Genomic DNA, 192,449 nt, shown 5'->3' on the forward strand with positions numbered 1-192,449 from the left:
TGACCAGCCACGCACACAGCAGCGCAAACACCGGCTCCACCAGCCCTGAGGCGGCACCGATCAGGAACGCCTTCATGCGCGACATCCCCGCCCCGGCCAGCACCAAGGCAATCACCAGCCCTTCCGGCACATCCTGCAAGGCAATGCCCATGGCCAGGCTGTCCGCGTCCGGCATGCCGCCGCCGGCCGACACGCCGACGGCCATGCCTTCAGGGATGTTGTGGGCGATGATGGCGAACACGAACAGCCAGATGCGCGGCGGGATCACCGGATGTTCGACGGTGCCGACCAGCATTTCCGGGGTCGCGCCAGAGACCCGGCGATCCACCAGGTACAGCCCGAACGCACCGGCCAGGATGCCCAGGCAGATCAGGCCGCTGGCCCCCCACGGTGTCATGCCCAGGCTCTCGGCGGCGGCGATGCCCGGCACGATCAGCGAAAACGCCGTCGCCGCCAGCATCACGCCGGCGCCGAACCCCAGCAGGGTGTCGCCGAGCGCCTGGGGCATGCGTCGGATCACCAGCACCGGTACCGCCCCCAGCGCCGTGCCGAGGGCGCAGAGCGCACCACCCTGCAACGCCCGCGATAGCCTCGGCTCGAGATCCAGCCATTCCAGCCCGTGGGCGACCAGCAAGGTCATGCCCGCCAACAGCAGCAGCGAGCCGAACGCGTAACGGAACATCCGCCCGCTGCCGATCGCCAGTGTTCCAGTGCCCATAGTCAGCCTTGAATTGTTTTTATCGGGGACTCAAGCCAGCGCCGCCTGATAGCGCGCAGCGACTTGCGGCCAATTGATCACGTTGTAGAACGCGCTGATGTATTCCGGCCGGCGGTTCTGGTAGCGCAGGTAGTAGGCGTGCTCCCAGACGTCGAGGCCGAGGATCGGCGTGTTGCCGTTCATCAGCGGGCTGTCCTGGTTGCCACTGCTCTCCACCAGCAGTCTTTTCTCCGGGGTGACGCTGAGCCAGGCCCAGCCGCTGCCGAAGCGGGACAACGCCGCTTTGGTGAACGCTTCCTTGAAAGCGTCGAGACCGCCCAGTTGCTCGTCGATGGCCTTGGCCAGCGCGCCGTCCGGCGCACCGCCGCCGTCGGGCACCATCACTTCCCAGAACAGCGAATGGTTGGCGTGGCCGCCGCCCTGGTTGATCACCGCCGTCCGCAGGCTTTCCGGCAGTTGCCGGACGCTGGCGACCAGCCGTTCCACCGGCCAACCGGCGTATTCCGTGCCCTCGACGGCGGCGTTGAGGTTGTTGATGTAGGTCTGATGATGCTTGGTGTAGTGGATCTCCATGGTCTGCGCGTCGATGTGCGGCTCAAGCGCGTCGTAGGCGTAGGGCAAGGCAGGCAGGGTAAAAGCCATTTCAATGGACTCCATGGTGGTGTGAGGCCGACGGCCGGCGCGCATTGCCGGCGTCCGGATGCAGCAGACGCTGGGTGCGCGGGTATTCGCCGTGCTCACTGATGAAATTGAGCAGCTCGACATAGGTCTTGCTGCTCTGGCGCAGCGCCGCTTCGCGCAGGGCCGGGCGCAGGCGTGCGTCCTGCATGGCCTGCAGCAGCCGCTGATGGATGGCGCACAGGTATTCGGCGCTCTCCTCCGGCTGGTTCAGGCGCAGGTGCAGGTCCGCCAGGTTGTGGTGCGAGATGACGCAGGCCGCCACCGCTTCGTCGGCGTCCGCCCAGCGCTCGAACAGCACCTGAGCCAGGGCCAGGGCTTGCAGATAGGCTTCGCGGGCATCGATCAGTTCGCCCAGCATGAAGCAGCGATTGGCCCGTTCGATCGTGCGTTTCCAGTGCTCCATGGTGAACCTCCAAAGCGGTGCGGCGCTTACACGCCGCCGGCGGTGAGTTTTTCGGGGTTGAGCAACGCTTCCAGTTCGCTGCGCGACAGGTCGGTGTGCTCCAGCGCGACGTCGATCACCGCGCGGCCCTGCTTGTAGGCCTGCTTGGCGATTTCGGCGGCCTTCTGGTAACCGATGATCGGGTTGAGCGCGGTCACCAGGATAGGGTTGCGCGAGAGCGCTTCCTTGAGGCGCGACTCGTTGACCTTGAAGCTGGCGATGGCTTTGTCGCCCAGCAGCCGGCTGGCGTTGGCCAGCAGTTCGATACTGTCGAGCAGGTTCTGGGCGATGATCGGCAGCATCACGTTCAGCTCGAAATTTCCCGACTGGCCGGCGACGGTGATGGCCGCGTCATTGCCGATCACTTGCGCGGCGACCATGGCGGTGGCTTCCGGGATCACCGGGTTGACCTTGCCGGGCATGATCGACGAGCCAGGCTGCAAGCCTTCCAGCTCGATCTCACCCAGGCCGGCCAAGGGGCCCGAGTTCATCCAGCGCAGGTCGTTGGCGATTTTCATCAGCGATACGGCGGTGGCCTTCAGCTGGCCGGAGACGGCGACGGCGGTGTCCTGCGAGCCGATCAGCGCGAACAGATCCTTGCCCGGCGTGAACTGCACGTGGGTGAGCTGGCTCAGGTGACGGCTGAAACGCCCGGCAAACTCCGGATGCGCGTTGATCCCGGTGCCGACCGCCGTGCCGCCCTGGGCCAGGGACTGCAGGCTCGGCAACAGATCCTGCAGGTGCCCGACGTTGGCCTTGAGCTGCTGAGCCCAGCCGTTGAGCACCTGGCTCATCCGCACGGGCATGGCATCCATCAAGTGGGTGCGGCCGGTCTTGACGTGGTGGTGGACCTGAACGGCCTTATGCTCGATCACCTGCACTAGGTGCAGCAGCGCCGGCAGCAGTTGCTCGTGCAGGGCCAGGGCGGCGCTGACATGGATGGTGGTGGGGATGATGTCGTTGCTGCTCTGGCCGCAGTTGACGTGATCGTTCGGGTTGACCGGCTCGCCCAGCAGACGGCTGGCCAGGGTCGCGATCACTTCGTTGGCGTTCATGTTGGAACTTGTGCCGGAGCCGGTCTGGAAGACATCCACCGGGAAATGCTGCATGAAGTCGCCTTCCAGCAAGCCTTGGGCGGCGTCGCTGATGGCCTTGCCTTGAGCGGCGCTGAGCTGGTTGAGCTCAACGTTGGCCCGGGCGGCGGCGGCCTTGGCCAGGATCAGCGCCCGGATGAACTGGGTGGGCATCGGCTTGCCGCTGATCGGGAAGTTATCCACCGCCCGCTGGGTCTGCGCGCCGTAGAGCGCGTCCGCCGGCACCTGCAGTTCGCCCATGCTGTCGCGCTCAATACGTGTCTTGGTCATCGGTGAATCCTTGGACTAGTTCAATGAGGGGAATCGAAGGAAGCAACTCGCAGGTCGCCAGTTGCCAGGTGAAGCTTTGCCAGCGCTTGAGCCGGCATTTGCACAGGGACAGGCGCTCCATCTCGCGCAGGGGGCGCCAGGCCTGATCGAGGCACAGGCTGCGCCAGTGCCACGGCAAGGCGATGTCGTTGGCGGTGTCCATCAGCAGACGGAAAGCGGTTTCGGCGATCGTCCAGGGCGACGTCGTCGTACAGCAGGCCAGGTATCGGCCTTCGGCGAGGTAATGGTCGATCAGGCGCGGTTCGTCCGGATCCATCGCACAGCGGATCTGGCGGCTCATCCAGCGCCAGCTTTCGAGGTAAGGCTGCTCGTGCAAGGCAGAACTCATGATTCCTGGCTCATCCGATAATGAGATTTATTATTAGATGATAATGAGAACCAAAACAAGGGCAACCAAATCTCGACGATCCCCTCACCGGTGCCAAAGCGGTCACCCCTTCACACGGGCGATGGCGTCAATGCAGGCGCCGCCAGGCGCTCCGGCGATCCTGCATTCCGGACACAAAAAAAGGCGCGCCACCTTTTGGATGGCGCGCCTTTTTGCGCAACGGTCGGGCTTAGCTGCCCGCGACGGTCATTCGCTCGATCAGCACCGATCCTGTGCGAATATTGCTGCGAAGTTCCAGATCATTGCCCACTGCGACAATCTGCTTGAACATGTCGCGCAGGTTGCCGGCGATGGTCACTTCCTGTACCGCGAACTGGATTTCGCCGTTCTCGACCCAATACCCCGCCGCTCCGCGCGAGTAGTCGCCAGTGACCATGTTCAGGCCGTGGCCCATCAGTTCGGTGACCAGCAGGCCCCGGCCCATGCGCCGCAGCAGCGCCGCCTGGTCCTCATCGCCATGGGTGACGAACAGGTTGTGCACGCCGCCGGCGTTGGCGGTGCTCGGCATGCCGAGCTTGCGGCCGGAATAGGTGCCGAGGATGTACGACACCAGCTCGCCCTTTTCGACGAACGGCTTGGCATAGGTCGCCAGCCCGTCGCCGTCGTAGGCCGCGCTGCCCATGGCGCGCATCAGGTGCGGGCGCTCATCGATGGTCAGCCACTCCGGAAACAGCTTCTGCCCCAGCGAGCCTTCGAGGAACGACGCCTTGCGGTACAGGCTGCCGCCGGACACCGCCGACAGGAAACTGCCGAACAGACCGCCGGCCAGCTCGGCCGAGAACAGCACCGGCACTTCGCAGGTCGGCACCGGGCGGGCGCCCAGACGGCTCGCCGCCCGCTGCGCGGCACGCTGGCCGATGCTCACCGGATCCGCCAGCAGACTGCCCTGGCGGTTCACGTCATACCAGTAGTCGCGCTGCATCTGGCCGTCGGCCTCGGCGATCATCACGCAACTGAGGCTGTGCCGGGTCGAGGCGTAGCCGCCGACGAAGCCGTGGCTGTTGCCGTAGACGCGGCAGCCCTGATGGGTGCTCAGCGTCGTGCCGTCGGCGTTCCTGATCCGCGCATCGGCGTCGAACGCCGCCGCCTCGCAGATCAGGGCTTTCTCGATGGCCTGCTCGGGGGTGATGTCCCAGGCGTGGAACAGGTCGAAATCCTGCACGTCCCTGGCCATCAGCGCGGCGTCGGCAAGGCCCGAGGCTTCGTCCTCGGAGGTGTGCCTGGCGATGGCCAGCGCGGCGGCGACGGTTTCGCGGATCGCGTCCGGCCCGGTCGCCGAGGTGCTGGCGGAGCCTTTGCGCTGGCCGACATACAAGGTGATGCCGAAGCCCTGGTCGCGGTTGAACTCGACCGTCTCGACTTCGCGCTGGCGCACCGACGTCGACAGCCCCTGCTCGAGCGACACCGCCACTTCGCAGGCGCTGGCCCCCTGGCGCTTGGCTTCGGCGAGGATCTGCTCGACCTGTTCCTGCAGGGCAGGCAATGCCTGCGGGCCGACGCTTTCAACTGCACTCATGCTCATCTCCACTCAAATTCTGCTTTCGGCTGGGGCCATCGAGCGACCGGGCCGGACAAGCGGCCCCCGACTGGTTATCATGGCGGCGTTTCTTTGCGGACTGCCACCATGGTTGATTCTTACGACGACTCCCTCGATACGGGAGAAAAAAGCAAATCCCAGGTCAAACGCGAGCTGCATGCTCTGGTTGACCTCGGCGAGCGCCTCACGACCCTCAAGCCCGACTTGTTGGCCAAACTGCCATTGACCGACCCGTTGCGCCGGGCCCTGGCCGATGCGCCCAAGCACGTGGCGCACATCGCACGCAAACGGCACCTGCAGTTCATCGGCAAGCTGATGCGCGACCAGGACACCGACGCCATTCTGGTGCTGCTCGACCAGCTCGACGCCTCCACCCGCCAGTACAACGAGCGTTTCCACAACCTCGAACGCTGGCGCGACCGCCTGATCGGCGGCGACGACGCGGTGCTGGAGAAGTTCGTCGCCGAATACCCGGAGACCGACCGTCAGCAACTGCGTTCCCTGATCCGTCAGGCCCAGCACGAGGTGGCGCGCAACAAGCCGCCGGCCTCCAGCCGTAAAATCTTCAAGTACATCCGAGAGCTGGACGAGACCCAACGCGGCCTGCGTTGATCATCGTCACCGGGTGGCCGCCCAAGGCGCCACCCGTAGCCCCTTCCCTTCTTAGGCGCCCGTGCCGCCCACGGTGATCGCGTCGATCTTCAGCGTCGGCTGGCCCACGCCCACCGGCACCGATTGCCCGTCCTTGCCGCAGGTGCCCACGCCGCTGTCCAGCGCCAGGTCGTTGCCGACCATCGACACCCGGCTCATGGCCTCCGGGCCGTTGCCGATCAGAGTCGCACCCTTGACCGGCGCGGTGATCTTGCCGTCCTCGATCAGGTACGCCTCGCTGGTGGAGAACACGAACTTGCCGCTGGTGATGTCGACCTGACCGCCGCCGAGGTTGGCGCAGTAGATGCCCTTCTTCACCGAGGCGATGATTTCCGCCGGGTCGCTTTCGCCGCCCAGCATGTAGGTGTTGGTCATCCGCGGCATCGGCAGGTGCGCGTAGGATTCGCGCCGGCCGTTGCCGGTGCGGGCCACGCCCATCAGGCGGGCGTTGAGCTTGTCCTGCATGTAGCCCTTGAGCACGCCGTTCTCGATCAGGGTGGTGCACTCGGTCGGGGTGCCTTCGTCGTCGACGCTCAGGGAGCCGCGGCGACCGCTCAAAGTGCCGTCATCGACGATGGTGCAGAGCCTGGAGGCGACCATTTCGCCCATCCGGCCGCTGTAGGCCGAGCTGCCCTTGCGGTTGAAGTCGCCTTCCAGGCCATGGCCGACCGCTTCGTGCAGCAGCACGCCAGACCAGCCCGAACCCAACACCACCGGCAACGTGCCGGCCGGCGCCGGAATCGCTTCCAGGTTGACCAGCGCCTGGCGCAGCGCCTCACGGGCATAGCCCATGGCACGGTCTTCGGCGAGGAAATAGCGGTAGTCGGTGCGCCCGCCGCCGCCATGGCCGCCCCGTTCGCGGCGACCGTTCTGCTCGACGATCACGCTGACGTTGAAGCGCACCAGCGGCCGCACGTCCGCCGCCAGCCCGCCGTCGGTGGAGGCCACCAGGATCCGCTCCCAGACGCCGGCCATGCTCACGCTGACCTGCTGGATGCGCGGATCGAGGGCGCGGGTGGCGACGTCGATGCGCTTGAGCAGGTCGACCTTCTCGGCGCGGGTCAGCACTTCCAGCGGATTGTCCGGCGCGTACAACTGCGCGACGTCCTGGGTGGTGAACGCCTGCACCTTGCCGTCCTGCCCGGCGCGGGAGATCGAGCGGGCGGCGCGGGCCGCAGCGCCCAGCGCTTCAAGCGTGATGGCGTTGCTGTAGGCGAAGCCGGTCTTCTCGCCGGACTGCGCCCGCACGCCGACGCCCTGGTCGAGGTTGAAGCTGCCTTCCTTGACGATGCCGTCTTCCAGCGACCAGGACTCGGAAATCTGCCCCTGGAAGTACAGGTCGGCGGCATCGATGCCGGGGCCGGCCAGGTCACCGAGCACGCCTTGCAGGCTCTCGATGGTCACGCCGCCGGGCGCCAACAGGTGGTCACTGACTGAGGACAACAACTCGCTCATAGGTTCTACGCCTTAAATTCGTGTTCTGAAGCAGGCCGCTGCGCGCCCTGCGAGAAAAACCGCCGGTGGGTGGCCACCGGCATCCGCGCCCGGATGGACGCCTGTTCGCTGCTGTCGCGCAGGGCCAGCAGCACGGCCTCGCCGGTGTCCTGCTGCGCCAGCACCCGGCCCCACGGGTCGATGATGGCTGCGTGGCCGAACGTCTCGCGCGGCCCCGGATGCGTCCCGCCCTGGGCCGCCGCCAGCACGTAGCACTGGGTCTCGATGGCCCGTGCGCGGATCAGCACTTCCCAGTGCGCCGCGCCGGTCACCGCCGTGAAGGCCGACGGCGCGGTGATCAGTTCGGCGCCGGCGGCCCGCAGTTCGCTGTACAGCTCCGGGAAGCGCAGGTCGTAGCACACCGTCAGCCCCAACCGGCCCACCGGTGTGTCCGCCACCACCACGCCGCTGCCATAAGCATAGTCATCGGATTCGCGGTAACGGCCGCGATTGTCCGCCACATCGACATCGAACAGGTGCAGCTTGTCGTACCGCGCAACGATTTCGCCCCGGTCATCGACCAACAGCGAGCAGGCATGGGACTTCGCCGCAGGCTGGCCCACCGGCGGCTGCGGCAACGTGCCGGCCACGATCCATAACCTGAGGTCGCGTGCGGTCTGTTTCAACCACGGCAGGATCGGCCCCTCGCCCAGCGCTTCGGCGCGGCCGATGTCGGCGATGTCGCGGCGGCCCATGGCGGCGAAGTTCTCCGGCAGCACCGCCAGCTTCGCGCCCGCTTCGGCCGCCTGCTCAAGCAGGCGACGGGCATCGCGCAGGTTGGCCGGCACATCGCTCTGGCTGACCATTTGAATCACCGCTAAAGACATGGCGCACTCCGCAAGAGGTTTGCGGCCATGCTACTCCATCGGTACCGGGCCTGGCTGTTCAAAAGGGCTTGTCGAAGGTGATTTTCGGCTCTTTCCACGGGCCCTTGACCGTGTACTTGACGCTGGCGAACCGCGCCACGCGGTCGCCGATCAGCTTGTCGATCAGGAACAGCGCGCCGCCGACCGCCGGCGCTCCCACGATCAGCGCTGCGATCGGCAGGTTGTTGGTCACCGGCAAGGTCACCAGCAGCCGGGCGTCCACCTGGTCGCCGACCAGGTCCAGGGTGCCGTTGAGCTCAATGTTGCTCGACGGCCCGGTCAGCAGGATCGGTTCACGGGTCACGTAGACGCCGTTGGTCGCCACCAGCAGGCCCTTCACCCGGTCATAGCTCAAGCCTTTGCCGAACAGGTCGGAGAAGTCCAGGCGCAGGCGCCGGCCGATGGAGTTGAAGTTGAGCAGGCCGAACACCCGCAGCGCCTGGGCGCCGCCCTCCACCTCGACGAACTGGCCCTTGTTCAGCGACGCATCGAGGGTGCCGGAGAAGCGCTTGGTCGCCAGCCACGCCGGCGAGCCCGGCCAGCGGCCGTCGACGTCCATGTGAAACTCTTCGCTGGTCACGCTCGGCGCGAACCCCCAGCCCTTGAGCACGTCGGCGAGGTTCTTGCCGCCGATCCGGCCTTTGTACCAACTGCTGGTGGCGCCCGGCGTACCTTCCCAGCCGCCGCTGCCCTGCAGCAGGATGCCCTTGAGGCCCAGGTCTAGGTTGCTCAGGGCGATGCCCTTGGCGGTCGGCCGCACTTTGAGCGACCAGCCGCCCACCAGGTCCTGGCCCTGGAACAGTTGGTTGACGGTGATGTCCAGCGCCGGAATCTTGCTCGGATCGACCGAGGCCAGAGGATCGGGCGCGTTTTCGTCAGCCTGCACCGCCGGATCCGGCGCCGGCAGGCGCACGTATTGCAGGTTCACCGCGATCGGTGCGCCATTGGCGTCGGGGATCGCGACCGTGCCCTTGGCCTGCCGGCTGTCCAGCGCCAGCGCCCAGGCACCCGCCTTGCGGTTGAGCTGCACCGACGCCTGATCCAGCGTGGTGCCGAACGCCGTAAGCCTGTCGACCTTGAAATCGGCGCTGCTCAGCAGTTGCCTGGCGCTGCCGCCCGGATCCTTGCCGGCGTACTTGTCCACCAGATCCTGCCACGGTTTGACGTCCAGTTCCGACAGCACGCCGCGCACCCGCAGCCCCTTGCCGCCGGGCAACACCGCCTCGCCCGCGCCGAGGAACAGCTCCCCGCGGCCGTCGGCGAAATTGCCCGGCGGCGCCGCGAAGGTGAAATTGGCCAACTGATCGTAATTGACCCAGTAGCGCCGCTCCGGCCCTTGCAGGGTCATGCGGAACACCGTGTCGCGCCCGGTGCTGGCCGGCATGCCGAAGGGCGCCGGCAGATCCACCGCCACGCCCTTGAGGCTGGAGCTGACCATCAACTGGCTGTCGGCGCCGTCCAGGTTCACCTGCAACTGATAGGGAACCGTACCGGACACCGGCAACGGTTGGGTCACACCGAGCCAGTCGGTGAGTTTCTTCACCTCGACCTGCCCGGAGGCGGCCACGCGGGTCTTGAGCCGGCCCGGGCCGCCGTCGGCGAAGATCTGCGCGGTCACCGGCTTGTCGAACGCCCGCGCAGCGATGTTCTGCCCGCTCAGGCCCTTGGCGCTGTCGAACCGGAAATCGCCCTTGAGCTGGGTCAGCTCAAGCTTGGGCTCGGCCAGCTTCAGCCGCGCGTTGGCCGGCTTGAAGTCGACGAGGATCTTCGGCGCATCGCCCTTGGCCAGCGGCACGTCCAGCTTCAGCTTGCCGGTCAGTTCGCCCTCGCCTTCCCAGCCGGCGAAGGTCTCGGCGGTGCCGATCGGCGCTTCCTGAAGAATCTTCAGGCCGTCGCCCAGTCCGCCGGCGAACGCGCCGTCGAGGAGCAAATGGCTGTGTTCGCCTTCCGGCGCGTGGGGAATGTTGACGAACACGTCGCTGACCTGGGTGTCGAGCAACTGGCCCTTCTGCGCCACGATCCGGATGCCGCTGTCTTCGATGAACACGTCGCCGCTGACCTTGCTCACATGAGGCCAGCCCGGCTGGAACGCGAGTTCGGCGTCATGCACCTTGAAGAACAGGCTGATGCTGCGGTCCGCGTCGGCCGCGCCCTTGTTCAGCGACCCCTGGTACTGGAAGAAGCCCTGATCCACCGCACCCTTGAGGATCGCGGTGCGCAGCCATTCGTCGACGGCCGGGTTGAGGACCTGGGGCAGGTACTTGGCGGTGTAGCGTCCGTCGCCGTCCACCAGGCCGACGCGCAAGTCCATGTAGTCTTCCTGGTCGTGCTCAAAATGCAGGCGGATCAGGAAGTCGCCGGCGATCTTGCCCTCTTCGCCCAGCACCTTCAGGTACGGCGCGATCAGGGTGAAGCCTTCCTTGTCGAGCTTCCAGGTCAAGCGGGCGTTGGCCTGGATGTATTGCCACGGCTTGGCGAAGATCGGGTCCAGGTGCAGGACAAAGTCCTTGCTGTCCATCCGCAACTCGCCGCCGCCCAAGTTGCCGCTGAGGCTGCCGCTGACGTTCCGCGCCGCCGGGGCGCCGTGGTAGGCGTCGAAGCCGACCCGGTCGAGGTTGGCGGCGAAGCTGAACCGCGAGTCGTCGGTGGCGTTGGGGCGCACATCCAGCAGCACGTTGCGCAGTCCGCCGGTCACCTTCAGGCGCTCGACCACCGTGGCGAACCCTTGCGGCAATGGCCCCAGGGCATTGAGCAACGGCGTGATCGGCGTCAGGTCGACCCGGTCGGCCTGCAGGTGCCACAGTTCTTCGGCCTTGTCGCTGGCGGCGGTCTGCTTGATCTGCACTCGGGATTCCCAGCGGGTTTCGCCGAAGTTCATCGCCAGGGAATCGAGGGTGACGGTGGCGCCGTCGCGGTTGCGCTCGTAGTAAGCGTTGAGGGCCAGGTTGTCGATCCGGATCGGCTTGCGCTCGGCATAGGCGCCGGTCAGCTGCGGCGCGTTCAGGCGCAGGGCGGCGCTCTGCAGCGTTCCTTCGCGCCAGTCGATCCACAGTTCGCCGCCGGCCTTGATCTGGGAGAAATTCCACTGCTGGGTCAGGCGCTCCGGCAACCATTTGGCCCAGTCGCTCTGCGGCAGGCTCAGGTAGCCCTCCACGGCGCTGTCCTGCCACTGGCCGGCGCGGATCCGCGTGCGCAGGCTGGTCGCCACCGGCTGGCCGTCGGGCAGGGTCAGGCGCACGTCCAGCCGCTGGCGGACGGCGCCGGTCTTGAGGTTGAGGCCGACGTAGGTGAAGGTCAGCGGCGCGTGATCGAGCGGCTGCAAGGTCACCTGGCTGTCGAGCACGGACAGCTGCTGCACGATCTGCATGCGGTCGAACAATTGCTGCGGATCCAGCGGCTGGTCCTGCTTGACCGGCAACCCTTCCAGGGCCCAACTGCCGTCTTCGCCTTCCTTGAGGCTGATCTTCAGGCCGTTGAGTTCGAGGTGGGCGATGCGCACTTCCCGGGCCAACAGGCTGGCCCACAGATCAGGCACGGCACGCACCCGATCCAGGCGCAGGGTATTGGCGCCCTCGCCGACCGTCACGTCGTGGGCCAGCAGGATCGGCGCGAATCCGCTCCAATCGCCTTCGAGCTCGCCGATCTGCAGCGGCATGCCGAGGGCGGCGCCGGCCTTCTGCTCGACGTCGGCGCGGTACTCGGCCACCAGCGGCGCCAGTTCCCGGCCGAGGCTGACGTACAACGCCATCAACACCAGTGCCAGCGCGCACAGGCCCAATCCCCAGCGGGTGAGTGCGGCCAGAATACGGGTCAGACGCTCCATGTCAGTTGGCTCCCATGGCAAAAAAACTGCGAAAAGCTGAGGCCAGCCGTTTCAGGACAAAGGCGACGCAGGGGATCAGAGCAGCACCACGTCATATTGTTCCTGGGAATACATGGTTTCTACCTGAAAGCGTATGGTGCGGCCAATGAACGCTTCAAGCTCGGCAACGTTGCCGGACTCTTCGTCGAGCAGCCGATCCACCACTTTCTGGTTCGCCAGCACGCGATAGCCCTCGGCCTGATAGGCTCGGGCCTCGCGCAGGATCTCACGGAAAATCTCGTAACAAACGGTTTCCGGGGTCTTCAGCTTGCCGCGCCCCTGGCAACTGCTGCACGGCTCGCACAGCACTTGCTCAAGGCTCTCGCGGGTGCGCTTGCGGGTCATCTGCACCAGACCCAGTTCGGTGATGCCGATGATGTTGGTCTTGGCGTGGTCGCGCTCCAGTTGCTTTTCCAGGGTGCGCAGCACCTGGCGCTGGTGCTCTTCGTCTTCCATGTCGATGAAGTCGATGATGATGATCCCGCCCAGGTTGCGCAGGCGCAGTTGCCGGGCGATCGCGGTGGCGGCTTCGAGGTTGGTCTTGAAGATGGTCTCTTCGAGGTTGCGGTGGCCGACGAACGCTCCGGTGTTCACGTCGATGGTGGTCATGGCTTCCGCCGGATCCACCACCAGATAGCCGCCGGACTTGAGCGGCACCTTGCGCTCCAGGGCCTTCTGGATCTCGTCCTCTACGCCGTACAGGTCGAAGATCGGCCGCTCGCCCGGGTAATGCTCCAGGCGGTCGGCGATCTCCGGCATCAGTTCGGCGACGAACTGCGTGGTTTTCTGGAAGGTCTCCCGGGAGTCGATGCGGATCTTCTCGATCTTCGGGCTGACCAGGTCGCGCAGCGTGCGCAGGGCCAGGCCGAGATCCTCGTAGATCACGTTCGGCGCGCCGATGGTCTTGATCTGGGCGCTGATCTGGTCCCAGAGCCTGCGCAGGTAGCGGATGTCCATCAGGATCTCGTCGGCCCCGGCGCCTTCGGCGGCGGTGCGCAGGATGAAGCCGCCGGCTTCCTTGATGTCTTCCTTGGCCACGCAGTCGCTGACCACCTGCTTGAGGCGTTCGCGCTCGGCTTCGTCCTCGATCTTCAGGGAAATGCCGACATGGGCGGTGCGCGGCATGTAGACCAGATAACGCGACGGGATCGACAGCTGGGTGGTCAGGCGCGCCCCTTTCGAGCCGATGGGGTCCTTGGTCACCTGCACCACCAGGCTCTGGCCTTCGTGCACCAGGGCGCCGATGCTCTCCACCGCCGGCCCTTCGCGCAGGGAGATTTCCGAGGCGTGGATGAACGCGGCGCGGTCCAGGCCGATATCGACGAACGCCGCCTGCATGCCCGGCAGCACGCGCACGACCTTGCCTTTGTAGATGTTGCCGACGATCCCGCGTTTTTGCGTGCGCTCGACATGCACTTCTTGCAGCACACCGTTTTCGACCACCGCCACGCGCGATTCCATCGGCGTGATGTTGATCAGGATCTCTTCACTCATGGCAGGGTCTCGTTCAGGCGTGTTCACGGTAATGGCCGCATCTTGATCCGCACGGCGCTCACTGCGCGTTCAGGGTTTGCCAACAGGGTATGCCGAAATGGCCCAGCAGTTCTGCGGTTTCGCACAACGGCAAACCGACGACCGCCGAATAGCTGCCGTCCAGGCCCGCCACGAACACCGCGCCGAGGCCCTGGATGCCGTAGCCGCCGGCCTTGTCCCGGGGTTCGCCGCTGGCCCAGTAGGCGACGGCCTCCGTTTGGCCGATCGCGCGGAAACGCACCCGGCTGCGCACCACTTGCGACTCGCAGCGGCCGTCCTCGACCAAGGCGATCGCCGTCAGCACTTCATGCTCCCTGCCGGACAACATCATCAGCATGGCGCATGCATCGGCTTCGTCCACCGGTTTGCCGAGAATTTTGCCGTCCAGCACCACGGCGGTGTCGGCCCCCAGCACGCAGCCCCCGTCGCTCGAACCGACGGCACGGCGGCCGGCCTCGGCCTTGCCGCGGGCCAGGCGCTCGACATAGGCGGACGGGGTTTCATGGGGTGACGGGGTTTCGTCGATGTCCGCGCTGACGGCGGTGAACGGCACGCCGATCTGCGTGAGCAGTTCACGCCGGCGCGGTGAGCCGGAGGCGAGGTAAAGCGGCTTCATCAAGACATCTCCCTGTTTGGTGCCCTGCCTCGCACATGCCATTTCCGTTTGGCGAGGCAAGGCGCCGTCACGGGCGCATGCCTGGGCAGATCAATTGATTTTGTAGCGGCGGCGCAACCCACGCAAAGCGAAGCTGACCCAAGGCCAGAGCAACGCGCTGACCAGCGCCGGCAGCACCAGCGCCAGCGTCGGCTGACGGTTGCCGGTCAAGGCGCTGAGCCACAGCTGAACCAGTTGCGCGAGGCCGAAGATCACCAGGATCACCAGGCTCTGCTGCCACATCGGGAACATCCGCAGGCGCTGCTGCAACGACAGCACCAGGAACGTGATCAGGGTCAGGATCAAGGCGTTCTGCCCCAGCAGCGTGCCGTACAGCACGTCTTCGGCCAACCCCAGGCAAAACGCGGTGACCATGCCGACCCTCTGCGGCAAGGCCAGCGCCCAGAACGCCAGCAGCAGGGCCAGCCACAGCGGGCGCAGGATTTCCATGAACTGCGGCAACGGCGAAACGCTGAGCAGCATGCCGATGAAGAACGTCAGCCAGACCATCCAGCCGTTACGGGAAGCGGTGGCCCCGACCATTATTCCTGTCTCCCGGTGGTGGCTGGCGCAGCGGCCGGCGGTTTGGCCGCCGGTCGCGCAGCAGGCTGGGCGGCCGGTGGCTTGGCGGCGGTGGCGGCTGGCGGTTTCGTGGCGGCCGGGGCCGACGCCGGCGGCTTGCCGGCCGCAGGCTTGGCCGGGGTTGCGGCCGTTGGGGCCGCAGCGGCCGGGCTGGCCGCCGCCGGGGTCGCCGCAGGCACCGTGACCGGCTTGGGCACGGTCGCCGGAATCACCGGGCCGCCACCGAGGGCGTCGAGGTTTTCCTGGGCCTGGGCCGCGTCGTTCGCGCGCTCTTCGGCGGTGCGGTTGTCGCTGAACACCAGCAGCATGTAGCGGCTGCGGTTCAGGGCGGCGGTCGGCACGGCACGGACGATGGCGAACGGCTGGCCGGAATCGTGGATCACTTCCTTGACCGTCGCCACCGGGTAGCCGGCCGGGAAACGCTGGCCCAGGCCGGAGCTGACCAGCAGGTCGCCTTCCTTGATGTCGGCGGTGTCGGCCACATGGCGCAGTTCCAGGCGCTCCGGGTTGCCGGTGCCGCTGGCGATGGCCCGCAGGCCGTTGCGGTTCACCTGCACCGGGATGCTGTGGGTGGAGTCGGTCAGCAGCAGCACGCGGGAGGTGTACGGCATCAGCTCGACCACCTGGCCCATCAGGCCGCGGGCGTCGAGCACCGGCTGGCCGAGCACCACGCCGTCGCGCTCGCCCTTGTTGATGATGATGCGGTGGGTGAACGGGTTCGGGTCCATGCCGATCAGTTCGGCGACCTCGACCTTCTCGTTGACCAGCGCTGACGAGTTCAGCAACTCGCGCAGGCGCACGTTCTGCTCGGTGAGGGCGGCCAGCTTCTGCAGGCGGCCCTGCAGCAGCAGGTTCTCGGTCTTGAGTTTTTCGTTGTCGGCGATCAGCTCGGTGCGGCTGCCGAACTGGCTGGCGACACCGTCCCAGAGCCGTCCGGGCAGGTCGGTGATCCAGTAGGCGTCCATCAGCACCAGCGACATCTGGCTGCGCGCAGGCTTGAGCAGACTGAAGCGGGCATCGACCACCATCAGCGCGACCGACAGCACGGCCAGCACCAGCAGGCGCACGCCCAATGAGGGGCCCTTGGCGAAAAGCGGTTTAATAGGCCGCTCCTTCCGGGCAGATGTTCTGTTTATTCATACGGCATCAAACCGGCCTGGATGAAAACTGACAGAAGATAAACGCCGACAGGCAGCACTGCAAAGTGCTGCCTGTGCGTTCACCCACGTATTGCGCCCGGCGACTTATTCGCTGGAGAGCAGGTCCATGGTGTGCTTGTCCATCATTTCCAAAGCACGGCCGCCGCCACGGGCAACGCAGGTCAGCGGGTCTTCGGCGACGATCACCGGCAGACCGGTTTCCTGGGCCAGCAGCTTGTCCAGGTCACGCAGCAGCGCGCCGCCGCCGGTCAGCACCAGGCCGCGCTCGGCGATGTCGGAAGCCAGTTCCGGAGGCGATTGCTCCAGGGCGCTCTTCACGGCCTGAACGATGGTCGCCAGGGACTCTTGCAGAGCCTCCAGCACTTCGTTGGAGTTCAGGGTGAATGCGCGCGGAACGCCTTCGGCCAGGTTGCGGCCGCGGACGTCGACTTCACGGACTTCGCCGCCCGGGTAGGCGGTGCCGATTTCCTGCTTGATGCGCTCGGCGGTGGATTCGCCGATCAGGCTGCCGTAGTTGCGGCGCACGTAGGTGATGATCGCTTCGTCGAAGCGGTCGCCGCCGACGCGGACGGATTCGGCGTAGACCACACCGTTCAGGGAGATCAACGCGATCTCGGTGGTGCCGCCGCCGATGTCGACGACCATCGAGCCGCGGGCCTCTTCGACCGGCAGGCCGGCACCGATCGCAGCAGCCATCGGCTCTTCGATCAGGAACACTTCGCGGGCACCGGCGCCGAGGGCCGATTCACGGATGGCACGACGCTCGACCTGGGTGGACTTGCACGGAACGCAGATCAGCACGCGAGGGCTGGGCTGCAGGAAGCTGTTTTCGTGAACCTTGTTGATAAAGTATTGCAGCATCTTTTCGCAGACGCTGAAGTCGGCGATCACGCCGTCCTTCATCGGACGAATGGCGGCAATGTTGCCCGGCGTACGGCCGAGCATGCGCTTGGCTTCGGTGCCGACAGCCACGACACTTTTCTGGTTACCGTGTGTCCGGATGGCCACAACCGATGGCTCGTTCAGGACGATACCGCGCTCGCGCACGTAAATAAGGGTGTTGGCAGTGCCCAGGTCAATGGAAAGATCGCTGGAAAACATGCCACGCAGTTTCTTGAACATGGGAAAGGGACCCTAGGCAACGCGTGGGTAAAAAAGTGCGGCAAACTCTAACAACGACAGGGATTTTGGGCAAGGCGCCAATATGTTAAATTGGCCGCTTTTCTGCGCACCAAGCCCCACAATCGCGGCCTTATGACCGTAGAAGTGCGGTAGTGTTCCGACAATCTAACACAGGGACGCCGTCCGTCCTGTTTTCCACTGGAGAATCCCGATGGCGCTAGAACGCTCCGACGTGGAAAAAATCGCTCATCTGGCCTGCCTGGGCCTCAATGAAGCCGATCTTCCACACATCACTTCGGCCCTCAACAGCATCCTGGGGCTGGTCGACGAAATGCAGGCCGTCGACACCGACGGCATCGAGCCGCTGGCCCACCCGCTGGAAGCCAGCCAGCGCCTGCGCGCCGACGTCGTCACCGAAAGCAATCACCGCGAGGCCTATCAGTCCATCGCACCAGCGGTCGAAAACGGCCTGTACCTGGTTCCGAAAGTCATCGACTAAAGGGAAAGAGCCTGCAATGCATCACATGACTCTGGCCGAGATCGCCCGCGGTCTGGCCGACAAGAAGTTTTCCTCCGAAGAGCTGACCAAGGCCCTGCTGGCGCGCATCGCCCAGCTCGACCCTCAGATCAACAGCTTCATCAGCCTCACCCAAGAGCTGGCCCTGGCCCAGGCGAAAGCCGCCGACGCCCGCCGCGCCAACGGTGAGAGCGGCGCCCTGCTCGGCGCGCCGATCGCCCACAAGGACCTGTTCTGCACCCAGGGCATCCGCACCAGCTGCGGCTCGAAGATGCTCGACAACTTCAAGGCCCCGTACGACGCCACCGTGGTCGCCAAGCTGGCCGCCGCCGGCACCGTGACCCTGGGCAAGACCAACATGGACGAATTCGCCATGGGTTCGGCCAACGAGTCGAGCTGGTACGGCGCGGTGAAGAACCCGTGGAACCTGGAGCACGTGCCGGGCGGTTCGTCCGGCGGTTCCGCCGCCGCCGTGGCCGCGCGCCTGCTGCCGGCCGCCACCGCCACCGACACCGGCGGCTCGATCCGCCAGCCTGCGGCGTTCACCAACCTGACCGGCCTGAAGCCGACCTACGGCCGCGTTTCGCGCTGGGGCATGATCGCCTACGCGTCGAGCCTCGACCAGGGCGGCCCGCTGGCCCGCACCGCCGAAGACTGCGCGATCCTGCTGCAGGGCATGGCCGGGTTCGACCCGAACGACTCCACCAGCATCGACGAGCCGGTGCCGGACTACACCGCCGGCCTCAACGGCTCGCTGCAGGGCCTGCGCATCGGCGTGCCGAAGGAATACTTCGGCGCCGGCCTCGACCCGCGCATCGCCGAACTGGTCCAGAACAGCATCCAGCAGCTGCAGAAGCTCGGTGCCGTGATCAAGGAAATCAGCCTGCCGAACATGCAGCACGCGATTCCGGCGTACTACGTGATCGCCCCGGCGGAAGCCTCTTCCAACCTGTCGCGTTTCGACGGCGTGCGCTTCGGCCACCGCTGCGAAGCCCCGAAGAACCTGGAAGACCTGTACAAGCGCTCCCGCGGCGAAGGCTTCGGCGCGGAAGTGCAGCGCCGGATCATGGTCGGCGCCTACGCGCTGTCCGCCGGCTACTACGACGCCTACTACCTGAAGGCGCAGAAGATCCGCCGCCTGGTGAAAAACGATTTCATGGCCGCGTTCAATGACGTCGACGTCATCCTCGGCCCGACCACGCCGAACCCGGCCTGGAAGCTCGGCGCCAAGAACAGCGATCCGGTCGCCGCGTACCTGGAAGACGTCTACACCATCACCGCCAACCTCGCGGGCCTGCCGGGCCTGTCGATGCCGGCCGGTTTCGTCGACGGCCTGCCGGTCGGCGTGCAGCTGCTCGCTCCGTATTTCCAGGAAGGTCGCCTGTTGAACGTCGCCCACCAGTATCAGCTCAACACTGACTGGCACACCCGCACCCCAACCGGCTTCTGAGGAGACGCACATGCAATGGGAAGTCGTGATCGGGCTGGAGATTCACACCCAGCTCACCACCCGGTCGAAAATCTTTTCCGGTAGTTCCACCACCTTCGGTTCCGAGCCGAACACCCAGGCCAGCCTGATCGACCTGGGCATGCCCGGCGTGCTGCCGGTGCTCAACCAGGAAGCCGTGCGCATGGCCGTGATGTTCGGCCAGGCGATCGACGCCGAGATCGGCCAGCACAACGTGTTCGCCCGCAAGAACTACTTCTATCCGGACCTGCCCAAGGGCTACCAGATCAGCCAGATGGAGCTGCCGATCGTCGGCAAGGGCCACCTGGACATCGCCCTGGAGGACGGCACGGTCAAGCGCGTCGGCATCACCCGCGCCCACCTTGAGGAAGACGCCGGCAAGAGCCTGCACGAAGAGTTCGGCGGCGCCACCGGCATCGACCTGAACCGCGCCGGCACGCCGCTGCTGGAGATCGTCTCCGAACCGGACATGCGCAGCGCCAAGGAAGCCGTGGCCTACGTCAAGGCGATCCACGCGCTGGTGCGCTACCTGGGCATCTGCGACGGCAACATGGCCGAAGGCTCGCTGCGCTGCGACTGCAACGTGTCGATCCGCCCCAAAGGCCAGGCCGAGTTCGGCACCCGCTGCGAGATCAAGAACGTCAACTCGTTCCGCTTCATCGAGAAGGCGATCAACTCCGAGATCCAGCGCCAGATCGACCTGATCGAAGACGGCGGCAAGGTGATCCAGCAGACCCGCCTGTACGACCCGAACAAGGACGAGACCCGCCCGATGCGCAGCAAGGAGGAAGCCAACGACTACCGTTACTTCCCCGATCCGGACCTGCTGCCGGTGGTCATCGAGCAAGCCTACCTGGACGAGGTGCGCGCCACCCTGCCGGAACTGCCGCCGCAGAAGCGCGAGCGCTTCCAGAGCCAGTTCGGCCTGTCGGCCTACGATGCAAACGTGCTGGCCACCAGCCGCGAGCAGGCGGACTACTTCGAACAGGTCGCGGGCATCAGCGGCGACGCCAAGCTGGCGGCGAACTGGGTGATGGTCGAGCTGGGCAGCCTGCTCAACAAGCAAGGCCTGGACATCGAGCAGTCGCCGGTCTCGGCCGAGCTGCTGGGCGGCATGCTGCAGCGCATCAAGGACAACACCATCTCCGGCAAGATCGCCAAGGTGGTGTTCGAAGCGATGGCCAACGGTGAAGGCAGCGCGGACGAGATCATCGACAAGCGCGGCCTCAAGCAAGTGACCGACACCGGCGCGATCTCCGCGGTGCTGGACGAAATGCTCGCCGCCAACGCCGAGCAGGTCGAGCAGTACCGTGCGGCGGACGAAGCCAAGCGCGGCAAGATGTTCGGCTTCTTCGTCGGCCAGGCCATGAAGGCGTCCAAGGGCAAGGCCAACCCGCAGCAAGTGAACGAACTGCTCAAAAGCAAGCTCGAAGGCTGACCACAATGGAGCCGGATTCCAATCTAGGCTCCAGTCCCTGTGGGAGCCCGCCTGCTGGCGATGACGGACTGACATTCAGCCTCCGGTTGTCTGTCGTTGCGCAATCGCCGGCGGGTTGGCTCCCGCAACTGTTTTCGGGAACCCTTCGAATGAAGCGCCTGCTCTTGAGTTGCGCCCTGCTTTCCTTGCTGGCCGGTTGCGCCAGCTCCGGCACCATCGACCCGCACGGTTACGACCAGACCGGCGTCGCCTCCTATTACGGCGCCAAGCACCACGGCAAACGCACCGCCAGCGGTGAGCCGTTCAACCAGAATGCCTTGACCGCCGCCCACCGCCAGCTGCCGTTCGGCACGCGGGTGAAGGTCACCAACCTGAAAAACGACAGATCCTGCGTCGTGCGCATCAACGACCGCGGCCCGCACACCCGCGGGCGCCTGATCGACCTTTCGCGCGAAGCCGCGCAGCGCCTGGGCATGATCGGCAGCGGCACCGCCCGGGTACGGGTGCAGGCCCTCGAAGACTGATGGAGCGCCGACCATTTTCGCCTTAGCCGAGCTGCCCCTGATCAGCGTGATCGAACTGCTCAGCGGACTGATCCTGCTGATCGCCGGCGCCGAACTGATGGTGCGCGCCGCCGTCCGCCTGGCCACTCGCCTGCACGTGCGCCCGCTGATCATCGGCCTGACCCTCGTCGCCCTCGGCAGCAGCGCCCCGCAGATGGCGGTCAGCCTGCAGGCCGCGCTGACCCACAACCCCGACATCGCCGTCGGCAGCGTGGTCGGCGCCAGCATCTTCAACATCCTCGTCACCCTGGGCCTGTCGGCTCTGATCATCCCGTTGCGGGTGTCGCGGCAACTGGTGCGCCTGGACATTCCGCTGATGATCGGCGCCAGCCTGCTGGTGTTCGCGCTGGCCTGGAACAAGGAACTGGGGCACATCGACGGCCTCGTGCTGCTGGGCGCCCTGGCCCTGTACCTCGGCCTGCTCAGGCGCCAGTCGCGGCACTCGGCGCGCCCCCACGCCGAACACCCGCAGGATCCGCAGGCCTCATGGGCCGTCAGCGTGCTGATGATCGTCGGCGGCCTGGCCATGCTGGTGTTCGCCGGGCGCCTGCTGCTGGGCGCCGCCGTGGCGGTGGCCACCGACCTGGGTTTCTCCGAGCGGATCATCGGCCTGACCGTGGTGGCGGTCGGCACCTCGCTGCCGGAACTCGCCACCTCGCTGATCGCCGCCCTGCGCGGGCAGCGCGACATCGCCGTGGGCAACGTGATCGGCGCCAACCTGTTCAACCTGCTCGGCGTGCTGGGCTTCACCGCGCTGGTGTCGCCGACGCCGCTGTCGGTCTCCCCCAACGCGCTGGACTTCGACCTGCCGGTGATGCTCGGCGTCGCCGTGCTGTGCCTGCCGGTGTTCTATTCCGGCTACCGGGTGACCCGCGCCGAGGGCCTGTTGCTGCTCGGCCTGTACCTGGCCTACGGGCTGCACCTGCTGTCGTTCACCACCGGCATGCCGCTGGCGGGCAAGCTGGAGCGGTTGATGCTGTTTTATGTGCTGCCGACGCTGCTGGCGTTTCTGTTTTTCACGTCCGTGCGCGCCTGGCGCCGCCAACACCACAAGAGGGATGTGCCATGACCGATTCGAAGAAGACCGGGGTAGAGATCCGCCGCCAGGTGATGGGCGATGCGTTCGTCGACCGCGCCCTGGGCAGCGCCACCGAGTTCACCCGGCCGCTGCAGGACTTCGTCAACGAACACGCCTGGGGCGGCGTGTGGAACCGCGAAGGCCTGCCGCTCAAGACCCGCAGCCTGATCACCCTCGCCGCGCTGACGGCACTCAAGTGCCCGCAGGAACTGAAGGGCCACGTGCGCGGCGCGCTGAACAACGGCTGCACCGTGGAGGAGATCCGCGAGGCGCTGTTGCACTGCGCGGTGTATGCCGGCGTGCCGGCGGCGATCGATGCGTTCCGGGCGGCGCAGGAAGTGATCGACACTTACCAGAAACCCGAGTGAGTTTGCCGGCGCCTGATCGGGCGCCATCGCTGGCGAGTCGAGCCTTCCCACCGCAGTTCCCAAAGGGTTCTGCGGTGCGGATGCAATCACATTGGCAATACAAGACCCTGTGGGAGCTGGCTTGCCGGCGATGGGGCCCTCAAGGACACCCTCAATCCGCCGGTCAGATCCACCCGCCCCACTGCAAAAAGAAGATCCCGATGTTGGTGGTGACCGCCGCCATCAAGGTGGTCATGACGATGATCGCCGCCGCCAGCTCATGGTTGCCCTGCGCCGCACGGGCCATGACGAAACTGGCCGCGGCGGTCGGGCTGCCGAAGTACAGGAACAGAATCCCCAGCTCCGCCCCCCGAAAGCCCCACAGCCAGGCGCCGAGCGTCGCCAGCACCGGCAGGCCGACCATCTTAACCAGGCTGGAACTGAGCGCCATGTTGCCGCTCTTGCGCAGCGCCGCCAGCGACAGCGTGCCGCCGATGCAGATCAGCGCCAGCGGCAAGGTGGTCTGCGCCAGGTATTGGCCGGAGGTCTCCAGCCACCCCGGCAAGGCAATCTTGAAGTAGGCGAACGGCGCCGCCGCGATCACGCTGATGATCAGCGGGTTGCTGACCACGCTTTTGCAGATGCTCCACGGGTCGGACTTGATCACCGGGCTGTACACCGCCAGCACAATGGTCGAGAGGGTGTTGTAGAACAGGATCACCAGCGCCGCGAGGATCGCCCCGAGGGAGATCCCGTAGTCGCCGTACATGCTCGCCGCCAGCGCCAGGCCGATCACCCCGTTGTTGCCGCGGAACGCGCCTTGGGTATAGATGCCGCGGTCCTCACGCGGGCACTTGAAGATCGCCCAACCCCAGGCCGCCGCGAAGCTGGCCAGCGTGGCGACGGCGAAGTAGATCAGCAGCGCCGGTTGCAGGGCGGCGTGCAGGTCGGCATGGAGGATGCCCAGAAACAGCAGCGCCGGCATGGTGACGTTGAACACCAGGGCCGACGCGGTGTGGATGAAGTTGTCGTTGATCCAGTCGATGCGCTTGAGCAGCACACCGAGAAACAGCATGGCGAAAACCGGCGCGGTGATGTTCAGGGTTTCGAAGAAGATAGCCAGCATGCCGGGGGGAACCTTGGGTGGGTGTCGTTAGGGGGCTAATGATAAGCCACCTGATCCTTTGGTGCCTGCTGGATCGCCTTCGCGAGCAAGCTCGCTCCCACATGGATCGCTGGTGTTCACACAATTTGTGCAACAACAAAGCTCCCTGTGGGAGCGAGCTTGCTCGCGAAGAACGATAACGCGGTCTTGCTTAAGTAATGGGGGCCGGGTTGAACAGGGTGATGTCGTTATGCAGCTTGTGCTTCTCGGCCCACGTCTGCTCCTTGCCGCTCGCCACGGCCAGGTAGTAGTGGAACAACTCCCAGCCCAGCTCTTCGATGGTCGCGCGCCCGGTGGCGATCCGCCCGGCGTCGATGTCGATCAGGTCCGGCCAGCGCTGCGCCAGCTCGGTGCGGGTCGAGACCTTCACCACCGGCGCCATGGCCAACCCGTACGGCGTGCCGCGGCCGGTGGTGAAGACATGCAGGTTCATCCCCGCCGCCAGTTGCAAGGTGCCGCAGACGAAGTCGCTGGCCGGCGTCGCGCAGAAGATCAGCCCTTTCTGTTTGAAGCGCTCACCTGGGCCGAGCACGCCGCTGATGGCGCTGCTGCCGGACTTGACGATAGAACCCAGCGACTTCTCGACAATGTTCGACAACCCGCCCTTCTTGTTGCCCGGCGTGGTGTTGGCGCTGCGGTCTGCCTCGCCCTTGGCCAGGTAGCGGTCGTACCAGTCCATCTCGCGCACCAATTCCTCGGCGACGGTCCGGGTCTGCGCCCGGGAGGTGAGCAGGTAGATCGCGTCGCGCACCTCGGTGACTTCGGAGAACATCACCGTCGCCCCGGCCCGCAGCAGCAAGTCCGAAGCGTACCCCAGCGCCGGGTTGGCGGTGATGCCGGAGAACGCGTCGCTGCCGCCGCACTGCATGCCGAGGATCAGCTCCGACGCCGGCACGGTTTCCCGGCGGCGCTGGTCGAGTTTCTTCAGACGGGTCTCGGCCAGCTCCATGATCTGCTCGACCATTTCGGTGAAGCCGTGGCTGGAATCCTGCAAGCGATACAGCCATGGCTCGCTCAGGTCCACCGAAGCGTCGTCCTCGTGCATCACCTGCCCGGCCTGCAATTTCTCGCAGCCCAGGCTGATCACCAGCGCTTCGCCGCCCAGGTTCGGGTTGCGCGCCAGGTTGCGCACGGTGCGGATCGGGATGTACGCATCCGTGGCGGTGATGGCCACGCCGCAGCCGTAGCTGTGGGTCAGCGCCACCACGTCATCGACGTGAGGGTACTTGGGCAGCAGTTCCTCTTTGATTTTCTTTACCGCGTGATCCAGCACTCCGGTGACGCACTGCACCGTGGTGGTGATGCCGAGGATGTTGCGCGTGCCGACGGTGCCGTCGGCGTTGCGGTAGCCCTCGAAGGTGTAGCCTTCCAGCGGCGCCTGGGCGTCCGGCACGTCGGTGGACAGCGGCAGGCTGTCCAGCGGCGGCGCGGTCGGCATGCGCAGTTGATCTTCCTTGACCCAACTGCCACGGGGGATCGGCTGCAAGGCGTAGCCGATGATCTGTCCGTAACGGATCACCTGACCGCCCTCGGGAATGTCTTCCACGGCGACCTTGTGGCTCTGCGGCACGAAATCCACCGTGACCAGCCCCTCGGCGAATTCGGTGCCGGCCGGCACGCCCTGGTCGTTGACCACGACCACGACATTGTCCCGCTCGTGCAGGCGGATGTAGCGCGGCGAGTCGGAATGTTCAATCAACTGCATGGCGCCGCTCCTCAGGAATGCGCTTGGGACAATTTGCCGGTGGCCTCGGATCCGCCGTTGGTTGGCGGCTCCTTGAGCACCACACGCTTGATCGGGCCGACGATCACCAGGTAGCTGAACACCGCGACCAGTGCGTTGGCGCCGACGAACACCAGCGCCCACTTGAACGAGCCGGTGGAGCTGATGATGTAGCCGATGACGATCGGCGTGGTGATCGAGGCGATGTTGCCGAAGGTGTTGAACAGGCCGCCGCTCAGGCCGGCGATCTGCTTGGGCGAGGTGTCGGAGACCACCGCCCAGCCCAGCGCGCCGACGCCCTTGCCGAAGAACGCCAGGGCCATGAAGCCGACCACCATCCATTCCACCTCGACGTAGTTGCAGGCCACGATGCTGCTGGACACCAGCAGGCCGGCGATGATCGGCGCCTTGCGGGCGAAGGTCAGCGAATGGCCCTTGCGCAGCAGCCAGTCGGAAATCACTCCGCCGAGCACGCCGCCGATGAAGCCGCAGATCGCCGGCAACGAAGCGATGAAACCGGCCTTGAGGATGGTCATGCCGCGTTCCTGCACCAGGTACACCGGGAACCAGGTCAGGAAGAAATAAGTGATGCCGTTGATGCAGTACTGGCCCAGGTACACGCCGAGCATCATGCGGTTGGTCAGCAACTGGCGGATGTAGTCCCATTTCGGGCCGTCGGCCCGCTTGCCCTGCTTCTGGTCCATGTCGACCATGCCGCCGTTGTCGGCGATGAACTTCACTTCCGCCTCGTTGGCCATCGGGTGCTGGCGCGGGCTGTGGATGATTTTCAGCCAGACCAGCGAAAACGCGATGCCCAGGATGCCCATGACGATGAACACGTGCTCCCAGCCAAAGGTGAACACGATCCAGCCCATCAGCGGTGCGAACAGCACGGTGGCGAAGTACTGCGCCGAGTTGAAGATCGCCGACGCGGTGCCGCGCTCGGCCGTCGGGAACCACGCCGCGACGATGCGCGCGTTGCCGGGGAACGACGGCGCCTCGGCCAGCCCCACCAGAAAGCGCAGCATGAACAGCGCCACCACGGCGGTGGACAGGCCGAACTCACCGACGAAGCCTTGCAGCACGGTGAACAGCGACCAGGTGAAGATGCTCAGGGCATAGACCTTTTTCGAGCCGAAGCGGTCGAGCAGCCAGCCGCCGGGAATCTGGCCGGCCACGTAAGCCCAGCCGAACGCGGAGAAGATGTAGCCGAGGGTGACCGCGTCGATGCCCAGATCCTTTTGCAGGCTGGAGCCGGCGATCGCGATGGTGGCCCGGTCGGCGTAGTTGATCGTGGTCACCAGAAACAGCATGAGCAGGATCAGATAGCGGACGTGAGTCGGCTTGGAGGATTGCATGCAGATGTACTCCCACTGATTGTTTTTATGCGCGGGTGAATCTTTTCTTTGGTCTGTCTTTTGCGGGAACCGGCAAGCCGGTTCCCGCAGGTAGTGCCTGTATCAGGAACCGATGTAGCTGGTCTTCACGACCGTGTAGAACTCTTGCGCGTAACGGCCTTGCTCACGTGAGCCATAGGATGAACCCTTACGGCCCCCGAACGGAACGTGGTAGTCCACGCCGGCGGTCGGCAGGTTGACCATCACCATCCCGGCCTGGGAGTGGCGCTTGAAGTGGTTGGCGTACTTGAGCGACGTGGTGGCGATGCCCGCCGAGAGGCCGAACTCGGTGTCGTTGGCCATGGCCAGCGCCGCCTCGTAGTCGGCCACACGGACGACGTTGGCCACCGGGCCGAAGATCTCTTCGCGGCTGACGCGCATCGACGCGTCGCTGTCGGCGAACAGCGTCGGCGCCAGGAAATAGCCCTCGGTGTCGCAGGTCACCAGACCGCCGCCGCTGACCAGCCGCGCGCCTTCGGACTGGCCGATGTCGATGTACTTCAGGTCCTGCTCGAGCTGGGCCTGGGACACCACCGGACCGATGTCGGTGCCGGTCTTGAGCGCATGGCCGACCTTGATCGACTTCATGCGTTCGGCCATCGCCTCGACGAACCGGTCGTGGATGCCCTCGGTGACGATCAGGCGGCTGGAGGCCGTGCAGCGCTGGCCGGTGGAGTAGAACGCGCTCTGCACCGACAGCTCGACCGCCTGCTTGAGGTCGGCGTCGTCGAGGATGATCTGCGGGTTCTTGCCGCCCATCTCCAGTTGCACCTTGGCCTGGCGCGACACGCAATTGACCGCGATCTGGCGGCCCACGCCCACGGAACCGGTGAAGCTGATGCCGTCGACCTTCGGGCTGTTGACCAGCGCTTCGCCGACGACGCGGCCGCTGCCCATCACCAGGTTGAACACCCCGGCGGGGAAGCCGGCGCGGGAGATGATTTCGGCCAGGGCCCAGGCGCAGCCCGGCACCAGGTCGGCGGGCTTGAGCACCACGCAGTTGCCGTAGGCCAGGGCCGGGGCGATCTTCCAGGCCGGGATGGCGATCGGGAAGTTCCACGGGGTGATCAGGCCGACCACGCCCAGGGCCTCGCGGGTGACTTCGACGTTGACGCCCGGACGCACCGACGGCACATAGTCGCCGGACAGGCGCAGGCACTCGCCGGCGAAGAACTTGAAGATGTTGCCGGCGCGGCTGACTTCGCCGATGGCTTCGGGCAGGGTCTTGCCCTCTTCCCGGGCCAGCAGGATGCCCAGCTCTTCGCGGCGGGCGAGGATCTCGCTGCCGACCTTGTCCAGCGCATCGTGGCGGGCCTGGATGCCCGAGACCGACCAGGCCGGGAACGCGGCGCGGGCCGCGTCGATGGCGGCGTGGACCTGGGTCACGTCAGCCTTGGCGTAGTCGCCGATGGCGTCGCTCAGTTCGGACGGGTTGATGTTGACCGAGTAGTCGGTGCCGGCGACCCACTCGCCGTTGATGTAGTTGTCGTAGCGCTTTGTCACGAGTCGTTCTCCTCACGCAAAAGGCCGCTGATCGCTCAGCGGCCCCGATTCAGTCGCGGATGTTATTGCGCACCTTGCTTGTCGATCAGCGCGGCGAGCATTTCGTACTCCTCGCCGGTCAGGTCGGTCAGCGGCGCGCGCACGGGACCTGCGTCGTAGCCGGCGATCCTGGCGCCGGCCTTGACGATGCTCACGGCGTAGCCGGCCTTGCGGTTGCGGATGTCCAGGTACGGCAGGAAGAAATCGTCGATGAGCTTGCCGACGGTGGCGTGATCCTCACGGGCGATGGCGTGGTAGAAGTCCATCGCGGTCTTGGGGATGAAGTTGAACACCGCCGACGAGTAGACCGGCACGCCCAGCGCCTTGTAGGCCGCGGCATAGACTTCGGCGGTCGGCAGGCCGCCCAGGTAGCTGAAGCGGTCGCCGAGGCGGCGGCGGATCGACACCATCAGTTCGATGTCGCCCAGGCCGTCCTTGTAGCCGATCAGGTTCGGGCAGCGCTCGGCCAGGCGTTCCAGCAGCGGCGCGTTGAGGCGGCAGACGTTGCGGTTGTAGACCACCACACCGATGTTCACCGACTTGCACACGGCCTCGACGTGGGCGGCGACGCCGTCCTGGCTGGCTTCGGTCAGGTAGTGCGGCAGCAGCAGCAAGCCCTTGGCGCCCAGGCGCTCGGCCTCTTGCGCGTATTCGATGGCCTGGCGGGTCGAGCCGCCGACGCCGGCCAGGATCGGCACGCTGCTTGAGCAGGTGTCGACGGCGGTCTTGATGATTTCCGAGTATTCGCTGGCGGCCAGGGAGAAGAACTCACCGGTGCCGCCGGCGGCGAACAGGGCCGAAGCGCCATACGGGGCCAGCCATTCCAGGCGTTTGATGTAGCCCGCGCGGTTGAAATCGCCCTGGGCGTTGAAATCGGTGACCGGGAACGACAACAGGCCGGCGGAGAGGATGGACTTCAGTTCTTGTGGATTCATTGTTCGAACACCCTGTAGCAACGTTTTTTTGTGAGTGGACTGTTCAGCCTTGGCCGAAGTTGTAGGTCATCGTACAACTTAAAAGACAACCGTCAACTGCATTTCATCGCTGTGGGGCATTTTTTGTCGGACAAGATCGTTTCTTGACGTGGGAAGTTTCTCGACTAGGCTCGATTTAGCTGTATATCCATACAGCCAAATAAGAATCGACCGACGACATATCAAGGAGAAAGAAATGTCCGGACTCACACCGAAACCCCAGGAAAGACCCGCGCCGACCGTGGCCCGTCTCGACGACCTGTTCACCGAACACGGCATCCCCTTCAACCCTGCGGATCCGCATCTGCTGCTGCACATCGCCGACTCCCACAGTGACGTCGCAGCGTCCCCCGCCCGTGCGCAAAAGGCCCTGAAAGGCAAGCCGCCACTGAGGTTCGAGGGCGCCGAGCACACCGCCATCGGTGACGGCACCCTGTTGCGCTTCACAGAGAACGCCGAACCGGTGCCCGCCCACAGCGTGCCGCTGCACCTGCCCAACGGCCTGGCCCTCACCTACGGCCAGGTGATCTCGCTGGGCGGCGACTTCTACGGCGTGGCGGACCGGCCGATCAATGAAGGCGCCAGCGCAGCGGAGCGTCAGCAGCGCTTCAGCGCCGCATTCGACACCCTTGCCGTGACCCCGGCCTCCCGGGTCGAGGCCGCGCAGATCCTGGCGGTGATGCAGAAAGAAATCGACGCGGTCAAACAAGCGATCAAGGACGGCAAGCCGCCCCACGAAGCCTACGACGCGTTAGGAGATACGTTGTCGGAAGAGTGGAACAAGATCACCGGCGGCGGCAGCTTCATTTCGGCGCTGATTCCGCTGGGGCGCTACCTGAAACTGGCGGCGAACAACGCCGACCACTTCGCCGAATGGGCCAAAGCCGCCTACGTCGCCGGACACACCGTCGCGCTGCAGACCGCTGCGGCGGCTCACGCAGGCCAGGACGAACGGCAGCTGGAACGGGCCTACGCCATGAACGCGTTCGCCGACCATTACCTCACCGACCTGTTCTCCGCCGGTCACCTGCGGGTGCCCCGCAAGGCCATGGCCGCCGTGGTGACGCCCAGCGACCTGGGCTCGCTGGTCAGCCGCTTCATGCACGACGAGGACAGCCGGTTCGGCCTCAAGGTGCGCAACGGCCGCGGCGAGCAATGGCGCGCATTCGGCGACAAGCGCTACTTCGAGGCCGCCGACAACGACAACCGCCAACAGGTCAACCAGGCGGTGCAGGCGTCGGCGGACGAGGTCTTCGCCGCCTACGTCAGCGGCAGCGTGCCGCCCGCGTCCGGTTTCGCCGCGCTGCAACGGCTCCCCGACCTGACGGCGGTGCTGGATCCGAAGGGCAACTATTCGCCGCTGTTCCGCCTGGAGAACGGCAAGGTGCTGCGGCGCAAGGACGTGAACAACCTCAACGACACCGCCACCGTCGACGACTGGTGGGGCTGGAGCACCTACCTGCTGCTCAAGAACTATCAACCGACCGGCAACACGAATTGAGGAACGCTGCGATGACGATCAGATTGAAACTGGAACTGGCTTCGGGCCAACCGATGCAAGGGGCGCCGCTGGAACTGCTGGCCGATGGACGGCCGGTGGCCCGGGGGGTTGTGGATAAACAGGGGTATGCGGTGTTCGAGACCGGGCCTGTGAAAGGGGCATTGGCGGTTCGGGTGGACCGTTCGATCCTGCCGGCAGGCTGATGCCGTTGCGCTGAAGGCACAGGCCTCTCGCGGGCAAGCCCGCTCCCACAGGGGTCGGTGTGCATCCAAAAACGGTAGGAGCCGGCCTGCTGGCGATAGCGGTCTGTCTGGCACATCGAGGTCGGATGGGCTGCCGTCATCGCAAGCAAGCTTGCTCCCACAGGGTTCTGCAGTGACCACAGATTCTGCATCCACCCAAGCTTCACTGTGGGAGCCCGTCTGCTGGCGATGGCGGTGGTGCTGTCCCTTCAGTTCCCCTGCGCCTGCGCCTCTTCGTGGGCCTGGCGCAGTCGCTCGCGGCTGTTGGTCAGGTGCAGGCGCATGGCCGCCCGGGCCGCGTCGGCGTCCTGGCGGGCGATCGCTTCGTAGATTTCCTCGTGCTCGCGGCTCAGGCGATTCATGTAGTGCTGCTGATCGTCATGGGCCAGGCGCGCGGAGTTCAGGCGGGTGCGCGGAATGATGCTGGTGCCCAGGTGGGTCATGATGTCGGTGAAATAGCGGTTGCCGGTGGCCAGTGCGATCTGCAGATGGAACTGGAAATCCGAGGCCACCGCATCGCTGGCGTGGGCCACGCTTTCGTTCAGGGCATCGAGGGCGGCGCGCATGGCCGCCAGTTGCTCGGGGTTGCGGCGCTGGGCGGCCAGGCCGGCGGATTCGACTTCCAGGCTGATGCGAAACTCCAGGATCGCCAGCACGTCGCGCAGGGTGACCACCGTGGCCGGGTCGATGCGAAAGCCGCTCGGGCTCGGCGTGTCGAGGACGAAGGTGCCGATGCCGTGGCGGGTCTCCACCTGGCCGGCTGCCTGCAGCCGGGAAATCGCCTCGCGCACCACCGTGCGGCTGACGCCATGGGCTTCCATGATCGCCGACTCGGTGGGTAGCTTGTCGCCGCGCTTGAGCAGGCCGTCGCGGATCTGCTCGGTCAGCACCGTCACCAGTTCCTGGGCCAGGCTGCGGCGCTTGCGCGGAAGGCGCGGGGTGTCGATCGGGGTTTGCATGGTCTGCGTCTGGTCTCGAAGGTCGGCTTGGCGGGCATCATAGCGCAAGCGGGTTGTACGATCACTGCTGGCACGCATTGCCCCTGCGGGAGCCGGCTTGCCGGATGGCGTCGGCCGCTCCCACGGGGTCTGCGCTGTCTAGGCGGTGACGGTCTGTTCAACGAGATGGCCGCTGTCGATCCGCACATGCCTTGGGTGGAAGCGCTTGAGGCTGCTGCGGTGGCCGACGCTGACGATGCTCAGCCCCGGCAAGCGGTCGATCAGCGCCTGGTACAGGTTCGCTTCGTCTTCTTCATCCATCGCCGACGTGGCCTCGTCCATGTACAGCCACTGCGGCGCGTACAGCAGCGCCCGGGCGAAGGCCAGGCGTTGCTGCTCGCCCGGCGACAGCATGCGCTGCCAGTGGTTGGCCTCGTCCAGCCGCGCCATCAGGTGCGGCAGGCGGCAGATTTCCAGCACCTCTTGATAACGCTCCGGCGCATAGGTGTCGCCCGGTTGCGGATAGCTCAGCGCATCGCGCAGGGTGCCGATCGGCAGATAGGGTTTCTGCGGCAGGAACAGATAGCGCGCCGCCGGCAGACGGATACTGCCGTGCCCCGCCGGCCAAAGGTGCCCCATCGCCCGCAACAGCGTGGACTTGCCGCTGCCGGAGCGACCGCTGAGCATCACCCGGTCGCCGGCGTCCACCGTCATGTCGGCGCTGGTCAGCAGGTGGCGACCGTCGGCCAGGTCCAGCCCGAGGTTGTGCACTTTCAGTTCGCCGCCCTGGTTCTGCACGTCGATGGCCGGCGCTCGCTCTTCGTTGTCGGTCATCGCCTGACGGAAGCTCAGCAGACGGTCGCAGGTGGCGCGCCAGGCGGCCAGATCCGCGTACGCGCTGATGAACCAACTGAAGTTCTCCTGCACGTTGCCGAAGGCCGAGTTGATCTGCATCAGCTCGCCCAGCTCGATCTTGCCGGCCAGATAACGCGGCGCGGCGACGATGAACGGGAAGATGATCGCGATCTGGCCGTAGCCGGAGGTGAAGAACGTCAGGCGTTTGGACACCCGCATGATGTCCCAGAAGTTGTGCCAGACCAGACCGAAGCGGTTGCTCAGCCGACGGTTTTCATTGGGCTCGCCGTTGTACAGGGCGATGCTCTCGGCGTTCTCGCGCACCCGCACCATGGAGAAACGCAGATCGGCCTCGAAACGTTGTTGTTGGTTGTTCAGGCCGATCAGGCGACGGCCGATCAGGTGCGTCAGCCAACTGCCGACGGCGGCGTACAGCAGCGCGCACCAGAACATGTAGCCGGGGATCTCGATGCCGAACACTTCGATGCTGCCGGACACCCCCCACAAAATGATCGAGAACGACACCAGGCTGACCACCGTGCGGATCAGCCCCAGGCCCAGGCTCAGGGTGTTGGCGGTGAAGGTATTGAGGTCTTCGGAGATCCGTTGGTCAGGGTTGTCGGTGTAGCCGCCCTGCTCCAGCTGGTAATAGTTCTTGTGGCCGAGCCAGCGCTTGAAGTGGTGTTCGGTCAGCCAGGCCCGCCAGCGGATGGTCAGCATCTGCGTCAGGTACAGCCGATACACGGCGCCGAGGATGGCCACCGTGGCGATCCCGCAGAAATACAGGATCAGTTGCCAGAACGCCGCCTCATCCTTTTTCTGCAGGGCGTTGTAGAAATCCTTGTACCAACTGTTGATCCACACCGAAATCGCCACGCTGAACAGCGACAGCGCGATCACGGCGATCAGCAGCGTCCAGGCCTTGCCCTTCTCTTCGCTGCGCCAGTAAGGCGTGGTCATCGCCCACACTTTGCGGAAAAACTGCCCGCGCACGGCATCGTTGACCGCGGAATATTCAGCGTTCTGATTCATGGATAAGGCTCGATAGAGAAAAGAACAGACACGCACCGATCATAGTAGATCGGTGCGTTTCATCGCGAGCGGCGGCGATGGCCGTTCAGCGCAGGTTCAGCGACGCACCGGGCGCTTCTGCAGCTTGCGCTGCAAGGTGCGGCGGTGCATGCCCAGGGCGCGGGCGGTGGCGGAGATGTTGCCTTCGTGCTCGGTCAGCACGCGCTGGATGTGCTCCCATTGCAGGCGATCCACCGACATCGGGTTTTCCGGCACCAGGCTGTCGAGGTCGGCGTGCTCGGACAGCAGCGCCGCCAGCACGTCATCGGCGTCCGCCGGCTTGCACAGGTAGTTGCAGGCGCCGCGCTTGATCGCCTCGACCGCCGTGGCGATGCTCGAATAGCCGGTGAGGATCACCACGCGCATCTCCGGGTCCAGCTCCAGCAGCTTGGGCAGCAGCACCAGGCCGGAGTCGCCGTCCATCTTCAGGTCCAACGCGGCGTAGTCCGGCACGTCCTGCTGGGCGAGGGCCAGGCCCTCTTCGGCGGAGCCGGCGGTGCTGACGCGAAAGCCGCGGCGGGCCATGGCGCGGGCCATCACCCGGGTGAAGGTCGCGTCGTCGTCGACCAGCAGCAGATGCGGCAGCTCTTCGCCTTCGACTTGGATTTCTTCGTCACTCATAGTTGGTCTCCTCGGGCGCCGTGGGGCAAGCGCAGCTCGGTGAGCGTGCCGCCTTCCTCATGACTATAGAGTTTCACGGAGCCGCCGGCGCGGGTCACGCTGGCCTTGCTCAAGAACAGGCCCAGGCCGAAGCCCTTGCCCTTGGTGGTAAAAAACGGTTTGCCGATCTGCTCGGCGATGGCCAGCGGCACGCCGGCGCCGTGGTCGCGGATGCTGATGGTCAGGTCTTCGGCGGTCCAGTCCAGGGTCACCTGAAGGTTTTCCGGACAGGCGTCGGCGGCGTTGTTGAGCAGATTCAGCAGCGCCTGGGTCAGGTCCGGCGGCGGCGCGATGCGCGGCAGCGTGCCCTGGCCCAAACGCTGGAAGCGGTAGCTGGCTTCGGGGCGCATCAGGTGCCAGCGGTTCAGGGCTTCGTCCAGCCAGTCGGTGACGTCCTGCATCTGCACCGCCATCCGCCGGTTGGCCTCGGCGGCGCGCACCAGTTGCTGCAGGGTTTCCTTGCACAGCTTGACCTGATCCTTGAGCACTTTCAGGTCGTCCTGAAGCATCGGGTCGTGATGGTCCTGCTGCATCTCGTTGAGCAGCACGCTCATGGTCGCCAGCGGCGTGCCCAGCTCGTGGGCCGCGCCGGCCGCCTGGGTGGCGACGGCCAGCAACTGCTGATCGCGCAGCCCTTCTTCGCGGCGGATCGCGCGCAGCTCTTCCTGGCGACGCAGCTCTTCGGCCATCCGCGCGGCAAAGAACGTGATGACGGCGGCGGCCAGGGCAAAGCTCAGCCACATGCCGTAGATCTGCAGGTTCTCCCGGGCGACCGGCAGGGTCTCCAGCGGATAGAAATGCGTCAGCATCAAGGTGTACAGGGCCAGGGCGATGCCGGACAGGATCACCGAGTAACGCCACGGCAGCGTCACCGCCGCGATGGTCAGCGGCACCAGGTAATAGGACACGAACGGATTGGTCGAACCGCCGGAGAAATACAGCAGGGCGCTGTGGATAAAAAGATCGCAGGCCAGCTGCAGCGCGTACTCAAGCTCGGTGACCGGCCACGAGGTGCGCAGGCGCACGGCGGTGAACGTGCACAGCAGGATCGAGCAGCCCAGGGTCATCACCAGTTGCACCCACGGCAACGGCAACAGTTGCAGCCAGTAGGCCAGGCCTACGGAACCGGCCTGGGCGGCGAGCACCAGAATGCGGATGAACGTCAGGCGCCAGAGGTTCTGGCGGGTGGCGGAAGTCAGTTGTACGGGGGCGAGCATGAGCTCTCCTGATGAGCGCTCCAGGCGGATCGCACGGAGTATACCGAAGCGGCGCGCCTGAGAGTCGAAAGTGCGGCAAACGACCACACCAGAAAGCAGTTGCAAGTTGCTGGCTTCAAGCTACAGGCAAAAGCTTGCGGCTTGCGGCTCGTCGCTAGCCTTGTCATCTGTATGGAAGTTGTAACTGGGCGAACCCATTGCCAAAGGCTAGAGTCTGATGGTTTCACGCAGGCCCCCGAACCATCGCCTGCGCCCCCATCAAGGAGCCTTCATGCACACATTCCGCCGCAGCGCCGCCCTTCTCGCCCTGACCGTCGGCAGCGTCGCCAGCCTTCCGGCCCTGGCCGCCGACGAGCTGCACTACAACCAGATTTCCCTGCGCGCCGAAGTCAGCCAGGAAGTGGCCCGCGACCTGATGATCGTGACGCTCTACACCGAAGAGCAGAACACCGACCCGGCCAAGCTCGCTGCCGATGTCAGCACCACCATGAACAAGGCGCTGGCCCAGACCAAGCAGGTCAAGGAGGTCACCCTGCGCCAGGGCAGCCGCAACAGCTACCCGATCTACGACACCAAGGGCCAGAAGATCACCGGCTGGCGCGAACGCGCCGAACTGCGTCTGGAAAGCGCCGATTTCGCCGCCCTGTCCAAGCTCACCGGCGAACTGCTGGGCGAGCTGAAGATGGGCGGCATGGACTTCGCCATCGCCGACGCCACCCGCAAGGCCAGCGAAGACAAGCTGCTCAAGGAAGCCGTGAGCGCATTCAAGGCCCGCGCCCAACTGGCCACCGACGCACTGGGCGGCAAGGGCTACAAGATCGTCAACCTGAACCTCAACAGCAACGGCTACCCGCAGCCGTACCTGCGCGCCCCGATGATGATGAAGGCGGCGGGCATGGACGCAGCGCCGGTGACCCCGGAAGTCGAAGCCGGCACCAGCCAGGTCGGCATGACGGCGGACGGCTCGATCGAAGTGCTGATGCAGTGATCTGATCCGTGAACGGAAACCGGCGGTCGGCAGCGACCGCCGGTTTTTTTGTGCCTGCGCCAAGCGTTCATGAACGACGGCCCGAAGGCGATCGGCCTGCCGCCTTCGCAGGCAAGCCTGCTCCCACAGGGAATGCGACATCTGCGGATCCTGTATGAAGGCAACTGTCTTGAGGCTGCCTTGGGGTACTTTCATGGACGCTATCGCCAGCAGACTGGGCTCCACAGAACCCTGCGGGAGCGGGCTTGCCCGCGAAGGCGCCCGCCTGGCCACCCCATGAATGAAGCAGGAAACAGCCTCAACGCCAGCGCCGATCCTGTGGAAGCCAGCCTGCTGGCGAGGGTACCCTTGAGGGTGCCCGATGCCCGATGCGCCGCAGACATCTGGCGCTACCAAAAGAAGCACCAGTTGCACCTGGTGAGACTCCGCCCTTCCCTGCGATCCAGACGCCTTGCGTCCGATGGGCGCCGGCCAGCCCCGAAGCGTCCCGCAAACCGCCGGTATAAATAGGTAACACCCGGCCCCATTGCGGAGCGGCTGCACCCCTCAATGCACCGTTTTAGAGCGCCCCGTGCACCGTAAAAACCACCCGCAAACGGTCAAATGCGTCAAAACTTACACCAATGCGACATTAAGGTACGTTCGTGCCACCGTTTGACGCCTGCCGTCGCTCTGCATCTTGCATTGGGTATGGGGCCTGCATAAGTATCCGCAGGCACGACTCACGAGGTCGTACCTCAATATCAAAAAATGACAACAAATCATGAGGCCAACATGCTTAAACACGCGGTCATTCCGTTTTTAGTCGGCGCAGGCATGCTTGCCTCCGCACCTTTCGCTTCCGCTGCGACTAACCTGGTGTTCTGCTCCGAAGGCAGCCCGGCCGGTTTCGACCCAGGCCAATACACCACCGGAACCGACTTCGACGCCTCGGCCGAGACCATGTTCAACCGCCTGACCCAGTTCGAGCGCGGCGGCACCGCCGTGATTCCTGGCCTGGCGACCAAATGGGACATCTCCGACGACGGCCTGACCTACACCTTCCACCTGCGTGAAGGCGTCAAGTTCCACACCACCCCGTATTTCAAGCCGACTCGTGAGTTCAACGCGGACGACGTGCTGTTCACCTTCAACCGCATGATCAACAAGGACGACCCTTTCCGTAAGGCGTACCCGACCGAATTCCCGTACTTCACCGACATGGGGATGGACACCAACATCACCAAGGTCGAGAAAGTCGACGACCACACCGTCAAGTTCACCCTCAAGGAAGTGGACGCCGCGTTCATCCAGAACCTGGCGATGAGCTTCGCCTCGATCCAGTCCGGCGAATACGCCGCCCAACTGCTCAAGGAAGGCAAGGCCGCCGACATCAACCAGAAACCGGTCGGCACCGGCCCGTTCGTGTTCAAGAGCTACCAGAAAGACTCGAACATCCGCTACACCGGCAACAAGGACTACTGGAAGCCGGATGACGTGAAGATCGACAACCTGATCTTCGCCATCACCACCGACCCGTCGGTGCGCATCCAGAAGCTGAAGAAGAACGAGTGCCAGATCACCCTCTTCCCGCGTCCGGCCGACCTGGCCGCGCTGAAGGCCGATCCGGCGCTGAAGATGCCTGACCAGGCCGGCTTCAACCTGGGCTACATCGCCTACAACGTCATGGACAAGGTCAAGGGCAGCAACGACGCGAACCCGCTGGCCAACCTGAAAGTCCGTCAGGCGCTGGACATGGCGGTCAACAAGCCGCAGATCATCGACTCCGTGTACCAGGGCGCCGGCCAACTGGCCGTCAACGCCATGCCGCCGACCCAGTGGTCCTACGACACCACCATCAAGGACGCCAAGTACGATCCTGAGAAAGCCAAGGAGCTGCTCAAGGAAGCCGGCGTCAAGGAAGGCACCGAGATCGTCCTGTGGGCGATGCCGGTACAGCGTCCGTACAACCCGAACGCCAAGCTGATGGCCGAAATGCTCCAGTCCGACTGGAAGAAGATCGGCCTGAACGTGAAGATCGTCAGCTACGAGTGGGGCGAGTACATCAAGCGCTCCAAGGGCGGCGAGAACCAGGCGATGATCATCGGCTGGAGCGGCGACAACGGTGACCCCGACAACTGGCTGAACGTGCTGTTCGGCTGCGACTCGCTCAGCGGCAACAACTTCTCCAAATGGTGCGACAAGAAGTTCGACGGCCTCGTGAAGGAAGCCAAGCGCACCACCGACCAGGCCAAGCGCACCGAACTGTACAAACAGGCGCAACACGTCCTCAAAGATGCTGTGCCAATGACACCTATCGCTCACTCGACGGTGTATCAACCCATGCGCGCCAACGTGCAGGACTTCAAGATCAGCCCATTCGGCTTGAACTCCTTCTACGGCGTCAGCGTCAGCAAGTAAGAAACGGCAGCGGCGACGTATTCAGCGTCGCCGCTGCTTTTTTCTGCCGAGAAGCCAGGAATTTGCCTACATCCATTTCCACTGGGTCTGACCATAGTGGTTTAGGACGCGTTGCCTTTTCCTACGAGTCTTTAGGACTCAGCGCATTTACTGCCAGCCCCGCGGCCCCTACCGTCGGGTGCTGACCAGTCATCGCGCGGGCCATCGGATTGTTGCCCGTACTGGTTTGAGCCCGATGCGGCCGCCAGATCCCCGGACGGGATCGCGCGCATCGGAACACACGACAATAAGAGGGAGCGTCATGCGCCATTCCTTGGTTTTTTCCGCATTGCTGGGCGCCGGCCTGTTGGCCGCCACGTCCGCCAGCCTCGCCGCCGGCAACAGCCTGGTGTTCTGCTCCGAAGGCAGCCCGGCCGGTTTCGACACCGCGCAGTACACGACGGCCACCGACAACGACGCCGCCGAACCGCTGTACAACCGCCTCGCCGAATTCGAGAAAGGCGCGACCAACGTCGTACCTGGCTTGGCGACCCGTTGGGAAATCTCCGAAGATGGCCTGAAGTACACCTTCCACCTGCGTGAAGGCGTGAAATTTCATACAACGCCTTACTTCAAGCCCACCCGCGACTTCAACGCCGACGACGTGCTGTTCACCTTCAACCGCATGCTCGATCCGCAACAGCCCTTCCGCAAGGCCTACCCCACCGAGTTCCCGTACTTCAACGGGATGAGCCTGAACAAGAACATCGCCAAGGTCGAGAAGACCGGGCCGCTGACCGTGGTGATGACGCTCAACAGCGTCGACGCCGCGTTCATCCAGAACATCGCCATGAGCTTCGCCTCCATCCTGTCGGCCGAGTACGCCGACAAGCTGCTGGCCGAAGGCAAGCCGAGCGACATCAACCAGAAGCCGGTCGGCACCGGGCCGTACGTGTTCAAGAGCTACCAGAAAGACTCGAACATCCGCTACACCGGCAACAAGCACTATTGGGATCCGAGCCGGGTCAAGCTCGACAACCTGATCTTCGCGATCAACACCGATGCCTCGGTGCGGGTGCAGAAGCTCAAGGCCAACGAATGCCAGGTCACCCTGCATCCCCGCCCGGCCGACGTCGAAGCGCTGAAGAACGATCCCAAGCTGCAGCTGATCACCAAGCCGGGCTTCAACCTCGGCTACATCGCCTACAACACCCGCCACAAGCCGTTCGACCAGCTCGAAGTGCGCCAGGCGCTGGACATGGCGGTGAACAAGCCGGCGATCCTCAACGCCGTGTACCAGGGCGCCGGCCAACTGGCGGTCAACGCCATGCCGCCGACCCAGTGGTCCTACGACGATTCGATCAAGGACGCCGCCTACGACCCGGAAAAGGCCAAGGCGCTGCTCAAGGCCGCCGGCGTCAAGGAAGGCACCGAAATCACCCTGTGGGCGATGCCGGTGCAGCGCCCCTACAACCCGAACGCCAAGCTGATGGCCGAGATGCTCCAGGCCGACTGGGCGAAGATCGGCCTGAAGGTCAAGATCGTCAGCTACGAATGGGGCGAGTACATCAAGCGCACCAAGAACGGCGAGCACGACATCAGCCTGATCGGCTGGACCGGCGACAACGGCGATCCCGACAACTGGCTCGGCACGCTGTACAGCTGCGACGCCATCGGCGGCAACAACTACTCCATGTGGTGCGATCCGGCCTACGACAAGCTGATCAAGGAAGCCAAGGTCGTCACCGACCGCGACCAGCGCACCGTGCTCTACAAACAGGCCCAGCAACTGCTCAAGCAGCAAGTGCCGATCACGCCTGTCGCCCACTCGACGGTCAACCAGCCGTTGAGCGCCAAAGTCGAAGGGTTCAAGGTCAGCCCCTTCGGCCGCAACGTGTTCTCGGGTGTCAGCATCGATTAAACACAAAACCGACTAGCCGCAACGCTGGGGGGGCCGTCTACCCCCTCACGCAAGCGCTTTGCCGAAATTCGCCGTACAGGCCTTCTGCAAACGTTTGCGATGTGTGAATGAGTTCTAAACCAATAACCGGCCAAACCAAAAAGGCCGGCATAAAAAGAAAGTAAAGGAGCTTCACCCATGAAACTGAGCAGCACCGCGATTCTGGCCTTGGCCATCAGCAGCATCACCGCCACGGCTTATGCGGAAACCCAGAGCCAGGCGTTCACCCCGGTGACCGTCAACGAGAAGAGCGCCCAGGCCGAAGCCACCGGCTTCCTCGAAGGCCAGTCGATCAGCGGCACGACCCGCAACTGGTACGCCAACGAGCAACTCAAGCGCGGCGCGAAATTCCGCTACAACAAGGACGGCTCGCTGCAAGAGACCGACCGCCGCATCAACTGGGTTCAAGGCACCATCGTCAAGTACAACTCCGGCTTCACCGAAGGCACCGTGGGCTTCAGCACCGAGCTCGCCGCCTACAACGCCATTGCCCTGGAACGTGACCGCAAGGATCTCGCCTCCGCCAACGGCGGCACTCCGATCCCGGGCGTCGGCGGCCGCGGCAACAACCGTACCCTGACCAAGGACGGCGGCGACGCCGAAGGCCAGTGGAGCAAGCTGGGCCTGGCCAACGTCAAGGCTCGCATCTCCAACACCACCCTGACCGCCGGTCGCCAGAACTTCAGCAGCCCGCAGGTCGATGTCATCGGCAACCGTCCGCTGCCTTCCAGCTTCCAGGGCGTGTCGATCCACAGCGAAGAACTGAACAACCTGACCTTCGACGCGGCGACCTTCGACCGCGTATCGCCGCGTAGCGAACAGAGCCTGAGCAAGTTCCGCACCGAATACGCCGATACCCTGGTCGAGATCGATCACGTCAACACCCTGGGCGTGTCCTACCAGCCATTCGCCAGCCTGAAGACCAGCCTCTGGGCGACCCAGGCTGAAGACATCTGGAAACAGTACTACTTCGGCGCCACCCACGAGCTGGGCGACAGTTCCATCCTGGCCCTGACCACCGGCCTGAACTACTACAAGACCGTGGACGAAGGCAAAGCCAAGCTGGGCGAGATCGACAACGACACCTACTCCCTGTCCCTGGGGCTGACCCACCAGGCCCACAGCCTGACGTTCTCCTACCAGCAAGTGAACGGCAACGAGTACTTCGACTACCTGCACGAAACCAACGGCATCTACCTGGCCAACTCCCTGCTCTCGGACTTCAACGGCCCGAACGAAAAATCGTTCCAGGTCGCCTACGGCCTGAACATGGCGGAGTACGGCGTACCGGGCCTGAAGTTCAACATCTACAGCGCCCGCGGCTGGGACATCGACGGCACCCACTACAAGGGCGGCGCCTACGACAGCGTTCTGGCCATGAACGGCGAGACCCATTACGAATACGGCATCGGCGGCACCTACGCCGTGCAGAGCGGCCCGCTGAAGGCGACCACCGTCCGCGCGACCTACACCGCCCACCGCGCCAGCGACAACCAACTGGACGGCAGCATCAACGAGTTCCGCCTGGTGACCACCGTTCCGTTCAACATCCTGTAAAACCGCACGCCGACGGCTGACTCATGGAGAGTCGGCCGTCCGGCTTTTTGTCTTCAACCGATTGCAGAGGGTTCTTGATGAAAATGCTTCCCCTACGTGCGGCCGTCGCGGCCGCGTTGCTGAGCGTCGCCGTCGGCGTGTCGGCCAAACCCTTGGTGGTCTGCACCGAAGCCAGTCCGGAAGGCTTCGATGTGGTTCAGTACACGACTGCAGTCACCGCCGACGCGGGGGCCGAGACCGTCTTCAACCGGCTGGCGGACTTCACGCCGGGCACCACCGAGGTGGTGCCGGCGCTGGCCGAATCCTGGGACATCAGCGAGGACGGCCTGACCTACACGTTCCACCTGCGCAAAGGCGTCAAGTTCCACACCACCGAATACTTCAAGCCGACCCGCGACATGAACGCCGACGATGTGATCTGGAGCTTCCAGCGTCAGCTGGATCCGAACCACCCGTGGCACAAACTGTCGAGCGTGGGCTTCCCGTACTTTGAAAGCATGGGCTTCAAAGAACTGCTCAAAAGCGTCGAGAAAGTCGACGACAACACGGTCAAGTTCACCCTGACCCGCCGCGAAGCGCCGTTCCTGGCCGACCTGGCCATGGCGTTCGCCTCGATCTACCCGGCCGAATACGCCGACCAGTTGCTCAAGTCCGGCAAGACCGGCGACCTGAACAGCAAACCGATCGGCACCGGCCCGTTCGTCTTCCAGCGCTACAACAAGGACGCGCAGGTGCGGTTCAAGGCCAACCCGGACTACTTCCGCGGCAAGCCGCCGGCCGACGCCCTGATCCTGGCCGTCACCACCGACAACAACGTGCGCCTGCAGAAGCTCAAGGCCAACGAATGCCAGATCGCGCTGTATCCCAAGCCCGATGACATTCCGAGCATCAAGAAGGACGACAAGCTGAAAGTCTCCGAACTGGATGCCATGACCGTGTCGTACATCGCCTTGAACACCCAGCACAAATACATGAGCGACGTGCGGGTGCGCAAAGCGATCGACCTCGCCTTCGACAAGGAAGCCTACGTCGATGCACTGTTCGGCAAGGGCAACGCGACCGTGGCGGTCAACCCCTACCCGTCGACCCTGCTGGGCTACAACCATGAACTGAAGAACCCGCCCCTCGACCTCGACAAGGCCCGCGCCCTGCTCAAGGAGGCCGGCGTGCCGGAAGGCACCGTGTTCACCCTGTTCACCCGCAACGGCGGCGGCCCGACCAACCCGAACCCGATGCTCGGCGCGCAGATGATGCAGGCTGACCTCGCCAAGATCGGCCTCAAGATCGACATCCGCGTGATGGAATGGGGCGAAATGCTCAAACGCGCCAAAAGCGGCGAGCACGACATGGTCTCCGCCGGATGGGCGGGCGACAACGGCGACCCGGACAACTTCCTGACGCCTTTGCTCAGTTGCGAGGCCGCCAAGAACGGCGAAAACTACTCGCGCTGGTGCAACGAAAAATTCCAGGCGCTACTGGACGAAGCACGGGCTAAAGTAGATCCGGCCGAACGTGCCAAGCTGTACGAACAGGCCCAGGTGCTGTTCAACCAGGATCAACCCTGGATCAACATGGCCCACACACGGATGTTCACGGCGATGCGCAACAACGTAGAGGGCTACCACATCAGCCCTCTGACCACCAATAACTTCGCCACCACCCAGGTGAAGTAGATAAGAGACTCCCGGCCTCCCTGCACCCAGGGTCGCCGGGCACGCCTAACCGGCTGATGAGGTACCACACAAGATGTTTAGTTTTATTGCCCGCCGACTGGGATTGCTGATCCCCACGTTTTTCGGCATCACCTTACTGACGTTCGCGTTGATCCGCATGATTCCCGGCGACCCCGTGGAAGTGATGATGGGCGAACGTCGGGTCGACCCCGAAATGCACGCTCAGGCAATGGAACGCCTCGGTCTGAACAAGCCGCTGTACGTCCAGTACCTGGACTACGTCGGCAAGCTCGCCCACGGCGACCTCGGTGAATCCCTGCGCACCCGGGAGAGCGTCTGGTCCGAGTTCACGCAGCTGTTTCCGGCCACCTTCGAACTGTCGATGGCGGCCCTGCTCTTCGCCGGCGTCTTCGGCCTGCTGGCCGGCGTGATCGCCGCGCTCAAGCGAGGATCCCTGTTCGACCACGGCGTAATGGGCATCTCCCTGACGGGTTACTCGATGCCCATCTTCTGGTGGGGCCTGATCCTCATCATGTTCTTCTCGGTCAGCCTGGGCTGGACACCGGTCTCCGGCCAGAACGACCTGCTGATCGACGTGGAGCGCAAGACCCACTTCATGCTGATCGACACCTGGCTCAGCGATGAACCGGGCGCCCTGCTCGACTACCTGCATCACCTGATCCTGCCCGCCATCGTGCTGGGCACCATTCCGCTGGCGGTGATCGCCCGGATGACCCGTTCGTCGATGCTCGAAGTGCTGCGCGAAGACTACATCCGCACCGCCAAGGCCAAGGGCCTGTCGCCGGCGCGCGTGGTGTTCGTCCACGGCCTGCGCAACGCGCTGATCCCGGTGCTGACCGTGGTCGGCCTGCAAGTCGGCACCCTGCTGGCCGGCGCCGTGCTGACCGAAACGATCTTCTCCTGGCCCGGCATCGGCAAATGGCTGATCGAAGCCATCGGCGCCCGGGACTACCCGGTCGTGCAGAACGGCATCCTGCTGATTGCCTGCATTGTGATTCTGGTCAACTTCGTGGTGGACATCCTCTACGGCTTCGCCAACCCACGCATTCGTCACCAGCGCTGAGGTCAATACCCATGAGCACTCAAACTTCCTCAGTCGCCACCGCGGCTTCCGCCGTGGACCAAAGCCTGCTGTACCCGTCGCCCTACAAGGAATTCTGGCAAGCGTTCGCCAAGAACAAGGGCGCGGTCGCCGGCCTGATGTTCTTCGCCCTGATCGTGTTCTGCGCGATCTTTGCCCCGTGGGTGGCGCCGCACAACCCGAGCGAGCAGTACCGCGACTTCCTGCTGACCCCGCCGGTCTGGCTCGAAGGCGGGCAATGGCAATTCCTGCTCGGCACCGACGAGCTGGGCCGCGACCTGCTCTCGCGCCTGATCCAGGGCTCGCGCCTGTCGCTGCTGATCGGCCTGTCCTCGGTGGTGATGTCGCTGATCCCGGGCATCCTCATGGGGCTGCTGGCCGGTTTCTTCCCCAAGATCCTCGGCCCGACCATCATGCGCCTGATGGACATCATGCTGGCCCTGCCGTCGCTGCTGCTGGCCGTGGCCATCGTCGCCATCCTCGGCCCAGGCCTGATCAACACCGTGATCGCCATCGCCGTGGTGTCCCTGCCGTCCTACGTGCGCCTGACCCGCGCCGCCGTGATGGGCGAGCTGAACCGCGACTACGTGACCGCCGCGCGCCTGGCCGGCGCCGGCCTGCCGCGCCTGATGTTCATCACCGTGCTGCCCAACTGCATGGCGCCGCTGATCGTCCAGGCGACCCTGAGCTTCTCCTCGGCGATCCTCGACGCCGCCGCCCTGGGCTTCCTGGGCCTGGGCGTACAGCCGCCGACCCCGGAGTGGGGCACCATGCTGGCCTCGGCCCGTGACTACATCGAACGCGCCTGGTGGGTGGTGAGCCTGCCCGGCCTGACCATTTTGCTCAGCGTGCTGGCAATCAACCTGATGGGCGACGGCCTGCGCGACGCGCTGGACCCGAAACTCAAGAACGCCGCCTGAGGAGATTCCCATGTCACTGTTAGAAATCAAGAATCTCAACGTCCGTTTCGGCGACAAGAACGCCACCCCGGTGGTCGACGGCCTGGACCTTAAGGTGGACAAGGGCGAAGTGCTGGCCATCGTCGGCGAGTCCGGTTCCGGCAAGTCCGTGACCATGATGGCGCTGATGGGCCTGATCGAGCACCCGGGCATCGTCACCGCCGACGCCCTGAGCTTCGACGGCAAGGACATGCTCAAGCTGAGCAACCGCCAGCGCCGGCAGATCGTCGGCAAGGACCTGTCGATGGTCTTCCAGGATCCGATGACCGCGCTCAACCCGAGCTACACCGTCGGTTTCCAGATCGAGGAAGTGCTGCGCCTGCACCTGAAGATGTCCGGCAAGGCCGCCCGCAAGCGCGCCATCGAACTGCTGGAGAAGGTCGAGATCCCGGCCGCCGCCAGCCGCATGGACGCCTACCCGCACCAGCTGTCCGGCGGCATGAGCCAGCGGGTGGCCATCGCCATGGCGATCGCCGGCGAGCCCAAGCTGCTGATCGCCGACGAACCGACCACCGCGCTGGACGTGACGATCCAGGCGCAGATCATGGACCTGCTGCTGGCCTTGCAGAAAGAGCAGAACATGGGCCTGGTGCTGATCACCCACGACCTCGCCGTCGTGGCCGAAACCGCCCAGCGCGTGTGCGTGATGTACGCCGGGCAAGCGGTGGAGGTCGGCCAGGTGCCGCAACTGTTCGACATCCCGGCGCACCCGTACAGCGAAGCGCTGCTCAAGGCGATCCCGGAGCACAGCCTGGGCGCCGAGCGCCTGGCGACCCTGCCGGGCATCGTGCCGGGCCGCTACGACCGTCCGCAGGGCTGCCTGCTGTCGCCGCGCTGCCCGTACGTGCAAGAGAGCTGCCGTGCGCAGCGCCCAGCCCTTGACCCGAAAACCCACAGCCTCGCCCGCTGCTTCTACCCGCTGAACCAGGAGGTGGCGTAATGGCCGTCGTACTTACCGCCCGTGACCTGACCCGTCACTACGAGGTCTCCCGCGGCCTGTTCAAGGGCCATGCGACCGTGCGCGCCCTCAACGGCGTGTCGTTCGAGCTGGAGGCCGGCAAGACCCTCGCCGTGGTGGGCGAGTCGGGCTGCGGCAAATCCACCCTGGCCCGCGCCCTGACCCTGATCGAAGAGCCGTCGTCCGGTTCCCTGAAGATCGCCGGCCAGGAAGTCGCCGGCGCCGACAAGGCCCAGCGCAAGCAACTGCGCAAAGACGTGCAGATGGTGTTCCAGAGCCCTTACGCGTCGCTGAACCCGCGCCAGAAGATCGGCGACCAGCTGGCCGAGCCGCTGCTGATCAACACCAGCCTGTCGGCCACCGAGCGTCGCGAGAAAGTCCAGGCGATGATGAAACAGGTCGGCCTGCGCCCCGAGCACTACCAGCGCTATCCGCACATGTTCTCCGGCGGCCAGCGCCAGCGGATCGCCCTCGCCCGGGCGATGATGCTGCAACCGAAGGTGCTGGTGGCGGACGAACCGACGTCGGCGCTGGACGTGTCGATCCAGGCCCAGGTGCTGAACCTGTTCATGGACCTGCAGCAGGAGTTCAACACCGCCTACGTGTTCATCTCCCACAACCTGGCGGTGGTGCGTCACGTCGCCGACCAGGTGCTGGTGATGTACCTCGGCCGTCCGGTGGAAATGGGCCCGAAAGAGGACATCTACACCCGTCCCCTGCACCCGTACACCCAGGCGCTGCTGTCGGCGACCCCGGCCATCCACCCGGATCCGGACAAGCCGAAGATCAAGATCGCCGGCGAACTGCCCAACCCGCTGAACCCGCCGCCCGGCTGCGCCTTCCACAAGCGCTGCCCGTACGCCACCGAGCGTTGCAGCAGCGAAGAGCCGGCCCTGCGCCAGCTCGACACCCGGCAGGTGGCGTGCCACTACGCCGAGCAGTTCCTCGACGGCGCGGCATAAGCGAGAAAAGACTGCAAAACCCTTGCGGGAGCGGGCTTGCCCGCGATTGCGGTGCGTCAGTCAGCTGATTGACCGGCTGACACACCGCTTTCGCGAACTGTAGGAACGAGCCTGCCCGCGATAGCAGTGCATCAGTCGCCCCCTATGTGACTGACGCTTCGCAATCGCGAGCAGGCTCACTCCTACAAAGGGATCGAGTTACACAAAGCGTTCAACAACCCCCTTACCCCCCGATTGCGCATCAGTCGGGGGAGAAGGGGTTTTCTTTTGCCCGCGACCTACGTCTGGCTGTCGCCTTCGTCCGGATCGTCGCTGTCCGGCTCGTCGGTGGTCGAATCGTCATCGTCGGCGCTGCCGCCCTGGCCCTGGTCGCCCGGTTCGGACTCGGACTTGGCGAGCATCAGGCCGCTGTGCCCCGCCTGCCCGCTGAACGCCTGGGAATCGTGATCCTCGCATTCGGCCCAGGCCGTCGCGGTGCCGAGGGACAGCATGACCATCACTTTCAACAGCAGTAAAACGCGTAGCAACCTGTTCTTCATGGCTGATTCCATCCTCTAGCGGGAGAAACACATGTGCCTGGCTGGCGCTCTGTGAATCTAGTTCCGAATAGCCGGCTTCACCAGATAGGACGCTAACGAGCTCAAAGAAATGCCCTGCGCGCACAGACGGGTTTGGAATAATCTCCATAGCCGGACCAGCTAAGCCCTTCGCGCCTCTCCCAACGCAGATCAACGCGAACGCCCGGATGAGCTATAAAACAAAGAAATATTGGTATTCGCTGCGAGTTTTTCGTCTAACACCCATAAAGTTTTTCTTTAGCGATTTGAACGAACGCAATTAGAATTCCCCACAACACAAAAAATTGTTTTCCTTGATGGCAAAACCAGCCAATAAAACAAAGGAAACTTTGCTTTATGCGAATACAACGTAAAAGTGATGAGGCCATTGCTGCCCAATTAGGTGAGTCGCTGCGCGAACGCCGCCTGCGCAAAGACATCACACAAGATCAGCTCGCAGAACGGGTCGGGGTCAGCACCCCCACGATTCAGAAGCTGGAAAAAGGCAGGGGCACCTTGCAACTGCTGATCGCAGTCCTGAGGGAGTTTGATGCGCTGGATCTTCTCTCAAGCTTGATCGAGCCTGCGCGTGCGAGCCCGCTGACGGCGGCCACGACAGGCAAGACAGGCCGCACCCGTGCACTGGGTGCCGTTCGCACCAGCGATGGTCGCGTACAGGTTTTCCACAGCACCCAACCCGAAGCGTTGCCAAAAAACAAAAAGCAGGGCACTGCGAAACCTCTGCTGATACCCAGGAAGAAATGACGTGGCGATAACCGCAGAAGTGTGGATGTGGGATACCAAGGTCGGCGCGGTGCTTTGGGATGACAGCCAGGCCCCGGCAACGGCGACGTTTGAATTCGACCCCGCGTTTACCGAAATCGGGCTCGAGATCGCCCCCCTGACCATGCGAGCCGTCGCCGGTGAAGTGTATGCCTTCCCCTCGCTGAACCCCCAGGCCTTCAAATCCCTCCCGCCGTGCCTTTCGGACTCACTCCCCGACGACTTCGGTAATGCCGTGATCGACGCCTGGCTGGCCAGGGAGGGGCGCGACCCCAAAAGCTTCACCCCCGTTGAACGATTGCTGTACATCGGCGCCCGGGGCATGGGGGCGCTGGAGTTCCGTCCTGCCGTGGACAGGGTGAGGACCCGAATCGAAAAGCTGGAACTCGACTCCTTGGTCGAGCTCGCCGGGCAGATTCTTGAACAGCGCCAGCAGCAGTTCGCCGGCCTGCAGTTGGGCCATGACGGTAAGCAGGATGAAGAAGCGCTCAAGCACATGTTCCAGGTGGGGTCATCGGCTGGCGGTCAGCGTCCCAAGGCAATCATTGCCATCAACGAAAAAACCGGAGAACTCTGCTCCGGCCAGCTCACGGCGCCAGAAGGTTACAGTTATTGGCTGTTCAAGTTCGATGTGCCAAAGGGAGCAAACGCATTGGGTGACCCGGCTGGTTTTGGCCGGGTAGAGTACGCCTACCACCTGATGACGGTCGCTGCGGGAATCAGCATGACCGAGTGCCGCCTGCACCCTGACGGCCCTCGCGCTCACTTCATGACTCGCCGGTTTGACCGGATGGACGACGGCGACAAGATCCATGTGCAGACACTTTGCGCCATGGACATTGCCGACTACACCCAGCCCGGCGCGTACTCTTACGAACAAGCGCTGCTCGTGGCGAGGGATCTGGGCCTGCCCAGAGAGGATCACGTCGAGCTGTTCCGTCGCGCCGTATTCAATGTGATTGCACGCAACCAGGACGACCACACGCGCAATATCGCCTTTCAGGTCTGGAGAGACGGCATCTGGCGCCTGACGCCGGCCTACGACATGTGCTGGGCTTATCGCGTCGACTCACCGTGGGTGTCCACTCATCAGATGACCATCAATGGCAAGAGAGACGGCTTCACGGTCGAAGACCTGCTCACACTGGCCAGACAGATCCCCCGGTTGAACGGGCGCAAAATCATCAAGGAAGTCGCCGAATCGGTTCGTCGATGGCGCGAATTCGCCACCGCCGCCGACATCGAGAATGAACAGCTGATCGAAGAGATTGAGCGCACTCACCGGCTGTATCTGGCTGACGGCCTGTAAGGCAAAACGAAAAAGCCCTGCAAGCGCAAACTTACAGGGCTTTTTGGTGTGGCCGAAAAATCTCGCTGACTCCCGCCATCCAGCAGAGGAAGTCAGTGAGGTGAATCAGCGCTTAGTGATGCTCACGGGTCGCGCGGAACTTCACGTCCGGCCAGCGCTCTTCCATCAGCGCCAGGTTGACCCGGGTCGGGGCGAGGTAGGTCAGGTGACCGCCGCCGTCCAGCGCCAGGTTTTCCACGGCCTTGTTGGAAAACTCTTCCAGCTTCTTCTTGTCGCCGCATTCGATCCAGCGCGCGGAGTACACGGAGATCTGCTCGTAGGAGCACTCGACCTTGTATTCCTCTTTCAGGCGGCTGGCCACCACATCGAACTGCAGCACCCCGACGGCGCCGAGGATGATGTCGTTGCTGCGCTCGGGGAAGAACACCTGGGTCGCGCCCTCCTCGGCCAGTTGCTGCAGGCCTTGGCGCAGCTGCTTGGACTTCAGCGGATCGCGCAGGCGCACGCGGCGGAACAGTTCCGGGGCGAAGTGCGGGATGCCGGTGAAACCCAGCGCTTCGCCTTCGCTGAAGGTGTCGCCGATCTGGATGGTGCCGTGGTTGTGCAGGCCGATGATGTCGCCGGCGTAGGCCTCTTCCAGTTGCTCGCGCTCGGAGGAGAAGAACGTCAAGGCGTCGCCGATGCGCACGTCCTTGCCGGTGCGCACGTGGCGCATCTTCATGCCTTTTTCGTACTTGCCGGAGCAGATGCGCATGAAGGCGATGCGGTCGCGGTGCTTGGGATCCATGTTCGCCTGGATCTTGAAGATGAAGCCGGAGAACTTCTCTTCGACCGGCTCCACGGTGCGCTCGTTGGCGACCCGGGCCAGCGGACGCGGCGCCCAGTCGACCACAGCGTCGAGGACATGGTCGACGCCGAAGTTGCCCAGGGCCGTACCGAAGAACACCGGGGTCAGCTGGCCGTCGAGGAACTCCTGCTGGTCGAACTCGTGGCAGGCGCCCTGCACCAGCTCGAGCTGCTCCAGGAAACGGTCGTACTCGTCGCCCAGGTGCGCGCGGGCTTCTGGCGAGTCGAGCTTTTCGATGATCTTGGTTTCGGTGCGCTCGTGGCCGTGGCCCGGGGTGTAGACGATGATGTAGTCGCCGGCCAGGTGGTACACGCCCTTGAAGTCGCGGTAGCAGCCGATCGGCCAGGTGATCGGCGCGGCCTTGATCTTGAGGACGGCTTCGATCTCGTCGAGCAGTTCGATCGGGTCGCGGATGTCACGGTCGAGTTTGTTGATGAAGCTGACGATCGGCGTGTCGCGCAGACGGCAGACGTCCATCAGGGCGATGGTGCGTGGCTCCACGCCTTTACCGCCGTCGAGCACCATCAGCGCCGAGTCCACCGCGGTCAGGGTGCGGTAGGTGTCTTCGGAGAAGTCTTCGTGGCCCGGGGTGTCGAGCAGGTTGATCATGTGTTCGCGGTACGGGAACTGCATGACCGACGTGGTGATGGAAATGCCCCGCTGCTTCTCCATCTCCATCCAGTCGGATGTCGCATGGCGATCGGATTTGCGGGACTTCACCGTACCGGCCACCGCAATCGCCTTGCCCATCAGCAAGAGCTTTTCGGTGATGGTGGTTTTACCGGCATCGGGGTGGGAAATAATGGCGAAAGTGCGGCGTTTCGCGACTTCGGCGGCCTGTCTGGTCATGGGAAATCGCCTGGCGGGGATTCAAAAAGGGCGGCGATTATAGCCCAACTCGACGCAATATCCGAACCGTTGAGCGCATCCGAAATGGCCAAAGGCCGTCCCGGCGGGGAACCTTTCAAAGCGCACGGGCGTCCACTCCTGCGTCACGCCCTTTCGCAAGGGCCCGGGAAACCGGCAAGTCGGCCCTGCGGGGCCGCGCTCATGGCTCGCTTGCGGCACGTCTTGACGTTGCGCAAAACAGCCGCTTCTCGCGACCGCCGCTCCGGCAGCCAGGCATGGCGTTGCCGAACGGGACTGCGGTCGCCGACCGGAAAAGGAGTCCGCCTGTGGCTATCCGCTATGGCAAAGGGCTGACGGGAGGTGCGGTGGTGATCGCCCTCCTGGCCCTGCTGATCCACTGGATCGGCACCGACACGATCCAACGCTACCGCGACGATCTGCTGTTCTACCTGCAAGCCCACCTGGTGCTTGTCCTCGCGTCCATGCTGGCCGCCCTGGCCGTGGGCATCCCCTCCGGCATCCTCCTCAGCCGCCCGGCGATGCTCGGCCGCGCCGAACGCTTCATGCAGTGCTTCAACATCGGCAACACCGTGCCGCCGCTGGCGGTGCTCGCCATCGCCCTGGGCATCCTGGGCATCGGCAGCGGCCCGGCGATCTTCGCCCTGTTCCTGGCCTCCCTGCTGCCCATCGTGCGCAACACCTACGAAGGCCTGAAAAACGTCCAGGGCTCATTGAAAGAAGCGGCGGTCGGCATCGGCATGACCCCGCGCCAGGTGCTGTGGCAGGTCGAACTGCCCAACGCCGTGCCGATCATCGTCGGCGGCGTAAGGGTGGCGCTGGCGATCAACGTCGGCACCGCGCCGCTGGCGTTCCTGATCGGCGCCAACAGCCTCGGCAGCCTGATCTTCCCCGGCATCGCCCTGAACAACCAGCCGCAACTGCTGCTCGGCGCCGCGTGCACCGCGCTGCTGGCCCTGCTGCTCGACGGCGCGGTCACCCTCGCCAGCCGCCTCTGGCTGGAACGCGGTCTGCGCCCGTCCTAAGGCTCCCGGAAGGAAACCCCATGAAACGACTTAGCTTTTTCCTGGGCTGCGCCCTGCTGTTCGCAGGATTCGCCCAAGCCGCCGACACACCGGTGATCCGCATCGGCGCCCGGGTGTTCACCGAACAGACCCTGCTGGCGGAAATCACTTCGCAATACCTGCGCAGCAAAGGCTACGACGCGCAGATCACCGGCGGTCTGGGCAGCAACCTCGCCCGCAGCGCCCACGAAAGCGGGCAACTGGACCTGCTCTGGGAGTACACCGGCGTGTCGCTGGTGGCCTACAACCATGTCACCGAAAAGCTCGACAGCGGACAGTCCTACGCACGGGTGAAAGAACTCGACGCGAAAAAAGGACTGGTCTGGCTCGCACCGTCGAAGTTCAGCAACACCTACGCCCTCGCCCTGCCGGAAAAGGTAGCCGAGGAATATCCGCAGATCAGCAACATCAGTCAGTTGAACGAAGTGCTGCGCAGCGAGGCCAAGCCCCATCGCCTGGTGGCGCTGGACACAGAGTTCGCCAACCGCTCCGACGGTCTGGACGGCATGGTCAAGCTCTACGACATGAACCTGACCCGCCAGAACATCCGGCAGATGGACGCGGGGCTTGTCTACACCGCCCTGCGCAACGGGCAGGTGTTTGCCGGCCTGGTCTACACCACCGACGGTCGCCTCAACGCGTTCGGGCTGAAGCTGCTGGAAGACGACAAGCATTACTTTCCGGACTACACCGCCGCGCCTGTCGTGCGTCAGGCCTTCCTCGACGCCCACCCGCAACTGGCCGGGCAACTCAAGCCGCTGGCCGAACTGTTCGACGACGAAACCATGCGCCAGCTCAACACGCGGGTCGACGTCGATCACGAAAGCCCTTCCAAAGTCGCTGCCGATTTTCTGCGCCGGCATCCACTGAACTAAAGGAGGAAAAGCCATGGAATTGCTGAACGCCTTTTCCCACCTCGACTGGCAGCAGGTGATGCACCTGACCTGGCAGCACATCACCCTGGTCGGCATCGCCGTCAGCCTGGCGATTCTCATCGGCGTGCCGCTGGGCATTCTGATGACCCGCTTCCCGCCCCTCGCCGGCCCCTTGCAGGCCAGCGCCACGGTGCTGCTGACCGTGCCGTCGATTGCGCTGTTCGGCTTGCTGCTGCCGTTCTATTCGAAGTTCGGCCAGGGCCTCGGGCCGCTGCCCGCCATCACCGCCGTGTTCCTTTATTCGCTGCTGCCGATCATGCGCAACACCTACCTGGCCCTGACCGGCGTGGAGCCCGGCATCCGCGAAGCCGCAAGGGGCATCGGCATGACCTTCGGCCAGCGCCTGCGCATGGTCGAGCTGCCGATCGCGGTGCCGGTGATCCTCGCCGGCGTGCGCACCGCCGTGGTGATGAACATCGGCGTGATGACCATCGCCGCCACCATCGGCGCCGGCGGCCTCGGCGTGCTGATCCTGGCCTCCATCAGCCGCAGTGACATGTCGATGCTGATCGTCGGCGCGCTGCTGGTCAGTCTTCTGGCGATCTTCGCCGATCTGTTTTTGCAGTGGCTGCAACGCTCTTTGACTCCAAAAGGATTACTCAAATGATCGAACTTCAAAACCTCAGCAAGACCTTCCAAAGCAACGGCAAAGACGTGAAAGCCGTGGACTCGGTAAGCCTGACCGTCAATGAAGGTGAAATTTGCGTGTTCCTCGGGCCATCGGGTTGCGGCAAAAGCACCACACTGAAAATGATCAACCGCCTGATCAAACCGACCTCGGGCAAGATCCTGATCAACGGCGAAGACACTACCGACCTCGACGAAGTGACCCTGCGCCGCAACATCGGCTATGTGATCCAGCAGATCGGGCTGTTCCCCAACATGACCATCGAAGAAAACATTGTCGTCGTGCCGAAACTGCTCGGCTGGGACAAACAGAAATGCCACGACCGCGCCCGCGAACTGATGAGCATGATCAAGCTTGAGCCCAAGCAATATCTGCATCGTTACCCGCGTGAACTGTCCGGCGGCCAGCAACAACGGATCGGTGTGATCCGCGCATTGGCGGCGGATGCGCCGCTGTTGCTGATGGACGAGCCGTTCGGCGCGGTCGATCCGATCAACCGCGAGATGATCCAGAACGAGTTCTTCGAGATGCAGCGGGCGCTGAACAAGACGGTGATCATGGTCAGCCACGACATCGACGAAGCGATCAAGCTCGGCGACAAGATCGCGATCTTCCGCGCCGGCAAGCTGTTGCAGATCGACCATCCGGACACCTTGCTCGCGCACCCGGCGGACGACTTCGTCAGCCACTTCGTCGGCCAGGACAGCACCCTCAAACGCCTGCTGCTGGTGAAGGCCGAAGACGCCGCGGACAACGCGCCGTCGGTGAGCCCGGACACCCCGGTGGCCGAGGCGCTGGAACTGATGGACGAACTCGACCGCCGCTACGTCGTGGTCACCTGCGCCGAGAACAAGGCGCTGGGCTATGTGCGCCGCCGCGACCTGCACCGCCAGACCGGCGCCTGCGGGCAATTCCTGCGCGAATTCAACGCCACGGCGGCGTATGACGAGCACCTGCGGATCCTGTTGTCGCGCATGTACGAGTTCAACCGCGCGTGGCTGCCTGTGCTGGACGCCGAGCGGGTGTTCCTCGGCGAGGTCACCCAGGAATCGATTGCGGCGTACCTGAGCTCGGGCCGTTCGCGGGGGATGAAGACCCATATCGTGTCGCCGGCCGAGGCCGCAGTGGCTTGATCACTCATCTGGCCCGGTAAAGACACGACCCTTGCAGGAGTGAGCCTGCTCGCGATAGCGCAATATCCGTCAACAAAGATGTCGACTGGAAAAAAGTCATCGCGAGCAGGCTCACTCCTGCAGGAACGAGGTGATTTTTTCTTCATGCGCAAGGCGGAAAAGAATCTCAACAGCCACGCCAGCAGAATCTCTGCAAAGCGCCCCCTGCAAACAACGAAAATCCTCCTCAGCCACCTCTCTCGCGGCCAACGTCGCCGATGTTGCGTCGATCGCACTTGGCTATGACTTAGCCGGTAAAAACCGCGAACGTGCAGCTATTCTTAACACTTCAAAATTCTCGGGGAACATCAGCCCGTCATCTCTGTCCGCTACAAGGAGAGACGCGGACGACGTACGTCAGAAGCGTGCAAAAACGCGACATTTTTAGTTGATCTCAGGCCCCCCACGCCCTAAAGTTCGCGCCGAACGTCCATGCTGGAAACGATCCATCCGGCTCAAGTACTGACGACGAGACAGCAAGGCCAAGGGAAAGAAAGCTGCATTTCCCATGGCCTTTTTGCTTTCGGCGACATGCCTTGGGAAGTAGGCGAACCAAAGTGGGGATACGGAGGACGTTCATTGCACCCATTGTTTTCACGAGTTTGCCCATAGGAGCTCCCAGGTATGTCGATCCAGGTCGAAGACTATTTCGCGCGCGAAACCTTTCAGAAGATGAAGGCGTTCGCCGACAAGCAGGAAACCCCGTTCGTGGTGATCGACACCGCGATGATCGCCCAGGCCTACGATGACCTGCGCGCCGGTTTCGAATTCGCCAAGGTCTACTACGCGGTCAAGGCCAACCCGGCCGTCGAGATCATCGACGTGCTCAAGGAAAAGGGTTCGAGCTTCGACATCGCCTCCATCTACGAGCTGGACAAAGTGCTGGGCCGCGGCGTGCGCCCGGACCAGATCAGCTACGGCAACACCATCAAGAAGTCCAAGGACATCCGCTACTTCTATGAGAAGGGCGTGCGTCTGTTCGCCACCGACTCGGAAGCCGACCTGCGCAACATCGCCAAGGCCGCCCCGGGCGCCAAAGTCTACGTGCGCATCCTGACCGAAGGCTCGACCACCGCCGACTGGCCGCTGTCGCGCAAGTTCGGCTGCCAGACCGACATGGCCATGGACCTGCTGATCCTCGCCCGCGACCTGGGCCTGGTGCCTTACGGCATCTCGTTCCACGTCGGCTCGCAGCAGCGCGACATCAGCGTCTGGGACGCGGCCATCGCCAAGGTCAAGGTGATCTTCGAACGCCTGAAGGAAGAAGACGGCATCCACCTGAAGCTGATCAACATGGGCGGCGGCTTCCCGGCCAACTACATCACCCGCACCAACAGCCTGGAAACCTACGCGGAAGAAATCATCCGTTTCCTGAAAGAAGACTTCGGCGACGACCTGCCGGAAATCATCCTGGAGCCGGGCCGCTCGCTGATCGCCAACGCCGGCATCCTGGTCAGTGAAGTGGTGCTGGTGGCGCGCAAGTCGCGCACCGCCGTCGAGCGCTGGGTGTACACCGACGTGGGCAAGTTCTCCGGCCTGATCGAAACCATGGACGAAGCCATCAAGTTCCCGATCTGGACCGAGAAGAAAGGCGAGATGGAAGAAGTGGTCATCGCAGGTCCCACTTGCGACAGCGCCGACATCATGTACGAGAACTACAAGTACGGCCTGCCGCTGAACCTGGCCATCGGCGACCGCCTGTACTGGCTGTCGACCGGCGCGTACACCACCAGCTACAGCGCAGTGGAGTTCAACGGCTTTCCGCCGCTGAAGTCGTACTACGTATAAAGGCAGCGGTCAGTTTCAAGCGCCAAGCGAAAGCCCATGACACGTCATGGGCTTTTTTGTTTGGCACCTCGCCTGCAGGAGCGCGCCTGCTCGCGATGGCGTCGTGTCAGGCTCCGGCATCTGCAATGGCCCACCGTTTTCGCGAGCCGGCTCGCTCCCACAGGGTCAGGCAGTCAGCTCGTCTTGGCGCGTCCGGTAGGTTTCTGCGATGGCCTGTATCCGGGGATCACTCGCCCCGGCCAGCGCTTCGCTCGCCACCCGCAAAAATTTCAGATTGCCGCCGACCCGCGCCTTTTCCAGCCAGACCAGTGCCTCATCGACTCGCCCCTGATCCGCCAGCACTGCTGCATGACTGAACTGCCCACGAAAGTCCCCGGCCTCGGCCGAGCGGCGATACCACTCATGCGCCGCCGCCACATCCTGCGCACACGCCCGCCCTTGCTCCAGATAGCGCCCCAACAGGTTCATGGACTTGGCATGCCCCTGCTCAGCGGCGCATCGATACAGATCCAGCGCTTGCCGCTGGTCCTCGTCCACGCCGCGCCCGGTGGCGAGCAGATTGGCGAGGTTGTACATCGCCCAGTCCAAGCCGGCCTGCGCCGCGATTCGATAATGCTGCGCGGCAAGCGAAGCGTCCGCCGCACATCCCCAGCCGTGCTCATGGCAGCGGCCGAGCATGTTGCGCGCCATCGCATGGCCTTGCCCTGCCGCGATCCCGAACCAACGCTGGGCGAGCGGCAGGTCCTGGGCGATGCCATGACCATCGAGCAGGATCTGCCCCAGCAATGCCTGCGCCTCGAGCACGCCTTCGCTTGCCGCCAACAGGATCGCCTGGGCCGCGCGGGCCGGGCTTTCTTCGAGCATGGCGTTGAGCCGGTCGCCGTCGAGGACTTCCTCACGGCGCAAGCGGAAGTCCGTCACTTACACCTCGACCCAGCGACGCAGCAGGTTGTGGTAGGTGCCGGTGAGGCGGATCAGCGAAGGGTGGTCAGGCATGTCCTGGGTGAGCTGACGGATCGCGCCGTCCATCTCGAACAGCAAGGCGCGCTGGCTGTCTTCGCGCACCAGGCTCTGCGTCCAGAAGAACGACGCGTAGCGCGCGCCGCGGGTGACGGCGTTGACCTTGTGCAGGCTGGTGCCGGGGTACAGCACCATGTCGCCGGCGGGCAGCTTGACCCGCTGGGTGCCGTAGGTGTCGTGGATCTCCAGTTCGCCGCCGTCGTAGTCCTCAGGCTCGCTGAAGAACAGCGTGGCCGACAGGTCCGTGCGCACCCGCTCGATGCTGCCCTTGGGCTGGCGCACCGCATTGTCGATGTGGAAGCCGAAGCTGCCGCCGGCGGTGTAGCAGTTGAACAGCGGCGGGAACACCTTGTGCGGCAGCGCAGCGGACATGAACAGCGGGTTTTTCCACAGCCGGTCGAGCATGGCCGCGCCGATTTCCTTGGCCAGCGGATGGCCTTCGGGCAATTGCAGATTGTGCTTGGCCTTGGCCGATTGGTAGCCGGCGGTGATCTTGCCGTCGGCCCAGTCGGCCTGCTCCAGCGCCTCGCGGATGCGCTGCACTTCGTCCTTTTCGAACAGCCCGGGGATGTGCAGCAGCATGGCGGTGTCACCTGATGGCAAAGAGGCGGCAATGGTATTGATTCTTATTGGCTGTGTAAAACCCGCGTGACGAACGAACCGGCAAAACCGTAAGGTTAAATTGTAAAGAATGTAAATTCAGTGCGAATGGCAATGTTTCGCAATTGATACGAATACTTGTTTACCCTATATTCCGCGACCTCAAATCCTTGGGGAGGGGAATCTTCAATGTCACGTCGACAAGTACAAATGCCGGTCAGCTCACCTCGTTTGCTCGCTTCTGCCATTGGCGTGGCGATCACCGCCAGCTCCGCTGGCCACGTGGTATTCGCCGCCGAAAAGACCGACAGCAAGCCTTCCGGCAATGCCATCGCCCTGGACGCCACGTCCATCACCGGCGAAAACCAGAGTTCGACCTCCTACCAGGTCGAGAAAGCCTCCTCGCCCAAGTACACCGCGCCGCTGGTCGACACGCCGCGCTCGGTGACCGTGATTCCGCAACAAGTCCTCAAGGACACCGGCGCCCTGAACATGCAGGACGCGCTGCGCACCGTGCCGGGCATCACCTTCGGCGCCGGTGAAGGCGGCAACCCTCAGGGCGACCGTCCGTTCATCCGCGGCTTCGACGCCCAGGGCGACACCTACCTGGACGGCGTGCGCGACACCGGCTCCCAGAGCCGCGAAATCTTCGCCGTGGAAAACATCGAAGTCAGCAAGGGCCCGAACTCGGCCATCGGCGGCCGTGGCGCCGCCGGAGGCAGCATCAACCTGGTGAGCAAGAAGGCGCACCTGGGCAACTCGTTCGACGGCGGCTTCACCTGGGGCTCCGACCAGACCCAGCGCTACACCCTGGACGGCAACTACCAGTTCAGCGACACCGCCGCCGGCCGCCTGAACCTGATGAGCCACGAAAGCAACGTCGCCGGCCGCGACAAGGTCGACTACGACCGCTGGGGCATCGCGCCGTCCCTGGCCTTCGGCCTGGGCACCGACACCCGCGTCAACCTCGACTACTACCACCTCGAGAGCAACGACACCCCGGATTCGGGCATCCCCTACACCATCCCGAAAGCCGGTTCCGCCGCACGCACCAAGTCCGATCCGGACAAGCCCTACGCCGGCGGCGACCACAGCAACTTCTACGGTCTTGACCGCGACTTCCGCAAGGGCCGCACCGACACCGCGACCTTCGCCATCGAGCATGACCTGAACGACTCGCTGACGATCAAGAACACCCTGCGCCACGGCACCAGCATGCAGGACTACATCCTGACCCAGCCGGACGACAGCAAGGGCAACGTCAACAACGGCAGCCTCTGGCGCCGCGCCAACACCCGCGTGAGCAACACCGAGACCACCACCAACCAGACCGACCTGTTCGGCACGTTCTACCTGGGCGGCTTCAAGAACAGCTTCTCCACCGGCGTCGAGTACACCCGCGAGGAAAGCAGCAAGTCCTCGTACAACGTCAACACCGACACCACGCCGCGCACCACCAACGTGCCGTCCAGCACCAACTGCACCCCGGCGATGATCGGCGCACCGAGCGGCTACAACTGCACCTCGCTGTCCAACCCGAACCCGAACGATCCGTGGAACGGCGCGATCTCGCGCAACTACGCCGGCACCGACACCCAGTCCGACACCTACGCGCTGTACGTGTTCGACACCCTGGAGCTGACCGAGCAGTGGCTGGTGAACATGGGCCTGCGCTACGACCACTTCGAGACCGGCTACAAGACCTACACCAACGCGGGCACCACCACCGCCAAGGGTTCCGACACCAGCGAGTTCGTCACCGGCCAGTTCGGCGTCGTCTACAAGCCGGCCGAGAACGGCAGCATCTATGCGTCCTTCGCCACCTCCGCCACGCCGCCGGGCAACACCCTGGGCGAAGGCATGGAAGGCAACCCGCTGGGCGGCACGCCGGACCGCAACGGCAACCTGCTCAAGAGCGACATGGAGCCGGAAACCACCAAGAACTACGAAATCGGCACCAAGTGGGACCTGCTGAACGATCGCCTGTCGCTGACCGCCGACATCTTCCGCACCGAGAAGGAAAACGCCCGCGTCCAGGTCGACACCACCTCGTACGAAAACGTCGGCAAGACTCGCGTGCAAGGTATCGAGCTGTCGGCCAGCGGCAAGATCACCGACAAGTGGCAAGTGTTCGCCGGCTACGCCTACATGGACAGCGAGCAAGTGGACGGCGGCGACCTGCCGGCCAACAAAGCCAACAACGGCAACGAACTGCCCAATACCCCGAAAAACAGCGCCAGCCTGTGGACCACCTACCAGCTCACGCCGAAGCTGACCGTCGGCGGCGGGGCATTCTATGTGGACGACGTGTTCGGCAGCGTGGCCAACACCACCATGGTCGACTCGTACGTCCGCTACGACGCGATGGCCGCCTACAAGCTGAGCAAGAACGTCGACCTGCAGCTGAACGTGCAGAACCTGACCAACGAAACCTACTACGACAAGGCCTTCTCGACCCACTTCGCCAACCAGGCGGCGGGCCGTACGGCACTGTTGAGCACCAACTTCCACTTCTGACGTCGGCAAGACCTGCAGGAGCGAGCCTGTTCGCGATGGCGATCGATCAGCGACATCGATGCTGACTGGCCCACCGCTTTCGCGGGCAGGCTCGCTCCCGCAAGGAAGTCGTGGAAACGCAAATGCCCCGTTCATTCGATTGAACGGGGCATTTGTGCGTAATCAAAGAACGCTTCTCAAAGGCCACGGCATAATGCGCGCCGTGACGACATTTTCGAACGGACAAGGCGAATGACGTGTTGAAGAAGACCCTGTTCCAGCTGCACTGGTTTTTTGGCATCAGCGCAGGCCTGGTGCTGGCCCTGATGGGCATCACCGGTGCGGCCTATTCCTTTCAGGACGAAATCCTGCGGGCGCTGAACCCCTCGGTGCTGCAGGTGGAAAAACAGGTGGCCGGCGTCCTTCCGCCCGCCGAACTGGTGGAGCGCATCGAGGGCGCGTCGGGCAAGAAGGTCTCGATGCTCTGGGTCGAAACCGACAGCGGCACCGCCGCCCGCGTGTACTTCACCCCGCCCAAGGGCGAGCGCCGCGGCGAAATGCGCTACTTCAACCCCTACACGGCCGAGTTCATGGGCGATGCCGTCGGCCAGGACTTCTTCGGCCTGATGCTGCAACTGCACCGTTTCCTGGCCATGGGCGACACCGGCCGCAACATCACCGGCGCCTGCACCTTGATCCTGGTGTTCTTCTGCCTGTCAGGCCTGTACCTGCGCTGGCCGCGCCAGTGGAACAGCTGGCGCGTGTGGCTGACCCTGGACTGGAACAAAAAAGGCCGCAGCTTCAACTGGGACCTGCACTCGGTGGCCGGCACCTGGTGCCTGCTGGTGTACCTGCTGCTGGCGCTGACCGGGCTGTCCTGGTCCTACGAGTGGTACAACAAAGGCCTGACCAGGCTGCTGTCGGACGCCCCGCAAAACGAGCGCGTGCGCGGCGGCCGCGGCCCGGCCCCCGAAGGCCCGGCGCCGACCGCCGACTACGCGGCGATGTGGAGCAGCATCTACAGCGCCGCCGGCCCCGGCCTCGCCGCCTACAACATCCGCATGCCGCCGGTGGCCGGCCAACCGGCCACCGTGTTCTACCTGCTGGAGAGCTCGCCCCATGAGCGCGCCCTCAACCAGATCACCCTCGATCCGGCCACCGGCATCGTCAAACGGGTCGACCGCTACGCGGACAAGAGCTTCAAGGCGCAACTGCTGACCAGCATCTACGCCCTGCACGTGGGCAGCTACTTTGGCCTGGCCGGGCGGATCATCGTGACCGTCGCCGCCGTGCTCATGCCGCTGTTCTTCATCACCGGCTGGCTGCTGTACCTGGACCGCCGCCGCAAGAAAAAACAGGTCAGGGACGCCCGCCGAGGCATCGGACAACCGACCGGTGATGCGCCGGCATGGCTGATCGGCTTCGCCAGCCAGAGCGGATTCGCCGAACAACTGGCCTGGCAGACCGCCGGCCAGTTGCAGGCCGCCGGGCTGCCGGTGAAGGTGCAACCGCTGGCCGACGTCAGCGAACAGGACCTGCGCGAATCGGACAACGCCCTGTTCGTGGTCAGCACCTTCGGCGACGGTCAGGCACCGGACAGCGCCCGGGGCTTCGAGCGCAAGGTGCTGGGCAACGCCCCGGCCCTCGACCGCCTGAACTACGCCGTGCTCGGCCTCGGCGACCGCCAGTACGAACACTTCTGCGGCTTCGCCCGGCGCCTGCACCGCTGGCTGGGCGAGCACGGCGGCAAGACCCTGTTCGCCCCGGTGGAAGTCGACGGCGGCGACCCTTACGCCCTGCGCCACTGGCAGACGCAACTGGGCCTGATCACTGGGCAGGCCCCGGTCGACACCTGGCAGGCCCCGGACTATGAGAACTGGACGCTGGCGCGCCGCGAGCTGATGAACGCCGACAGCAGTGGCGCTCCGGTCTTCCTGCTGGGCCTGACGGCACCCGGCATCGGCAGCTGGCTGGCCGGCGACCTGGTGGAAGTGCTGCCGCGCAACTGCCCGTGGGCCATCGAGCACTTCCTCGACGGCCTCGGCATCCGCGGCGAAACCACGGTCAAGGTCAACGGCCTCGAAGAGCCGCTGGAGCTGGCCCTGGCCAGCCGCCAGTTGCCCGAACACCGGGCCCACCTGGTGGGCCTGCACGCCCAGGCGCTGGTCGATGCGACGGTGCCGCTGCCGATGCGCGAGTACTCCATCGCCTCGATCGCCGCCGACGGCGTGCTGGAACTGATCGTGCGCCAGGAACTGCGCAGCGACGGCAGCCTGGGCATCGGCTCCGGCTGGCTGACCGAGCACGCCCCGGTGGGCGGCAGCATCAGCCTGCGGGTTCGGCGCAACAGCGGTTTCCACCTGCCCAACGCGCCGGTGCCGATGATTCTGCTGGGCAACGGCACCGGGCTCGCCGGACTGCGCAGCCTGCTCAAGGCCAGGATCGCCGATGGCCAGCAACGTCAGTGGCTGCTGTTCGGCGAACGCAACCGCGCGCACGACTTCCTCTGCCGCGCGGAGCTGGAGGAGTGGTTGGTCAACGGCGATCTGGCACGGCTGGATCTGGCCTTCTCGCGGGATCAGGCCGAGAAAGTCTACGTGCAGGACCGCTTGCGCGAATCCGCCGAGGAACTGAAACGGTGGCTGGCGGACGGCGCCGCGATCTACATCTGCGGCAGCCTCAAGGGCATGGCCTCGGGTGTCGACGAGGCGCTCAACGACATCCTCGGCGCCGCCGAAGTCGAGCGCCTGATCGAACAGGGCCGCTACCGCCGCGACGTCTACTGACACATCCCCACGGCGGGAGCCAGCCTGCCGGCGATGGCGCCGGGCCTGTCGACTGATCGTTGACTGACCCACCGCCATCGCGAGCAGGCTCGCTCCTACAGGTGCCGCAGGGTTCAGGCCGGCTGCAGCTTCTGCTCGAACACCGTCACCCCGTTCAGGTCCCGCAGCACCACGCTCATCTCGCCGCTGCGTCCGTCGATGTTCACCTCGCCGAAAAACTGGAACCCGGCGAGCGGCGAGGCGTTCTGCGTCGGCGGCGCCTTCTGGAACACCACCTCGGGACCGAAGGTCTTGTCCAGCGCATTGGGCCCGAAGCTGCCGGCGTTCAACGGCCCCGCGACAAACTCCCAGAACGGCTCGAAGTCCTGGAAGGCGGCGCGGTCGGGGTGGTAGTGATGGGCTGCGCAGTAATGCACGTCCGCCGTCAGGAACACGAAGTTGCGCACCTGCTGCGCCCGCAGGAAGCCCAGCAGTTCGGCGATCTCCAGTTCGCGCCCCTGGGCCGGGCCGGGGGCGCCGTTGGCCACCGCTTCCCAGCGCGGCACGCCGGGGCTGACTTCACCGTCGGGCACACCGAGGCCGATGGGCATGTCGGCAGCGATCACCTTCCACTGGGCCTTGGAACTCTTGAGCCCGCGCTTGAGCCAGTCCAGTTGCTCGCGCCCGAGGAAAGGCTTGGCCGCGCCGAGGTTGTCGTCGTTGGCCCCGCGGTAGCTGCGCATGTCGAGCACGAACACTTCCAGCATCGGCCCGTATTTCAGCCGACGGTAGATCCGCCCGCCGCCGTCGGCGGCCTGCCGGCGCATCGGCGCGTATTCGAGCCAGGCACGGCGGGCGCGGCCCACCAGGGTGTGGATGTCCTTCCCTTGGTAGCGCTCGTCGAGCTGCTTGCCCGGCGACCAGTTGTTCACCACTTCATGGTCGTCCCACTGCCAGATCTGCGGCACCTCGGCGTTGAACCGGCGGACGTTCTCGTCCATCAGGTTGTAACGGTAGTTGCCGCGGTACTCGTCGAGGGTTTCGGCGACCTTGCTCTTGGCTTCGCTGGTGAGGTTGCGCCAGATGCGGCCGCCTTCCACGGTCAGTTGCGCCGGCACCGGGCCGTCGGCGTAGATGGTGTCGCCGCTGTGGATGAAGAAGTCCGGCAGGCGCAGGCGCATGGCTTCGTAGATGCGCATGCCGCCGATGTCCGGATTGATGCCGAAGCCCTGGCCGACCGTGTCGCCGCTCCAGACGAAACGGATGTCGCGCGCAGCCTGCGGTGCGCTGCGCAGGTGGCCCAGCCACGGCTCGCTGGCGACGCCGGTGCGGGCGTCTTCGAAGTGCACGCGATAAAAGATCGCCTGGTTGGCGGGCAGGCCGGTGAGCTCGACCCGGGCGGTGAAGTCGGTGCCGGCATCGGCCAGCGCCGAGACGACGCGACGCGGATTGCCGAAGCGGCTGCGGGTGTCCCACTCCACCACCATCTTCGCCGGGCGGTCGGTGCGGCTCCAGATCATGGCGCGGTCGCCCAGCAGGTCGCCGGACTGCACGCCGTCGGTGAGTTTCGGCCGGTCCTTGACCGAGGCGATCACGGCCGGCGCCATGCCCGGCACCAGCAATCCGGCGCCGACGACCTGCATGACCCGTCGGCGACCGAGGTCGAATTCGCTCATGGTGTTCTCCCTGAAAAAGGAAAACTAAAGCACGGCTTCATGACCTCGGAGTGACACCCGTCCAAGGCCACAGCCGTCCCGCCACAGACTGGCGCTCAAGCCGCGCTGGGCTCCACGGCCAGCTCCACCGATTCCGGCCGCTTGACCACCGCATACGCCACCGCCGTCAGCAGACTCCCCGCGACAATCGCCAGCAGGTACAGCAACGCATGGTTGATCGCGTTCGGAATCGCCATCACGAACAGCCCGCCATGGGGCGCCATCAGCTTGCAGCCGAAGTACATCGACAACGCACCGGTCAGCGCGCCGCCGGCGATGCTCGCCGGGATCACCCGCAGCGGATCCTTGGCGGCGAACGGGATCGCGCCTTCAGAGATGAAGCACAGCCCCAGCACCAGCGCCGCCTTGCCGGCCTCGCGCTCGGTCTGGGCGAACTTGCGCCGGGCGAGGAACGTGGCGAGGCCGAGGCCGATCGGCGGCACCATGCCGGCGGCCATGGTCGCTGCCATCGGCGCGTAGCTCTGCGATGCCAGCAACCCCACCGAAAACGCGTACGCGGCCTTGTTGATCGGCCCGCCGAGGTCGACGCACATCATGCCGCCCAGCAGCACGCCGAGCAGGATCGCGTTGGTGGTGCCCATGCTGTCGAGAAAATGCGTGAGCGCCGCGAGCATGCCCGCCACCGGTTTGCCGACCACGTAGATCATCACCAGCCCGGTGAACAGGCTGGCGAACAACGGGATGATCAGGATCGGCTTCAACGCCTCAAGGCTTTGCGGCAAGGCCACATAGCGGCTGATGGCCTTGGCCGTGTAGCCGGCGATGAACCCCGCGACGATCCCGCCGATGAACCCGGCGCCGAGGGTGCTAGCCAGCAGGCCACCGATCATCCCCGGCGCCAGGCCCGGGCGGTCGGCGATGGAATAGGCGATGTAGCCGGCCAGCAACGGCACCATCAGCTTGAACGCAGTCTCGCCGCCGATCTGCATCAGCGCCGCCGCCAGCGTGCCCTCTTCCTTGAACGCGGTGATGCCGAACACGAACGACAGCGCGATCATCAGCCCCCCCGCCACCACCATCGGCAGCATGAACGACACACCGGTCAGCAGGTGCTTGTAGACGCCGGTCTTCTCTTGTTTCGGCGCAGCCTTTGCGTCGCCTGCGGCGCTTTCCGGCTTGCCCTCGGCCAGGGCCTTCTTCAGCGTGGCGTCGGACTGCTTGAGGGCGATGCCGGTGCCGCAGCGGTAGATCCGTTTGCCGGCGAAACGCTCGGTGGCGACTTCGATGTCCGCCGCCAGCAGCACCACGTCCGCCTCGGCGATGGCCGCTGCGCTGAGCGGATTGCGGGCGCCGACCGAGCCCTGGGTTTCGACCTGCAGCTCATAGCCCAGGCGCTTGGCCGCTTGCTGCAAGGCTTCGGCGGCCATGAACGTGTGGGCGACGCCGGTGGGGCACGCCGTCACGGCCACCAGGCGCGGGGCGCCCGATGCCGCAGGCACGGCTTCTGCGCGATCGGCGACGTGCACGGCGGCCTCGGCGGCCCCGCGCCGCAGCACCGCTTCGACATCCTGCAACGCCTGCGCCGGCGCGATCCGGAACACCCGCTTGCCGATGAACCGGGTCATGTCCACCGGCCCCGTGGCGACCAGCAGCACCCACTCGGCCGCCTCAAGGGTGGCGGCCGACATCCGGCGCTCCGGGTGCGCGGCATCCACCACCTCGACACTGGTGCTCCAGCCCTGGCGCTGGGCCGCCGCCTCCAGCAGGCGGGCGCACAGCACGCTGGTGACCATGCCGTTCGGGCAGGCCGTGACAATGGCTAACTTCATGACAAACCCTCTTATTGTTCTGTCAGGGGACGCACGCGCACGCCCTGTTCGAGCGGCGCCAGGCGCGCCGCATCGTGGATGCCGAAACCGATCTGGGTCACCGCCAGCGCGGCGATCGCCGTGGCGGTGCGCAGGGTCTGCTCGGGCGTATCGGCGCTGAGCAGGCCGTGAAGCATGCCGGCCAGCAGCGAGTCGCCCGCCCCCACCGTGCTGGCCACGCTGACCTTCGGCGGCGTGGCATGCAGGGCCGCACCGACCGCGAACCAGCTCACCCCTTCGGCCCCGTGGGAAATCACCACATGCTCGACGCCCTGGGCATGCAGACGGCTGGCCGCCTGCGCCTGAGCCTCGTGTGACAGCACATCGCAACCCAGCGCATCCGCCAGCTCTTCGGCGTTGGGCTTGATCAGCCACGGGTTGGCCTTGATCGCCGTACGCAGCGCTTCGCCGCTGGTGTCCAGCGCGACCTTCAGGCCCAAACCGTTGAGGCGCTCGATCAGCTCGCGCAGCCACTGTGCGCTCACCCCGCGCGGCAGGCTGCCGGCCACCACCACCGCATCGTGGCCCGGCGCGATCTGCACCAGGCGGTCGAGCAAGGCTTGCTGCGCCACGGCACCGACCACCGGGCCCGGCCCGTTGATGTCCGTGATGCGGCCGTCGTGCTCGGCCAGTTTGATGTTGCTGCGGGTCTCGCCCGGCACGCGGATGAAGGCGTCGACGAACCCGCGCCGGGCGAACAGGTTCTCGAACGCTTGCAGGTTCTCTTCGCCGAGAAACCCGCTGACCGTCAGCTGATGCCCCAGGTCGGCCAGCACCTGGGCGACGTTCACCCCTTTGCCGGCGGCGTGGCTGTGCATCTCGTCGCTGCGGTTGACTTGGCCGGCCTCGAGGCGCGGCAGGCGCACCGTCAGGTCGAGGGCCGGATTGAGGGTCAGGGTCAGGATCTTGGCCATTTACAAAGCCTCCACTAATGCGCGCACATCCTGTGCGCTGCCCACGGCAAGCGCCTGCCGGGCAAGGGCTTGCGCCTGGGTCAGGGTCAGTTCACGGATGCGCGCCTTGACTTCGGCGACGCTGCGGCCGGCCACGCTCAGTTCATCCACGCCGAGGCCGACCAGCACCGGCACCGCCAGCGGATCGGCCGCCAGCTCGCCGCACACGCCGACCCATTTGCCGTGGGCATGGGCGGCGCGCACGGTGATGTCGATCAGGTGCAGCACCGCCGGGTGCAAGCCGTCGGCCTGGGCCGAAAGGGTCGGATGGCCACGGTCGATGGCCAGGGTGTACTGGGTCAGGTCGTTGGTGCCGACGCTGAAGAAATCCACCTCCTTGGCCAGCACCGGCGCCAGCAGCGCGGCGGACGGCACTTCGATCATGATCCCCAGTTGCAGGTCGGCCACCGGAATTTCCCGGCGCAGGCGCTCGGTCATGTCCCGGGCCTGGCGCCACTCCTCGACGCTGCCGACCATGGGGAACATGATCCGCAGCGGACGGTTGTCGGCCGAACGCAGCAAGGCGCGCAACTGCGCCTCCATGATCTGCGGACGCTGCAGGGTCAGGCGGATGCCGCGCACGCCGAGGAACGGGTTTTCTTCTTTGGCGATCGGCCAATAGGGCAACGGCTTGTCGCCGCCGACGTCCAGGGTGCGCACCACCAGCGGCCGCCCGGCGAGGCCGTCGAGGACGCGGCGGTATTCGGCTTCTTGAGTGGCCTCGTCCGGCGCTTGCGGGTGGGCCATGAAAATCAGTTCGGTGCGCAGCAGGCCGATGCCTTCTGCGCCCTGCTCCACCGCGCTGGCGACACCGGCGCTTTCGCCGATGTTGGCGAACACCTCCACCGCGTGGCCGTCGGCGGTGAGCGCCGGTTGATGGCGTTGTTCGGCGGCAGCCTTCAGGCGTTGCTCGCGGCTGTCGCGCTCGTCGGCGGCCCGTTGCAGGGTCGCGGCGTCGGCGTCCACGTGCAGGCGGCCGCGCTGCCCGTCGAGCAGCAGCGGCGTGCCCGGCGCCAGCAGCAGCACCGCCGCGCCGGCCCCCACCAGCGCCGGAATGCCCAGCGCCCGGGCCACGATGGCGCTGTGGGCGGTGGCCCCGCCGCGGGCGGTGAGGATCCCCGCCACCCGCGTCGGATCGAGCCGCGCCACATCGGACGGGCCGACTTCATCCATCACCAGAATGTAAGGTTGCGCGGGCTCGCTCAGGGTCTGCACGCCGCACAGCTGCGCCAGCACCCGCCGGCCGATGTCGCGCAGGTCGGCGGCGCGTTCGGCAAGCAAGGCGTCCTGCAGCGATTCCTGCTGCTTCGCCGCCGCCTCGATCACCGCCATCCACGCCGCCTCGGCGCTTTCGCCCTGCTTGAGGCGGGTGTCGACTTCGTCGGTGAGCTCCGGGTCGTCGAGCATTTCCAGGTGGGTGATGAAAATCTCGCGGATGGCCTTGGCCTGGCTGCGCCCGATCAAGCCCTGGATGTCGCGCCGCACGTCGATCAGCGCTTGCTTGAGGCGCTCGCGCTCGACGGCGGCGGACTCGCCGCGCAGCGGGTAATCGATGGCCTGTTGCACCTGAATGTGCGCCGGCCCCATGGCGATGCCGGGGGCGGCCGCGATGGCTTGCAGCAGGCTGCCGGAGGCCGGCGCGACAAGCACCTCGGCCACCTCGGCGAGCGCCTCCTGCGCAGGGGAGACCGCCGGCAGCGGCTCGACCTCTTCGCCCAGCCCTTCTTCGATGGCCGCCAGCAACGCCGGCAAGGCATCGGCGGCGATGGCCGGTTCGGCGATCAGTTCCAGCACCTGCCCGCGACGGGCGCCGAGGCTGAGCAGCTTGCTCAGGCTTTTCACCGATACGGCGCTGTCCTGGCCGTCGACGATACGGATGCGGATCTCGCCTTCAAAACTTTTCGCCAGTTGCGCCAGCACCTTCGCCGGCCGCGCATGCAAGCCGTGGGCATTGGCCAGGGCGATGCGCGCGCTCGGCCAGTCGGCCGGCAGTTCACCGCCCAGCACTTCGAGTACCTTGCGGCGGCTCGTGGCGCGGCCCAGTTCATGGCCGCGCCCCTCGATCAGCAGCGCGCACAGGCGTTCGAGCAGCGCCTGATGGGCCTCGCCCAGGCTGGCCAGGCAGAACAGGCCGTTGAGGGGCTGGCCGAGGTAGCGCATCGGCTTGTCCGGGGTGACGAAGGACAGGCCCGGACGCTTCACGGTCTGTTCGCTGTGCAGCCACCACAGGCCGTCGCCCAGCGGTAGCGCTTCGACCTGCTGCAGCACGCCGGCGAAGCCGTTGCTCACGCAGTCGGCCTGGCGCAGCAGGCGCGCGCCGCGCCAGACCAGTTCTTCGAAGTCGTCGGCGGAGACGCTAAGGCCGATCATCTGCGCATCCAGCGCCAACTCCTGGGGCGCGCCCTGCAGCAGCTTCAGCAACGCTTCGGGCGAGCCGGCGCGGCGCAGCGCCTGGCCCAGGTCAGTCTCGCCCAAGGCGCGGGTCAACAGTTGCAGCAGACGCAGGTGCTCATCGGATTTGGCCGCGATGCCGATGGCCAGGTAGACGATCTGGCCGTCGCCCCAGTCCACGCCGTCGGGGAACTGCATCAGCCGCACGCCGGTGGCGAACACCTGGTCGCGGGTTTCCGGGGTGCCGTGGGGAATGGCGATGCCTTGCCCGAGAAAGGTCGAGCCCTGGGCCTCCCGCGCCTGGAGCCCGGCCAGGTAACCGTCGGCCACCAACCCGTCGGCCACCAGGCGGTCAGCCAGCATTTGCAGGGCGGCGGACTTATCCACAGCCGACCGGCCCATGGAAATCTGCTCTACAGTGAGCTCGAGCATGCGTTCTCCTTTTTGGCATCGGGAGGTGCCAGGTATTGTTGTGGATAGTTTCAGCTTAGCGCCTGCACTTTTCAGGGGCAGTTTTGGCGGATTCGCGGCAGGTCCGGCCAAAGGCGACTAAAGTGCAGAAAATACGCCTGCTGAAACGTTTAATCTAGATTGATCGGCACGTTACTCGATAATGTCCCATCCTTGAAGGCCAACCGTCGGCTGCGCTGCGACAATGGTCGCCTCCCCGAATCGGGTAGGATTGGCGAAAATGTCGGGGCACGCTGGAAAAAACAAGGAAATCCCGGGTGAAACTCAGTGATATCGCGCGGCTGGCCGGAGTGTCCGTGACCACCGCCAGCTACGTCATCAACGGCAAGGCCGAACAGCAACGCATCAGCAACGCCACCGTCGAGCGGGTGCGGGCGGTGGTCGATCAGCACGGCTTTACCCCCAACCCCCAGGCGGCCGGACTGCGCAGCCGGCACACCCGCACCTTGGGCTTCATCCTGCCGGACCTGGAAAACCCCAGCTACGCGCGGATCGCCAAGCTGCTGGAGCAAGGCGCCCGGGCCCGGGGCTACCAATTGCTGATCGCCAGCTCCGACGATGCGCCGGACAGCGAACGGCAACTGCTGCAACTGTTCCGCGCCCGTCGCTGCGATGCGCTGATCGTCGCCAGTTGCCTGCCGGCCGGCGACGACAGCTATCGCCAATTGCAGGCCAAGGGCCTGCCGATCATCGCCATCGACCGGGTGATGGATCCTGCGCACTTCTGCTCGGTGATCAGCGATGACCGCGAAGCCAGCCTGCACCTGACCCAGAGCCTGCTCGACCCGCAACCCAGGCAAATCGTCCTGCTGGGCGCCCGTCCCGAACTGAGCATCAGCCAGGAGCGGGCCGCCGGGTTCAGGCAGGCGCTGACCGGGTTCAAGGGCGACGTCCTCATCGAGCACGCCGAATCGTTCAGCCGCGACTGCGGCAAGCAACTGATGGAAGAACTCCTGCAACGGCTGGGGCATTTGCCGGACGCACTGGTGACCACCTCCTACGTGCTGCTGCAGGGTGTGTTCGATGCGCTGCACGACTTCCCGCTCAAGAACCGCCCGCTGCGCCTGGGCACCTTCGGCGACACGCAATTGCTGGACTTCCTGCCGCTGCCGGTCAACGCCATGGCCCAGCAGCACCAGTTGATCGCCGACAAGGCGCTGGCGCTGGCCCTGGCCGCCGTCGAGCAGTCGGACTACGAGCCCGGCGTGCAGGCCATCGCCCGAACCTTCAAGCAGCGCATCCGCCGGGACTGAACCGTGGAGCTGATCGACAGCCACACCCATCTGGACTTTCCCGACTTCGACGCCGACCGTACGGCGCTGATGGCCGAGAGCCGCGCCCTCGGGGTGCGGCGGATGGTGGTGCTGGGGGTTCATGAAGGCAACTGGCAACGGGTGTGGGACCTGGTGCAAGGCGACGCCGACCTGTACGCGGCGTTCGGCCTGCATCCGGTGTATCTCGAGCAACACCGCCCGCAGGACGTGCAGGCCCTCGGCGACTGGCTGACCCGGCTGCGCGGCCATCGGCAACTGTGCGCGGTGGGCGAGATCGGCCTGGACTACTTCATCGAAACCCTCGACCGCGAGCGCCAGCAGGCGCTGTTCGAGGCTCAGCTGCAACTGGCGGCGGACTTCGGGCTGCCCGCGCTGATCCACGTGCGGCGCAGCCATGCGGCGGTGATCGCCACGCTCAAGCGGTTCAGGCTCAAACGCGCCGGCATCATCCACGCCTTCGCCGGCAGCCGCGAAGAGGCGCGGGAGTACATCAAGCTGGGGTTCCGGCTGGGCCTGGGCGGCGCGCCGACCTGGCCCCAGGCGCTGCGCCTGCACCGGGTGCTGGCGGACCTGCCGCTCGGTTCGGTGGTGCTGGAGACCGACTCGCCGGACATGGCCCCCGCCATGTTCCCCGGCGTGCGCAACACCCCGGCGCATTTGCCGGCGATCTGCGCGGCGCTGGCCACCCTGATGGCCGTCAACCCGGAACAACTGGCCGCCGCCAGCACGGCCAATGCCTGCGAAGTGTTCGGCTGGTAGTTCAGTCGCCGTGGGCCCTTGCGGCGTCGAGGATCAGCGTCAGGCGCTGCCGGTGGCGGAAGTAGCGGGTCACGGCGAAGTACACGAAAACCGCAATCAACGAGGCATTCAACTGTTCGGTGACGCTGAGCAGCCCCACCCATTCCATCACCAGCGCCACCAGCAGCGCGGTGCACACCGTCACCTGCGCGCTGGCGCGCAACAGGCCCAGCGAGTCGAGCGACTTGAACCGTTTGATCTGCTGCGGGCAACGCAGCTCCAGCCGTTGCTCGCAATGGGGGCAGGTGAAGGCTTCATTGATCGAAAGGGCGTTGAGCTGCCAGGGCTTCAGCACCAGGGTGGTCTGACAATGGGCGCAACGGCCTCGGACTCCCAAGGTGGCAACGGACATTAACGGGCTCCTCCAAGCGGTCAAGTCGAGTGATCTTGAATGATTGAAGACGAAAAACCAGAGCGCGGAGAAAAACAGGATTTGGCTTACAAATGTAAGCAAAAAAGTACTACAAAAAATTCCACAACCTCAGCCGTGGGAGCAAGACCGCTCCCACAAAGGCCGGAGCGAACCCGCCGTCAGACCCGGAACGCGTTGATCAGCTGCTTGAGCTCCACCACCTGCGCCGACAGGGCGCGGCTGGCGTTCTCGGTCTGGTGCGCGCCTTGCGCCGTGCGTTCGCCGGCGCGGTTGATCTCGACGATGTTCTGATCGATGTCGTGGGCCACGGCGGTCTGCTGCTCCACGGCGGCGGCGATCTGCTGGTTCTGGTCGACGATCATGCCGACCGCGCCGAGGATGTTTTCCAGCGCCTGCTGTACTTTTTCCGACTGCCCCACGGTGCCGTTGGCCATCTGGTGGCTGACGCCCATGGCCTTCACCGCCGCGCCCACGCCGCCGTGTAGCTTGGCGATCATCTGCTCGATTTCCTCGGTCGATTGCTGGGTGCGCTTGGCCAGCGTGCGCACTTCGTCCGCCACCACCGCAAAACCCCGCCCCTGCTCGCCCGCCCGCGCCGCTTCGATGGCGGCGTTGAGCGCCAGCAGGTTGGTCTGCTCGGCGATGCTTTTGATCACTTCCAGCACGCTGCTGATCGACTGGCTGTCGCTGGCCAACTGGTTGATCACCAGCACCGACTGATCGATCTCGCTGGCCAACGCCGCGATGCTGCCCTGCTGGGACTCCACCAGGCCGCGCCCGCTGACGGTCTCGTCGTTCACGCTGTGGGCGCTGCTGACCGCCGCCGCGGCGCTGCGCGCCACTTCCTGGGAGGTGGCGGACATCTGGTTCATGGCCGTCGCCACCTGCTCGATCTGGGTACGCTGGCCGGCCACCGCCTGGTTGCTCTGGGCCGACACGCTCTGCACTTGCCCGGCCTGGCGCTCGACCTCGCTGACGGTCTGCCCGACGCGCTCGATCAGGTCGTGGATCTTCTTCACGGTGCCGTTGAACACTTCGCCCAGCTCGCCCAACTCATCCCGGCTGTTGGCGCGGAAATTCACCGTCATGTCGCCGGCCGCCACTTTGTCCATCATGGCGCCCAGGCGTTTCAGGGTGGTGCGGGTCGAGGCGTAGAAACCGCCGTAGAGGTAGAAGATCAGCACGAACACCACCGCCAGCGCCACCGCCTGCAGCACCATGTGCGTGCGGTTCTGGGCCAGACGCTGCTGCAACTGGCTGTCGAGGAATTTCAGGGTCGCTTCGTTGAGCTGGTAAGTGCGCTCCATCAGCCCGGTGACCTGATCGTAGAACGCCTGCCACGGCGCATCGAGGGTGTCGGCCATCACCACCTGCTCCTCGAACAGCTCGCTGGCCTGCTTGAGCGACGCCTTGCTGGCGTCCGCCGGGGCGCTGAGGAACTCACGCGCCGCCTTGCTCGAACCGAGGGCGTCCTGCAGTTTCAGGCCGTACTCGGCCTGGAGTTTTTCGATCTGCGCCAGCAGTTCGTCGAAGCGGGTGCTGGATGAACTGTTGAGAAAACCTTGGCCCAACGAGTACGAGCCCATGGCCCGGCCTTCGCCGAGGGTCTGGGTGATGGCCGGGGTGATGGCGGTGACCAGCTCGCTGAGCTGGCGCATGTCGCTTTGGCCGTCGCGGCTCAGGCCGGCCTGGCTCGCGATGATCTGGCTGAAGATCTGCGCGCTGCCCAGCAGCTTGCCGATCAGTGCGCTTTTGCTTTGCAGGGAGTTTTCCGCTTGCTGGGCCTTGAACGCGGCGATCATCTCGTCGCGCTTGGCGTCGAACACCGCGGTCTGCTCCGGATCGTCGGTCATCGCCTTCAGCCCTTGCAGGCGCGCCAGCACGTTCTGCTCGAGGGTGGTGATGTTCGCTTCGACATTGCCCGCCTTGCCGGACTGGCCGAGGGTCACGTTGATCTGCACCAGGTTGTTGAGGGTTTCCAGGTCCCGTCGCAGGCTCAGGCTGCTGCCCAGCAGGTCGAGGCTTTGCAGTTCCACCCGGGTGCCCTGGAACTCGCGGTACGAATCGCGCACCAGATAGAAGTTGGTCACCAGCATCGGCACCAGGAACAGGACGCTGATCAGGCTGAACTTCATGCCGAAGCTCAGGCGGTTCATCAGCGAGACGGCGGGATAGAGCAAGCTCTTCACTGGAAGTCTCCCTCGGTTTGTTCTTGTTTTTATTGGCAGGCGCAGGGCGACAGCAGATAGCCACTATCGAGCGCCATCTCTGTATAGCTCAAATCGGAGGGAGGTTTTGTAACTTAAGGTTAACGACTGTGGTGAGGACACTTGCGCCCTCACCACAGGGTATACGGGTCAGTGAACCAGGACGGTCCACAAGGCAAACCCGGCGTACCACAGCACGGCGGCGCGCAGCAGCAGTTCCCACAGGCAGTCGAGGGTGTTGATGCCTTCCGGACCGACCGTCGGCGGCGGGATCTCTCCGGCGGCCAGGCCCGCTTTGTCGATCAGACGGGCAGCGCTGATGTGCCAGTTCAGCAGCTCGTGCAGCATCACCCGGCTGACCGCGACGAAGTTGCCCACCAGGGCCAGGCTCGCCGCCAGCAGGCGCACCGGCACCCAATCGAATGCGTGCCGCAGCTGCGCCGCCCGTTCGGCCACCGCCGGGTTCGCGGCGTTCTCCTCGGCCAGCGCCAGCAACCGGTAACTCAAGGCCGCCACCGGGCCGAGCAGGAAGTACCAGAAGATCACCGCAAAGAAGCTCTGGTAGGCCTGCCACAGCAGATGCCCCTGCACCCGCGCCAGCAATTGCTCGCCACGGTCGGCGCAGATGCCCAGGTCGCGCTTGGCCACGTGGGCCGCCGCTTGCAGGTCTTCCCGGCGCCAGGCGTCGCGGAACGGCCCCAGGCCGCCGAGCAGGTCGTTGCGCCCCAGACTGTAGATCACCACCAGCAGATGCACCGGCAGGGCCAGCAGGCCGTAGGCCACCGGTTCCAGCACCACCAGCAGCAACGCCAGCAGCGCCACCGGCAGCAGCACCAGCACCGTCAGCACCAGCCAAGGGCGCTTGGCCAGGCCGCCGCTTTCGAGCTTGTGCAGTTCGCGGATCCATCCGCCGTCGCGTTGGACCCGATGGCGCAGGGCCGAGAACTTCTCGATCCAGACCGCCAACAGCAACACCAGAAAACTCATTGTCCTTCCTCTTGTGCCAGGGCCGCCCGGTAGCGTGCCCAGTCGAATGCCGGCCCCGGGTCGGTCTTGCGGCCGGGGGCGATGTCGCTGTGCCCGCAGATGCGTTGCCCGGTGATGGCCGGGAACCTCGCCTGCAACTGCCGGGTCAGCGCGGTCAGCGCCAGGTACTGCGCGTCGGTGAACGGTAGATCATCGGTGCCTTCCAGCTCGATGCCCACGGAAAAATCGTTGCAGGTCTCGCGCCCCCCGAAGCTGGAGACACCGGCATGCCAGGCGCGCTCCAGACAGGAGACAAACTGAGTGACCTTGCCGTCACGCTCGATCAGAAAGTGCGCGGACACCCGCAGGTCGGCGATCCCCGCAAAGTAGGGATGTTCGGTGACATCCAGACGGTTCTGGAAAAATTCCTGCACCTTGCCGGTGGCGAACTGCGCCGGCGGCAGGCTGATGTTGTGGATGACCAGCAGGGAGACTTCGCCCGTCGGGCGTTCATTGAAGTTGGGCGACGGACAGACCTGCACCCCGTGACACCACCCGCTTGCGGGATCCAACTGCATACCGATTCCTTCAACGCCGACTGTGTTGGCGCCCAGTATGCCGTGATCGGCGTACCGGACGCGATCACTTGGCGCGATTGCGCCGCCGCAGATTGCCCAGCACCGACTCCAGCGCGCGGTCGAACAGCAAGGTGTCGTCCAGCCGCCACGCCGCACCGCGCCGCAGCTCCAGGGCAAGTCCGGTGCGGTCGCGCTCCAGCACTTTCATGCCGGTGCGGTCGACGAACACGAACTTGCCGGTGGTCTCGTTGATGGCCGCCAGCTTGCAGCGCAAGGTGTGCTCTTCGTCTTCGCGAAACACCACCCAACTGCCCAGCCGCAGTTGCTCGACCTGCCGCAGGCCGGCATCGTCCTGCGGCAGGCGCAAAGGCATGCCCTCGTCCGCCGCGCGCAGGGCCACCGGCAGCGCCACCTCGACCAAGACCAGCGCCTCGGCGGGCCCGGATTCATCGGTGCGCTCGAACAGGCGCACGTGCAGCGCTTCCAGCTCGCTGAAAAACTCGCTGGTGGCGAACGGGTCGAACGCCGAACTGTTCAGGCCGTCGCGCAACGACTTGAGCAGCCCCGGCACCATCGCCAACAGGCGCATGCCGGACTCCGGCCCGTCGTGCCGCTGCACGCTCCAGACCAATTGCTCCATGGTCTGCACATCCGCCCGCCATTCGGCGCTCTGGTCGCCGTGCTTCAGGCAGGTCAGCAGCAGTACCTTGCTCCAGGCGTCCTGGACGAACGCCACCACTTTGGGCGGCAGCACCTTGCCCGGCAACGCCTGGTTGAGCGCCTGCTCCACCCGGCGGCGAGCCAGTTCGGTCCTCGCCCGCCCCTCTTCGGCATCGCGCAGGCGCTGCTCGAGCAATTCGCTGCGGCGGCGCTCGTCGCCGGTGAAGGCCAGGAAATCCGCCAGCAGCTCGGAGAAGATCGCCGGATCGTCATTGAAATCGCTCAGCAAACGCTGCACCACCTGCTCAATGCGCAGGTACAGGCTGTCCCGCGCATGGCCGTCGCACTCGCCCCAGCCCATGGCGGCGTCCGCGATTTCGTTGAGCAGGCGCCGCGCCGGGTGACTGCTGCGGCTGAAGAAACTCTTGTCGAGCACCGCGACCTTGAGCATCGGGATCTGCAGCCGGGCGATCAGCGCCTTGAGCGAGTCCGGCAGGTTGCGGTCGTCGAGGATGCACTCGAACAGCATGGCGATCAGGTTGATCACATCCTCATCGGCGCCGCCGACGATGCGCGACTTGCCGCTGCGCACGCTCACCTGGGTCAGCAATTGCTCGAGCTGGTTGCGCAGGTCGAAGTCGTCCAGCGCCGCCAGCGTCGGCACGTATTGCTGCAAGTGCGAAAGCAGGCGCAGCAGGTCGCGGGTGGAGATCGGCTGGACCGCCGAACTGGGCTCCAGGATCGGCGCCACGCTGCCGCGCAGGTGCGACAGCAGCGCCTGCAACGCCGAGAAGACTTCCTGCACGCCGTCCTCCAGCGCAGGCGGTTCGCTGTGCGCAGGCTCACTGCGGGCATGGGCAACGGCCTGGTCGATGGCACGGCGCACGGGCGCCGGTTTCAGCTCGGGCAGCACGCCGGTGGCGGCCAGCAACTGATTGGCTTCGGCATAGAGCTGATCGGTGTCGGCCAGCACGTAGCGCTCGAACAGCTTGAGCAGGATCAGCTTGACCTTGATCCCCACTCCCAGGTTGCGCCCGGCCAGCAGAAAGTATTCGCACAGCATCGAAGGGCCCAACGGGTTGTGCCGGTCCTCCAGGGCCTTGCCGAGCAGGGCATTGAGCCGCGCCGTCAATTGGTCGAGGGCGAAGCCGTCGCGGCTCAGCACCCGGCCGACCATGGTCTCGATGGCGACGCTGCGTTCCCGGTCGTCGGTGCGCTCGCAGGCTTCGTGCGGCAGCAACGAGGACGGCAAGGCGTTTTGCGCGGGATCGTATTGGGTGAGGCCGACGAACGCCTCGAAGAGATGTTCGAGAAAGCCGCGCTCGATGTTCTTGCGCTTCAGGCGCAGGTCGCGCATGGCCTCGAAAAAGAGATTCTGCTCGACGTCGCTGCGGGCCCGGTCGGCCATTTCGAACAGGGTGTCGTCGGCATTGTCGAACAGCGCCTGCAGGCCGTGGCGCAGTTGCTGGGTGGCCTTGTCGCGGACCTGAAGCAGAATCACAGGCAGGCGGGCGAGCGGCGAAGGGTTCGCCGGATCGGTAGCGGCCTTGCGCAAAGGCACCACATTCCCGTCGTTGTGCATCCAAGCCTCCTGAAACGGTGATTCTTCAAGTGCGCGGGCCTGCGGCCCCCTGTCGGGAGCGGCCGGAAAACGGACTTCAAGACAAACGTCAAAGCCATGACGTCAAATGCAAGGCGGATTATCTTGCAAAAAATGTCCCCGGCGCCAGAGCCCTCAGGGATTCCCCTAGGCCCCGGCGCTGCTTCAGTGACCGCACCCGGCGCGCATTTGCTCAAGGAAATCGACCGGCTGCGCTCAAGTCCCTGCGCACCCGCCTTGGGTTGGGCCCTGCCATGCCCCTATAATCGGGCCACTTTGTCTGTGGAGCCCGTTATGCCGAACCTACGTCTCGCCGATTTGACCGCCGAAATCGAAGCCAACGTCCGCCGTGCGTTGCGCGAAGACATCGGCAGCGGCGACATCACCGCACAACTGATCCCGGCCGAACGCCTGGCCAAGGCGACCATCATCACCCGCGACGCCGCCGTCATCTGCGGCACCGCCTGGGTCGACGCCGTGTTCCGTCAGCTCGACCCGCGGGTGGCGGTGCACTGGCAGGTGCGCGACGGCGACCGGGTCAGCCCGAACCAGCCGCTGTTCCACCTGGAAGGCCCGGCCCGTTCGCTGCTGACCGGCGAGCGCAGCGCGCTGAACTTCCTGCAGATGCTGTCCGGTGTCGCGACCCGCGCCCGACAGCTGGCCGATTTCGTCGCCGAGACCGGCGTGAAGCTGCTCGACACCCGCAAGACCCTGCCGGGCCTGCGCCTGGCGCAGAAGTACGCGGTGACCTGCGGCGGCTGCCACAATCACCGCATCGGCCTGTACGACGCGTTCCTGATCAAGGAAAACCACATCGCCGCCAGCGGCGGCATCCCCCAGGCCATCGCCGCCGCGCACCGGATCGCGCCGGGCAAGCCGGTGGAGATCGAAGTGGAAAGCCTGGATGAACTGAAAGAGGCGCTGGGCGCCGGCGCCGACATCATCATGCTCGACGAGCTGAGCCTGGACGACATGCGCGAAGCCGTGCGCCTGAACGGCGGCAAGGCGAAGCTGGAGGCCAGCGGCGGCATCAACGAAAGCACGCTGCTGCCGATCGCCCGCACCGGGGTGGACTACATTTCCATCGGCGCCATGACCAAGGACGTGAAGGCGGTGGACCTGTCGATGCGCCTGAGCCTCTGAAGCCGCCGCGCAACGAAAAACGCCAGCTCCGTCGGGGCTGGCGTTTTTGTTTCAATCGTCGATTTCGTTGAGCTCAAGATAGTCCTGCAGCTCCATGCCCAAGGCCTCGGCCACTTCCTGATGCACTTCCAGGCGCATGGCCTTGAGCTCCTGCGGCGTCTCGGCCACCAGCTCCAGCACCAGTTCCCAAGGCTCCAGCCCGCGGGACTCGGCTTCGTCCTCGAACGCCCACTGCGCCTGCTGCTTTTGCTCGGTGGCGTCCAGGGCGCTGATCTCTTCCTGAAGGGAAGGCGTCGCCGCCAGGTACTTCTCCAGCGCTACATCGATTCGTTGTTCTTTTGGGATCATGGCGTTCTCGCTGATCAGGGGAATGGGTGATGGATCTGGATCTTCTGGGATCTCTCTGCCGCGGATTGTCCGGCCTCGGAACCATTCGGGATCATCTGAACACTGCAGGGCGATGCTTGTGCTGGCGCCGAATATAGGACGTTTGGATGACGAATGACACGGGTCTTTACATCTCTCGCACAAAAAGCTGACCGGGGGAACATAAATCCGGATTCCGAGTCATAGCGATGTGCCATGTCGGCACACCCCTCCGCTGTCCACAAGGAAACCCAGTGATGCGCAGCCTTTCGAAGATGTCGTCTGTTGTGTCCACCACCGCCATGACCGCGCTGCTCGGGGCACTGGCCCTGCCGGGCAATGCAATGGCCATCGAGCTGAGCGACCGATTCCCCAGCTACGGCGACTCGGTTCCCGCCATCCACAACGACAGCGGCAAGACCGTGATCGTCAGAACCGACATCAGCATCGATGAACTGAAGAAGATGCGCGAAACCCTCGCCGACCAGACGCGCCAGCTCGAAGAGCTCAAACGCAGCAGCGGCTCCAGCGCCAGCGCCGGCAGCCGGGAGACCGACCAGCTCAAGGATCAGGTCAAGAAACAGGATGGCGAACTGGACACCCTGCGCCGGCAGTTGGAGGAACTCAAGCGCAGCAGCGGTTCCAGCTCAAGCGCCGGCAGCCGCGACACCGACGAACTCAGGAACAAGGTCAAGGAGCAGGATCGGGAACTGGACAACCTGCGCCGCCAGGTAGAAGAACTCAAACGCAGCAGCGGTTCCAGCTCAAGCTCCAGCTCAAGCTCAAGCTCAAGCGAACTGTCGAGCCTCAAGCGGGACATCAGCGATCAGGATCGCGCGATGGATCAGCTCAAACGCACCGTGGAGGAGCTGAGCCGCAAGGTGAAATGAGGGGAATGGTGCCCGAGACAGGAATCGAACCTGCGACCTTCGCGTTACGAGTGCGCTGCTCTACCGGCTGAGCTACACGGGCGGTGGGCTAAACCTAGCATCGGTCTCGGCGCCCGGCAACCCATCTCGCGCCGCAATCATTTTTGACAGGAAAAAAAATGCCCCGCCGTTTTCACGGCGGGGCATTTTCATTGCGCGAAAGCCTGGGGTCGATTAAACGCCCGAAGCCTTGGCAGCCGCCACGTCTTTGATGGACAGCTTGATGCGGCCGCGGTTGTCCACGTCCAGCACCAGCACTTCCACTTCCTGGCCTTCCTTCAGGATGTCGGTGACTTTCTCTACGCGAGCGTCGCTCAGCATCGAGATGTGCACCAGACCGTCCTTGCCCGGCAGGATGTTGACGAACGCGCCGAAGTCGACGATGCGCTCAACCTTGCCCACGTAGATCTTGCCGATCTCGGCTTCGGCGGTGATGCCCAGAACGCGCTGACGGGCAGCTTCTGCGGCTTCCTTGGTTTCGCCGAAGATCTTGATCGAGCCGTCGTCTTCGATGTCGATCGACGCCTTGGTCTCTTCGCAGATGGCACGGATGGTCGCGCCGCCCTTGCCGATCACGTCGCGGATCTTGTCGGTGTCGATCTTCATCGCGATCATGGTCGGTGCGTTGGCCGACAGTTCGGTACGCGACTGGCCGATGACCTGGTTCATCTGACCGAGGATGTTCAGGCGCGCTTCCAGGGCCTGGCCCAGGGCGATCTCCATGATCTCTTCGGTGATGCCCTTGATCTTGATGTCCATCTGCAGTGCGGTGACGCCTTTGGCGGTACCGGCCACTTTGAAGTCCATGTCGCCCAGGTGGTCTTCGTCACCCAGGATGTCGGTCAGGACGGCGAACTTCTCGCCTTCCTTCACCAGGCCCATGGCGATACCGGCCACCGGCGCCTTCATCGGCACACCGGCGTCCATCAGCGCCAGGGAAGCGCCGCACACGGAAGCCATCGAGCTGGAGCCGTTGGATTCGGTGATTTCCGACACCACGCGAACGGTGTACGGGAATTCGTCGGCGGCAGGCAGCATGGCCTGGACCGAACGGCGGGCCAGACGGCCGTGGCCGATTTCGCGACGGCCGGCGCCGCCCATGCGACCGCACTCGCCCACCGAGAACGGAGGGAAGTTGTAGTGCAGCATGAACGAGTCTTTCTTCTCGCCTTCCAGGGTGTCCAGCAGTTGCGCGTCACGGGCGGTGCCCAGGGTCGCGACCACCAGGGCCTGGGTTTCGCCACGGGTGAACAGCGCCGAACCGTGGGTCTTCGGCAGCACGCCGACTTCGATGTTCAGCGGACGCACGGTGCGGGTGTCGCGGCCGTCGATGCGTGGCTTGCCGTTGACGATGTTCTCGCGAACGGTGCGGTATTCGATTTCGCCGAAAGCGGCTTTCACTTCGCCGGCCGAAGGCTGGCCTTCTTCACCGGACAGCTTGGCGACCGCCTGGTCGCGCAGCTCGCCCAGACGGGCGTAGCGGTCGGCCTTGACGGTGATGGTGTAGCCCTGGGAAATCGCTTCGCCGAACTCGGCACGGATCGCGCCCAGCAGTTCGGTGGCCTCGGCGGCAGGCGCCCAGTCCCAGGTCGGCTTGGCGGCTTCGGCGGCCAGTTCCTTGACGGCCTTGATGACCGACTGGAATTCGTCGTGGGCGAACAGCACGGCGCCCAGCATCTGGTCTTCGGTCAGCTCCTTGGCTTCCGATTCGACCATCAGCACGGCCTCTTCGGTACCGGCCACGACCATGTCCAGGCTCGAAGCGGCCAGTTGCTCGTAGGTCGGGTTCAGCAGGTAGCCGGTGCTTTCGTGGAAAGCGACGCGGGCGGCGCCGATCGGGCCGTCGAACGGAATGCCGGAGATGGCCAGGGCAGCCGAGGTACCGATCATCGCAGCGATGTCCGGATCGGTCTTCTTGCTGGTGGAAACGACGGTGCAGACGACCTGCACTTCGTTCATGAAGCCTTCAGGGAACAGCGGACGGATCGGACGGTCGATCAGTCGGGAAGTCAGGGTTTCCTTCTCGGAAGGACGGCCTTCGCGCTTGAAGAAACCGCCAGGGATCTTGCCTGCGGCGTAGGTCTTTTCCTGGTAGTGAACGGACAGGGGGAAGAAACCCTTGCCCGGATCGGCTTGCTTGGCGCCGACCACGGTCACCAGTACGCTGACGTCGTCGTCAACGGTGACCAGCACTGCGCCGGTGGCCTGACGGGCGATGCGGCCTGTCTCGAGGGTGACGGTCGACTGACCGAACTGGAACTTCTTGATTACCGGGTTCACGGTGTCCTACCTTCTTTGTGGCTCTTGGGGGAACTGGTTTCTTGCGAAATTCTTGGGCAATGTCGGGAATCGGCCCGATGCGGATTGTCCGGGGTGCTGCCGGGATGAATCAGGTGCCTCAGATAAAACTTGAGGCTGGGAGCCTGCCGCCTGCCGGCGGAAAACCGCAGACAGCCGACAGGCAACCAACCTCATAGCGCGATCGCTGATTAGCGACGCAGGCCCAGGCGGCCGATCAGAGCGCTGTAGCGGCTCAGATCTTTGCCTTTCAGGTAGTCCAGCAGCTTGCGACGCTGGTTAACCATGCGGATCAGACCACGACGGGAGTGGTGGTCTTTGCCGTTGGCCTTGAAGTGACCTTGCAGCTTGTTGATGTTGGCGGTCAGCAGTGCAACTTGCACTTCTGGCGAGCCGGTATCACCAACGGCTTGCTGGTAGTCGGTAACGATTTGAGCTTTTTCTGCTGCGCTGAGAGCCATGAGGCAATCCTTTTATCAGGAAACCGTCCAGGGACGGTTTCAACAGGCCAGGGACAAATCCCTGTATCAATAAAAGAGCAGTGACCGTGCCTGTTGACAGCCACCCTCGCCGGCCCGCTGTTACGCGAACCGGTTCCGGTCATTCCGACCGAATCAAGCGACGCGGCGCAATGCGCCCGTCTTCGCTCACTTCACCGATGCCGATGAAGCGACCGTTGTGATCCTGTACCCGCACCATGCCGAACTTCGGCGCATCCGGAGCCCGCACCGGCTGGCCGTTGAGCCAGTAGAACGCGCTGTGCTCCGAGAACTTCAGCAGCGGCCAATCCTGCAGGCCGCTGTCCGCCGGCATCAGGAAGCGGTCGAGCGCTTCGTTGCCGCCTTCGGCATGGGCCGCTTCGAGCTCTTCGAGGGTCACGGTCTGCGCCAGGGTGAAAGGCCCGGCCTGGGTACGCCGCAATTCAGCGACGTACGCACCGCAACCGAGCTGCTCACCGATATCCTCCACCAGGGTGCGGATATAGGTGCCCTTGCTGCATTCCACCGCCAGTCGCGCAGTATCGCCTTCGAAGGCCAGCAATTCCAAGCGCGCAATAGTAACAGAACGCGGTTCGCGCTCCACTACTTCACCTGCACGGGCCAACTTGTAAAGCGGCTGGCCATCACGCTTGAGCGCCGAGTACATCGGCGGTATCTGATTGATTTGGCCACGAAATTGCGGCAAGACCGCTTCGATTTCGGCGCGACCGACGGTCACCGGACGCTCCTGCAGAACCTCGCCCTCGGCATCGGCCGTGGTGGTGGTCTTGCCCAGTTGCGCCAGGGTCTCATAGCCCTTGTCGGAATCGAGCAGGTATTGCGAGAACTTGGTCGCCTCGCCGAAGCACAGCGGCAGCACGCCGGTGGCCAGCGGGTCGAGGCTGCCCGTGTGCCCGGCCTTCTCGGCGTTGAGCAGCCAGCGGACCTTTTGCAGCGCCGCGTTGGAGGTGAACCCCAACGGCTTGTCGAGCAGGATGATGCCGCTGACGTTACGACGGATACGTTTGACCTGGGCCACCGGATTACTCCTTGGTGTCTTCGGGTTCGGCCGACGTCTCGTGCAGGCTGTCTTCAGCCACCGCACGGTCGATCAGGGCCGACAGGTGCGCGCCGCGGGCGACGCTTTCGTCGTAGTGGAAATGCAGTTGCGGCACGCTGCGCAGCTTCATTTCGCGGGCCAGCTGCATGCGCAGGAAACCGGCGGCGGCGTTCAGCACCTTGATGCTCTGCGCGATGTCGGCGGCGTTGTCCTGCCCCATCACGGTGATGAAGATCTTGGCGTGACCGACGTCACGGCTGACATCCACCGCAGTGATGGTGACCAGGCCGACGCGCGGGTCTTTGACTTCACGACGGATCAGTTGGGCCAGCTCGCGCTGCATCTGATCGCCGATACGTTGGGTACGGCTGTATTCTTTTGCCATGGTTTGTTACCTGTAACTGCCCCACGGCGAAACCCGTGAGGTCTGAAAGCGGCAAACGCCCGGCCTGGCGGAGGCCAGACCGGGCGTTGCGTTTAGAGTCCGCCGGACGGGCTGCGCAGATCGCTGCGGCGGCCCGTTGCGGCTCCTGAAGTGCGCGAGTCAGAGGCTGCGAGCAACCTGAACCTTCTCGAAGACTTCGATCTTGTCGCCGACCTTGACGTCGTTGTAGCTCTTCACGCCGATGCCGCATTCCATGCCGGCACGGACTTCGGAAGCGTCATCCTTGAAGCGGCGCAGGGATTCCAGCTCGCCTTCGAAGATCACGATGTCTTCACGCAGTACGCGGATCGGACGGTTACGGTGCACGACACCTTCGACCACCATGCAGCCGGCGATCGCGCCGAACTTCGGCGAACGGAACACGTCACGCACTTCGGCGATGCCCAGGATGTTCTCGCGGACATCGCTGCCGAGCATGCCGGTCAGGGCCTTCTTGACGTCTTCGATGATGTCGTAGATCACGTTGTAGTAACGCATGTCCAGACCTTCCTGCTCGACGATCTTCCGTGCGCCCGCATCGGCACGCACGTTGAAGCCGAACAGCACGGCGTTGGAAGCCAGTGCCAGGTTGGCGTCGGATTCGGTGATGCCACCGACGCCGCCGCCGACCACGCGCACTTGCACTTCGTCGTTGCCCAGGCCGTTGAGGGCGCCTTGCAGGGCCTCCAGCGAACCGCGGACGTCGGACTTGAGGACGATGTTGAGCGTCTTCTTCTCTTCCTGGCCCATGCTTTCGAAGATGTTTTCCAGCTTGCCGGCGTGGGCGCGGGCCAGCTTGACTTCGCGGAACTTGCCTTGACGGAACAGGGCCACTTCACGGGCCTTCTTCTCGTCGGCCACCACGCTCATCTCGTCACCGGCGTCAGGCGTGCCGTCCAGGCCGAGGATCTCGACCGGAATGGCCGGGCCCGCTTCCTTGATCGGCTTGCCGTTCTCGTCGAGCATGGCGCGCACGCGGCCATAGTTCGAACCGACCAGCACCATGTCGCCTTGACGCAGGGTACCGTCCTGAACCAGCACGGTGGCCACCGGGCCGCGGCCCTTGTCCAGACGCGACTCGACCACGACACCACGGCCTGGGGCCGACGGAGTGGCGGTGAGCTCAAGCACTTCGGCCTGCAGCAGCACGGCTTCGAGCAGCTCGTCGACGCCGGTACCCATCTTCGCCGAAACCGGAACGAACGGCGTGTCGCCACCCCAGTCTTCCGGCGTCACGCCGTGGGTCGCCAGTTCGCTGCGGATGCGGTCGAGGTCGGCACCCGGCTTGTCGATCTTGTTCACCGCCACCACCAGCGGCACGCCAGCAGCCTGGGCGTGCTGAACGGCTTCGATGGTTTGCGGCATCACGCCGTCGTCGGCCGCGACCACCAGGATCACGATGTCGGTCGCCTTGGCGCCACGGGCACGCATCGCGGTGAACGCCGCGTGACCCGGGGTGTCGAGGAAGGTGACCATGCCGCGTTCGGTTTCGACGTGGTACGCACCGATGTGCTGGGTGATGCCGCCGGCTTCGCCCGCAGCGACCTTGGCGCGACGGATGTAGTCGAGCAGCGAGGTCTTGCCGTGGTCAACGTGGCCCATGACGGTCACGACCGGAGCACGAGGCACCGCCTCGCCTTCGAACTTCAGGGACTCGGCCAGGGAATCTTCCAGGGCGGTGTCGCTGATCAGGGTCACTTTGTGGCCCAGTTCTTCGGCGACCAGCTGGGCAGTTTCCTGGTCCAGTACCTGGTTGATGGTGGCCGGGGTGCCCAGCTTGAACATGAACTTGATGATTTCAGCAGCCTTGACCGACATCTGCTGGGCCAGATCGCCCACGGTGATGGTCTCGCCGATCTTCACGTCACGCACCACCGGCCCGGTAGGGCTCTGGAAACCGTGGGCGTTGCGTTTCTTCAGCTTGGACTTGCTGCTGCGACCGCCGCGGCGGAAGCCATCGCTTTCTTCGTCGGTGGTGCGGGGCGCCACGCGAGGGGCGGGTGCCTTTTCCTTGACCGATGCGCGGTGCGGAGCGTTCTTGCGCTCGCCGTCACCGCCGCCGCGACGGCTGTTCTCGTCGGCGCGTGGCTTGTCCGGACGACGCTGGTCGTCACGCTTGCGCACTTCGACGACCGGGGCGGCCGGCGCGGCGGATACCGCTTCGCGCACAGGCTCGGCCACCGGAGCCGGAGCGGCCACAGGCTCGGCCGCAGCGGCCGGGGCAGCAGGAGGCTGACGGCGCGCTTCTTCTTCGGCGCGCAGGCGGGCTTCCTCTTCTGCCTTTTGACGGGCAGCGTTTTCCACGGCGCGGCGCTCGTCCAGCTCACGCTGACGCTCGGCCTCGATTTCTTCGGGGCTGCGCTGCACGAAAACCTTTTTCTTGCGCACTTCTACGCTGATGCTCTTGCTGCCGGCCACCCGCAGGGTGCTGGTGGTTTTACGCTGCAGCGTGATCTTGCGTGGTTCTTCCACTTTCGCCTTGTGGCTGCTCTTCAAGTGAGTCAGCAGGGACTGCTTTTCACTGTCAGTCACATGTTCTTCGGCGGCGGTGTGCGGCAGACCTGCCTCACGCATCTGCTGCAACAGGCGCTCTACCGGTGTTTTGACCTCATCGGCCAGTTGTTTCACCGTGACTTGCGTCATGCACTTCTCTCCTCAGGCCGCGCCTAATTACTCGAACCAGTGGGCTCGGGCGGCCATGATCAACTTGCCGGCACGCTCTTCGTCGATACCGTCGATGTCGAGCAGGTCGTCAATCGACTGCTCGGCCAGGTCTTCGCGGTTAACTACGCCGCGCACCGCCAGTTCCGCCGCCAGATCCTTGTCCATGCCCTCAAGCGAGAGCAGGTCTTCGGCCGGATGGGCGTCTGCCAGTTTTTCCTCAGTAGCGATGGCCTTGGTCAACAACCGGTCCTTGGCGCGAGCACGAAGCTCGTTGACGATTTCCTCGTCGAAGCCGTCGATGTTGAGCATCTCTTCCAGCGGTACGTAGGCAATCTCTTCCAGGCTGGTGAAGCCTTCGTCGACCAGCACCTGGGCCAGCTCTTCGTCGACTTCCAGCTCGTCGATGAAGTTGCGCAGGATGTCGCCGGTCTCCGCCTGTTGCTTGGCCTGGATGTCCGATTCGGTCATCACGTTCAGGGTCCAACCGGTCAGCTGACTGGCCAGACGCACGTTCTGGCCGCCGCGGCCGATGGCCTGAGCGAGGTTGTCGGCACCCACCGCGATGTCCATGGCGTGGGCGTCTTCGTCAACGATGATCGCCGCCACTTCGGCAGGCGACATGGCATTGATCACGAACTGCGCCGGGTTGTCGTCCCACAGGACGATGTCCACACGCTCGCCACCCAACTCGCCCGACACGGCCTGGACGCGCGAACCGCGCATGCCGATGCACGCGCCCTGCGGGTCGATGCGCTTGTCCTTGGAACGGACGGCGATCTTGGCGCGCGAACCCGGATCCCGGGAAGCGGCCATCACTTCGATCAGGCCTTCGGCGATTTCCGGCACTTCGATGCGGAACAGCTCGATCAGCATTTCCGGCGCGGTGCGCGACAGGATCAGCTGCGGGCCGCGGTTCTCGGTGCGGATTTCCTTGAGCAGCGCACGCAGGCGCACGCCGACCCGGAAGGTCTCGCGGGAGATGATGTCTTCACGGGCCAGCAACGCTTCGGCGTTGTTGCCCAAGTCGACGATCACGTTGTCGCGGGTCACTTTTTTCACGGTGCCGGAGATGATCTCTCCCAGGCGCTCGCGGTAGGCGTCCACGACCTGGGCGCGCTCGGCTTCACGAACCTTCTGTACGATGACCTGCTTGGCGGTCTGCGCCGCGATGCGGCCGAACTCGATGGACTCGATCTTCTCTTCGACGACGTCGCCGACCTTGGCGCCCGGATGCGTTTCGGCAACCTTGCTTGGCCAGGTCTCGATGGCCGGATCGTCCAGATCGGCTTCCTCGACCACCGTCCAGCGACGGAAAGTCTCGTAGGAACCGGTGTGGCGGTTGATTTCCACACGCAGGTCCACTTCGTCTTCAAAACGTTTTTTGGTTGCAGTGGCCAGAGCCAGCTCCAGCGCTTCAAAAATCACGCCTGCCGGTACACCCTTTTCATTGGATACCGACTCAACAACCAGCAGTACTTCTTTGCTCATCGTACGCCTCGCCTTTCGCAAGCCATTGGATCCGCGGGATCCGCAGTATCTGGCAGGTCTCAGTCAAAACTGGGAATAATGTTGGCCTTGTCGATCATATCGATCGGCAACAGGAACTCATGGTCATCCACCTGCACCACGACATCCTGCTCTTCCACTCCGCGCAGAAGGCCCTGAAAGTTGCGCCGGCCTTCAAAAGGCGAACGCAATTTGATCTTCACTTGTTCGCCGGCATGCGAAGCAAACTGTTCCAGAGTGAACAGCGGGCGATCCATGCCAGGAGAGGACACCTCAAGGGTGTATTCGGAACTGATCGGGTCTTCCACATCGAGAACCGCGCTGGCCTGGTGACTGACTGCCGTGCAGTCGTCGATCAGGATGCCGCCCTCTTTATCGATGTAGATCCGCAAAACCGAATGTTTGCCTTGAGAGATGAATTCGATCCCCCAGCATTGATAGCCAAGAGCCTCGACCACCGGGGCCAACAAGGCCTGCAACTGTTCTAGCTTGCTCGACACCTGAACCCCCTCGTGCATGCTGTGCAAATAAAAAATGGGCAAAAAGCCCACCATGAGATTGCCGCGCGACAGCGGCATTGAAAGTGTCCAGCTAACAAAAAGCCCCTGAAGAAGGGGCTCCTTAAACTGGTTGCGGGGGCCGGATTTGAACCGACGACCTTCGGGTTATGAGCCCGACGAGCTACCAGACTGCTCCACCCCGCGACAAAGCTGGGGCGAAAGTATACGACCGAACCCTAACAAGGGTCAATGTAACCTTCCACCTGCAAGAAAGCCCGCAACAGCGGGCTCTCCTGACTAATTGGTACCGAGAAGGGGACTCGAACCCCTACACCCTATGGGCACAACCACCTCAAGGTTGCGTGTCTACCAATTCCACCACCTCGGCAAAACTACGTTTGAAACCCTTCTTACTTCTGCTCTTGAGCTGGAGGTACGTCAGTCGCCGAGCTGGCCGACTTTTGCTCTTGAAGCACCGGGACATCATCAGAAGCCGGTTGTTGCTTTGGAACTTCCAACACCGCTGGATCTGGCAGACCTGCTTGAGTCAGCTGATGAGCCTTCTCTTTAGCAAAGTATCCTAACCCTAAGCTGGTTATGAAGAAACCGGCGGCGAGTATAGCAGTAAACTTACTAAGAAAGGTAGAGGAACCTTGGCTTCCGAACACAGTATTTGAAGCACCTGCTCCGAAAGACGCACCAGCGTCCGCTCCCTTACCCTGCTGCAGCAAAACCAGAGCAACTACGCCCAATGCACCCAGCAGATGAAAAACGACTACGACTGTTTCCAGCATTTTTTCAGTTTCCCGCGGCGCGGCAAATCGCACCGAACTCATCTGCATTCAGGGAAGCTCCACCAATGAGCCCCCCATCGATATCCGGCATGCCGAACAGTTCAGCCGCATTGGCCGCCTTCACGCTGCCGCCGTACAGAAGCCGCACACCTCGTGCCACTTCAGGATTCTCTGCCGCCAATTGCTCACGGATGGCCTTGTGCACATCCTGAGCCTGCTGCGGCGTCGCAGTCAGCCCGGTGCCAATGGCCCAGACCGGCTCATAAGCGATGACTGCCTTCGCAAAGGCACCCACGCCCAATTCTTCGATGATGCTGCCCAGCTGACGCCCGACAACCTCAAGGGTCTTTCCGGCCTCGCGCTGCTCAAGGGTTTCCCCTATGCAGAGCACCGGAACCAGACCGCAGGCCTGTGCCGCCGCGAACTTGCGGTTCAGCATCCCGTCACGCTCGCCCATGATCTGGCGACGCTCGGAGTGCCCGACAAGCACCAGGGAACAACCTGCATCCACCAACTGACTCGGAGCGATCTCACCCGTCAAGGCGCCTTGCATGGATTCCACCGCAGAATTCTGCGCGCCGACCGAAATCGACTTTCCTTTCAGGCCATCAATCACTTGATTGATGAACAGGCAAGGCGGGAATACCGCGACATCAATGCCGCTTGGCAATGCCAGATGACGGAGGCCGTTGATCAGCTCAGCGACGCTGGCGCGGGTACCGTGCATTTTCCAGTTACCAGCTACCATAGGGCGACGCATGCTTTACCTCGTCGGTCAAAGTGGGCGCAGATGTTACCCAACACAATCATGGCTGGCAAGCCGAATCATGCAGAAACTTCAGTCACCAGTTTTGCCAGCTCTTCGGCATAGCCGCGGACCTGAGCCTCGTCCTCGCCTTCGACCATGACACGCACCAAAGGCTCTGTCCCGGACTTGCGCAGCAGAACGCGGCCACGGCCAGCCATCGCCTGGGTGACACGGGCACTGGCTTCTTTGACAGCAGGATGCTCGAGCGGACTTTCGCCGCCGCCGAAACGCACGTTGATCAGCACCTGCGGACACTTGCGCAGCGCCTGGCGGGTCTGGGCCAGCCCTTCGTTGCGGGTCTTCAGCGCCATCAGCACCTGCAGCGCCGCGATGATCGCATCCCCGGTGGTGGTGTGGTTGAAGCACACGACATGCCCCGAGTTCTCACCGCCCACCAGCCAGTTGCGCTCCAGCAGCTCGGCGATGACATAACGGTCGCCGACGTTGGCGCGAACGAACGGGATGCCCAGGTCGGCCAGCGCCAGTTCCAGCCCGAGATTGCTCATCAAGGTGCCGACCACACCGCCCTGAAGCTTGCCGCGCTCGTGCAGATCCCGCGCGATGATGAACAGCAGCTCGTCGCCGTCGACCACGGCGCCGGTATGGTCCACCATCTGCACCCGGTCGCCGTCACCATCGAAGGCGATGCCCAGGTCGGCGTGCTCCGCCAGCACCGCGGCCTGCAACGGCCCCATGTGAGTCGAGCCGCAGTTGTCGTTGATGTTCAGGCCGTTGGGCTGGGCCGACAGCACCACGACCTCGGCGCCCAGCTCGCGGAACACGCTCGGCGCCACCTTGTAGGTCGCACCGTGAGCGCAGTCGATCACGATCTTGAGGCCCGAGAAGCTGGTGCCGGACGGCACGCTGCTCTTGCAGAATTCGATGTAACGGCCCGAGGCATCGTTGATCCGCGAGACCTTGCCGATCTTGCTCGACTCGACCACGGTCATCGGTGTGTCGAGAAGCTCTTCGATCATCAGCTCCAGCTCGTCCGGAAGCTTGGTGCCCTTGCCGGAGAAGAACTTGATGCCGTTGTCGTCGTGCGGGTTGTGCGAAGCGCTGATCACGATCCCGGCCTCGGCCTGGAACGTGCGCGACAGGTAGGCGATGGCCGGCGTCGGCATAGGGCCGAGCAGCATCACGTCGGCCCCGGCGGAGGTCAGGCCGGCCTCAAGCGCCGACTCGAACATGTACCCCGAAATCCGGGTGTCCTTGCCGACCAGCACCTTGCAGGCGCCCATCTTGCGGAATGCCATGCCGGCCGCCCAGCCGAGCTTGAGCATGAAGTCTGGAGTGATCGGATATTCACCGACCCGGCCGCGAATACCGTCAGTGCCAAAGTATTTCTTGCTCATAAGTGCTCCATATTCCTATTCGGCCGATTCCACGGCTTCGATCATCCGCACGACGTCCACCGTTTGCGCCACGTCATGCACGCGCAGTATGCGCGCACCTTTGACCGACGCCAGCGCCGCCAGTGCCAGACCACCACTCAAACGTTCATCCACGGGGCGATTCAAGGTCTGCCCGATCATGCTCTTGCGGGAAACGCCCACAAGCAGCGGCCGTCCAAGCGCATGCAGGGATTCCATGTGCCTGAACAAGCTTAGATTGTGCTGCAGGGTTTTGGCGAAACCGAAACCGGGATCGAGAATGATCCGCTCGGCGGGAATGCCCGCCGCGGCGCACGCCGACATCCGCTGCGCCAGAAACTCGCCTACTTCACGGGTGACGTCCTGGTACTGCGGATTGTCCTGCATGTCGCCAGGCTCGCCCAGCATGTGCATGAGGCACACCGGCAAACCCGTGGCCGCCGCCGCATCCAATGCACCGTCCCGGCGCAACGAGCGGACGTCGTTGATCAACCCCGCGCCCAGCCGAGCCGTCTCACGCATCACCGACGGGGTCGAGGTATCGACCGAAATGATCACATCCAGCTCCCGGGCGATCCGCTCCACGGCCGGGGCCACACGCTCGAGCTCCTCCAGCGGAGAAACCGCCCGTGCGCCGGGCCGGGTCGATTCGCCACCGACATCGATCAACGTCGCACCGGCCAGCACCATCGCTTCGGCATGGCGCAACGCAGCGTCGAGCTGACCGTACCGGCCGCCATCGGAGAAAGAATCGGGAGTGACATTGAGAATGCCCATGACATGCGTCCGGGCCAAATCAAGAACCCGGTTGCCGCAAGGCAACCGGGTCAGGGACTGAGCAGAAGTCATTTCAAACCTTAAACGTCAGCTGCCGGACCGCCGATCGGAGTTTCCGGCCGCTCATCCCGCACCACGGGCGGAGGCGTACCGGTGCCGCCCGACCAGTCGCGAGGCTCGCGCGGTTCGCGTCCGGCCATGATGTCGTCGATCTGCTCGGCATCGATCGTTTCATACTTCATCAGGGCATCGGCCATGGCATCGAGCTTGTCACGGTTGTCCGTGAGGATCTGCTTGGCGGTGCCGTAGCACTGGTCGATGATGCTGCGCACCTCGGAGTCGATCAGCTTGGCCGTCTCGCCGGAGAAGCTCGCGTTCTGGCTGCTGCCGCCACGTCCGAGGAACACTTCGCCCTCTTCTTCGGCATACATCAGCGGGCCGAGTTTTTCCGACAGGCCCCACTTGGTCACCATGTTCCGGGCGATCTGGCTTGCCCGCATGATGTCGTTGGAGGCACCGGTGGTAACGCCGTCGAAGCCCAGGGTCATCTCCTCGGCGATACGACCACCGTACAGCGAGCAGATCTGGCTGATCAGCGCGCGCTTGGACAGGCTGTAGCGATCCTCTTCCGGCAGGAACATGGTCACGCCCAGCGCACGGCCACGCGGAATGATCGACACCTTGTAGACCGGGTCATGCTCGGGCACGACGCGGCCGACGATGGCATGACCGGCTTCGTGGTAAGCGGTGTTCTGTTTCTCTTTCTCGGACATGACCATGGTTTTGCGCTCGGCGCCCATCATGATCTTGTCTTTCGCCAGCTCGAACTCCTTCATCTCGACGATGCGCTTGCCGGCGCGGGCGGCGAACAGGGAAGCCTCGTTGACCAGGTTGGCCAGGTCGGCGCCGGAGAAGCCCGGAGTCCCGCGGGCGATGACGGCCGGAGCGACATCGTCGCCCACCGGCACTTTGCGCATGTGTACCTTGAGGATCTGCTCACGCCCGCGGATGTCCGGCAGGCCGACCACCACCTGACGGTCGAAACGCCCCGGACGCAGCAGCGCCGGGTCAAGCACGTCAGGACGGTTGGTCGCGGCGATGACGATGATGCCGTCATTCATCTCGAAGCCGTCCATCTCGACCAGCAACTGGTTGAGGGTCTGTTCGCGCTCGTCGTGACCGCCGCCCATGCCGGCGCCACGATGGCGACCCACGGCGTCGATCTCGTCGATGAAGATGATGCATGGCGCGTGCTTCTTGGCCTGTTCGAACATGTCGCGAACACGGCTGGCACCGACACCGACGAACATCTCGACGAAGTCGGAACCGGAGATGGTGAAGAACGGCACCTTGGCTTCGCCGGCGATCGCCTTGGCCAGCAGGGTCTTACCGGTACCCGGAGGGCCGACCATCAGGACGCCGCGAGGAATGCGGCCGCCCAGACGCTGGAACTTGCCCGGATCGCGCAGGAATTCGACGAGCTCGCCGACTTCTTCCTTGGCTTCGTCGCAGCCGGCGACGTCGGCCAGGGTGGTCTTCACCTGATCCTCGGACAGCAGGCGCGCCTTGCTCTTGCCGAAGCTCATCGGGCCGCCCTTGCCGCCGGCACCGCCCTGCATCTGGCGCATGAAGAACATGAACACCGCGATGATCACCAGGATCGGGAAGCTGGCCACCAGCAACTGGGTCCAGATGCTCTGCTGCTCCGGCTGCTTGCCCTCGATCACGACATGGTTGTCGACCAGGTCGCCGATCAGACCGTTGTCCTGGATGGCCGGACGAATGGTCTTGAAGCTGTCGCCGTCATTGCGCTTGCCGGTGATCACATAGCCGTCGACGGCCACGCGCTCGACCTTGCCGTCCTTGACCTGCTGGATGAAGTCGGAATAGTTGAGGGTCTGCGGCTCGTTCGGACTGGAGAAGTTGTTCATCACAGTCACGAGGACCGCCGCGATGATCAACCACAAAATCAGGTTCTTTGCCATATCGTTCAATTCGTTACCCTCTGAAGCAGGCCAGGCGCAGCCGTGCCTCGCATGATAATCACCGGCTTAACTTACTACATTACCCGCACGACTGCAGGCGCCGTCTGTAACCCTTTGTGAAACCTAGACTACACGATGTTGTTCCAGGCCAGGTTCCGTGTCCCATTGCAAAAAACTATGGAACGCCCCTGAAAGCCCTGGCCTGACGCCTTTCACTCGCCGCGATAGCCCCATGCCAGCAGGTATTGCTCGCGGGAACTGTCGCGGGAACTGTCCGGCTTGATCATCTGGACCTTGTCGAATTTCTGACGAGTGTCCTTCAGATAGGCATCGAACCCCTCTCCCTGGAAAATCTTGATCAGGAAATTGCCGCCAGGCTTGAGGATCCGGGCCGCCAGATCAAGGGCCAGCTCACAGAGGAACATGGCCTTGGGCATGTCCACGGCAGGCGTACCACTCATATTGGGGGCCATATCGGAAATCACAAGATCCACCTGCGAATTGCCTACGGCTTCAAGAATGCGGGCGAGCACTTCGTCCTGGGTGAAGTCACCGTGGACGAAGGTCACGTCCGGGATGCTGTCCATCTCCAGGATGTCCGAGGCGATCAGGCGGCCCTGGCCGCCGATCAGCCGGCTGGTGACCTGCGACCAGCCGCCGGGCGCGGCGCCCAGGTCGACCACGCTCATGCCTGGACGGATCAGCTTGTACTTCTCCTGGACCTCCAGGAGCTTGTAGCTCGCGCGCGAGCGGTAACCATCCTTCTGCGCTTGTTTCACATAGGGATCGTTGACATGTCGTTTCAGCCAACCAAGGCTTGTCTTGGAACGCGCCATTGGGCACCTCGATGATAAGGGTCGTGATTTATCGGGCGGATCCACGAGCCCTCGGGTAAAATGGCCGCCATTTTTACAGAATCCAGACGAAAGGGTCAGATTATGCCGCTCAGCAACGAGCAGAAGAAACAATTCAAATCCATTGGTCACGACCTGAAGCCGGTTCTGATGGTGGCCGGCAACGGCCTGACCGAAGGTGTTCTCGCCGAGCTGGAGCGTGCGTTGACCGATCATGAACTGATCAAGGTGCAGGTCAAGCTCGAAGACCGCGACGACCGTCGCACCGTCATGGACGAGCTGGCCAAGGCCGGCCGCGCCGAGCAGGTGCAGGTCATCGGCAAGATGGTGCTGCTGTACCGCAAGAACCCGCAGCCGAACAAGCAGCTGTCGAACATCCACCGCTACAAATGACGGTGGCCCCGGTCAGCGGTGCGGCCTGCGCACCCTGACCGGCACGGACTGGGCCACCAGCACGATGCCGCTGATCCCCAGCACCACGAAACAGTACATCTGCCAGCGCTGATCGACCGACACGCCGTAGCGCAGCGTGTAATAGCCGAAGCAGGCGGCCAGGCCGACCAGCAGCACCCGGCCACTGAACACCCGCCACCATGCCGAGACACCGGCAACCCTCGCCAGCAGCGTCAGCTGGACCAGCATTCCCACCGCCGCCACACCGATCAACCAGCGGTCGATCTGCGTCGCGACATCGTCGATCAGCAACGGCGCCAGCCCGCTGACCTTCAGCGCCGGAATCAATCCGACATGAAACACCCACAGGCCGCCGACCCAGAAGACCTGGGACAGCTGCCAGAGGATGGCCTCAAGGGTGGGCGCCCGGAACATCGCGTCAGATGTGCTTGACTTCGACAATCTCGTACTCGACCGTACCGCTCGGGGTTTTGATTACGACGGCATCACCCTCTTCCTTGCCGATGATCGCCCGGGCAATCGGCGCATTCGCCGAGAGCTTGCCCTTTTTGATATCGGCTTCGTCCTCGCCGACGATCTGGTAGGTCACCTGATCGCCGGTTTCGGTGTTTTCCAGGTCCACGGTGGTGCCGAAGATCACCTTGCCGGTGTGGGCGATGGTGGTGACATCGATCACCACCGAATTTTGCAGACGGCCTTCGATGTCGCGGATCCGCGCCTCGACCATGCCCTGCTCTTCGCGAGCGGCATGGTATTCGGCGTTTTCCTTGAGGTCACCGAGTTCACGCGCTTCGCCGATTGCCTGGCTCAGGCGTGGACGCTCGACCTTGCTCAGAAACGTGTGTTCTTCCTCCAGGGCTTTGGCGCCCTGGACGGTCATTGGGTACTTGATCATGCCTTCAATCCTGCGTGGAGATCCTGCAAGCGGCGCACGGTCTTCTCGGGACCGAACTTCAGCGCTTCACAGATGGCTTCGCCCGCCGCGATGGTGGTGGTGCAGTAGATCTTGTGCTGCAGGGCATTGCGGCGAATGGAGTAGGAATCGGCGATCGACTGGCGACCTTCGGTGGTGTTGATGATCAGGGTGACTTCGTCATTCTTGATCATGTCGACCACGTGCGGACGACCTTCGGTCACCTTGTTCACGCGGCGCACCTTCAGGCCTGCGGCCTCGATCACCTTGGCGGTGCCGGCGGTGGCCACCACTTCGAAGCCCAGGCCGATCAGGTCACGGGCCACGCCCGCCACCAGCGGCTTGTCGTCGTCGCGGACGCTGATGAATGCGGTGCCGCCGGTCGGCAGCACTTCACTGGCGCCCATCTGGGCCTTGGCGAATGCTTCGCCGAAGGTGTCGCCGACGCCCATCACTTCACCGGTGGACTTCATCTCCGGGCCGAGGATCGGGTCGACGCCAGGGAACTTGGCGAACGGGAACACCGCCTCTTTCACGCTGTAGAAGTTCGGGATGATTTCCTGGGTGAAACCCAGCTCTTTCAGGGTCTTGCCGGCCATTACGCGGGCCGCGATCATCGCCAGGGAAACACCGATGCACTTGGACACGAACGGCACGGTACGGGACGCGCGCGGGTTAACTTCGATGACGTAGATGTCTTCGCCCTGCAGCGCCAGCTGCACGTTCATCAGACCGACGACGCCCAGTTCCAGGGCCATTTTCTTGACCTGCTCGCGCATCTCGTCCTGGATGTGCGCCGGCAGCGAGTACGGCGGCAGCGAGCATGCGGAGTCACCGGAGTGGACACCGGCCTGCTCGATGTGCTGCATGATCGCGCCGATCACCACGTCCTTGCCGTCGCTGACCGCATCCACGTCCATCTCGATGGCGCAGTTGAGGAAGTGGTCCAGCAGCACCGGGCTGTCGTTGGACACCTGCACCGCTTCGCGCAGGTAACGCTTGAGCTCTTCTTCCTTGTAGACGATTTCCATCGCCCGGCCGCCCAGCACGTAGGACGGACGCACCACCAGCGGGTAGCCGATCTTGGCGGCGGCGCGGACGGCTTCGTCTTCGCTGCGCACGGTGGCGTTCGGCGGCTGACGCAGGTTCAGGCGCTCGACCATCTGCTGGAAGCGCTCGCGGTCTTCGGCACGGTCGATGGCGTCAGGGCTGGTGCCGATGATCGGCACGCCGGCCGCTTCGAGGGCACGGGCCAGTTTCAGCGGGGTCTGGCCGCCGTACTGGACGATCACGCCTTTCGGCTTCTCGACGCGGACGATTTCCAGCACGTCTTCCAGGGTCACCGGCTCGAAGTACAGACGGTCGGAGGTGTCGTAGTCGGTGGAGACGGTTTCCGGGTTGCAGTTGACCATGATGGTCTCGTAGCCGTCATCGCGCAGCGCCAGCGCCGCGTGCACGCAGCAGTAGTCGAACTCGATGCCCTGGCCGATGCGGTTCGGGCCGCCACCGAGGATGATGATCTTGTCGCGGCCGGACGGCGCCGCTTCGCACTCTTCCTCGTAGGTCGAGTACAGGTAGGCGGTGTCGGTGGCGAACTCGGCGGCGCAGGTGTCGACGCGCTTGTAGACCGGGAACACTTCCAGCTTCTGGCGGTGGGTGCGCAGGTTCTTCTCGGTGACGCCCAGCAGCTTGGCCAGACGCTGGTCGGAGAAGCCCTTGCGCTTGAGGCGGAACATCAGGTCGCGGTCGATGGCCGACAGACCGAGGGTCTTGACCTTCTCTTCTTCCTTGACCAGATCCTCGATCTGCACCAGGAACCACGGGTCGATCATGTTCATGCCGAAGATGTCTTCGACGGTCAGGCCGGCGCGGAACGCGTCCGCCACGTACCAGATGCGCTCGGCGCCCGGCACGGTCAGTTCGCGCTTGAGGACGCTCATGCTTTCCGGGTTGCTCAGGTCGAGCTTCTCGTCCAGGCCGCAGACGCCCACTTCCAGGCCGCGCAGGGCTTTCTGCAGGGATTCCTGGAAGGTACGGCCGATGGCCATGACTTCACCCACGGATTTCATCTGGGTGGTCAGGCGCGCGTCGGCCTTGGCGAACTTCTCGAAGGCGAAGCGCGGCAGCTTGGTGACGACGTAGTCGATGGACGGCTCGAAGGACGCCGGGGTCTTGCCGCCGGTGATGTCGTTCGACAGCTCGTCGAGGGTGTAGCCGACGGCCAGTTTCGCGGCGACCTTGGCGATCGGGAAACCGGTGGCCTTCGAGGCCAGGGCCGACGAACGGGACACCCGCGGGTTCATTTCGATCACGACCATGCGGCCGGTGTTCGGGCAGATGCCGAACTGCACGTTGGAGCCGCCGGTCTCGACGCCGATCTCACGCAGCACCGCCAGGGAGGCGTTGCGCAGGATCTGGTATTCCTTGTCGGTCAGGGTCTGGGCCGGGGCCACGGTGATCGAGTCGCCGGTGTGCACGCCCATCGGGTCGAAGTTCTCGATCGAGCAGACAATGATGCAGTTGTCCTTTTTGTCGCGGACAACTTCCATTTCATATTCTTTCCAGCCGATCAGGGATTCGTCGATCAGCAGTTCCTTGGTCGGCGACAGGTCCAGGCCGCGGGCGCAGATCTCTTCGAATTCTTCGCGGTTGTAGGCGATGCCGCCGCCGGTGCCGCCCATGGTGAAGGACGGACGGATGATGCACGGGAAGCCCAGGCGCTCGAGCACCGCGTTGGCTTCTTCCATGCTGTGGGCGATGCCGGAGCGCGGGCATTCCAGGCCGATGGCCTTCATGGCCTTGTCGAAGCGCGAGCGGTCTTCGGCCTTGTCGATGGTGTCGGCGTTGGCGCCGATCATTTCCACGCCGAACTTCTCCAGGACGCCTTCGCGTTCCAGGTCCAGGGCGCAGTTGAGTGCGGTCTGGCCGCCCATGGTCGGCAGCAGCGCGTCCGGACGCTCCTTCTCGATGATCTTGGCGACGGTCTGCCACTTGATCGGCTCGATGTAGGTGGCATCGGCCATGGCCGGGTCGGTCATGATGGTGGCCGGGTTGGAGTTCACCAGGATGACGCGGTAACCCTCTTCGCGCAGGGCCTTGCAGGCCTGGGCGCCGGAGTAGTCGAATTCGCAGGCCTGGCCGATCACGATCGGGCCGGCGCCGAGAATCAGGATGCTTTTAATGTCTGTACGTTTTGGCATGGGTTTGTCACTCAAATCCGCAGGTCAGTCGGCAAGCCGTCCTGATCGATTTCTGAAGTATCGAGGGGGCCGCCAGTTGCGGGGCCGCCCTCGAAGGGCTTCTCGCTACAGTCTCAGGCGAACGCTCAGCGTCGCTTGGCCATCTCGTTGATGAAGCGGTCGAACAGTGGCGCCACGTCGTTCGGGCCCGGGCTCGCCTCAGGGTGGCCCTGGAAGCTGAACGCGCTCTTGTCGGTGCGCTCGATGCCTTGCAGGGTGCCGTCGAACAGCGATTTGTGGATCGCACGGACGTTGGCCGGCAGGGTCGCTTCATCCACCGCGAAACCGTGGTTCTGGCTGGTGATCATCACGACACCGGTGTCCAGGTCCTGCACCGGGTGGTTGGCGCCGTGGTGGCCGTGGCCCATCTTCAGGGTCTTGGCGCCGGAGGCCAGGGCCAGCAGTTGGTGGCCGAGGCAGATGCCGAACACCGGGATCTCGGTTTCCAGCACGTCCTTGATCGCCTGGATCGCGTAGTCGCAAGGCTCTGGATCGCCAGGGCCGTTGGACAGGAACACGCCGTCCGGCTTGAGGGCCAGCACGTCGGCGGCCGGGGTCTGGGCCGGCACCACGGTGACGCGGCAGCCGCGCTCGACCAGCATGCGCAGGATGTTGACCTTGACGCCGTAGTCGTAGGCGACGACGTGGTAAGGCAGCTCGGAGGCTTCGAGGGTCGCGTGGCTGTCGGTCTTCAGGTCCCAGACAGTGGAGCGCCATTCGTATTGGGTCTTGGTGCTGACGACCTTGGCCAGGTCCATGCCCTTCAGGCCCGGGAAGCCTTGCGCGGCGGCGATGGCGGCTTCTTCGGAAATGTTGTCGCCGGCCATGATGCAGCCGTTCTGCGCGCCTTTCTCGCGCAGGATGCGGGTCAGGCGACGGGTGTCGATGCCGGCGATGGCCACGACGTTGTTGGCCTTCAGGTAGTCGGACAGGGACATCGTGTTGCGCCAGTTGCTCGCCACCAGCGGCAGGTCGCGGATGACCAGGCCGGCCGACCACACGCGGTTGGACTCGGCGTCTTCCGGCGTGGTGCCGGTGTTGCCGATATGCGGGTAGGTCAGGGTAACGATCTGCTGGGCGTAGGAAGGATCGGTAAGGATTTCCTGATAGCCGGTCATTGCGGTGTTGAACACCACCTCACCAACGGTCTGACCGTCGGCTCCAATGGCTTCGCCGCGAAAAATGCTGCCATCAGCAAGGGCGAGTATGGCTGGCTTAGTCAAGAAGACCTCCCGTAAATAACGCATGAAGGGGCAATCGCAGGTTGTAAAAAAGCGGAGTGACGTATGGACACGTCACCCCGCTTCTTCACTGAATTACTCTGCGCGCTTTTAGTGGACACACTAAAGCTGTAGCTTACAGGAATGCCTTCAAAATCGAAAGGGCAGGATACGCACAAACTCGACAGGATCCAGGCAGGGCAAATTGAGATTAAGCCGCCGCTGCGGTTGACACCCCTTCGCCCCTCTCTAGAATGGGTACCCATGTAAAGTTTCGGGAATGAAACCCGCAATGAGTACCCATATCAGCATCGCCGACGCCGCCGTACTGCTGAACGTCAGTACGCAACGGGTCAGAACTCTATGCCGCTGCGGCGAACTCCAGTCCGAGAAGATCGGCAACGCCTGGATCGTCGAGCAAGCCAGCCTGAAAAACTACGGCCTTCGAACCGCACACATGATCGCACAAGACCACCCCGCCTACGCCGTCCAGACGTCATCCGACTCACGCAAACCGATCGCCCTGAGCTTCTTCTCCGGCGCCATGGGCCTGGACCTGGGCCTGGAAAAGGCCGGCTTCGACATCCGCCTGGCGTGCGAATCGAACAAGCACTGCCGTCAGACCATCGCCCTGAACCGCCCCAACACGGCCCTGCTCGGCGACATCAACGACTGCACCGCCGAGCGGGTCCTGGAAGCCGCCCAGGTGCGCGCCGAAGACGTCGACCTGATCGTCGGCGGCCCGCCCTGCCAGGCCTTCAGCACCGCCGGCAAGCGCAAGGCGTTCAATGACGACCGCGGCAATGCCTTCCTCAAGTACATCGACCTCGCCCTGGAGATCCGCCCGCGCTTCATCGTCATCGAGAACGTGCGCGGCCTGCTGTCGTGCCCGATGGATCACCGTCCGCACAACCAGCGCGGCAGCGAGTTCCCGGACCTGTCCCTCGACGAAATGAAGGGCGGCGCGCTCAACTTCGTCATCAGCGTGCTCAAGCGGGCGGGCTACACCTGCACGTTCAACCTCTACAACTCGGCCAACTTCGGCACGCCGCAGATCCGCGAGCGGGTGATCATCATCTGCTCCCGCGACGGCAAGGAAGCGCCCTTCCTGACGCCTACGCATTCCGAGGATGGTTCCCACGGCCTGCCGGTCTGGAACAAGCTGCGCGGCGCCTTGCAGGGCATCGGCCAGCACACGCACCTGAACTTCCCGGAAAAACGCCTCAAGTACTACCGCATGCTCAAGGCCGGGCAGAACTGGCGCAGCCTGACGCCGGAACTGCAACAAGAAGCCCTCGGCAAATCGTACTTTTCCGGCGGCGGCAAAACCGGCTTCCTGCGGCGCCTGCACTGGGACAAGCCGTCCCCGACCCTGGTGACCCACCCGGCCATGCCGGCCACCGACCTGGCCCACCCCGAGGAAGACCGACCGCTGTCGATCCAGGAGTACAAGCGCATCCAGGAGTTTCCGGACGACTGGCAACTGGCAGGCCCGTTGATCGAGCAGTACAAGCAGGTCGGCAACGCCGTGCCGGTGAGCCTCGGCCATGCGGTCGGCAGGCTGATCCGCCAACTGCTGGCCGGCACCGACAGCGTCCCTCCGCAGAACTTTCCGTTTTCGCGCTACCAGGCCACGTCCCACACCGAGTGGCTGAACCTGTTCGAACAGCAGAAGCAAAAGCACCAGTTCAACCTCGAACTGGCCTGACCCGAGCCCATCACCGGGCAAAACAAAAGGCGCCTGATGCGCCTTTTGTTTTCTTGCCTGCCGATCCCTTACTTCAGATCCAGCACGTCCTGCATGTCGTACAGGCCGGGCTCGCGGGCATCCAGCCAGAGCGCGGCACGCACCGCGCCCTTGGCGAACGTCATGCGGCTCGAGGCCTTGTGGGTGATCTCCAGGCGCTCGCCCTCGCAGGCGAACAGCACGGTGTGATCGCCCACCACATCGCCGCCGCGCACGGTGGCGAAACCGATCGTCTCGCGCTCGCGGGCGCCGGTATGGCCTTCACGGCCGTACACCGCCACCTTCTGCAGATCGCGGTCCAGCGCATCGGCGATCACTTCGCCCATGCGCAGGGCGGTGCCCGACGGCGCGTCGATCTTGTGCCGGTGGTGAGCCTCGATGATCTCGATGTCCGCATCGTCGCCCAACACCCGCGCCGCCATATCGAGCAGCTTCAGGGACAGGTTGACGCCGACGCTGAAGTTGGCGGCGAACACGATCGGAATTTCCCGGCCGGCCTCGGCCAGGATCTGCTTCTGGGCAGCATCCAGACCGGTGGTGCCGATCACCATGGCCTTGCCCGCCTTGCGGCAGAACGCCAGGTTCTTCAGCATCACTTCGGGCAGCGTGAAGTCGATCAGCACGTCGAACTCTTGCGCCACCGACTCCAGGTTGCCGGACAGCGGCACGCCGATGCGTCCCAGCGAAGCCAGCTCACCGGCATCCACCCCGATCAGCGTGCTGCCGGGACGGACGATGGCGGCCGTCAGGCCGGTCAGCGGTGCGCGTTGCTGCACCGCCTCGACCAGGATCTTGCCCATGCGCCCGGCAGCGCCCATCACAGCTATACGTCGCATGCCGACTCCTTACAGATCGCCGAAGAAGCGTTTCACGCCGTCGAACCAACCGGCGGTTTTCGGGGAATGGCTGTTGTCGCCCGCCAGCGAGCTACGGAACTCTTCCAGCAGCTCACGCTGGCGACGGTCAAGGTTGACCGGCGTCTCGACCGCCACACGGCACATCAGGTCGCCCGCACCGCCGCCGCGCACCGGCGCCACGCCCTTGCCGCGCACGCGGAACTGCTTGCCGGTCTGGGTGCCTTCCGGGATCTTCAGCTTGACCCGGCCGTCGAGGGTCGGAATCTCCAGCTCGCCGCCCAGCGCCGCATCGACGAAGCTGATCGGCACTTCGCAGAACAGGTGCTTGCCGTCGCGCTGGAAGATCGCGTGCTCGCGCACGTTGATCACCACATAGAGATCGCCGGTCGGCCCGCCCTGGGTGCCCGCCTCGCCCTCGCCGGACAGACGGATGCGGTCGCCGGTGTCGACGCCGGCCGGCACTTTCACCGACAGGGTCTTGTACTCTTCGACACGGCCTTCGCCGTGGCAGGAGTCGCACGGGTCGGTGATGATCTTGCCCTGGCCATGGCAGCGCGGGCAGGTCTGCTGCACCGAGAAGAAGCCCTGCTGCATGCGCACCTGACCGATGCCGCCGCAGGTCGGGCACGTGGATGGCGAAGAGCCCTTCTTGGCGCCCGAACCGTCGCACGGCTTGCAGTTGACCAGGGTCGGGACGCGGATGTTCACGGTCGTGCCGCGCACCGCTTCTTCCAGGTTCAGCTCCAGGGTGTAGCGCAGGTCGCTGCCGCGCTGGGCGCCGCCGCGGGAACCGCCGCGGCCGCCGCCGAAGAAGTCGCTGAACACATCGCCGAAGATGTCGGAGAAGTTCTGGCCGCCGAAGCCGGCACCGCCGCCGCCCATGCTCGGGTCGACGCCGGCATGGCCGTACTGGTCGTAGGCGGCGCGCTTGCTGGAGTCGGACAGCACTTCGTAGGCCTCGTTGGCCTCCTTGAACAGTTCTTCCGACGCCTTGTCATCGGGATTACGGTCCGGGTGATGCTTCATCGCCAGGCGGCGGTAAGCCTTCTTCAGCTCGGCATCGCTTGAGCCACGCTCAACACCCAACACTTCGTAATAGTCACGCTTTGCCATAAGTCTTCGCACTCTTAAGGACGTTCGGCAAACCCCTCCTGAGCTTCGCCGAACTCGTTGAGCCCCCAAACAGGCCCGGACCCAACTCACGTCGATTTCAACGATCCTGGTCTTTGATCCGATGCGGCACTTGCGGCGCGAAAAGCAGGAGCATTTCCGGCCATGCCACCAGCATCCGAACGTTGTCGCATGCTGTAAAAATTCGCGTATTCCAGATACGCCAACGCGGGAGCAAGCTCCCGCGCGGCGACATCCTACCAGTCACCGCCCAACGGCAGTCAACCGGCCGACCAACAACTTACTTGTGGTCTTTGACTTCTTCGAACTCGGCATCGACCACGTCGTCAGCCTTTTCAGCCTTCTCGTCGTGCGGTGCCGCGCCTTCGGCAGGCTGGGCCTGTTCGGCGTACATCTTCTGGGCAACCGGAGCGGAGACCTTCGACAGTTCTTCAACCTTCGCGTCGATGGCAGCCTTGTCGTCGCCTTTCACAGCGGCTTCCAGGGCAACCACAGCCGCTTCGATCGCAGTCTTCTCTTCGGCGGTGACCTTGTCACCCGCGTCGGCAATCATCTTGCGGGTCGAGTGAACCAGTGCGTCACCCTGGTTACGGGCAGCGGCCAGCTCTTCGAACTTGCGGTCTTCCTCGGCGTTGGCCTCGGCGTCACGCACCATGCGCTCGATCTCTTCGTCGGACAGGCCGGAGTTGGCCTTGATCACGATCGACTGGGTCTTGCCGGTGGCCTTGTCCTTCGCGCCGACGTGCAGGATGCCGTTGGCGTCGATGTCGAAGGTCACTTCGATCTGAGGCACGCCGCGCGGAGCCGGCGGAATGTCGGCCAGGTCGAACTTGCCCAGGGACTTGTTCTGTGCGGCTTGCTTGCGCTCGCCCTGCAGGACGTGAATGGTCACGGCGCCCTGGTTGTCGTCGGCGGTCGAGAACACTTGCGATTTCTTGGTCGGAATCGTGGTGTTCTTCTCGATCAGCGCGGTCATCACGCCGCCCATGGTCTCGATGCCCAGGGTCAGCGGGCTGACGTCGAGCAGCAGGACGTCTTTCACGTCACCGGCCAGAACGGCGCCCTGGATTGCAGCACCCATGGCAACAGCTTCGTCAGGGTTGACGTCTTTACGTGCTTCTTTACCGAAGAAATCGGTCACTGCCTTCTGCACCAGCGGCATACGGGTCTGACCACCGACCAGGATCACGTCGTTGATCTGGCTGGCGTCGATGCCGGCGTCTTTCAGGGCGATGCGGCATGGCTCGATGGTACGGTTCACCAGATCTTCGACCAGCGATTCCAGCTTGGCGCGAGAGATCTTCACGTTCATGTGCTTCGGACCGGACGCGTCTGCAGTGATGTACGGCAGGTTGACGTCGGTCGACTGAGAAGAAGACAGCTCGATCTTGGCCTTCTCGGCGGCTTCTTTCAGACGCTGCAGTGCCAGCGGATCGTTCTTCAGATCCATGCCCGACTCTTTCTTGAACTCATCGACGAGGTAGTCGATCAGGCGCATGTCGAAGTCTTCACCACCCAGGAACGTATCGCCGTTGGTGGCCAATACTTCGAACTGGTGCTCACCGTCGACTTCGGCGATCTCGATGACCGACACGTCGAAAGTACCGCCACCCAGGTCATAAACGATGACCGTGTGATCGCCCTTGGCCTTGTCCATACCGTAGGCCAGTGCAGCGGCAGTCGGTTCGTTGATGATGCGCTTGACGTCCAGACCGGCGATACGACCGGCGTCCTTGGTAGCCTGACGCTGGCTGTCGTTGAAGTAGGCCGGAACGGTGATGACCGCTTCGGTAACCGCTTCGCCCAGATAGTCTTCGGCGGTCTTCTTCATCTTTTTCAGGACTTCGGCGCTGATTTGCGGCGGAGCCATTTGCTTGTCGGCGGCCTCGACCCATGCATCACCGTTGCTGGCCTTGACGATTTTGTAAGGCACCAGCTTGATGTCTTTCTGCACGACGTCTTCGTCGAAACGACGACCGATCAGACGCTTCACCGCGAACAGTGTGTTGTGCGGGTTGGTCACCGCCTGACGCTTGGCGGACTGGCCGACCAGGATTTCGCCGTCGTTGGCGTAAGCGATGATCGAAGGCGTGGTGCGCGCGCCTTCGGCGTTCTCAATCACTTTGGCCTTGCCGTTTTCCAGCACGGAGACGCAGGAGTTGGTAGTCCCCAGGTCGATACCGATAATTTTGCCCATGTTCACTCTCCCGAAACTTTGGATTTGGTTGCCGCAGCGGTCTTGGCCAACTGCGGTAGCACTTAAACGCTTGACTTCTAAATGGGGGCCTTACGGCGGATTTCAAGCCTTCTCGTCGATCGAAGGCGAAATCGGCGCCGGCGCCTTGCTGACCACGACCATCGCCGGACGCAGCAGGCGGCCGTTGAGCTGGTAGCCCTTCTGGAACACTTTCAGGACGCTGTTCGGCTCGACATCGGCGCTTTCCTGCATGGCCATCGCCTGATGGTGAACGGCGTTGAACGGTTCGCCGTGAGGATCGATCGCTTCAAGCTGGTAGCGCTTGAGGGTGTCGTGGAACATCTTCAGGGTCAGTTCGATGCCTTCGCGCATCGGACGGATGCTTTCGTCGTCCGGGCTCGACAGCTCGAGGCCGCGCTCCAGGCTGTCGACGATCGGCAGCAGGTCGCCGGCGAATTTTTCCAGCGCGAACTTGTGCGCCTTCTCGACGTCCTGCTCGGCACGGCGGCGGACGTTCTGCAGATCGGCGGCTACGCGCAGAGATTGATCCTGCGCGGCGGCCAGTTGCTCTTCGAGCACTTGCACACGGGTCGCCAGGTCATCGCCCGACGCCTCGGGCGCCTGATTGGCTTCTGGATTTTGCGTATCCACTGTCTGTTCGTCAGCCATAGAATTCTCCTCTCAATTTCGTCCGCGGGCTCTACCCGCGCTTCTGCCCCGGTATATGGGGCCGCAAAATCAGGCTTCAAGGGCCTGGCGCGATTAACCCTACAAAAAAGTGCCGCATTGTCATTCCCGCACGCGATAACCGCCGATCGCATCCAAGCCAATCGAGCTAAGGGAAGGCATTGTCAGCCCAAAACAAAACACTGTATAAATAACCAGACCTCAAGCCTGGGAGCGGCCCACATGCTGGTGCACCTGTCCGTACACAACTACGCCATCGTCGAACACCTCGATCTCGAGCTGGATCGCGGGATGAGCGTGATCACCGGCGAAACCGGCGCCGGCAAGTCGATCATGCTCGACGCCCTGGGCCTGACCCTCGGCGACCGTGCCGACAGCGGCGTGGTGCGCCCCGGCGCCGACAAGGCCGACATCCTGGCGACCTTCGACCTGGGCGACATCCCAGAGGCCGGCGCCTGGCTGGCCGAACGGGATCTGGAAACCGACGGCCCGTGCATCCTGCGCCGGGTCATCACCAGCGAGGGCCGCTCACGCGGCTACATCAACGGCACCCCCTGCCCCCTCGGCGACCTCAAGGCCCTCGGCGAACTGCTGATCGACATCCACAGCCAGCACGAGCACCAATCGCTGCTCAAGACCGACACCCACCGGCGCCTGCTCGACGAGTACGCCGGCGCCACCGACCTCGCCCGCCAGGTGCAATTGGCCGCCCAGCGCTGGCGCCAGACCCGCCAGGAACTGGAGCGCCTCTCCAATTCCGGCGACGAGCAGCGGGCACGCCACCAATTGCTCAGCTATCAGCTCGAAGAGCTGGAAAACCTCGGGCTGGGCGAAAACGAACTGGAAGAGCTGGAACAGGAACACAAGAACCTGACCAACGCCGAAGCCCTGCTCGGCATTTGCCGACAAGTGGTCGACCATTGCAGCGAAAGCGATTCCGGCAACGTGCTGAGCGCCCTGACCGCTTGCCTCAATCGCCTGACCAGCGTCAACAGCACGATCGGCGCCCTGAACGAGGCCAGCAGCCTGCTGACCAGCGCGCAGATCCAGGTCGAAGAGGCCGTGGGCGAACTCAACCGTTTCCTCGACAACTTCGACGCCGACCCGGCACGCCTGCAATACCTGGAAGAACGCCTGGACACCATCTATACCCTGGCGCGCAAACACCGGATCCAGCCCACCGAGGTCGCCGAACTGCAGCAGCGGCTGCTGGACGAGATCGAAACCCTGAACGCCAACGACGAATCCATCGAGCGGCTGGGCGAAGAGCTCAACGCCTTCGCCCGCCATTACCACGAGAAGGCCCGGGAACTGAGCGACCTGCGGCATCAGGCCGCCGGCAGCCTGGCCGGCGCGGTGGAGCAGGAGATTCAACGCCTGGGCATGCCGGGCGGCCGCTTCACCATCGAGCTTCGCCCGAACGACAGCGACGAGCTGCAGCCCAACGGCCTGGAACATGTGGAACTGCTGGTCAGCGCGAACCCGGGCCAGCCGCTCAAGGCACTGGCCAAAGTGGCGTCCGGCGGCGAGCTGTCCCGGATCAGCCTGGCGATCCAGGTCATCACCGCCCAGACCTCCCGCGTGCCGACGCTGGTGTTCGACGAAGTGGACGTGGGGATCGGCGGGCCGACGGCAGAGATTGTCGGCCAGTTGCTGCGGCGCCTCGGCGAGCGGGGCCAGGTGCTGACCGTGACCCACTTGCCGCAGGTGGCGGCCCAAGGGCACCAGCACCTGTTCGTGCACAAGGTGCGCGGCGAACAGGCCACCCACACGGCCGTGTCCCGGCTGGGCAAGAACGACCGCATAGAAGAGGTGGCGCGGATGCTCGGCGGCATCGACCTTACCAAGGAGTCCCTGGCGCACGCCAAAAAGATGGTCGTCGCCGCGAAGGCCTGACCACTGCAGAAAGCACGAAGGCGACCCTCGGGTCGCCTTCGTTCGTTTCGCGAGCCTGACGCTCGCGCGACAGGCTTACTTTTTCTTGCGGATGTACAGCACCAGATTGTGGTCGACCAGCTCGACACCGTGCTCTTCGGCGATCGCCTTCTGGAGCTTTTCGATTTCCGGGCTGACGAACTCGACCACCTCACCGGTCTCCACGTTGACCATATGGTCGTGGTGACCGCTGTCGGCCAGTTCGAATACCGCGTGGCCGCCGTCGAAATTGTGACGGACCACGAGGCCGGCCGCTTCGAACTGGGTCAGGACACGGTAGACCGTGGCCAGACCGACGTCCTCGCCAGCCTCCATCAACGCCTTGTAGACGTCTTCGGCACTCATGTGGCGCTGCTCGGTGGAGTCCAGCATTTGCAGGATCTTGACCCGAGGCAGGGTCACTTTGAGGCCGGCTTTGCGTAGTTCGCTATTTTCAACCATGGTCAGCTTTCTCGCGATGCTGCTTCGCAGCTTCTCTTAATGCGGGTATGATCGGCGTTTACGTTGTCCCAGCCAAGATAGTGGAAGTCGCCCACCGATGCAAAACACCAAGCTCTTGCTAACCAGTTTCACCTTCGTGGGACTGCTCGCACTCGCCGGTTGTTCATTCCCCGGGGTTTACAAAATCGACATCCAGCAGGGCAATGTCGTCACGCAGGACATGATAGACCAGTTGCGTCCGGGAATGACCCGGCGGCAAGTGCGGTTTATCATGGGCAACCCCCTGATCGCCGACACATTCCACCCCGACCGCTGGGATTACCTGTACAGCCTGCAGCCGGGCGGCGGTGAACGCCAACAGGAACGCATCAGCGTCAACTTCAACGCGAACGACCAGCTCGTCAGCCTCTCCGGTGACTTCATGCCCGGCGTGAGCCGTGACGAAGCCATCCTCGGCAAGGATACCGGCACCACCGTGACCGCCCCTGCCACGGAGAACGCCGAGAAGCCGAAACCGGAAAAACCGGTCAAGCCAGGTTCCCTGCTGGATCAGATCCAGAAAGACGTGGATGGCGTGGAAACCGTTCCGGTGCCGACGCCGGAGCCGCTGGACACCTCGCCGCAATAATTTGCGCCGCAATAAAAAACCCGGAGATTCCGGGTTTTTTATTGCCTGGCCATCGGCCGACTCACTGATTTCGCGCTTTCGCCTCTGCGGCCCTAGCCGCACGCAGACGCCGCACTTCCTTCGGGTCGGCCAGCAACGGGCGATAGACCTCGATGCGATCCCCTGCCTGAACCACTCGCACTTCCGGGTCGGCGATCACCTTGCCGAAAATGCCCAACGGGCAGCCGGCCAGATCCAGCTCCGGACACTCGCCGCCGATGCCCGACGCCAGCAGCGCAGCGCGCACCGTCGTGCCCTCGCCCACGCTCACCGAACGCAGGATCTGACGGTCGACGGCGGCATACACCACTTCGATCTCGATCACCGGATCAACCATGCTTCTGCTTGGCGCGCTGGCAGAAGGCATCCACCAGGGTGTTGGCCGCCTGATTGAACAGCGGGCCGAGAGTGGCGCGCACCAGCGGCCCGGCGTAATCGAACGACAGATCCAGGCTGATCTTGCACGCCTTCTCGCCCAACGGCTTGAACACCCAGATGCCGTGCAGTTGCGTGAACGGCCCCTCTTCGAGGTTCATCTCGATCGATTGCCCCGGCACCAGCGTGTTGCGGGTGACGAAATGCTGGCTGAGGCCGCCCTTGGCCACGCCGACGCTGGCGCGCATGTAGACGTCCGAGCTTTCCAGCACCTCGGCGGACGAGCACCACGGCAGGAACTCGGGGTAGCGCGCCACGTCGTTGACTAGGTCGTAGAGAAACTGCGCCGGATAAGGCAACAGCGCCGAACGTTGAATATGTGTCGTCATGTCAGCGTCACTTCCAGAGCTGGGTGGCAAACACCACAAGAATGCCGATAGGCGCCACATAGCGCATCAAGAACAGGGAAAAGGCGAACAGCGCCGGGCTGCGGATCGACAGTTCGTCGCGCACCGCCTCACGCCCCATCACCCAACCGGCAAACATCACGAAACACAATCCGCCGAGCGGCAGCATGATCCGCGAAGTGAAGAAGTCGATCACGCCGAAGAAGTCCAGACCGCCCGCCGCGCCCCACTGGTAGAGGTGGAACAGGCCACCTTCGTTCACGAAGAATTTGGCTTCCTTCCAGATGTTGAAGGAAAACACCGTGCCCAGGCCGACGAACCAGCAGATGAAGGCCAGCCAGAACGTCACCCACGCACGGCTGATTTTAGTCCGCTCCACCAGATAGGCGACCATCGGCTCCAGCAAGGAAATGGCCGAGCTCCAGGCGGCGATGGCCACCAGGACGAAGAACACCACACCCATCAACTGACCGAACGCCACGTTGCCGAAGGCGAACGGCAGACTGACGAACATCAGCCCCGGACCTTCGCTGGGGTTCAGGCCGCCGGCGAACACGATCGGAAACAGCGCCAGCCCCGCCAGCAGCGAAACGAATGTGTCGAGCAGCGCCACGCCGACGACGGTGCCGGACAGCGAGGTGTGTTTCGGCATGTAAGCGCCGTAGATCATGATCGAACCGACGCCCACGCTGAGCGAAAAGAACGCATGCCCCATCGCCGGCAGCAGGCCGTCGAGCACCTTGTCCGGATGGAAGTCGAACATGAAATGCACGCCTTCCATGAAGTGCCCGGTGGTCATGCTGTAGCCGAGCAGCACCAGCACCATCACGAACAGCAGCGGCATCATGATCCGCAGGCTGCGCTCAAGCCCGGCGACCACACCCTTGGCGATCACGACGGCCGACAGCAGCATGAACACGGTGTGCCACAACGTCAGGCGCCACGGGTCGGCGATCACGTTGCCGAAATAGGCGCCCACCTGTTCGGCGCTGGCGCCCTGGAAGTCGCCGCGCCCCATGTCGATGATGTAGTCCAGCGACCAGCCGCCCACCACGCTATAGAAAGAAAGGATCAGCAGGGCCGTGATCATTCCGGCGAACGCGCCCCACGACCACTTGGCCGTGTGCCCCGCCTCCAGCGCCAGTACCTTGAGCGCGTTGGCCGGGCTTTGCCGGGCGCGCCGGCCGATCAGGGTTTCGGCGAGCATCACCGGGATCCCGATCAAGGCGATGCAAGCCAGGAACATCAGCACAAAGGCGCCGCCGCCGTAGACCCCGACCATGTAGGGGAACTTCCAGATGCTGCCCAAGCCCACGGCCGAACCGGTCGCGGCGAATATGAAAACCCAGCGGCTAGCCCAACTGCCGTGGACAGAAACCTTGTCTGTCGACATCGTTTATCACGCCCAAGCGTTCGAAAAAGAGGCCGCATTGTCCGGGATTCACTCAACCTGCTCAAGCGCGCAGCATCACCGTAGCCGCCAGCCGTTTATCTCCATATAATGCCGCCCCTATGGCCAAACAGAAAAAACACCCAACAGGAACCATCGCGCAGAACAAAAAGGCGCGACACGATTACTTCATCGAGCACAAGTTCGAGGCCGGTCTGGTTCTGGCCGGTTGGGAAGTAAAGAGTCTGCGGGCAAGCAAGCTGCAGCTGGTCGACAGCTACGTGCTGCTCAAGGATGGCGAAGCCTGGCTGCTCGGCAGCCACATCACGCCATTGATGACCGCCAGCACCCACGTCATCGCCGACCCGGTGCGCACCCGCAAGCTGCTGCTCAACCGCCGCGAGCTGGACAAGCTGTCCGCCGCCGTCCAGCAAAAGGGCTACGCCTGTGTGTGCCTGTCCTTCTACTGGAGCAAGCACATGGTCAAATGCGAGATCGCATTGGGCAAGGGCAAGAAGGAATACGACAAGCGCGACACCGAGCGCGAACGCGACGCCGGCCGCGAACTGCAGCGCGCCGTGCGCAACAAGGGCAAGGAAGACTGACGCCAGTCCGGTCCTCAAGTGCCGTGCGAGGGAGCAAGCTCCCTCGCCACAGATCAAGCCAGGCGAACCACCGTCACATCCCCTTGCGCCGCTCCGCCCGGGCCACGCGCTGAACTTCCTGACGCACCTCCTCCAGCACTTCCTGCACATACAGAATGTGCCGGCTGGACACTTCCCGCGCCTGCTCCGCCCGTCCTTCGACAATCGCCTGATACAGTTCCCGGTGCTGGGTGATCAGCATGTCGCGGGTCTCCGCGCGCTGCTTGTACATGCCGCCGATGTTGGTCACCACGTTGCGCTTGAGCAGGTCGAACAACCCGCGGATGGTGTGCAGCAACACGGCGTTGTGGCTGGCTTCGGCAATCGCCAGATGAAATTTCGCGTCCGCTGCGCCCTCTTCCGCCCGGCTCACTTCGTCGTGCCGTGAATAGCAATCCTGCAGTTCCTCGAACGCCGCCGTCAGCCGCTCGCGGTCCACGTCAGTCGCGCGCAATGCCGCGTAATAGGCGCACGATGCCTCCAGGGTGTGCCGAAACTCCAACAGATCGCGCTGGGCCTCGGGATTGCTCTCCAGCAATTGCAGCAGCGGATCGCTGAACGTAGAACCGAGACTTTCCACCACATAGTTGCCGCCGCCCTGGCGGCTGACCAGCAAACCTTTGGCCGTGAGTTTCTGAATCGCCTCGCGCAGCGACGGCCGCGAGACCCCGAACTGTTCGGCCAGCGTACGTTCCGCCGGCAAGCGTTCGCCGGACTTCAGCGTGCCCTCGAGGATCATCCCCTCAAGCCGCTCGACAATATCGTCAGACAAACGGCGCTGACGTATCTGATCAAACCCCATCACTCAATTCTCCACGACCCCGACCTCTCGCCGGGCTCTCTATTCTGGCCTATCGCCGCGTTGCCGGCACCTCTCAGATCCCGTCGATTCGACCGGCTCAACCGGTCCTGGCGTCCGGTTGTTCGACAAAAGTTTTAGGGCGGCAAATTGACACACCGATATCGAGGCTTTTACCCTAGCCGACAGCGATTGTAAATTGGTCTTACCAATTACCCAAATTGCTGACAGTGCCTGACCAACAACAATTAGGGGCCACCCCATATGCAAACCTGGCAACAGCTCTACAGCCCGCTCGGCAGCCTCGGCGTGTCCGCCCTCGCGGCCGTCATCCCTATCGTCTTCTTCTTCCTCGCCCTGGCGGTGTTCCGCCTCAAGGGCCACGTCGCCGGCAGCATCACCCTGGCGCTGGCCATCGCCGTAGCGATCTTCGCGTTCCACATGCCGGTGGACATGGCCTTCGCCGCCGCCGGCTACGGTTTCGCCTACGGACTGTGGCCGATTGCCTGGATCATCGTGGCGGCCGTGTTCCTCTACAAACTGACGGTCAAGAGCGGCCAGTTCGAGGTCATCCGCAGCTCGGTACTGTCGATCACCGACGACCAACGCCTGCAGGTCCTGCTGATCGGCTTCTGCTTCGGCGCATTCCTGGAAGGTGCCGCCGGGTTCGGCGCGCCGGTGGCCATCACCGCCGCGCTGCTCGTGGGGCTCGGCTTCAATCCGCTGTACGCCGCCGGCCTGTGCCTGATCGCCAACACCGCGCCGGTCGCCTTCGGCGCACTGGGGATCCCGATCATCGTCGCCGGCCAGGTGACCGGCATCGACGCGTTCAAGATCGGCGCCATGACCGGCCGCCAACTGCCGCTGCTGTCGCTGTTCGTGCCGTTCTGGCTGGTGTTCATGATGGACGGTCTGCGCGGCGTGCGTGAGACCTGGCCGGCCGCGCTGGTGGCAGGTTTGAGCTTCGCCGTGACCCAGTACTTCACCTCGAACTTCATCGGCCCGGAGCTGCCGGACATCACCTCGGCCCTGGCCAGCCTGATTTCGCTGACCCTGTTCCTGAAGGTCTGGCAGCCGAAACGTGCCGCCGGCCAACACATCGCCGGCGCCGTTTCCGCCTCGGTGGTGACGGCCAGCGCGGGCGGTTTCGGCCAGAAGCGCACGACCGTCGAATCGCCCTACAGCCTGGGTGAAATCTTCAAGGCCTGGTCGCCGTTCCTGATCCTCACCGTGCTGGTGACCATCTGGACCCTCAAGCCGTTCAAGGCCATGTTCGCCGCCGGCGGCTCGATGTACGCCTGGGTGTTCAACTTCGCGATCCCGCACCTCGATCAACTGGTGATCAAGACCGCGCCCATCGTCGCCACGCCGACCGCGATCCCGGCGGTGTTCAAGCTCGACCCGATTTCCGCCACCGGCACGGCGATCTTCTTCTCCGCGCTGGTCTCGATGGCGGTGCTGAAGATCGACTTCAAAACTGGTCTGACCACTTTGAAAGAGACCTTCTACGAGCTGCGCTGGCCGATCCTGTCGATCGGCATGGTGCTGGCGTTCGCGTTCGTCACCAACTACTCGGGCATGTCTTCGACCCTGGCCCTAGTGCTGGCCGCGACCGGTGCGGCGTTCCCGTTCTTCTCGCCGTTCCTCGGCTGGCTGGGCGTGTTCCTGACCGGTTCGGACACCTCGTCCAACGCCCTGTTCAGCTCGCTGCAAGCGACCACCGCACACCAGATCGGCGTCAACGACACCCTGCTGGTGGCCGCCAACACCAGCGGCGGCGTGACCGGCAAGATGATCTCGCCGCAATCGATCGCCGTGGCCTGCGCCGCGACCGGCCTGGTGGGCAAGGAATCGGATCTGTTCCGGTTCACCCTCAAGCACAGCCTATTCTTTGCAACGATCGTCGGCCTGATCACCCTGGCCCAGGCCTACTGGTTCACCGGCCTGCTGGTGCACTGAGACGACGAGCCAAAAGGAAAAAACCGACGCCGGTCCGTGATTCCGGCGTCAGCAATTCACACCCCGGTCTGTAAGGCTGCTGAAAGCAACGCGCTCTATATTCGGCAGCCGCGCAGACGGATAACCGGGCCCACCCGGAGACACGCCTGATGAGCGAGCTTTTCTACAACGCCGTGCCCAACGCCACCCGCGTCGCACCGCCACTGCCCGAACCCCGGCAGTACCCCGGCGAGAAACCGTCGCGGGTCTACCTGTTCGGAACCTGCGTGGTGGATCTGTTCTACCCCGAAGCCGGGATGGACGCGATCCGCCTGCTGGAGCGCGAAGGCATCCGGGTCGACTACCCGCAAGGGCAGACCTGCTGCGGACAACCGGCCTACACCTCCGGTTACACCGAGCAGGCCCGGGCCGTGGCGCGCTCGCAACTGGCGCTGTTCGCCGGGGACTGGCCGGTGGTGGTGCCGTCGGGCTCGTGCGCGGGGATGATCCGCGAGCATTACGCCGACTTGTTCAAGGACGAGCCGGACACGCTGCAACAGGTGCAGGCCCTCGCGGCCCGCACCTATGAACTGGCCGAGTTCCTGCTGTTCGTCTGCAAGGTGCAGCTTCTGGACAGCGGCGAGCCGGTGAAGGTCGCCTTGCACACCTCGTGCTCGGCGCGCCGGGAGATGAACACCCACCTGCACGGCCGCGAGCTGTTGGCGCAGTTGAGCAATGTGGAGCGGGTCAACCATGACCATGAAAGCGAATGCTGTGGCTTCGGTGGGACATTCAGCGTCCGTATGCCAGACATTTCCGGTGCGATGGTGGCCGACAAGACCCGCGCCCTGAAGGAATCCGGCGCGCACCAGGTGCTGAGCGCCGATTGCGGCTGTTTGATGAACATCAACGGCTCGCTGGAGAAACAAAAGGAAGCGCTGCGCGGCCAACACCTGGCCAGCTTCCTGTGGCAGCGGACCGGAGGTGCGAAGTGAGCGCCTCGACGATCATTCCTACGGTTGCCGTAGAAGAAGATTTCCGCACCCGGGCCCACAACGCCCTGGGCGACCAGCAGTTGCGGAACAACTTCCGCACGGCGATGGACTCACTGATGGCCAAGCGTGCTGCGGCCTTCGGCGACGCCCATGAACGAGAACACCTGCGCGCTCTGGGCAATGCGATCAAGGCCCGCGCGCTGTCCAAGCTGCCCGACCTGCTCGAGCAGCTGGAACAGAACCTGACCCGCAACGGTGTGACTGTGCACTGGGCGGAAACGGTGGACGAGGCCAATGGCATCGTCCTTTCGATCATCCGCGCTCACGAGGCGCGGCAAGTGATCAAAGGCAAATCGATGGTCAGCGAAGAGATGGAGATGAACCATTTCCTCGAGGCTCGGGACATTGAATGTCTGGAGTCCGACATGGGGGAGTACATCGTCCAGCTCGACCACGAGAAGCCCTCTCACATCATTATGCCGGCCATCCACAAGAACGCCGGTCAGGTCGCGTCCTTGTTCCACGACAAACTCGGCGTGGAGTACACCAAGGACGTCGACCAACTCATTCAGATCGGCCGCCGGGTGCTGCGGCAGAAATTCTTCGAGGCGGACATCGGCGTCTCCGGCGTCAACTTCGCCGTGGCCGAGACCGGCACCCTGCTGCTGGTGGAGAACGAAGGCAACGGCCGCATGACCACCACGGTGCCGCCGGTGCACATCGCCGTCACCGGCATCGAGAAGGTCGTGGAGAACCTGCGCGACGTGGTGCCGCTGCTGTCCCTGCTGACCCGCTCGGCCCTGGGCATCCCGATCACCACCTACGTCAACATGATCTCCGGCCCGCGCAAGGCACACGAACTCGACGGCCCCCAAGAAGTGCACCTGGTGCTGCTCGACAACGGCCGCAGCCAGGCCTTCGCCGACAGCGAACTGCGCCAGACCCTCAACTGCATCCGCTGCGGCGCGTGCATGAACCATTGCCCGGTCTACACCCGCGTCGGCGGCCACACCTACGGCGAGGTCTACCCCGGCCCCATCGGCAAGATCATCACGCCGCACATGGTCGGCCTGGCGAAGGTGCCGGACCATCCGAGCGCGTCGTCCCTGTGCGGGGCCTGCGGCGAGGTGTGCCCGGTGAAGATCCCGATCCCGTCGCTGCTGCGCCGCCTGCGCGAAGAGAACGTCAAGGCGCCGGACGCGCCGAACCCGGTGATGCGCGGCCAGGGCAGCAAGTATTCGCGCAAGGAGCGCTTCATCTGGAACGCCTGGGCCAAGCTCAACAGCTCGCCGGCGCTGTACCGGCTGTTCGCGTTCGCGGCCACACGCCTGCGCGCCCTGACGCCGAACAACGTCGGCCCATGGACACAGAACCACAGCGCGCCGAAGCCCGCCGCCCGCTCGCTGCACGACATGGCCCGGGAACATCTGGGCAAACAGGGAGACCGCTGATGAGCGCCAAGCAAAACATCCTCGGCAAGTTGCGCAAGAGTCTGACCGGCACCACACCGATCGCCGACAACTTCGATGTCGATCTGGTGACGCAGCCTTACACCTACACGGCCGAACAACGAATCCCGCAACTGCGCAAACTGATGGAAGCGGTGCACACCGAAATCCATCTGACCACCGGCGAACACTGGCCAGCGTTGCTTGCCCAATTGCTGCGCGACCGTCAGTTGCCCAGCCTGCTGATCGCACCGACCACCGCCCACGGCCAACAGATCGCACAGCACTGGTCGAAAAATCCCGGCCTGCCGGTGCTCAAGGCCTACGACCGGCCGATGGAAGAGTGGAAAGCCGAGCTGTTCAACGACACTCCGGCCAGCCTGACCGGCACCCTCGGCGCCATCGCCGCCACCGGCAGCCTGATCCTCTGGCCGACCCGGGAAGAGCCGCGCCTGATGAGCCTGGTGCCGACCGTGCACTTCGCCCTGCTCAAGGCCAGCCAGATCCGCGATAACTTCTATCAGGTGCAGCAGGAATTCGAATGGGCCCAGGGCATGCCGACCAACGCGCTGCTGGTGTCCGGCCCGTCGAAGACCGCCGACATCGAGCAAGTGCTGGCCTACGGCGCCCACGGCCCGAAAGACCTGGTGGTGTTGATCCTGGAGGACCAATGACGTTACCGGCGGCTTTCCTGCGCGATGCGCAGCAACTGATTCCGGCCGAACGCCGCTTCGACGATCCCCTGTCGACCCTGGCGTTCGGCACCGACGCGAGCTTCTACCGGCTGATCCCGAAACTGGTGGTCCGCGTCGAATCCGAAGACGAAGTGGTGGCGCTGCTGAAACTGGCCCGCCGCGACCGGGTGCCGGTGACCTTCCGCGCCGCCGGCACCAGCCTGTCCGGCCAGGCGATCAGCGACTCGGTGCTGATCGTGCTGGGCGACAACTGGAACGGCCGCGAAATCCGCGGCCACGGCGCGCAGATCCGTCTGCAGCCGGGCGTGATCGGCGCACAGGCCAACGCTTGGCTGGCACCGTTCGGGCGCAAGATCGGACCGGATCCGGCGTCGATCAACGCCTGCAAGATCGGCGGCATCGTCGCCAACAACGCCAGCGGCATGTGCTGCGGCACCGCGCAGAACACCTATCACACCCTGGCCGGCATCCGTCTGGTGCTGGCCGACGGCACGCGCCTGGACACCGAAGATGCCGCCAGTGTCGCGGCGTTTCGCGCAAGCCATGGCGAACTGCTGGAGCGTCTGGCGACATTGGGCCGCGAGACCCGCGCCAATGCCGAACTGGCTGCGCGAATCCGCCATAAATACCGTCTGAAAAACACCACCGGGCTGTCGCTCAATGCCCTGGTGGATTTCGACGAGCCTGTGGATATCTTGAGCCACCTGCTGGTCGGCTCCGAGGGCACCCTCGGCTTCATCAGCGCAGTGACCTACGACACCGTGGCCGACCACCCGAACAAGGCCTCGGCGCTGATCGTGTTCCCGGATGTGGAGACCTGCTGCAACGCCGTGACGGTGCTCAAGCGCCAACCGGTGTCCGCCGTGGAACTGCTCGACCGACGCAGCCTCCGCTCGGTGCAGGACAAACCCGGCATGCCGGATTTCGTACAGCACCTGTCGAACAATGCCTGCGCCTTGCTGATCGAATCCCGCGCCGCCTCTTCGTCATTGCTGCAGGAACAACTGGCGCAGATCATGACGTCGCTCAGCGGATTCCCGGTGGAAAAGCAGGTCGACTTCACCGAAGACCCGACCGAAAACGCCCGGCTCTGGGCGATCCGCAAGGACACCTTTCCCGCCGTCGGCGCGGTGCGCAAGACCGGCACCACGGTGATCATCGAAGACGTGACCTTCCCGGTGGAACAACTGGCCATCGGCGTGAACCGCCTGATCGAACTGTTCGACAAACACCGCTACGACGAAGCGATCCTTTTCGGACACGCCCTGGAAGGCAATCTGCACTTCGTCTTCACCCAAGGCTTCAACAGCGCGGAAGAAGTCGCACGCTACCAGGCGTTCATGGACGACGTGGCGCAACTGGTGGCGGTGGAGTTCGGCGGCTCGCTGAAGGCCGAGCACGGCACCGGGCGCAACATGGCGCCGTTCGTCGAACTGGAATGGGGCAGCGACGCCTACCAGTTGATGTGGCAACTCAAGCGCCTGCTCGACCCCGACGGCATCCTCAACCCGGACGTAGTGCTCAGCGAAGACCCGCAGATCCACCTCAAGCACCTCAAACCGCTGCCGGCAGCAGACGAGATCGTCGACAAGTGCATCGAATGTGGCTTCTGCGAACCGGTCTGCCCGTCGAAGGGCCTGACCCTTAGCCCGCGCCAGCGCATCGTGATCTGGCGTGACATCCAGGCGAGAAAACGCGCCGGAATCGACACCACCGAACTGGAAAAAGCCTACGACTACCAAGGCATCGACACCTGCGCCGCCACCGGTCTGTGTGCGCAACGCTGCCCGGTCGGCATCAATACCGGCGAGCTGGTGAAAAAGCTCCGGGGCCGACACGCCACGCATACGAAAACCGCCAACTGGATCGAAGGAAATTTCGCCACGACGCTGCAAGGCGCACGCTTCACCCTGCACGTGGCCAACGGCGCCCGCATGCTGCTGGGGGCTCCGCGCTTGGCGAAGCTGTCGGCGACACTGACGCGCCTGTCCAAGGGGCAGGTGCCGCAGTGGACGAACGCGATGCCGCAACCGGAGCGCGCCGTGCGCTTCAGCCCCGCCGTCAACGACGAGCGCCCGCGCGTGGTGTATCTGGCGGCGTGCGTGTCGCGGGTGATGGGGCCGGCGGCGGGTGACCGGGAACAGATGTCGCTGTACGACAAAACCCGTCAGTTGCTGGAAAAGGCCGGTTATCAGGTGGTCTTCCCGGAGAATCAGGACAATCTCTGCTGCGGCCAGCCGTTCGCCTCCAAGGGCTACGCCGAGCAGGCCGAGCACAAGCGCCAGGAACTGATCGGCGCCCTGCTCCAGGCCAGCCGCGGCGGGCTCGACCCGATCTACTGCGACACCAGCCCCTGCACCCTGCGGCTGGTGCAGGATGTCGGCGATGTTCGCCTGGACCTGTACGACCCGGTGCGCTTCATCCGTACGCATCTTCTCGACCGGCTGGAGTTCACGCCCCAGGACGCACCGATTGCGGTGCACGTGACCTGCAGCACCCAGCACCTGGGCGAAAGCCAGGCGCTGATCGACCTGGCGCGCAAGTGCAGCAAGACCGTGGTCATCCCGGAAGGCATCCACTGCTGCGGCTTCGCCGGCGACAAGGGCTTCACCACGCCGGAGCTCAACCGCCACTCACTGCGTACCCTCAAAGACGCGGTGCAGCAGTGCAGCGAGGGGATTTCCACCAGCCGCACCTGTGAGATCGGCCTGACGCAACACGGCGGCATCGACTACCACGGGCTGGTCTACCTGGTGGATCGCGTGACCCGGGCCAAACGGAGCGAAACGCCCGCCTGAAAAAAAACAGAACCCTGACGAACACCCGCAGTCCACCGAACAAGCCCCGCCGAACGGGGCTGTTCCTTCATCCGGTTGCCCGTCCTGACGGCCAGCGAAGTCTGGATCCTCAGTTCAAGGAGATTGCCCATGAAACGTTCCGTGCTGTTCGGTCTGTTCGTCACCGCCTCGATGCTGACCTCCGCCGCGTTCGCCGCCGGCGGCACCGACGACCTGTGCGAGACCAACCTGCAAACCATCGCCAACGCCAAGGCCCAGATCCCTGCGGACATGAGCGCCCGGGTGGACGCCAGCGTCCAACAGGCCAAGGCCTACCAGGCGCAAAACACCGACGATGGCACCAAGAAATGCATCACCGAAACCACCCAGACGATCCAGGACATCCGCAACGCGAACAAGGACGGCAAGAGCTGATCCGTGAACGGGCCAACCTTCGGGTTGGCCTCGCCAGCGGTTTGGCGTACACTGCACGTGCCTGTTGTTCAAAGAGAAATGCCGAGCAACGGGTTCGGGGCCGATTAGGATTCGACGCCGGTGGCGAAACTTTAGGTGCATGCCGAGTTGGTAACAGAACTCGTAAATCCACTGTTGCAACTTCTTATAGTTGCCAATGACGACCAATACGGTGCTGCTCTCGCTGCTTAATTGCAGCTGACATGCACTCCTGGTGCCTTCGGGCCCAGCAATCATCAGGGGATGTCTGTAAACCCGAAATGATTGTCATATAGAACAGAATCGCCGTGCAGTACGTTGTGGACGAAGCGGCTAAAACTTACACAACTCGCCCAAAGCACCCTGCCCGTCGGGTCGCTGAGGGTTAACTCAATAGACACGGCTACGCATGTAGTACCGACAGCGGAGCACTGGCGGACGGGGGTTCAAATCCCCCCGGCTCCACCAAATGATCCTTACAAAACAGGCACTTAGCGAATATCGCAAGTGCCTTTTTTGTGTCCAAAAGGGCTGTTTTGGCTGGGGAATGCCAGCTTTATGACAGCCTCATACAGCGATGAGTAGGCAGGAGGCGGACTTGTATAATCTCTTGGTGCGGTACGGCGGATGGAGCGGTCGCCGTGACGAGATATCGCTCAGCCGAATCTATATTCCACAGGATGACCCGGTTCTCCGTCTTCCTAACGGTTCAGTCAACTTCGCAGCACTGACCCAAATCCCAGCCCTGTTCGTCGAAGAGACTGCACGGGGCGAGACGCAATTTGCCAGGGTGGGCAGCATCACCTCCATCACGGCTGCCGGCGCCAGTGTAAGCGTTCAATATAGCTACGAGCCTAACGTTCCACCTATCCCCCACGAGGAGGTGATGCGTTTAGCTGCAGCCTTGGATATCCCAATGCCTACGCGAGGGTTTACCGCTTTTGAGCACAGCCACTGGCGTGTACCGGGGGCCGATCTGTACAAAGTGATCGCTACTGAAGTCAGTCGGCCGGACCGAACCCCCAGAGTTTTCCAGTTGCGCGAGCCGCAACTTGTCGAAGAGGACTTGTTGAGTACGATGATGCCCTTTGCTGGTTTCGGTGGGATTTACCACGCAATCCAAGGAGCAGCTGCAAACAATCTCATGCGCTGCCACCGAGCTGATGATATTTGGGAGAATCACGCGATCATTCAGGACGTTGTCGACCTGATCGATAGATCCTCGATTGTGGTCTGCGACTGTACTAACCGGAACCCCAACGTTTTCTATGAGATTGGGGTGGCTCATGCGCTAGGAAAGGAGGTTATCCTGATCACACAAAGTGGTGGGGACGTGCCCTTCGACCTAGCACACATCCGGCACATCCGGTATTTCGCGAATGACCTGCACCAATTGACAGTCGATCTCACTGCACGCATTCAGGCTATTCGGGCGAGGAGATAATCGACAGGCGGCGCGATTTACTGATACTGTCGCGCCACTGCAAGATGCCAGGAAGCGAAGCCTTGCTTCGCCCTGCAACCGTCCAGTTGGGACGCTGCCGCCGGACTCTGGTGAAAAGAAACAACAGGCAGCGAAGTCTGAACCTCCTCGCCCACTGCTTTATGAGACCAGGAGAAACAGCTAGAGGAGGTCACCCCCATGGGTGGTATGAATCAGGCTGGTTCAGCAGTTTTGCACAAGCGCATTCGTGCGTTCGGTAGCATGGCCATCGGCTTCGGCTTGATGGGCATCGATCCAGTGTCCGCTGTTGCACTGGCGCTTTTGGCTACTGTCGTCTTGGCGATGTTGTAAGGCTAGGGAGGCCATGTGCTCGGACGTGGCCGCCTGAACCTACTCAGCGACATGATTTTGTCACTGCTTCCAGCTCCTTCTCGTAGCCGATCTGTAGTGGTCAACTCATCCCGGACACGGTTTTGAGTTTTTCTTCAGCTTTCGCCGGAGCCAGTCCATCGTTGAACTGATGAGGCCGGATCCAGTTGTAGTGGCTCATCAGGTATTGGCCAATGTCTCGTTGAGCTTGCTGCCCGGTCAGGTAGCCCGTGGTCGGTATCCACTCTGATTTCAAGCTGCGAAATACTCGCTCCATCGGTGCATTATCCCAACAGTTGCCTCGGCGGCTCATGCTCTGGCGAATGCGGTAGCGCCACAGTCTCTGGCGGAACTGACGGCTGCCATATTGCGATCCCTGGTCGGAGTGGAACAGTAGTCCTTGAGGCTTTCCACGTTGTTCGTAAGCGACGTCCAGCGCTTTGACCACCAGCTCTCCATCCGGCTTTTCTGATAAGGCCCAACCAACCACTCTGCGTGCATAGAGATCCAGGACAACTGCCAGATAGTGCCATTTGCCCTGTGCCCAGACGTAAGTGATGTCTCCACACCAGACCTGATTTGGCGCTTCGACATCAAACGCTCGGTTCAAGGTGTTCGGAATATCTGGCCGTTCCACTGTGGCCTTTTTGTACGCATGTGATCCTGGCTGCTTGCTGATCAATGCCAGCTCACGCATCAGGCTGCGGACCTTGAACCGCCCGATTTGCTCACCCTCTTCTTGCATCATTGCCATGATGGTACGGCTGCCGGGCGCACTTCGACCTCGCGTGAACAACTCATTCACTCGACTGCGCAACCGCAGTCGTTCAACGTCCGGAGTTCGCCTTCTGTGACGATGTGCGTAGTAACTTGAGCGAGTAACTTCGAACACTTCGCACAAACAATCAACGGGCTCATGGTCGCTGAGCTGGCGGATCAGCGCGTACGCTCGAGATCTTCCGACATCAAGAGCGCGGTAGCCTTTTTTAGTATCGATTTCTCGCGTTCAAGGCGCGTGATCCGGGCTTCCAACTCTTGGATTATTTGCTGCTCTGGCGTCAACGCTTTGCTGGCCGGCGTTACGCCGCCGCGCTCCTGCTGAGACTGATTAACCCATCGGCGTAGTGCCGACTCGACCAGGCCGAGCGAACGGGCCGCTTCGGCATGGCTGTAGCCTTGATCGAGCACCAGGCAGGCAGCTTCGCGCTTGAACTCAGGGGTAAAGGTACGGCGTTGCTTGGTCATCGGACACCTCTCTGTGGCGAGCATTCTCGCCTAAATGGGTGTCCGGGGTTAGTAGACCACTACACATGGGTGTTCGACGTCTGAGCAAAAATCTGATCTCAGTAGCCAAGATCAACCGTTAAAGGAGAAAAGCCGCCTTCGTCAACGGTTTTTTCAAACTGGGTTGTGAGCTAGGTCTCCAATGAGGATAATCACAAATCGCGACGAGTAAGGCAGGCGGATACTCTGAATAGTTGGGGTAATCGCCCGGCGAAAGGGTAAGGCCGCCGGCACCGGAGCGGGCACAAAAAGCTCTATATTTTCCGAGCGCAAATCAGCAGCGGACCGCACATGCCTCGAACTCTCGCCTATGAGCGTGACAATGCTCTCAACGCTATCTGCCCATACTTCACGATGTTTCCGCTCGAGTATCCACTCGAGGTACTCGAGCAGTACCGTAAGGCAAACCCGGTAGTGATGGACCCGTTTTGCGGTCGCGGAACAACGCTGTTTGCTGCGCGCAAGCTGGGGCTGTCCGCCCGCGGTATTGATAGCTCTCCGATTGCAATCGCTATCGCCCGTGCGAAGCTAGCCGCGGTCTATACCACGAAGGCGTTGGCTTTGGCTAAGCGCTACATCAAAGAGTACGACTCATCCGCAGTACCAGATAACAGCTTCTTCCAAACTGCATTTCACCCCTACGTGCTGCGAAGGGTCTGTGCAATACGCGAAGGGCTACTTCGAGTGGGGCGTGACACTGATACGACAGTTATCCTCCGCGCCGCGATGCTAGGTTGCCTGCATGGCCCGATGAGTAAGACACCAGATCGGCACTCTTATTTTTCGAATCAAATGCCGCGCACATTTTCCTCCAAGCCGGATTACTCTGTGCGCTATTGGGAGGAAAAGGGGCTAGTGGCGCCTGATCTGGATGTTCTAAAGGTGTTGCAGCGCAAGCTTATGCGCCTTGATAGCACTCACCTGCCTAAGACAGGAGTATTGACAGATGTGCGGAAGGGAGACTCTCGAATAGCGGCCTCGCTGCCGCCTTGTCGAGACTTCTCCGTTGTCGTCACATCGCCGCCGTACTACGGCATGCGTACTTATGTCGAGGATCAGTGGCTGAGGAATTGGTTTCTGGGAGGGCCGGACCACGTCGTTTATGGTAATAGCGAACAGCTTCAGCACGCAGGAACTGATTCATTCGCAGAGTCTCTTGGCAAAGTTTGGAGAAACATGGCCAGGACGAAAGCTGAAGACTTGGATATGCACATCCGCTTCGGAATCATCCCATCTTCAAAGGTCGATGCGAAAGCTTTAATCCGCGCCTCTTTAGAGGCTTCGGGTGTGCACTGGGACGAGGTCTCTGTGCGTAGTGCAAAAACTGCTGCATCTGGAAAGCGCCAGGCCGATCACATGGCCGCGGGCTCAGCTGCGGCCAAAGAATATGACTTCCATGTAAGAAGAAGCTAGGGAGAGAAGATGGCTACTGCAGGAGGCTCCATCCAGTTAAAGGTATCGAAGAGTACCTTGTCGATGTTCCTTCGAACCAAATGCGACAAGGAGTTGTTCCTATCGTTGCACGACAAGAAGGCAATGGCGGCTGCAGGCCTTCCTGAGCCCATCAAACGCCCTGGCATTGGCATCCTGGCTGTGCATGGAAAAGACTTCGAAGTTGCCAGAAACGATCAGCTCGTACGCCTTTTCGGCGGCATAGTGCAGTACTCAAAAAACGCCAACCAGTACGGGACCGTCGACCTACAGTCGGTACTGACGGCAGTGACGTCTGCACCCCAGCTCATCTTGCAAGGACACTTTTCTATTGGAGCACAGCAGTCAACCGTGCTTTCAACGATAGGGGTGGATGCGGCAGACATTTCGCAGATTCCCCCCATAACCGACTTCGTACCCGATATCTTTTACATTAGGGACGCACAAGCGGGGGACCAAGAAGTTCTACCAAACGGGACCCGCGGCCCAATAAATGAGCTGGTTGAGCCTAGGAAAGCTATTTGCGTTTTCGACGTCAAGCACACCTCCGAGTCAAACCCGAGCTACTGCTCGGAGATTGCGATGTATGCAGTGATGCTAGCAAATTGGCTACAAGCCCGGCCGCAGCTCGCCTGCCGCTTTTTTGTAAGTCTCGACGCGAGACTGTGGACACGGCACAACCAAGTTGACAGTAATCTCGACAAAGCTGAGACACAGGCTGGTACTACCCAGCAGGCGTTACTCGATGCGTTGATAGCGGACTCGGAAGATGCTCAGCTTCGATTCTACCTGCCGACTATCCGTAGTTTCTTCAACGATGTAGCTCGGGTTGTGCGCATGGGCAAAACACCTGGGCAGGGCTGGCAGGCGCTAGACTGGCACATTTCGGGCAGTTGCAGCGCATGTGACTGGCTGGGTGACAGGCGCCACATGGGCCAGGCCCATCGAAATGTCGTAGACGTAAACCCTGGGCACTACTGCATGCCTCTAGCAGAGTCTACAGGTCACCTTTGCTTAGTTCCCGGTATCACGCGAGGAGCCAAAAAGGTCCTCCATCAGAATACCGTGGCTGACACTGCAGCGCTTGCCGGTGCACTGGGCCATCCTGCTTTGCAGTTACACACTCTCTTGAAAAAAGAGGCTAAGGCTTTTCCCGCACGGTCGGCAGCCATCAACTCCGGCAATGTTTCCAGAGACACCACAGGTGCTATTGCTTCGTTGGTCCGTGCCGCAAACATCTTGCTCTACGCGAGCATCAACTTTGACTCCAGCTCCGGATTCTTAACAGGTCTTGCGCTCAGCGGTGTTGCAACCACCTTCACAGCTGGCCAGTCACCACGCCGCTTGCGACCGGTCCCCTTCATTGTTGACGATAAGTCATTATTAGCGGAATGGGTCGCACTGGAAGGATTCCTTACCCAAATTGCCACGTGGATCGAAACTGCCGAGCAAATGAAGGGGGGGACGTCTATTACAGGACAAATCCACTTCTGGGAACAGCGGCAGTTCCAAGAGCTTTGCAACGCAATGGGAAGGCATTTACCTAGAGTCCTAGCGCTGTCTGCCCGACGGGCAAAGGCGCTTGCATGGGTTTTCGCTGGCGATGAAATGCTTGAGCGTGCCGACGCGGTTGAAGCGGCAACCATTGTAACTGTCGAGGACATTGTTAGACGGCTGGTTTTCGCGCCAAGCCGACATGTCATCACATTGTTCGATACTGTCGAGCGCTACCGACGCAGCCAATACTCGCCTGCAATCACGGATTCCTACTACCGTGAATATCTGAACAACGGTATCCCACGTGAGCGAATATACGAGCTATGGGCGCATACCCCGCAGGTGAAGCGTGGTGCTACTAGCATTCCTCGAAATACTCTCATCGCCCAGTACTCAGACGCCTTGGAGCGGCAGTCATCAGCTCTAGAAAGCGTATGCGAGAAGCTACGTGAGGACTACCGCGGCCAGTTTCGGGCTAGGGAGGCGCGTATTCCTGTCTCGGTCCCTCGCGGGGCCTCGAGTGTAGCCTTCGACGCCAAGCTTTGGCTGTGGTGGGACGATCTGGATTTCAACACTTCGCAACTCGACGCTCATATCGGGCTTTCGATGGATGGCGAGAGGCGGGAGGCGGTATATGAAGCCATCGTTCTGCATACTGGTACACACCTCAGCGGTGATCTCTACCAGTTCAACGTCGCCCCAAGCTCGTCTGAGGCAAAGTTTAAAGAGGACTCTAGGCTGACTATTGGCAAGATAGGCACGCCGGGGATGCCACTGCAACGGGTGGGCAGCATTGTTGGTTCTAGCGCACCTCCGTTTCATGGTACGCCCGAGGTGCTACAAATGCCCCTTTGGTCTGCAGTAGAGGCTCGCCTGGTTGCATTCGACCGTGTGCGTCTTACCGCGCAAGTTGAAATTATTTGCCGCAGGGACGCCAACCTCGTGCCGTACCTAATGCAGCACAGTTGCTTCTCGCTTTTGAACGACATATTCCTCGTCGAAGCCAAGAAGCCAAAAATGTTTAACTGGGCGGAATTTAGCCAACCAATTCTTCAGGCCATTGGTAACCCTCGTATCGCGACACCGGATCCCAACGCAGTGCGCGCGATCGGCGTAGCGCCCCCTGCCCGTCGCACATACGATGCGGAATCTCCTGCAGCGAGGGTTCTCTGGGTTCCTGGAGTCCTTCAGCAGCAGGTTGTTTTGACGGGAGCCACTGCTGGTGCGCTCGCCAACGCCGTTCAAACCTCTCACTCTCTTAACAATTCACAACGCGACGCAATCGTGCATGCCTTGGAAAGGCAGCTAACCGTTATCTGGGGACCACCTGGCACCGGTAAGACAAACACTCTTGCTGCGATGCTCCACGCCATGACGGTGCAGGCAGTTACATCTAGTACGCCGTTGCGAGTTCTAGTAACAGGGCCAACTTACAAGGCGGTGGAAGAGGTGATGCACCGTGCTGCTAAGTTCTTGTCCCAAGACCCGATCGCAAGATGCGCAATGTTCGTCGGCTACTCTAAAGGGCGGGCACTGGGATCTGCGTCCCAAGGTATTGCTTCACACATTACCTATGACAGCATGGTGTTTGAGGTAGGCAACGCTGAGTGGCAGGATTGCACTCAGCTTCTCGCGAGTAGTTCAGGGGTGACGATCGTCGGCTGCCAGGTTATGCAGAGCCGTCAGTTCGCAAAAGCACTTGGCGCAAGCGCGCTTCATCCAGTGTTTGATGTAGTAGTTGTTGATGAAAGTTCCCAAGTCCCAGTGCCTAAGGCGCTTGCTGCATTCAGCGGGCTGCGGGACGATGCTCGGGTGATAATAGCTGGGGACCATCTGCAAATGCCTCCAATCTCTTCAATCGAGGCACCGAAAGATGCTGCTTACTTGGTTGGGAGCATTCAGACGTATTTGCTGGACCGTCCCTTTGCGGTTCGCGTGCAAAAATGCGTGCTGGATACCAACTATCGTTCTGCCGACCACATCGTAGATTTCGCGCGTACCATCGGCTATCCGCAGAGTCTTACAGCCGCTTACGGCAACTGCCGCCTGCACATGATACAACCACCCGCATTACGCCCAGACTACTGGCCTAGCTTTCCATGGGCACAGGTATTCGACCGCGTACTGCACCCTGATACAAGGGTCGCCACCGTGCTGCACGATGATGATATCTCATCGCAAGGAAATAGGTACGAGGCGCAAATTGTAGCTAACTTGGTTCGTGGCCTGAGACACTCAGTGAGTGGTGCGCTCGACAATTGGGGCCTCCATCCCAAATCCCACTTCACACCGAGCGCTCTAGAGTTTTGGTCTGAGTGCGTGGGCATCGTGACCCCCCACCGCGCGCAGCGGGCTTTGGTGGTACAGGCATTGACTGAAATATGGCCCACTGAGGCGGACCATATTTCGGATGCGGTCGACACCGTTGAACGGTTCCAAGGGGGAGAGCGCCATACCATCATAGTGACCTTCGGCGTCGCAGATGTTGACGTCATTAGCGGAGAAGAAACGTTCTTAATGCAGCTGGAGCGTACCAATGTCGCAATCTCCCGTGCGATGGCAAAGTGTATCGTTGTCATGCCACGAGCACTTGCTGCTCATGTGCCAGAGGACAAGCGAGCGCTTGAAACGGCCTTCGCCATCAAGGACTTTGTGGAGGACTTCTGCAATCAGCGTGTAGACGACATGTTGCAATCTCCCTTGGGCAACCGCGGAGTCCAGATCCGATACAGATCCTGATTCCTGGCCATTGGCTAGGGCGTTAGCCCTCATTCGTGAGCAACCGTCCCTAGCCGATACCGGCCGCAACCCCAAGCATGGGCTAGCCAGTCAGTCAGTCAGTCAGTCAGTCAGTCAGCAAAACGGTTGAAGAAATTCGAAGAGCAACTGGGATATTTTTAGAGATAGTGTGACTAATACCTAAAAATAATTTGCATATAAATTATGCATTTGCGTGTCTATTCGATTCCTAGCGCCGCGTCAATCAGGCCGGGCGCCGCTATCAGTCGCGATATCGGTCTTCGACGAATCCTGTGCGTCGCCACGGCAGTCACCATCCTGTCGCCAACTGCCAGGCCAGAAACGGCGGAGGCTGTCGCCAGGCACTGGAAAATCCGCTTGTAGGCGGCCCACGCTCCCCCCTCAAATGACATAGCGAATGCAGGCAAGCAATTCGGCTGGCAGACAGTGAGCGAGAGAAAACAAAATGCCTGCGTCAATAGCGAAAGGTCTTACAATACGAAGCCCGATATCCTACAGATCTTTTGCCCCTCACTGATACCCAAGAGATAGCCCCGTGAGTGACTCAGACAGCTCATCCGCGCCACTGGTTGACATAACGAAGCTTGCCGCATCCCTTCAGCGTTTCGCAGATGATCGCGACTGGCAACAGTTCCACTCCCCGAAAAATCTGATCCTGGCTCTCACTGGCGAGGTAGGAGAGCTGTGCGAGATTTTCCAATGGATGAGCGATGCCGATTCGCTCTCCGCCGCAAAAAGCCCGGAAATGGGCCAAGCAGTCAAGGACGAATTGGCGGACGTACTAATGTACCTGGTTCGCCTGAGCAGCGTACTCGGCGTTGATCTCAACGAAGCGGTGACACGGAAACTCGCCTCGAACGGCCAGAAATATCCCGTGGATAAAGCCAAAAGCAGCAGCAAAAAGTATGACCGACTCTGATCAACCCGAATCTAAGGACAACCCGTGATCGTTTACGCTGCGACCAAACAGCAATTTCTAAAAGACAACGATAACGATGACATCGAGGACGTGATCCTCAGGCATTTCAAGGTAGCCACCGGCAAGACCGTTGGCAGGTCAGAAATCAGGTCATGGCAAGGATCTCTAACGTACATGGCCAAGGTCCTTAGGGATGAAGACCTGCCGAGCGACGCGGGCCTGGCCATTGAGCTGCACATTCCGCAGTCGTCGAAGCGAATCGATTTTCTGCTAACCGGTCGCGACGAAAATCAGGCAAAAAAAGCCGTCTTGATCGAATTGAAGCAATGGAGCAAGGCCAACGCCACTACCAAGGATGCCATCGTCAAAACGGCATTGGGTGGCGGCCTCGTTGAGACCATTCACCCGTCCTATCAGGTATGGTCATACGCCGCGCTGCTGGAGGGCTTCAACGAGGCTGTGTATGACAAAAGCATTGAGATCCGTCCGTGTGCCTACCTTCATAACTACGCCAGCGACGGCATCATCGACTCAGCTCACTACGAGCCCCACATCAGCAAAGCCCCACTGTTCCTGAAAGGGCCGGACGAGCTCACTAAACTCAGAAGCTTCCTGAAAAAGCATATTGCTCACGGCGACAACAAAGAGGTTCTCTACGAACTGTCCGATGGGAAAATCCGTCCGTCCAAAGCGCTAGCCGAAGCCCTCGAAGGGCTGATGACAGGCAAGCCAGAGTTCGTGTTGATTGACGATCAAAAAGCAATTTTTGAATCGGCGCTTGCGGCATCAAGCGAAGCCTCGAACCAGGCACCAAAGGTGCTGATCATTGAGGGGGGCCCGGGCACCGGGAAAACTGTTCTGGCTATCAATTTGCTGGTGAGGCTCACAGAATTGAGGCTGTTAAGCAAATATGTCTCGAAGAATGCCGCCCCACGCAAGGTTTACGAAAGCAAACTGGTTGGCACCATCAAACGCAGCCATTTCTCGAATTTCTTTTCAGGCTCTGGGGCGTTCATCAACACTGAGCCCAACACATTCGATGCGCTTATCGTGGACGAAGCTCACCGGCTGAATGAGAAAAGCGGGCTTTATGGGAACCTTGGCGAAAACCAGATCAAGGAGCTGATTGAATCAGCGAAATGCTCAATTTTCTTCATCGATGAAGACCAACGTGTGACTCTGAGCGACATAGGCAGCAAGCAGGCGATACGCGCCTTTGCCAAAGCCAAGGGGGCGGTGGTCGAGGAATATGTGCTGTCTTCACAGTTTCGTTGCAGTGGTTCTGATGGTTACATGGCATGGCTGGATGACGTCCTTGGCATTCGTTCGACAGCAAATCCGACGCTCGACACCTCGGAGTACGAGTTCAAGGTGTTCGACTCGCCTCAGGCGCTGCATGACGCCATCGACGAGAAAAACCATGGAAACAAGGCTCGCGTAGTCGCGGGCTACTGCTGGCCTTGGTTGAGCAAGAAAGCCCCCAACGCTACCGATATCGTCATCGGTGACTACAAGCGACAATGGAACCTGGATCAGGATGGCAGCCTGTGGATCATCGCTGAGAACTCCATCGAGCAAGTTGGCTGCATTCATACCTGCCAAGGTCTGGAAGTCGACTATATCGGAGTCATCATCGGGTCAGACCTGGTCGTACGTGATGGCAACGTTGTGACATCCCCGGATGAGCGCGACAAACATGATAAATCGATTCGCGGCTGGAAAAAAATGATGAAGGAGCAACCTGCTCTGGCGAAAAAAGAAACTGACCTGATCATCAAAAATACCTACCGAACCCTCATGACTCGCGGGATGAAAGGTTGCTACCTGTACTGCATCGACAAAGAGACTGCGCAATACTTCGAGAGTCGACTTAGCCATTACAGCAGTCACTGACGGTATCGTTAGCTAGGAGCCTCTGCACTTGCGAGTGGGGCACCGTACGCGCAGGGGCAAGGATCAACAGCAGCTGGTCACCAGCCATGGCTAACGTTTACACGACCATTTGCTTGATAGATTCGATGCCGATTAGATAATGGCGCGGAACTTAAAAAGCACCGTCCATCGGAAGCCAAACCACGCAGCGTTCCAACTGGTATTCCAAGCAAGTTGACCGAACAATTATTAACTTGCAAAAACAGATAGATACCTACTTGTTTCAGATTACCCCGGCACAACACGCCCCTCATTAATCCAGGAGCCCCACCCCCAGGAGCCCCCCATGCACCAAACCCTCCTAATCATCGACATCCAACCCTCCTTCAACCCACCCCCATGGCTCATCTCAGGCATCCAGCCCTTCATCGGCCTCCTCCCCACCGTAGCCACCGTCGAACGCCACAACGAATCCCACACCCCCTTCCAGCGCCAACTCGGCTGGCACCCCGCCCCGGACGACGACAGCCTGATCGCCGCCGACCGGATCTTCATCAAACACGGCTACGCCCCCTCGCCCGAAACCCTCGATTACCTGAAAAGCCAAAACCCGGACCGCGTTCTGGTCTGCGGCCTGCAAACCGAGACCTGTTGTCTGGCCGCCGGGTTTGCGTTGTTCGACGCCGGATTGCAGCCAACACTGATCACCGACCTGACCGTGGGCTCATCGCTGGATCGCTCCGGTGGGCTGGGCATTCGGCTGTGGGAGCATCACTTCAGGCACACGCTGACGTCGAGCGAACTACTTGCCTCGCTGGGCACGTCCTAGGAAGTTTCCCGCAACACGCGTCGACTTCCATGAACTGTTTCAGGCATCACCGACACGATAGGCTTCTGGCTTCGCTTTCACCCGGCCATCGGTTCTCTGAACCCACCCAAATGCCTGGAGCCCCGTCATGAAGAAAGACAGCCAGACCCCGCCATCCCCAGCACCCGACTCGGAACCCCACGAGTCCCGTCCGCAACCCGGCGAACGTGTTCGCAAACGCCGACAGGCGCCGCCGTTCAAGGAGCTGTTCAGCGTCCGCACCGATGTGGACACGCTGACCCTGCTCACGCACGCCACCCAAACCCTGGCCGCGCTCACCACCGTGACGGCGAATTTCGCCGACGGGTTCGAGGGTGCGCAGCGCAGTCGGATCCTGGCGATCCAGCAGTTGGCGACCATGACCGAGATGCTGGTGTGTCGGGCGCTGGAAACTGTCGATCCGCTGCAGGCCGTCGCGCCACCGCCGGTGCCCGTCGTCCACTGAGACGGCAGGCTTGGCGCCGAGGGTGCAAGTCATTCATCGACATGAACTTTTCTTCACCCCCACTTAATCGACGGCCGTGTACATTGCCCTCGCTCATTCAAGAAACTACGGTTCGCCCGCGCTCTCCCGCGGGCTTTTTTTTGCCTGGCGTTTGGTGTTGAGGCGATAGGCCAGTGTGTCTTGCACGCCGTGCTGCGCCGAGTTGCGGGCTGCGGGGTGCACGCGGATCAGCTCGAACCCGACGGACTCCGCCAGGCGTTGACTGCGGGCGTTGGCCGATGACGCGCTCAGGTAGAAGGCGGCGTCAGGAAAACCACCAAGCAATCGACTCAATGCAGCGCGCATGTAGCCCTTGCCCGAATGCTCGGTGTTGGCCCAATAGCCCACGACGTAACGATTGCGTCGCCGAGGCTTGAGGCCGATGCAGCCCAGGACGGCCTGGCCGTCGTCGGTGACGATGAACCAGCGGCGCTCGCCGGTTTCGCTGCTGAATGCGTCTTGGGACTGCTGCAGGAATTCAAGCGCCTGCGCCTCGCTGGTGTGGGGGCGGGCCCAGGGCAGGAATTCGGCGTGGGCAACGTGGCTGGCGTTGAGCGCGTGGGCAAGCGCGGTGCACAGCGCCGGGTCGGGGGGCAGCAGGCGCAGTGATTGCTGGCCGGCAATGAACGCAAACTCCATGTCGTTTTCCTTGAACGGGCTCCTTGGAGTCCGACGATATACGAACTTCAGCCGCCGGTTTGTGTTTTCGTCCCTGTCGGGCAATTCTTCCAGTAAGTCCCGCCACCGGAGCGCACGATGCCGCTGTTCACCCTGCCCTGCCCACGCCTGACGCTCGCCGTGCTCGATCCGGAGCAGGCGGTTCTGGAACACGACTTCTACCGACGCAACCAGCGTCACCTCGCCCCGTGGTCGCCGATCCGCACCGACGACTACTTTTCCACCGAGCAGATCCGCCGGCGCCTTGAGGTGCAGGCCAGCGCTTTCGAGGCCGGGCTGGCGGTACATTTGGCGCTGCTGACGCCGGACGGCGGGCAGATGATCGGTGCGTGCAATTTCAGCGGGATCATCCGCGGCGCGTTCCAGGCCTGCTTCCTGGGCTATCACATCGATGAGGCCCATCAGGGCCAGGGTCTGATGCATGAAGCGCTGGAGGCCGGCATCGCCTACATGTTCGACCGCCAGAACCTGCACCGGATCATGGCCAACTACATTCCCGGCAACGAGCGCAGTGCGCGGTTGCTGGAACGCCTGGGGTTCGAGCGCGAGGGTTACGCCAAGGCGTACCTGAACATCGCCGGGCACTGGCAGGACCATGTGCTGACGGCGCGGGTGAATGAGCGGTTCGAGGCAGAGGAGCAGCGCTGGTCGCGACGTCTTTCCTGACGTTCACAATTTGTTAAGCATTGGCCGGGTAAGCTCGGGTTTCCTGCTCAACCCCGGTTGCCTGAACCCATGTCGCGTGCCGCCTCTTCCCTGTTCCTGCTTGCCGCCCTGCTGTTCTTCTTCGCGTTGGGCAACCATCAACTGCAAGGCTCCACCGAGGCCCGGGTCGCCGGGATCGCCATGGAGATGCACCTGGACAACGACTGGGTGACGCCGCGCCTGTTCGGCGAACCGTTCCTGGAGAAACCGCCCCTGAGCCTGTGGCTGGACGCCGGCGCCATGCGCGTGTTCGGCGTGTCGCCGTGGGCGGTGCGGCTGGCGTCGGCGTTTGCCGGGCTGTTCAGCGTGATGGTGCTGTACACGATGCTGCGCCGCCTCGGACGGCCACGGGCCATCGCCTGGACGGCGGGGATTCTGCTGGCGACCATGGCCAGCTACTGGAGCAACGTGCGCGGCGTCGGCGAAGACGCCTTGCTGGCGCTCGGCGTGACCACCGCGCTGCTGGCGTTTTTCCAGGGCCTGCGTTCGCCGACGATGGGCAACGGCCTGCTGTTCGCCGCCGGGATCGCCGTCGCCACCCTGAGCAAAGGCGTGCTGGGCCTGGCCATGCCGGGGGTGGTGATCTTCGCGTACCTGCTGGCGGACAACCTGATGGACCGGCGCCTGAAGCTCGGCGCCTGGCTGCGTCCGGGCCTGCTGACGGCGTTGGGGCTGGTGCCGCTGCTGATCTGGCTGGCGGTGCTGTATCAGCGCGGCGGTGCGCAGGCGGTGGGCGAAGTGCTGCTGACCAACAGCGTCGGGCGCTTCAGCGGCTCCTTCGTGGAGGCCGGCCACTACGAACCGTTCTACTACTACCTGGCCAAACTGCCGGAAGCGTTCCTGCCGTGGAACATTCTGGTGTACCTGGGGCTGTGGCACTTTCGCAAAAGCCTGCGGGCCAACCGTTACCTGCTGTTTTTCAGCCTGTGGATCATTGCCCAGTTCATCATGCTGACCCTGGCCTCCAGCAAACGCACGGTGTACCTGATGTCGATGACCCCGGCCGCCGCTGTGATCGCGGCGGAGTACGCGGCGGTGCTGTTCGAACGACTGAAGGGCCGCGAGCACGGCTTCACCGGCTGGCTCGCCCGGCACCGCCGGGCCCTGGCGTCCGGCCTGCTGGCGCTGGTGATCGCCAGCTACCTGGGCGCGGCGCAGTGGGCGATGCCCCGGGCCGACCGTCAGTTGTCGTTCCTGCCGCTGACCGAGCAGATCCAGTCGATGCAGGCCAACGGCCAACAGGTGGCGCTGTTCCAGGCCAACGAGCGGCTGGGCGGCGCCAGCGTGTTCTACACCCAGAGCCTCCTCAAAGGCCTGGACACCCCCGCCCAACTGGACGCCTACCTGCGCGACTCGCCGGCCCACGTGGCGGTGATGTCCGGCGACAGCGAGCCCGCCGCGCCGCTCAAAGTGCTCAAGACCATGATGGTCGGGCGCCAGGCCTACTACTTCGTCGGCTACTGAGCCGGAAGGATTCGCGCCCATGAAAAAACCGCCAGCGACGGCGGTTTTTTCATGCACGACGCAGAAGGGTCAGGCGGTGCCGGCCTGGGCCGCATACACCGGCCGCTGACGCGTGTGCCGCACCGGCAACGCCAACCGGGCCTGGCCGTAGAACGCCAGCGCCGTCAGCAGGCAAGTCAGCCAGACGAAGATCCCGGCCCAGAACGTATGGGACATGTAGTGCCAGCCTTGCAGCACCCGCGTGGTGCCGTAGACCAGGCCAAGCAGCAGCGATGCGTACAGCACGGCGCTGGAGAAGCGCCACTGGTGACGGCGTGCCACGAAGTACAGCGCCAGCATGGTGAACCCGCCCGACGCATGGCCGCCCGGCCAGCAGCGGCCGTCGCCGGCCTCGTGGAAGAACTGGAAATTGCTGAACCAGTCGACGTGCGCCATCTTGCCGCCGTAGAGCGTGGTTTCGATCGGGCAGTACACGCTGGTGTGGGCCTTGAGGAAATGGATCACGCCGGTGCACAGCGCGAACGCCACGACGATGAACAGCCAGTCGCGCCGGTGCGCCGCAGCGAAACGCAGGACCGGCGCCACCTGGCTGCGCTCCAGCAACGCACCCAGGCGCGGGCGCCGGTCGGTGGCCAGCAGCGGCCAGGCGAACGACAGCGCCAGCCCGATGAACGCCCCTTCGGCCGTCCAGTTCGGAATGATCCGCGCCCATTTGTGGGTGAACTGTTCGAACAGGTGGTTCTGCTCGATGGGGAACAGCTGGCTTACCGGATCGAACAGCAGGTTGCTGAAGGCGACATCGAGGTGGGTCATGTCGAACATCAGAAACACCAGCGCCGCGCAGGCCAGGGGAATGCCGAAGTTGATCAGGTAATAGCGGCTGGGCGTCATGGGGTGTCCTGAGGTGAGGGAGGCAGTCATTGGGCGGTCACCGAGCGCCAGTCCGAGGCTTCGATGAGGCCGAGCATTTTCGGTGCCGCCGGGTTGGCGGCGGAAATGAACAGGGAGGCGCCGTAGCCGGGCGTCGAAGCGGAGACCTTCAGGTCCTTTTCCAGTTGCGCCATGCATTCGCTGTGGGTCACCAGGATCAGGTTGCGCCCCGGCACCTTGTGCGCAAGGGCGTCCTGCAACATCCGGCCCTTGCAGTTGATCAGCCAGTCCTCGCCGGTCGCCGCCCGGTTGAACATGTAGCCGGCGGTCTGCACGGTGCGCAGCATCGGGCTGTTGTAGATGTCGGCATGGGCCAGGCCCAGGCGCTCGAACTGCGCGCCGACGCCCACGGCGACGCTGCGCGAACGGTCGGTGATGCCATCGTTGCCGATCAGGCAAGGCGCCTTGGAGTGGTCGCAGCGCTCGACATGGCGCACCAGCACGATCATGTCGCCCCTGGCCCACCCCGCCGCCAGCGCCCGGGCGCCGGCCACGTTGCCGTGGGCCAGGTCCGGCACCGCCGCAGGCGCCAGCAGCCACAGGGTCAAGGGAACCGCCAGCAGCGCGGCCGCCAGGATCACCCAGGCATTGCGGTAGCGGGCCAGGCCGCCCAGCGGGAGCGAGCGTTTGACCCCGAACAGACTCAGTCTCAATTCCACAGCAGGCCGCCTCACCGGCATACAGCACGCAACATTCAAAGCGGCGAGGGTAAAGAGAGCGGCGTGGGCGGCCGGTGAAACGCGTGTGAAAAAAGTCTTGGGAGGCGGCGCCGGCGCGCCGGAAAGCTTTGTTACAGATTTCGTCCGACAAAATCCTTTCAGCTCTCGGGATTGCGGCCGATACAGTCCTGCTAACACCCTTGCTGGCTCAAAAAAACAACAATCTTCCAGCCCAACCGACGATCAAGCAGCACAACGTTTCTGGAGGAATTGTGATGAATAGCTGGTTCGGCAACATCAGCGTGAACCTCAAACTGGGGCTGGGCTTCGGCCTTGTCCTGGCACTGACCTGCATCCTGGCGCTGACCGGCTGGACCAGCCTGGGCGGCCTGATTGACCGCAGCAACTGGATGAGCGACATCACCCAGCTCAACGCCGGCCTGACCAAGCTGCGCGTGGTGCGCCTGCAATACATGCTGACCAACGGCGACGAAACCGCCGCGCAGAACGTGCAGACCACCCTCGACGGCTTCGCCGCGCAGCAGCAGGCGCTGATCAGCAAGTTCAAGAGCCCGGAAAACGTCAAGCTGCTCAAGGAGCAGGCGCAGACCATCGCCGAGTACCAGACGTCGCTGAACAAGATGCGCAACGCCTACCGCACCGGCAACAGCGCGCGCGACACCATGACCGCCAACGCCGAGACCGCCTACAACCAGCTTGAGACCATCAGCGACTTCGTCCGCCAACTGCCGATGAGCGAGCAGCGCTTCGAGCAGTTCCAGGCCATCACCGAAGCCAAGGAAGCGTTCATCCTGGCGCGCTACGAAGTGCGCGGCTACACCGCCACCACCAACGCCGACACCGAGCAGAAAGCCGTCGCCCAACTGAATGTCGCGATCGCCAGCCTCAAGCAACTGAACGCGCACTTCGCCAGCTCCCAGCAGAGCGCCCTGCGCCAGTTGGAAGACGCCCTCGTCAGCTACCGCAGCGCCTTGCAGGCCTACAAGGCCGCCAACGCCGACGCCGTGCAGGCGCGCAAGGAAATGACCGACCAGGGCGCCACCATCGTGACCCTGAGCGAGCAGCTGTACCAGATCCAGCTTGACCGCCGCGACGTGGAAAGCGCCCAGGCCCGCACCCTGCAACTGATCAGCACCCTGCTGGCGCTGCTGGTGGGCGTGATCGCCGCCGTGATCATCACCCGTCAGATCACCCGTCCTCTGCAGGAAACCCTGACCGTGGTCGAGCGCATCGCCAGCGGCGACCTGACCCAGAACGTCAAGGTCACCCGCCGCGACGAACTCGGCGTGCTGCAGCAAGGCATCGCCCGCATGGGCGTGACCCTGCGCGACCTGATCAGCGGCATCCGCGACGGCGTCACCCAGATCGCCAGCGCCGCCGAAGAGCTGTCGGCCGTCACCGAGCAGACCAGCGCCGGGGTCAACAGCCAGAAGGTCGAGACCGATCAGGTCGCCACCGCCATGCACGAAATGACCGCCACTGTGCAGGAAGTCGCGCGCAACGCCGAAGAGGCCTCCCAGGCCGCTGCGGCCGCCGACGGCGAAGCCCGCGACGGCGACAAGGTGGTCAACGAAGCCATCGCCCAGATCGAGCGTCTGGCCAGCGAAGTGGTGCGCTCCACCGAAGCCATGACCGTGCTGCAGCAGGAAAGCGACAAGATCGGCAGCGTCATGGACGTGATCAAGGCCGTGGCCGAACAGACCAACCTGCTGGCCCTCAACGCCGCCATCGAAGCGGCCCGTGCCGGTGAGGCGGGCCGTGGGTTCGCCGTGGTCGCCGACGAAGTCCGCGGCCTGGCCCAGCGCACGCAGAAGTCCACCGAGGAAATCGAAGGCCTGGTGGCGGGCCTGCAGAACGGCACCCAGCAAGTGGCCGCCGTGATGAACAACAGTCGCGCCCTGACCGACAGCAGCGTGGCCCTGACCCGCAAGGCCGGCGACTCCCTGGAGAACATCACCCGCACGGTGTCGAACATCCAGTCGATGAACCAGCAGATCGCCGCCGCCGCCGAGCAGCAGAGCGCCGTGGCCGAAGAGATCAGCCGCAGCATCATCAACGTGCGCGACGTGTCCGAACAGACCGCCGCCGCAAGCGACGAGACCGCCGCGTCCAGCGTCGAGCTGGCCCGCCTGGGCGGTCAGCTGCAGCAGATGGTGAGTCACTTCCGCGTCTGATGCAGGGCGCCTGATCAGCGCCGCCGCAATGAAAAAGCCCGCCGTCGCAGTGATTCAACATCACTGCGACGGCGGGCTTTTTTTGGGATAAGTCAGGGATCACTCGGTGCCGCTGCACTCAAAGTCCTTAACACTGCGGGTCTCGACGGCATATCGAGTTCTGCGCCCCCCACTTCTCTGAACCGGTCGCGGATGCGACTGCCCAGTCCGCCCGACAGCCCTGTCGCTGTCAGGGCACGCTGCAAGATGAACCGGGCCTCTTCTTCCATTGAACGCCCGTTTTGAGCAGCGACAATTCGAAGCTGTTCTTTCATGTCGTCGTCGAGATTACGAATGATGATGCTGGCCATGACGTCCTCCTGCAATCGATGAAAATCGTTGATCGCAGGCTAGAAAATCACGACCGGATGATGATCGACAAGGACTGAACGGTCTCAAACACAAATCGCATTGGTGAACACCAACCGGTTCCCGAACGGATCGGTCACGGTCATGTCCTGGCTGCCCCACGGCATGGCCTGGATGCCCGGGCGGGCGAATTTGTAGGCCTTGGCGATCAGTTGCTGCTGGAACGCTTCCAGCTCGTCGGTCTCGATGCGCAGGGCCGAGCCCGGCGTGGCGTCGCCGTGGTGTTCGGACAGGTGCAGCACGCAGTCGCCCCGGGAGACTTGCAGGTACAGCGGGAAGCCTTCTTCGAAGCGGTGCTGCCAATCGATCGTGAAGCCGAGGAAACCGACGTAGAACTCGATCGCCTTGGCCTCATCGAAAATCCGCAGGATCGGAGTGGTTTTGCCGAAGCTCATGGGTTGCTCCCTGACTGATTGGCCCCAATTGTAGACGGGCTGGATGTCAGCGCTTCGGCCTGCGCACGGCATTCTTTAATTGCAATGTGCCACCACTGTGACGCACTGCTCGGAATCCTCAGCGAAATCCCTCGCGCAGGTCGCCCCGGCGCGCCAGAAACCGCCCTTCCCGGCTCCCTGTGGCTAGCCCGTCGCGGTAGCTCAAAGCGCCGTTGACCCACACGCCGTCGATCCCCTGGGCCGGCCGTTGCGGGTCGTTGAAGTCCGCCACGTCGCGCACGGTGGCCGGATCGAACAGCACCAGGTCCGCCCAATGCCCTTCGCGGATCTCCCCGCGTTGCGCCAGGCCGAAGCGCTTGGCCGACAGCCCGGTCATCTTGTGCACGGCGGTGTGCAGCGCAAACAGCCCGACATCGCGGCTGAAATGCCCCAGCACCCGAGGGAACGCGCCCCACAGGCGAGGATGCGGGAACGGGTCTTCCGGCAGGCCGTCGGAGCCGACCATCGTCAGCGGATGCGCGAGGATCCGTCGCACGTCGTTCTCGTCCATGCCGTAATACACCGCGCCCGCCGGTTGCAGGCGTCGCGCCGCCTCCAGCAGCGGCACGCGCCACTCGGCGGCGATGTCGGCCAGGTCGCGGCCGCCCATCTGCGGGTGGGGCGTGGACCAGGTGACGGTGATGCGGTGGGCGTCGGTGACTTGCTTGAGATCCAGGGTCGAGGAACTGGCCGCGTAGGGATAGCAGTCGCAGCCCACCGGATGGGTCTTCGCCGCCGCCTCCAGGGACGCCAGCAGTTGCGGGCTGCGCCCCCAGTTGCCGACACCGGCGCATTTGAGGTGGGAGACGATCACCGGCGAGCGCGCATGGCGGCCGATGCGGAACGCTTCGTCCATGGCCTCCAGCACCGGTTCGAATTCGCTGCGCAGGTGGGTGGTGTACACCGCGCCGAAGGCGTTCAGTTCCTCGGTCAGTTGCATCACCTCCTCGGTGGACGCCGAGAACGCGCTCGCATAGGCCAGGCCTGTGGATAACCCCAGGGCGCCCGCTTCGAGGCTGTCGCGCAACTGCTCGCGCATCGCGGTGATTTCTTCGGCGCTGGCGGTGCGGAACAGGTCATCAAGGTGATTGCTGCGCAGCGCCGTGTGCCCGACCAGCGCCGCCACGTTCAGCGTCGTGTTCGCCGACTCGACCGCCGCCCGGTAATCGCGAAAGCGTGGATAGACGAACGCCGCCGCACTGCCCAGCAGGTTCATCGGATCCGGCGGATCGCCCCGCAGGCTGACCGGCGCGGCGCTGATCCCGCAGTTGCCGACGATCACCGTGGTCACTCCCTGGCTGAGCTTGGGCAGCATCTGCGGCTGGCGGATCACCACGGTGTCGTCGTGGGTGTGCACGTCGATGAACCCCGGCGCCAGCACCCGACCGGCCGCGTCGATCTCTTCGCGGGCGCGGGCATCCGGCAGGTCGCCGATGCGTTCGATGCGGCCGGCGCGCAGCGCAACGTCGGCGGTGTAGCCAGGGGCGTTGCTGCCGTCGATGACGTGGGCGTTGCGGATCAGTGTGTCGTAGCGCATGGGGTCTCCGGCATCAGGCCAGCGTCAGTCCCTTCCCTTGATCAGATGATGATCGAATCCCTGCTCGATCAGGTAGCGCCAGGCCACCTGGACATCTTCCGGGATTTCCTGCCCGACCTGAAAGCCCAGCGACGGATAAACCTTGATCCGGTGCACATCCCCGACCATTTCGTCGATCAGCCCCAGCACGCCGATCAGATGGCTGACCCCGTCGGGAAAGCCGAACGCCGGCGCATCCACCCACGCGTCGAGCTCCGGCCACTGCACGGGCAAGGTCAGCGCCACGCGCCGGATCGAGTTGGGTTTGGTCAGGAACGTCGCCCGGCGCACGTCCGGAAACAGCGCCCTGGCGAAGGCGATGTTCTCGGCGAAATTGGTGGCGCGGCGCTCCAGGGTGAACCGCTGCGCCGGCACCCCCAGCATAAGGGCCCGTTGCGCAAAGACATCGGCTTCGGGACGTTCCCACAAATGCTTCGTCCAGTTGCCGGTGTTGCCGGTGAACAGCAGGTGCGGGGCGACGCCGCGCTTGAGCAGCTCGCAGGCGTAGTCGCAGACCCGCAGGTCGTAGGAGCCGCAGACCACGATCAGCTCGCAGGGCTCGTGCCCGCGTCCCGACCCGAGAAAGTCCCACAGGACGCTGGCGTGCTTGAGGGTGGGCGTCATGAAAGAACCGCCTCCCGGGCACCGAGGACCAGGCCGCCGTCGGCGTAGCCATGGGCCGACTCCGCCGCCAGCGAGACCGGCAGCCGGGTGAAGTCGGCGTACGCGCACACGGCGCCGTGCCCGGTCAGGGTCGGGTCGTCGCCGATGCCGATGCACAGCGCGCCGCTGCCGGTGGCCGACTGCACGCCGCTGACGGAGTCTTCGAAGACCAGGCATTCATCGCCTCGGCAGCCCAGCCGCGCCGCCGCCAGGTGATAGGGATCGGGCGCAGGCTTGCCGTGGCGCACATCGTCACGGCAGATGACGGTGTCGAAGGCCGAGACCAAATCGTGCTGCTGCAGGACGTGCTCGACCCGCGCCCGCCAACTGCTGGTCACCAGGGCCATGGGGACGCGGCCCTTGAGCCGGCCGATCAGTTCGGCGACGCCCGGCATCAGCGCGCAAGCGGAACGTTCCTCGATGGCGTCGACTTCCTGCTTGATCGCCGCCCGCTTGCGTGCGTCGAAGCGGCCGAACAGGGCCTGCAAGGTGTAGCCGCCGGGGCGGCCGTGAATGTGCTCGTCGATGAACGCCTGGTCGACGGCGATTGCGTACTGGCGCGCCACGGTCGTCCAGGCGAGCTCGATGATCTCGCGGGACTGGATCAGCACGCCGTCCATGTCAAAGCAGACGGCTGTAAACGTTCTTGGTGTCATCCGTTGAACTTCGCATTCTCTGGTGGGCGATGAAGGCCAGCGCCGTGCCGGCCAGGGCGAACAGGGCCATGACGCGATAGGACCACTGCGGCAGTGTCTCGTACAGGTAGCCGGCGAACGGCGTGGCCAGCCCCATGGGCAACGCGACGGCCAGCGAATAGTAGACGCCCTGGGTGAAGACCTGGATGTCCTGCGGCGCATGATCGCGGATCAGGCGCATGATCGCCGAATGGTAGGCGGCGAAGCTCAGGGCGTGTAGGCATTGCCCCAGCACGATCAGCGACAGCGTGTCGCTGTCGGAGAAGAACGCCCAGCGCACGGCGGCGCAGACGCTGGAGACCATCACCACCGGCAACGCCGGCCAGTGCGCCAGGACTTTGTTGGAGAACGCGAAATAGGTGATTTCCGCCAGCACCGCCAGCGCCCAGAACGCGCCGATCCAGCTCGCGGAATACCCCTTCACGCCCCAGCCGATCGATGCGGTGGAAAAGTACAGGGTGTGGCTCAACTGAATGCAGCTGGCCGCCGCGATCGCGATCAGCAACGGCTTGTGGGCGAACAGCGCTGTCCAGTCCGGACGCTTGGGGGTGCGTCCGGCCGGCGCCGGCGGCGTGCGCGGCACCCGATGCTTGAGCCACAGGCAGGCCACGCCGGTGAAGGCCATGCTCGCCGCGATCACCAGCGGCACCCAGGACTGGCCTTGCTGCGCAAACAGCAGGCCGCCGAGGGTCGACGTCAGGATGAACGCCGAAGAGCCCACCGCCCGCACCCAGCCGTAGTTCTGCAAGGCCTGCTTGTCGCGCTTGAGCAGATAGGACTCGGACAGCGGCAGCACCACCATCCACAACCCGCCGAACAGGATGCTCAGGCACACGAATCCCCACAGCTGCACCGGCATGAAATGGAACAGCAGCGTGCACAGCGCCGCCGCGAAACCGAGCGCGGCGGCCAGGCGCAGCTGATCCACGCGCCAGTCGGCCACGTAGGTGATCAGCACGCCGGTCACCACCTGCGGCCAGTACACCGCCGCGATCAGCAGGCCGATCTGGCTGGCGCTGAAGCCCAGCGAGTCCAGCCAGGTCGGCCAGAACGGATAGATGATCCCTTCCGCCGCAAAGAAACCGAAAAAGATCAGATACATTCGTCATCCATAGGACTTGCCCCCGGTCAGGGCTCCGGCGGAGCCCTGCTGTCGGTCTTGCGTCTATTCGAAACGGTGCTGGGTGAAGCGGTTCTTGCCCTTGCGCCAGACGATCAGCGATTCGCTCATCACCACCAGGTCCACCATCCCCTCCTTCAACGCATCCAGGGCATCCCGGGACGTGCAGACGATGGGCTCCTCATGGCGGTTGAACGAGGTGTTGATCAAGGCGGTCTGGCCGGTCTTTTCGTGCCAGGCGGTCAGCAGGCGATGCATGAACGGATCGGCCTGCGGACGGATGACCTGCGGCCGTGCGGTGCCGTCGATGTGCACCACCGCCGGGCTCGCCTCGCGAAACTGCGGATGGCAATCGTAGGTCATGGTCATGGTGTCCGCCGCCACCTGGCTTTCCTCCCAGCCGACGTAGCAGGCCGCCGCCTGTTCGATGGCGGTGACCGGGCCGAACGGCATGAACTCGGTGCGGTGCATGCGCTTGTTCAGCCAGTCGTTCACCTCGGCGTCCTGCGCGTGGTAAACGATGCTGCGGTTGCACAGCGAACGCGGGCCGAACTCCATCTTGCCCTTGAACATGCCCAGCACCTGGTTTTCCTGCAACGCCTCGGTGAGCACCTCGATGAGGTTCGACGGCGTGTGGTAGCCGAGCTCGGGGTAGTCGCGGTGGATCAGGTTGATGTTCTGCGACACGCTGCGCGAATCCGGCCCGAGCATCATCGACGGAGCCCTGAAGCGGGTGCCGTTCTCCAGGTACGCCGCGCCGACCGCCGCCGCCAGGGCCAGGCCGCCGTCGCCCATGCACGGCAGCACGTAGACATCCTTCACGCCGGGGATCTCGCGCAGGCGCTGGTTGAGCTTCACGTTGCCGAACACGCCGCCGGCCAGGCACAGGGCGGCGCTGCCCCGTTGCGCCAGGTGATGGCTGACGGTCGCCACCAGCAGGTCTTCGGTGTGGCGCTGGGCGGCCGCCGCGATGTCCTCGGGGGTCTCATCGGCCAGCAGGGCCTGCAGGCTGTCGGCGTAGTGGTCGTAGGACGGCAGGAACAGGTCGCCGCACACCGCCTTGATGCGCCCGTCCTCGAACCGGATCATCTGCTGCATCACGCCCAGCAGCTTCTGCGGGTCGCCGAACGCGGCCAGGCCGGTGATCTTGCCCTCGTGCCGGTTGGGCTTGTAGCCCAGCAGGCGGGTGATGCGCCCGTAGAAATAGCCCAGGCTGTCGATGCTGGTCTCGCGCTGCAGCACGGTGGTTTCGTTCGGGCCGTACCAGCTCACGGTCAGGGACTGGAAGTCGCCGCGTCCGTCGCAGGTCAGGGTCAGCGCCTCCTCGAACGGCGAGCAGACGTAGGCCCCCAGGGCATGGCACTCATGGTGGTCGATGAAGTAGGCCTTGCCGGCCAGGCCGTTGTCCGCGATGAAGCGGTCGAACTCGGCGCGCTTTTCCTTATCGTTGCGGATCTCGTCGGTGACGCGCTTGCGGAACTGCGCAAGGCCTTCGGGATTGTTCCGCGCCTCCTCGACGATGCGGTCGAAGTACAGCTCCATGTGCTTGTCGGCGTTGAAGCCGGCGTTCCATCCGTACGCCACATGGTCGAGATCCTCCAGCGAAACGCCGGCATGGCTCAGCACGAATTCGATGGACTGGGCGGGCCAGACCTTGTGGTCCTTGATCCGGGTGAAGCGTTCTTCGCTGACCGCAGACAGAATCTGACCGTCGCGCACCAGGCAAGCGCCCGACAGATCGTTGTTGGTGATCCCTAGAATGAGCATGACTGTTCCCTGTTATTGCCGACTTCATGGATGAGCGCGCCCGTGCGCCAGGCATCAGGTGCCCGGGCCCATGGCGGATTCCGGCCGTCAGTGGCCGTAGGTCGTTAACAAGTGAGGCGGCGAAGCCGTTCCGTTCGCCGGGACATGCCTTTAGGGGAGGGCATCATGAGTGCGCATGGTCATCGCCAATTCCTTTTGCAAAAAAAACTCCACGGGAGGTAACCCACTCACACGGCCTCATGCCTGACATCAAGTGGGTGCCGGACCTGCAGTATCGAATCTGCGTGTCCGGGAATCAGCCTAGCCGCAATTGTGCGGAGCGCCCGCAAAACGCGACCTAAAATTTAAATGCCGCCCGAAGTCTTTTGTTTCCAAAGGTTTGCGCGACTCAAGACACACATGTGTAGGAGCGAGCCTGCTCGCGATGGCGGTCTGTCAGTCGGCATTGGCATCGACTGACCCTACGCCATCGCGGGCAAGCCCGCTCCCACAGTGGTTTTCGGTGATTCGCGATACCTGTGGGAGCTGGCTTGCCAGCGATGGCGGCAGTCCAGGTGCCGCAGGGAATGATTAATACAGTTGCTCCCACAGGTTTCTCGGTGCGTGGAGGGGCGGTCAGCCCTTGAAGTCCGCACTGGCATAGGCCGCCAGTTTGCCCTGGATGAAATCCAGGAAGCACTGGATCCGCAGCGCCAGCTGCGAGTTGCGGTAATACACGGCGTTGATCGGCTGCCGGTAACCGCTGTTGAATTGCGCCAGCACGACCTTCAGGCGCCCGGCACGGATGTCGTCGATGGTCATGAAGTGCGACAGGCAAGCGATGCCCTGCCCTGCCAGCGCCAGGTGACGCACGGTCTCGCCGCTGGAGGCGCCGATGGCCGGGGTGACCGGCCAGCGGTCGCCGTGCACATGACGCAGCGGCCACTGGTTGAGGCTTTCGTTCTGGGTGAAGCCGAGCAGGACGTGCCGGCTCAGGTCGGCCACGTCGGCGGGGGTGCCGCGGGCCGCCAGGTACGCCGGGCTGGCGACGATCATCAGCGGGCTGCAGCCGAGCGACCGGGCGTGCAGCGTCGAGTCGGCCAGGGTGCCGATGCGGATGGCGATGTCGGTGCTTTGCTCCAGCAGGTCGATGATCAGGTCGTTGCTGTTGAGCTCCAGCACGATGTCCGGGTAAAGGCGGCGGAACTCGTCGACGTACGGCACCACCGCATGCAGCATGAACGGCGAGGCGGCGTTGATCCGCAGCCGTCCGGACGGGGTCTGGTGGCGGGAAATGAGCCGTTCTTCCAGCTCGTCCATCTGGTCGAGGATGCGCTTGGCCTGCGCGAAGAAATACTTGCCCTCTTCGGTCAGGCCCATGCGCCGGGTGGTGCGGTTGATCAGCGTCGTTTCGAGCTTGGCCTCCAGCCGCGACAGCGTGCGGCTGACCGCCGACGGCGTCTGGCCGACCTGCTCGGCGGCGGCGGAGATCGAACCGCATTCGATCACGCAGACGAAAATCTGCAACTCATCGGATCTGGCTTTCACGGGTGTCCTCGAATCGACAGGCCTGCACCTCAGGCCTGCGATAGTAGCCGAGCCTCAAGCCTTGAGGCCAAACACCTCTTTCAGGTGCTGTTCGTAGCGCATGACGTCGGCCTCGATGTTCGGGCGTTTCATCACGTCCACGCACAGGAACGTCGGCAGGCCGGTCATGCCCAGGAACTGATTGGCCTTGTGGAACGGGAAGTAGACGGCATCCACGCCCTTGGCCTCGAAGAAGTCGGTCGGGTCTTCGAAGGCCTGCTGCGGCGCGTTCCAGGTCAGCGACAGCATGTATTGCTTGCCGTGGATCAGGCCGCCGCTGCCGTACTTCTGCGACGCGTCGGAACGGGTGCGGCCGTCGCTGGCGTAGAGGCTGCCGTGGCCGGCGGTGAACACTTCGTCGACGTACTTCTTCACGGTCCACGGCGCGCCCATCCACCAGCCCGGCATCTGATAGATGATCACGTCGGCCCAGAGGAACTTGGCCACCTCTTCGGCCACGTCGTAGCCCTCGTCGATGAAGGTGGTCTTGACGTCGAGGCCGCCGCGGTCGAGCACGGCGAGCGCCGCCTCGTGCAGGGTGGCGTTGTAGCGGCCGTCGGAGTGGGCGAATTTTTTGCCGCCGTTGAGCAACAGGACTCTTTTCATGGGTCAGCCTCGATCGGATTCCAATGCCCGGCGCACTCGCCGGATGGAGAAGGGAAGTGAAGGAATGGCGGCAGGTTAACGATCCGTCCCGCGCGGAATAAGCAGCGGTTGCGCAAATGACATTTGACTGAGAATCACGAATCACCCGGCGATTCGTGCAGTAGCATGGGCGCCCCCTTCAACCTGAGGAACCGAACGATGAGCGAACGCCAGGGCTTCATCCTGCACGCCAAGACCCGCCCGGAAAAAGCCGAGGCCTTCGAGGCGTTCTTCCGCGCCCATGTCGAGCCGAGCCGCGCCGAACCGGGCTGCATCGAGTACCACATGCTGCGCGACAAGCACGATCCGACCCTGTTCATCTTCTACGAGATCTGGGAGTCCCAGGCGCATTTGGACGTGCACTCGAACCTGCCGCACATGCAGCAGTTCCTGGCGCAGCGCATGGAATACCTGGAGCGGGATTTCGATATCCGCCCGATCGAGATGCTCAGCGCTTCGTCGGCTAGCCGCTGACCAGCAGATGGGCGCCGAGCGCGCCCAGACCGATGAAGAACACCCGCTTGAACAGCGTGGCGCTGATCCGCCGGCGCAGCCATTGGCCGAACCCCATGCCGAGCATCGCCGGCACCAGCGCCAGCCAAGAGGCGCCGAACTCCGCACCGCCCAGGGCGCCGCGCCACAGCAGGCCGCCGGCCAGGGCGAGGGTCGACACGGTGAAGGACAGGCCCAGCGCCTGCACCAGTTCATCGCGGCTCAAGCCCAACGCCTGCAGGTAAGGCACCGCCGGGATCACGAACACGCCGGTGGCCGAGGTGATGACCCCGGTCACGGCCCCGCACACAGGCCCAAGCCAAGGTTCGTGCCGACGGCTGACCCGCAACGCCGGCAGCCACAACCCGTACAGCGCATACAGCAGCAACGCCGCCCCGAGCCCCCGCACGACCCACTGCCCGCCCGCCATGCCGAGCCACAGGGTGCCGACGCCGGTGCCGAGGAAGACCGACAGCAGCATCGGCCACAGGCGCTTCACAAGCCCCGGCAAGTGGCCGCCGAAGGCCAGTTGCCAGAGGTTGGTCAGGGTCGCCGGGACAATCAGCAGCGCCGCTGCCTGCGCCGGCGCCATAGCCAGGCCGAGCAGCCCCATCGCGACCGTGGGCAAGCCGAGGCCGATCACGCCCTTGACCGAGCCGGCGAGGAAGAAGGTGGCGACGACCAGCAAAGACAAGACGATGCCGAGGTTCTGGTAGAAATCGAGGTAGGCGTTCATGGCGCCACTGTGCGCTTGGCCGGACGCTTTGGAAATCTGCCATATACTGAGGCAGCCTATTGCAAAGCAAGAGGCTGAGAAGACTGCTGAGGCGACTGGCCCCATCGCGGGCAAGCCCGCTCCCACAGAGGTATGCGGTCGACAGGACGACCTTACGGGCCCTATCGCGAGCAGGCTCGCGCCTACAGTTTCCGGACACCACAGTCCCTGTGGGAGGGGGCGTGCCCGCGATAGGGCCGGTGCCAACGACACACTGCCCGAGACTCTCCGATGCACTTCGACTTCACCGACCTGCGACTCTTCCTGCACACCCTCGACGCCGGCAACATCACCGCCGGCGCCGACCGCAGCCACCTGTCGCTGGCCGCCGCCAGCGCGCGGATCCGCGCCATGGAAGCGTCGCTGGGCACCGATCTGCTGCAACGCGGCCGCCGCGGCGTCACCCCGACGCCGGCCGGGCAGGCCCTGGCTCACCATGCACGGATTCTGCTGCAACAGGCCGAACGCCTGCAGCAGGATCTGGCCGACTACGCCCAAGGGGTCAACGGCCGGATCCGCCTGCTGTGCAACACCACGGCCATCACCGAATACCTGCCCGAAGCCCTGGCGGACTTCCTGTGCCGTCACCCCAACCTCGACATCGACCTGCAGGAACTGCCCAGCGCCCGCATCACCCACGCCTTGCGCGAGGGGGCGGCGGACCTGGGGATCGTCTCGGATGCGGTGGCCCGCGAAGGCTTGCAGACCCGCTTCTTCCGCGACGATCCGCTGGTGCTGATCCTGCCGCCGGGGCATGCCCTGACCGAGCGGCCGTCGCTCACCTTCGCCCAGACCCTGAGCCACGACTACGTGGCCTTGGGCGCCGCCAGCGCACTGGCGATCCACCTGGAGGAACAGGCGCTGCACATCGGCCAGCGCATGGCGGTCCGGATGCGCGCCGACGGTTTCGACGGCGTCATCCGCATGGTCGCCCACGGCGCCGGCCTGGCCATCGTGCCGTTGGCGGCGCTGGAACGCTCGCCACTAAAACCACGGATCGCCTGCCGCCCCCTGTCCGAGGATTGGGCCCGGCGCCGGCTCCACCTCTGCGCCCACGACATCGGCCACCTGCCCGCCTACGCCCGCGCCCTGCTGGAGGCGCTGACGCCGGGAACGCCTTGACTCTACCGTTAGGGGCAGACTCTATCCTGAGGGCTTCATTTCAGGAGTACACATGATGCGCAAACGAATGCTCGTGATTCTGGGGCATCCTTCCACCGACAGCTTTTGCGGCGCCCTGACCGATACGTACGTCCAGGCCGCCAAGGAGGCAGGCCACGACGTGCGCCTGCTGCGCCTGGACACGCTGGACTTCGACCCGGTGCTGCACGAAGGCTACAACAAGCCCCAGCCCCTGGAACCGGATCTGCTCCAGGCCCAGGCCGACATCACCTGGGCCGAGCACCTGACCTTCGTGTACCCGATCTGGTGGGGCGGGATTCCGGCGCTGTTCAAAGGCTTCCTCGACCGGATCCTGCTGTCCGGCTTCGCCTTCAAGTACCGCAAGGGCAAGGCCTTTCCGGACAAGCTGCTGAAGGGCCGCACCGCGCACCTGCTGGTGACCATGGACACCCCGCCCTGGTACTACAAGTGGATCTACCGCATGCCGGGCCTGCACCAGATGCGCAAGACCACCCTGGAGTTCTGCGGCATCAAACCGATCAAGACGCTGACGTTCGGCCCGATCCTCGGCTCGAAGCCGGAACAGCGCGACATCTGGCTGGAGCAGGCGCGCGTGACCGCCGCCGCCAGCTGACCCCGCCCTGCCGGTTCCGCTGACGGCTCACCGCCGTCAGCCCTTCTGCGCTCCCTTGCGGATCTTGGCGGCCAGGGACCGCCGGTCGGCTGTGCGCGTCATAAGCACGCAGCCGCAACCTCTCTATGTTATCCACGGTATGATCGCCCCCGGTCAGGCATGAGGCCTGGTCGCGCATCAGCCCTGTTTGAACATCGAGACGGACCTTTATGTATATCGGCAAAGCCGCCCAGCTGTCGGGCACCACAGTCAAAAGCATTCGCCACTACGAAGAGATCGGCCTGTTGCCGGAGCCCAGGCGTGAGGGCAAATACCGGATCTACAGCCAGGAGAGCGTCGAGGTGCTGACGTTCATCAAGTGCGCCCAGCAATTGGGCTTCAAGCTCAAGGAGCTTCAGGTGATCCTCAACAGCTACCGCGGCGACGTGTTCCCCTGGGACATGGCGCAGCAGGCGATCGCCGAAAAAAAAGCCGATCTGGTGGCCCGGATCGGCGAATTGCGGCAGTTGCACGATGGCCTGGAAGCCTTTGAGAACAACCTCAGCGATGCACGCCAAGAGTGTCAATTCGAGCGCACCGCCCGCCAGGGCGAAAAAAACTCCGGCAACACACTGAACTGAATGTCCTGCTGCACCGGGTGACCGCTCCCGCAGGCCGTACCAGGGCCGTCGGGGGCGGTTTTCGCCGAATCAGTTCATGGCCGGTTCCCCGCGGGCAGGGCGTGTTTCGGCCTCCTGCGCCAGCGGAACGACCGCCCCGAAGAACCACGGCGACACCAGCGTCACCAACACGATGGTCATGACCCCGCTGGAGAACAGCGCCATGGCCACCAGCGCCCCCAGGTCGACGATCGGCTTGAAGTCGGAGAACAGCAGGGCCATGAAGCCGACGGAGAAGATCACCACGTTGATCACCGTCGAACGGCCGACGCTGTGCATCGCCTGCAGAATCGCCGCATCGATTTCGACGCCCTCCTGCACCAGCAGCTTGATCCGCGACAGCAGGTGCACCGCGTAGTCGACCACGCCGACCACCAGGAACGTCACCAGCGTCGTGCCGATGTTCAGCTCGATGTGGAACAGGAACATGAAACCGTAGACCGTCACCGACGTGGTCAGCAGCGTGAGCATGCCGAGCAGCCCCAGACGCACGGACTTGAGCCAGTACATCATCATCAACGTGACCACCACCAACGCCAGGGAAAAGCTCAGCACCTGCCCCTGGGTGATTTCCTGCAGCACGCCGGTCCAGATCAGCGGCGTGCCGGCGTGGGTCACCTCCAGGTTGGCCGGCTTGTTCACCAGCAGCCAGGCGTCGAGGCGGTCCAGCATGCCCTGGTAGTCGCTGGCGACGGACGAAGTCATGGTGTACAGGGTCAAGGCCTTGGAGAAGTCGGCGTTGAGCACGTTGTTCAGGTCCGAGCCGCCGCCGTTCTCGAACAGCATCACGTGCTGCTCGATCAGTGAGTTGCCCGACACCTCGAACTGCTCGACCTGCCCGTCGTCGTTGACCGAGGACACCTTCTCGACCGCCTCCGGCACCCGCAGGTACGCGGGGTTCATGTCGTTGAGCACCAGGTTCATGCGCTTGACGTAGGTGGCCAGCGAATAGCCGTAGCTCACGTTCGGCTGTTGCTTGATGAAGCGGTCGAGCCGGTCGATGAACTGCACCGTCTCGGTGGTCAGCACGCCACGGGGTTCCTTGCTGTCGATGGCGATCCAGCCCGGCGCGGTGCCCGCCACCTTGGCGTGGTTGATGAACTGGTCCGAGATGCGGATGTGGCTGTCCGGCTTGAAGTAGGCAATGCCGGAGTCTTCGATGTCGACGCGGAACGTGAACACCGTCGCCAACGCCAGCAACGGCACGAGCACCACCAGGATCGGCTTGCGGAAGCGGATCATCCACGCGCAGAACGCCACCAGATAGCGCGAGATGACCGATTCCTTGTGCACCGCCACCTTGGCCTGCGCCGTCGGTTCCTTGCCCCAGATCGAGATCCAGGCCGGAATCAGCAGCAGCGAAATGATCAGTGCCGCCGTCAGGCCGATGGACATGAACACCCCGAAGTTGCGGATGCTGACGATGTTGTTGGTGGTGGAGATCAGGAACGTGGCGATGGTCGTCACGGTCGTCAGCACCACCGGCACCACCATCAGCCGCTGCGTGCGGCGGTTGGCCTCGCGGTTGCTCTTGCCGGCGTTTTTCTGCTCGTAGTACTCGGCCATGACGTGGATCGCGTCCGAGCAGCAGATGGTGAACAGGAACACCGGCAGCACGCTGGTGAGCAGGTCGAACGGCACCCGCCACAGGGCCATCAGCCCCAGCGTCCAGATGGTGCAGAACAGGATGTTGAACAGCGGCAGCAGCACGCCCAGCGGTTTGCGGAAGAAGAAGATCAGCAGCAGCGTGATCAGCAGGAACACGATCGGAAACAGCACCGCCAGGTCGTGGTCGATGATTTCCTGCTGGGCGGCGATGAAGATCGGCATCCCGGCGATGAAGATCTCGTCCTTGTACGCCGGGTGCTCGGCCTGGTACTGCGCGACCAGGCCGCGCACGATCTGGTAGGCGCGCAGCTGGGCCTGGGCGTCGTCCTGCTTGGTGCCGAGCTCGGCCACCAGCATCGCGACTTTCTTGTCCTTGGACACCACCCCGTCGACCATCAGCTCGTTGCCCATGATCTGCGATTCGACCAGTGCCGGATCCATGTCGTAGGCGTTGAGCGTCTTGTGGATCAGCAGCTCGCCGCCGTCGGTCAGGACGATGTTCTCCAGGTCGCCCATGGACGCCATTTCGCGGATCGGGTTGATGCGCTCGGCCAGGAAGGTCAGGAACAGCTGGTCGTGCGGATCCCATCCCTCGCTCTGGGCATGGTCGCGCAGGGCCTTGGCCTGGGCGTAGTCGTTCTGGGAAAAGCCGTCTTCCAGAATGTCCCGCGTCAGCAACTGCGCACGGCTGTCGTCGGGATGGCCGGCGACGATCTGCGCCAACTGTTCCTTGTCGGCGTCGTTGGCCAGGATCATCTTGCGCACCGACTGCGACAGCGAGAACAGCGCGTTGAGGGTGTCCTTGTTGAACACCGTCTGCGGGTTGTTCAGCGCCACCATCACCGAGTCGAACGTGCCGGTGAACTCACCTTGCAGGTCGATGATGGTCTTGCGCGCCGGGTGGGTGTCCTTGAGCAGGTAAGGGTTGGTGTCGGACACCAGCGCACCCAGCGTATAGGTGAAATACGCGGTGATCGCCACCAGCAGGAAAACGATCGCCCGCGCATGGCGCTCGACGAAGTTCAGGTATCTTTCCATGATCATGCGTTCCAGGGTCTTCGGGGCGGCGCCCGGTTAGCGGGCGGACACAGCGAACTCGGGCAGGTCACCGGTCTTCAGGCCGCGCTTGATGGCGGTCTGGGTGAACAGGCGGTCTTCCAGCGGCACGTTGTACTGCAGCTGGTTGAAGCGCATCTCCGAACGCGTGCCGTCGATGAAGTGCTCGGTCTCGCTCAGCACGATGCTGTCGATCGAGTCGATGGTCTCGACCTTCTGGGTGCGCATCTGCTTGATCAGCACGCCCTTGATGTCGAAGAAGTCCTGGCGCATGACCAAGAAGTTGCCCTTGTCGATCCACACCTTGAGCTTGTTGTAGCCGGTCTTGGCCAGCACCTCCGGGGAGGCCGGCTCGCGCTCGATCACGTAGCAGTCGCGGCCCTTGACCTGCTCTTCGCCGACCAGCACCTGCGAGTAGTCCTTGACCCGGATCTTGTCGAGGTCGGCATAGGAGTATTCGCTGCCCATGAACGAGCCGCGCTTGTCGGTGGTGGAAATGCGCCGGGTCTGGCGGCTGACCGGCAGGTACATCCACTGGCTGTCTTCCAGGCCCAGGGGCTCGTGGGGGTTCTCGATGTGGAACGCCACGTCGCGCACGTCGGTGGGCGCGGAGAAGTACATGCTGAATTTGTCGCTGTCCGGGTAATCCTTCTGCAGGTAGGTGAATTCCCGCACCCGGGTGTTGCCCTTCTTGTCGTGCAGGATCAGCGAGACCTGGGACATGAAGCTGGTGCCGTCGTTGCGGTCGCGCACCTTCTGGATGATGTCGTCGGCGCTCTGGCCGGCGGCGGTTGCGCAGGCGGCACCGAGGATCAGCGCGGCGGCGGTCATGGTTTTCAGTAACGGCAACATGTGAGCTTCCCTTTTCGTTGTTTGAGTCGTTTCAGGCCTGAACGCCGGGGCACGCAGGCGTCATGGGGTCAAAACAGATAGCCGGCGGACAGCCGCACCTGATCGCGGTCGCTGTACTCGCCGAACGAGCGGTCCGGCTTGCCGAAGAACACGTCGACTTCCAGCCCGAGCTTGATCCAGTCCACCGGCTTGTAGGTGAAGATGCCTTGCAGCAGCGCGTCGTCATGGAACGGCGGCGACGCGGCGACCACCAGCCGGCTCTTGAGGCGGTCCTGCCAGTGGGTGCCTTCGGCCGACAGGGTGAACAGGTGCTCGAGCTTGTCCTGCACCATGCCGGCCTGCCAGTCGACCAATTGCTGACGCTGCCACTGCGCGGAGATCAGCCAGTCGCGCAGCAGGTAATCGACGCCCAGCAGCGACTTGACCATCGGCGTGCTGTCGGCGCCGTAGCTGCGGGTCGGGTTGGTGACCCGCCAGCGGTCGAACCAGGCGATCTCGCTGCGCACCACGATGCTGTGGCCGGCATCGATCGCCAGCCCCGCACCGCCCATGGTGTAGCGCGGGAACCGCCGCTCCAGCCGGGTGCGGCCGTCTTCTGCCAGGCCCTCGACGGCGTACACCGGATCCTGCTGGCGGGCGTTGAGGGCGACGAAACTGGTGTCCACCGCACCGATCCGGCCGTTGGCGCTCACCCCGTAGGAAAAGCCCTGGTCACCGTCGTAGCCGGGCTTGGAATCGACCAGGAAATACTGCGGATCCGGCACGGCGAACAGCGGCGCATCGAACTCGCTGCCGGGCACCGGCGGCCGGTTCTTCTCGAAACCGGTGATCCACAGCGCCTCCAGTTCCCATTCGCCCACCGGCTGGGCGAAACGCACCATCGGCACGGCGATGCGGCTGTCCTCCAGCAACGGCGTCAGGCCGTCGCGGTAGTCCAGCGGGTTGATCTGGTCGAGCACCCGCAGTTCATCGGCCCGGCCCCAGACCACCTGCTGCCAGCCGACGGTGACCTCGCCGTCGCCCAACGAATGGCCGACGTAAAGGTGCCGCCAGTCGGCGTCGAAGCGGTACTTGTCCCGCGCCCGCTCGCCGTAGGGGTTGCTGCCGTCGTAGCGGGCGTCGTAGCGCACGCGGCCCTTGGCCTTGTAGTAGCCGCCGTCCCAGTTGTCCTCCAGGTTGGCCTTGAAATACACGGCCTTCTGGGTGACCCGGTCGTCGCCGTGCAACCGCACGGCGGTGGCCACGCCGACTTCGGCGTCGGCGTAGTCCGGCTGCAGGTCCTGCGCCGTGAGGCCGGCCAGCGCCGGCCCCGCGTTCAGGCAGGCCACGGCGGCCCAGGCGGCCCGGCTGATGTGAAGTCTGGGCATCGCTACATTCCCAACCCGACGCCGCCGTCGATCACCAGGCTCTGGGCCGTGACGCCCCCCGCCTGCGGGCTGGCCAGGTAGCTCACCATGGCCGCCACCTCTTCGCTCTCGATGAAACGGCGCATCGGCAGTTTCTTCTTCGCGTTGCGCAGGATCTGCTCCTGGGTCAGCCCCGCCATCGCCGCTTGCGTCGCCAGCTCGCCTTGCAGCATCGGCGTGTCGATCCACGCCGGCAGGATCGCGTTGACCGTGATCCGGCGCGGCGCCAGATCCAGCGCCAGCGCCTTGGTCATGCCGACGATGCCGTGCTTGGAGGCGCAGTACGCGGTGTTGCGCACCTTGCCGGCGCGGCCGAGGATCGACGACATGTTGATGATCCGGCCGCCGTCGGGCATCAACGGCAGGCACAGCGACGTGACGTAGAACGTGCCGTTGAGGTTGACCGAAATCACCCTGTGCCAGTTGAGCAAGTCATCGGGCCCGTTCTCGTTGCAGATGCCTGCGCTGTTGACCAGCACATCGACCTGCGCGACCTGTTTGCCGAGAGCCTTGAACAGCGTTTCCATGGCCGGCAGGTCGGCGATGTCCGCGCGGTGGGTCTGGACCTGCGCCCGGATCCGCTGCGGCTGCGCATCGAGCCAGCCTTGCAGCTGCGGCAGATCCAGGTCCAGCAGGATCAGACGGTTGCCGGCGTCGGCGGCAAAGGCCTCGGCCACGGCGCGGCCGATGCCCTTGGCGGCACCGGTGATCAGGATGGTGCGGCTCATGGCATCTTCAACCCGCCGTTGACCGGCAGGACCTCCCCGGTCAGGTAGAGGCCGCGCTCGGCGAGGTACAGCACCGCCTCGGCGATCTCCTCAGGTTCGGCGTAGCGCTTGATCAGCAGCCGCGACTGGATTTCCTCCTCTTGGCTGCCGATCAGCGCGGTGCTCATTTCGGTCTTGACGATGCCCGGCGCCACCGCGTTCACCCGGATGTTGCGCGGCGACAGCTCCACCGCCAGGGCGCGGGTCAGCGCTTCGACCCCACCCTTGGCGGCGGCGTAGTTGCTCTGGCCCTTGCCGGGCTTCTGCGCCGCCACCGAACCGATGTTGACGATGCAGCCGCCGCGCTGGCGCATCATGCCCGGCACCACCTGCTGACAGCACAGCAGGGTGCCGACGAGGTTGGTCTGGATCACCTCGACGATGTCCTTGACCGGCATCGTCGCCAGCAGGCCGTCGCGGGTGATGCCGGCGTTGTTCACCAACAGGTCGATGCGCTGGAAATGCGCCTCGACCCGCTCGAAGAAGGCGCGGACGCTGTCGGCGCTGGCGACATCGCATTGCAGCGCCAGGCACTCGACGCCCTGGGCCTGGAGCTGCCCGCGCAGCTCCATCGCCGCCGTTTCGTCACGTACGTAACTGAACGCGACCTGATAACCCGCGCCGGCCAGGGCCAGGACAATCGCCCGGCCGATGCCGCGGCTGCCGCCGGTCACCACTGCTGTTTTGTTCGGCATGACCGTTCCTTAAAGCGAGTTGGCGGTTTTGAATTGAGCGAGGCTGAAACCATGGGTCGCGGCCAGCGCACGGATCTGCTGCACCTGCTCGCGGCTGATGTCGCCGTAGGAGTAGTGCTGCTTCATCCCGGACAAGCCCATCAACACCGATTCGGCCATGCAGGCATAGAGCTGCCCCTGCTTGAGGTAGGCCCGCACGTTCGGCGCCAGGCCATCGCCCATCGGCGTCTGCACGATCCCGCCGTGCATGTAGAGCACGTCGGCGCGCTCGCTGGCGAGGTTCTGGTCCACGTTCAGCGGCACGGCGATGTCGCAGATCACGCTGCTTTCGGCGAAATGCCGGGCATCGAGGAACGGCTGCGGAGCGTTCGCCGCGCACAGCACGATGCGCGCTTGCTTGAGCACTTCCAGATCGTTGCTGACGGTGATGAACGCGTTCGCGCCCAGACGCTCTTCGACCAGTTTCGCCACGCGCTGACCGAGGTCGGCGCCGGCGCCATGGGCGTGCAGCAAGGCGTCCATGCCGTCGAGCCCTTGCAGGCGGCTGGCGAGGCGGTCATCGGCGGCGACACCCTTGAGGATCGCCCGGGCGGCGTCGGCGTAGATCTGCTGCGCGGTCTTCTCCAGGCGGCGCAAGGAGCCGTCGCGGCCGCTGCCGATCAGGATCAGGTGCTCGACGCCGGCGGACAGCAGCGAGGCGTAGGTCGAGGCGATGTTGCCGGCGGCGCCGACCACGGCAGCAGTCTGCCGGGCCAGTTCCAGGCCCTGCTGTTTGCAGCCCTGCTCGATGGCTTCCAGGCCCATGCCGATGGTCAGCGCGTTGCCGGAGGTCAGCGCCATGTCGGGAATCTTCAGCGCCTGGCAGTTGTTGGTGACGATCGAGGTGTACATGCCAAGGCCGGCCACGCTGTAGCCGTCGGCGCGGGCATCGCGGATGCGGTTGCCGATTTCGTCGCGGATGGTTTCCAGGTCGCCGCTGGCGATGTATTCCGCCATGGCGTCGGAGTGCATGCACAGCGGGTACAGGGTGAACTCCACCGCCGTGCCGAGCCTGGAACGGATCTGCACCGGGCCGATAGGCGCCGCCCGGCGCTCCGGGGCCATGCGCTTGATGAACTCGCGCTTCTGCTCGGGGCTCAAGGTGGCCAGCGACGGGTCGACATCGCTGAGCATGTCGGCGTCGATCAGGTGGTTGATGAACGCCACGCGCGCCACCACGCGGACGTTCGCGTCAGGCTTTGGGAGGCTTTCGTCCCCCTTGAAGCGGGTGTCCCGGGCCGGCACGCCGGGGACGGTGCCGGCCAGCACGCCGGCGGCCAGCGGGAAGGCGTCGCGGCGGCGCAGCATGTCGCAGACCTTCTGCAGCGAACCGATCAGGCCGTCGATCTCCTCGAAGGTGATGCACACCGGCGGCTCCAGGCGGATCACGTTGGCGTTGCTGCCCGACGGCGCCACCCGCAGCGACTCGAACTGCAACAGGTAGCCGGCGATGATGTAGCCCAGCGCGTCGTTGTACTGCGCCGAGGCCTGCACCAGCGAACTGGTGCCGGTCAGGTCATGCAGCTCGAAACCCAGCAGCAGGCCGCGCCCGCGCACATCGGCGATCACGTCCGGATACGCCGCCTTGAGTTCCAGCAGCGAAGACTTGAGGTACTCGCCCTTGCGCTCCACGTCCTTGAGCATCGCGCTGTCGTTCTCGAACAAACGGCGCAGGGCCGACAGAGCGATGTGGCAGGAGACGTCGTCCTCGGCGAAGGTCGAGCTGTGGATGTAGCTGAAATCGACTTCGTAGTGGCTGGCGCGGATCACGGTGGCGGCGATTTTCATCAGGCCGCCGCCCAGGGCCTTCGACAGGCAGTAGTAGTCGCCCTGCAAGTTGAAGTGGCTGGCGCCGAGCAAGGTGCCGGTGCGGCCGAAACCGGACTGCACTTCGTCGATGATCAGCGGGCACTGCTGCTCGTTGCACAGCTTGCGCAGGCCCAGGTAGAACGCACCGGCGAACTCGTTGATCCCGCCCTCGCCCTGGATCGGCTCCAGCAGCACGGCGGTGATCGCGCTGAACGCGTCGCGGCGCACCTGCAAGGTCTCGCCGTCCCACTCAAGGTTCAGCCAGTGGCGCTGATGGCGGGCCGGCAACTCCTGGAGTTGCTGCGGCTGATGCGGGTCGATGAACTCCACGTTCAGGCCGAACCGGGCGAACGGCTTGCGGTACTGCTTGCCGTAGGTCAGCTGGACGGTGTTCACCAGTTTGCCGTGGAAGCTGCCGCGCACGGCCAGGAACACCGGCTCGACATGCAGTTGCGCCAGGTTGTGCTGACGCACCGCCTCCACCACCTGACGCACGGTCACGGTGGTCAGGTGGGCCGGCAGCAGGCCTGGCGGCAGGTCCAGGTCATCGACCTCCAGCTCGACATAGGCCTTGTCGCTGGCGGTCAGTTCGGCCAGGGCGAAGTCGCGCTCGTCGAACGCCTTCTGCAGGTTTTTCTGACGACGGTACTCGGCGTGCTTGACGGCGATCTCCACCGACTCGGCGCCGCTGTTGGAGAAGGTCGAAATGTAGCGCTCGGTGTTGTTCAGTTCACGGTTGAACGCCTCGCTCAACTCACGGCCCAGCTGCCCCGCCGCGCCGCGCACGGACATCTGCGCGTTGAACGGCACGTCGGCGCGCAACAGGCTGCACAGCTGATCGACGAACTGCGGATCGTTGTGGCCGTACAGCGCGGCGCCGTAGCCGCCGAGGAAATCGGTGACGGTGACTTCCGCGCCTTGCCGGTCGCGGTAGAACAGTTTGCTGCCCAATGCCCGGTGAAACTGGCACTCCAGGCCCAGGGCCTGCATCAGTTCAACGAATTTCGGACGTACGTAATCGCGGTAATCCATGACAGTCATATCCCTTGGGTAAAAAACGAGAGGCGATGCATTGCGTTCGGGCGGTCAGTCGGCCGCCTGTAAATCGAGTCGGTAACAGGCGCTGAACCCGTTGGTGTCGCGGTTGACGATCAAGCAATCGTGCAGCACCGCATCCCGGCGTCCGCCGGCCACGAACGGCAGGCGCGGATCCACCGGCTGCTCCAGGCCGATGACCGGCGGCACGCACTGGGCGACCAGGGCCTGGCGGGCCAGGATCAGATCGACCAGGCTCGGCGCACCGCTGAGCAGGCCGGTGACGCCGACGGCGCTGGTGATGTGCGCGGCGCCGGTGCGGGCCAGCGTGCGGGCCAGGTCAGCGTCCTGCTGCGGGTCGCCGCTGGCGCTGCCGATCAGCAGGTCCGCCTGCCGATCCGGCAGGTTCAACGACTCCAGGCGCGGGTGCGCGGCCAGCTCCGCCAGGCAGACCTGCGGCCCCGGCGGCAGATCGTCGGCGCGGCGCAGGATCAGTGCGGCGGCACCCTCGCCGGCGATCCCGCCGCCGCCCTGGCGGTCGAACGCGCGCAGGCTCACCGGCCCGTCGGTGCCGATGGCCCCGGCCTCGGCCAGGGCGGCCAGCGCCAGCGGGTCGAGCTCACTGCCGGCACCGACCACGATCGCGGCATCGATGCGTCCGCTTTGCAGGGCGGCCCGCGCCTCGCGCAGAGCGGCCAGGTTGCCGGCCACGCCTTGCATGTAGGCGTTGCACTCGCACTCCAGCTTCAGCGCCAGGCTGACGATGCCGAGCAAGCCGTTGCTCAGGCTCTTGAGCACCAGGAACGGATCGAGCGCGCGTTCCTGCAGCACCCGCTGCGCCAGGCGCTGCATGTCGGCACCGGATGCGTCGCGGCACTCGTCCAGCAGTTCGCCGTAGGACGCCACGGAAGGATGGGTGTAACCGCCCTGGCAGCAATAGAGTCCGTAGCGCAGGCCGTCGGCGCCCGGCTCGAGCCCGGCCTCGGCCAATGCCTGGCGCACGCTGCTGACGCCCCAGATCACCGCCGGCGGGCAGTAGCGCTGAAGGTTCTGCGGGACATCCTGACGGCTGCGCTGGTGCTCCTGGTCGCCGACATGGCCGAACGCGGCGATCCGCTCGCTGCGCAACAAGGGCGAGCTCAAAGGCACGATGCCGCTGCGACCCTCGACGGCGGCCGACCACAGGTGCTCCGGGCCCCGGCCGCTGGCCAGCACGCAACCGCTGCCGGCGATGGCAACCTGTACAGAGTCCATGTTCATTGTCCTTGCTCCCGGTATTTGCCAAGCGCCAGCGAGGTATTGAGGCCACCGAAGCCGAAGGAATTGCTCAGCGCAAAATCCACCCGGCGGCTGACCGCTTGGCCGGGGCAATAGTCGAGGTCGCACTGCTCATCGGCGTGGTGCAGGTTCACGGTCGGCGTGACCAGATCGTTCAGGCAGGCCAAGGCTGTGACGATGCATTCCGGCGCTCCGGCCGCCGCGATCAGGTGGCCGAACTGCGATTTGTTGGCGCTGACCGCCAACGACCGGTAGTGGCGCTGCTCGGCGAACACCTTTTTGATCGCCAGGGTTTCGGCCACGTCATTGAGCGGCGTGGACGTGCCGTGGGCGTTGATCAGGTCGATCTGCGCGGCGCGCAGTCCCGCGTCGTCCAGCGCCGCCTGCATGGCCAGCGCCGCGCCCCGGCCTTCCGGTTGCGGCGCGGTGACCTTGTAGGCGTCCAGGCTGCTGCCGAAACCGAGCACCTCGGCATAGGGCGTCGCCCCCCGCGCCAAGGCGTGCTCCAGGCTTTCGAGCACGACGAAGCCGCCGCCCTCGCCGGCGATCAGGCCGCTGCGGTCACGGTCGAACGGACGGCACAGGTCGGCGCCCCAACGCTGCTCGCCCGACGCGGCGCCGAGCAGGTACAGCGCGGCCATGGTGTCGAGGTTGAGCACCGAGTCCGCGCCGCCGGCCAGCGCCACGTTCACCTCGCCGCGGCGGATCATCCGGAATGCGTTGCCGATGGCCTGGGCCGCCCCGGCGCAGGCGCTGCTGATATTGATCACCGGGCCTTCGCAGCCCAGGTCGTCGGCGATCACCCGGGCCAGGCGGTCGTTGCTCTGACGCAGCGAACCTTCATCGCTCACCTGCGCCGAACGGTTCATCAGGTGCGACCAGTCCGGCTCGCGGCCGTCCGGGGCCTGGGCCAGCAGCATGTCGGCAAGCATGTGCTGGGGCGCGCCGGACGCGCACAGCACCGCCGCATCGCGCAGTTGGCCGGGCGACAGGCGACTGTCGGCCACCGCCTGGGTCGCGGCCACCCAGCCGAACCGGCTGCGCCGTTCCAGCGCCATGTCCCAGGCCGGGTGGCCTTGCAGCCGCTGCGGCATCAGCGCCATGTCGACGGCGGCCGCGTAGCGCACCGGGAACGGCTCCTCGCCGAGGTCTTCCGGTTGCCAGGGGCGCACGCAATGCTCGCCGCCGAGCATCTTTTCCCACAGGGTCTGCCATTCGAAACCGAACCCGGTCACGGCCCCCATGCCGGTAATCACAATCCGTGTCGCGCTCATGCGTACTTCTCCATGGGTTCACAGGCCAGCAGCAAGGCGCCCCAGTGGCCGCCGCGACTGTGGCTGACCAACAGGGTGTAGCCGGGCTGCGCCGCCTCCAGGCTTTGGTGCAGGGTCAGGGCCGCTTCGGTCAGCAGCGTGCTGGCGCCGAGGTCGCCGGTCATCGGCAGGATGCTGCGCACCGCCCTCGGCTGCTCGTCGAACAGCGCCAGCCAATGCGGGTCGCCGACATTGCCCACGACCTGGCCGACATCGCCGGGACGCAGCCTTTCCTCGCTCAACGCTTGCTCGATGACCCGACGCCCGACCGCTTGCGCCCGCTGCGGATCGCGGGTGTAGCCCCGGGCGAATCCGGCGACGCGCAACACCTGCCCGACACCGGACGGAGGGCTGGCGCAGAGCAGCAACGCCGCAGCGCCTTCGCCGTGGACCGGCTCGCCCGACGGATCCGGCTCGCGCAGGTACAGCGCCGGCGTCAGGTTCGGGCTGCTGCTGACCACCAACGCCGCGTCGGCGTTCTGCTCGCCGATCTGGCGGCTGGCCTCGATCAGCGCGTCGAGTCCGGCGTTGTCGCCGGAACAGAAACCGCCCATCGGCCCTTGGCAGTGCAGCGCTTCGGCGACGTAGGCCATCACGCTGCTGTTGAGCAGGGTCAGCGCGTGCAACGGCGGTGTGTTGGCCAACAGTTGCGCGACCTTTTTCTGCGGTTGTTCCGCAATGGCCCGCACCGCGTCCCAGCACGGGCTCGGCGCATCGACCTCCGGAATCGCAGCGGTGAGGGCGATGCGCTCCGGCGGCAGGTTCAGGGCTTCCAGCGCCGGGGCCAGGCGGGCGGCGCAGTGCAGCAGGCGCAGCCCCTGGGGCTCGACGCTGCGCTGTATCTTGCGGTCGAACAGGTTGCCGGCCAGGCGCGGCGTCGCCAGCGCAAACGCCCGCCGCTCGGCGTCGAAGGCCAACCGTTGCGCCGATGTCGGCGCCCCCGGCAGATCGGCGCATTCGCTGCCGGCGGCGTTCAGCACCGCTGCCGCGTGGATAAAGACCCTGTTCATCTCACGCCCTCCCCAGCAGCAGCGAGCTGTTGATGCCGCCGAACCCGAAGGAGTTGGACATCACCACGTTGATCGACTGCTGCAAGGGTTCGTCGAGGAACCGCAGCGCCGGATAGTCGGCACGTTCGGGCTCATAGTTCAGCGTCGGCAACAGCACGCCGTCGCGCAGGCTGATCAGCGACAGCACCGCTTCGATTGCGCCGCTGCCGGCCAGGGAATGGCCGACGGCGGACTTGTTGGCGGTGTAGGTCACATGGTCCTGGACATCGCCGAACACACGCTGCAAGGCCAGGGCCTCGCAACTGTCGTTGGCCTGGGTGGACGTGCCGTGGGTGTTGACGTGCTGCACGGCGCTGCTCAGCAGGCCGGCGTCTTCGATTGCCGCTTCCATGCATTCCTCGTATTTGCTGCCGTCCCGGCTGCTGGAGGTCATCTTCTGGGCCTCGCACACGTTGGCGTAGCCCAGCACCCGCCCCAGCACCTTGGCCTTGCGCCGCCGGGCATGCTCGGCGGATTCGAGCACCACCAGCGCCGCGCCCTCGCTGAGCACGAAGCCGCTGCGGTCGGGCATGAACGGCCGGCTCTGCTCGCTGGCCGGCAAGTCCGCCTGACAGATCGCGCCAAGGCTGTTGAACATGTAATAGGGCAGCTCGTTGGCCATCAGCTCCACCGCGCCGCACAGCGCCAGGTCGATCTCGCCGCGCTCGATGGCCCGGAACGCACTGCCGATGGCCATGGTGCCGGCGGCGCAGGCGTCGGAGTGGGTCGAGATGTGATCGCGGATGCCCAGCCGCTCGGCCAGGTCCTGAGTCTGCTGATCGACCCGCCGGGCAAACGCGGTGCCCGACGTCGCCGGACGCTCCAGCAGCCGGTCCAGATCGACCTGGCCCGCCTCGTCCATGCAACGGGCGGCCCATTGCAGGTCATGACTGTCGGCGCAGTACTTGTTGGCGCCCAGGAACAGCCCGCTGCGGCTGCGGGCGAAATCCGCCGGCGTCAGGCCCGCGTGCTGCAGGGCCTGCCGGGCGACATAGTCGGCCAGCACGCTTTGCCGCGGATGCTGCGCGGCATTGCCGCCGAACCCCGCCGTGATCCGCTGCCACTGTTCGTCATCGATGAACCCGGCCGCACTGTTGCGAAACCCCAGCGCCTTGAACCATGGATGCTCGCGGACACAGGATCGCTTGCGGCTGATCCGCTCGAACAACGTGGCGGCGTCCAGCGCCATCGGCGCCGCCAGGCCGTACCCGCTCACACAGACTTCTCGTGCCCGCATGGGAACTCCTAGACCGCTTCTTTGACGTGGGAAGCCACAAAGCGCTCGACCAGTTGGCGGGACACCTCATCGCCGTCGGCCGGCGCCAGGCGCGCGCTGCAAGCGCCGCACACCACTTGCTGACGCTCGTTCAGCACGGCTTGATGGGCATTGCAGTCAGGGCAGGCCTTGGGCAGGTAGTTGAAGAGGTTGCGGCACTGCTGCGCCCAGTTGCGCACGGTGGTGGCGGCAAACACCTGGGCCGGTTGCATGCCGGCGTGGAGTTGGTCCGGGGCATAGGCGCTCAGGCTCTGCTCCAGCAATGCCTTGCCGCTTTCGGTGATGCGGCCGTTGGCCAGGAACTCGCTGGCGTCGCCGCACACGGCAACGGCGTGATCCAGCACGCTGGTCTTGGGCAAGGTGCAGCCGTACTGACGACCCAGCTGAAAGCTGAGGTCGACGATGTCCAGAGAATCGGCGCCCAGGTCTTCGACGATGCTGCTGTGCTCGTCGATTTCATCGGCGCCCATCACCAACAGTTGCGCAAGGATTTCGCGGGTGCTGGCAATGACGTTTTCCAAGTCCAATGGATTGTTCATCTTTATCTCCGTATATGTCGTGATTACTTCATGGATTCCGTCCGCGAGAAGTAACTTTTCCCACAACAACTTCTCACGCGGCGGCAATCTAAACTCTGACCTTAAGGGGAGAGTCAACGGACTTTCCGAAGTTTTTCGACCACTCGGCACAGACGCGCAAATGGGCCTGCGCACCGCACTCGATTGGTGCAGAACGCCGAAAGGCTCGACACATTTACTTAACAAACACGGTATACGGTATGGCGCCGGCGCTGCACCCGACCGGTGCCGGGCACAGAACTAAAGCACCAACTTCGGCAAGAACTCGCCAGACGTATAAAGAAACAAAACCGGACAAGTAAATAAGTTATAACTTCAGAACTTTTGCTCCACATCAATGCGACCTTCGCGTAACGCGCGGCACCCACGAGAAGAACTGGGCCTGCCGCGAAACTGCGTTCATGGGCAACTGGATGTCGAGCGCAGACAACAGCACAGGCACCACGCGCTATAGGGTGCGGTTTCCTTTCGTCCATTCCATTGCCGGAGTTCCCATGACCGCCACCGCCCCCATCACCGTTCTGCGCGACACCCACCCACTGCCGGTTCTCGACGCCTGCAAATGGGAGAAGCTCGAAGGCGATCCGCACACCGTCAACCTCAACGCCTACACCAGCGAAGACGGCAGCAAGATCATGGGCACCTGGATCTGCACGCCGGGCAAATGGCGGGTGGATTACGTGAAATGGGAGTACTGCCACTTCCAGGAAGGCTATTGCATCATCACCCCGGACGGCATGGCGCCGATCCATCTGCGCGCCGGCGACATCTTCGTGGTCGAGCCGGGCATGAAGGGCACCTGGGAAGTGGTCGAGACCGTGCGCAAGTATTTCGTGTTCGCCTGACGCAAAAAAGCCGGGAAACCGCCCGACGCGGTTTCCCGGCAACACCTACTGCACTCTGACTGTCGCTGCATCAGCAGCACTTAAAGCTTCAAGCCTCAAGCCTCAAGCCTCAAGCCTCAAGCCTCAAGCCTCAAGCTTCAAGCTTCAAGCTTCAAGCTTCAAGCTCGTGGCTTGTGGCTTGTGGCTTGTGGCTTATGGCTGACAGCTACCGCAACTTGCGGTAGCTGTTGACGATCGCCGAGAAGTCCTTGCCGCCCTCCCCGCGCTGGCTCATCGCCTGATACAGCTGCTGCGCCACCGCGCCGAGCATCACCGGCTGGTGCGCCTGACGCGCCGCTTCGGTGGCCAGGCCCAGGTCCTTGAGCATCAGCTCCGCACCGAACCCGCCGGTGTAGCCGCGCGAGGCCGGCGCCGTTTCGACGATGCCCGGCCACGGGTTGTACATCTCCGAACTCCAGCAGCGCCCGGTGGAACTGTTGATGATGCCGGCCAGCACTGTGGTGTCGATGCCCAGCGCATCCCCCAGGGCCATGGCCTCGCTGACCCCGACCATGGAAATGGCGAGCAGCAGATTGTTGCAGATCTTGGCGATCTGGCCGGTGCCGACCTCACCGCAATGCACGATGTTGCGGCCCATCTGCGCCAGCACCGGTTGCAGGGTGGCGAACAGCTCCGGGGTGGCGCCGACCATGAAGGTCAAGGTGCCCGCCGCCGCGCCGCCGGTGCCGCCGGAGACCGGCGCGTCCGCCATGGCCACGCCTTGCTTGGCGGCCGCAGCGGCCACGTCGCGGGCGGTCTGCGGATCGATGGTGCTGCAGTCGACGGCCGGCACGCCTTTGCCGATGCCGGCCAGCACACCGTCCTCGCCCAGCCAGACGCCGCGCACATGCACGGCGGCCGGCAGCATGGTGATCACCAGCTCGGCGTCCCTGGCCGCATCCTTCGCGGTCGGACGGATGGTGCCGCCCAGTTGCTCCAGCTCCGCCAGCACGGTCTTGTTCAGATCCACCAGGTTCAGCGAGTGGCCGGCCTTGATCAGGTTGCGCGCCATCGGCGCGCCCATGTTGCCCAGCCCGATAAATGCAATCTTCATGGCCGGCTCCTCAGCGCAGGTTGATGGTGGTGTTCGGGCCGTCGTTGACGCTGTCGTCATCGAACCAGCGCGCGGTCACGGTCTTGGTCTGGGTGTAGAACTGCACCACTTGCTTGCCGTACGGACCGAGGTCGCCGAGCTTCGAGCCGCGCGAACCGGTGAAGCTGAAGAACGGCACCGGCACCGGGATCGGGATGTTGATGCCGACCTGGCCGACGTCGATTTCCGCCTGGAACTTGCGCGCCGCTGCGCCGCTCTGGGTGAACAGGCCGGTGCCGTTGCCGAACGGGTTGGCGTTGACCAGCGCGATGGCCTGGTCGAGGGTGTCCACCTCCAGCACCACCAGCACCGGGCCGAAGATTTCCTGGGTGTAGATCTGCATGTCGGTGGTCACCCCGGAGAACAGGGTCGGGCCGACGAAGTTGCCGTTCTCGTAGCCCGGCACGCTGATGCCGCGGCCGTCCAGTTCGAGCTTGGCGCCTTCCTTGATGCCGCTTTCGATCAGGTCGAGGATCCGCGCCTTGGCCTTCTTCGAGATCACCGGCCCCACATCGGTGCCCGGCTCGCTGCCGGCGTTGACCTTGAGCTTCTGCGCCAGCGCCTTCAGGTCCGGCAGCCACTGCTTGGCCGCGCCCACCAGCACCACCACCGAGGTGGCCATGCAGCGTTGCCCGGCCGCGCCGAAACCGGCGCCGACCAGCGCGTTGAGCGCCTGCTCGCGGTTGGCGTCCGGCAGCACCACGGCGTGGTTCTTGGCGCCCATCATCGATTGCACGCGCTTGCCGTGCTTGCCGGCCAGGTCATAGACGTGGGTACCCACGGCAGTGGAACCGACGAACGAGACCGCCTTGATGTCCTTGTGGGTGCACAGGCCGTCCACCACGTCCTTGCCGCCGTGCACCACGTTAAGCACACCGGCCGGGATGCCGGCCTCGATGGCCAGTTCCACCAGCAGCATCGTCGACAGCGGATCCTGCTCGGACGGCTTGAGCACGAAGGTGTTGCCGCAGGCGATGGCCATCGGGAACATCCACAGCGGAATCATCGCCGGGAAGTTGAACGGGGTGATGCCTGCGCAGACGCCGATCGGCTGGCGCAGGGTGTAGGTGTCGACGCCGCCGGCGACGTTCTCGGCGAACTCGCCCATTTGCAGGGAGCCGATGGAGCAGGCGTGCTCGACCACTTCCAGGCCACGGAAAATGTCGCCCTCGGCGTCGGCGATGGTCTTGCCCTGCTCGGCGCTGAGCACCACGGCGATGCGCTTGGAGTGCTCGCGGATCAGGGCCTGCAGCTTGAGCATGATGCGCATGCGTGCGCCGATCGGGGTCAGCTTCCAGGTCTGGAAGGCGCGCTGGGCGGCGCTGACCGCGGCATCGACCTCGGCGGCGGTGGCGAACGGCACCCGGGCCAGGACTTGCTGGGTCGCCGGGTTGACGATGTCGTGCCATTCGGTGGTCTGCGATTCGACCCATTCACCGTCGATCAGCAGCTTGACCTTCTGGACCGTGGTGTCGTTGGGCGTGAGCGATGCGTTCATGCTGGTCTCCGGAACTTGTTTTTATCTTGGGAGCCAAGGCGAAAGGTCCGCCTTGGGAGGAGGCGTGTGCCGCACATTGGTTGTCGGACCGTTTTTGGAGTATAGATGTGCAAACTTCTAATAAGAACGCACATATAAGCCCGTCCATCATGCAAAAAAACATCACCTCACTGGGGTCGCTGAACTGGGACGACCTCAAGTTCTTTCTCGAAGTCGCCCGCACCCGCAAGGCCAGCACGGCGGCCAAGCGCCTGGCGGTGGACTACACCACCGTGTCGCGGCGCATCGGTTCGCTGGAGGCGGCGCTGGGCACCTTGCTGTTCGAGAAGTCGCGCACCAACGGCTTCGTGCTGACCGCCGAAGGCCAGCGCCTGCTCAGTTACGCCGAATCGATCGAAAGCACGCTGCACATGGCCTGCGAGCAGGTGTCCGGCTCCGGCGTGGCGCTGTCCGGCCATGTGCGCATGGGCTGCACCGAAGGCTTCGGCAGCTTTTTCATCACCCCGCAGCTGAGCCGTTTCGTCGATGACTATCCGGCGATCTCGGTGGACATCCTGCCGCTGCCGCACTTCATCAGCCTGTCCAAGCGCGAGGCGGACATCGTCATCGCCCTGGAGCGGCCAGAGCACGGGCCCTACGTGTGCTGCAAGCTCTGCGACTACCGCCTGCAGCTGTACGCGACCCAGGAATACCTCGACCAGCACCCGCCGATCCGCCGCCCCGCGGACCTGGGCCAGCACCGGTTCATCAGTTATGTGGACGACCTGGCGTTCAGCTCCGAGCTGCTCTACCTGGCCAACGTGCTGCCCGGCGCCAACGCGCACCTGCGCAGCACCAGCGTGATCGCCCAGTTCGTGGCGGCGCAGCAAGGGCGCTCGCTGGCGATCCTGCCGTGCTTCCTCGCTGCGCAGGATCCACGCCTTTTGCCGGTGCTGCCGGAGGAAATCGACATCACCCGGCAGTTCTGGATGTACTGCCGGGAGGATCTGCGCAAGTTGAAGCGGATCACCCTGTTGTGGGATTACATCCGCGAGGTGACGGAGCGCAACCAGGCGCTGTTGATGGGGGAAAGCCGCGAGATGCGCTTTGCCGGTTAGTCGGCGCTGACCACGATCGACACCCGGCGGTTTTCGTTGCGTCCGGTCGCGGTGGCGTTGGACGCCACCGGCTCGCTGCTGCCCAGGCCGCGCAGCTGGATGTTTTCTTCTTTCATGCCGACGGTTTTCAGGACCTTGCTGACGCTTTTGGCGCGGCGCAGGGACAGCTGCTGGTTGTAGCCTTCCTTGCCCGAGGCGTCGGTATGGCCGTCCACCCGCACCCGCTCGATGCCCACGCCGGTGAGGGCCTTGCCGATGCGCTCGACGATCTCGGTGCTTTGCCGGTTCAGGCTGTCGTCATCACTGCCGAACAGCACCTTGCCCGACAGGCCGAACTCCCAGCCGTCGTCGGTCAGCTCGAAGCCTTGCTGCTTGAGCACGGCGATCTGCTCCGGGGTCAGGCCTTTGGGCGCAACGGACTGGCAACCGGTCAGGGCCAGAACGGCCATCAGCAACAAACTGGCAAACAATCGAAGGGGTAGTGAGAACACGGGATTCAGCTCCTGGTTTGAACATTGACGACCGGATCCTCCGACCCGGCGGTGAACTGAGCGCCACGGGACAGGCGCTTGGCCTGATACATCGCCCCGTCGGCGGCATTGAGCAGCGCGCCGGGGGTGGCGCCATGATCGGGGTAAACCGCGATGCCGATGCTGAGCGAAGTCACGACGCTGGTGTCGCCCGGCAATGCGATGGGCATGTCCATGCTGGCGAGGATCTTGTCGGCGATGCGTTCGGCATCCTCGGTCTTGTGCAGGGGCGTGAGCAGGACGGCGAATTCGTCGCCGCCCAGGCGGGCCACCAGATCCTCTTCGCGCAACTGCGCCCGCACCCGGTTGGCCACCGCCACCAGCACCGCATCGCCGGCCGCGTGGCCGAAGTTGTCGTTGATGCTCTTGAACCGGTCGCTGTCGAGAAACAGCACCGCCACCCGCTCGTGGAGCTTGTTGGCGCTGCGCAGGGCGCGGATCAGGCGGCCTTCGAAAAAGGCGCGGTTGGGCAATCCGGTGAGGCTGTCGTGGCTGGCCTGGTGGGCCAGGGTTTCGTTCTCGCTCTGCAGGTGCGTCTGCCACGACTCCAGCTCATCGAGCAGGGCATTGAAGTCGTTGCCCAGGTTGTCGAGTTCGGCGATCCGCGCCGGCGGCACCCGACGGTCCAGCGCCCGCTCGCTGCGGGCGGCATGGGCGACGGCGGCGAGGCTGTGCAGCGGGCCGATGATCCCGCGCAACTGGCGGCGGGCCAGGTAGAGCGCGACCCAGGCGCTGACCGCGGTGCACAGGATGATGCCCGCCAGGCCGCTGAGCAGGAAACGCATCAGGTTGCCGCCGTGGCCGGTGAGCAGAATGCGGCCGATCTCGCGGTTCTGATGCAGGATCGGCAGGTCGATGGGCTTTTCCAGAATGGTGCGGGCGAGCTGCATTTCCAGCTCGGAGATCAAGCCGTTTTCCGGGCGTTGCCAGCGGGCGAGCAACTGGCCTTCCTCGTCGATCACCTGGGCGTCCGCCACTTCTTCGGTGGAAGCAATCAGCGCCAGCGCCTCGGTGGCGGCCGCCTTGTCGTCGAACACCACGGCGGCTTCCACGGTGTAACTGATCGAACGGGCGATCAGGTGCAGGTTGTGGTCGGCGTAGACCCGCAGCGCCAGCACGCCCAGCAGGGTCAGGGAAACGCTGGCCATCGCCACCGCCACCAGCGCGACGATCAGGTGACCGCGGCCGATCACCGCGCCGAGGGCCGGACGCCCCATGGGTCGTTTGCGCTTCATGGCACCGCCGACTTGCGTCGAGACAGCTGCAGCACGCTCGGATGGATGCGCACGCCGCTGCGGGCCACGGAATCGAGGTTGACCTCGAAGGACACCTGCTCGTCGCCGACCCGCAGGCAGAACAGACTGCCGACCGTGCACTGATCGCCGCCTTCGCTGATGCTCAGCACCGGATGGCCGGTCAAGGACGCGAACAGGCGACTGCGTTCTTCTGCCGTGAGCTTGCCGATGTACACCGCATCGCACTCGCTGGCGATGGACGGGCTGTCGGCCAGCAGGCGCCGTACGACCACCGGCCGCCCCGTGGCCTGCGTGGTGCCTTTGACCAGATCATCGGTGTATTCGGTGGGGCCGACGATGCACAGCCGCAACTGTGCCGGCTCGACCGGCCAGCGCGCATAGCTGAGGATGCCCAGGATCACCTGAGTGACCGACTTGGCCCGTTGCTCGGCCATGCCCGCCGGCGCCTGCGGTTGGGCGACCGCCATGCCCGTCAGCAAACAGAGCAGGCCCACAAGCAGCGCTTGCTTGCAGCCAACCACGCGCTCTGTGGCCCAGACAGCCAGCTTCATGCAGGGATTCTCTTGGATCGTCATAAAATGATGCCGCAACGATAGCACAGCGCAGGTACACCAGCGAAACGCCAGCCCCCTGACCGGTCGGTCAGTTCGCGCAGCCAAACGCCTCTGTCTTCACGCGCTGTGTCCGATCCCCTCCTCCAGTTCCAGCATCAGCCCGCTCAGTCGCTTGACCTTGCGTTGCACGGCCTCCTCGAACACACGCTCCTGAGGCTCTATCAGGGTGAACCAATGCTTGGCCCGGGTGATGCCGGTGTAGATCAGTTCCTTGGTCAGCACCGGATTCAAGGCATCCGGCAGGATCAGGGCCGTGTGGGCGAACTCCGAGCCCTGGGACTTGTGCACGGTCATCGCGTACACGGTCTCGACGTCGTTGAGCCGGCTCGGCAACACGAACCGCACGCCGCCACGCCCGTCATTGCGCGGGAACGCCACCCGCAGCAGCGGCTTGCCCGCGTCGTCGCCGTCCTGGCCGGGCAACGACAACGCGATGCCGATGTCACCGTTCATCAGGCCCAACCCGTAATCGTTGCGGGTCATCAGCACCGGCCGCCCCTCGTACCACTGCTGGTCGCTTGGGATCAGGCGTGCCTTGAGCAAGGCCTCGGCGATGCGCTGGTTCAAGCCCTCGACGCCCCAAGGCCCCTTGCGCACGGCGCACAACAGCTGGAAGGTGTCGAACGCCTGCAGGACTTCACGGGCCCAGTCGGCCCATGCCGGCTGCTCCAGCAGTGTCCCCGCAGCCGGACGCCGATTGCGCAATACGCTCAGATAATGGCGATAGCCCTGAGGCCCCTCACCTCGTCCGTCGAGCACGAGGCGTTCCAGTTGATGGTCTTGCTCGTTCTTGAGCTGCAAGGCGAACACATCGCCAGTGGTTCCGGCAGCAAGCACCCGTCGCGCCTCTTCCGGCATTTGCTGATTGACGCACCGTGCGAGCTGGCCGATGCCGCTGCCCTCGCCGAAACGCCGCGAGTGGCGCAGCATCACCACCTGCTGGGCCAGCGGGTACATCCCTTGGCCGTCCTCCTGAAGGCCGCTGTCCTGCAGGGACTCACCGCTGACCGACTCCAGCCAGCGCCGGGTCTGGGGGTTGTACCAGCCGTTCTCCGCATCGCGGCACAGATCCCCCAGCACAGCCCCGGCCTCGACGGAGGCCAACTGATCCTTGTCCCCCAGCAGCACCAGCCGGGCCTGGGGCGGCAAGGCATCGAGCAGGTTGGCCATCATTTCCAGATCGATCATCGACGCCTCGTCGACCACCAGCACATCCAGCGGCAAGCGGTTACCCGCATGGTGGCGGAAATGCCGGGTGCCGGGCCGGCTGCCGAGCAAGCGGTGAACGGTGGTCACTTCCGTGGGGATCTTTTCCCGGACCGCTTCAGGGACTTGCAGCGATTGCACCTGCTGGCTGATGGACTCGGTCAAGCGCGCGGCCGCTTTGCCGGTGGGCGCGGCCAGACGGATCCGCAACGGCTGACCGGCCTTCACCGCCGGCCCCTGGAGCAACGCCAACAGGCGCACGACCGTCGTGGTCTTGCCGGTGCCGGGCCCTCCGGTGACGATGCTGAAGGCGCCCCGTACCGCCAAGGCACACGCCAGTTTCTGCCAGTCGACCACCGCGGATCCCTTGGCCGCGCCGAACAACCCGTCAAGCTGCTGCGGCAGGTCGTCCGGGGTCGTTTCGGGCTGCGCGAGACGCTGGCGCAACGCGACATCGATGCGCCGCTCGTAGGACCAGTAACGCCGCAGGTACAGACGTTTGCCGGACAGCACCAGCGGACGCTGCAACGCCGCTGCGCCCGCATCGGCCGCCAGTGCCACCAGCGGGCTACCGGCCAGCACCTTGCACCAGTGGGGCCCCTCGACCGTGGCGAGCAACTGCGACGGCAACAGCCGCGCCCCCGTCTGCACATCGCCTTCGGGCGGCAGCGACAGGGCGAAATCCGGTGCCTTGAGGGTTTCGAACACGTCCAGGCACACATGCCCATGGCCGAGCTGGTGGCTGGTGAGCGCCGCGGCAAGCAGCACCAACGGATCCCCCTCGGGCGCCAGCTCGTGAAGGAACGCCACAAATGCCTTGTCCAGCGCACGAAGCCAGCCGCGCTCGACCCAACGGGTAAGCAGGATCAGCAAGTCATCGGCGCAGGTCAAAGGTGCCAGGCCGGCCAGGCTGTCGGCGGCGAGCGGTGTCGGCAGCAGATCGGCGAACGTGCGGCTCATAGCAAGACTCCCTGTTCCCAGGCCGGTTCGCTCCTGGGTTCCGGTTTGCCCTGGAACATTCGGTCGAGGCGTTCGATCAGTTCCCGCGGCGGCCGCGTGAAGTAAGCGCCCCGGCTGTTCGCCCGGCTGCCGCGCAGAAACAGGTACAACGCACCGCCGACATGCCGGTCGTAGTCGTAATCCGCCAAGCGGGCCTTGAGCTGGCGGTGCAACGCCAACAGGTACAGGACATATTGCAGGTCGTAACGGTTGTCGAGCATCGATTGCTCCATCGCCTGTTCGGTGTAGGCGGTGTCGTCGGCACCCAGCCAGTTGGACTTGTAGTCCGCCACGTAGTAACGGCCATCGTGTTCGAAGGTCAGGTCGATGAACCCCTTGAACATGCCGTTGAGCTGCACCTCCTCGGCGGCGGCCCGCGCCACGCCACGATGCGTGAACTGGCGCACAAGGCCGTCCAGTTTCGCCACCTCGACCTTGTGGCTGGCGAACCAGAACTCCATCTCCACCCGGTACTGGCGCAACTTTTCGAGCACCACCGGCGGCTGTGCGCCAACAGGCAGGGGCGACTTGAGCAGGTGCCGCAACCATTCGCTCAAGGTCACGATCCAGGACTCCCAACCCCGCCGGTTGCAACGCCGTGCGACCGCATCCTTCAGCGCGTCGCCGGGCACGGCAAAACCTTCCTCGCCTGCCCATTCCAGAAGGCCATGCAGGAACGTCCCCGGATTCGGGCCACGGGGGAAACGGTGGATATCGGCGCCGCCGGCGACGGTCTCCTGTGGCGCATCGGGGTCGAGGCGCTCATCGTCAAACAGCTTCTGCGCCTGCGGGCTCTCGGGAGCTTCCTCCGGGCCATCGCTCAACACATCACTGATGCGCAAGGCGCTGTAGGACGCGATCCACCAGTTCTCGCTGGCTCTGCGAGTCGGCATCAGCACCGGACGCAACGTCGCTTCGTCGCCCGGTGGCTGGTAATGCTCGTCGGTCGCCAACGGCATCGCCTCAAGACTGAGCGAAGGGTCGCCTTGCCGCAGATCCTCCAGCCAACGGGTCAACCCTGCGGACTCGGCCAACGGCGCACCGCCGCCCAAGAGGTAACCCAATGCGGACAGGTGCAGCACCGAACCGTTGCTGTTGCCGCGTTTGAGATCCGTCACCCCCAGCCAGCAAGCATGCTGCGCACGGGTCAGCGCAACGTAGAGCAGGCGCAGATCCTCCGCCAGACGTTCGTCGTCCGCCAGGGCGACCAGCTCCGCCGTGGGCTTGAGGCTCACCTGCGCCACGCCGTGCGCATCGTGGTAATGCAGCGGAAGACGGCTGCCGTCCACCGGTTTCGCTGAACAGATGAACGGCAGAAAGACCAACGGGTACTCGAGCCCCTTGGATTTGTGGATGGTCACCACCTTGACCAGTTGCTCATCGCTTTCCAGACGCAGGATCTGTTCCTCGCCCGCCTGCCCGGACAACACCAGATGCTCGGCCAAATGCCGGATCAACGCCTGTTCGCCGTCCAGTTCGGCGGCGGCCTGCTGCAGCAACTCGGACAAATGCAGCAGGTTGGTCAGCACCCGCTCTCCGTCACTGCGCGCCATCAATGTCTGCGGCAGGCGGAAGTCGTGCAGCAGGCGCCGCAGCATGGGCAGCACGCCTTGCTTGCGCCAGAGCTCACGGTATCCGCGGAACTGCATCACCCGGTTTTCCCAGGCCCGCTCGTCACGGTTCAGGCGCTCCAGCTCCAGCAGCGGCAGGTTCAGCGTGACGCCGGCCAAGGCAGCCTTGAGCAAGCGTTCGACGTCCGGCTCGGCGCAGGCCTTGAGCCAACCGAGCAGGTCACGGGCCTCCTGGGCGGCGAAGACCGAATCCTTGTCCGACAGGTAAACGCTGCGCACGCCGCGTTTCGCCAGTTCGTCGCGCACCGCCTTGGCCTCCTTGCCGTCGCGCACCAGGATCGCGATGTCCGCCGGCCGCAGCCCCCTGAATGCCTTGCCCTCTTGCGCGAAGCCCACTTGCCCGGTCTGCCCGCCATTGAGTCGGAACACGATCTCGCTGGCGCAGGCCGCCGCGAACTGCTGGCGATAGACCGCACCGGACAAGGGCTGATCGACGGCCAACTGCCAGAGGTTGAGCGCCGCGACATCCTGCCCCGACACTTGCAGCCGCTCCTTTCGCCCCTGGGCCTTCACGGCCTGGAACGGCACCGGATTGTCACCGCTCCTCTCCCGGAACAGGAACGCGCCTCGCCCTCCCTCCTGGGACTCGGCATGGTCGAACACATGGTTCACCGCATCGACCATGCCGTGGCTGGAGCGGAAGTTGGTGTCCAGCGTATGCCACCGGCCGGCGGTGGCCTGCCGGGCCCGCAGATAGGTGTGGATGTCGGCGCCGCGGAAGGCGTAGATCGCCTGTTTCGGGTCGCCGATCATGAACAGCCCCGTCTCGGGGTCGCTGTCCCCGATGCGGTAGATGCTGTCGAAGATCCGGTACTGCACCGGGTCGGTGTCCTGGAACTCGTCGATCAGGGCGACCGGGAACTGCTCACGGATCAGCGTGGCAAGGCGCTCTCCGCCGTCGGCACGCAATGCCGCATCCAGACGCAGCAACATGTCGTCGAAGCCCATCTCGGCCCGGCGGCGCTTCTCATCCTCGAAGCGAGCACCGACCCATCCGGCGGCATGCACCAGCACTGCGGCGTCTGGCGTCGGCAATGCGTCGAGGCTCGCCTTGAGCGTCAACATGGCCTCCAGCCCCGGATGGCTTGGAGGTTCGCCCTTCCAGGCCTCGGCCATGCCTTCGGGAGTGAGGCGGGTGAACCCGGTGCCGATGTCGAGTTGCTCGAGCGTCTCGTCTTCGGCCCAGGCCGTGAGTTTCTCGAACCAGGGTTCGAAGTAGCGGGGCTGCATCTTGCGGCCGTCGACCGCTTTGCCCGCAACGCCCTCGTGGCAGATCGCAAGCAACTCGGGGGCCCAATGCCGCCAAGGCGTTTTCAGCTCAAGCATCGCCGCTCGCCGTTGCTGCAGGCATTCTTCGATCAGTTCGGCTGGCGTCTTGCCGTCGTCGCTTTCACGGACGCTGGACAGCAGGCCCCGTATCCGCGGCAGCAAGGCCGCAGGCCCGCCCCAGTTGCTGCGCACCCAGTTCAGGGCATCGCCATGCATCGGATAGCAGAACAGACGCCAGTAATCGCGCAGCACCTCGGCGAGCAGCTCGGTGTGGTCGGTCTCCAGCGTCTGGGTGAACAGGCTGCCGCTGTCGAAGGCATGCTCGCGCAGCATGCGCTGGCACCAACCGTGAATGGTCGACACGGCGGCCTCATCCATCCACTGCGCGGCGACGTCCAGGCGACTGGCGCAGCCCGGCCACCGCTGCGGATCGAACTGTTCGCGCAGGGCTTCGATCAACGCGTCCGGCGCCGGCGTTTCGTCGCGGAAGAAGCGCGCGGCATCGGCCAGGCGCGTGCGGATCCGCTCGCGCAATTCCTTGGTGGCGGCATCGGTGAAGGTCACCACGAGAATCTGCGGCGGCAGCAGCTCACGGCCGAAGCCTGACTGCTCGCCCCCATGGCCGAGGATCAGCCGCAGGTAGAGCGCAGAGATGGTGAACGTCTTGCCGGTGCCGGCGCTGGCTTCGATCAGCTGGCTGCCATGCAACGGAAAGGTCAGGGCCAGAGGCGTCTTTGCGGTCATGGACGGTTCCCCTCTTCGCTCAACGAACGCCAACCTGCCTCAAGCAATGGGCGATACAAGGCGCCGCACCAGTCCGGAAAGGTTTCGTCTGCCGCCAACGCATTGAAGTCAGCGAACTGACGGACGAGGGCCGGGCTTTCGCCCCGCTCGCCCTCGCTGGTCAGGCCATCCCCTTCATAGGCTTTTCGGGCAGCGGCTTCGGCCTTGAGCGGATCGCTCTGGGTCAGCCACGCGAAGGCGGTCTTCGCCGCGACGGGCAGCGGCTGACGCATCCCCGTCTGCCAGGCAAGCAGCATGTCTTCCAGGATCAACCAGGCCCTGTCCGAAGCGATGGGGTCGAGCAACAGCGAATCATCGCTGGCCACCAACGCGGTCGTCAAAGACACGCCATTGGCACAGGCCAGCACGTGATTGACCCACGGTTTGGTCAATCGATGCCATTTGCGGTTCCTGACCGAGCCGATGCCGTTGGGGATGGTGGTGACGGACAAAAGCCCGCCGTCCGCCCGTTTATGCAGTCCGCCAAGCCATCCCTCAATGCGCAGCTCCTGCCATTGGAGACTGACCGGTATGGCGCCCGTCAGCGGCGTCGGCCACAAGGCCAGCAACTGTCCGTAGCGTTGCAGCAGGTTCGGCAGCGGCTCGATCAGCTCCCGCTGCAGACACTCGCCGAACCCGGCCATCGGCAACAGCCCGCTGTTCTGCAGCCGACGGGCCTGCGCCTCGAGCGCCGTTGCCGCATCGTCCGGTTGCCCCAGTGCAGCCTCCAGCAGGTTGTCGCTCAGGGTGTAGCGTTGCAAGGCATCCAGCACGAAAGGTTCTTCGTCCGCCAGTGGCGCCTGGGCAGATTCAAAATGGACCTTGAGCCTTTGGGTGAAGAAGTGCCGGACCGGATTGCGCAGAAAGTCCTGCAGCAACGCCGGGCTCAAGGGTTCCTCCGGAACATGGGGCTCAAGCCTCTGCGTGACGGCCCCGGGCTCCTGGCGCTCATGCAGAGTCCGCCATTCGCTGGCATAGCTGAACAGCGCTCGCCCTTCCTGAAAGTAGCGCGAACTGAATGGCTGCAGAGGATGTTCCTCGGTGAGGGCGTGCACCAGGCTCTCGTCAGAGTCGCCCAGCCGCCAGCCGCTGGCGATATGGTCGCGCAGCTGGCCGATCAGTACGGAAGGAGGACGCTCGCTGTTGTCGCGAATGCTGCGTCCGACCCAACTGATGTAGAGCTGATGACGTGCGGACAGCAGGGCCTCGAGCAACAGGTAGCGGTCGTCTTCGCGTCGCGAGCGGTCGCCCGGCCGGTAGTCGCTGCCCATCAGGTCGAAGTCCAAGGGAGGCTGCGCCCGCGGGTAGTCACCGTCGTTCATGCCCAGCAGGCAAACGAGCTTGAAAGGAATGGCGCGCATCGGCATCAAGGTGCAGAAATTCACTGCACCGGCAAGAAAGCGCTGGGACAAACGCCCCTGATCCAGCCCCGCCAGCCAGGCTTCACGAACGACGGTCAGCGGCAGTTCGTCCTCCAGCCGCACGGAGTCGCAGGTTTCCAGCCAGGTCTCCCGCAGATCCTCGAGCTGGGCGATCAGGTACTCATCGTGTTCATCGCCAGCCTTGAAGAACACTTGCATCAAGGCCTGCAACCGACGCCCCCATTCCTCAGGCCGTGCGGGCTGCATGAGCTCCTGGTGGGCAAGCTCCAATGCATCCAGCAGCGCGACGAGGGGGCCGATCAGCGCGGCGTCCAGGCCGCCGATCTCGTCGTAGGGCTCGATCTGTTCGTAGGCATCGGAATGGCCGACCGCATAGCCGAGCAACATCCGCCGCAAACCGAAGCTCCAACTGTTTTGCTCGAGTTCGCCCGGAAGGCCCAGTCCGGCACGTTGCCGGGCGTTCAGGCCCCAGCGCACACCGGCACCTTCGATCCAGCGATGCAAGGTGGGCAGATCACGGTCGTGCACCCCGAAACGCAAGCGCAAGGCCGGCACATCCAGCAGATCCAGGATCTCGCTGACCGGAAACCGGCTGTCCGGCAGCTTGAGCAGATGCTCGACCGCGATCAGCAGCGGTTCACGTCCGCGCTGGCCCTGATCCGTCAATGTGAAAGGGATGAAGCGCGGATCCCGGCGGTCGAGCTGGCCGAACACCGCACGGATGTGGGGCGCATAGCTGTCGACGTCCGGCACCATCACGATCACGTCGCGGGGACGCAAACCGGGGTCGGCGCTGAAGCGGGCCAGCAACTGGTCGTGGAGAATCTCCACCTCACGCTGGGCGCTATGGGCGACGTGAAAACGGATCGACTCGTCGTGCTCCGGAACAACCGCTGACCAACGCTCGCGCGTCTCGTTGAGGGGGCGCAACTCGAGAATGTCGTCCTGCAATTGATTGAGCAGCGTATGGGGCTGCGTCTCGCTGAACAGGTCGATCCGCCCGTCCCGAAAAGCCGCACGGTAGCTGTCGGGCTCATCATAGCTGTCGAGCAGGTTGATGTAATCGCGCCCTTGCTTGCCCCAGGCGGCCAGCAGCGGATGGGCATGCTGATGCAGGGAATCCGGATCGAGAACCACCGGCATGCCGGTCTTGCGTGACTGACGCTTGTACTGGTGCCGCAGCAGATCCTTGTCGGCGACGATGTCGGCCCAGTGGTGCCGGCACGGGTTGTGGACACACAGCAGCACCTGGCTGAAACGGGCCAGCCCTGCCAGTGCTTCCAGAACCTGGGCGGGCAACGAAGAGATCCCGAAAACGATGACCCGGGGAGGTATGGCGGCAGGAGCGCTCTCAAGGTTGTTGATGCACTCGATGAACCGTTGATGAACCCCGGCCCTGCTCTGGGCCATGCCCTTTGCACCTACGTCGTCAAGCAGTGCGCGCCAGAGTTCGGCTTGCCAGCAACTGGTGGGCGGCAACGGTTTGACCTCGCCTCTGACGCTGCGCAGTTGATGGCGGCCCTCCGCCCAGTCCTCGAGCCAATCGGCACGGTACACCTGGTATTGATCGAAGAGGTCGGCGAGGCGCTCGGAAAGCTGATAGCGCTTACGCAAGTCGGTGTCACGGGTGAGGAATCGCTGAAGCGGCTCGAAGTGCGGCCGCTCGATGACCTGCGGCAGCAGACGCATCAACCGCCATGTCAGCGGGGCCTTGTCGAGCAAGGACTTTGCCGGGATCTCGTCCCGTCCCAGCACCGTACGGTAGAGCTGCCACATGAAGCTGCCCGGCAATTGCACGTCGATGGCGGCGGCGATGCCGCAGCCGCCCGAGTCATCCTCGTCGGGTTCCTCGGCCAGAGCCAGCTTCAGCCACTGAGCGATGCCGTTGCTTTGCACCAAGGCGATCTCATTATCCAGGGGGGCCAGCGGATAACGCCGCATGACGCTCACCACCAGACTGCGCAGCTCGTCCAGGCTGTTGCTCTGAACGACCATGAATGCAGGGTTGAGGGACTGGGCGTCCGGCATGGAGGATTCCTTGGAGAAGAACAAAACCAGGGCAGAACATTAGCACTGTCGAATGATTGTGACAGCCGGACGGAGGCTGGGCGTGCTGTACGAACTTTCCTGCGGGCAAAACAAAACCCCAACCGCTTTCGCAGTTGGGGTTCCGGAATTTAATCTTGACGATGACCTACTCTCACATGGGGAAACCCCACACTACCATCGGCGATGCATCGTTTCACTTCTGAGTTCGGGATGGGATCAGGTGGTTCCAACGCTCTATGGTCGTCAAGAAATTCTGTGTGCCGGTCCGCGCCCTGGGGCCCGTGCCGACGAATGGGTATGTGACAGCTTTGTGGGTTTGGCGAACTTTCGGTTCTTTCGTCTCCACACACCGCAATCTGGCCCCTTCCGGGTTCGCAAATTGCTTGGGTGTTATATGGTCAAGCCTCACGGGCAATTAGTATCGGTTAGCTCAACGCCTCACAGCGCTTACACACCCGACCTATCAACGTCGTAGTCTTCGACGGCCCTTCAGGGAACTCAAGGTTCCAGTGAGATCTCATCTTGAGGCAAGTTTCCCGCTTAGATGCTTTCAGCGGTTATCTTTTCCGAACATAGCTACCCGGCAATGCCACTGGCGTGACAACCGGAACACCAGAGGTTCGTCCACTCCGGTCCTCTCGTACTAGGAGCAGCCCCTCTCAAATCTCAAACGTCCACGGCAGATAGGGACCGAACTGTCTCACGACGTTCTAAACCCAGCTCGCGTACCACTTTAAATGGCGAACAGCCATACCCTTGGGACCGGCTTCAGCCCCAGGATGTGATGAGCCGACATCGAGGTGCCAAACACCGCCGTCGATATGAACTCTTGGGCGGTATCAGCCTGTTATCCCCGGAGTACCTTTTATCCGTTGAGCGATGGCCCTTCCATACAGAACCACCGGATCACTAAGACCTACTTTCGTACCTGCTCGACGTGTCTGTCTCGCAGTCAAGCGCGCTTTTGCCTTTATACTCTGCGACCGATTTCCGACCGGTCTGAGCGCACCTTCGTACTCCTCCGTTACTCTTTAGGAGGAGACCGCCCCAGTCAAACTACCCACCATACACTGTCCTCGATCCGGATGACGGACCTGAGTTAGAACCTCAAAGTTGCCAGGGTGGTATTTCAAGGATGGCTCCACGCAGACTGGCGTCCACGCTTCAAAGCCTCCCACCTATCCTACACAAGCAAATTCAAAGTCCAGTGCAAAGCTATAGTAAAGGTTCACGGGGTCTTTCCGTCTAGCCGCGGATACACTGCATCTTCACAGCGATTTCAATTTCACTGAGTCTCGGGTGGAGACAGCGCCGCCATCGTTACGCCATTCGTGCAGGTCGGAACTTACCCGACAAGGAATTTCGCTACCTTAGGACCGTTATAGTTACGGCCGCCGTTTACCGGGGCTTCGATCAAGAGCTTCGCGTTAGCTAACCCCATCAATTAACCTTCCGGCACCGGGCAGGCGTCACACCCTATACGTCCACTTTCGTGTTTGCAGAGTGCTGTGTTTTTAATAAACAGTCGCAGCGGCCTGGTATCTTCGACCGGCGTGGGCTTACGCAGCAAGTGCTTCACCCTCACCGGCGCACCTTCTCCCGAAGTTACGGTGCCATTTTGCCTAGTTCCTTCACCCGAGTTCTCTCAAGCGCCTTGGTATTCTCTACCCAACCACCTGTGTCGGTTTGGGGTACGGTTCCCGGTTATCTGAAGCTTAGAAGCTTTTCTTGGAAGCATGGCATCAACCACTTCGTCGCCTAACGGCAACTCGTCATCAGCTCTCGGCCTTGGAACCCCGGATTTACCTAAGATTCCAGCCTACCACCTTAAACTTGGACAACCAACGCCAAGCTGGCCTAGCCTTCTCCGTCCCTCCATCGCAATAACCGGAAGTACAGGAATATTAACCTGTTTTCCATCGACTACGCTTTTCAGCCTCGCCTTAGGGACCGACTAACCCTGCGTCGATTAACGTTGCGCAGGAAACCTTGGTCTTTCGGCGTGCGAGTTTTTCACTCGCATTGTCGTTACTCATGTCAGCATTCGCACTTCTGATACCTCCAGCAAGCTTCTCAACTCACCTTCACAGGCTTACAGAACGCTCCTCTACCGCATCACTTGCGTGATACCCGTAGCTTCGGTGTATGGTTTGAGCCCCGTTACATCTTCCGCGCAGGCCGACTCGACTAGTGAGCTATTACGCTTTCTTTAAAGGGTGGCTGCTTCTAAGCCAACCTCCTAGCTGTCTAAGCCTTCCCACATCGTTTCCCACTTAACCATAACTTTGGGACCTTAGCTGACGGTCTGGGTTGTTTCCCTTTTCACGACGGACGTTAGCACCCGCCGTGTGTCTCCCATGCTCGGCACTTCCAGGTATTCGGAGTTTGCATCGGTTTGGTAAGTCGGGATGACCCCCTAGCCGAAACAGTGCTCTACCCCCTGGAGTGATACATGAGGCGCTACCTAAATAGCTTTCGAGGAGAACCAGCTATCTCCGAGCTTGATTAGCCTTTCACTCCGATCCACAGGTCATCCGCTAACTTTTCAACGGTAGTCGGTTCGGTCCTCCAGTCAGTGTTACCTAACCTTCAACCTGCCCATGGATAGATCGCCCGGTTTCGGGTCTATACCCAGCGACTAAACGCCCTATTAAGACTCGCTTTCGCTACGCCTCCCCTATTCGGTTAAGCTCGCCACTGAATATAAGTCGCTGACCCATTATACAAAAGGTACGCAGTCACAGAACGAAGTCTGCTCCCACTGCTTGTACGCATACGGTTTCAGGATCTATTTCACTCCCCTCTCCGGGGTTCTTTTCGCCTTTCCCTCACGGTACTGGTTCACTATCGGTCAGTCAGTAGTATTTAGCCTTGGAGGATGGTCCCCCCATGTTCAGACAAAGTTTCTCGTGCTCCGTCCTACTCGATTTCATGGCCAAGAGATTTTCGCGTACAGGG

General features: G+C 63.9%; 155 protein-coding genes, 3 tRNA genes, 2 rRNA genes, 1 other RNA gene and 3 pseudogenes (2 of these 164 only partly in view). 62 read left to right on the forward strand and 102 right to left on the reverse strand.

What is annotated here, in order from left to right:
• From KVG96_RS20310 to pmbA, 6 genes are all read right to left on the reverse strand, one after another.
• Positions 1–718 carry the 5' portion of a ZIP family metal transporter gene (locus tag KVG96_RS20310; RefSeq protein ID WP_217893650.1) on the reverse strand. It extends 176 nt beyond the left edge of the window, so 718 of the gene's 894 nt are visible here — the first part of the coding sequence; its start codon is at positions 716–718; the stop codon falls past the left edge of the window.
• Between the two features lie 30 nt (positions 719–748).
• Positions 749–1,360 carry a superoxide dismutase gene (locus tag KVG96_RS20315; protein WP_217893651.1) on the reverse strand — a complete coding sequence of 204 codons (612 nt, stop codon included), beginning with the start codon at positions 1,358–1,360 and terminating at the stop codon, positions 749–751.
• Position 1,361: 1 nt separating this feature from the next.
• Positions 1,362–1,802, reverse strand: coding sequence for a DUF2753 family protein (locus tag KVG96_RS20320; RefSeq protein ID WP_217893652.1), 441 nt, complete (start codon positions 1,800–1,802; stop codon positions 1,362–1,364).
• Positions 1,803–1,828: 26 nt separating this feature from the next.
• Entirely contained in the window at positions 1,829–3,205 is a 1,377-nt protein-coding gene (locus tag KVG96_RS20325; RefSeq protein WP_217893653.1) for a class II fumarate hydratase, read from the reverse strand.
• Positions 3,186–3,593 carry a FagA protein gene (locus tag KVG96_RS20330; protein ID WP_217893654.1) on the reverse strand — a complete coding sequence of 136 codons (408 nt, stop codon included), beginning with the start codon at positions 3,591–3,593 and terminating at the stop codon, positions 3,186–3,188. Before KVG96_RS20330 ends, KVG96_RS20325 begins: the two co-directional genes overlap by 20 nt.
• A gap of 229 nt (positions 3,594–3,822) precedes the next feature.
• Entirely contained in the window at positions 3,823–5,169 is a 1,347-nt protein-coding gene (gene pmbA / locus KVG96_RS20335) for a metalloprotease PmbA (protein ID WP_437180509.1), read from the reverse strand.
• Positions 5,170–5,277: 108 nt separating this feature from the next.
• On the opposite strand from pmbA, the gene yjgA reads away from it, so the two are divergent.
• Positions 5,278–5,802 carry a ribosome biogenesis factor YjgA gene (yjgA, locus tag KVG96_RS20340; protein ID WP_085578578.1) on the forward strand — a complete coding sequence of 175 codons (525 nt, stop codon included), beginning with the start codon at positions 5,278–5,280 and terminating at the stop codon, positions 5,800–5,802.
• A 51-nt stretch (positions 5,803–5,853) separates the two neighbouring features.
• Here yjgA and tldD read toward each other — a convergent pair whose 3' ends face one another.
• The 8 genes from tldD to mreB form a co-directional block, all read right to left on the reverse strand.
• A complete protein-coding gene (gene tldD / locus KVG96_RS20345; protein ID WP_217893656.1) occupies positions 5,854–7,296 on the reverse strand; it encodes a metalloprotease TldD in 1,443 nt (480 codons plus the stop codon).
• Positions 7,297–7,301: 5 nt separating this feature from the next.
• Positions 7,302–8,162, reverse strand: a complete 861-nt coding sequence (locus KVG96_RS20350; RefSeq protein WP_217893657.1) for a carbon-nitrogen hydrolase family protein — start codon at positions 8,160–8,162, stop codon at positions 7,302–7,304.
• A 58-nt stretch (positions 8,163–8,220) separates the two neighbouring features.
• Positions 8,221–12,024 (reverse strand): YhdP family protein, encoded by a 3,804-nt coding sequence (locus tag KVG96_RS20355; RefSeq protein WP_217893658.1) that lies wholly within the window; start codon positions 12,022–12,024, stop codon positions 8,221–8,223.
• Positions 12,025–12,099: 75 nt separating this feature from the next.
• Positions 12,100–13,557: a ribonuclease G gene (rng, locus tag KVG96_RS20360; RefSeq protein ID WP_217893659.1), complete on the reverse strand. Its 1,458-nt coding sequence runs from the start codon at positions 13,555–13,557 to the stop codon at positions 12,100–12,102.
• Positions 13,558–13,615: 58 nt separating this feature from the next.
• A complete protein-coding gene (locus KVG96_RS20365; protein ID WP_217893660.1) occupies positions 13,616–14,212 on the reverse strand; it encodes a Maf family protein in 597 nt (198 codons plus the stop codon).
• A 90-nt stretch (positions 14,213–14,302) separates the two neighbouring features.
• Complete coding sequence (gene mreD, locus KVG96_RS20370) at positions 14,303–14,794, reverse strand: rod shape-determining protein MreD (protein ID WP_217893661.1); 492 nt, start codon at positions 14,792–14,794, stop codon at positions 14,303–14,305.
• Entirely contained in the window at positions 14,794–15,936 is a 1,143-nt protein-coding gene (gene mreC, locus KVG96_RS20375; protein ID WP_217894256.1) for a rod shape-determining protein MreC, read from the reverse strand. The genes mreD and mreC overlap by 1 nt, the downstream gene beginning before the upstream one ends.
• A gap of 141 nt (positions 15,937–16,077) precedes the next feature.
• The gene (gene mreB, locus KVG96_RS20380; RefSeq protein WP_002555108.1) at positions 16,078–17,115 is read right to left on the reverse strand and encodes a rod shape-determining protein MreB; all 1,038 of its coding nucleotides are present in this window, start codon (positions 17,113–17,115) and stop codon (positions 16,078–16,080) included.
• A 211-nt stretch (positions 17,116–17,326) separates the two neighbouring features.
• Here mreB and gatC point away from each other — a divergent pair, with 211 nt between their 5' ends.
• From gatC to KVG96_RS20410, 6 genes are all read left to right on the forward strand, one after another.
• Positions 17,327–17,614 carry an Asp-tRNA(Asn)/Glu-tRNA(Gln) amidotransferase subunit GatC gene (gene gatC / locus KVG96_RS20385; protein WP_020297123.1) on the forward strand — a complete coding sequence of 96 codons (288 nt, stop codon included), beginning with the start codon at positions 17,327–17,329 and terminating at the stop codon, positions 17,612–17,614.
• A gap of 16 nt (positions 17,615–17,630) precedes the next feature.
• Complete coding sequence (gene gatA, locus KVG96_RS20390; RefSeq protein WP_217893662.1) at positions 17,631–19,082, forward strand: Asp-tRNA(Asn)/Glu-tRNA(Gln) amidotransferase subunit GatA; 1,452 nt, start codon at positions 17,631–17,633, stop codon at positions 19,080–19,082.
• Between the two features lie 10 nt (positions 19,083–19,092).
• Positions 19,093–20,538, forward strand: coding sequence for an Asp-tRNA(Asn)/Glu-tRNA(Gln) amidotransferase subunit GatB (gene gatB / locus KVG96_RS20395; protein WP_217893663.1), 1,446 nt, complete (start codon positions 19,093–19,095; stop codon positions 20,536–20,538).
• Between the two features lie 149 nt (positions 20,539–20,687).
• Positions 20,688–21,062 carry a septal ring lytic transglycosylase RlpA family protein gene (locus tag KVG96_RS20400; RefSeq protein ID WP_085578558.1) on the forward strand — a complete coding sequence of 125 codons (375 nt, stop codon included), beginning with the start codon at positions 20,688–20,690 and terminating at the stop codon, positions 21,060–21,062.
• A gap of 46 nt (positions 21,063–21,108) precedes the next feature.
• Positions 21,109–22,170 carry a calcium/sodium antiporter gene (locus tag KVG96_RS20405; RefSeq protein ID WP_217893664.1) on the forward strand — a complete coding sequence of 354 codons (1,062 nt, stop codon included), beginning with the start codon at positions 21,109–21,111 and terminating at the stop codon, positions 22,168–22,170.
• Entirely contained in the window at positions 22,167–22,547 is a 381-nt protein-coding gene (locus KVG96_RS20410) for a carboxymuconolactone decarboxylase family protein (RefSeq protein ID WP_217893665.1), read from the forward strand. Before KVG96_RS20405 ends, KVG96_RS20410 begins: the two co-directional genes overlap by 4 nt.
• Positions 22,548–22,710: 163 nt before the next feature.
• On the opposite strand, the gene KVG96_RS20415 is transcribed toward KVG96_RS20410, so the two are convergent.
• The 5 genes from KVG96_RS20415 to kdgD all read right to left on the reverse strand — a co-directional run bounded on the left by KVG96_RS20415 (position 22,711) and on the right by kdgD (position 29,288).
• The gene (locus KVG96_RS20415) at positions 22,711–23,652 is read right to left on the reverse strand and encodes an AEC family transporter (protein WP_217893666.1); all 942 of its coding nucleotides are present in this window, start codon (positions 23,650–23,652) and stop codon (positions 22,711–22,713) included.
• A gap of 190 nt (positions 23,653–23,842) precedes the next feature.
• Entirely contained in the window at positions 23,843–25,396 is a 1,554-nt protein-coding gene (garD, locus tag KVG96_RS20420; RefSeq protein ID WP_217893667.1) for a galactarate dehydratase, read from the reverse strand.
• Between the two features lie 11 nt (positions 25,397–25,407).
• Complete coding sequence (locus tag KVG96_RS20425; protein ID WP_085578548.1) at positions 25,408–26,772, reverse strand: MFS transporter; 1,365 nt, start codon at positions 26,770–26,772, stop codon at positions 25,408–25,410.
• A 102-nt stretch (positions 26,773–26,874) separates the two neighbouring features.
• On the reverse strand, positions 26,875–28,314 hold the full coding sequence (locus KVG96_RS20430) for an aldehyde dehydrogenase family protein (RefSeq protein ID WP_217893668.1): 1,440 nt from the start codon (positions 28,312–28,314) through the stop codon (positions 26,875–26,877).
• A 62-nt stretch (positions 28,315–28,376) separates the two neighbouring features.
• Positions 28,377–29,288, reverse strand: coding sequence for a 5-dehydro-4-deoxyglucarate dehydratase (gene kdgD / locus KVG96_RS20435; RefSeq protein WP_085578543.1), 912 nt, complete (start codon positions 29,286–29,288; stop codon positions 28,377–28,379).
• A 235-nt stretch (positions 29,289–29,523) separates the two neighbouring features.
• Between kdgD and KVG96_RS20440 the strand changes: the two genes are divergently transcribed.
• Together KVG96_RS20440 and KVG96_RS20445 are read left to right on the forward strand one after the other, a co-directional pair.
• A complete protein-coding gene (locus tag KVG96_RS20440; protein ID WP_217893669.1) occupies positions 29,524–30,828 on the forward strand; it encodes a phospholipase in 1,305 nt (434 codons plus the stop codon).
• A gap of 11 nt (positions 30,829–30,839) precedes the next feature.
• Positions 30,840–31,031: a hypothetical protein gene (locus tag KVG96_RS20445; protein ID WP_217893670.1), complete on the forward strand. Its 192-nt coding sequence runs from the start codon at positions 30,840–30,842 to the stop codon at positions 31,029–31,031.
• Positions 31,032–31,279: 248 nt separating this feature from the next.
• On the opposite strand, the gene KVG96_RS20450 is transcribed toward KVG96_RS20445, so the two are convergent.
• The 4 genes from KVG96_RS20450 to KVG96_RS20465 form a co-directional block, all read right to left on the reverse strand.
• The gene (locus KVG96_RS20450; RefSeq protein ID WP_085578890.1) at positions 31,280–32,029 is read right to left on the reverse strand and encodes a FadR/GntR family transcriptional regulator; all 750 of its coding nucleotides are present in this window, start codon (positions 32,027–32,029) and stop codon (positions 31,280–31,282) included.
• 138 nt (positions 32,030–32,167) lie between these two features.
• Positions 32,168–33,895, reverse strand: a complete 1,728-nt coding sequence (locus tag KVG96_RS20455; protein ID WP_217893671.1) for an ABC transporter ATP-binding protein/permease — start codon at positions 33,893–33,895, stop codon at positions 32,168–32,170.
• A gap of 96 nt (positions 33,896–33,991) precedes the next feature.
• Entirely contained in the window at positions 33,992–34,555 is a 564-nt protein-coding gene (locus KVG96_RS20460) for a response regulator transcription factor (protein WP_217893672.1), read from the reverse strand.
• Complete coding sequence (locus KVG96_RS20465; protein ID WP_085578533.1) at positions 34,552–35,811, reverse strand: ATP-binding protein; 1,260 nt, start codon at positions 35,809–35,811, stop codon at positions 34,552–34,554. Before KVG96_RS20465 ends, KVG96_RS20460 begins: the two co-directional genes overlap by 4 nt.
• Before the next feature lie 271 nt (positions 35,812–36,082).
• Between KVG96_RS20465 and KVG96_RS20470 the strand changes: the two genes are divergently transcribed.
• The 9 genes from KVG96_RS20470 to KVG96_RS20510 all read left to right on the forward strand — a co-directional run bounded on the left by KVG96_RS20470 (position 36,083) and on the right by KVG96_RS20510 (position 48,349).
• A complete protein-coding gene (locus KVG96_RS20470; protein WP_217893673.1) occupies positions 36,083–36,799 on the forward strand; it encodes an SIMPL domain-containing protein in 717 nt (238 codons plus the stop codon).
• Positions 36,800–37,573: 774 nt separating this feature from the next.
• Positions 37,574–39,199 carry an ABC transporter substrate-binding protein gene (locus tag KVG96_RS20475; protein WP_085578528.1) on the forward strand — a complete coding sequence of 542 codons (1,626 nt, stop codon included), beginning with the start codon at positions 37,574–37,576 and terminating at the stop codon, positions 39,197–39,199.
• Positions 39,200–39,500: 301 nt separating this feature from the next.
• Positions 39,501–41,099 (forward strand): ABC transporter substrate-binding protein, encoded by a 1,599-nt coding sequence (locus KVG96_RS20480; RefSeq protein ID WP_217893674.1) that lies wholly within the window; start codon positions 39,501–39,503, stop codon positions 41,097–41,099.
• A 177-nt stretch (positions 41,100–41,276) separates the two neighbouring features.
• Positions 41,277–42,695, forward strand: coding sequence for an OprD family porin (locus tag KVG96_RS20485; protein ID WP_217893675.1), 1,419 nt, complete (start codon positions 41,277–41,279; stop codon positions 42,693–42,695).
• A 77-nt stretch (positions 42,696–42,772) separates the two neighbouring features.
• A complete protein-coding gene (locus KVG96_RS20490; protein ID WP_217893676.1) occupies positions 42,773–44,368 on the forward strand; it encodes an ABC transporter substrate-binding protein in 1,596 nt (531 codons plus the stop codon).
• 73 nt (positions 44,369–44,441) lie between these two features.
• On the forward strand, positions 44,442–45,452 hold the full coding sequence (locus tag KVG96_RS20495; RefSeq protein WP_217893677.1) for an ABC transporter permease subunit: 1,011 nt from the start codon (positions 44,442–44,444) through the stop codon (positions 45,450–45,452).
• Positions 45,453–45,463: 11 nt separating this feature from the next.
• Positions 45,464–46,390 (forward strand): ABC transporter permease subunit, encoded by a 927-nt coding sequence (locus KVG96_RS20500; protein WP_085578518.1) that lies wholly within the window; start codon positions 45,464–45,466, stop codon positions 46,388–46,390.
• A 10-nt stretch (positions 46,391–46,400) separates the two neighbouring features.
• Positions 46,401–47,369 carry an ABC transporter ATP-binding protein gene (locus KVG96_RS20505; protein WP_085578516.1) on the forward strand — a complete coding sequence of 323 codons (969 nt, stop codon included), beginning with the start codon at positions 46,401–46,403 and terminating at the stop codon, positions 47,367–47,369.
• Positions 47,369–48,349: a peptide ABC transporter ATP-binding protein gene (locus KVG96_RS20510; RefSeq protein ID WP_217893678.1), complete on the forward strand. Its 981-nt coding sequence runs from the start codon at positions 47,369–47,371 to the stop codon at positions 48,347–48,349. Before KVG96_RS20505 ends, KVG96_RS20510 begins: the two co-directional genes overlap by 1 nt.
• 278 nt (positions 48,350–48,627) lie before the next feature.
• Here the strand turns inward: KVG96_RS20510 and KVG96_RS20515 are convergent, their stop codons facing one another.
• The gene (locus tag KVG96_RS20515) at positions 48,628–48,888 is read right to left on the reverse strand and encodes a hypothetical protein (protein WP_217893679.1); all 261 of its coding nucleotides are present in this window, start codon (positions 48,886–48,888) and stop codon (positions 48,628–48,630) included.
• Positions 48,889–49,263: 375 nt separating this feature from the next.
• On the opposite strand from KVG96_RS20515, the gene KVG96_RS20520 reads away from it, so the two are divergent.
• Together KVG96_RS20520 and KVG96_RS20525 are read left to right on the forward strand one after the other, a co-directional pair.
• Complete coding sequence (locus KVG96_RS20520; RefSeq protein WP_217893680.1) at positions 49,264–49,671, forward strand: helix-turn-helix transcriptional regulator; 408 nt, start codon at positions 49,264–49,266, stop codon at positions 49,669–49,671.
• A gap of 1 nt (position 49,672) precedes the next feature.
• Positions 49,673–50,998, forward strand: a complete 1,326-nt coding sequence (locus KVG96_RS20525) for a type II toxin-antitoxin system HipA family toxin (protein WP_437180510.1) — start codon at positions 49,673–49,675, stop codon at positions 50,996–50,998.
• Positions 50,999–51,110: 112 nt separating this feature from the next.
• On the opposite strand, the gene KVG96_RS20530 is transcribed toward KVG96_RS20525, so the two are convergent.
• Positions 51,111–52,694, reverse strand: coding sequence for a peptide chain release factor 3 (locus tag KVG96_RS20530; protein ID WP_217893681.1), 1,584 nt, complete (start codon positions 52,692–52,694; stop codon positions 51,111–51,113).
• A gap of 326 nt (positions 52,695–53,020) precedes the next feature.
• On the opposite strand from KVG96_RS20530, the gene KVG96_RS20535 reads away from it, so the two are divergent.
• The 5 genes from KVG96_RS20535 (at position 53,021) to KVG96_RS20555 (ending at position 58,299) form a co-directional block, all read left to right on the forward strand.
• On the forward strand, positions 53,021–53,737 hold the full coding sequence (locus KVG96_RS20535) for an ABC transporter permease (protein WP_217893682.1): 717 nt from the start codon (positions 53,021–53,023) through the stop codon (positions 53,735–53,737).
• A gap of 20 nt (positions 53,738–53,757) precedes the next feature.
• A complete protein-coding gene (locus KVG96_RS20540) occupies positions 53,758–54,651 on the forward strand; it encodes a glycine betaine ABC transporter substrate-binding protein (RefSeq protein WP_217893683.1) in 894 nt (297 codons plus the stop codon).
• A gap of 13 nt (positions 54,652–54,664) precedes the next feature.
• A complete protein-coding gene (locus tag KVG96_RS20545) occupies positions 54,665–55,318 on the forward strand; it encodes an ABC transporter permease (RefSeq protein ID WP_217893684.1) in 654 nt (217 codons plus the stop codon).
• Entirely contained in the window at positions 55,315–56,472 is a 1,158-nt protein-coding gene (locus KVG96_RS20550; RefSeq protein WP_217893685.1) for an osmoprotectant ABC transporter ATP-binding protein OsmV, read from the forward strand. Before KVG96_RS20545 ends, KVG96_RS20550 begins: the two co-directional genes overlap by 4 nt.
• Positions 56,473–57,135: 663 nt before the next feature.
• Positions 57,136–58,299, forward strand: a complete 1,164-nt coding sequence (locus KVG96_RS20555; protein ID WP_217893686.1) for a type III PLP-dependent enzyme — start codon at positions 57,136–57,138, stop codon at positions 58,297–58,299.
• A gap of 165 nt (positions 58,300–58,464) precedes the next feature.
• Here the strand turns inward: KVG96_RS20555 and KVG96_RS20560 are convergent, their stop codons facing one another.
• Together KVG96_RS20560 and KVG96_RS20565 are read right to left on the reverse strand one after the other, a co-directional pair.
• On the reverse strand, positions 58,465–59,163 hold the full coding sequence (locus KVG96_RS20560; RefSeq protein ID WP_217894258.1) for a tetratricopeptide repeat protein: 699 nt from the start codon (positions 59,161–59,163) through the stop codon (positions 58,465–58,467).
• A 57-nt stretch (positions 59,164–59,220) separates the two neighbouring features.
• Positions 59,221–59,901, reverse strand: coding sequence for a Fe2+-dependent dioxygenase (locus tag KVG96_RS20565; protein WP_217893687.1), 681 nt, complete (start codon positions 59,899–59,901; stop codon positions 59,221–59,223).
• 207 nt (positions 59,902–60,108) lie between these two features.
• On the opposite strand from KVG96_RS20565, the gene KVG96_RS20570 reads away from it, so the two are divergent.
• Positions 60,109–62,436: a TonB-dependent receptor gene (locus KVG96_RS20570; RefSeq protein WP_217893688.1), complete on the forward strand. Its 2,328-nt coding sequence runs from the start codon at positions 60,109–60,111 to the stop codon at positions 62,434–62,436.
• A gap of 236 nt (positions 62,437–62,672) precedes the next feature.
• On the forward strand, positions 62,673–65,201 hold the full coding sequence (locus tag KVG96_RS20575) for a PepSY domain-containing protein (protein ID WP_217893689.1): 2,529 nt from the start codon (positions 62,673–62,675) through the stop codon (positions 65,199–65,201).
• A gap of 113 nt (positions 65,202–65,314) precedes the next feature.
• On the opposite strand, the gene KVG96_RS20580 is transcribed toward KVG96_RS20575, so the two are convergent.
• From KVG96_RS20580 to ptsP, 4 genes are all read right to left on the reverse strand, one after another.
• Positions 65,315–66,856: an alkaline phosphatase D family protein gene (locus KVG96_RS20580; RefSeq protein WP_217893690.1), complete on the reverse strand. Its 1,542-nt coding sequence runs from the start codon at positions 66,854–66,856 to the stop codon at positions 65,315–65,317.
• Between the two features lie 95 nt (positions 66,857–66,951).
• Positions 66,952–68,685, reverse strand: a complete 1,734-nt coding sequence (locus KVG96_RS20585; RefSeq protein ID WP_217893691.1) for a PTS fructose-like transporter subunit IIB — start codon at positions 68,683–68,685, stop codon at positions 66,952–66,954.
• A gap of 11 nt (positions 68,686–68,696) precedes the next feature.
• Entirely contained in the window at positions 68,697–69,638 is a 942-nt protein-coding gene (pfkB, locus tag KVG96_RS20590) for a 1-phosphofructokinase (protein ID WP_217893692.1), read from the reverse strand.
• Entirely contained in the window at positions 69,639–72,500 is a 2,862-nt protein-coding gene (ptsP, locus tag KVG96_RS20595; protein ID WP_217893693.1) for a phosphoenolpyruvate--protein phosphotransferase, read from the reverse strand.
• A 296-nt stretch (positions 72,501–72,796) separates the two neighbouring features.
• On the opposite strand from ptsP, the gene cra reads away from it, so the two are divergent.
• Both cra and KVG96_RS20605 read left to right on the forward strand, forming a co-directional pair.
• Positions 72,797–73,792 (forward strand): catabolite repressor/activator, encoded by a 996-nt coding sequence (gene cra / locus KVG96_RS20600; protein WP_217893694.1) that lies wholly within the window; start codon positions 72,797–72,799, stop codon positions 73,790–73,792.
• A 3-nt stretch (positions 73,793–73,795) separates the two neighbouring features.
• Complete coding sequence (locus KVG96_RS20605) at positions 73,796–74,572, forward strand: TatD family hydrolase (RefSeq protein ID WP_217893695.1); 777 nt, start codon at positions 73,796–73,798, stop codon at positions 74,570–74,572.
• 1 nt (position 74,573) lies between these two features.
• Here KVG96_RS20605 and KVG96_RS20610 read toward each other — a convergent pair whose 3' ends face one another.
• The 6 genes and pseudogenes from KVG96_RS20610 to KVG96_RS20630 form a co-directional block, all read right to left on the reverse strand.
• Positions 74,574–74,963 carry a hypothetical protein gene (locus tag KVG96_RS20610; RefSeq protein ID WP_217893696.1) on the reverse strand — a complete coding sequence of 130 codons (390 nt, stop codon included), beginning with the start codon at positions 74,961–74,963 and terminating at the stop codon, positions 74,574–74,576.
• Positions 74,964–75,142: 179 nt separating this feature from the next.
• Positions 75,143–75,856, reverse strand: a complete 714-nt coding sequence (locus KVG96_RS27840) for a methyl-accepting chemotaxis protein (RefSeq protein WP_371916637.1) — start codon at positions 75,854–75,856, stop codon at positions 75,143–75,145.
• Between the two features lie 144 nt (positions 75,857–76,000).
• Positions 76,001–77,140: pseudogene (locus tag KVG96_RS27845) on the reverse strand (HAMP domain-containing protein); the annotation flags it as partial.
• A gap of 201 nt (positions 77,141–77,341) precedes the next feature.
• Complete coding sequence (gene ampE / locus KVG96_RS20620) at positions 77,342–78,178, reverse strand: regulatory signaling modulator protein AmpE (protein WP_217893698.1); 837 nt, start codon at positions 78,176–78,178, stop codon at positions 77,342–77,344.
• Positions 78,175–78,735, reverse strand: coding sequence for a 1,6-anhydro-N-acetylmuramyl-L-alanine amidase AmpD (ampD, locus tag KVG96_RS20625; protein WP_217893699.1), 561 nt, complete (start codon positions 78,733–78,735; stop codon positions 78,175–78,177). Before ampD ends, ampE begins: the two co-directional genes overlap by 4 nt.
• A 64-nt stretch (positions 78,736–78,799) precedes the next feature.
• Entirely contained in the window at positions 78,800–80,977 is a 2,178-nt protein-coding gene (locus KVG96_RS20630) for a DUF1631 domain-containing protein (protein ID WP_217893700.1), read from the reverse strand.
• Positions 80,978–81,289: 312 nt separating this feature from the next.
• On the opposite strand from KVG96_RS20630, the gene nadC reads away from it, so the two are divergent.
• Positions 81,290–82,138 (forward strand): carboxylating nicotinate-nucleotide diphosphorylase, encoded by an 849-nt coding sequence (gene nadC, locus KVG96_RS20635; RefSeq protein ID WP_217893701.1) that lies wholly within the window; start codon positions 81,290–81,292, stop codon positions 82,136–82,138.
• A 51-nt stretch (positions 82,139–82,189) separates the two neighbouring features.
• Here the strand turns inward: nadC and KVG96_RS20640 are convergent, their stop codons facing one another.
• Positions 82,190–82,486: a DUF6388 family protein gene (locus tag KVG96_RS20640; protein WP_217893702.1), complete on the reverse strand. Its 297-nt coding sequence runs from the start codon at positions 82,484–82,486 to the stop codon at positions 82,190–82,192.
• A gap of 275 nt (positions 82,487–82,761) precedes the next feature.
• On the opposite strand from KVG96_RS20640, the gene KVG96_RS20645 reads away from it, so the two are divergent.
• The gene (locus KVG96_RS20645; protein WP_217893703.1) at positions 82,762–83,394 is read left to right on the forward strand and encodes a hypothetical protein; all 633 of its coding nucleotides are present in this window, start codon (positions 82,762–82,764) and stop codon (positions 83,392–83,394) included.
• Between the two features lie 6 nt (positions 83,395–83,400).
• Here KVG96_RS20645 and KVG96_RS20650 read toward each other — a convergent pair.
• The 16 genes from KVG96_RS20650 to rlmE all read right to left on the reverse strand — a co-directional run bounded on the left by KVG96_RS20650 (position 83,401) and on the right by rlmE (position 98,937).
• Positions 83,401–83,476: transfer RNA gene (locus tag KVG96_RS20650), tRNA-Thr, on the reverse strand.
• A gap of 131 nt (positions 83,477–83,607) precedes the next feature.
• Positions 83,608–85,713, reverse strand: coding sequence for a polyribonucleotide nucleotidyltransferase (gene pnp / locus KVG96_RS20655; protein WP_217893704.1), 2,106 nt, complete (start codon positions 85,711–85,713; stop codon positions 83,608–83,610).
• 209 nt (positions 85,714–85,922) lie between these two features.
• Positions 85,923–86,192, reverse strand: coding sequence for a 30S ribosomal protein S15 (gene rpsO, locus KVG96_RS20660; protein ID WP_085578459.1), 270 nt, complete (start codon positions 86,190–86,192; stop codon positions 85,923–85,925).
• A gap of 139 nt (positions 86,193–86,331) precedes the next feature.
• Positions 86,332–87,249 carry a tRNA pseudouridine(55) synthase TruB gene (truB, locus tag KVG96_RS20665; RefSeq protein ID WP_217893705.1) on the reverse strand — a complete coding sequence of 306 codons (918 nt, stop codon included), beginning with the start codon at positions 87,247–87,249 and terminating at the stop codon, positions 86,332–86,334.
• A 4-nt stretch (positions 87,250–87,253) separates the two neighbouring features.
• Entirely contained in the window at positions 87,254–87,655 is a 402-nt protein-coding gene (rbfA, locus tag KVG96_RS20670) for a 30S ribosome-binding factor RbfA (RefSeq protein ID WP_217893706.1), read from the reverse strand.
• A gap of 159 nt (positions 87,656–87,814) precedes the next feature.
• On the reverse strand, positions 87,815–90,337 hold the full coding sequence (gene infB, locus KVG96_RS20675; protein ID WP_085578452.1) for a translation initiation factor IF-2: 2,523 nt from the start codon (positions 90,335–90,337) through the stop codon (positions 87,815–87,817).
• A gap of 27 nt (positions 90,338–90,364) precedes the next feature.
• Positions 90,365–91,846 (reverse strand): transcription termination factor NusA, encoded by a 1,482-nt coding sequence (nusA, locus tag KVG96_RS20680; protein ID WP_085578449.1) that lies wholly within the window; start codon positions 91,844–91,846, stop codon positions 90,365–90,367.
• 59 nt (positions 91,847–91,905) lie between these two features.
• Positions 91,906–92,364 carry a ribosome maturation factor RimP gene (gene rimP / locus KVG96_RS20685; RefSeq protein ID WP_085578886.1) on the reverse strand — a complete coding sequence of 153 codons (459 nt, stop codon included), beginning with the start codon at positions 92,362–92,364 and terminating at the stop codon, positions 91,906–91,908.
• A gap of 127 nt (positions 92,365–92,491) precedes the next feature.
• Positions 92,492–92,568 (reverse strand) — tRNA-Met (locus tag KVG96_RS20690).
• A 98-nt stretch (positions 92,569–92,666) separates the two neighbouring features.
• Positions 92,667–92,752 (reverse strand) — tRNA-Leu (locus KVG96_RS20695).
• A gap of 22 nt (positions 92,753–92,774) precedes the next feature.
• Positions 92,775–93,158: a preprotein translocase subunit SecG gene (gene secG, locus KVG96_RS20700; RefSeq protein WP_085578447.1), complete on the reverse strand. Its 384-nt coding sequence runs from the start codon at positions 93,156–93,158 to the stop codon at positions 92,775–92,777.
• 4 nt (positions 93,159–93,162) lie between these two features.
• The gene (gene tpiA / locus KVG96_RS20705) at positions 93,163–93,918 is read right to left on the reverse strand and encodes a triose-phosphate isomerase (RefSeq protein WP_217893707.1); all 756 of its coding nucleotides are present in this window, start codon (positions 93,916–93,918) and stop codon (positions 93,163–93,165) included.
• Positions 93,919–93,983: 65 nt separating this feature from the next.
• Positions 93,984–95,321 carry a phosphoglucosamine mutase gene (glmM, locus tag KVG96_RS20710; RefSeq protein WP_085578443.1) on the reverse strand — a complete coding sequence of 446 codons (1,338 nt, stop codon included), beginning with the start codon at positions 95,319–95,321 and terminating at the stop codon, positions 93,984–93,986.
• Between the two features lie 15 nt (positions 95,322–95,336).
• Entirely contained in the window at positions 95,337–96,188 is an 852-nt protein-coding gene (gene folP, locus KVG96_RS20715; protein ID WP_217893708.1) for a dihydropteroate synthase, read from the reverse strand.
• 8 nt (positions 96,189–96,196) lie between these two features.
• Complete coding sequence (gene ftsH / locus KVG96_RS20720; RefSeq protein ID WP_217893709.1) at positions 96,197–98,101, reverse strand: ATP-dependent zinc metalloprotease FtsH; 1,905 nt, start codon at positions 98,099–98,101, stop codon at positions 96,197–96,199.
• Positions 98,102–98,313: 212 nt separating this feature from the next.
• The gene (rlmE, locus tag KVG96_RS20725; protein ID WP_085578437.1) at positions 98,314–98,937 is read right to left on the reverse strand and encodes a 23S rRNA (uridine(2552)-2'-O)-methyltransferase RlmE; all 624 of its coding nucleotides are present in this window, start codon (positions 98,935–98,937) and stop codon (positions 98,314–98,316) included.
• 102 nt (positions 98,938–99,039) lie between these two features.
• On the opposite strand from rlmE, the gene yhbY reads away from it, so the two are divergent.
• Positions 99,040–99,348 (forward strand): ribosome assembly RNA-binding protein YhbY, encoded by a 309-nt coding sequence (yhbY, locus tag KVG96_RS20730; RefSeq protein ID WP_217893710.1) that lies wholly within the window; start codon positions 99,040–99,042, stop codon positions 99,346–99,348.
• Between the two features lie 12 nt (positions 99,349–99,360).
• Here yhbY and KVG96_RS20735 read toward each other — a convergent pair whose 3' ends face one another.
• The 4 genes from KVG96_RS20735 to carA form a co-directional block, all read right to left on the reverse strand.
• Positions 99,361–99,810 (reverse strand): MFS transporter, encoded by a 450-nt coding sequence (locus KVG96_RS20735; protein WP_217893711.1) that lies wholly within the window; start codon positions 99,808–99,810, stop codon positions 99,361–99,363.
• On the reverse strand, positions 99,788–100,264 hold the full coding sequence (gene greA / locus KVG96_RS20740) for a transcription elongation factor GreA (RefSeq protein ID WP_217893712.1): 477 nt from the start codon (positions 100,262–100,264) through the stop codon (positions 99,788–99,790). Before greA ends, KVG96_RS20735 begins: the two co-directional genes overlap by 23 nt.
• Positions 100,261–103,482 carry a carbamoyl-phosphate synthase large subunit gene (gene carB, locus KVG96_RS20745; RefSeq protein ID WP_217893713.1) on the reverse strand — a complete coding sequence of 1,074 codons (3,222 nt, stop codon included), beginning with the start codon at positions 103,480–103,482 and terminating at the stop codon, positions 100,261–100,263. The genes greA and carB overlap by 4 nt, the downstream gene beginning before the upstream one ends.
• Before the next feature lie 125 nt (positions 103,483–103,607).
• Complete coding sequence (carA, locus tag KVG96_RS20750) at positions 103,608–104,744, reverse strand: glutamine-hydrolyzing carbamoyl-phosphate synthase small subunit (protein ID WP_085578426.1); 1,137 nt, start codon at positions 104,742–104,744, stop codon at positions 103,608–103,610.
• Positions 104,745–105,033: 289 nt separating this feature from the next.
• Here carA and KVG96_RS20755 point away from each other — a divergent pair, with 289 nt between their 5' ends.
• The gene (locus tag KVG96_RS20755) at positions 105,034–106,449 is read left to right on the forward strand and encodes a DNA cytosine methyltransferase (RefSeq protein ID WP_225927435.1); all 1,416 of its coding nucleotides are present in this window, start codon (positions 105,034–105,036) and stop codon (positions 106,447–106,449) included.
• A 68-nt stretch (positions 106,450–106,517) separates the two neighbouring features.
• Here the strand turns inward: KVG96_RS20755 and dapB are convergent, their stop codons facing one another.
• The 4 genes from dapB to grpE all read right to left on the reverse strand — a co-directional run bounded on the left by dapB (position 106,518) and on the right by grpE (position 111,342).
• The gene (gene dapB / locus KVG96_RS20760) at positions 106,518–107,324 is read right to left on the reverse strand and encodes a 4-hydroxy-tetrahydrodipicolinate reductase (protein WP_217893715.1); all 807 of its coding nucleotides are present in this window, start codon (positions 107,322–107,324) and stop codon (positions 106,518–106,520) included.
• Between the two features lie 9 nt (positions 107,325–107,333).
• Positions 107,334–108,458, reverse strand: coding sequence for a molecular chaperone DnaJ (gene dnaJ / locus KVG96_RS20765; RefSeq protein ID WP_217893716.1), 1,125 nt, complete (start codon positions 108,456–108,458; stop codon positions 107,334–107,336).
• Positions 108,459–108,756: 298 nt separating this feature from the next.
• Positions 108,757–110,673: a molecular chaperone DnaK gene (gene dnaK / locus KVG96_RS20770; protein ID WP_217893717.1), complete on the reverse strand. Its 1,917-nt coding sequence runs from the start codon at positions 110,671–110,673 to the stop codon at positions 108,757–108,759.
• A 102-nt stretch (positions 110,674–110,775) separates the two neighbouring features.
• Positions 110,776–111,342, reverse strand: a complete 567-nt coding sequence (grpE, locus tag KVG96_RS20775) for a nucleotide exchange factor GrpE (protein WP_085638359.1) — start codon at positions 111,340–111,342, stop codon at positions 110,776–110,778.
• Between the two features lie 240 nt (positions 111,343–111,582).
• On the opposite strand from grpE, the gene recN reads away from it, so the two are divergent.
• Positions 111,583–113,256: a DNA repair protein RecN gene (recN, locus tag KVG96_RS20780; protein WP_217893718.1), complete on the forward strand. Its 1,674-nt coding sequence runs from the start codon at positions 111,583–111,585 to the stop codon at positions 113,254–113,256.
• A 75-nt stretch (positions 113,257–113,331) separates the two neighbouring features.
• Here the strand turns inward: recN and fur are convergent, their stop codons facing one another.
• A complete protein-coding gene (gene fur / locus KVG96_RS20785) occupies positions 113,332–113,736 on the reverse strand; it encodes a ferric iron uptake transcriptional regulator (RefSeq protein WP_007915216.1) in 405 nt (134 codons plus the stop codon).
• A gap of 97 nt (positions 113,737–113,833) precedes the next feature.
• Here fur and KVG96_RS20790 point away from each other — a divergent pair, with 97 nt between their 5' ends.
• Positions 113,834–114,364, forward strand: a complete 531-nt coding sequence (locus tag KVG96_RS20790; RefSeq protein ID WP_217893719.1) for an outer membrane protein assembly factor BamE — start codon at positions 113,834–113,836, stop codon at positions 114,362–114,364.
• Positions 114,365–114,425: 61 nt separating this feature from the next.
• Here the strand turns inward: KVG96_RS20790 and KVG96_RS20795 are convergent, their stop codons facing one another.
• The 3 genes from KVG96_RS20795 to KVG96_RS20805 are packed head-to-tail and all read right to left on the reverse strand — an operon-like array spanning position 114,426 to position 116,578.
• On the reverse strand, positions 114,426–114,740 hold the full coding sequence (locus tag KVG96_RS20795; protein WP_217893720.1) for an RnfH family protein: 315 nt from the start codon (positions 114,738–114,740) through the stop codon (positions 114,426–114,428).
• Positions 114,733–115,167, reverse strand: a complete 435-nt coding sequence (locus tag KVG96_RS20800) for a type II toxin-antitoxin system RatA family toxin (protein ID WP_085578409.1) — start codon at positions 115,165–115,167, stop codon at positions 114,733–114,735. Before KVG96_RS20800 ends, KVG96_RS20795 begins: the two co-directional genes overlap by 8 nt.
• 7 nt (positions 115,168–115,174) lie before the next feature.
• Positions 115,175–116,578 (reverse strand): sodium-dependent transporter, encoded by a 1,404-nt coding sequence (locus tag KVG96_RS20805; RefSeq protein WP_217893721.1) that lies wholly within the window; start codon positions 116,576–116,578, stop codon positions 115,175–115,177.
• On the opposite strand from KVG96_RS20805, the gene KVG96_RS20810 reads away from it, so the two are divergent.
• Together KVG96_RS20810 and smpB are read left to right on the forward strand one after the other, a co-directional pair.
• Positions 116,484–116,687, forward strand: coding sequence for a hypothetical protein (locus tag KVG96_RS20810; RefSeq protein WP_217894278.1), 204 nt, complete (start codon positions 116,484–116,486; stop codon positions 116,685–116,687). The two genes, KVG96_RS20805 and KVG96_RS20810, sit on opposite strands and share 95 nt — an antisense overlap.
• Before the next feature lie 10 nt (positions 116,688–116,697).
• Positions 116,698–117,180, forward strand: coding sequence for an SsrA-binding protein SmpB (gene smpB / locus KVG96_RS20815; protein WP_085578405.1), 483 nt, complete (start codon positions 116,698–116,700; stop codon positions 117,178–117,180).
• A 73-nt stretch (positions 117,181–117,253) separates the two neighbouring features.
• Here smpB and KVG96_RS20820 read toward each other — a convergent pair whose 3' ends face one another.
• A complete protein-coding gene (locus KVG96_RS20820) occupies positions 117,254–118,021 on the reverse strand; it encodes an FCD domain-containing protein (protein ID WP_085694970.1) in 768 nt (255 codons plus the stop codon).
• A 261-nt stretch (positions 118,022–118,282) separates the two neighbouring features.
• On the opposite strand from KVG96_RS20820, the gene KVG96_RS20825 reads away from it, so the two are divergent.
• From KVG96_RS20825 to KVG96_RS20865, 9 genes are all read left to right on the forward strand, one after another.
• A complete protein-coding gene (locus KVG96_RS20825) occupies positions 118,283–119,977 on the forward strand; it encodes a lactate permease LctP family transporter (protein WP_217893722.1) in 1,695 nt (564 codons plus the stop codon).
• A gap of 149 nt (positions 119,978–120,126) precedes the next feature.
• Positions 120,127–120,951 (forward strand): (Fe-S)-binding protein, encoded by an 825-nt coding sequence (locus KVG96_RS20830; RefSeq protein ID WP_217893723.1) that lies wholly within the window; start codon positions 120,127–120,129, stop codon positions 120,949–120,951.
• A complete protein-coding gene (locus KVG96_RS20835) occupies positions 120,948–122,402 on the forward strand; it encodes a LutB/LldF family L-lactate oxidation iron-sulfur protein (protein WP_217893724.1) in 1,455 nt (484 codons plus the stop codon). Before KVG96_RS20830 ends, KVG96_RS20835 begins: the two co-directional genes overlap by 4 nt.
• The gene (locus tag KVG96_RS20840) at positions 122,402–123,073 is read left to right on the forward strand and encodes a LutC/YkgG family protein (RefSeq protein WP_217893725.1); all 672 of its coding nucleotides are present in this window, start codon (positions 122,402–122,404) and stop codon (positions 123,071–123,073) included. Before KVG96_RS20835 ends, KVG96_RS20840 begins: the two co-directional genes overlap by 1 nt.
• On the forward strand, positions 123,070–125,892 hold the full coding sequence (locus KVG96_RS20845; protein WP_217893726.1) for an FAD-binding and (Fe-S)-binding domain-containing protein: 2,823 nt from the start codon (positions 123,070–123,072) through the stop codon (positions 125,890–125,892). Before KVG96_RS20840 ends, KVG96_RS20845 begins: the two co-directional genes overlap by 4 nt.
• A gap of 129 nt (positions 125,893–126,021) precedes the next feature.
• Positions 126,022–126,306, forward strand: coding sequence for a PA2433 domain-containing protein (locus KVG96_RS20850; protein ID WP_217893727.1), 285 nt, complete (start codon positions 126,022–126,024; stop codon positions 126,304–126,306).
• Between the two features lie 96 nt (positions 126,307–126,402).
• Positions 126,403–126,792: a transfer-messenger RNA gene (gene ssrA, locus KVG96_RS20855) on the forward strand.
• A gap of 130 nt (positions 126,793–126,922) precedes the next feature.
• Positions 126,923–127,768, forward strand: coding sequence for a hypothetical protein (locus tag KVG96_RS20860; protein WP_217893728.1), 846 nt, complete (start codon positions 126,923–126,925; stop codon positions 127,766–127,768).
• Between the two features lie 198 nt (positions 127,769–127,966).
• A complete protein-coding gene (locus KVG96_RS20865; RefSeq protein ID WP_217893729.1) occupies positions 127,967–128,119 on the forward strand; it encodes a hypothetical protein in 153 nt (50 codons plus the stop codon).
• A gap of 100 nt (positions 128,120–128,219) precedes the next feature.
• Here the strand turns inward: KVG96_RS20865 and KVG96_RS20870 are convergent.
• Positions 128,220–129,382, reverse strand: a protein-coding gene (locus tag KVG96_RS20870) for an IS3 family transposase (RefSeq protein WP_217893730.1) whose coding sequence is annotated in 2 segments (ribosomal slippage) — positions 128,220–129,127 and positions 129,127–129,382 — 1,164 coding nt in all. Because the reading frame shifts where the segments join, the coding sequence is not laid out codon by codon here.
• A gap of 330 nt (positions 129,383–129,712) precedes the next feature.
• Here KVG96_RS20870 and KVG96_RS20875 point away from each other — a divergent pair.
• The 6 genes from KVG96_RS20875 (at position 129,713) to KVG96_RS20900 (ending at position 139,213) form a co-directional block, all read left to right on the forward strand.
• A complete protein-coding gene (locus tag KVG96_RS20875; protein ID WP_217893731.1) occupies positions 129,713–130,834 on the forward strand; it encodes a DNA methyltransferase in 1,122 nt (373 codons plus the stop codon).
• A gap of 9 nt (positions 130,835–130,843) precedes the next feature.
• Positions 130,844–135,088: an AAA domain-containing protein gene (locus tag KVG96_RS20880; RefSeq protein WP_217893732.1), complete on the forward strand. Its 4,245-nt coding sequence runs from the start codon at positions 130,844–130,846 to the stop codon at positions 135,086–135,088.
• Between the two features lie 556 nt (positions 135,089–135,644).
• Entirely contained in the window at positions 135,645–136,028 is a 384-nt protein-coding gene (locus KVG96_RS20885) for a nucleotide pyrophosphohydrolase (protein ID WP_217893733.1), read from the forward strand.
• 24 nt (positions 136,029–136,052) lie between these two features.
• Positions 136,053–137,921 carry a DNA/RNA helicase domain-containing protein gene (locus KVG96_RS20890; RefSeq protein ID WP_217893734.1) on the forward strand — a complete coding sequence of 623 codons (1,869 nt, stop codon included), beginning with the start codon at positions 136,053–136,055 and terminating at the stop codon, positions 137,919–137,921.
• A 325-nt stretch (positions 137,922–138,246) separates the two neighbouring features.
• Entirely contained in the window at positions 138,247–138,729 is a 483-nt protein-coding gene (locus tag KVG96_RS20895; protein WP_217893735.1) for a cysteine hydrolase family protein, read from the forward strand.
• Between the two features lie 127 nt (positions 138,730–138,856).
• Entirely contained in the window at positions 138,857–139,213 is a 357-nt protein-coding gene (locus KVG96_RS20900; RefSeq protein WP_217893736.1) for a DUF6124 family protein, read from the forward strand.
• A 105-nt stretch (positions 139,214–139,318) separates the two neighbouring features.
• Here the strand turns inward: KVG96_RS20900 and KVG96_RS20905 are convergent, their stop codons facing one another.
• Positions 139,319–139,891: a GNAT family N-acetyltransferase gene (locus tag KVG96_RS20905; protein WP_217893737.1), complete on the reverse strand. Its 573-nt coding sequence runs from the start codon at positions 139,889–139,891 to the stop codon at positions 139,319–139,321.
• Between the two features lie 117 nt (positions 139,892–140,008).
• Here KVG96_RS20905 and rimJ point away from each other — a divergent pair, with 117 nt between their 5' ends.
• Positions 140,009–140,596, forward strand: coding sequence for a ribosomal protein S5-alanine N-acetyltransferase (gene rimJ, locus KVG96_RS20910; RefSeq protein WP_217893738.1), 588 nt, complete (start codon positions 140,009–140,011; stop codon positions 140,594–140,596).
• Positions 140,597–140,665: 69 nt separating this feature from the next.
• Positions 140,666–142,099 (forward strand): ArnT family glycosyltransferase, encoded by a 1,434-nt coding sequence (locus KVG96_RS20915; protein WP_217893739.1) that lies wholly within the window; start codon positions 140,666–140,668, stop codon positions 142,097–142,099.
• Positions 142,100–142,261: 162 nt separating this feature from the next.
• On the opposite strand, the pseudogene KVG96_RS20920 reads toward KVG96_RS20915, so the two are convergent.
• Positions 142,262–143,020, reverse strand: a pseudogene (locus KVG96_RS20920) (phosphatase PAP2 family protein); the annotation flags it as partial.
• A complete protein-coding gene (pmrG, locus tag KVG96_RS20925; protein ID WP_217893741.1) occupies positions 143,017–143,688 on the reverse strand; it encodes a lipopolysaccharide core heptose(II)-phosphate phosphatase PmrG in 672 nt (223 codons plus the stop codon). The pseudogene KVG96_RS20920 and the gene pmrG, both read right to left, overlap by 4 nt.
• A 410-nt stretch (positions 143,689–144,098) precedes the next feature.
• Between pmrG and KVG96_RS27850 the strand changes: the two are divergent.
• Both KVG96_RS27850 and KVG96_RS27855 read left to right on the forward strand, forming a co-directional pair.
• A pseudogene (locus tag KVG96_RS27850) lies at positions 144,099–144,977 on the forward strand (methyl-accepting chemotaxis protein); the annotation flags it as partial.
• A 201-nt stretch (positions 144,978–145,178) separates the two neighbouring features.
• Positions 145,179–145,883 carry a methyl-accepting chemotaxis protein gene (locus tag KVG96_RS27855; protein WP_400832060.1) on the forward strand — a complete coding sequence of 235 codons (705 nt, stop codon included), beginning with the start codon at positions 145,179–145,181 and terminating at the stop codon, positions 145,881–145,883.
• Between the two features lie 92 nt (positions 145,884–145,975).
• On the opposite strand, the gene KVG96_RS20935 is transcribed toward KVG96_RS27855, so the two are convergent.
• The 9 genes from KVG96_RS20935 to mdaB all read right to left on the reverse strand — a co-directional run bounded on the left by KVG96_RS20935 (position 145,976) and on the right by mdaB (position 154,718).
• A complete protein-coding gene (locus KVG96_RS20935) occupies positions 145,976–146,233 on the reverse strand; it encodes a FitA-like ribbon-helix-helix domain-containing protein (protein ID WP_217893743.1) in 258 nt (85 codons plus the stop codon).
• Positions 146,234–146,317: 84 nt separating this feature from the next.
• Positions 146,318–146,686: a glyoxalase superfamily protein gene (locus KVG96_RS20940; RefSeq protein ID WP_217893744.1), complete on the reverse strand. Its 369-nt coding sequence runs from the start codon at positions 146,684–146,686 to the stop codon at positions 146,318–146,320.
• A 118-nt stretch (positions 146,687–146,804) separates the two neighbouring features.
• Positions 146,805–148,262 (reverse strand): N-acyl-D-amino-acid deacylase family protein, encoded by a 1,458-nt coding sequence (locus KVG96_RS20945; protein WP_217893745.1) that lies wholly within the window; start codon positions 148,260–148,262, stop codon positions 146,805–146,807.
• 24 nt (positions 148,263–148,286) lie between these two features.
• Positions 148,287–148,925 carry a YdcF family protein gene (locus KVG96_RS20950; protein WP_217893746.1) on the reverse strand — a complete coding sequence of 213 codons (639 nt, stop codon included), beginning with the start codon at positions 148,923–148,925 and terminating at the stop codon, positions 148,287–148,289.
• Positions 148,922–149,584 carry an HAD family hydrolase gene (locus tag KVG96_RS20955; RefSeq protein WP_264082384.1) on the reverse strand — a complete coding sequence of 221 codons (663 nt, stop codon included), beginning with the start codon at positions 149,582–149,584 and terminating at the stop codon, positions 148,922–148,924. The genes KVG96_RS20950 and KVG96_RS20955 overlap by 4 nt, the downstream gene beginning before the upstream one ends.
• Before the next feature lies 1 nt (position 149,585).
• On the reverse strand, positions 149,586–150,761 hold the full coding sequence (locus tag KVG96_RS20960) for an MFS transporter (RefSeq protein ID WP_217893748.1): 1,176 nt from the start codon (positions 150,759–150,761) through the stop codon (positions 149,586–149,588).
• Between the two features lie 63 nt (positions 150,762–150,824).
• The gene (locus KVG96_RS20965; RefSeq protein ID WP_217893749.1) at positions 150,825–152,546 is read right to left on the reverse strand and encodes a carbamoyltransferase family protein; all 1,722 of its coding nucleotides are present in this window, start codon (positions 152,544–152,546) and stop codon (positions 150,825–150,827) included.
• Positions 152,547–153,161: 615 nt separating this feature from the next.
• Entirely contained in the window at positions 153,162–154,073 is a 912-nt protein-coding gene (locus KVG96_RS20970; RefSeq protein ID WP_217893750.1) for a LysR substrate-binding domain-containing protein, read from the reverse strand.
• A 54-nt stretch (positions 154,074–154,127) separates the two neighbouring features.
• Positions 154,128–154,718, reverse strand: a complete 591-nt coding sequence (mdaB, locus tag KVG96_RS20975) for an NADPH:quinone oxidoreductase MdaB (protein WP_217893751.1) — start codon at positions 154,716–154,718, stop codon at positions 154,128–154,130.
• Between the two features lie 198 nt (positions 154,719–154,916).
• Between mdaB and KVG96_RS20980 the strand changes: the two genes are divergently transcribed.
• Positions 154,917–155,231 carry a putative quinol monooxygenase gene (locus KVG96_RS20980; protein ID WP_085578349.1) on the forward strand — a complete coding sequence of 105 codons (315 nt, stop codon included), beginning with the start codon at positions 154,917–154,919 and terminating at the stop codon, positions 155,229–155,231.
• Here the strand turns inward: KVG96_RS20980 and KVG96_RS20985 are convergent.
• The gene (locus KVG96_RS20985) at positions 155,221–155,985 is read right to left on the reverse strand and encodes a sulfite exporter TauE/SafE family protein (protein ID WP_217893752.1); all 765 of its coding nucleotides are present in this window, start codon (positions 155,983–155,985) and stop codon (positions 155,221–155,223) included. The two genes, KVG96_RS20980 and KVG96_RS20985, sit on opposite strands and share 11 nt — an antisense overlap.
• 270 nt (positions 155,986–156,255) lie before the next feature.
• Here KVG96_RS20985 and KVG96_RS20990 point away from each other — a divergent pair, with 270 nt between their 5' ends.
• From KVG96_RS20990 to KVG96_RS21000, 3 genes are all read left to right on the forward strand, one after another.
• Complete coding sequence (locus KVG96_RS20990; protein ID WP_217893753.1) at positions 156,256–157,146, forward strand: LysR family transcriptional regulator; 891 nt, start codon at positions 156,256–156,258, stop codon at positions 157,144–157,146.
• Between the two features lie 52 nt (positions 157,147–157,198).
• A complete protein-coding gene (locus KVG96_RS20995) occupies positions 157,199–157,780 on the forward strand; it encodes an NAD(P)H-dependent oxidoreductase (RefSeq protein WP_217893754.1) in 582 nt (193 codons plus the stop codon).
• A 209-nt stretch (positions 157,781–157,989) separates the two neighbouring features.
• Entirely contained in the window at positions 157,990–158,400 is a 411-nt protein-coding gene (locus tag KVG96_RS21000) for a MerR family transcriptional regulator (RefSeq protein WP_217893755.1), read from the forward strand.
• Positions 158,401–158,469: 69 nt separating this feature from the next.
• Here the strand turns inward: KVG96_RS21000 and KVG96_RS21005 are convergent, their stop codons facing one another.
• The 11 genes from KVG96_RS21005 to KVG96_RS21055 form a co-directional block, all read right to left on the reverse strand.
• Positions 158,470–161,085: an efflux RND transporter permease subunit gene (locus KVG96_RS21005; RefSeq protein WP_217893756.1), complete on the reverse strand. Its 2,616-nt coding sequence runs from the start codon at positions 161,083–161,085 to the stop codon at positions 158,470–158,472.
• 36 nt (positions 161,086–161,121) lie between these two features.
• Complete coding sequence (locus tag KVG96_RS21010) at positions 161,122–161,955, reverse strand: outer membrane lipoprotein-sorting protein (protein ID WP_217893757.1); 834 nt, start codon at positions 161,953–161,955, stop codon at positions 161,122–161,124.
• 68 nt (positions 161,956–162,023) lie between these two features.
• Entirely contained in the window at positions 162,024–163,322 is a 1,299-nt protein-coding gene (locus KVG96_RS21015) for a DUF1302 family protein (RefSeq protein WP_217893758.1), read from the reverse strand.
• A gap of 2 nt (positions 163,323–163,324) precedes the next feature.
• On the reverse strand, positions 163,325–164,089 hold the full coding sequence (locus KVG96_RS21020) for an SDR family oxidoreductase (protein ID WP_217893759.1): 765 nt from the start codon (positions 164,087–164,089) through the stop codon (positions 163,325–163,327).
• A complete protein-coding gene (locus KVG96_RS21025; RefSeq protein WP_217893760.1) occupies positions 164,086–164,823 on the reverse strand; it encodes a 3-oxoacyl-ACP reductase family protein in 738 nt (245 codons plus the stop codon). Before KVG96_RS21025 ends, KVG96_RS21020 begins: the two co-directional genes overlap by 4 nt.
• Positions 164,824–164,832: 9 nt before the next feature.
• Entirely contained in the window at positions 164,833–167,703 is a 2,871-nt protein-coding gene (locus tag KVG96_RS21030) for an aminotransferase class III-fold pyridoxal phosphate-dependent enzyme (RefSeq protein WP_217893761.1), read from the reverse strand.
• 54 nt (positions 167,704–167,757) lie between these two features.
• The gene (locus KVG96_RS21035) at positions 167,758–168,960 is read right to left on the reverse strand and encodes a beta-ketoacyl synthase N-terminal-like domain-containing protein (RefSeq protein ID WP_437180511.1); all 1,203 of its coding nucleotides are present in this window, start codon (positions 168,958–168,960) and stop codon (positions 167,758–167,760) included.
• Positions 168,961–168,962: 2 nt separating this feature from the next.
• Positions 168,963–170,258: a beta-ketoacyl-[acyl-carrier-protein] synthase family protein gene (locus KVG96_RS21040; RefSeq protein WP_217893763.1), complete on the reverse strand. Its 1,296-nt coding sequence runs from the start codon at positions 170,256–170,258 to the stop codon at positions 168,963–168,965.
• Entirely contained in the window at positions 170,255–171,307 is a 1,053-nt protein-coding gene (locus tag KVG96_RS21045; protein ID WP_217893764.1) for a beta-ketoacyl-[acyl-carrier-protein] synthase family protein, read from the reverse strand. The genes KVG96_RS21040 and KVG96_RS21045 overlap by 4 nt, the downstream gene beginning before the upstream one ends.
• Position 171,308: 1 nt before the next feature.
• Positions 171,309–172,583 carry a beta-ketoacyl-[acyl-carrier-protein] synthase family protein gene (locus tag KVG96_RS21050; RefSeq protein WP_217893765.1) on the reverse strand — a complete coding sequence of 425 codons (1,275 nt, stop codon included), beginning with the start codon at positions 172,581–172,583 and terminating at the stop codon, positions 171,309–171,311.
• A gap of 8 nt (positions 172,584–172,591) precedes the next feature.
• Entirely contained in the window at positions 172,592–173,161 is a 570-nt protein-coding gene (locus KVG96_RS21055; protein ID WP_217893766.1) for an acyl carrier protein, read from the reverse strand.
• 533 nt (positions 173,162–173,694) lie between these two features.
• On the opposite strand from KVG96_RS21055, the gene KVG96_RS21060 reads away from it, so the two are divergent.
• Positions 173,695–174,045, forward strand: coding sequence for a cupin domain-containing protein (locus KVG96_RS21060; RefSeq protein WP_003221437.1), 351 nt, complete (start codon positions 173,695–173,697; stop codon positions 174,043–174,045).
• Positions 174,046–174,250: 205 nt separating this feature from the next.
• On the opposite strand, the gene mmsB is transcribed toward KVG96_RS21060, so the two are convergent.
• The gene (gene mmsB / locus KVG96_RS21065) at positions 174,251–175,138 is read right to left on the reverse strand and encodes a 3-hydroxyisobutyrate dehydrogenase (protein WP_217893767.1); all 888 of its coding nucleotides are present in this window, start codon (positions 175,136–175,138) and stop codon (positions 174,251–174,253) included.
• 10 nt (positions 175,139–175,148) lie between these two features.
• Positions 175,149–176,675 carry a CoA-acylating methylmalonate-semialdehyde dehydrogenase gene (locus KVG96_RS21070; RefSeq protein ID WP_085633644.1) on the reverse strand — a complete coding sequence of 509 codons (1,527 nt, stop codon included), beginning with the start codon at positions 176,673–176,675 and terminating at the stop codon, positions 175,149–175,151.
• 149 nt (positions 176,676–176,824) lie between these two features.
• Here KVG96_RS21070 and KVG96_RS21075 point away from each other — a divergent pair, with 149 nt between their 5' ends.
• Positions 176,825–177,772: a LysR family transcriptional regulator gene (locus KVG96_RS21075; protein WP_217893768.1), complete on the forward strand. Its 948-nt coding sequence runs from the start codon at positions 176,825–176,827 to the stop codon at positions 177,770–177,772.
• Here KVG96_RS21075 and yfiB read toward each other — a convergent pair.
• The 8 genes from yfiB to KVG96_RS21115 all read right to left on the reverse strand — a co-directional run.
• The gene (yfiB, locus tag KVG96_RS21080) at positions 177,769–178,263 is read right to left on the reverse strand and encodes an outer membrane lipoprotein YfiB (protein ID WP_496197700.1); all 495 of its coding nucleotides are present in this window, start codon (positions 178,261–178,263) and stop codon (positions 177,769–177,771) included. The genes KVG96_RS21075 and yfiB overlap by 4 nt on opposite strands.
• A 5-nt stretch (positions 178,264–178,268) precedes the next feature.
• The gene (dgcN, locus tag KVG96_RS21085) at positions 178,269–179,537 is read right to left on the reverse strand and encodes a diguanylate cyclase DgcN/YfiN (protein ID WP_217893770.1); all 1,269 of its coding nucleotides are present in this window, start codon (positions 179,535–179,537) and stop codon (positions 178,269–178,271) included.
• Positions 179,534–180,109 carry a regulatory sequestration protein YfiR gene (yfiR, locus tag KVG96_RS21090; RefSeq protein WP_217893771.1) on the reverse strand — a complete coding sequence of 192 codons (576 nt, stop codon included), beginning with the start codon at positions 180,107–180,109 and terminating at the stop codon, positions 179,534–179,536. The genes dgcN and yfiR overlap by 4 nt, the downstream gene beginning before the upstream one ends.
• 120 nt (positions 180,110–180,229) lie before the next feature.
• The gene (recD, locus tag KVG96_RS21095) at positions 180,230–182,338 is read right to left on the reverse strand and encodes an exodeoxyribonuclease V subunit alpha (protein ID WP_217893772.1); all 2,109 of its coding nucleotides are present in this window, start codon (positions 182,336–182,338) and stop codon (positions 180,230–180,232) included.
• Positions 182,335–186,021 carry an exodeoxyribonuclease V subunit beta gene (gene recB, locus KVG96_RS21100; RefSeq protein ID WP_217893773.1) on the reverse strand — a complete coding sequence of 1,229 codons (3,687 nt, stop codon included), beginning with the start codon at positions 186,019–186,021 and terminating at the stop codon, positions 182,335–182,337. The genes recD and recB overlap by 4 nt, the downstream gene beginning before the upstream one ends.
• Positions 186,018–189,470 carry an exodeoxyribonuclease V subunit gamma gene (recC, locus tag KVG96_RS21105; RefSeq protein WP_217893774.1) on the reverse strand — a complete coding sequence of 1,151 codons (3,453 nt, stop codon included), beginning with the start codon at positions 189,468–189,470 and terminating at the stop codon, positions 186,018–186,020. Before recC ends, recB begins: the two co-directional genes overlap by 4 nt.
• 153 nt (positions 189,471–189,623) lie before the next feature.
• Positions 189,624–189,739, reverse strand: a 5S ribosomal RNA gene (gene rrf, locus KVG96_RS21110).
• A gap of 146 nt (positions 189,740–189,885) precedes the next feature.
• Positions 189,886–192,449, reverse strand: a 23S ribosomal RNA gene (locus KVG96_RS21115); it runs 327 nt beyond the window's last position.

The organism is Pseudomonas ekonensis, from assembly GCF_019145435.1.
GTDB classification, from domain to species: Bacteria; Pseudomonadota; Gammaproteobacteria; order Pseudomonadales; family Pseudomonadaceae; genus Aquipseudomonas; species Aquipseudomonas ekonensis.

What these genes read in the sequence shown, in the direction of transcription:
- smpB (WP_085578405.1), top strand. Translation starts at nt 116,698, where the DNA reads ATGGCCAAACAGAAAAAACACCCAACAGGAACCATCGCGCAGAACAAA.
- KVG96_RS20315 (WP_217893651.1), bottom strand. Translation starts at nt 1,360, where the DNA reads ATGGCTTTTACCCTGCCTGCCTTGCCCTACGCCTACGACGCGCTTGAG.
- yjgA (WP_085578578.1), top strand. Translation starts at nt 5,278, where the DNA reads ATGGTTGATTCTTACGACGACTCCCTCGATACGGGAGAAAAAAGCAAA.
- KVG96_RS20610 (WP_217893696.1), bottom strand. Translation starts at nt 74,963, where the DNA reads ATGTCCGTTGCCACCTTGGGAGTCCGAGGCCGTTGCGCCCATTGTCAG.
- rpsO (WP_085578459.1), bottom strand. Translation starts at nt 86,192, where the DNA reads ATGGCTCTCAGCGCAGCAGAAAAAGCTCAAATCGTTACCGACTACCAG.
- KVG96_RS20580 (WP_217893690.1), bottom strand. Translation starts at nt 66,856, where the DNA reads ATGAGCGAATTCGACCTCGGTCGCCGACGGGTCATGCAGGTCGTCGGC.
- yhbY (WP_217893710.1), top strand. Translation starts at nt 99,040, where the DNA reads ATGCCGCTCAGCAACGAGCAGAAGAAACAATTCAAATCCATTGGTCAC.
- KVG96_RS20845 (WP_217893726.1), top strand. Translation starts at nt 123,070, where the DNA reads ATGACGTTACCGGCGGCTTTCCTGCGCGATGCGCAGCAACTGATTCCG.
- KVG96_RS20875 (WP_217893731.1), top strand. Translation starts at nt 129,713, where the DNA reads ATGCCTCGAACTCTCGCCTATGAGCGTGACAATGCTCTCAACGCTATC.
- mreB (WP_002555108.1), bottom strand. Translation starts at nt 17,115, where the DNA reads ATGTTCAAGAAACTGCGTGGCATGTTTTCCAGCGATCTTTCCATTGAC.
- KVG96_RS20490 (WP_217893676.1), top strand. Translation starts at nt 42,773, where the DNA reads ATGAAAATGCTTCCCCTACGTGCGGCCGTCGCGGCCGCGTTGCTGAGC.
- dnaJ (WP_217893716.1), bottom strand. Translation starts at nt 108,458, where the DNA reads ATGGCAAAGCGTGACTATTACGAAGTGTTGGGTGTTGAGCGTGGCTCA.
- ftsH (WP_217893709.1), bottom strand. Translation starts at nt 98,101, where the DNA reads ATGGCAAAGAACCTGATTTTGTGGTTGATCATCGCGGCGGTCCTCGTG.
- KVG96_RS20545 (WP_217893684.1), top strand. Translation starts at nt 54,665, where the DNA reads ATGGAATTGCTGAACGCCTTTTCCCACCTCGACTGGCAGCAGGTGATG.
- KVG96_RS20585 (WP_217893691.1), bottom strand. Translation starts at nt 68,685, where the DNA reads ATGAAGTTAGCCATTGTCACGGCCTGCCCGAACGGCATGGTCACCAGC.
- KVG96_RS20800 (WP_085578409.1), bottom strand. Translation starts at nt 115,167, where the DNA reads ATGACGACACATATTCAACGTTCGGCGCTGTTGCCTTATCCGGCGCAG.
- KVG96_RS21075 (WP_217893768.1), top strand. Translation starts at nt 176,825, where the DNA reads ATGCAAAAAAACATCACCTCACTGGGGTCGCTGAACTGGGACGACCTC.
- KVG96_RS21045 (WP_217893764.1), bottom strand. Translation starts at nt 171,307, where the DNA reads ATGAACAGGGTCTTTATCCACGCGGCAGCGGTGCTGAACGCCGCCGGC.
- mreD (WP_217893661.1), bottom strand. Translation starts at nt 14,794, where the DNA reads ATGGTCGGGGCCACCGCTTCCCGTAACGGCTGGATGGTCTGGCTGACG.
- ampD (WP_217893699.1), bottom strand. Translation starts at nt 78,735, where the DNA reads ATGCAGTTGGATCCCGCAAGCGGGTGGTGTCACGGGGTGCAGGTCTGT.
- ampE (WP_217893698.1), bottom strand. Translation starts at nt 78,178, where the DNA reads ATGAGTTTTCTGGTGTTGCTGTTGGCGGTCTGGATCGAGAAGTTCTCG.
- KVG96_RS20450 (WP_085578890.1), bottom strand. Translation starts at nt 32,029, where the DNA reads ATGCAAACCCCGATCGACACCCCGCGCCTTCCGCGCAAGCGCCGCAGC.
- KVG96_RS20515 (WP_217893679.1), bottom strand. Translation starts at nt 48,888, where the DNA reads ATGAAGAACAGGTTGCTACGCGTTTTACTGCTGTTGAAAGTGATGGTC.
- KVG96_RS20540 (WP_217893683.1), top strand. Translation starts at nt 53,758, where the DNA reads ATGAAACGACTTAGCTTTTTCCTGGGCTGCGCCCTGCTGTTCGCAGGA.
- KVG96_RS20980 (WP_085578349.1), top strand. Translation starts at nt 154,917, where the DNA reads ATGAGCGAACGCCAGGGCTTCATCCTGCACGCCAAGACCCGCCCGGAA.
- KVG96_RS20790 (WP_217893719.1), top strand. Translation starts at nt 113,834, where the DNA reads ATGCAAAACACCAAGCTCTTGCTAACCAGTTTCACCTTCGTGGGACTG.
- grpE (WP_085638359.1), bottom strand. Translation starts at nt 111,342, where the DNA reads ATGGCTGACGAACAGACAGTGGATACGCAAAATCCAGAAGCCAATCAG.
- KVG96_RS20850 (WP_217893727.1), top strand. Translation starts at nt 126,022, where the DNA reads ATGAAACGTTCCGTGCTGTTCGGTCTGTTCGTCACCGCCTCGATGCTG.
- KVG96_RS20485 (WP_217893675.1), top strand. Translation starts at nt 41,277, where the DNA reads ATGAAACTGAGCAGCACCGCGATTCTGGCCTTGGCCATCAGCAGCATC.
- KVG96_RS20365 (WP_217893660.1), bottom strand. Translation starts at nt 14,212, where the DNA reads ATGAAGCCGCTTTACCTCGCCTCCGGCTCACCGCGCCGGCGTGAACTG.
- KVG96_RS20985 (WP_217893752.1), bottom strand. Translation starts at nt 155,985, where the DNA reads ATGAACGCCTACCTCGATTTCTACCAGAACCTCGGCATCGTCTTGTCT.
- KVG96_RS20805 (WP_217893721.1), bottom strand. Translation starts at nt 116,578, where the DNA reads ATGTCGACAGACAAGGTTTCTGTCCACGGCAGTTGGGCTAGCCGCTGG.
- KVG96_RS20505 (WP_085578516.1), top strand. Translation starts at nt 46,401, where the DNA reads ATGTCACTGTTAGAAATCAAGAATCTCAACGTCCGTTTCGGCGACAAG.
- KVG96_RS21070 (WP_085633644.1), bottom strand. Translation starts at nt 176,675, where the DNA reads ATGAACGCATCGCTCACGCCCAACGACACCACGGTCCAGAAGGTCAAG.
- KVG96_RS20445 (WP_217893670.1), top strand. Translation starts at nt 30,840, where the DNA reads ATGACGATCAGATTGAAACTGGAACTGGCTTCGGGCCAACCGATGCAA.
- rlmE (WP_085578437.1), bottom strand. Translation starts at nt 98,937, where the DNA reads ATGGCGCGTTCCAAGACAAGCCTTGGTTGGCTGAAACGACATGTCAAC.
- gatB (WP_217893663.1), top strand. Translation starts at nt 19,093, where the DNA reads ATGCAATGGGAAGTCGTGATCGGGCTGGAGATTCACACCCAGCTCACC.
- KVG96_RS20795 (WP_217893720.1), bottom strand. Translation starts at nt 114,740, where the DNA reads ATGGTTGATCCGGTGATCGAGATCGAAGTGGTGTATGCCGCCGTCGAC.
- dnaK (WP_217893717.1), bottom strand. Translation starts at nt 110,673, where the DNA reads ATGGGCAAAATTATCGGTATCGACCTGGGGACTACCAACTCCTGCGTC.
- tldD (WP_217893656.1), bottom strand. Translation starts at nt 7,296, where the DNA reads ATGAGCGAGTTGTTGTCCTCAGTCAGTGACCACCTGTTGGCGCCCGGC.
- ptsP (WP_217893693.1), bottom strand. Translation starts at nt 72,500, where the DNA reads ATGCTCGAGCTCACTGTAGAGCAGATTTCCATGGGCCGGTCGGCTGTG.
- KVG96_RS20480 (WP_217893674.1), top strand. Translation starts at nt 39,501, where the DNA reads ATGCGCCATTCCTTGGTTTTTTCCGCATTGCTGGGCGCCGGCCTGTTG.
- KVG96_RS21040 (WP_217893763.1), bottom strand. Translation starts at nt 170,258, where the DNA reads ATGAGCGCGACACGGATTGTGATTACCGGCATGGGGGCCGTGACCGGG.
- KVG96_RS20465 (WP_085578533.1), bottom strand. Translation starts at nt 35,811, where the DNA reads ATGCTCGCCCCCGTACAACTGACTTCCGCCACCCGCCAGAACCTCTGG.
- KVG96_RS20640 (WP_217893702.1), bottom strand. Translation starts at nt 82,486, where the DNA reads ATGATCCCAAAAGAACAACGAATCGATGTAGCGCTGGAGAAGTACCTG.
- dapB (WP_217893715.1), bottom strand. Translation starts at nt 107,324, where the DNA reads ATGCGACGTATAGCTGTGATGGGCGCTGCCGGGCGCATGGGCAAGATC.
- recC (WP_217893774.1), bottom strand. Translation starts at nt 189,470, where the DNA reads ATGCCGGACGCCCAGTCCCTCAACCCTGCATTCATGGTCGTTCAGAGC.
- mmsB (WP_217893767.1), bottom strand. Translation starts at nt 175,138, where the DNA reads ATGAAGATTGCATTTATCGGGCTGGGCAACATGGGCGCGCCGATGGCG.
- greA (WP_217893712.1), bottom strand. Translation starts at nt 100,264, where the DNA reads ATGATCAAGTACCCAATGACCGTCCAGGGCGCCAAAGCCCTGGAGGAA.
- KVG96_RS27840 (WP_371916637.1), bottom strand. Translation starts at nt 75,856, where the DNA reads ATGAACCAGATGTCCGCCACCTCCCAGGAAGTGGCGCGCAGCGCCGCG.
- KVG96_RS20355 (WP_217893658.1), bottom strand. Translation starts at nt 12,024, where the DNA reads ATGGAGCGTCTGACCCGTATTCTGGCCGCACTCACCCGCTGGGGATTG.
- KVG96_RS20330 (WP_217893654.1), bottom strand. Translation starts at nt 3,593, where the DNA reads ATGAGTTCTGCCTTGCACGAGCAGCCTTACCTCGAAAGCTGGCGCTGG.
- KVG96_RS20400 (WP_085578558.1), top strand. Translation starts at nt 20,688, where the DNA reads ATGAAGCGCCTGCTCTTGAGTTGCGCCCTGCTTTCCTTGCTGGCCGGT.
- KVG96_RS20415 (WP_217893666.1), bottom strand. Translation starts at nt 23,652, where the DNA reads ATGCTGGCTATCTTCTTCGAAACCCTGAACATCACCGCGCCGGTTTTC.
- KVG96_RS20955 (WP_264082384.1), bottom strand. Translation starts at nt 149,584, where the DNA reads ATGGACGGCGTGCTGATCCAGTCCCGCGAGATCATCGAGCTCGCCTGG.
- KVG96_RS20960 (WP_217893748.1), bottom strand. Translation starts at nt 150,761, where the DNA reads ATGTATCTGATCTTTTTCGGTTTCTTTGCGGCGGAAGGGATCATCTAT.
- KVG96_RS20455 (WP_217893671.1), bottom strand. Translation starts at nt 33,895, where the DNA reads ATGAATCAGAACGCTGAATATTCCGCGGTCAACGATGCCGTGCGCGGG.
- KVG96_RS20945 (WP_217893745.1), bottom strand. Translation starts at nt 148,262, where the DNA reads ATGCGCTACGACACACTGATCCGCAACGCCCACGTCATCGACGGCAGC.
- KVG96_RS20830 (WP_217893723.1), top strand. Translation starts at nt 120,127, where the DNA reads ATGAGCGAGCTTTTCTACAACGCCGTGCCCAACGCCACCCGCGTCGCA.
- KVG96_RS20425 (WP_085578548.1), bottom strand. Translation starts at nt 26,772, where the DNA reads ATGCAATCCTCCAAGCCGACTCACGTCCGCTATCTGATCCTGCTCATG.
- tpiA (WP_217893707.1), bottom strand. Translation starts at nt 93,918, where the DNA reads ATGCGTCGCCCTATGGTAGCTGGTAACTGGAAAATGCACGGTACCCGC.
- dgcN (WP_217893770.1), bottom strand. Translation starts at nt 179,537, where the DNA reads ATGAAGCGCAAACGACCCATGGGGCGTCCGGCCCTCGGCGCGGTGATC.
- KVG96_RS20825 (WP_217893722.1), top strand. Translation starts at nt 118,283, where the DNA reads ATGCAAACCTGGCAACAGCTCTACAGCCCGCTCGGCAGCCTCGGCGTG.
- KVG96_RS20645 (WP_217893703.1), top strand. Translation starts at nt 82,762, where the DNA reads ATGCGCAGCCTTTCGAAGATGTCGTCTGTTGTGTCCACCACCGCCATG.
- KVG96_RS20810 (WP_217894278.1), top strand. Translation starts at nt 116,484, where the DNA reads ATGCTGCCCAAGCCCACGGCCGAACCGGTCGCGGCGAATATGAAAACC.
- glmM (WP_085578443.1), bottom strand. Translation starts at nt 95,321, where the DNA reads ATGAGCAAGAAATACTTTGGCACTGACGGTATTCGCGGCCGGGTCGGT.
- KVG96_RS20520 (WP_217893680.1), top strand. Translation starts at nt 49,264, where the DNA reads ATGCGAATACAACGTAAAAGTGATGAGGCCATTGCTGCCCAATTAGGT.
- folP (WP_217893708.1), bottom strand. Translation starts at nt 96,188, where the DNA reads ATGACTTCTGCTCAGTCCCTGACCCGGTTGCCTTGCGGCAACCGGGTT.
- KVG96_RS21020 (WP_217893759.1), bottom strand. Translation starts at nt 164,089, where the DNA reads ATGAGCCGCACCATCCTGATCACCGGTGCCGCCAAGGGCATCGGCCGC.
- KVG96_RS20460 (WP_217893672.1), bottom strand. Translation starts at nt 34,555, where the DNA reads ATGAGTGACGAAGAAATCCAAGTCGAAGGCGAAGAGCTGCCGCATCTG.
- KVG96_RS20905 (WP_217893737.1), bottom strand. Translation starts at nt 139,891, where the DNA reads ATGGAGTTTGCGTTCATTGCCGGCCAGCAATCACTGCGCCTGCTGCCC.
- infB (WP_085578452.1), bottom strand. Translation starts at nt 90,337, where the DNA reads ATGACGCAAGTCACGGTGAAACAACTGGCCGATGAGGTCAAAACACCG.
- yfiR (WP_217893771.1), bottom strand. Translation starts at nt 180,109, where the DNA reads ATGAAGCTGGCTGTCTGGGCCACAGAGCGCGTGGTTGGCTGCAAGCAA.
- KVG96_RS21005 (WP_217893756.1), bottom strand. Translation starts at nt 161,085, where the DNA reads ATGGAAAGATACCTGAACTTCGTCGAGCGCCATGCGCGGGCGATCGTT.
- KVG96_RS20555 (WP_217893686.1), top strand. Translation starts at nt 57,136, where the DNA reads ATGTCGATCCAGGTCGAAGACTATTTCGCGCGCGAAACCTTTCAGAAG.
- pfkB (WP_217893692.1), bottom strand. Translation starts at nt 69,638, where the DNA reads ATGGCCAAGATCCTGACCCTGACCCTCAATCCGGCCCTCGACCTGACG.
- KVG96_RS20495 (WP_217893677.1), top strand. Translation starts at nt 44,442, where the DNA reads ATGTTTAGTTTTATTGCCCGCCGACTGGGATTGCTGATCCCCACGTTT.
- KVG96_RS20560 (WP_217894258.1), bottom strand. Translation starts at nt 59,163, where the DNA reads ATGCTCGAAGAAAGCCCGGCCCGCGCGGCCCAGGCGATCCTGTTGGCG.
- secG (WP_085578447.1), bottom strand. Translation starts at nt 93,158, where the DNA reads ATGCTGGAAACAGTCGTAGTCGTTTTTCATCTGCTGGGTGCATTGGGC.
- KVG96_RS20440 (WP_217893669.1), top strand. Translation starts at nt 29,524, where the DNA reads ATGTCCGGACTCACACCGAAACCCCAGGAAAGACCCGCGCCGACCGTG.
- pmbA (WP_437180509.1), bottom strand. Translation starts at nt 5,169, where the DNA reads ATGAGTGCAGTTGAAAGCGTCGGCCCGCAGGCATTGCCTGCCCTGCAG.
- gatA (WP_217893662.1), top strand. Translation starts at nt 17,631, where the DNA reads ATGCATCACATGACTCTGGCCGAGATCGCCCGCGGTCTGGCCGACAAG.
- KVG96_RS20900 (WP_217893736.1), top strand. Translation starts at nt 138,857, where the DNA reads ATGAAGAAAGACAGCCAGACCCCGCCATCCCCAGCACCCGACTCGGAA.
- KVG96_RS20530 (WP_217893681.1), bottom strand. Translation starts at nt 52,694, where the DNA reads ATGACCAGACAGGCCGCCGAAGTCGCGAAACGCCGCACTTTCGCCATT.
- KVG96_RS21010 (WP_217893757.1), bottom strand. Translation starts at nt 161,955, where the DNA reads ATGTTGCCGTTACTGAAAACCATGACCGCCGCCGCGCTGATCCTCGGT.
- KVG96_RS21030 (WP_217893761.1), bottom strand. Translation starts at nt 167,703, where the DNA reads ATGGATTACCGCGATTACGTACGTCCGAAATTCGTTGAACTGATGCAG.
- KVG96_RS21050 (WP_217893765.1), bottom strand. Translation starts at nt 172,583, where the DNA reads ATGCGGGCACGAGAAGTCTGTGTGAGCGGGTACGGCCTGGCGGCGCCG.
- recD (WP_217893772.1), bottom strand. Translation starts at nt 182,338, where the DNA reads ATGAGCCGCACGTTCGCCGATCTGCTGCCGACACCGCTCGCCGCCGAC.
- KVG96_RS20320 (WP_217893652.1), bottom strand. Translation starts at nt 1,802, where the DNA reads ATGGAGCACTGGAAACGCACGATCGAACGGGCCAATCGCTGCTTCATG.
- KVG96_RS20570 (WP_217893688.1), top strand. Translation starts at nt 60,109, where the DNA reads ATGTCACGTCGACAAGTACAAATGCCGGTCAGCTCACCTCGTTTGCTC.
- KVG96_RS20550 (WP_217893685.1), top strand. Translation starts at nt 55,315, where the DNA reads ATGATCGAACTTCAAAACCTCAGCAAGACCTTCCAAAGCAACGGCAAA.
- KVG96_RS20470 (WP_217893673.1), top strand. Translation starts at nt 36,083, where the DNA reads ATGCACACATTCCGCCGCAGCGCCGCCCTTCTCGCCCTGACCGTCGGC.
- KVG96_RS20755 (WP_225927435.1), top strand. Translation starts at nt 105,034, where the DNA reads ATGAGTACCCATATCAGCATCGCCGACGCCGCCGTACTGCTGAACGTC.
- KVG96_RS20950 (WP_217893746.1), bottom strand. Translation starts at nt 148,925, where the DNA reads ATGACGCCCACCCTCAAGCACGCCAGCGTCCTGTGGGACTTTCTCGGG.
- nusA (WP_085578449.1), bottom strand. Translation starts at nt 91,846, where the DNA reads ATGAGCAAAGAAGTACTGCTGGTTGTTGAGTCGGTATCCAATGAAAAG.
- KVG96_RS20995 (WP_217893754.1), top strand. Translation starts at nt 157,199, where the DNA reads ATGATGCGCAAACGAATGCTCGTGATTCTGGGGCATCCTTCCACCGAC.
- KVG96_RS21055 (WP_217893766.1), bottom strand. Translation starts at nt 173,161, where the DNA reads ATGAACAATCCATTGGACTTGGAAAACGTCATTGCCAGCACCCGCGAA.
- KVG96_RS21035 (WP_437180511.1), bottom strand. Translation starts at nt 168,960, where the DNA reads ATGGACTCTGTACAGGTTGCCATCGCCGGCAGCGGTTGCGTGCTGGCC.
- KVG96_RS20895 (WP_217893735.1), top strand. Translation starts at nt 138,247, where the DNA reads ATGCACCAAACCCTCCTAATCATCGACATCCAACCCTCCTTCAACCCA.
- KVG96_RS20915 (WP_217893739.1), top strand. Translation starts at nt 140,666, where the DNA reads ATGTCGCGTGCCGCCTCTTCCCTGTTCCTGCTTGCCGCCCTGCTGTTC.
- KVG96_RS20880 (WP_217893732.1), top strand. Translation starts at nt 130,844, where the DNA reads ATGGCTACTGCAGGAGGCTCCATCCAGTTAAAGGTATCGAAGAGTACC.
- KVG96_RS20410 (WP_217893665.1), top strand. Translation starts at nt 22,167, where the DNA reads ATGACCGATTCGAAGAAGACCGGGGTAGAGATCCGCCGCCAGGTGATG.
- KVG96_RS27855 (WP_400832060.1), top strand. Translation starts at nt 145,179, where the DNA reads ATGACCGCCACTGTGCAGGAAGTCGCGCGCAACGCCGAAGAGGCCTCC.
- gatC (WP_020297123.1), top strand. Translation starts at nt 17,327, where the DNA reads ATGGCGCTAGAACGCTCCGACGTGGAAAAAATCGCTCATCTGGCCTGC.
- kdgD (WP_085578543.1), bottom strand. Translation starts at nt 29,288, where the DNA reads ATGAATCCACAAGAACTGAAGTCCATCCTCTCCGCCGGCCTGTTGTCG.
- KVG96_RS20350 (WP_217893657.1), bottom strand. Translation starts at nt 8,162, where the DNA reads ATGTCTTTAGCGGTGATTCAAATGGTCAGCCAGAGCGATGTGCCGGCC.
- KVG96_RS20630 (WP_217893700.1), bottom strand. Translation starts at nt 80,977, where the DNA reads ATGCACAACGACGGGAATGTGGTGCCTTTGCGCAAGGCCGCTACCGAT.
- KVG96_RS20990 (WP_217893753.1), top strand. Translation starts at nt 156,256, where the DNA reads ATGCACTTCGACTTCACCGACCTGCGACTCTTCCTGCACACCCTCGAC.
- KVG96_RS20565 (WP_217893687.1), bottom strand. Translation starts at nt 59,901, where the DNA reads ATGCTGCTGCACATCCCCGGGCTGTTCGAAAAGGACGAAGTGCAGCGC.
- KVG96_RS20840 (WP_217893725.1), top strand. Translation starts at nt 122,402, where the DNA reads ATGAGCGCCAAGCAAAACATCCTCGGCAAGTTGCGCAAGAGTCTGACC.
- KVG96_RS21025 (WP_217893760.1), bottom strand. Translation starts at nt 164,823, where the DNA reads ATGCCGAACAAAACAGCAGTGGTGACCGGCGGCAGCCGCGGCATCGGC.
- fur (WP_007915216.1), bottom strand. Translation starts at nt 113,736, where the DNA reads ATGGTTGAAAATAGCGAACTACGCAAAGCCGGCCTCAAAGTGACCCTG.
- KVG96_RS20325 (WP_217893653.1), bottom strand. Translation starts at nt 3,205, where the DNA reads ATGACCAAGACACGTATTGAGCGCGACAGCATGGGCGAACTGCAGGTG.
- KVG96_RS20940 (WP_217893744.1), bottom strand. Translation starts at nt 146,686, where the DNA reads ATGAGCTTCGGCAAAACCACTCCGATCCTGCGGATTTTCGATGAGGCC.
- mdaB (WP_217893751.1), bottom strand. Translation starts at nt 154,718, where the DNA reads ATGAAAAGAGTCCTGTTGCTCAACGGCGGCAAAAAATTCGCCCACTCC.
- rng (WP_217893659.1), bottom strand. Translation starts at nt 13,557, where the DNA reads ATGAGTGAAGAGATCCTGATCAACATCACGCCGATGGAATCGCGCGTG.
- KVG96_RS20865 (WP_217893729.1), top strand. Translation starts at nt 127,967, where the DNA reads ATGGGTGGTATGAATCAGGCTGGTTCAGCAGTTTTGCACAAGCGCATT.
- KVG96_RS21015 (WP_217893758.1), bottom strand. Translation starts at nt 163,322, where the DNA reads ATGCCCAGACTTCACATCAGCCGGGCCGCCTGGGCCGCCGTGGCCTGC.
- nadC (WP_217893701.1), top strand. Translation starts at nt 81,290, where the DNA reads ATGCCGAACCTACGTCTCGCCGATTTGACCGCCGAAATCGAAGCCAAC.
- rbfA (WP_217893706.1), bottom strand. Translation starts at nt 87,655, where the DNA reads ATGGCAAAAGAATACAGCCGTACCCAACGTATCGGCGATCAGATGCAG.
- rimJ (WP_217893738.1), top strand. Translation starts at nt 140,009, where the DNA reads ATGCCGCTGTTCACCCTGCCCTGCCCACGCCTGACGCTCGCCGTGCTC.
- KVG96_RS21060 (WP_003221437.1), top strand. Translation starts at nt 173,695, where the DNA reads ATGACCGCCACCGCCCCCATCACCGTTCTGCGCGACACCCACCCACTG.
- KVG96_RS20475 (WP_085578528.1), top strand. Translation starts at nt 37,574, where the DNA reads ATGCTTAAACACGCGGTCATTCCGTTTTTAGTCGGCGCAGGCATGCTT.
- KVG96_RS20965 (WP_217893749.1), bottom strand. Translation starts at nt 152,546, where the DNA reads ATGCTCATTCTAGGGATCACCAACAACGATCTGTCGGGCGCTTGCCTG.
- KVG96_RS20820 (WP_085694970.1), bottom strand. Translation starts at nt 118,021, where the DNA reads ATGGGGTTTGATCAGATACGTCAGCGCCGTTTGTCTGACGATATTGTC.
- KVG96_RS20935 (WP_217893743.1), bottom strand. Translation starts at nt 146,233, where the DNA reads ATGGCCAGCATCATCATTCGTAATCTCGACGACGACATGAAAGAACAG.
- KVG96_RS21000 (WP_217893755.1), top strand. Translation starts at nt 157,990, where the DNA reads ATGTATATCGGCAAAGCCGCCCAGCTGTCGGGCACCACAGTCAAAAGC.
- KVG96_RS20510 (WP_217893678.1), top strand. Translation starts at nt 47,369, where the DNA reads ATGGCCGTCGTACTTACCGCCCGTGACCTGACCCGTCACTACGAGGTC.
- KVG96_RS20500 (WP_085578518.1), top strand. Translation starts at nt 45,464, where the DNA reads ATGAGCACTCAAACTTCCTCAGTCGCCACCGCGGCTTCCGCCGTGGAC.
- recN (WP_217893718.1), top strand. Translation starts at nt 111,583, where the DNA reads ATGCTGGTGCACCTGTCCGTACACAACTACGCCATCGTCGAACACCTC.
- garD (WP_217893667.1), bottom strand. Translation starts at nt 25,396, where the DNA reads ATGCAGTTGATTGAACATTCCGACTCGCCGCGCTACATCCGCCTGCAC.
- carB (WP_217893713.1), bottom strand. Translation starts at nt 103,482, where the DNA reads ATGCCAAAACGTACAGACATTAAAAGCATCCTGATTCTCGGCGCCGGC.
- recB (WP_217893773.1), bottom strand. Translation starts at nt 186,021, where the DNA reads ATGACCGCAAAGACGCCTCTGGCCCTGACCTTTCCGTTGCATGGCAGC.